Origin of the sequence: Pseudomonas sp. AN3A02 (genome assembly GCF_011765255.1) — a bacterium.
GTDB lineage: Bacteria > Pseudomonadota > Gammaproteobacteria > Pseudomonadales > Pseudomonadaceae > Aquipseudomonas.
The window spans coordinates 171,682-399,828 of the sequence record NZ_JAARNI010000005.1; the positions used below are offsets into that span (position 1 = coordinate 171,682).

The 228,147-nt window shown below is 59.7% G+C and carries 208 protein-coding genes and 3 pseudogenes (2 of these 211 cut by a window edge); 107 read left to right on the forward strand and 104 right to left on the reverse strand.

What is annotated here, in order from left to right; genetic code table 11:
* From HBJ59_RS20155 to phnX, 5 genes are all read left to right on the forward strand, one after another.
* Window positions 1–1,135 carry the 3' portion of an LTA synthase family protein gene (locus tag HBJ59_RS20155; protein ID WP_167664544.1) on the forward strand. Its footprint begins 884 nt before the window's first position, so the window shows 1,135 of its 2,019 coding nt (coding positions 885–2,019); its start codon lies beyond the left edge, outside the window; its stop codon occupies window positions 1,133–1,135.
* Between the two features lie 126 nt (window positions 1,136–1,261).
* On the forward strand, window positions 1,262–2,353 hold the full coding sequence (psrA, locus tag HBJ59_RS20160; protein WP_167664545.1) for an iron-containing alcohol dehydrogenase PsrA: 1,092 nt from the start codon (window positions 1,262–1,264) through the stop codon (window positions 2,351–2,353).
* A gap of 93 nt (window positions 2,354–2,446) precedes the next feature.
* Window positions 2,447–3,742 carry an MFS transporter gene (locus tag HBJ59_RS20165; RefSeq protein ID WP_167664546.1) on the forward strand — a complete coding sequence of 432 codons (1,296 nt, stop codon included), beginning with the start codon at window positions 2,447–2,449 and terminating at the stop codon, window positions 3,740–3,742.
* A 36-nt stretch (window positions 3,743–3,778) separates the two neighbouring features.
* Window positions 3,779–4,651, forward strand: a complete 873-nt coding sequence (locus HBJ59_RS20170; RefSeq protein WP_167664547.1) for a LysR substrate-binding domain-containing protein — start codon at window positions 3,779–3,781, stop codon at window positions 4,649–4,651.
* Between the two features lie 89 nt (window positions 4,652–4,740).
* Window positions 4,741–5,568, forward strand: a complete 828-nt coding sequence (gene phnX, locus HBJ59_RS20175; protein ID WP_167664548.1) for a phosphonoacetaldehyde hydrolase — start codon at window positions 4,741–4,743, stop codon at window positions 5,566–5,568.
* 32 nt (window positions 5,569–5,600) lie between these two features.
* Here the strand turns inward: phnX and HBJ59_RS20180 are convergent, their stop codons facing one another.
* Window positions 5,601–6,479, reverse strand: coding sequence for a hypothetical protein (locus HBJ59_RS20180; RefSeq protein ID WP_167664549.1), 879 nt, complete (start codon window positions 6,477–6,479; stop codon window positions 5,601–5,603).
* Between the two features lie 130 nt (window positions 6,480–6,609).
* Here HBJ59_RS20180 and HBJ59_RS20185 point away from each other — a divergent pair, with 130 nt between their 5' ends.
* Entirely contained in the window at window positions 6,610–7,878 is a 1,269-nt protein-coding gene (locus HBJ59_RS20185; protein ID WP_076017568.1) for a phospholipase D-like domain-containing protein, read from the forward strand.
* A 47-nt stretch (window positions 7,879–7,925) separates the two neighbouring features.
* Here HBJ59_RS20185 and HBJ59_RS20190 read toward each other — a convergent pair whose 3' ends face one another.
* Genes HBJ59_RS20190 through HBJ59_RS20200 form a run of 3 tightly spaced genes read right to left on the reverse strand, consistent with a single transcriptional unit; the run spans window position 7,926 to window position 9,217 of the window.
* Window positions 7,926–8,372, reverse strand: a complete 447-nt coding sequence (locus tag HBJ59_RS20190; protein WP_167664550.1) for an NUDIX hydrolase — start codon at window positions 8,370–8,372, stop codon at window positions 7,926–7,928.
* A gap of 30 nt (window positions 8,373–8,402) precedes the next feature.
* Entirely contained in the window at window positions 8,403–8,786 is a 384-nt protein-coding gene (locus HBJ59_RS20195; protein WP_167664551.1) for a cytochrome c family protein, read from the reverse strand.
* A complete protein-coding gene (locus HBJ59_RS20200; RefSeq protein WP_167664552.1) occupies window positions 8,783–9,217 on the reverse strand; it encodes a VOC family protein in 435 nt (144 codons plus the stop codon). Before HBJ59_RS20200 ends, HBJ59_RS20195 begins: the two co-directional genes overlap by 4 nt.
* Window positions 9,218–9,638: 421 nt before the next feature.
* Between HBJ59_RS20200 and HBJ59_RS20205 the strand changes: the two genes are divergently transcribed.
* The 3 genes from HBJ59_RS20205 to HBJ59_RS20220 all read left to right on the forward strand — a co-directional run bounded on the left by HBJ59_RS20205 (window position 9,639) and on the right by HBJ59_RS20220 (window position 12,957).
* A complete protein-coding gene (locus HBJ59_RS20205) occupies window positions 9,639–10,016 on the forward strand; it encodes a response regulator (protein WP_076017572.1) in 378 nt (125 codons plus the stop codon).
* Between the two features lie 101 nt (window positions 10,017–10,117).
* Window positions 10,118–10,732 (forward strand): biliverdin-producing heme oxygenase, encoded by a 615-nt coding sequence (locus tag HBJ59_RS20215; protein WP_167664554.1) that lies wholly within the window; start codon window positions 10,118–10,120, stop codon window positions 10,730–10,732.
* Window positions 10,729–12,957: an ATP-binding protein gene (locus HBJ59_RS20220; protein WP_167664555.1), complete on the forward strand. Its 2,229-nt coding sequence runs from the start codon at window positions 10,729–10,731 to the stop codon at window positions 12,955–12,957. Before HBJ59_RS20215 ends, HBJ59_RS20220 begins: the two co-directional genes overlap by 4 nt.
* Before the next feature lie 360 nt (window positions 12,958–13,317).
* On the opposite strand, the gene HBJ59_RS20225 is transcribed toward HBJ59_RS20220, so the two are convergent.
* Together HBJ59_RS20225 and HBJ59_RS20230 are read right to left on the reverse strand one after the other, a co-directional pair.
* Complete coding sequence (locus HBJ59_RS20225) at window positions 13,318–14,637, reverse strand: ATP-binding protein (RefSeq protein WP_167664556.1); 1,320 nt, start codon at window positions 14,635–14,637, stop codon at window positions 13,318–13,320.
* Entirely contained in the window at window positions 14,634–15,344 is a 711-nt protein-coding gene (locus HBJ59_RS20230) for a response regulator (protein ID WP_167664557.1), read from the reverse strand. Before HBJ59_RS20230 ends, HBJ59_RS20225 begins: the two co-directional genes overlap by 4 nt.
* A gap of 164 nt (window positions 15,345–15,508) precedes the next feature.
* On the opposite strand from HBJ59_RS20230, the gene HBJ59_RS20235 reads away from it, so the two are divergent.
* The 5 genes from HBJ59_RS20235 (at window position 15,509) to HBJ59_RS20255 (ending at window position 20,075) form a co-directional block, all read left to right on the forward strand.
* Window positions 15,509–16,297 carry a VacJ family lipoprotein gene (locus tag HBJ59_RS20235; protein WP_167664558.1) on the forward strand — a complete coding sequence of 263 codons (789 nt, stop codon included), beginning with the start codon at window positions 15,509–15,511 and terminating at the stop codon, window positions 16,295–16,297.
* A complete protein-coding gene (locus tag HBJ59_RS20240; RefSeq protein WP_076017578.1) occupies window positions 16,287–16,565 on the forward strand; it encodes a hypothetical protein in 279 nt (92 codons plus the stop codon). The genes HBJ59_RS20235 and HBJ59_RS20240 overlap by 11 nt, the downstream gene beginning before the upstream one ends.
* A 113-nt stretch (window positions 16,566–16,678) precedes the next feature.
* Window positions 16,679–16,885, forward strand: a complete 207-nt coding sequence (locus tag HBJ59_RS20245; RefSeq protein WP_076017579.1) for a hypothetical protein — start codon at window positions 16,679–16,681, stop codon at window positions 16,883–16,885.
* A gap of 116 nt (window positions 16,886–17,001) precedes the next feature.
* On the forward strand, window positions 17,002–18,900 hold the full coding sequence (locus HBJ59_RS20250) for an alkaline phosphatase D family protein (protein ID WP_167664559.1): 1,899 nt from the start codon (window positions 17,002–17,004) through the stop codon (window positions 18,898–18,900).
* A gap of 161 nt (window positions 18,901–19,061) precedes the next feature.
* Complete coding sequence (locus HBJ59_RS20255; RefSeq protein WP_167664560.1) at window positions 19,062–20,075, forward strand: sensor domain-containing diguanylate cyclase; 1,014 nt, start codon at window positions 19,062–19,064, stop codon at window positions 20,073–20,075.
* A gap of 4 nt (window positions 20,076–20,079) precedes the next feature.
* Here the strand turns inward: HBJ59_RS20255 and HBJ59_RS20260 are convergent, their stop codons facing one another.
* Window positions 20,080–21,108, reverse strand: a complete 1,029-nt coding sequence (locus HBJ59_RS20260) for an amino acid ABC transporter substrate-binding protein (protein ID WP_076017582.1) — start codon at window positions 21,106–21,108, stop codon at window positions 20,080–20,082.
* A 194-nt stretch (window positions 21,109–21,302) separates the two neighbouring features.
* On the opposite strand from HBJ59_RS20260, the gene HBJ59_RS20265 reads away from it, so the two are divergent.
* The 6 genes from HBJ59_RS20265 to HBJ59_RS20290 all read left to right on the forward strand — a co-directional run bounded on the left by HBJ59_RS20265 (window position 21,303) and on the right by HBJ59_RS20290 (window position 29,441).
* Window positions 21,303–22,169 (forward strand): LysR substrate-binding domain-containing protein, encoded by an 867-nt coding sequence (locus tag HBJ59_RS20265; RefSeq protein ID WP_218585910.1) that lies wholly within the window; start codon window positions 21,303–21,305, stop codon window positions 22,167–22,169.
* 89 nt (window positions 22,170–22,258) lie between these two features.
* Complete coding sequence (locus HBJ59_RS20270; RefSeq protein ID WP_167664561.1) at window positions 22,259–23,509, forward strand: aspartate aminotransferase family protein; 1,251 nt, start codon at window positions 22,259–22,261, stop codon at window positions 23,507–23,509.
* Window positions 23,510–23,647: 138 nt separating this feature from the next.
* Entirely contained in the window at window positions 23,648–24,097 is a 450-nt protein-coding gene (locus HBJ59_RS20275; RefSeq protein WP_167664562.1) for a helix-turn-helix domain-containing protein, read from the forward strand.
* Window positions 24,094–25,371, forward strand: coding sequence for a type II toxin-antitoxin system HipA family toxin (locus HBJ59_RS20280; RefSeq protein WP_167664563.1), 1,278 nt, complete (start codon window positions 24,094–24,096; stop codon window positions 25,369–25,371). Before HBJ59_RS20275 ends, HBJ59_RS20280 begins: the two co-directional genes overlap by 4 nt.
* A 213-nt stretch (window positions 25,372–25,584) precedes the next feature.
* The gene (locus HBJ59_RS20285) at window positions 25,585–26,922 is read left to right on the forward strand and encodes a carbohydrate porin (protein WP_167664564.1); all 1,338 of its coding nucleotides are present in this window, start codon (window positions 25,585–25,587) and stop codon (window positions 26,920–26,922) included.
* Window positions 26,923–27,023: 101 nt separating this feature from the next.
* Window positions 27,024–29,441 carry a glucose/quinate/shikimate family membrane-bound PQQ-dependent dehydrogenase gene (locus HBJ59_RS20290; RefSeq protein ID WP_167664565.1) on the forward strand — a complete coding sequence of 806 codons (2,418 nt, stop codon included), beginning with the start codon at window positions 27,024–27,026 and terminating at the stop codon, window positions 29,439–29,441.
* Between the two features lie 58 nt (window positions 29,442–29,499).
* Here HBJ59_RS20290 and HBJ59_RS20295 read toward each other — a convergent pair whose 3' ends face one another.
* The 9 genes from HBJ59_RS20295 to HBJ59_RS20335 form a co-directional block, all read right to left on the reverse strand.
* A complete protein-coding gene (locus HBJ59_RS20295) occupies window positions 29,500–31,836 on the reverse strand; it encodes a bifunctional diguanylate cyclase/phosphodiesterase (RefSeq protein ID WP_167664566.1) in 2,337 nt (778 codons plus the stop codon).
* A gap of 205 nt (window positions 31,837–32,041) precedes the next feature.
* Window positions 32,042–33,214 carry a PotD/PotF family extracellular solute-binding protein gene (locus HBJ59_RS20300; protein WP_167664567.1) on the reverse strand — a complete coding sequence of 391 codons (1,173 nt, stop codon included), beginning with the start codon at window positions 33,212–33,214 and terminating at the stop codon, window positions 32,042–32,044.
* Window positions 33,211–34,185 (reverse strand): GTP-binding protein, encoded by a 975-nt coding sequence (locus tag HBJ59_RS20305; protein ID WP_167664568.1) that lies wholly within the window; start codon window positions 34,183–34,185, stop codon window positions 33,211–33,213. The genes HBJ59_RS20300 and HBJ59_RS20305 overlap by 4 nt, the downstream gene beginning before the upstream one ends.
* Window positions 34,186–34,305: 120 nt before the next feature.
* Window positions 34,306–34,608: a hypothetical protein gene (locus tag HBJ59_RS20310; RefSeq protein WP_076017591.1), complete on the reverse strand. Its 303-nt coding sequence runs from the start codon at window positions 34,606–34,608 to the stop codon at window positions 34,306–34,308.
* A gap of 13 nt (window positions 34,609–34,621) precedes the next feature.
* On the reverse strand, window positions 34,622–35,371 hold the full coding sequence (locus tag HBJ59_RS20315) for an SDR family NAD(P)-dependent oxidoreductase (protein ID WP_167664569.1): 750 nt from the start codon (window positions 35,369–35,371) through the stop codon (window positions 34,622–34,624).
* Window positions 35,372–35,531: 160 nt separating this feature from the next.
* Window positions 35,532–36,293 (reverse strand): SDR family NAD(P)-dependent oxidoreductase, encoded by a 762-nt coding sequence (locus tag HBJ59_RS20320; protein WP_167664570.1) that lies wholly within the window; start codon window positions 36,291–36,293, stop codon window positions 35,532–35,534.
* 11 nt (window positions 36,294–36,304) lie between these two features.
* Window positions 36,305–37,645: an MFS transporter gene (locus HBJ59_RS20325; protein ID WP_017476084.1), complete on the reverse strand. Its 1,341-nt coding sequence runs from the start codon at window positions 37,643–37,645 to the stop codon at window positions 36,305–36,307.
* A 42-nt stretch (window positions 37,646–37,687) separates the two neighbouring features.
* Window positions 37,688–38,566 (reverse strand): polysaccharide deacetylase, encoded by an 879-nt coding sequence (locus HBJ59_RS20330; protein WP_167664571.1) that lies wholly within the window; start codon window positions 38,564–38,566, stop codon window positions 37,688–37,690.
* Window positions 38,567–38,577: 11 nt separating this feature from the next.
* Entirely contained in the window at window positions 38,578–39,921 is a 1,344-nt protein-coding gene (locus HBJ59_RS20335) for an amidase (protein ID WP_167664572.1), read from the reverse strand.
* Between the two features lie 335 nt (window positions 39,922–40,256).
* Here HBJ59_RS20335 and HBJ59_RS20340 point away from each other — a divergent pair, with 335 nt between their 5' ends.
* The 7 genes from HBJ59_RS20340 to cmoB all read left to right on the forward strand — a co-directional run bounded on the left by HBJ59_RS20340 (window position 40,257) and on the right by cmoB (window position 47,489).
* Window positions 40,257–41,246, forward strand: a complete 990-nt coding sequence (locus tag HBJ59_RS20340; protein WP_076017595.1) for a GntR family transcriptional regulator — start codon at window positions 40,257–40,259, stop codon at window positions 41,244–41,246.
* Between the two features lie 222 nt (window positions 41,247–41,468).
* Window positions 41,469–43,889, forward strand: a complete 2,421-nt coding sequence (lon, locus tag HBJ59_RS20345) for an endopeptidase La (RefSeq protein ID WP_076017596.1) — start codon at window positions 41,469–41,471, stop codon at window positions 43,887–43,889.
* Between the two features lie 185 nt (window positions 43,890–44,074).
* The gene (locus HBJ59_RS20350; RefSeq protein WP_076017597.1) at window positions 44,075–44,530 is read left to right on the forward strand and encodes a hypothetical protein; all 456 of its coding nucleotides are present in this window, start codon (window positions 44,075–44,077) and stop codon (window positions 44,528–44,530) included.
* An 87-nt stretch (window positions 44,531–44,617) separates the two neighbouring features.
* The gene (locus HBJ59_RS20355) at window positions 44,618–45,010 is read left to right on the forward strand and encodes a protease inhibitor I42 family protein (protein ID WP_076017598.1); all 393 of its coding nucleotides are present in this window, start codon (window positions 44,618–44,620) and stop codon (window positions 45,008–45,010) included.
* A gap of 1 nt (window position 45,011) precedes the next feature.
* Entirely contained in the window at window positions 45,012–45,656 is a 645-nt protein-coding gene (locus tag HBJ59_RS20360; RefSeq protein ID WP_076017599.1) for a lysoplasmalogenase, read from the forward strand.
* Between the two features lie 136 nt (window positions 45,657–45,792).
* Window positions 45,793–46,536, forward strand: a complete 744-nt coding sequence (gene cmoA, locus HBJ59_RS20365) for a carboxy-S-adenosyl-L-methionine synthase CmoA (RefSeq protein ID WP_167664573.1) — start codon at window positions 45,793–45,795, stop codon at window positions 46,534–46,536.
* A complete protein-coding gene (gene cmoB, locus HBJ59_RS20370) occupies window positions 46,533–47,489 on the forward strand; it encodes a tRNA 5-methoxyuridine(34)/uridine 5-oxyacetic acid(34) synthase CmoB (protein ID WP_076017601.1) in 957 nt (318 codons plus the stop codon). Before cmoA ends, cmoB begins: the two co-directional genes overlap by 4 nt.
* Window positions 47,490–47,627: 138 nt before the next feature.
* Here cmoB and tadA read toward each other — a convergent pair whose 3' ends face one another.
* The 10 genes from tadA to lptF all read right to left on the reverse strand — a co-directional run bounded on the left by tadA (window position 47,628) and on the right by lptF (window position 58,087).
* Entirely contained in the window at window positions 47,628–48,119 is a 492-nt protein-coding gene (tadA, locus tag HBJ59_RS20375; protein WP_076017602.1) for a tRNA adenosine(34) deaminase TadA, read from the reverse strand.
* Window positions 48,119–49,498: a multicopper oxidase family protein gene (locus HBJ59_RS20380; protein WP_076017603.1), complete on the reverse strand. Its 1,380-nt coding sequence runs from the start codon at window positions 49,496–49,498 to the stop codon at window positions 48,119–48,121. The genes tadA and HBJ59_RS20380 overlap by 1 nt, the downstream gene beginning before the upstream one ends.
* A 202-nt stretch (window positions 49,499–49,700) precedes the next feature.
* On the reverse strand, window positions 49,701–50,444 hold the full coding sequence (gene pdxJ / locus HBJ59_RS20385) for a pyridoxine 5'-phosphate synthase (protein WP_003210427.1): 744 nt from the start codon (window positions 50,442–50,444) through the stop codon (window positions 49,701–49,703).
* Window positions 50,445–50,496: 52 nt separating this feature from the next.
* Window positions 50,497–51,186, reverse strand: coding sequence for a DNA repair protein RecO (recO, locus tag HBJ59_RS20390; protein ID WP_076017604.1), 690 nt, complete (start codon window positions 51,184–51,186; stop codon window positions 50,497–50,499).
* 164 nt (window positions 51,187–51,350) lie between these two features.
* Window positions 51,351–52,253, reverse strand: coding sequence for a GTPase Era (gene era, locus HBJ59_RS20395; protein ID WP_003210432.1), 903 nt, complete (start codon window positions 52,251–52,253; stop codon window positions 51,351–51,353).
* Window positions 52,246–52,935, reverse strand: coding sequence for a ribonuclease III (gene rnc, locus HBJ59_RS20400; RefSeq protein WP_076017605.1), 690 nt, complete (start codon window positions 52,933–52,935; stop codon window positions 52,246–52,248). Before rnc ends, era begins: the two co-directional genes overlap by 8 nt.
* Window positions 52,936–53,084: 149 nt before the next feature.
* The gene (lepB, locus tag HBJ59_RS20405) at window positions 53,085–53,939 is read right to left on the reverse strand and encodes a signal peptidase I (RefSeq protein WP_076017606.1); all 855 of its coding nucleotides are present in this window, start codon (window positions 53,937–53,939) and stop codon (window positions 53,085–53,087) included.
* A gap of 5 nt (window positions 53,940–53,944) precedes the next feature.
* Window positions 53,945–55,744, reverse strand: coding sequence for a translation elongation factor 4 (gene lepA / locus HBJ59_RS20410; protein WP_076017607.1), 1,800 nt, complete (start codon window positions 55,742–55,744; stop codon window positions 53,945–53,947).
* Between the two features lie 152 nt (window positions 55,745–55,896).
* The gene (lptG, locus tag HBJ59_RS20415) at window positions 55,897–56,976 is read right to left on the reverse strand and encodes an LPS export ABC transporter permease LptG (RefSeq protein ID WP_076017608.1); all 1,080 of its coding nucleotides are present in this window, start codon (window positions 56,974–56,976) and stop codon (window positions 55,897–55,899) included.
* On the reverse strand, window positions 56,969–58,087 hold the full coding sequence (lptF, locus tag HBJ59_RS20420; RefSeq protein ID WP_076017609.1) for an LPS export ABC transporter permease LptF: 1,119 nt from the start codon (window positions 58,085–58,087) through the stop codon (window positions 56,969–56,971). The genes lptG and lptF overlap by 8 nt, the downstream gene beginning before the upstream one ends.
* Before the next feature lie 282 nt (window positions 58,088–58,369).
* Here lptF and HBJ59_RS20425 point away from each other — a divergent pair, with 282 nt between their 5' ends.
* From HBJ59_RS20425 to HBJ59_RS20445, 5 genes are all read left to right on the forward strand, one after another.
* A complete protein-coding gene (locus HBJ59_RS20425) occupies window positions 58,370–59,860 on the forward strand; it encodes a leucyl aminopeptidase (protein WP_076017610.1) in 1,491 nt (496 codons plus the stop codon).
* A gap of 147 nt (window positions 59,861–60,007) precedes the next feature.
* Window positions 60,008–60,436 (forward strand): DNA polymerase III subunit chi, encoded by a 429-nt coding sequence (locus tag HBJ59_RS20430; protein ID WP_102605183.1) that lies wholly within the window; start codon window positions 60,008–60,010, stop codon window positions 60,434–60,436.
* A gap of 7 nt (window positions 60,437–60,443) precedes the next feature.
* Entirely contained in the window at window positions 60,444–60,848 is a 405-nt protein-coding gene (locus tag HBJ59_RS20435) for a DNA polymerase III subunit chi (RefSeq protein ID WP_076017612.1), read from the forward strand.
* Window positions 60,849–61,033: 185 nt separating this feature from the next.
* A complete protein-coding gene (locus HBJ59_RS20440) occupies window positions 61,034–63,886 on the forward strand; it encodes a valine--tRNA ligase (protein ID WP_167664574.1) in 2,853 nt (950 codons plus the stop codon).
* Between the two features lie 366 nt (window positions 63,887–64,252).
* Window positions 64,253–65,215 carry an IS110 family transposase gene (locus HBJ59_RS20445; RefSeq protein ID WP_167664575.1) on the forward strand — a complete coding sequence of 321 codons (963 nt, stop codon included), beginning with the start codon at window positions 64,253–64,255 and terminating at the stop codon, window positions 65,213–65,215.
* A gap of 31 nt (window positions 65,216–65,246) precedes the next feature.
* On the opposite strand, the gene hexR is transcribed toward HBJ59_RS20445, so the two are convergent.
* Together hexR and HBJ59_RS20455 are read right to left on the reverse strand one after the other, a co-directional pair.
* Window positions 65,247–66,113 (reverse strand): transcriptional regulator HexR, encoded by an 867-nt coding sequence (gene hexR / locus HBJ59_RS20450; protein ID WP_010168370.1) that lies wholly within the window; start codon window positions 66,111–66,113, stop codon window positions 65,247–65,249.
* Window positions 66,114–66,275: 162 nt separating this feature from the next.
* On the reverse strand, window positions 66,276–69,149 hold the full coding sequence (locus HBJ59_RS20455) for an EAL domain-containing protein (protein ID WP_167664576.1): 2,874 nt from the start codon (window positions 69,147–69,149) through the stop codon (window positions 66,276–66,278).
* A 279-nt stretch (window positions 69,150–69,428) separates the two neighbouring features.
* Between HBJ59_RS20455 and uvrD the strand changes: the two genes are divergently transcribed.
* From uvrD to HBJ59_RS20470, 3 genes are all read left to right on the forward strand, one after another.
* Entirely contained in the window at window positions 69,429–71,612 is a 2,184-nt protein-coding gene (gene uvrD, locus HBJ59_RS20460) for a DNA helicase II (RefSeq protein WP_076013220.1), read from the forward strand.
* Between the two features lie 191 nt (window positions 71,613–71,803).
* Window positions 71,804–72,676, forward strand: coding sequence for a Tim44 domain-containing protein (locus HBJ59_RS20465; RefSeq protein ID WP_167664577.1), 873 nt, complete (start codon window positions 71,804–71,806; stop codon window positions 72,674–72,676).
* Between the two features lie 136 nt (window positions 72,677–72,812).
* On the forward strand, window positions 72,813–73,220 hold the full coding sequence (locus HBJ59_RS20470; protein WP_003213456.1) for an SMI1/KNR4 family protein: 408 nt from the start codon (window positions 72,813–72,815) through the stop codon (window positions 73,218–73,220).
* Window positions 73,221–73,321: 101 nt separating this feature from the next.
* Here HBJ59_RS20470 and HBJ59_RS20475 read toward each other — a convergent pair whose 3' ends face one another.
* Window positions 73,322–75,079 carry a cation:proton antiporter gene (locus tag HBJ59_RS20475; protein WP_076013222.1) on the reverse strand — a complete coding sequence of 586 codons (1,758 nt, stop codon included), beginning with the start codon at window positions 75,077–75,079 and terminating at the stop codon, window positions 73,322–73,324.
* A 295-nt stretch (window positions 75,080–75,374) separates the two neighbouring features.
* Between HBJ59_RS20475 and HBJ59_RS20480 the strand changes: the two genes are divergently transcribed.
* Window positions 75,375–75,860, forward strand: a complete 486-nt coding sequence (locus HBJ59_RS20480; RefSeq protein WP_003213461.1) for an acyl-CoA thioesterase — start codon at window positions 75,375–75,377, stop codon at window positions 75,858–75,860.
* Here HBJ59_RS20480 and pdxY read toward each other — a convergent pair.
* Window positions 75,857–76,729, reverse strand: coding sequence for a pyridoxal kinase PdxY (gene pdxY, locus HBJ59_RS20485; RefSeq protein ID WP_063033787.1), 873 nt, complete (start codon window positions 76,727–76,729; stop codon window positions 75,857–75,859). The genes HBJ59_RS20480 and pdxY overlap by 4 nt on opposite strands.
* A 117-nt stretch (window positions 76,730–76,846) precedes the next feature.
* Between pdxY and HBJ59_RS20490 the strand changes: the two genes are divergently transcribed.
* A complete protein-coding gene (locus HBJ59_RS20490) occupies window positions 76,847–77,245 on the forward strand; it encodes a DUF3301 domain-containing protein (protein WP_017476780.1) in 399 nt (132 codons plus the stop codon).
* Here the strand turns inward: HBJ59_RS20490 and HBJ59_RS20495 are convergent.
* The 4 genes from HBJ59_RS20495 to dksA are packed head-to-tail and all read right to left on the reverse strand — an operon-like array spanning window position 77,239 to window position 80,528.
* Window positions 77,239–78,201, reverse strand: a complete 963-nt coding sequence (locus HBJ59_RS20495; protein WP_167664578.1) for a GTP-binding protein — start codon at window positions 78,199–78,201, stop codon at window positions 77,239–77,241. The two genes, HBJ59_RS20490 and HBJ59_RS20495, sit on opposite strands and share 7 nt — an antisense overlap.
* A 45-nt stretch (window positions 78,202–78,246) precedes the next feature.
* The gene (locus tag HBJ59_RS20500) at window positions 78,247–78,891 is read right to left on the reverse strand and encodes a DUF1826 domain-containing protein (protein WP_167664579.1); all 645 of its coding nucleotides are present in this window, start codon (window positions 78,889–78,891) and stop codon (window positions 78,247–78,249) included.
* Window positions 78,891–80,096, reverse strand: a complete 1,206-nt coding sequence (gene zigA, locus HBJ59_RS20505; protein ID WP_076013227.1) for a zinc metallochaperone GTPase ZigA — start codon at window positions 80,094–80,096, stop codon at window positions 78,891–78,893. Before zigA ends, HBJ59_RS20500 begins: the two co-directional genes overlap by 1 nt.
* Before the next feature lie 27 nt (window positions 80,097–80,123).
* Window positions 80,124–80,528: an RNA polymerase-binding protein DksA gene (dksA, locus tag HBJ59_RS20510; RefSeq protein WP_167664580.1), complete on the reverse strand. Its 405-nt coding sequence runs from the start codon at window positions 80,526–80,528 to the stop codon at window positions 80,124–80,126.
* A 126-nt stretch (window positions 80,529–80,654) separates the two neighbouring features.
* Between dksA and HBJ59_RS20515 the strand changes: the two genes are divergently transcribed.
* Window positions 80,655–81,023, forward strand: coding sequence for a glutamine synthetase (locus HBJ59_RS20515; protein WP_167664581.1), 369 nt, complete (start codon window positions 80,655–80,657; stop codon window positions 81,021–81,023).
* On the opposite strand, the gene HBJ59_RS20520 is transcribed toward HBJ59_RS20515, so the two are convergent.
* Window positions 81,020–82,231 (reverse strand): N-acetylmuramoyl-L-alanine amidase, encoded by a 1,212-nt coding sequence (locus HBJ59_RS20520; RefSeq protein ID WP_167664582.1) that lies wholly within the window; start codon window positions 82,229–82,231, stop codon window positions 81,020–81,022. The two genes, HBJ59_RS20515 and HBJ59_RS20520, sit on opposite strands and share 4 nt — an antisense overlap.
* A gap of 127 nt (window positions 82,232–82,358) precedes the next feature.
* Between HBJ59_RS20520 and folE2 the strand changes: the two genes are divergently transcribed.
* Genes folE2 through HBJ59_RS20555 form a run of 7 tightly spaced genes read left to right on the forward strand, consistent with a single transcriptional unit; the run spans window position 82,359 to window position 88,001 of the window.
* Window positions 82,359–83,255, forward strand: a complete 897-nt coding sequence (gene folE2 / locus HBJ59_RS20525) for a GTP cyclohydrolase FolE2 (protein ID WP_167664583.1) — start codon at window positions 82,359–82,361, stop codon at window positions 83,253–83,255.
* A complete protein-coding gene (locus tag HBJ59_RS20530; RefSeq protein ID WP_167664584.1) occupies window positions 83,252–83,920 on the forward strand; it encodes a metal ABC transporter ATP-binding protein in 669 nt (222 codons plus the stop codon). The genes folE2 and HBJ59_RS20530 overlap by 4 nt, the downstream gene beginning before the upstream one ends.
* The gene (locus HBJ59_RS20535; protein WP_167664585.1) at window positions 83,920–84,786 is read left to right on the forward strand and encodes a metal ABC transporter permease; all 867 of its coding nucleotides are present in this window, start codon (window positions 83,920–83,922) and stop codon (window positions 84,784–84,786) included. Before HBJ59_RS20530 ends, HBJ59_RS20535 begins: the two co-directional genes overlap by 1 nt.
* An 11-nt stretch (window positions 84,787–84,797) precedes the next feature.
* On the forward strand, window positions 84,798–85,682 hold the full coding sequence (locus tag HBJ59_RS20540) for a metal ABC transporter substrate-binding protein (protein WP_167664586.1): 885 nt from the start codon (window positions 84,798–84,800) through the stop codon (window positions 85,680–85,682).
* Window positions 85,679–86,104 carry a phosphoribosyl-AMP cyclohydrolase gene (gene hisI / locus HBJ59_RS20545; RefSeq protein ID WP_167664587.1) on the forward strand — a complete coding sequence of 142 codons (426 nt, stop codon included), beginning with the start codon at window positions 85,679–85,681 and terminating at the stop codon, window positions 86,102–86,104. Before HBJ59_RS20540 ends, hisI begins: the two co-directional genes overlap by 4 nt.
* Window positions 86,101–86,661: a DapH/DapD/GlmU-related protein gene (locus HBJ59_RS20550; RefSeq protein WP_167664588.1), complete on the forward strand. Its 561-nt coding sequence runs from the start codon at window positions 86,101–86,103 to the stop codon at window positions 86,659–86,661. The genes hisI and HBJ59_RS20550 overlap by 4 nt, the downstream gene beginning before the upstream one ends.
* A gap of 2 nt (window positions 86,662–86,663) precedes the next feature.
* Entirely contained in the window at window positions 86,664–88,001 is a 1,338-nt protein-coding gene (locus tag HBJ59_RS20555; protein WP_167664589.1) for a dihydroorotase, read from the forward strand.
* Window positions 88,002–88,144: 143 nt separating this feature from the next.
* Here HBJ59_RS20555 and HBJ59_RS20560 read toward each other — a convergent pair whose 3' ends face one another.
* The gene (locus HBJ59_RS20560) at window positions 88,145–88,666 is read right to left on the reverse strand and encodes a DUF3617 domain-containing protein (protein WP_076013237.1); all 522 of its coding nucleotides are present in this window, start codon (window positions 88,664–88,666) and stop codon (window positions 88,145–88,147) included.
* Between the two features lie 130 nt (window positions 88,667–88,796).
* Here HBJ59_RS20560 and cls point away from each other — a divergent pair, with 130 nt between their 5' ends.
* Window positions 88,797–90,236, forward strand: a complete 1,440-nt coding sequence (cls, locus tag HBJ59_RS20565) for a cardiolipin synthase (protein WP_076013238.1) — start codon at window positions 88,797–88,799, stop codon at window positions 90,234–90,236.
* Between the two features lie 106 nt (window positions 90,237–90,342).
* Here cls and cfaB read toward each other — a convergent pair whose 3' ends face one another.
* The 8 genes from cfaB to hflK (HBJ59_RS20605) form a co-directional block, all read right to left on the reverse strand.
* Window positions 90,343–91,527, reverse strand: coding sequence for a C17 cyclopropane fatty acid synthase CfaB (cfaB, locus tag HBJ59_RS20570; protein WP_167664590.1), 1,185 nt, complete (start codon window positions 91,525–91,527; stop codon window positions 90,343–90,345).
* A gap of 87 nt (window positions 91,528–91,614) precedes the next feature.
* Window positions 91,615–92,400 (reverse strand): DNA-binding domain-containing protein, encoded by a 786-nt coding sequence (locus HBJ59_RS20575; RefSeq protein ID WP_167664591.1) that lies wholly within the window; start codon window positions 92,398–92,400, stop codon window positions 91,615–91,617.
* The gene (locus HBJ59_RS20580) at window positions 92,391–93,236 is read right to left on the reverse strand and encodes a DUF692 domain-containing protein (protein WP_167664592.1); all 846 of its coding nucleotides are present in this window, start codon (window positions 93,234–93,236) and stop codon (window positions 92,391–92,393) included. The genes HBJ59_RS20575 and HBJ59_RS20580 overlap by 10 nt, the downstream gene beginning before the upstream one ends.
* 63 nt (window positions 93,237–93,299) lie before the next feature.
* Window positions 93,300–93,551, reverse strand: a complete 252-nt coding sequence (locus HBJ59_RS20585) for a hypothetical protein (RefSeq protein ID WP_003213503.1) — start codon at window positions 93,549–93,551, stop codon at window positions 93,300–93,302.
* A 107-nt stretch (window positions 93,552–93,658) separates the two neighbouring features.
* Window positions 93,659–95,554, reverse strand: coding sequence for a cation-translocating P-type ATPase (locus HBJ59_RS20590; protein ID WP_167664593.1), 1,896 nt, complete (start codon window positions 95,552–95,554; stop codon window positions 93,659–93,661).
* Window positions 95,551–96,585, reverse strand: a complete 1,035-nt coding sequence (gene hflK, locus HBJ59_RS20595; protein ID WP_167664594.1) for a protease modulator HflK — start codon at window positions 96,583–96,585, stop codon at window positions 95,551–95,553. Before hflK (HBJ59_RS20595) ends, HBJ59_RS20590 begins: the two co-directional genes overlap by 4 nt.
* Window positions 96,582–97,580, reverse strand: a complete 999-nt coding sequence (gene hflC / locus HBJ59_RS20600) for a protease modulator HflC (protein ID WP_167410192.1) — start codon at window positions 97,578–97,580, stop codon at window positions 96,582–96,584. The genes hflK (HBJ59_RS20595) and hflC overlap by 4 nt, the downstream gene beginning before the upstream one ends.
* A 9-nt stretch (window positions 97,581–97,589) precedes the next feature.
* Window positions 97,590–99,521, reverse strand: coding sequence for a protease modulator HflK (gene hflK, locus HBJ59_RS20605; RefSeq protein WP_167664595.1), 1,932 nt, complete (start codon window positions 99,519–99,521; stop codon window positions 97,590–97,592).
* A gap of 184 nt (window positions 99,522–99,705) precedes the next feature.
* Between hflK (HBJ59_RS20605) and HBJ59_RS20610 the strand changes: the two genes are divergently transcribed.
* Genes HBJ59_RS20610 through HBJ59_RS20635 form a run of 6 tightly spaced genes read left to right on the forward strand, consistent with a single transcriptional unit; the run spans window position 99,706 to window position 105,390 of the window.
* The gene (locus HBJ59_RS20610; protein WP_076013245.1) at window positions 99,706–100,326 is read left to right on the forward strand and encodes a CDP-alcohol phosphatidyltransferase family protein; all 621 of its coding nucleotides are present in this window, start codon (window positions 99,706–99,708) and stop codon (window positions 100,324–100,326) included.
* 10 nt (window positions 100,327–100,336) lie between these two features.
* Window positions 100,337–102,091, forward strand: coding sequence for a bifunctional alpha/beta hydrolase/class I SAM-dependent methyltransferase (locus HBJ59_RS20615; protein ID WP_167664596.1), 1,755 nt, complete (start codon window positions 100,337–100,339; stop codon window positions 102,089–102,091).
* 3 nt (window positions 102,092–102,094) lie between these two features.
* A complete protein-coding gene (locus HBJ59_RS20620; protein WP_167664597.1) occupies window positions 102,095–103,393 on the forward strand; it encodes a phosphatase PAP2/dual specificity phosphatase family protein in 1,299 nt (432 codons plus the stop codon).
* Complete coding sequence (locus HBJ59_RS20625) at window positions 103,383–103,826, forward strand: hypothetical protein (RefSeq protein ID WP_076013248.1); 444 nt, start codon at window positions 103,383–103,385, stop codon at window positions 103,824–103,826. The genes HBJ59_RS20620 and HBJ59_RS20625 overlap by 11 nt, the downstream gene beginning before the upstream one ends.
* Before the next feature lie 9 nt (window positions 103,827–103,835).
* Window positions 103,836–104,456 carry a 1-acyl-sn-glycerol-3-phosphate acyltransferase gene (locus HBJ59_RS20630; protein WP_167664598.1) on the forward strand — a complete coding sequence of 207 codons (621 nt, stop codon included), beginning with the start codon at window positions 103,836–103,838 and terminating at the stop codon, window positions 104,454–104,456.
* A gap of 1 nt (window position 104,457) precedes the next feature.
* Window positions 104,458–105,390: a phosphatidate cytidylyltransferase gene (locus tag HBJ59_RS20635; protein WP_063033761.1), complete on the forward strand. Its 933-nt coding sequence runs from the start codon at window positions 104,458–104,460 to the stop codon at window positions 105,388–105,390.
* A gap of 254 nt (window positions 105,391–105,644) precedes the next feature.
* Here HBJ59_RS20635 and HBJ59_RS20640 read toward each other — a convergent pair whose 3' ends face one another.
* Window positions 105,645–106,127: an Lrp/AsnC family transcriptional regulator gene (locus HBJ59_RS20640; protein WP_017477877.1), complete on the reverse strand. Its 483-nt coding sequence runs from the start codon at window positions 106,125–106,127 to the stop codon at window positions 105,645–105,647.
* Between the two features lie 136 nt (window positions 106,128–106,263).
* Here HBJ59_RS20640 and HBJ59_RS20645 point away from each other — a divergent pair, with 136 nt between their 5' ends.
* From HBJ59_RS20645 to pbpC, 3 genes are all read left to right on the forward strand, one after another.
* Window positions 106,264–106,893 (forward strand): LysE family translocator, encoded by a 630-nt coding sequence (locus HBJ59_RS20645; RefSeq protein ID WP_167664599.1) that lies wholly within the window; start codon window positions 106,264–106,266, stop codon window positions 106,891–106,893.
* 80 nt (window positions 106,894–106,973) lie between these two features.
* Complete coding sequence (locus HBJ59_RS20650; protein ID WP_167664600.1) at window positions 106,974–112,817, forward strand: alpha-2-macroglobulin; 5,844 nt, start codon at window positions 106,974–106,976, stop codon at window positions 112,815–112,817.
* Window positions 112,798–115,095: a penicillin-binding protein 1C gene (gene pbpC, locus HBJ59_RS20655; RefSeq protein ID WP_167664601.1), complete on the forward strand. Its 2,298-nt coding sequence runs from the start codon at window positions 112,798–112,800 to the stop codon at window positions 115,093–115,095. Before HBJ59_RS20650 ends, pbpC begins: the two co-directional genes overlap by 20 nt.
* Here pbpC and HBJ59_RS20660 read toward each other — a convergent pair whose 3' ends face one another.
* From HBJ59_RS20660 to mnmG, 18 genes are all read right to left on the reverse strand, one after another.
* Complete coding sequence (locus HBJ59_RS20660) at window positions 115,096–116,262, reverse strand: hypothetical protein (protein WP_167664602.1); 1,167 nt, start codon at window positions 116,260–116,262, stop codon at window positions 115,096–115,098. It lies immediately after the preceding gene.
* Window positions 116,259–116,840: a LemA family protein gene (locus tag HBJ59_RS20665; protein WP_167664603.1), complete on the reverse strand. Its 582-nt coding sequence runs from the start codon at window positions 116,838–116,840 to the stop codon at window positions 116,259–116,261. The genes HBJ59_RS20660 and HBJ59_RS20665 overlap by 4 nt, the downstream gene beginning before the upstream one ends.
* A gap of 161 nt (window positions 116,841–117,001) precedes the next feature.
* Entirely contained in the window at window positions 117,002–118,834 is a 1,833-nt protein-coding gene (gene glmS, locus HBJ59_RS20670) for a glutamine--fructose-6-phosphate transaminase (isomerizing) (protein WP_167664604.1), read from the reverse strand.
* 10 nt (window positions 118,835–118,844) lie between these two features.
* Complete coding sequence (locus HBJ59_RS20675; RefSeq protein WP_076013256.1) at window positions 118,845–119,612, reverse strand: DeoR/GlpR family DNA-binding transcription regulator; 768 nt, start codon at window positions 119,610–119,612, stop codon at window positions 118,845–118,847.
* 228 nt (window positions 119,613–119,840) lie between these two features.
* The gene (gene glmU, locus HBJ59_RS20680) at window positions 119,841–121,208 is read right to left on the reverse strand and encodes a bifunctional UDP-N-acetylglucosamine diphosphorylase/glucosamine-1-phosphate N-acetyltransferase GlmU (RefSeq protein ID WP_076013257.1); all 1,368 of its coding nucleotides are present in this window, start codon (window positions 121,206–121,208) and stop codon (window positions 119,841–119,843) included.
* Between the two features lie 115 nt (window positions 121,209–121,323).
* Complete coding sequence (locus tag HBJ59_RS20685; RefSeq protein WP_008439541.1) at window positions 121,324–121,749, reverse strand: F0F1 ATP synthase subunit epsilon; 426 nt, start codon at window positions 121,747–121,749, stop codon at window positions 121,324–121,326.
* A gap of 44 nt (window positions 121,750–121,793) precedes the next feature.
* Window positions 121,794–123,173, reverse strand: a complete 1,380-nt coding sequence (gene atpD, locus HBJ59_RS20690) for a F0F1 ATP synthase subunit beta (protein WP_076013259.1) — start codon at window positions 123,171–123,173, stop codon at window positions 121,794–121,796.
* A gap of 27 nt (window positions 123,174–123,200) precedes the next feature.
* Window positions 123,201–124,061 (reverse strand): F0F1 ATP synthase subunit gamma, encoded by an 861-nt coding sequence (atpG, locus tag HBJ59_RS20695; protein WP_076013260.1) that lies wholly within the window; start codon window positions 124,059–124,061, stop codon window positions 123,201–123,203.
* Window positions 124,062–124,111: 50 nt separating this feature from the next.
* Entirely contained in the window at window positions 124,112–125,656 is a 1,545-nt protein-coding gene (gene atpA / locus HBJ59_RS20700; protein ID WP_076013261.1) for a F0F1 ATP synthase subunit alpha, read from the reverse strand.
* 21 nt (window positions 125,657–125,677) lie between these two features.
* The gene (locus HBJ59_RS20705; protein WP_003213551.1) at window positions 125,678–126,214 is read right to left on the reverse strand and encodes a F0F1 ATP synthase subunit delta; all 537 of its coding nucleotides are present in this window, start codon (window positions 126,212–126,214) and stop codon (window positions 125,678–125,680) included.
* Between the two features lie 12 nt (window positions 126,215–126,226).
* Window positions 126,227–126,697: a F0F1 ATP synthase subunit B gene (locus tag HBJ59_RS20710; protein ID WP_008439543.1), complete on the reverse strand. Its 471-nt coding sequence runs from the start codon at window positions 126,695–126,697 to the stop codon at window positions 126,227–126,229.
* Between the two features lie 56 nt (window positions 126,698–126,753).
* Window positions 126,754–127,011, reverse strand: a complete 258-nt coding sequence (gene atpE / locus HBJ59_RS20715) for a F0F1 ATP synthase subunit C (protein WP_002555987.1) — start codon at window positions 127,009–127,011, stop codon at window positions 126,754–126,756.
* A gap of 132 nt (window positions 127,012–127,143) precedes the next feature.
* Complete coding sequence (atpB, locus tag HBJ59_RS20720; protein WP_076013262.1) at window positions 127,144–128,013, reverse strand: F0F1 ATP synthase subunit A; 870 nt, start codon at window positions 128,011–128,013, stop codon at window positions 127,144–127,146.
* 16 nt (window positions 128,014–128,029) lie between these two features.
* Entirely contained in the window at window positions 128,030–128,437 is a 408-nt protein-coding gene (locus HBJ59_RS20725; protein WP_010565865.1) for a F0F1 ATP synthase subunit I, read from the reverse strand.
* A 148-nt stretch (window positions 128,438–128,585) separates the two neighbouring features.
* Window positions 128,586–129,458 carry a ParB/RepB/Spo0J family partition protein gene (locus HBJ59_RS20730; protein WP_003213558.1) on the reverse strand — a complete coding sequence of 291 codons (873 nt, stop codon included), beginning with the start codon at window positions 129,456–129,458 and terminating at the stop codon, window positions 128,586–128,588.
* A gap of 9 nt (window positions 129,459–129,467) precedes the next feature.
* Window positions 129,468–130,265, reverse strand: a complete 798-nt coding sequence (locus HBJ59_RS20735) for a ParA family protein (protein ID WP_017477894.1) — start codon at window positions 130,263–130,265, stop codon at window positions 129,468–129,470.
* Between the two features lie 18 nt (window positions 130,266–130,283).
* Window positions 130,284–130,928: a 16S rRNA (guanine(527)-N(7))-methyltransferase RsmG gene (gene rsmG, locus HBJ59_RS20740; protein ID WP_167664605.1), complete on the reverse strand. Its 645-nt coding sequence runs from the start codon at window positions 130,926–130,928 to the stop codon at window positions 130,284–130,286.
* The gene (gene mnmG, locus HBJ59_RS20745; RefSeq protein ID WP_167664606.1) at window positions 130,925–132,817 is read right to left on the reverse strand and encodes a tRNA uridine-5-carboxymethylaminomethyl(34) synthesis enzyme MnmG; all 1,893 of its coding nucleotides are present in this window, start codon (window positions 132,815–132,817) and stop codon (window positions 130,925–130,927) included. The genes rsmG and mnmG overlap by 4 nt, the downstream gene beginning before the upstream one ends.
* Window positions 132,818–133,403: 586 nt before the next feature.
* On the opposite strand from mnmG, the gene HBJ59_RS20750 reads away from it, so the two are divergent.
* The 3 genes from HBJ59_RS20750 to HBJ59_RS20760 all read left to right on the forward strand — a co-directional run bounded on the left by HBJ59_RS20750 (window position 133,404) and on the right by HBJ59_RS20760 (window position 137,389).
* On the forward strand, window positions 133,404–133,910 hold the full coding sequence (locus HBJ59_RS20750; RefSeq protein ID WP_076013263.1) for a sigma-70 family RNA polymerase sigma factor: 507 nt from the start codon (window positions 133,404–133,406) through the stop codon (window positions 133,908–133,910).
* Window positions 133,910–134,854, forward strand: coding sequence for a FecR domain-containing protein (locus HBJ59_RS20755; RefSeq protein ID WP_076013264.1), 945 nt, complete (start codon window positions 133,910–133,912; stop codon window positions 134,852–134,854). Before HBJ59_RS20750 ends, HBJ59_RS20755 begins: the two co-directional genes overlap by 1 nt.
* Window positions 134,855–134,947: 93 nt before the next feature.
* Entirely contained in the window at window positions 134,948–137,389 is a 2,442-nt protein-coding gene (locus HBJ59_RS20760; RefSeq protein ID WP_167664607.1) for a TonB-dependent siderophore receptor, read from the forward strand.
* Window positions 137,390–137,412: 23 nt separating this feature from the next.
* Here the strand turns inward: HBJ59_RS20760 and mnmE are convergent, their stop codons facing one another.
* The 5 genes from mnmE to rpmH all read right to left on the reverse strand — a co-directional run bounded on the left by mnmE (window position 137,413) and on the right by rpmH (window position 141,342).
* Complete coding sequence (gene mnmE, locus HBJ59_RS20765; protein ID WP_167664608.1) at window positions 137,413–138,783, reverse strand: tRNA uridine-5-carboxymethylaminomethyl(34) synthesis GTPase MnmE; 1,371 nt, start codon at window positions 138,781–138,783, stop codon at window positions 137,413–137,415.
* Window positions 138,784–138,863: 80 nt separating this feature from the next.
* Window positions 138,864–140,546: a membrane protein insertase YidC gene (gene yidC, locus HBJ59_RS20770; protein WP_010168487.1), complete on the reverse strand. Its 1,683-nt coding sequence runs from the start codon at window positions 140,544–140,546 to the stop codon at window positions 138,864–138,866.
* A gap of 2 nt (window positions 140,547–140,548) precedes the next feature.
* On the reverse strand, window positions 140,549–140,794 hold the full coding sequence (yidD, locus tag HBJ59_RS20775) for a membrane protein insertion efficiency factor YidD (protein WP_003213574.1): 246 nt from the start codon (window positions 140,792–140,794) through the stop codon (window positions 140,549–140,551).
* Window positions 140,787–141,191: a ribonuclease P protein component gene (rnpA, locus tag HBJ59_RS20780; RefSeq protein ID WP_010168490.1), complete on the reverse strand. Its 405-nt coding sequence runs from the start codon at window positions 141,189–141,191 to the stop codon at window positions 140,787–140,789. Before rnpA ends, yidD begins: the two co-directional genes overlap by 8 nt.
* A 16-nt stretch (window positions 141,192–141,207) precedes the next feature.
* The gene (gene rpmH / locus HBJ59_RS20785) at window positions 141,208–141,342 is read right to left on the reverse strand and encodes a 50S ribosomal protein L34 (protein WP_003213577.1); all 135 of its coding nucleotides are present in this window, start codon (window positions 141,340–141,342) and stop codon (window positions 141,208–141,210) included.
* A 585-nt stretch (window positions 141,343–141,927) separates the two neighbouring features.
* On the opposite strand from rpmH, the gene dnaA reads away from it, so the two are divergent.
* The 5 genes from dnaA to dinD all read left to right on the forward strand — a co-directional run bounded on the left by dnaA (window position 141,928) and on the right by dinD (window position 149,159).
* Entirely contained in the window at window positions 141,928–143,448 is a 1,521-nt protein-coding gene (dnaA, locus tag HBJ59_RS20790; RefSeq protein ID WP_076013268.1) for a chromosomal replication initiator protein DnaA, read from the forward strand.
* Between the two features lie 39 nt (window positions 143,449–143,487).
* Window positions 143,488–144,591, forward strand: a complete 1,104-nt coding sequence (dnaN, locus tag HBJ59_RS20795; RefSeq protein WP_003213582.1) for a DNA polymerase III subunit beta — start codon at window positions 143,488–143,490, stop codon at window positions 144,589–144,591.
* Between the two features lie 20 nt (window positions 144,592–144,611).
* The gene (recF, locus tag HBJ59_RS20800; protein ID WP_003213585.1) at window positions 144,612–145,715 is read left to right on the forward strand and encodes a DNA replication/repair protein RecF; all 1,104 of its coding nucleotides are present in this window, start codon (window positions 144,612–144,614) and stop codon (window positions 145,713–145,715) included.
* Window positions 145,716–145,719: 4 nt separating this feature from the next.
* On the forward strand, window positions 145,720–148,143 hold the full coding sequence (gene gyrB, locus HBJ59_RS20805; protein WP_076013269.1) for a DNA topoisomerase (ATP-hydrolyzing) subunit B: 2,424 nt from the start codon (window positions 145,720–145,722) through the stop codon (window positions 148,141–148,143).
* Window positions 148,144–148,304: 161 nt separating this feature from the next.
* Window positions 148,305–149,159: a DNA damage-inducible protein D gene (dinD, locus tag HBJ59_RS20810; RefSeq protein ID WP_167664609.1), complete on the forward strand. Its 855-nt coding sequence runs from the start codon at window positions 148,305–148,307 to the stop codon at window positions 149,157–149,159.
* Window positions 149,160–149,229: 70 nt separating this feature from the next.
* On the opposite strand, the gene HBJ59_RS20815 is transcribed toward dinD, so the two are convergent.
* Window positions 149,230–149,952, reverse strand: a complete 723-nt coding sequence (locus HBJ59_RS20815) for a response regulator transcription factor (protein WP_076013270.1) — start codon at window positions 149,950–149,952, stop codon at window positions 149,230–149,232.
* A 170-nt stretch (window positions 149,953–150,122) separates the two neighbouring features.
* Between HBJ59_RS20815 and HBJ59_RS20820 the strand changes: the two genes are divergently transcribed.
* The 3 genes from HBJ59_RS20820 to HBJ59_RS20830 all read left to right on the forward strand — a co-directional run bounded on the left by HBJ59_RS20820 (window position 150,123) and on the right by HBJ59_RS20830 (window position 153,947).
* On the forward strand, window positions 150,123–150,374 hold the full coding sequence (locus HBJ59_RS20820; protein WP_076013271.1) for a hypothetical protein: 252 nt from the start codon (window positions 150,123–150,125) through the stop codon (window positions 150,372–150,374).
* Between the two features lie 267 nt (window positions 150,375–150,641).
* Window positions 150,642–151,637 carry a FecR domain-containing protein gene (locus tag HBJ59_RS20825; protein WP_256670858.1) on the forward strand — a complete coding sequence of 332 codons (996 nt, stop codon included), beginning with the start codon at window positions 150,642–150,644 and terminating at the stop codon, window positions 151,635–151,637.
* Window positions 151,638–151,655: 18 nt separating this feature from the next.
* Window positions 151,656–153,947, forward strand: a complete 2,292-nt coding sequence (locus HBJ59_RS20830; RefSeq protein WP_167664610.1) for a CHASE2 domain-containing protein — start codon at window positions 151,656–151,658, stop codon at window positions 153,945–153,947.
* A gap of 180 nt (window positions 153,948–154,127) precedes the next feature.
* On the opposite strand, the gene HBJ59_RS20835 is transcribed toward HBJ59_RS20830, so the two are convergent.
* From HBJ59_RS20835 to glyQ, 4 genes are all read right to left on the reverse strand, one after another.
* On the reverse strand, window positions 154,128–154,898 hold the full coding sequence (locus HBJ59_RS20835) for a 1-acyl-sn-glycerol-3-phosphate acyltransferase (protein WP_167664611.1): 771 nt from the start codon (window positions 154,896–154,898) through the stop codon (window positions 154,128–154,130).
* 85 nt (window positions 154,899–154,983) lie between these two features.
* A complete protein-coding gene (gene gmhB / locus HBJ59_RS20840) occupies window positions 154,984–155,523 on the reverse strand; it encodes a D-glycero-beta-D-manno-heptose 1,7-bisphosphate 7-phosphatase (protein ID WP_173860314.1) in 540 nt (179 codons plus the stop codon).
* On the reverse strand, window positions 155,523–157,577 hold the full coding sequence (glyS, locus tag HBJ59_RS20845) for a glycine--tRNA ligase subunit beta (protein WP_167664613.1): 2,055 nt from the start codon (window positions 157,575–157,577) through the stop codon (window positions 155,523–155,525). Before glyS ends, gmhB begins: the two co-directional genes overlap by 1 nt.
* Window positions 157,574–158,527, reverse strand: coding sequence for a glycine--tRNA ligase subunit alpha (gene glyQ / locus HBJ59_RS20850; RefSeq protein ID WP_003213601.1), 954 nt, complete (start codon window positions 158,525–158,527; stop codon window positions 157,574–157,576). The genes glyS and glyQ overlap by 4 nt, the downstream gene beginning before the upstream one ends.
* Before the next feature lie 81 nt (window positions 158,528–158,608).
* On the opposite strand from glyQ, the gene HBJ59_RS20855 reads away from it, so the two are divergent.
* Together HBJ59_RS20855 and HBJ59_RS20860 are read left to right on the forward strand one after the other, a co-directional pair.
* Window positions 158,609–159,166, forward strand: coding sequence for a DNA-3-methyladenine glycosylase I (locus tag HBJ59_RS20855; protein WP_076013276.1), 558 nt, complete (start codon window positions 158,609–158,611; stop codon window positions 159,164–159,166).
* 40 nt (window positions 159,167–159,206) lie between these two features.
* The gene (locus tag HBJ59_RS20860) at window positions 159,207–160,094 is read left to right on the forward strand and encodes a lysophospholipid acyltransferase (protein WP_167664614.1); all 888 of its coding nucleotides are present in this window, start codon (window positions 159,207–159,209) and stop codon (window positions 160,092–160,094) included.
* Between the two features lie 104 nt (window positions 160,095–160,198).
* Here HBJ59_RS20860 and HBJ59_RS20865 read toward each other — a convergent pair whose 3' ends face one another.
* From HBJ59_RS20865 to def, 5 genes are read right to left on the reverse strand one after another with little or no spacing between them, the layout of a single operon-like run.
* Window positions 160,199–160,510, reverse strand: a complete 312-nt coding sequence (locus HBJ59_RS20865; protein ID WP_167664615.1) for a hypothetical protein — start codon at window positions 160,508–160,510, stop codon at window positions 160,199–160,201.
* An 18-nt stretch (window positions 160,511–160,528) separates the two neighbouring features.
* Entirely contained in the window at window positions 160,529–161,902 is a 1,374-nt protein-coding gene (gene trkA, locus HBJ59_RS20870; protein ID WP_003213611.1) for a Trk system potassium transporter TrkA, read from the reverse strand.
* A 22-nt stretch (window positions 161,903–161,924) separates the two neighbouring features.
* The gene (rsmB, locus tag HBJ59_RS20875) at window positions 161,925–163,235 is read right to left on the reverse strand and encodes a 16S rRNA (cytosine(967)-C(5))-methyltransferase RsmB (protein ID WP_167664616.1); all 1,311 of its coding nucleotides are present in this window, start codon (window positions 163,233–163,235) and stop codon (window positions 161,925–161,927) included.
* On the reverse strand, window positions 163,232–164,191 hold the full coding sequence (fmt, locus tag HBJ59_RS20880; RefSeq protein WP_167664617.1) for a methionyl-tRNA formyltransferase: 960 nt from the start codon (window positions 164,189–164,191) through the stop codon (window positions 163,232–163,234). The genes rsmB and fmt overlap by 4 nt, the downstream gene beginning before the upstream one ends.
* 57 nt (window positions 164,192–164,248) lie before the next feature.
* Window positions 164,249–164,755: a peptide deformylase gene (def, locus tag HBJ59_RS20885; RefSeq protein ID WP_003213617.1), complete on the reverse strand. Its 507-nt coding sequence runs from the start codon at window positions 164,753–164,755 to the stop codon at window positions 164,249–164,251.
* 150 nt (window positions 164,756–164,905) lie between these two features.
* Here def and HBJ59_RS20890 point away from each other — a divergent pair, with 150 nt between their 5' ends.
* The 3 genes from HBJ59_RS20890 to HBJ59_RS20900 all read left to right on the forward strand — a co-directional run bounded on the left by HBJ59_RS20890 (window position 164,906) and on the right by HBJ59_RS20900 (window position 167,464).
* Window positions 164,906–165,685 (forward strand): peptidoglycan-binding protein, encoded by a 780-nt coding sequence (locus HBJ59_RS20890; protein WP_167664618.1) that lies wholly within the window; start codon window positions 164,906–164,908, stop codon window positions 165,683–165,685.
* A gap of 72 nt (window positions 165,686–165,757) precedes the next feature.
* Window positions 165,758–166,852, forward strand: a complete 1,095-nt coding sequence (gene dprA / locus HBJ59_RS20895; protein ID WP_076013282.1) for a DNA-processing protein DprA — start codon at window positions 165,758–165,760, stop codon at window positions 166,850–166,852.
* Between the two features lie 54 nt (window positions 166,853–166,906).
* Entirely contained in the window at window positions 166,907–167,464 is a 558-nt protein-coding gene (locus HBJ59_RS20900) for an L-threonylcarbamoyladenylate synthase (protein WP_003213622.1), read from the forward strand.
* A gap of 130 nt (window positions 167,465–167,594) precedes the next feature.
* Here HBJ59_RS20900 and HBJ59_RS20905 read toward each other — a convergent pair whose 3' ends face one another.
* Complete coding sequence (locus tag HBJ59_RS20905; RefSeq protein ID WP_076013283.1) at window positions 167,595–168,572, reverse strand: NADPH:quinone reductase; 978 nt, start codon at window positions 168,570–168,572, stop codon at window positions 167,595–167,597.
* A gap of 159 nt (window positions 168,573–168,731) precedes the next feature.
* On the opposite strand from HBJ59_RS20905, the gene hemF reads away from it, so the two are divergent.
* Both hemF and aroE read left to right on the forward strand, forming a co-directional pair.
* A complete protein-coding gene (gene hemF, locus HBJ59_RS20910) occupies window positions 168,732–169,661 on the forward strand; it encodes an oxygen-dependent coproporphyrinogen oxidase (protein WP_167664619.1) in 930 nt (309 codons plus the stop codon).
* Window positions 169,661–170,479: a shikimate dehydrogenase gene (aroE, locus tag HBJ59_RS20915; RefSeq protein WP_167664620.1), complete on the forward strand. Its 819-nt coding sequence runs from the start codon at window positions 169,661–169,663 to the stop codon at window positions 170,477–170,479. Before hemF ends, aroE begins: the two co-directional genes overlap by 1 nt.
* 130 nt (window positions 170,480–170,609) lie before the next feature.
* Here the strand turns inward: aroE and HBJ59_RS20920 are convergent, their stop codons facing one another.
* The 3 genes from HBJ59_RS20920 to betC all read right to left on the reverse strand — a co-directional run bounded on the left by HBJ59_RS20920 (window position 170,610) and on the right by betC (window position 174,795).
* Window positions 170,610–172,178, reverse strand: a complete 1,569-nt coding sequence (locus HBJ59_RS20920; protein WP_167664621.1) for a SulP family inorganic anion transporter — start codon at window positions 172,176–172,178, stop codon at window positions 170,610–170,612.
* 165 nt (window positions 172,179–172,343) lie between these two features.
* Window positions 172,344–173,264: a choline ABC transporter substrate-binding protein gene (choX, locus tag HBJ59_RS20925; protein WP_167664622.1), complete on the reverse strand. Its 921-nt coding sequence runs from the start codon at window positions 173,262–173,264 to the stop codon at window positions 172,344–172,346.
* A 16-nt stretch (window positions 173,265–173,280) separates the two neighbouring features.
* The gene (betC, locus tag HBJ59_RS20930; protein WP_076013361.1) at window positions 173,281–174,795 is read right to left on the reverse strand and encodes a choline-sulfatase; all 1,515 of its coding nucleotides are present in this window, start codon (window positions 174,793–174,795) and stop codon (window positions 173,281–173,283) included.
* A 103-nt stretch (window positions 174,796–174,898) separates the two neighbouring features.
* Between betC and HBJ59_RS20935 the strand changes: the two genes are divergently transcribed.
* The 6 genes from HBJ59_RS20935 to HBJ59_RS20960 all read left to right on the forward strand — a co-directional run bounded on the left by HBJ59_RS20935 (window position 174,899) and on the right by HBJ59_RS20960 (window position 180,579).
* A complete protein-coding gene (locus HBJ59_RS20935; RefSeq protein ID WP_167664623.1) occupies window positions 174,899–175,849 on the forward strand; it encodes a LysR family transcriptional regulator in 951 nt (316 codons plus the stop codon).
* Between the two features lie 31 nt (window positions 175,850–175,880).
* The gene (locus HBJ59_RS20940) at window positions 175,881–176,207 is read left to right on the forward strand and encodes a DOPA 4,5-dioxygenase family protein (RefSeq protein ID WP_167664624.1); all 327 of its coding nucleotides are present in this window, start codon (window positions 175,881–175,883) and stop codon (window positions 176,205–176,207) included.
* Between the two features lie 102 nt (window positions 176,208–176,309).
* Window positions 176,310–177,278, forward strand: a complete 969-nt coding sequence (locus tag HBJ59_RS20945) for a 2-dehydro-3-deoxygalactonokinase (RefSeq protein WP_167664625.1) — start codon at window positions 176,310–176,312, stop codon at window positions 177,276–177,278.
* A gap of 13 nt (window positions 177,279–177,291) precedes the next feature.
* Complete coding sequence (locus HBJ59_RS20950; RefSeq protein WP_134325491.1) at window positions 177,292–177,912, forward strand: 2-dehydro-3-deoxy-6-phosphogalactonate aldolase; 621 nt, start codon at window positions 177,292–177,294, stop codon at window positions 177,910–177,912.
* A 33-nt stretch (window positions 177,913–177,945) separates the two neighbouring features.
* Window positions 177,946–179,094 carry a galactonate dehydratase gene (gene dgoD, locus HBJ59_RS20955; RefSeq protein WP_003213645.1) on the forward strand — a complete coding sequence of 383 codons (1,149 nt, stop codon included), beginning with the start codon at window positions 177,946–177,948 and terminating at the stop codon, window positions 179,092–179,094.
* 180 nt (window positions 179,095–179,274) lie between these two features.
* Window positions 179,275–180,579: an MFS transporter gene (locus HBJ59_RS20960; RefSeq protein WP_167664626.1), complete on the forward strand. Its 1,305-nt coding sequence runs from the start codon at window positions 179,275–179,277 to the stop codon at window positions 180,577–180,579.
* Window positions 180,580–180,708: 129 nt separating this feature from the next.
* On the opposite strand, the gene HBJ59_RS20965 is transcribed toward HBJ59_RS20960, so the two are convergent.
* From HBJ59_RS20965 to trpB, 3 genes are all read right to left on the reverse strand, one after another.
* Entirely contained in the window at window positions 180,709–181,155 is a 447-nt protein-coding gene (locus tag HBJ59_RS20965) for an anti-virulence regulator CigR family protein (protein WP_167664627.1), read from the reverse strand.
* Window positions 181,156–181,293: 138 nt separating this feature from the next.
* Complete coding sequence (gene trpA / locus HBJ59_RS20970; RefSeq protein WP_008439583.1) at window positions 181,294–182,103, reverse strand: tryptophan synthase subunit alpha; 810 nt, start codon at window positions 182,101–182,103, stop codon at window positions 181,294–181,296.
* Window positions 182,103–183,329 carry a tryptophan synthase subunit beta gene (gene trpB / locus HBJ59_RS20975; protein WP_003214899.1) on the reverse strand — a complete coding sequence of 409 codons (1,227 nt, stop codon included), beginning with the start codon at window positions 183,327–183,329 and terminating at the stop codon, window positions 182,103–182,105. The genes trpA and trpB overlap by 1 nt, the downstream gene beginning before the upstream one ends.
* A 109-nt stretch (window positions 183,330–183,438) precedes the next feature.
* Here trpB and HBJ59_RS20980 point away from each other — a divergent pair, with 109 nt between their 5' ends.
* Entirely contained in the window at window positions 183,439–184,335 is an 897-nt protein-coding gene (locus tag HBJ59_RS20980) for a LysR family transcriptional regulator (protein ID WP_076013295.1), read from the forward strand.
* On the opposite strand, the gene HBJ59_RS20985 is transcribed toward HBJ59_RS20980, so the two are convergent.
* Window positions 184,332–184,658 carry a YqjD family protein gene (locus tag HBJ59_RS20985; protein ID WP_167664628.1) on the reverse strand — a complete coding sequence of 109 codons (327 nt, stop codon included), beginning with the start codon at window positions 184,656–184,658 and terminating at the stop codon, window positions 184,332–184,334. The two genes, HBJ59_RS20980 and HBJ59_RS20985, sit on opposite strands and share 4 nt — an antisense overlap.
* 156 nt (window positions 184,659–184,814) lie before the next feature.
* On the opposite strand from HBJ59_RS20985, the gene HBJ59_RS20990 reads away from it, so the two are divergent.
* Window positions 184,815–185,030, forward strand: a complete 216-nt coding sequence (locus HBJ59_RS20990; protein WP_003214895.1) for a dodecin — start codon at window positions 184,815–184,817, stop codon at window positions 185,028–185,030.
* 117 nt (window positions 185,031–185,147) lie between these two features.
* Window positions 185,148–185,375, forward strand: coding sequence for a DUF1161 domain-containing protein (locus HBJ59_RS20995; protein ID WP_003214893.1), 228 nt, complete (start codon window positions 185,148–185,150; stop codon window positions 185,373–185,375).
* 115 nt (window positions 185,376–185,490) lie between these two features.
* Here HBJ59_RS20995 and HBJ59_RS21000 read toward each other — a convergent pair whose 3' ends face one another.
* On the reverse strand, window positions 185,491–186,492 hold the full coding sequence (locus HBJ59_RS21000) for an LLM class flavin-dependent oxidoreductase (protein WP_076013296.1): 1,002 nt from the start codon (window positions 186,490–186,492) through the stop codon (window positions 185,491–185,493).
* A 217-nt stretch (window positions 186,493–186,709) separates the two neighbouring features.
* Between HBJ59_RS21000 and HBJ59_RS21005 the strand changes: the two genes are divergently transcribed.
* Together HBJ59_RS21005 and HBJ59_RS21010 are read left to right on the forward strand one after the other, a co-directional pair.
* Window positions 186,710–187,141, forward strand: coding sequence for an OsmC family protein (locus HBJ59_RS21005; RefSeq protein WP_003170750.1), 432 nt, complete (start codon window positions 186,710–186,712; stop codon window positions 187,139–187,141).
* Between the two features lie 182 nt (window positions 187,142–187,323).
* Window positions 187,324–187,563 carry a DUF1161 domain-containing protein gene (locus HBJ59_RS21010; protein ID WP_076013297.1) on the forward strand — a complete coding sequence of 80 codons (240 nt, stop codon included), beginning with the start codon at window positions 187,324–187,326 and terminating at the stop codon, window positions 187,561–187,563.
* Here HBJ59_RS21010 and HBJ59_RS21015 read toward each other — a convergent pair whose 3' ends face one another.
* On the reverse strand, window positions 187,564–187,986 hold the full coding sequence (locus HBJ59_RS21015) for a hypothetical protein (protein ID WP_076013298.1): 423 nt from the start codon (window positions 187,984–187,986) through the stop codon (window positions 187,564–187,566).
* A 140-nt stretch (window positions 187,987–188,126) separates the two neighbouring features.
* Between HBJ59_RS21015 and HBJ59_RS21020 the strand changes: the two genes are divergently transcribed.
* Window positions 188,127–189,182 carry an aminopeptidase gene (locus HBJ59_RS21020; protein ID WP_167664629.1) on the forward strand — a complete coding sequence of 352 codons (1,056 nt, stop codon included), beginning with the start codon at window positions 188,127–188,129 and terminating at the stop codon, window positions 189,180–189,182.
* A gap of 79 nt (window positions 189,183–189,261) precedes the next feature.
* On the opposite strand, the gene HBJ59_RS21025 is transcribed toward HBJ59_RS21020, so the two are convergent.
* Window positions 189,262–189,915: an HAD family hydrolase gene (locus HBJ59_RS21025; protein ID WP_167664630.1), complete on the reverse strand. Its 654-nt coding sequence runs from the start codon at window positions 189,913–189,915 to the stop codon at window positions 189,262–189,264.
* A gap of 11 nt (window positions 189,916–189,926) precedes the next feature.
* Complete coding sequence (locus HBJ59_RS21030; protein ID WP_076013301.1) at window positions 189,927–190,469, reverse strand: gamma carbonic anhydrase family protein; 543 nt, start codon at window positions 190,467–190,469, stop codon at window positions 189,927–189,929.
* A 54-nt stretch (window positions 190,470–190,523) separates the two neighbouring features.
* Here HBJ59_RS21030 and prlC point away from each other — a divergent pair, with 54 nt between their 5' ends.
* On the forward strand, window positions 190,524–192,623 hold the full coding sequence (gene prlC, locus HBJ59_RS21035) for an oligopeptidase A (protein WP_178124279.1): 2,100 nt from the start codon (window positions 190,524–190,526) through the stop codon (window positions 192,621–192,623).
* Window positions 192,620–192,892: a YheV family putative zinc ribbon protein gene (locus HBJ59_RS21040; RefSeq protein ID WP_167664632.1), complete on the forward strand. Its 273-nt coding sequence runs from the start codon at window positions 192,620–192,622 to the stop codon at window positions 192,890–192,892. The genes prlC and HBJ59_RS21040 overlap by 4 nt, the downstream gene beginning before the upstream one ends.
* Before the next feature lie 27 nt (window positions 192,893–192,919).
* Here HBJ59_RS21040 and HBJ59_RS21045 read toward each other — a convergent pair whose 3' ends face one another.
* Window positions 192,920–193,606: a tyrosine-protein phosphatase gene (locus tag HBJ59_RS21045; protein WP_167664633.1), complete on the reverse strand. Its 687-nt coding sequence runs from the start codon at window positions 193,604–193,606 to the stop codon at window positions 192,920–192,922.
* Window positions 193,607–193,889: 283 nt separating this feature from the next.
* Here HBJ59_RS21045 and HBJ59_RS21050 point away from each other — a divergent pair, with 283 nt between their 5' ends.
* From HBJ59_RS21050 to HBJ59_RS21075, 6 genes and pseudogenes are all read left to right on the forward strand, one after another.
* Complete coding sequence (locus HBJ59_RS21050; protein ID WP_003214869.1) at window positions 193,890–194,630, forward strand: gluconate 2-dehydrogenase subunit 3 family protein; 741 nt, start codon at window positions 193,890–193,892, stop codon at window positions 194,628–194,630.
* A gap of 2 nt (window positions 194,631–194,632) precedes the next feature.
* Window positions 194,633–196,417: a GMC family oxidoreductase gene (locus tag HBJ59_RS21055; RefSeq protein WP_167664634.1), complete on the forward strand. Its 1,785-nt coding sequence runs from the start codon at window positions 194,633–194,635 to the stop codon at window positions 196,415–196,417.
* Window positions 196,418–196,423: 6 nt separating this feature from the next.
* Window positions 196,424–197,739 (forward strand): annotated as a pseudogene (locus tag HBJ59_RS21060) (c-type cytochrome).
* Window positions 197,740–197,809: 70 nt separating this feature from the next.
* Window positions 197,810–198,049, forward strand: a pseudogene (locus HBJ59_RS21065) (radical SAM protein); the annotation flags it as partial.
* A 115-nt stretch (window positions 198,050–198,164) separates the two neighbouring features.
* Entirely contained in the window at window positions 198,165–198,881 is a 717-nt protein-coding gene (locus HBJ59_RS21070; protein WP_167664637.1) for a hypothetical protein, read from the forward strand.
* A 1,102-nt stretch (window positions 198,882–199,983) separates the two neighbouring features.
* The gene (locus tag HBJ59_RS21075; RefSeq protein ID WP_167664638.1) at window positions 199,984–200,853 is read left to right on the forward strand and encodes a hypothetical protein; all 870 of its coding nucleotides are present in this window, start codon (window positions 199,984–199,986) and stop codon (window positions 200,851–200,853) included.
* A 32-nt stretch (window positions 200,854–200,885) separates the two neighbouring features.
* Here HBJ59_RS21075 and HBJ59_RS21080 read toward each other — a convergent pair whose 3' ends face one another.
* From HBJ59_RS21080 to HBJ59_RS21090, 3 genes are all read right to left on the reverse strand, one after another.
* Window positions 200,886–202,649 carry a relaxase/mobilization nuclease domain-containing protein gene (locus HBJ59_RS21080; RefSeq protein WP_167664639.1) on the reverse strand — a complete coding sequence of 588 codons (1,764 nt, stop codon included), beginning with the start codon at window positions 202,647–202,649 and terminating at the stop codon, window positions 200,886–200,888.
* Between the two features lie 7 nt (window positions 202,650–202,656).
* Window positions 202,657–203,022 carry a hypothetical protein gene (locus tag HBJ59_RS21085; protein WP_167664640.1) on the reverse strand — a complete coding sequence of 122 codons (366 nt, stop codon included), beginning with the start codon at window positions 203,020–203,022 and terminating at the stop codon, window positions 202,657–202,659.
* Between the two features lie 374 nt (window positions 203,023–203,396).
* The gene (locus HBJ59_RS21090) at window positions 203,397–205,019 is read right to left on the reverse strand and encodes a recombinase family protein (RefSeq protein ID WP_167664641.1); all 1,623 of its coding nucleotides are present in this window, start codon (window positions 205,017–205,019) and stop codon (window positions 203,397–203,399) included.
* A gap of 38 nt (window positions 205,020–205,057) precedes the next feature.
* On the opposite strand from HBJ59_RS21090, the pseudogene HBJ59_RS21095 reads away from it, so the two are divergent.
* The 3 genes and pseudogenes from HBJ59_RS21095 to HBJ59_RS21105 form a co-directional block, all read left to right on the forward strand.
* Window positions 205,058–205,894: pseudogene (locus HBJ59_RS21095) on the forward strand (PA0069 family radical SAM protein); the annotation flags it as partial.
* A gap of 197 nt (window positions 205,895–206,091) precedes the next feature.
* Window positions 206,092–206,823, forward strand: coding sequence for a carbonic anhydrase (locus HBJ59_RS21100; protein ID WP_076013306.1), 732 nt, complete (start codon window positions 206,092–206,094; stop codon window positions 206,821–206,823).
* A gap of 85 nt (window positions 206,824–206,908) precedes the next feature.
* A complete protein-coding gene (locus HBJ59_RS21105) occupies window positions 206,909–208,450 on the forward strand; it encodes a SulP family inorganic anion transporter (protein ID WP_167664642.1) in 1,542 nt (513 codons plus the stop codon).
* Window positions 208,451–208,579: 129 nt separating this feature from the next.
* On the opposite strand, the gene HBJ59_RS21110 is transcribed toward HBJ59_RS21105, so the two are convergent.
* Complete coding sequence (locus HBJ59_RS21110) at window positions 208,580–209,227, reverse strand: hypothetical protein (RefSeq protein WP_076013308.1); 648 nt, start codon at window positions 209,225–209,227, stop codon at window positions 208,580–208,582.
* 368 nt (window positions 209,228–209,595) lie between these two features.
* On the opposite strand from HBJ59_RS21110, the gene coxB reads away from it, so the two are divergent.
* Genes coxB through HBJ59_RS21130 form a run of 4 tightly spaced genes read left to right on the forward strand, consistent with a single transcriptional unit; the run spans window position 209,596 to window position 213,867 of the window.
* Entirely contained in the window at window positions 209,596–210,723 is a 1,128-nt protein-coding gene (gene coxB, locus HBJ59_RS21115; protein WP_076013309.1) for a cytochrome c oxidase subunit II, read from the forward strand.
* Window positions 210,724–210,781: 58 nt separating this feature from the next.
* Window positions 210,782–212,371, forward strand: a complete 1,590-nt coding sequence (gene ctaD, locus HBJ59_RS21120) for a cytochrome c oxidase subunit I (RefSeq protein ID WP_076013310.1) — start codon at window positions 210,782–210,784, stop codon at window positions 212,369–212,371.
* A gap of 21 nt (window positions 212,372–212,392) precedes the next feature.
* Complete coding sequence (locus HBJ59_RS21125; protein ID WP_076013311.1) at window positions 212,393–212,944, forward strand: cytochrome c oxidase assembly protein; 552 nt, start codon at window positions 212,393–212,395, stop codon at window positions 212,942–212,944.
* Window positions 212,945–212,979: 35 nt separating this feature from the next.
* Window positions 212,980–213,867 (forward strand): cytochrome c oxidase subunit 3, encoded by an 888-nt coding sequence (locus tag HBJ59_RS21130; RefSeq protein ID WP_167664643.1) that lies wholly within the window; start codon window positions 212,980–212,982, stop codon window positions 213,865–213,867.
* A gap of 6 nt (window positions 213,868–213,873) precedes the next feature.
* Here the strand turns inward: HBJ59_RS21130 and HBJ59_RS21135 are convergent, their stop codons facing one another.
* Window positions 213,874–214,077 (reverse strand): twin transmembrane helix small protein, encoded by a 204-nt coding sequence (locus HBJ59_RS21135; protein WP_010168612.1) that lies wholly within the window; start codon window positions 214,075–214,077, stop codon window positions 213,874–213,876.
* 84 nt (window positions 214,078–214,161) lie between these two features.
* Between HBJ59_RS21135 and HBJ59_RS21140 the strand changes: the two genes are divergently transcribed.
* Genes HBJ59_RS21140 through HBJ59_RS21160 form a run of 5 tightly spaced genes read left to right on the forward strand, consistent with a single transcriptional unit; the run spans window position 214,162 to window position 218,076 of the window.
* Window positions 214,162–214,902 carry an SURF1 family protein gene (locus tag HBJ59_RS21140; protein WP_167664644.1) on the forward strand — a complete coding sequence of 247 codons (741 nt, stop codon included), beginning with the start codon at window positions 214,162–214,164 and terminating at the stop codon, window positions 214,900–214,902.
* The gene (locus HBJ59_RS21145; protein WP_167664645.1) at window positions 214,868–215,467 is read left to right on the forward strand and encodes a hypothetical protein; all 600 of its coding nucleotides are present in this window, start codon (window positions 214,868–214,870) and stop codon (window positions 215,465–215,467) included. Before HBJ59_RS21140 ends, HBJ59_RS21145 begins: the two co-directional genes overlap by 35 nt.
* A gap of 10 nt (window positions 215,468–215,477) precedes the next feature.
* The gene (locus tag HBJ59_RS21150) at window positions 215,478–216,557 is read left to right on the forward strand and encodes a heme A synthase (RefSeq protein WP_167664646.1); all 1,080 of its coding nucleotides are present in this window, start codon (window positions 215,478–215,480) and stop codon (window positions 216,555–216,557) included.
* Complete coding sequence (cyoE, locus tag HBJ59_RS21155) at window positions 216,545–217,444, forward strand: heme o synthase (protein ID WP_076013314.1); 900 nt, start codon at window positions 216,545–216,547, stop codon at window positions 217,442–217,444. The genes HBJ59_RS21150 and cyoE overlap by 13 nt, the downstream gene beginning before the upstream one ends.
* A complete protein-coding gene (locus tag HBJ59_RS21160) occupies window positions 217,441–218,076 on the forward strand; it encodes an SCO family protein (RefSeq protein WP_003214837.1) in 636 nt (211 codons plus the stop codon). Before cyoE ends, HBJ59_RS21160 begins: the two co-directional genes overlap by 4 nt.
* A 286-nt stretch (window positions 218,077–218,362) precedes the next feature.
* Here HBJ59_RS21160 and HBJ59_RS21165 read toward each other — a convergent pair whose 3' ends face one another.
* The 3 genes from HBJ59_RS21165 to HBJ59_RS21175 are packed head-to-tail and all read right to left on the reverse strand — an operon-like array spanning window position 218,363 to window position 220,869.
* Complete coding sequence (locus HBJ59_RS21165; RefSeq protein ID WP_076013315.1) at window positions 218,363–219,136, reverse strand: MetQ/NlpA family ABC transporter substrate-binding protein; 774 nt, start codon at window positions 219,134–219,136, stop codon at window positions 218,363–218,365.
* A 51-nt stretch (window positions 219,137–219,187) separates the two neighbouring features.
* Complete coding sequence (locus tag HBJ59_RS21170) at window positions 219,188–219,862, reverse strand: methionine ABC transporter permease (protein WP_063033708.1); 675 nt, start codon at window positions 219,860–219,862, stop codon at window positions 219,188–219,190.
* Window positions 219,862–220,869, reverse strand: a complete 1,008-nt coding sequence (locus HBJ59_RS21175) for a methionine ABC transporter ATP-binding protein (protein ID WP_063033707.1) — start codon at window positions 220,867–220,869, stop codon at window positions 219,862–219,864. The genes HBJ59_RS21170 and HBJ59_RS21175 overlap by 1 nt, the downstream gene beginning before the upstream one ends.
* 268 nt (window positions 220,870–221,137) lie before the next feature.
* Between HBJ59_RS21175 and katE the strand changes: the two genes are divergently transcribed.
* Entirely contained in the window at window positions 221,138–223,279 is a 2,142-nt protein-coding gene (gene katE / locus HBJ59_RS21180; RefSeq protein ID WP_167664647.1) for a catalase HPII, read from the forward strand.
* A gap of 112 nt (window positions 223,280–223,391) precedes the next feature.
* Here katE and HBJ59_RS21185 read toward each other — a convergent pair whose 3' ends face one another.
* From HBJ59_RS21185 to zur, 4 genes are read right to left on the reverse strand one after another with little or no spacing between them, the layout of a single operon-like run.
* Entirely contained in the window at window positions 223,392–224,111 is a 720-nt protein-coding gene (locus HBJ59_RS21185; protein ID WP_167664648.1) for a PA5502 family lipoprotein, read from the reverse strand.
* A gap of 37 nt (window positions 224,112–224,148) precedes the next feature.
* Entirely contained in the window at window positions 224,149–224,937 is a 789-nt protein-coding gene (gene znuB, locus HBJ59_RS21190) for a zinc ABC transporter permease subunit ZnuB (RefSeq protein WP_010168631.1), read from the reverse strand.
* Window positions 224,930–225,715, reverse strand: a complete 786-nt coding sequence (gene znuC, locus HBJ59_RS21195; RefSeq protein WP_076013320.1) for a zinc ABC transporter ATP-binding protein ZnuC — start codon at window positions 225,713–225,715, stop codon at window positions 224,930–224,932. Before znuC ends, znuB begins: the two co-directional genes overlap by 8 nt.
* Window positions 225,715–226,197 carry a zinc uptake transcriptional repressor Zur gene (gene zur, locus HBJ59_RS21200; RefSeq protein ID WP_026078035.1) on the reverse strand — a complete coding sequence of 161 codons (483 nt, stop codon included), beginning with the start codon at window positions 226,195–226,197 and terminating at the stop codon, window positions 225,715–225,717. The genes znuC and zur overlap by 1 nt, the downstream gene beginning before the upstream one ends.
* 58 nt (window positions 226,198–226,255) lie before the next feature.
* Between zur and HBJ59_RS21205 the strand changes: the two genes are divergently transcribed.
* Window positions 226,256–227,185 carry a zinc ABC transporter substrate-binding protein gene (locus HBJ59_RS21205; protein WP_076013321.1) on the forward strand — a complete coding sequence of 310 codons (930 nt, stop codon included), beginning with the start codon at window positions 226,256–226,258 and terminating at the stop codon, window positions 227,183–227,185.
* Window positions 227,186–227,313: 128 nt separating this feature from the next.
* Here HBJ59_RS21205 and HBJ59_RS21210 read toward each other — a convergent pair whose 3' ends face one another.
* Window positions 227,314–228,147, reverse strand: partial view of a homoserine kinase gene (locus tag HBJ59_RS21210; protein WP_076013322.1) — the 3' portion only. 120 nt of this gene lie beyond the right edge of the window; 834 of the gene's 954 nt are visible here — the last part of the coding sequence; its start codon lies beyond the right edge, outside the window — the gene reads right to left on this strand; its stop codon occupies window positions 227,314–227,316.

Sequence of the window (228,147 nt, forward strand, 5' to 3'; positions counted from 1 at the left end):
CGAATCCCTCGGCACCAGCGCTGTGGGCGCCTACGGCAACCCGCTGAACCCCACGCCGAACCTCGATAAGCTGGCGAAGGAAAGCTGGTTCTTCAAACACTTCTACGTGCCCGTCACCGGCACCGCCAAAACCGTATGGGCAAGCATCACCGGCGTGCCCGACGTCACGCGCCAGGAGACCGCGACCCGCAACCCGTTGATCACCCGGCAACACACCTTGATCAATGCGTTCGAGGATTATCAGAAGCTCTACATGATCGGCGGCAATGCCGGTTGGGCGAACATCAACGCGCTGATCCGCCAGAGCATCGACGGCGTGAAGCTCTATGACGAAAGCCACTGGCGCTCGCCACGGGTGGACGTGTGGGGCGTTTCCGACCTGGACCTGTTCAAGGAAGGCGACGAACTGCTGCGCGCCATCCCCAAGGACCAACCGTTCTTCGCCTACCTGCAAACCTCCGGCAACCACCGCCCGTTCACCATCCCCAAGAACAACGACGGCTTCGTGGTGCATGACCTGACCGTGGAACAAGTCCAGGCCGCGGGCAGTCGCAGCGTCGAGCAATACAACGCCGTACGCCTGCTGGACTTCAACATTGGCCGCCTGATGGAAATCGCCAAGGCCGGCGGTTACTACGACAACACCATCTTCGTGTTCTTCGGTGACCACAACACCCGCATCAGCCAGATCCCGCACATGGCGCCGGCGTTCGAGCAGCTTGGCCTGGAAAGCAACAACGTGCCGATGATGATCCACGCGCCCGGGCTGCAACCCAAAGTGATCGAAGAAGCCGTCGGCCTGGCAGACCTGCTGCCGACCGTCGCCGGCATGGCGGGCATTCCGTTTCGCAATGGCGCAATGGGCCGGGATATCCAGCAACCTGCACCAGAAGGTGAGCGTGTGGTGCCGTTGGTATTACGCGAAGGCACCTTCCCGCTGATCGGTGGCGTGACCAAGGACTTCCTGCTGCAAATGGAACACGACGGCAGCTCGCCCACCCTGCATGACCTGGCGTCGCAAACACCAAGGGAAGATGTGGCCCAGGAATACCCGGAAGAGTTTCAGCGTTTGCAGGGACTGACGCGCGGGCTGCATGAGAGTGCGCGGTTGATGTTGTTCCGCAACGTGCGCTGAAGGCACTTGGCGGCTGGGCCTTACTATCGGCCCAGCCAATCCATCCCCCCAATCTATCGATTTGAGGTCAACCTCACCCTCCCCGACTATGGCGGCACTTCCAATAACAAAAACCAGGAACCCGCCATGACTGCCCGATTCCACAACCCGGTAGACACCCGCTTCGGCTGGGGCTGCCTGCAAGAACTCGCCGTCCTTACCGAAGGCCAGAGCGTCGCCCTCGTGACCTTCCCCGAAGCACGCGGGCTCGGCTTGGTTGACCGCATCCAGGACCTGCTGGGTGAACGCCTGGTGTACGTGATCGAAGACGTGCAGCCCAACCCCGACGTGGCTCAACTGCGCGACACCTACGAGCGTTTCTGGCAGCAGGCCGGTGATTGCCAGGTGGTGGTCGCCGTCGGCGGTGGCAGCGCGATTGATACGGCGAAGGCGTTGATCGTCGGCACCGAATCGGGGGATTTCGACGAGTTGCTGGCGTTGCTGGCCACCGGAAAACCTTTCGTACCGGCGCGTCACAAGCAACTGATTGCCGCACCGACCACCGCCGGCACCGGCAGCGAAGTCACGCCATGGGCGACGATCTGGGATTCCGCGAGCCTCAAGAAGTATTCGCTGCACCTGGACTGCACCTGGCCGAAAGTGGCGATCATCGACCCGCAGTTGATGCTGACGGTGCCGGCCGGAGTCACGGTGTCCACCGGGCTGGATGCCTTGTCCCATGCGCTGGAGTCGATCTGGAACATCAACGCCAACCCGGTCTCGGACACCTTCGCCATCTCCGCCATCGAAGACATCCTGGAATGCCTGCCGCGCTTGCGGCGAGACCTCGGCAATCAAGAACTCCGTTCGCGAATGGCGCTGGCGGCCCTGAAAGCCGGCCTGGCCTTTTCCAATACCAAGACCGCCCTCGCCCACTCCATCTCCTACGAAATGACCTTGCACCACGGCTTGCCCCACGGCATCGCCTGCTCCTTCACCTTACCGCTGGTGCTCGGCCTGGCATGGGGACATGACGCCGCGCGGGACCGCACCCTGCAACGGGTATTCGGTACCGACCTGCACCAGGCCCAGGCGCAGTTGCGCGACTTCCTCCACAGCCTGGACGTGAAGACCGAGTTTGCCGACTACGGCGTGAATGCCAGCGAGGCCGAGGCGATGATCCGCTTCGCCCTGCAAGGCGCACGCGGCAAGAACTTCATCGGCGCGCAAGCGGCCTAGACTCATCGTAATTCAGTCGTTTCCTGTTGCACCTATCAAGAGTGCCCCCCTGCGGCTGCGGTCACCGGGGCGAATAACAATAAGGAAAACATCATGAATCGTGCACACGTGCTGCCTGTTCCTGCCGTCCGTACCTCATCGTTTCGCGTTGCCCAGTGGCGCATGCTGCTGGCCGCGATGTTTTGTTATCTGTTTTTCTACACCGGTCGCCAGACTTTCGGGTTTGCGATCCCCGGGATCCAGGCCGAGTTCGGCCTGACCAAGGAAACCCTCGGCTGGGCCTCGGCCGCGATGCTCTGGGCCTATGCGATTGGCCAGGCCATCAACGGCAACCTCGCCGACAAATTCGGCGGGCGCCGCATCATGACCCTCGGCGCGGTGCTGTCCTGCGGGGCCAACTGGGTCACCAGTTTCGCCAGCGGCTTTGCCGGGTTGATCCTGCCATGGGGCATCAACGGTTACTTCCAGGCCCTCGGTTGGGCGCCCGGCAGCCGGCTGATTTCCAATTGGTGGAGCGCCGGCGAACGCGGCAAGGTGTATGGCTTTTATGTATTCGCCGCCGGATGCGCCTCAGTCCTGTCGTACGTGACCTCGATCGTGGTGCTGGAAGTGCTGCAACTGGAGTGGCGCTGGATCTTCCGCCTGCCGGTGCTGTTGATGTTGGCGGGCGGCATCATTTTCTACCTGGTCGCCCGCGAACGGCCTCAGGACCTGGGCTTTGAACCGTTGGCCGATACCGGCGTGGCCAATGCCGAAGACAAGAATCATGAAGTGGCCCACGGCGAAGTCGAAACCTCGGCGCAGCGCTACAAGGCGGTACTGAAAAACCCCCGACTGATCATCGCCGCCCTCTCCCTGGGCTTCCAGAACGCCGCCCGCTACGGCCTGATCGTCTGGGTGCCGGTGCATTTCCTGGGCGCCAACTGGAAAAGCGGCGACAGCATGATCGACCCCAAGTGGATCACAGTGGCCCTGCCGGTGGGCATGGCCATCGGCGCCCTGAGCAACGGCTGGGTCTCGGACAAGTTGTTCGGCTCCAAACGCTACCTGGCGATCATGCTGTACATGTTCCTCGGCGCCGCCACCAGCCTGTGGATGTGGAGCCTGCCGCCCCACAGCGCAATCGGCCTGGTCGCCTTGTTCCTTTGCGGGTTCTTCGTGTACGGCCCGGCCTCGAGTTTCTGGGCGCTGTGCCCGGACCTGGTGGGTGCCAAACGTGCGGGTACGGCCACGGGCGTGATGAACTTCTCATCCTATCTGTTCGCCGGCCTGGCGGAACCGCTGATCGGCAGTATGCTCGACAGTACCGGCAACACCTCGCTGATCTTCATCGTCGTGACCTCGGCCTGCCTGTGCAGCGCGGTGGTGGCGTTGTTTATCCGACGTTGATGACCGGCCCGGCGGACCTCAGGAACAGGACTTTTTATGTACCAGTACCACAAGTGGCTGCGCTCGTTTCATGCAGTGGCGAAGACCGGCAGTTTCACCCTCGCCGCCGAGTACCTGAGCGTCGGCCAGCCGACGGTCAGCGAGCAGGTCAATGGGCTGGAGAAGCAGTTCTCGGTGGAGCTGTTCCACCGTCGCGGGCGGTTTATCGAGATGAGCGCGGCCGGGCACGCCCTTTACGGAATCACCCAAGGGCTGTTCGGCCAGGAGGATGAAGCCATGCAACTGTTGCAGAGTTTCAAGCAGCGCAAGACCGGGCTGCTGCGCCTGGGCGCGGTGTCGCCGCCGATCGCGATGAACCTGACCTACGAGCTGATGCAGCGCCACCCGGACATCGAACTGGAAACCTCGTTTTCCCCGGAAAAGGAAACCCTGGACCGGCTCTTCAACTTCGATATCGACGTGGCGATCCTGGCCCTCTCGGAATTCGACCAGCGCTTCGATACCCAGCTTTACCGACGCTATCCGATCATTGCAGTGGTGCGCGATGACCATCCATGGGCCCAACAGAAAGAGGTGCACGTGGAACAGATCAGCCGCGAAAAGTGGGTGATGCGCGAGAAAAGCTCACGCACCCGGCAACTGGTGGAAGAAAGCTGCAAGCACCAGGGCGTCGCCGTGAACTGCGTGATGCAGTTGAACAGTCGCGAAGCCATCGTGCATGCGATCACCAAGGGCATCGGCATCGGTTTTGTGTCCGCTGTGGAATACGCCGAAACCCCGGGCACCACGCCAATCACCTTCGTCGACCACCCGTTTTTTATCGACTACCACCTGTGTTGCCTGGGCATCCGGCGCAACCGACCGATGATCGCGGAGTTGTTCGAGGCCAGCCCGATACCGGTGACCTGATCGCCTTACCCGTTTAAACCCTCACCAGGTACTTACCTCTTCTTCGACAGAGGGACGGCCTGCTCACACCTGAAAAATGGAGACTTGCCATGAACTACCAACAACCTTCCAAGCTGCAAGCCGTGGTCCTGGATTGGGCCGGCACCGTCGTCGACTTCGGCTCCTTCGCCCCCACGCAGATTTTTGTCGAGGCATTCGGCGAGTTTGGCGTCGCCGTATCCCTGGAAGAAGCGCGCGGCCCGATGGGCATGGGCAAGTGGGACCACATCCGCACCTTGTGCAACCTGCCGAAGATTGCCGAGCGTTATCGGGCGGTGTTCGATCGCTTGCCGACAGACGCGGATGTCACCGCACTGTATGAACGCTTCATGCCGTTGCAGATCGAGAAAATTGCGCTGCATTCGGCGGTTATTCCCGGCGCCCTTGAGGCGATCAACACCCTGCGCGGCCAGAGTTTGAAGATTGGCTCCTGCTCCGGGTACCCGGCGGTGGTGATGGCCAAGGTAGTCGAGCTGGCGCGGCAGAACGGCTACGTCGCCGACCACGTGGTGGCGACCGACGAAGTGCCCAATGGGCGTCCGCATCCGGCGCAGGCCTTGGCCAACGTGATTGCGTTGGGCATCAGTGACGTGGCCGCGTGCGTGAAAGTCGACGACACCTGGCCCGGGATTCTGGAAGGCCGCAGCGCAGGCATGTGGACAGTCGCGCTGACCTGCTCCGGCAATGCGCTGGGTTTGACCTACGAGCAATACAAGGCCCTGCCCGCTGATGAGCTGGTGCTGGAGCGTGCACGTATTACCCGGATGTTCGAAGGCTCACGGCCACATTACCTGATCGACACCATTGTCGAACTGCCCGCGGTGATCGAAGACATCAATGCGCGTCTGGCGCGCGGGGAAACACCGCAGGGTTCTTGAAGAGGCAACGGGGCGCGACAACGGCGCTGGGATTAACCCCGTATATCGGCAGGAAAAAATTGCGGCAACGTGCAGTCATTCTCGCCTGCGATGCATAAGCTGCTGTCGGGGTCCATGTAGTCCTTGTAGGAGCCTTGGCCGATAAATGCGGCACTGTCGCCATGGCAGTTGGCTCCGTCCGCGCCTTCGTCTGCGCAATACGCAGGCTTACCATCAAACTGGAAAATGATGACCTGATCCGTACCTGGGTTACCGGCGACGGTGTTGCTCGCAAACTGACGAGCAGGTGCGGATGGGGTCACGGCGGCCGGTGCGTTGCGAGCCTTCTCGCGAGCATCGATTTCAGCAACCATCACGTCGAACCGGTTATTCATGCGCTGCACTGACTCACGACCGGCTTTACCCGACTTCTCGAACAGCGCCCAAAGATGAAGCTCGTCATTCGGACCATCGTTCATCGTGAGTGTGTGTTTGCCGTCGGTGATCTGCAGTGCGAGCAAACCGTTGACCTGTGCGGTGCTGCGCAAGAACCGCTTCGGAATGACCGTGAACACCAGCTTGAGTTGCCGACCGTTGCCCACATCGGCCGAAGCTTCAACCAACTTCAGCCCGGTTGCCTGCTCAACACGCATGGCTTCTGGCGTTTGCAAGTACTCGAACTTGATGTTGGAAAGGCTCTTGTTGTCTTCGAGCGCGTCTTCAAGTTCCATCGACATATCGATACCGGTGCGGGCCAACAGGTTGTGCACACGCTCGGGATCCTGCCCGCGGATACCGGTGAAGGGGATGATTTCGTCAGGAGTCAGTTCTTCAACGGCATTGATAGCGTTGTTGGAGAACACGTAAAACGGCAGGTAGAACACCATCGAAATAATGGTGAGGGTGAGCCAGATTCGAAAAAGCGTTCGCATAGTCATCCTTGAGAATTGAGCGGGAAGAGATATCCGCAAACAACAAAGAAGTCATTATGCCATCATTGGGCGCCACAGGGTTGCCAACCATTCCAGCCCTGTCTTTCATTGATTTCATGGAATAAATGCAATGAATCTCCAAACTGATGTTTTCAACGCCCTTACCGACTGCGCCCTTGTTGACAACGAGCCTGTGGCAGTCATGTCGCCTTACATCACCGGGAAAACGCTGCGCAGCTTTCTAAAGAATAGAGGGCCAGCAAAAATTTACACCCTGTTTCACCCGGAGCTGTTTGCAAGCAACAGCTCCGACCTGAAAACCCTCAAAGGCCTTTTGACAGACCAGCATGAGATCTATCAGGTCGCCCAACTGCACGCGAAGGTAATCGTGGTGGGCAACAGAATGGCGACGCTGGGCAGCCAAAACTTCACGACAAACGGCCAGAGAAACAAAGAGCTGAGCATTTCCACCGAGCAACGAACCAAGATAACCGCCATCAAGAAGCAAATCGACCAATGGCAGGTCGGCGCAACGCCTGTGACAAAAGAGCGAATCAAGGCGATGGAAGCCGCGGTGGTAAGCCTGAAGGCCAAATACCAGGACTATAAAAAAGCCTGCGCTGACGTCGCCGATGCTTTTGAAAAGACCGACAACGCGCAGTCCGCCAAAGACGACATCAGCAGTGTCATCGTCAAGTCCATCGCAAAACTTCGCAGTTCGGCGCCCCTTTCTGCCCAAGTGAAAGTCGTTAACTTCAACGATGAAGGTAAAGCAAAACTGTCGCTCTATCCGCCTAAGGACCAGAGTTTCCTGGAGTGGAAAATCGATTCAGAACCCTATTCGCTCGAACCCAAGCAACGCTATTTTTGCGTGCTAGACAGCCAGAAACTTGGGTGGGCAAGGATCAATAAGACACGAATTACTTTCGTCGCCGATGACGTGGTACTGGACGTCGGAGATTTCCCGCTACGCCCGGACTGGAAGATTCATGTGTCGGCCAAACCCAAGGCACGCCGGTACAAAAATGGGCAATCCAACTTGATGCTGAACATCTGCAACGCACAAGACAAAGGGCTTTGTTGCGTCTATATGCGGTTTGACTTCGATTCCGCGCACTCTTTTGCACCTGTGGCTTTTATAGGCGATAACCGCAGCGCTCAAAAAGCTACAGCCAAGGAGCAAGCACAAAGCAAAGCCTGGATACGCGAACACCAGGACCAGTTCGACAAAGAAATCATCAACGTAATTACGACGCCATTCAGGTTTGAAGAGGCATACACCGGTAAACGAGGGGAGTTTTTCGGCAAGCCACAATCCGTCAACACCGTAGAACTGAAGCTTTATCACGACCAGCCATTCCTGGCAGTGAGCGCGGTGGGAAAACGACAGAAATCCTGATTGATTTCGCAGGCTGGGGACGACCACCATTATCGGGGTGCGTCCCGTCAATCCAGTAACGCTGCATCTTTGAGCAACGCGTAGAGCCCTTCCGGCACCAATGGCGACTGCGCAGTAAAGCTTGAACTGTCCTTCCAACTCACCTTGAACGCAAAACCGTTGCTTTCGGCACCGTCGAGGTACGGTTGCTCGTACAGGCTCTGGTCCGCAAATTGGCCATCGTAGACCTGGACGATCTCGTGCCCGGGGTTGCCGTCGTAGGTGAAGATACTTTCAAGCGTGCCGAGCAGCCGCAGGCTGTGAATAGGCTGCGCCAGTTCTTCCTGCACTTCTCGTACGATCGCCTCGGCGCTGTGTTCACCGAATTCGATGCCGCCACCGATGGGACGAAATACTGTCTGCTGTTTCACCGCATCCTGGAATTCGTGAACCAGAATTCGGCCGTTGCGGTGGAAGATGCAGAGCGCGAGCGCCCGGATACGCGGTGCGACCATGGAGTGAAATCCTTGTCTTGGGATCGGTGTTTATTGCGCCTGAAAGGTCGCAAGGTACGCCAGCAAGTTGTCGATCTTCTCCTGATCGCTGATCCCCCAGAAAATCATCCGGGTGCCGCTCACCACCTTTTTCGGCGCCTCGATATAGGCGGCCAGCTTGTCCCGCGTCCAAACCACGCCTGAATTTTTCATCGCATCTGAATACTGATAGTCAGTGGTGGTGCCCGCCGGGCGGCCAATGATGCCGTTGAGCTGCGGCCCGAAACCGCCCCGGGCGTTCTCGCCGACGCTATGGCAACCGCCGCAGGTTTTGCTGAACAGCTTTCCACCGGCTTCGGCATCGCCTTCTGCGACGGCCTGGAGACTGAAGGCCCCACCGATGAAGGCAATGGCCAGTAACGCGGCGTATTTCATGAATGGCTCCCCACAGGTCGTTCGCCCAACCGCTGCACCAGACGCACCAGATAGCCATCCGGGTCTTGCACGATGAATTGCCGTTGGCCCGCCTCCACGTCACCCGCCCGATACCAGACGTCTTCGACCTCGCGGAACAGCGGCCAGCCGATGGCAGCCAGACGCTGCAAGACAGGCGCCACGGCAGGCACATCGATTTGCAGGTTGATGCCTCGTCCCAGAGGTTTTTCCAGAGGTGCGGTCAACCACTGGCCGGCATCCGGATCGTATTGCTCCAGCATGATTTGCGCACCTTGCAGGTCGAGATAGGCAAAGCCTTCTTCGGGGCGCTGATAGGCGATGTCGAATCCCAACTGAGTGACCCAGAAGTCGAGGCTGCTCGTGAGGGCCGTCACGATGAGTTCGGGGACGAGGGGGTTTCGGATAAACATGAGAATCCTTGGGGTGGCTTTTACTTAACACGCGACAACTTGCCACGACATGGCACAGCGACTGCCCGGCACAAAACCGTGACGATACTCCTCACGCAGAGCCTCTGCCAAACGGTGACCCGGCGCCAGGGCAAGCGCTTGCTGAAATCCCAGCCACTGGTAAAACGGGGCATTCCAGGGCACATCGCCAAATGTGGTCAAGGTGACTGCCCGCAACTGGCGCAAACATGCCTCACTCATCACGGCTTCATCGCGCAGCGCATCGTGGCGGATGCCTCACACGGTTAGCAAGCGGGGCGCCCTGCCCTGTCGCAACTTAAAGCTAACCAAATGACCACCCATCGCAAAAAATACATTCAATCGAACCTAATCAACGGCGCCTCACTCCACCTTACTTAACCCGGATGGTGGAGTAAGGATCATGGCTCAGCCATCGATATTGGTGCTGGAAGACGACGAAATCATTCGCTCGTTGATGGTGGATGTACTGGAGGATTTCGGTGCAGTCGTGACGTCATTTCCCTCAGCAGACGAAGGGATGATTTTTCTTGAGCGCACCAGTGACCCGGTGGACCTGATTGTCAGCGATATCCAGATGCCCGGCCTGCTCAATGGCTACGACTTGAGCAAGGTGGTCGCCCATCGCTGGCCGTCACTGCCCGTGCTGCTGACCTCGGGTAACACCGCCATGGCGTCACAACTGGGCAGCACCGTGCGGTTCCTGCCCAAACCGTGGAGTGCGGAGCGTCTGCTCGACTGCGTGCAATCGGCTTTGCTAAAGGGCCCGCCCTTGCACTGATAGCGTCGCGATATCAACTGCAGCGAACTTCGCGGCAGCTCCTGCGGTCAGTTGTTACGCAACCCTACATGGCCAGCAGGCCCCCAGTTCGAGTTTACTGAATGCATTCACAGGTCCATGACGTTGGTGCGCCCCCCGTACTTGAAGCCTTGCGCTCGGGTACAGCTTTACTGCACGTCGCCCTGGAAAAACGCTTGCCGTTTTTCTCTCCGCAACTGGATGATAATGGCTACAGACGCCTGCTTCAGGCGTACTACGGGTTCTACAGCCCTCTGGAAGCAGCGTTGTACGACAGTGGCCTGATCCCCGAGGGATTCGATCAGGTGCTGCGCCTGAAAACGCCCACCTTGTTGACCGATCTCCTCGCCCTTGGCCTGGATGAACCGGCCATCGCCGCCCTTCCCCACTGCTCGTCGCTACCGCCTCTGGACACGCCTGCTGCCTGCCTCGGCGCGCTGTATGTGGTGGAAGGCGCCACCCTGGGCGGGCAAATCCTGCGCCGGGAAATGGCCCAGCGCCTGGGACTGGACGCCGACAACGGTGGCGCGTTTCTCAATGTGTATGGCGCCGAAACCGGTCGGCGCTGGAAAGATTTTCTCGACTACCTGAACCATGTGCCCCTCGACGCGCACGCCAAACTGCGCGCGGTGAATGCTGCCCGCTCAACATTCAGCTGCTTCGAGCAATGGCTCGACAGCCAGGAGGTACTGCTATGAAACCCGAAGATTTTAAAGAACTGCTTGCCAACTGTGCCGACGAACCCATCCGCTTCCCGGGGGCCATCCAGCCTCACGGGGCGCTGCTGACCTTGTCCGAGCCCGACCTGCATATCATGCAGGTCAGTGCCAACGTGGCCGAGCTGTTCAATCATTCGCCGGAATCCCTGCTGGGCCAGCCACTGCACACATTGATCGGCACAGAACATGCCGAAGCGGTCCAGGCGATGGTTACGCAAAACAGCTTCTTCGACGCTCCGCCGCTGCACATGAACCTCAACGGTGGCGAGTTCGAAGGGTTGCTGCACCGCCATCAGGAGGTGCTGGTGCTGGAGTTCGAGCCACGGCTCAAGGACTTCCAGCCACGGGCACTCAATGGCCGAACCAGCAACCTGGGCAAGATGCTGCAACGCCTGCAGTCGGCGAAAACCCTGCAAGCCTTGTATGAAATCAGCGTCAACGAAATCCAGGCCATGACCGGCTACGACCGGGTGCTGATTTATCGCTTCGAGGAAGAAGGCCACGGCCAGGTGATCGCCGAAGCGTCCGCACCGTCCATGGAACTGTTCAACGGCCTGTTCTTCCCCGCCTCCGACATCCCCGAACAAGCCCGGGAGCTGTACCGCACCAACTGGCTGCGGATCATCCCGAATGCCGATTATGAAGCGGTGCCCCTGGTGCCCAGGTTGCGCCCGGACACCGGCCAACCTTTGGACCTGAGCTTCGCTACCCTGCGCAGCGTGTCGCCGATCCACTGCCAGTACATGCAGAACATGGGCGTGCTGTCGTCCATGAGCATTTCCCTGATGGCCGGCGACAAACTGTGGGGCTTGATCAGTTGTGGCAATCGCCAGCCACTGTTGGTACCGAATGATTTGCGCACCGCCTGCCAGACCATTGGCCAGGTGCTGTCCTTGCAGATCAGCGCCATGGAGGCCCTGGACCTGAGCCGCCAGCGCGAAGAAAAGGTCGCGGCCCTGGCCCTGCTCAACCAGGCCATGCAGGCGTCGCCGGCGAACGTCTTCGACGGCCTGGCGCAACGTCCGCAACTGCTGATGGACCTGACCCTGGCGGGCGGCGTGGCGATCATCGAAGACAAACAACTGCACCGCTACGGTAACTGCCCGGAACCCGGACAAATTCGCGCCCTGCACAAGTGGCTGCAAGAGACCGGGCAGCCGGTATTCGCCAGCCATAACCTGGCCTCGGTGTACCCGCCAGCGGCTGACTATCAGCACGTCGCCAGTGGCGTGCTGGCCATGAGTTTGCCCAAACCGGTGGACAACGGCGTGCTGTGGTTTCGCCCTGAAGTGAAGGAAAACATCAACTGGAGCGGCGACCCGAATAAGCCATTGGACCTGGAAAGCACCGACGCTGGCCTGCACCTTCGCCCACGTACCTCGTTTGAAATCTGGAAGGTGGAAATGGCAGGCATTTCCACCAAGTGGAGCCACGGCGACCGCTTCGCCGCCAACGACCTGCGCCGCTCGGCCCTGGAAAATGACCTGGCCCGCCAGGTGCTACGCGAACAGCAAGCCGTGCGCGCCCGGGATGAACTGGTGGCGGTGGTTTCCCACGACCTGCGCAACCCGATGACCGTCATCTCGATGCTCTGCGGCATGATGCAAAAAGCCTTCAGCTCCGATGGCCCACACACCTCGCGGCGGATTTCCTCGGCCATCGACACCATGCAGCAAGCCGCAGCGCGTATGAATGTGCTGCTGGAGGATCTGCTCGACACCTCGAAGATCGAAGCCGGGCGTTATACCGTCAAGCCGGTGGCCCTGGACGTGAGCCAAATGTTCGAAGAGGCGTATTCATTGCTGGCGCCCCTGGCGATGGAAAAGGGTATCGACTTGTCCTTCAACGCCGAGCCCGGACTGCAAATCAACGCCGACCCGGAGCGCCTGTTCCAGGTGCTGTCGAACCTGATCGGCAACGCCATCAAGTTCACACCACGCCAGGGCAATATCGGCATCAGCGCCATGAGTACCAGCGAAGAGATTGTGTTTTCGGTGCGTGATTCCGGCGAAGGGATTGCCCCGGATGAGTTGCCTCATGTGTTTGATCGCTACTGGACCCAAGCCGAAAACAATCCCACCGGCAGCGGCCTTGGGCTGTACATCACCCAGGGCATCGTCCAGGCGCATGGCGGGCGGATCGAGGCTGAAAGTGAGTTGGGCCGAGGCAGTGAGTTTCGGTTTACGGTGCCCAAGCCGGCTTGAAACCACCCATCAATTGAGATGGCGAAGCAAATGGAAACCCGATGGCCCGGAACGTTGGACCAGGCCAAGGCCACTGATCAGGACGCACTCAGAGGGAGTTGAATGCACACACTTCACACCCTATCCAGTGAGAGAAAAACCCATGATCTTTCCAACCATTGGCGGCGCTTTCCATATCCAAACCATCCATCAACCCACTCAATCGCCTCAACCCACTCAACCCGTTCAGCCTGTTCAGCCGGCCCCCAAACCAAACGATGAGCCCTCGCGTAATAGCTCCAACCAACAAAATTCCAAGTCGAATGACGGTAATCTGACCGGCCTGGGAAAAGGCTATCTGCCATGACCGTTTAAGCCTTCCTAAACCGGCAATACCACCACGGCGGCCAACCCGCCGCACGGGCGATTTTCCAGGGTCAGCGTCCCACCGTGTTCCAGCACAATCGCCCGTGCAGTGGAGAGCCCCAAACCGACCCCGCCCGTACTTTTGTTGCGTGAACCTTCCAGGCGAAAAAACGGCAGGAACACCTGTTCGTGCTGCTCCTGCGGAATGCCGGGGCCACGGTCGAGCACCCGCACCGTCACCTGTCCAGGGCTGTGTTGCAGTTCGATTTCCGGTGCGAGCCCATAGTGGATCGCATTGTCCATCAGATTGGTCATCACCCGTTTAAGCCCCAGCGGCCGGCCGAAATAAACCAGCCGCGGCGGGCCGTTGAAGGTGATGTCGATGGACTGGTCGCGGTAGTCGTCGATCAGCGTTTGCAGCAACTCGGCCAAGTCCAGTTGGGTCGCCTGCTCCAGGCGCGCGTCGTCGCGAAAAAACTCCAGAGCGGTGTTGATCATCGCCTGCATCTCGTCGACATCCCGGAACAGGCGGTGCTGCTGGTCGGCATCCTCGATAAATTCGCCCCGCAGGCGCAGGCGGGTCAGCGGTGCACGCAGGTCGTGGGAAATCGCCGCGAGCATCTGGGTGCGGTCCTGGATGAAGTGCTGCAACTGCGCCTGCATGCCGTTGAACGCGAGAATCGCCTGGCGGATTTCATGGGGCCCGACCGGTTCGATGGGTGGCGCACGAAAGTCGGCGCCGAAACGTCGTACACCCTGGGCAAAATGTTGCAGCGGACGGGCCAAACGCCGGGTGGCAATCAACGTGACCAGCGCGGTGGAGATCAGCACCAGCATCAGCACCACAAGGCTTCGCGGGCCTTCCGCCAGCCCCCAACTACGGGACGGCGCGCTGAACATCAGCCAGGACTGGTCAACCAGTTGCACCACCAGGGCATAGTGCCCGCCGGGGCCTGGCCAATCAGATGGCTCATAGGCCTCCATTTGCCGCTCCGGCCCCTTGAGCAGCTGTTTGAACACCTGATCGGAATGAAAACCCGGGTCTTCCAGAATCGGCACATCGATACCTGCGCGGGTGGCCGACCAACTCACGTTGAAACTGTCATCGCCCACCGCCTGTGTCAGTTGTGGCCGCTGGGAAGGCTCTGCGGCTTCGATCATCCGCACGATCACCGCGACTTTTTCCAACAGGCCGGTTTCACCCAACGGCGGCCTGGCCCAAACGCCCGCCAGTTGTACAAACAGCGCGTTGAAGGCCAGTGCGGTGAGCATCGCAATCAGGATAGTCAGGGCAATCCAGCGGGCCACGGTGTCCCGGGGTTTGAAGCGCTTCATGAGCGGGTCACCGCGACGGTGAACTGGTAACCACCGTTACGCACCGTGCGAATCATCGCCGGGCGCTTGGTGTCGAACTCCAGCTTGCGTCGCAGGCGGCTGACCTGCACGTCGATGCTGCGGTCGAACGCGTCGTGGCTATGGCCCCGCGCGAGGTTCAGTAATTGCTCGCGGGTCAGTACGCGCTGAGGGTGTTCGACGAACACCAGCAGCAGGTCGAACTCCCCGGACGACAACGGGATCATCACCTGGTCCGGCGAACGCAACTCCCGGCGTGTCAGGTCCAGTTGCCAACCGGCGAAGCGAATCAGCGGGCGAGACGCATCCCCCAAGGTCGGCCGGCTCTCACCCGCCCGACGCAGCACGGCGCGCACCCGAGCGAGTAATTCACGGGCGTCGAACGGTTTGCTCAGGTAGTCATCGGCGCCCATTTCCAGGCCCACCACGCGATCACTCAACTCGCCCATGGCGGTCAGCATGATCACCGGTGTTGCGTATTGCTGGCGCAGGCGTTGGCACAGCAACAGGCCGTTATCCCCTGGCAGCATCAGGTCGAGGATGATCAGGTCGGCAGGCATGCGCTCCATGGCCGCCCACAGGTCGGAGCCATTGGCGGCGGTCTCGACCGTGTAGCCATGTTGCAGAAAAAATTTCTTCAGCAGGGCGAGGACCTCAAGGTCATCGTCCACGATTAAAAGATGGCTCACCGGTGGGCATCACTTGGTCTTGTGGATGCGCCATCTAAAACCATTCGAGGCGGCTCGTCATATATTTCAATCGTGCAATAAAGCGTCAACGGCGCAATAAAGCAGACATCTTTGCGCAAGCCCCGAATGCAAGCATCGGCCTCCTTTTTCCGGAGACTGTGCTTATGCGCTCGCTGACGTATCCCCAGCACCTGGCTCGCCAGGCCGTGCTGTTGCTGACCGTGTCTTACCTGACAGGCTGCGCAAGCCCGGCCAACGTGGCGAGTACCACACGCTGCGCACAGGTTTCCTACCCGGTGTATGACCCTGCCGAGCCGGTCAACCGGGGCGTCTTCGCCTTCAACCGCGCGGTGGATGACTACGCCCTGGCACCTGTAGCCCGCGGCTACCGATACATGCCGGATTTTTTCCAGCAGGGTGTGCATAACTTCGCCAGCAACTTCAGCGAGCCCAAGGTGTTCATCAACGACCTGCTGCAAGGCAACCCCCGGCGCTCGATTAACACCCTGGGACGGTTTGCGGTGAACACCACCGTGGGGATCGTCGGGTTGATTGATATTTCGGACCCGCTGGGCATTCCTCGCCACACCGCCGACTTCGGCCAGACCTTTGGCGTGTGGGGAATTGGCAACGGGCCGATCGTCGAACTGCCATTGCTCGGCACCGGCAACAGCCGCGATGCGGCGGGCAAAGTCTTGAGCTTCCTGGTGGCACCGCTGGGCGACAGCGATACCGTGCAAACCCTGGGCACCATCAGCCTGGTGGGCGGCACCGTGGATACGCGCGCTTCGTTGCTGCCGTTGACCGACAGCCTGCAAAAGTTGCCGGACTACTACAGCGCCTTGCGTAATGTGGTGGCCGAACACCGCGCGGCCTTTGTGCTGGAGGGCAAGCAGGGGGCGACGTCACCCCGGGCCGATGAGTGCGCGAAGGGAGCCGGCGATGATTTCTGATTCAGGCTCACTGGTGCTAAAGCACCATGTACGTAAACGCGGGACCAACGCCCTGCTCTGCCGGGAAACACGCTTGCAACTCTCTGGTGACCAGAATCGGCTGATCCTCAGTCGCTATGTCGAACACTACAGCCCACAAGGCATGCGCTGGGTTGAGCGCCAACACAGCGTGGCGCTGGCCGACGTCATGCGCTGGCTGATTACCTTGGGAGAAACATCAGTCACGACCCATGAACCCCGTAAGACGGTGGACCTGATAACGTCATAATTTGACGTGAGACGTTTATAGCGAGGCAACCGGGGGATGGGTAGTTTCTCGCTCTCCTTGATAGCGCTGGTTATCAAGGGAGACCCCTCTCTTTTGAAAAAAGGAAAATTGCCATGATCAATGCTATGAACGGCCCCTTCGCACAATTGCACACACTTCCTGCACAAACCGAACAACCTGCACCGGTGCGCAACAAGCGAAGCCTTGAGCCATTTGCCGAAGAGAGAAACACCCTTGACCACATCGGCGCCTCTGCCAGCGACCGGGGTCGTAATAACTCCGGAGGCCTGGACAGCCTAGGCCGCGGCAACCTGCTTTAATTAGACCTGGCCGGAGGGCGGCACCGCCGCCCTCTCACGTTGTTTCTCCTTAACAAAACACTGACATCCACTGCGCTACCCTTCGCGCTTTAACCTTGCCCTGAGCCGTTGCCTTGATGCCTCACCCCGACACACTTCCTGCTGTACTTGCCGGCCCATTGCTGCGACGCCTGGAGCCCCGGCGCCTGCTGATGTGGCTGGTGGGAAGTCGTGCCCTGGCATTGACCCTGAGGCTGCAACCCGCCCAAGGCGAGAGGCTGGATATCGAACTGGACGCCAGCCGCTGCCAGGTCGTGCCTGTCGGGCGCCAGGCTTTTATCCACTTGATCGACGTGCCGCTGGCCGACGCCCTGCCCCAGGACGTGAGCATCGGCTACGACCTGCTGGTAAACGGAGCCGGCATCGCCGAGTGGGCACCGCACCTGCTCTACCCGGGCGCCCAAACCCCGAACTTCGTCCTGCACAGCCGCATCCACCAATTGGTACACGGCTCATGCCGTAAGCCCCACCACCGTGCCGAAGAAGGTTTGCTGTGTGTTGACCGACTGCTGGCCGAGTCGACCACGGTCGAAGAACGCCCAGCCTTGTTGATGATGAGCGGCGACCAGGTCTATGCCGACGATGTCGCGGGGCCAATGCTGCGCGCCATTCATGCGCTGATCACACGCCTCGGCCTGTTCGACGAACACCTCGACGGTGCCGTCGTCGACAACAGCGCTGCACTCTATGAGCATGCCGCCAGCTACTACCATCGAGCCGATCTGTTGCCCGCCCTGGAGAGCAACGAGACCCTGCGCGAGCGGTTTTTTGGTGGCGTGAAGAAGCCGATTTTCACCAGCAGCAGCGCCGACAACCACCTGGTGAGCTTCGCCGAAGTCATGGCGATGTACTTGCTCGCCTGGTCACCCGTGTCGTGGGGCCTGATCAACCCGCAAGCGCCGCAACTGCGCGCCGAAGGGCACGTACGCTACGCCCACGAGCAAGTGCAGATCGACAAGTTTCGGGACGGCCTGGGTGGCGTGGCCAGGGTTATGGCCCACCTTTCGTGCCTGATGATCTTCGATGATCATGACATCACCGACGACTGGAACCTCAGCGCCCAATGGGAAGAAACGGCCTACGGCCATCCGTTCTCCAAGCGCATCATCGGCAACTCGCTGCTGGCTTACATGCTGTGCCAGGGCTGGGGCAATAACCCGGATGTGTTTGACACAGTAATAGGCAAAACCCTGGCCCTGACCACGCAAACCCATGGCAACTACCTGGATGCTGATGCGCAGGATGAGCTGGTAGACGACCTGCTGAAATTCCAGCAATGGCATTACGTGCTGCCCACCACGCCCGCGCTGGTAGTACTCGACACCCGCACCCGGCGCTGGCGCAGTGAGTTCAACCTCAAGCAACCGTCCGGACTGCTGGACTGGGAAGCCTTGAGCGAACTGCAACAGGAACTGCTGGACCACCCTTCGGCGATCATCGTCTCACCGGCGCCGATCTTCGGCGTCAAGCTGATCGAGACCGTGCAGAAAGCCTTCAGCTGGTGCGGCTACCCGCTGCTGGTAGACGCGGAAAACTGGATGGCCCATCGCGGCGCGGCGCAGGTGATCCTCAACATCTTTCGCCATTCCCGCACCCCGGGCAATTACGTGATCCTGTCCGGAGACGTGCACTACTCGTTCGTCTACGAAGTGCTGATCCGCCACCGCAACGCCGGCCCAAAGATCTGGCAGATCACCAGCAGCGGCATCAAGAACGAATTCCCACCGCGTCTGCTGGAATGGTTCGACCGCCTCAATCGCTGGCTCTACTCGCCCCGCTCGCCGTTGAACTGGCTGACACGACGCAGACCCATGCAGGTAGTTCCGCATATTCCGGAACACGCCGAGGCGGGTGAGCGGCTGTGGAACGCTGCAGGGATCGGGCAGGTGTTTTTTAACCAGCAAGGGCAGCCTGAGGCGATCTATCAACACAATGCCAATGGTGCGCCGAAGACGAGGATGGTGCCGCCAAATTAAAGGCTGCCTCCTAACAAATAGTGGCCTTGAGCCACACCCTCGACTAGACCAAAGCACCCCTTTCTAAGCGCCAAAGCGCCGTTGTACAGTACCGTCAGCCACGGAGTATCGGCGTCAACAGTAACTGGCCATGAGAGCCAGCCCCACGCAAGGAGTGCGCAATGGACGATACATCCGGCCAAGAACCCTCAAGGAGCGACTTTACCGACCTCAACGCCGACATGCTGCACGCCATCATGGAGCTGGTCAGCGATGGGATCTGGGACTGGAACGCCAACAGCGGGTTCGTCTACCGCAACCCCGGCTGGTACGAAATGCTCGGGTACGCCCATCACTCCCTGGAAAACAGCGTATTCACCTGGGAAAACGTGATTCATCCCGAGGACTACCCTCAGGTGATGGTGCTGTTCGATAACTACATCAACCGCCGCACCACTCACTATCAAGCCGAATACCGCTGCCGCAAGAAAGACGGCTCCTACTTGTGGATCGAAGACCGTGGCTACGTGATCTCACGGAACGACGACGGCTCGGTAGCACGCATGGTCGGCGCCCACCGCAGCATCCAGGCACGCAAACAGTCCATCGAACAGTTGGAACGACGCAATCAATCCCTCGAAGCCCTGGTGGCCGAACGCACCCGCGAGCTGTCGCGGGTCAATCAACAACTGCAGTTGCAACTGGATGAGAACCGCTCCCTGGCAGAGCGTGACGCCCTGACCCGTGTGGCCAATCGTTACCGCCTGGAGCGTGCCCTGCTGGAAGAATGCGATCGCGCCCAACGATTTCGCCTGCCGCTGTCGCTGATTGCCATGGACGTTGATGACTTTAAGCCGATCAACGACCAGCACGGCCACGCCGTCGGTGATGAAACCCTGGTGCATGTGGTGCAATGCCTGGAAGCCTGCTTGCGCCACGGCGACTTGCTGGCCCGCTGGGGCGGTGATGAGTTCATGGTGATTGTGCCCAAAAGCACGTTGGAAACCGCGCGGGAACTGGCCGAGCGGATGCGCTGTGTGCTCAAGGAGCTGCCCGCCGTGGGCAATTTCAAAGTAACGCTGAGCCTGGGCGTGGTGGAGCGGCGCAACGAAGAATCACCCACGAGCCTGATGGCCAGGGCCGATCAGGCGTTGTATCGCTCCAAGGCGGCGGGCAAGGACACCGTGTCTGAGTAAACCTTCAGCGAACCGGCGGCGCGTACTGGATGCCGCCGTTGCTCCACAGCGCATTCAGGCCACGCTTGATCTTCAGCACACTGCCCTGGCCGATGTTGCGCTCGAACACTTCGCTGTAGTTGCCCACTTGCTTGACGATCTGCACCACCCAGTCCTTGCGCAGTTTCAAGTCCTTGCCGTAGTCACCGTCTGCGCCCAGCAGACGGGCGACGTCCGGATTCTTGGTGGACTTGGCCTGCTCTTCGACGTTCTGCGAGGTGATGCCCATTTCCTCGGCGTTGAGCATGGCGAACAACGTCCACTTGACGATGCTGAACCACTCGTCGTCGCCCTTGCGCACCAACGGGCCCAGCGGCTCCTTGGAAATGACTTCCGGTAACACCACGAATTCATCCGGGTGAGCCATCTTGATTCGCTGGGCGTACAGGCCCGACTGGTCGGTGGTCAGCACGTCGCAGCGGCCGGCCTCCAGGCCCTTGGCGCTTTCGTCGGCGGTGTCGAAGGTGATCGGCGTGTACTTCAGGCCGTTGGAGCGGAAGTAGTCCGAGACGTTCAGCTCGGTGGTGGTGCCGGCCTGGATGCAGATGGTCGCGCCGTCCAGGTCTTTGGCGCTCTTCACACCGAGCTTGGTGTTCACCAGAAAGCCGATGCCGTCGTAGTAGGTCACGCCGGTGAATACCATGCCCATGCCGGCGTCGCGGGAACTGGTCCAGGTAGTGTTGCGGGAAATCAGGTCGATCTCGCCAGACTGCAACGCGGTGAAGCGTTCCTTGGCGGTCAACTGGCTGAACTTCACTTTCGACGCGTCACCAAACAGCGCGGCGGCGACGGCGTGGCACACATCCACATCGATGCCGGTCATCTTGCCGTTGGCGTCCGGCACGCCAAAACCCGGTAAACCATCGCTGACCCCACACTGGATAAAACCCTTCTTCTGGATCGCATCCAGGGTCGCCCCCGCCTGCGCGCTCCCGGCCAACCCCAATACTGCGGCGGCGGTGAATGCCGCCAACGTGGACTTCATATTCTTCATGCAAGGCGCTCCCTGTCGGTCTTTATTATTCGGCGCCAAAAACCCGCGCCGTTTATAGTGTTGCCGGTCAGTATCAACGGCTTTACACCTTGGCCACAAACGACGTTTAGGCAAAGGCTCCTTCCGATTTGGAATGAACTTGGCTATTTGAAAGGATCTGCGATCCCGTGATTTCGAAACGCTTGACCCCTTCGATGACTGCCCTGCAGTGCTTCGAAGCCGCCGCCCGCCACTTGAGCTTTACCCGCGCCGCCGAAGAGCTGCACCTGACCCAGAGTGCGGTGAGCAAGCAAGTGGCGCAGCTGGAAGAGATGCTCTGCCACCCGTTGTTCCAGCGAGTGCGCCAGCGTTTGTACCTGTCGCCGGCAGGCTCGCTGTACCTGGAGGAAGTACGCAAGATCCTCAACCAAGTGGATATTTCCAGCCGCTACATCCTGACCTATGGCGGCGAAACCGAAGTGCTGCGCATTGCCACACAGCCGACCTTCGGTGACCGCTGGCTGGTGCCCAAGCTCAAGGATTTTGCCGCGCGCCATCCCAATATCCACCTGGACGTGCGCAATGAACTGGAGCCGTTCGACGTGTTGCAGGCCAAGGCCGACATCGCGTTCTTCTTCGGCCAGGGATCGTGGCCGGGAGCGACCTGCATCGAGTTGTTTCGCGAAGCCGTGGTACCGGTGTGCGCACCCGGGTTTGTTGCCGCAGGCAGCGACGCCTCGTCCCGCCACACGTTGCTGCAATGCACCTCGCGTCCCGAAGCCTGGCACGAGTGGTTTCTGGAACAAGGCCTGCATTCACAAAACAGCTACCACGGGCCGCGCTTCGACACGTTCTACATGTGCATTCGCGCGGCGCAATCGGGGTACGGCGTGGCGTTAGTGCCGCAGTATCTGGTGGCCGAGGAATTGGCGAACGGCAGCCTGATGATCCCTTGGGATTACGCGATGCCCAGCGCCGGCGCGCACTTTATCGCCCATGCCGAACATGCCGGGGGGATTCCAAAAGTGCAGGCGTTTTTGAGCTGGATGGTGGAGTACACCACAGCACATCCCGACTTTTAATAATGACCCGGCGACTTTATTTCGTTTGCGGGGCAAGGCGGCTCACGGCTTAGATAAAAGGACGCATCCTATTCTTGAGTCCCGGATCCATGAGCCGCGAAACCATCAGCCAGTCGATTTCCATCGTCCACCCCATCAGCCTCAGCCATGGCAAGAACGCCGAAGTCTGGGACACCACGGGCAAGCGCTACATCGATTTCGTCGGTGGCATTGGCGTACTCAACCTGGGCCATTGCCACCCGCGCGTGGTCGAGGCGATCCGCGAGCAGGCGACAAAGCTCACCCACTACGCCTTCAACGCCGCGCCTCACGCGCCCTACATCGAACTGATGGACCGCCTCACCGCGTTCATCCCGGTGGATTATCCGGTCAGTGGCATGCTCACCAACAGTGGTGCGGAGGCGGCGGAAAACGCCTTGAAAATCGTCCGCGGCGCGACCGGTCGCACCGCGGTCATTGCCTTTGACGGGGCGTTTCACGGACGCACCCTGGCCACCTTGAACCTCAATGGCAAGGTCGCGCCGTACAAACAAAAAGTCGGCGTACTGCCGGGGCCGGTGTTCCACCTGCCATTCCCCAGTCGCGACAACGGCGTGACCTGCGGCGAAGCGCTGAAGGCAATGGACCGCCTGTTCAGCGTGGAAATCGACGTCGACGACGTGGCCTGTTTCATCATCGAACCGGTGCAGGGCGAAGGGGGCTTCCTGACGCTGGACGTGGAATTCGCCCAGGCACTGCGGCGCTTTTGCGACGAGAAAAACATCCTGCTGATTGCCGATGAAATCCAGTCCGGCTTCGGCCGTACCGGCCAGCGTTTTGCGTTCTCACGCCTGGGCATCGAGCCTGACCTGATACTGCTGGGCAAAAGCATCGCCGGCGGTGTGCCGCTCGGCGCAGTAGTGGGTCGCAAAACGTTGCTCGACAACCTGCCCAAAGGCGGCCTGGGCGGCACCTATTCCGGCAACCCGATTGCCTGCGCGGCGGCGTTGGCGACCCTGGATGAAATGACGGATGAACACCTGAAAAGTTGGGGCACGCAGCAGGAAGAAGCCATCCTCAGCCGCTATGAATCATGGCGTTCGAAAAAGCTCTCGCCGTACCTCGGCCGCTTGACCGGCGTGGGCGCCATGCGTGGTATCGAACTGGCCAACGCCGACGGCAGCCCGGCACCACAACAACTGACCCAACTGCTGGCCCTGGCCCGCGAGGCGGGTTTGCTGCTGATGCCCAGCGGCAAATCACGGCACATTATCCGCCTGCTGGCGCCGTTGACGATTGAGGCAGTGGTGCTGGAGGAAGGGTTGGATATTCTTGAGGAGTGTTTGGTGAAGTTGGCTTAGGTCAACCCACGACAAAAAAACTGCAATTATTTTAGCTGTAACACTACAAAACAGCCAAAATAATTGCAGATCCATTGCTCACCAATAGTGCTATTATTCCTGCATATTCTTCTCGAAAGCGCCGGAATAATTGCACCCATGGCCAACAAAACCGCTCCGCTACTCCCTATGACCCAGCAATTGCTGGTGGACTTGGGCGAACGCCTGCGCTTGGCGCGCTTGCGTCGCAAGCTCACCGCCAAACAAGTGGCGGAGCGTGCCGGTATGTCACTCATGACCCTGCGTGCATTGGAGCGAGGCTCTACGGGAGTGACCATCGGCGCCTACCTGTCCGTATTGCAAGTGCTCGGGCTCGAACAGGATGTAGCCTCGATCGCTGAAACCGACACAGTAGGACGCCATCTGCAAGACGCCGCGCTTACAAACAAAAAGCAGGGGGCAACCAAGCCTCGCGTGAAGAAGGCTGCACACATGTCGTCTGCCACCATCGCGCCCTCAGTCTCCCCCCAGGCACAAACGGCCTCGAAACTTTCGGCCCTGATCGTCAACCCCGTCAGCCGTTCCAGTGACGAGTCATCCAAGCCATGACCCGTATTCTCGTTTATGCCGACTGGGATGGGCTCGATCATGCCCGTCGCCTTGGCGTACTGCATGCGCGCCAAGGCGGTCCAAGTGAGTTGTTTGAGTTTGAATACGACCGTGAGGCGCTGGCTGATCCGCAGTTGGGCCTGACTCAACTTGACCCGCGCATAGGCTTGTTCGAAGGCCCGCAGTTCCCCCCGCAAGGTCGCGATACCTTCGGTGTATTTGCCGACTCCAGCCCCGACCGATGGGGGCGCATGCTGATGAAGCGTCGGCTGGAACGCGATAAACGAGCGGCAAGAGTTGCACCCCACACTCGGCTTATGGAGTCAGACTTCCTGTTGGGTGTACACGATACCTTCCGCGTCGGCGCGTTGCGTTTCAAGCAAGATGAGAACGGCCCCTTTCTGGACAATCAGGACAGCCTGGCGGCGCCGCCACTGATCAAACTGCGGGAATTGGAAGCAGCCAGCCGCGCCCTGGAAAACGATACCGACAACACCGCCGTCGAAGGCAGCGATTGGCTGCGGATGTTGATCGCACCCGGCGGCTCGCTGGGTGGCGCACGCCCTAAAGCCAGCGTGGTCGACCCCGATGGGCATCTCTGGATTGCCAAGTTTCCGAGCCTGCGCGATGAGCACGATGTGGGAGCCTGGGAATACATCGTTGGGTCTCTCGCCGAGGGCTGCGGTCTGCGCGTCGCCCCCATGGATGCAGAACGCTATGCCAGCGAGCATCACTGCTTCAGGGTTAAACGTTTTGACCGGTCTGCTCAGGGGCGACGTTTGCATTTCGCCTCCGCCATGACCTTGACCGGGCATACCGATGGTGACGATGCCTCGACTGGCGTCAGCTACCTGGAACTTGCGCGGGTGTTGATCACGCAAGGCGCCGATACCCAAGCTGACTTGCGCGAACTGTGGTGTCGAATTCTGTTTAACGTGTTGGTTTCCAATACCGATGATCACTTGCGTAACCACGGCTTCCTGCTGGAACCGGGACGGGGATGGCGGCTCTCTCCTGCCTACGATATGAATCCCGACCGTTACGGTCATGGCCTGAAACTCAATATCAGCGAACATGACAACGCTCTGGATCTGGAGTTGGTGCGATCAGTCGCCGGGATCTTCAGGGTGCCACTCCCGGAGGCCGACACGCTTATCGAACGTTTCAGGGGCGTTGTGAATCAGTGGCCAACGCTGGCCAATGCAGTGGGCATCTCAAGACGTGAGCAGGACGAAATGAGCCCCGCCTTCAAGTTGTCCAACGGCGCACAATGACCCAGCGACGCCACTATTACCAAATCCGAAAGAATCCATCTTCCGTTTAGCCCTTTCTCTCCCCGCGTCGGGGCTTTATCCTTGTCGGCAACAAACTGAAACGTTTCATCATTCCATAAAACATCGTCCGCCCGTGTTCAACGCCTTTGTGCGAACGCGCCAGGTCGCTGTTGGCGTTTCAAAACCATAAAATATTAAGACCCCATTTTGCCTATGCCTGCTTTCCCAAACCTGCGCCTGTGCGCTGCGCTGCTGCCTTTCGGTCTGGCCACCTGTGCCCAAGCCGCTCCTGCCTTTGACGCTGAATCACCGTGGATGCTGGGTGATTTCGGCGGAGCTCGGACAGCGCTGTCTCAAAAAGGCTACGACTTCAAGTTCGACTACACCGGCGAGATGGGCAGCAACCTGCACGGCGGCTCAGACCACGACCGCACCGCGCGCTACAGCGATCAGTTCGGCCTGGGCACGCACCTGGATCTGCAGAAGATCCTCGGCTGGCACGACGCCGAGTTCCAGTTGACGGTGACCGAGCGCAGCGGCAACAACATCACCAACGACCGCGTCAACGATCCGCGTGTGGGCGGGTTCACTTCCTCCCAGGAAGTCTGGGGCCGTGGCCAGACCTGGCGCCTGACGCAGATGTGGTACCAGCAGAAGTTCTTCGACCAGAAGCTCGACATCAAGGCCGGCCGTTTTGGCGAAGGCGAGGACTTCAACAGCTTCCCCTGCGACTTCCAGAACCTGGCGTTCTGCGGCTCGCAGGTCGGCAACTGGGTGGGCAGCATCTGGTACAACTGGCCGGTGAGCCAGTGGGCGCTGCGGGTCAAGTATCACCTGACGCCCGAGCTGTACGCCCAGGTCGGCGCCTATGAACAGAACCCGTCCAACCTGGATCGCGGCAATGGCTTCAAGCTCAGTGGCAGCGGCACACAAGGCGCCCTGCTCCCGGTGGAACTGGTGTGGACACCCACGCTCAACGGCCTGCCCGGCGAATACCGCGCCGGTTACTACTACAGCAGCGCCAAGGCCAGCGACGTCTATAAAGACCGCAACGACCAGCCGGCAGCCCTCAGCGGCGAGGCCTATCGCAGCGCCTCCAGCAAACACGGGGTGTGGCTGGGTGTGCAACAGCAAGTCACCAGCCTGGCTAGCGACCATTCGCGAGGCTTGAGCGTGTTCGCCAACGGCACGATGCACGACAAGAAAACCAACGCTGTGGATAACTACCTGCAGGCCGGCGTGGTCTACAAGGGCCCGTTTGACGCCCGCGCCAAGGACGATATCGGCTTTGCCGTGGCCCGGGTGCACGTCAACCCGGCCTATCGCAAGAACGCCGAGGCGAGCAACCAGGCCCGTGCGGTGTACGACTTCGATGACCCGGCCTATATGCCGATTCAACACACCGAATACAGCGCCGAACTCTATTACGGCGTGCACGTCACCAACTGGCTGACGATACGCCCGAACCTGCAATACATCCGTCACCCCGGGGCTATTGCCCAGGTGGATGACGCGCTGATTGGCGGGATCAAGCTGCAAAGTTCCTTCTGATTTCTGAATAAACCTAATTTGCCCTGAACCATGCCTGCGCCGGAACGTCATCTACAGTGAACTGTGCGCAATCAATTCAAAACGTAACGGAGAACCACACTATGAGCACTGATGGTGCTTCAAGTCCAAGTCGCCTGCTGCCCAGGCTACTGGGGATCTTGCTGCTGATAATGGGCCTGGCCTTGTTGGCCGGGGGGATCAAGCTGAGCATGCTCGGCGGGTCGCTGTATTACCTGCTGGCCGGTCTCGGCATCACCGTCACCGGCCTGTTGCTGCTGGCAACACGCCGCGCGGCGCTGGGCTTGTACGCACTGGTGCTGTTTGCCAGCACCGTCTGGGCGCTGTGGGAAGTCGGCCTGGACTGGTGGCAACTGGTGCCGCGCCTGGCCCTGCTGTTCGCCCTCGGCATCGTCATGCTGCTCCCGTGGTTCCGCCGTCCATTGCTGCGTGGCCAAGCCGCGCCGCTGGGCACTGGCGCCCTGAGCGTCGCCGTCGTGCTGGCCGGTGCTGCTGCCTTGGCCAGCCAATTCACCGACCCGGGTGCCATGGTCAAAAAAGGCCAACTGGACCGCGATGCGGTGCCAGGCATGGCCAGCGCCGCGCCAGCCCAGGCGGACGGTGACTGGAACTCCTATGGCCGCTCGGCCTTTGGTGACCGTTACTCGCCACTGGCACAGATCACCCCGGAAAACGCCCACAAGCTGGTTCCAGCCTGGACGTATCGCACTGGCGATATTCCTGGCCCAGGCGATCCCGGTGAAACCACTGCGGAAAACACCCCGCTGAAAGTCAACGGCATGCTCTACGTGTGTACACCACACAGCCAGGTCATTGCCCTGGACCCGGACACCGGCAAGGAAATCTGGCGTTTCGACCCGAAGATCAGCAGCGAGGGTGCTGCCAACTTCAAGGGTTGGGCGCACATGACCTGCCGTGGCGTGTCGTATCACGATGACGCGGTCTACGCTTCCGAGCAGAGCCCGACTGGCAGCGCCAGCCCGGCCGCCGCGCCGAATGCCTGCCCGAAACGCATCTTCGTACCTACCGCCGACACCCGTCTGATCGCCCTGAACGCCGACACCGGCAAGATGTGCGAAGACTTTGGTGACAAAGGCCAGGTCGACCTGCGTGCCAACATCGGCACCTTCGCCCCGGGCGGTTACTACTCCACCTCGCCACCGGCCGTTACCAAGAACCTGGTAGTGATCGGCGGTCACGTGACCGACAACGTCTCCACCGACGAGCCGAGCGGCGTGATCCGTGCGTTCGACGTGCACACCGGCAAGCTGGTGTGGAACTGGGACAGCGGCAACCCGGACGACACCACCCCGTTGGCCGAGGGCAAGACTTACACCCGCAACTCGCCAAACATGTGGTCGATGTTCGCGGTGGACGAAAAACTCGGCATGCTCTACCTTCCGATGGGTAACCAGATGCCCGACCAGTACGGCGGCGACCGGACTCCGGACTCCGAGAAGTACAGCGCCGGCCTGACCGCCCTGGACATCGACAGCGGCCACGTGAAGTGGACCTTCCAGTTCACTCACCATGACCTGTGGGACATGGACGTGGGCGGCCAGCCTTCGCTGATCGACATCAAGACCGCTGAAGGCGTGAAGCAAGCGGTAATGGCGTCGACCAAGCAAGGCAGCATCTACGTGATCGACCGTTCGAACGGTCAGCCAGTGGTGCCGATCAATGAAATCCCTGTACCGCAAGGCGCAGTGGCCGGCGATCACACCGCTCCGACCCAACCGAAATCGGACCTGAACTTCATGCCACCGCCCCTCAAGGAGCGTGACATGTGGGGCGTGACGCCGTTCGACCAGATGCTGTGCCGGATTGATTTCAAATCCATGCGCTACGACGGTCCGTTCACCCCGCCATCGCTTCAAGGTTCGATCGTTTACCCGGGTAACTTTGGCGTGTTCGACTGGGGTGGCATTTCCGTCGACCCGGTTCGCCAGATTGCTTTCGTGAACCCGAGCTACATGGCGTTCAAATCGAAACTGATCCCGGCCGCCGACATCGCCAAGCAAGGCCCACGGGTCAGCGAAACCGAAGGCGTGCAGCCGAACAAAGGCGCGCCGTACGGCGTGATCCTCGAAGCCATGCTGTCGCCACTGGGCCTGCCGTGCCAGGCGCCAGCATGGGGTTATGTGGCCGCGGTCGACCTGACCAACCACCAGACCATCTGGATGCACAAAAACGGCACCGTGCGTGACAGCTCGCCGGTTCCGATTCCACTGACCATGGGCGTACCAAGCCTGGGCGGGACCTTCACCACGGCCGGTGGCGTGTCTTTCCTCAGCGGTACCCTTGACCAGTACCTGCGTGCCTATGACGTGAAAAACGGCAAGCAACTGTGGGAAGGCCGCCTGCCAGCAGGCGCGCAAACCACACCGATGACCTACACCGGCAAGGACGGCAAGCAGTACGTGCTGGTCATGGCCGGCGGTCATGGTTCCCTGGGCACCAAGCAGGGCGACTATGTGATGGCGTTCAAACTGCCGGATTAAGTAACAGCGGCGGCAAGACAAAGGCGGCTACCTCATGGGTAGCCGCCTTTTTTTGTGTTCACACCGGCACACGTTCGCGGCGCATCCACATTTCGAACGCCATGGCGTTCAGTGGCCGGCTGATCAGATAGCCTTGGGCCGTGTCGCACTTCCAGAGTTTGAGCAGCTTGAGGCTGGGCTCGAACTCCACACCTTCAGCCACCACTTTGAGCCCGAGGTTGTGGCTCATTTCGATGGTCGAGCGCACGATCACGCCGTCGCCGGAGGCGCCGTCGAGATTGCGCACGAACGACTGGTCGATCTTCAGTTCCTGTACCGGCAAGCGTTGCAGTTGCGCCAGGGAGGAATAGCCGGTGCCAAAGTCGTCCACCGACAGGCTGATGCCACAACCGCGCAGTTGCTCCAGCACGCTGAGGGCCTGCACCGGGTTGTGCATGATCGCGCTTTCGGTGATTTCAAAAATCAGCTGCCGGGCCGACACGCGGTAGCGCGCCAACAGCTCGGTCACCCGCAGGGCCAGGCTGTCATCGGCCAGGTCATCCACCGAGATGTTCACCGACAACTGCACCTGCAACCCGCACACCTCCCACTCGGCCAATTGCCGAATGGCTTCTTCGATCACCCAGTGGGTAAGGCTGCCCATGCTGCCGGTGCGCTCGGCCAGGGGAATGAACTCGGCGGGCGATACCAGCCCGAGGGTCGGATGCTGCCAGCGCAACAGCGCCTCGGCCTGGCGCACATGGCCATGGTGCAAGTCGAGCTTGGGCTGATAACACAGGTACAACTCGCCCTCCGCCGCCGCCCGGCGCAGGTCGCGGATCAGCGTGATCTGACGTTGGTGGGCGAGGTCGCGGTCTTGTTGGTAGATCTGTAAATAGCCCGGTAACCCGGCCGCATCGTGGCGGGCAAGCGCGGCGCGGCTGATCAGCTCTTCAACCTGCTGGCCGTCGGCCGGGTACGCGGCGATGCCGATGCTCACCTCGTGGCGCAGTTCATCGCCGCCGATGCGCTGAGGCTCGGTCAGCAGCCCATACAGGCGGTCAGCCAACGCCACGACACGGTCAATCTCGGTGTTTTCCAGCAGCAGCAAAAACTCGCTGCCGGTGATGCGCGCGGCGGTGTCACTGGCCGAGAGGCTCGACAACAGGCAGCGGCTGGCTTCGCGGAGCATTTCTTCCACACCTTCCGGCCCATAGCTTTCATTGATCACCCGGTAGTTTTCAATCCCCAGGTACAGCAACACCACGGGCCGGCCGGCGCTGATGGCACTGCCCAGGCGCTCCATGGCCAGCGCCCGGTTGGGCAGGCCGGTGAGCGGATCGTGCAGGGCGTTGTGGGCCAGTTGCCGTTCGCGCACGGCGATCCTGGTTTGCATGGCGTTAAAAGCCTGGGCCAGCAGGCCGAACTCATCATGGCTGCGCACCCGCACTGGCGTACGGTAATCACCGGCACCGATGCGTTCGGCGGCCTGCACCAGCGCATTGAGTGGGCGCGAAACCCTACGCGCCAGGAACAAAGCGCCCGCCAGCGACACCAGCAGCACCACCAGGGCGATTGCGAGAAATTGCCGGTCCAGCGGCGCGAAGGATTCAAGGGCGTGGTCCAGCGGGCTTTGCAGCAGCACCCGCACCTCACCGCCGTCTGCGGTGTTACCCAGCGGCAACACCTGGCTGAGGTAACGCTGGCCGTGAAACAGGTTCAGTTGCGCCTTGGAATTGATGTACGGCGCCTGCAAGCCAGCGGCAATTGATGCCTGCAGTGCCTCGGGCTGAGTGCTGAACAGTTCCCCGGGCTGGCCGTGCTGCGCACTGAGGAACGACACCTCAAGGTTGCTCATGGAGCGCAATTCACTGGCGAAGATTTCGTCCATGGGGAAGCCCATGGCGACACGGGCAATCGGTGTGAGGTCGACGACGTCCTGTTGCACCAGCAGAAAAGGCCGGCCATCCAGGGCTACGATCAACATTTGCAGGCCGCTGCGCCGGGCCTGGCGCAAGGCGTCGTTGTAGGGAAAAGGCTGGCCCGGGATCAGCGCCTGTAACGTGCTGACCATCACCTTGCCGTCGAGGCCCAGCACAAATACTTCACTGGACGTCAGGCCGGTGCCATGCCGGCGCAGGGCGGCGAGAATCTCGGCGGGCTCACCCTCGGCGACGGACTGGCGGAAGGGCAGGTCTGCCGTGAGCCAGTTCAAGCCGTATTGCAAACGCCGGCCACGCAGGTCGAGCAGGCGTTCGAACACCTGGCTGCCGGTTTCCAATTGCACTTGGGCCTGGTTTTCGACGGCGTGATTGGTCGCGGTCTTCACCGCGAAATACACCGCCGCCACGACCACCAGTAACAGCAGCGCCAGCACCCCGGCGATCCGGGTTTGAAACGTATGGCGCCACCGCATTTTGTTGCCCTCTGGCAGCGCCCGTCTCCTCCAGCCGAAATCTCCCTTCGTCATACGCGTCCCTCGCGAAAGCTGAACTGGCGTCAAATAAATATCCTTTTTTAAAAGGACATTCGAACTATCCAGACTAGCTGCGCAAGAGAAGATGTGCACCCAATAAACACGGGAGTTTTCACGTCATTAATTTGGCGGCATACCGCCATTCCTACATCCGCGCCCGCATGAAATCGCCCCAGCGCCGCACCAGGTAGTTGTGCTCGTCCATCACCGAGTTCCACACCGCGATGTGCCCCATGCGTTGCTCATAGGAGCCACCGTCGCGCACTTCGCCCACATCAATCAACGGTAAGCCATCGCTGCCCAGCAGCTCTTCCCGCGCGGGCTGGCCGGCGTACCAGTAATCCCACTCGGCGCTGCTCAGGTGATCACGGCTACGAGCCGGGTTGCCGATGTAATAACCCTGGCGCGCCATCACCGCTCCAGGCCAGCCGGACAGCCACCAGTTGAGGTAGGCATAGGCCGCATCCAGCACCGGGCCCTTGGCATGGCGCGACAACGACAACCCGCCGAACCAGGCGCGATAACCTTCACGGGGCACCGCCAAGCGGTATTTAACCCCGGCTCGGTGCAGGCGCATCAGGGTCGGTGACCATAGGCTCTGGATGTCGATGCTCGGGCTGAGCATCAGCTGCGCCGCTTCTTCGTCATCCGACCAGAACGCTGCGAAGTGCCCTTCCTTCTGCTTGCGTACCAGGATATCCGCCAGCACATCGATCTCTTCGATGCTCATGTTACCGATGTCCTTGAAGCTCGCGAGCCCCGCGCCTTGCACCGCCAGTGCAGCATCGAGGGCGCCGATGGCGGCGTCACTCTGCAGCGCGGTGCGTGCGCCCCAGGCCGGGTCGAGCAGCCAGCCCCAGCTCTCATTGGCGCGGTTGAACCCTTCGGGCAAGCGCTCGGGGCGGTAGGCGAAACTGTCGGCGTTGTGGGTCAGGGGCAACATGCTGATGCGTTCGGTCACGGTGCTGCCGAGGCTGCCATCGTGCTGCACGAACAGGCGCTCGCTGGGCACACTGCCGCTGCCCAGGCGGTCGTTGGCGGACAAACGTCCGCGCTTGGGCAGGTCGTTGATCTCGTGCCACAGCGCAATGCGCCGGGTGTCGATCGGCTGGATCGCCCGGGCCGGCCACACGAAATCGACGTTGTGAAACCACTGGTCGTAGAGGTCGTAGCTGTCCGGCTGCATCACCGCAATACGCTGGGCCTGCTCGACATCGTGCACCTGATACACCAGGCGAATGCCCAGCTCTTTTTCCGCTCGCACACGCAGACATTCGAGCAAGGTCACCGAGGTACCGAGGACGCGAAGCGTGATCATGCGGCGAACCTTCTGGAGAACACTTCAAAGGAGCGACGCAGCAACGCCGGGTCGAGACCGCGCAGGATAAACACCAGGCGTGATTGCCGATCGGTCCCCGGCCAGGCAGGCAGGTGAACCGGGGCATGCAGGCAATGCTGCACGCCGTGGATAACAATGGGGGCCGAGCTTGCGTTCACGTTGAGCAGTCCTTTGACGCGAAGAATACGTTCGCCGTGGCATCTTAACAGCATCGATAACCAGACCCCGAACCCCACCCAATCCAGCGGCTGGTCGAAGGTCAGGCAACAGACTTGCGCGGCGCCGTGGTTGGCGGCGGTGGTTTGATGGAGTTGCCAGCGACTGACTTCGGCCGCAGGTTCGGCGCTGCGCAGGCCTTCGCCAAGCAGCAGTTGTTCACCGCTGTCGACGTCACAGGTATTGAGGATCGGCGTACCGGCGTTCAGTGCCTGCAAGTGCGCGCGCAACGGGCCGCAGTCTTCGACGAGGTCGGTCTTGCTCAACAGCAGGCGATCCGCGGCGGTCACTTGCGCCAGCCATTCGGGGTGCAGGCGTTCTTGCAGGGCGGCGTGGCTGGCGTCTACCAACGTCACGACCAGGCCGATATGAAAGCGCCCGCGAAGCTGCACGTCGTTATTCAAGGTGGCGAGGATCGGCGCCGGATCGGCCAGGCCGGTGGTTTCCAGGATCACCCGTTTGAAGGCTGGAATCTCGCCGCGCTCACGGCGCTGCAACAGGCCGAGCAAGGCGTCTTTCAACTCGCCGCGAATCGAACAGCAGACGCAACCGCTGGGCAGCAGCACGGTGTCCGGCGCGACTTCTTCCACCAGCAAATGGTCGATGCCTACGTCGCCGAACTCATTGATCAGCAACGCCGTGTCGCCAAGGCTTTCGCCTTGTAGCAGGCGCTTGAGCAAGGTGGTCTTGCCGCTGCCGAGGAAGCCGGTGATGACGTTGAGGGCGATGCTCATATTTCTACCTCGTTGCTGGCCCCCTGTAGGAGCGAGCTCGCTCGCGAAAAACCTGAGAACGCCGCGTTCAACCAGAGAGGGCGCGTTATCGTTGACGTTTTTTCGCGAGCAAGCTCGCTCCTACAGAAGACCCTGTTCCAAATGGTCGAGTAATTTGGGGTCAAGAGGATCCAGCGGCCGACCGAGCATGGTCTCTGCCGCCCGCCATAGCTGATCCAGGCCGCTGGCCAGTTCCTGTTTGCCGGTGGCGCCCAGCAGTAGATAGGACGCGCCCTGGAAGTCTTCGACCTTGAGCCGGAACACCGCCAGCACCTGGTTGATCGCCGCGATGCGGCGCAGGCGTTCGCGGCGACGGGGCAGCTCATCGCCCAAGGGATCGCTCCAGTGCAGGTCTTCGCCCAGCAGGCCGCAAAGTCCGCACATGCTTAGTGCCCGCTCATGGCATGACATCGCCGGAGTTCGGGCCCAGGGTCTGGCCGACGAACAGGTTGCCGCCGGGCTCACTGGCCAGCAGCACCGCGGTCGGCGCGACTTCATCCGCCTGGCCGAAACGGCCCAGCGGCAGCTCGGCGGCCTTGGCGCGTTTCCAGGTGTCGCTGATGCCGCCTACCAACGGTGTCTCAATCGGCCCGGGCGCAATGGCGTTGACCAGTACGTTGTCCTTGGCCACTTCCAGCGCGAGGGATTTGGTGAAGCCGATCACGCCGGCTTTCGCCGCTGCATAGTGCGTCAACTCGGCACCGCCCTTGATCCCCAGTTGCGAGGCGATGTTGATGATCCGGCCCCAGCGCTGGCCAATCATGTGGGGCAAGGCGCGCTGACTGGCGACGAAGACGCTGGTGAGGTCGACGCGCAGCATGTCGTTCCACATGTCCATGGTCAGGTCGACGCACCGGGCCTGGGTCAGCATACCGGCGTTGTTGACCAGGATATCGATGCCGCCGTAATGGGTGACGCAGGCATCGACGCTGGCCTGGGCGCCTTCAACGGTGCCGACGTCGGCTACGCATTCGAGGACTTCGGCACCGAGGTTACGGCAGGTGAAGGCGGTTTCGGCGAGGGCGGCGGCGTCGCGGTCGGCCAGCAACAGGCGTGCGCCTTCGACGGCGTAGGCACGGGCGATGGCAGCACCGATGCCGCTGCCGGCGCCGGTGATCACGGCACGGCGGTTAGAGAGTTGGGGCATGGTGAACTCCTCAAATAATCAAACGGCGAACGCGGTCAAAAATGTGGGAGCGGGCTTGCTCGCGAATGCGGTGGATCAGTTACACATGTATTGGCTGGCACTCCGCATTCGCGAGCAAGCCCGCTCCCACATTTGGACCGAGCCCGGCTTAAAACCGGGGTTAATCCGGCCAGCGCACGGTCAAGCCACCATCAATCACGATGCTCTGCCCGGTGAGGTAACTCGATTCCTCACTGGTCAAAAAACGCACCAGAGACGCCACTTCATCCGCCCGCCCTACCCGACCCAGCGGGATTGCACGCGCCGCTTTCGCCAGGCCTTCCGGCCCCAGGGAGTTCTTCGCGTCCAGCGACTGGGGCGTCTCGATCAACCCCGGAATCACCGCGTTGCAACGAATCCCCAACGGCGCCAATTCCACCGCCAGCGACCGACACAACCCCGGCACGCCGGCCTTGGCGGCCGCATAGTGCGCATGCTCCTGCCAGCCATACACGCCACCGGCAATCGACGAAATCGCCACCAACGCACCGCCTTCACTCATGTGGCGGGTCGCCGCGCGGAAGGTGCGCATCACCCCGGTCAGATCGACGTTGAGCATCTCGTTCCACAACTCGTCAGTCATCTCCAGCAGTGGCGCACGGCGCAGCAATCCGGCGTTGGCCACTGCGTAATCGAGGCGACCGAAGTGCTGGACCGCCTGCGCCGCCAGGTTATCCACCGACGCGGTATCGCCCACGTCCAATGGCAGCATCAGGCATTCACCGCCGGCCTCTTCCACCAGCGCAACCGTGTGATGCGGGTCATGGGGATCGCCCGGGTAATACCCACCCACCACCGCCACGCCACTGCGGGCATACGCCACCGCGAGGGCCTGGCCGATGCCGCTGGCGGCACCGGTAATCAATGCAACTTTACGACTCATCAAATAACTCCTTACTGAACGGTTTCCGGACGCACATGGCGTGCGGCAAACATCAACGCACCGGACAGGAAGCATGGCAGCGCGCCGAACCACAGCGCAGCGGTCTGCCAGTCGCTGCCGGCCGACAACACTTGGGTCGCGCCAAACCCGGCGACTACGGCCCCAATCGGTCCCATGGCATGGATGATCGCGCCACCGGTGGCACGGATGCTGGTGGGGAAACTTTCGCTGATGAAAAACAGTGCCGCCGAGTACGGCCCGATCAGGAAGAACAGGCCCAGGCTGTAGAGCCCGACCACCATCGCCATGTTGCTCGGGCCAAACAGCATCCCGGCAAACGACAGCCCGCCGAGCATCCAGCCCAGGCCGATCACGTTGCGCCGGCCGATCTTGTCGCCCATCCAGCCGTGGCTGAGGTAGCCGCAGTAACCCACCAGGTTCGACAGCACGAGGATGATCAGCGAGTTCTCGAACGAGATGTGGTGCACGCTGACGATCACCGACGTACCCAACACGCTGAACACCTGAATCGCGGCCCAGTTGAGCAACAGCGCCGCACCAATCACCAACGTTGCACGGCGGGCCGGGCCACGGAAGGCGGCCTTGAGGCCGGCCTTGCTGTGTTCGTCATAGTCCACCCCGTAGGTCACAGCGACGTTTTGTGCTTCTTTCACCGAGCCGCTTTTGCGCAGCTCGCTGATGCGTTGGTGAATCTGGAACTGCGGGCTCTCCTTGAGCTTGCGCGCCATGACCGCAATCACAATCGCCGGGATCGCCGCAAACACGAAGCAGCCCTGCCAGCCAATCACCGGCAGCAACAGCGCGGTCAAACCTGCCGCGATCAACGCGCCCACCGGCCAGCCGCCTTGGACCAGGCTGTAGATAAAGCCGCGACGCTTGGCCAGTTTCGGGTCATCGGAAGCGGCGTACAGCTCGCTCAGGTAGGTGGCGTTGACAGTTTCCTCGGCATAACCCAGGCCGCCCAGCGAACGGATCAGGATCAGCGAAGACTTGCCCCACGCGCCGCCAATGGCGGTCAGCGCCGAGCAGATTGCCGAACCGGCCACGGTGAAAATGATCCCTTTGCGCCGACCCAGCTTGTCCACGATCGGACCGATGGCCAGCGCGACCACGGCGGTGCCTACCGCCACCCATGTCGCTATCTGCGCTTGCTCCACTTCACCCCAATTAAAGTGCCGCCCGATTTCCGGCAGCAAGGTGCCGAAAAGAATGAAGTCATACACCGCAAACACCCAGGCGAAAAACGCGATCCAGGTGGCGAAACGCACTTCCTTGGGCGTCAGTTGCCGGGGTTTCCAGCCAGTCAGATCAAGCTTGTTGTAGATAGACATGAATCGCGCCTCGGGAGGTTGGCCAGGGTTTAGGTACGGGTGTCAGGTCCGCGGTTGGCGGCGGATAAAATCATCGGCGATTTCGTCGAAGGTGACGAAGCGCACGCCGGCATGGCTCTGGATATGTTTGATCAGGCGCTCAAGCATCAGCAGCACTTGCGGGCGGCCGGAAACGTCGGGATGGATGGTCATGGTGAACACCGCGTGTTCGTGCTCGCGGTAGACCCAGTCGAACTGGTCGCGCCACATTTCTTCGAGGTGACGCGGGTTGACGAAGCCGTGGCTGTTGGGGGCTTTCTTGATGAACATCATTGGCGGCAGGTCGTCGAGGTACCAGTTGGCCGGGATCTCCACCAGGTCGGTTTCTTCGCCGCGCACCAGGGGTTTCATCCAGGTGTCGGGGTGCTGGCTGTAGTCGATCTTGGTCCAGGTGTCGCCCTTGCGGACGTAGTACGGGTGGAAGTCGTTGTGCATCAGGCTGTGGTCGTACTTGATGCCTTTTTTCAGCAGCAGTTCGTTGGTGACCTTACTGAACTCCCACCACGGCGCGACGTAGCCGGTGGGGCGCTTCCCGGTGACCTGGGTGATCAGTTCGATGGACTTGTCGAGGACGATTTCTTCCTGCTCGGCGGTCATCGCAATCGGGTTTTCGTGGCTGTAGCCGTGCACACCGATTTCGTGGCCGGCGTCGGCCACCGCCTTCATCTGCTCGGGGAAGGTTTCCATCGAGTGGCCGGGGATAAACCAGGTGGTGCGCAGGCCATAGCGCTCGAACAATTTGAGCAGGCGTGGTGCGCCGATTTCACCGGCGAACAGGCCACGGGAAATGTCGTCCGGGGAGTCTTCGCCGCCGTAGGAACCGAGCCAACCGGCGACCGCGTCGACGTCGACGCCAAATGCACAGAGGATGTCTTTAGCCATGATGTGTCTCCTTAAAAAGTGAGTGCGGTTTCGACTGACAGCGCGGCCCGAAGCAGCCGCGCGTCTTCGCCGCTGGGGGCGCTGAGCAGCAAACCAGTGGGCAGGCCCAGGGCGTCGCGGCCGCTGGGCAGGCTGACGCCGGGCATGTCCAGCAGGCTGCCGGGCATGGTCAGGCGCAGGGTGGCGAGGTTGGTGCTGACGAACAGTTGATCGTCGGCTTCCAGTGGCGCCAGGGCCGGGGCCACATGGGCCAAGGTGGGGGTGATGAGGATCGCGCCGTCGAGTTCGTCGATAAGCTGCTGTTGCAGGCGGCGACGGGCTTCGTAGAGCGCCAGCAGTTGGCTGGCCGGCAGCGTGCGGGCCGCTTCAAGGCGACGGCGTACGCGGGGGTCGAGTTGGTTGGCGTCAGGGCTGTCGAGCAGGGCTTCGTGGAGGGCGAAGGCTTCGAAGGAGCCAAGCCAGCCTTGGTGCTGGATCAGGTCGAGGGTGGCCTGGAAAGTCTTCGAGGGGCGCACATCAATCAGCGCACCTTCGGCTTTCAAGCGGTCCGCGCAACGCTGCAGGTTATCGCGCACCGCGGGCTCGACGCGGGCGTCGTCGAGCACATTTTGTTCGACCCAAAAACGCTGGCCATTGAGGCTGCGGGCCTGGCGTGGCGGGCGCTGGTCGCGAGCGTTGAGCAGGTCGTCGATGGCCAGCGCATCGCGCACGCTGCGGGTCAGCGGGCCGAGGCTGTCGAGGGTGTGAGCCAGCGGGAAAACGCCGTCGCGGCTGTAGCGCCGGCAACTGCTGCGGTACCCCACTACGCCATTCAGTGCTGCGGGGATACGGATGGAGCCGGCAGTGTCGGTGCCCATGGCGATCGGTACGATGCCGGCCGCCACGGCGACGGCTGAACCGGACGACGAGCCGCCGGGAATCCGCGGTTGATCAACGCTACTCGGGTTGTGCGGCGTGCCGAAATGCGGGTTCAGGCCCAGGCCGGAATACGCCAGCTCGCTGAGGTTGGTCTTGCCCACGCTGACCATGCCGGCGCGGCACAACAGGCCTACGCTCGGCGCATCCAGCAAGGCGGCCGGTGCCTGGGTGCGATAGAGGGCGCCCGCTGTGGTAATGCTGCCGGCCACATCAAACAAATCTTTCCAGGCCAGGGGCACGCCGTCGAACACGCTCAACGGCTGGCCGGCACGCCAACGGGCAGCGGACGCTTCGGCCTCACGGCGGGCGCGCTCGGCGGTCAGGGAAATGAATACGCTGGGGACCTTGCTCGCGTCGGCAAGTGCCTGTTCAAGTGCCTGCACCGGGTCGCTGCGACCGCTGGCGAAATCCTCGGCCAGTGAAGTGGCGTCTGACATGGGAATGACCTTTTAAAAACGTACATATTAATAAAATGTACATTTTACAAAGGCAGCTTTCGTGCCAGTCTCGTTGACACCGCGTTGGGCATGTCGGGCAGCTTGAAGCAGATACACGGCCTAGATGGGTTTCAGACATCAAAAGAAATATCGGCGGGCGTTTAACACTCGTCCACAATGAAATAATGTATCTTTTATTAATAAGTACATTTTGGTGCAGAAAAGTAACAACTCCCTCTGCAGGCCCCAAAAAAGTGCCACCGACGTGGCGCAGAGTGACAGGCGCAACTATGAGAGAATCCCCGGCCACCGACCCGTTTGCTCCAGAGAACCCGATGAAAGCAGTGTCAGCCTCGGCTTCCCGTTACGCGATGATTCACCAGGTTTTGCGCGATGCCATCACCCACGGCACCGCGCGCCATGGCCTGGTGTTGCTGGAAGCGCCGCTGGCCGAACTGTTCGGCACCAGCCGGGTGCCGGTGCGCAAAGCCCTGAACCTGTTGCATGACGAAGGGCTGATCTGCCGCTTTGATGGCCGCGGTTACCTGATCAACCCCGAAGGCCTGGACATGGAGCCGCTGCGCCTTCCCCTGAGCCATGCGCACCTGGGCCTCAACGGTGAAGATGAATTGGTGGACACCCGGCCACTGGGGGAGCGAATCGTCGAGGAAATCGGCGCAGCGCTCTCGACCTGCATTGCCTTCGGGCATTACCGCCTGGATGAACAGGCTGCCGCCGAGCACTACAACGTCAGCCGCGCGGTGGTGCGCGAAGCACTGATGCGCCTGCGGGACCGTGGCCTGGTGGAAAAAGAACCCTATTCCCAATGGCTGGCCGGGCCGCTGACCGCCCGGGAAGTCACCGAAGACTACGAACTGCGCGCCTGCCTGGAGCCGGAAGCCCTGCGCCAGAGCGCACCGAACCTCGACCGCGACCTGCTGCAAGCCATGTTGCAGCGGGTGCTCGATGCCCAGGACAGCGCCCATTGCAGCCTGGAAGAAATCGAGCAAATCGAGGAAGACCTGCACCAGCACTGCCTGGCGGGCCTGCAAAACCGCAAGATCGCCGCGCTGATTCGCCAGGGCCAGAGCCCGATGATCATCAGCCGGATTTTCTACCGCCTGCTGGGCATCGGTGCGGATCCGGCGATGCTGGCCGAGCACCGGCTGATCCTTGAGCTGTTGCTGCATGGCGCATTCGACGCCGCCGCACTGAACCTGCGCGAGCACCTGCAACGGGCCAGGCAGCGGATGTTGCAGCGTTTGAAGGTGCTGTCGGTGCTGCCTGAACAGCCTTTACCGGCCTACTTGCACAAACTCAGTTGACGAAATGCAATCGAAAATGTGGGAGCGGGCTTGCTCGCGAATGCGGCGCATCAGTCACAGATGCATTGACTGACAGAGCGCATTCGCGAGCAAGCCCGCTCCCACACTTGTTCAGCGGCGCTTTTGAAAATATTGTGCAATATGTTGCTATCTCACCCCACCCATTGAAACCACGGCCGACCTGCCCCATCTAACCTGCATACTTCCTTATGCAGGTGCCCCATGAGCGACCAGCAAGAATTCCCGGACATCGACCTCAACGACTACGCCGATCCGGAAAACGCTGAACACACTTCCGCCAACACTGGCCTGGCCCTGCCAGGGCAAAACCTGCCCGACAAGGTCTACATCATCCCGATCCACAATCGGCCGTTCTTCCCGGCGCAAGTGTTGCCGGTGATCGTCAATGAAGAGCCGTGGGCCGAAACCCTGGAGCTGGTGAGCAAATCCGACCACCACTCCCTTGCCCTGTTCTTCATGGAAACCCCGCCCGAAGATCCGCGCCACTTCGACACCTCCAGCCTGCCGCTGTACGGCACCCTGGTGAAGGTGCATCACGCCAGCCGCGAAAACGGCAAGCTGCAATTCGTCGCCCAGGGCCTGACCCGCGTGCGGATCAAGACCTGGCTCAAGCACCACCGCCCACCGTACCTGGTGGAAGTCGAATACCCGCACCAGCCGACCCAGCCGACCGATGAGGTCAAGGCCTACGGCATGGCGCTGATCAATGCGATCAAGGAACTGCTGCCGCTCAACCCGCTGTACAGCGAAGAACTGAAGAACTACCTCAACCGCTTCAGCCCCAACGATCCGTCGCCGCTGACCGACTTCGCCGCCGCCCTCACCTCGGCCACCGGCAATGAGCTGCAGCAAGTGCTGGACTGCGTGCCCATGCTCAAGCGCATGGAAAAAGTCTTGCCGATGCTGCGCAAGGAAGTCGAAGTCGCGCGCCTGCAAAAAGAAATCTCCGCCGAAGTGAACCGCAAGATCGGCGAGCACCAGCGCGAGTTCTTCCTCAAGGAGCAACTCAAGGTCATCCAGCAGGAACTGGGGCTCACCAAGGACGATCGCAGCGCCGACGTCGAGCAGTTCGAACAACGCCTGGTGGACAAGGTGCTGCCGGCCCAGGCGCAAAAACGCATCAGCGAAGAAATGAACAAGCTGTCGATCCTGGAAACCGGTTCGCCGGAGTACGCGGTTACCCGCAACTACCTGGACTGGGCCACCTCGGTGCCATGGGGTGTGTATGGCGAGGACAAACTCGACCTGAAACACGCCCGCAAAGTGCTCGACAAGCACCACGCCGGCCTGGACGACATCAAGAGTCGCATCCTCGAATTCCTCGCGGTGGGTGCCTATAAAGGCGAAGTCGCCGGCTCCATCGTATTGCTGGTGGGCCCGCCGGGCGTGGGCAAGACCAGCGTCGGCAAATCGATTGCCGAATCCCTCGGCCGGCCGTTCTACCGCTTCAGCGTCGGCGGCATGCGCGACGAGGCCGAGATCAAGGGCCATCGCCGCACCTACATCGGCGCGATGCCGGGCAAGCTGGTGCAAGCCCTCAAAGATGTGGAAGTGATGAACCCGGTGATCATGCTCGACGAGATCGACAAGATGGGCCAGAGCTACCAGGGCGACCCCGCCTCGGCCCTGCTCGAAACCCTGGATCCGGAACAGAACGTCGAATTCCTCGACCACTACCTGGACCTGCGCCTGGACCTGTCCAAAGTGCTGTTCGTGTGCACCGCAAACACCCTGGACTCGATCCCCGGCCCATTGCTGGACCGCATGGAAGTGATTCGCCTGTCGGGCTACATCACCGAAGAAAAGGTCGCGATTGCCAAGCGTCACCTGTGGCCAAAACAGCTGGAAAAAGCCGGCGTGTCGAAAAACAGCCTGTCCATCAGCGACGGCGCCCTGCGCGCCCTGATCGATGGCTACGCCCGGGAAGCCGGTGTGCGCCAGCTGGAAAAACAGCTGGGCAAACTGGTGCGCAAAGCCGTGGTCAAGCTGCTGGATGAGCCGGACTCGGTGATCAAGATTGGCAACAAGGACTTGGAAGCCTCCTTGGGGATGCCGGTGTTCCGTAACGAGCAAGTGCTGTCGGGCACCGGTGTTATCACCGGTCTGGCGTGGACCAGCATGGGCGGCGCGACCCTGCCGATCGAGGCGACGCGTATTCACACACTGAACCGTGGCTTCAAACTCACCGGGCAACTGGGTGACGTGATGAAGGAATCGGCCGAGATTGCCTACAGCTACATCAGCTCCAACCTGAAGTCGTTCGGCGGTGACCCGAAGTTCTTCGACGAAGCCTTCGTGCACCTGCACGTGCCGGAAGGTGCGACGCCAAAAGATGGACCAAGCGCGGGCGTGACCATGGCCAGTGCGTTGCTGTCCCTGGCACGTAACCAGCCGCCGAAAAAAGGCGTGGCGATGACCGGTGAACTGACGTTGACCGGACATGTACTACCGATTGGTGGGGTCCGCGAGAAGGTTATTGCGGCGCGGCGCCAGAAGATTCACGAACTGATCTTGCCGGAGCCTAACCGCGGGAGCTTTGAAGAGCTGCCGGAGTATCTGAAGGAAGGCATGACGGTACATTTTGCCAAGCGCTTTGCGGATGTGGCGAAGGTGTTGTTCTGAGGTAATAAGCCGCACGTGAAATAACAATGGCCAGGCATCATGCCTGGTCATTGTTATTTAAGGGTTGCTATAACTAAAACGCTGCGCTGATAGCGCATAACAGAATTAAAAACTGTCAGTTCTTACAGTACCGATCCATTCCCAGCCTATTTATATTGAATCCGTTATTCACTGGGAGGATCCTCATGAAAAAGTCAAACTACGCACCGGCAATCACAAGCAATACCACTGGATTATTCAAGGCGACCGTATCTCATCGCGGGGATTTCCTCGCGCAGGAGTTGGAGTATCAAGCGGATGAGCACTGGTTCGGGATCACTGCCATCGCCCAGAAATACAGCGCGCAGAGTGAGCGAAGATTTGAAATGGTGCTGCACAGGGATATTCAATCAGGTACTTACGACTTTGAGGAAGTATCCGTAGGCCCGGTTGTCAGAGTCATTTACTCCAACATGGAGTTGGACGGCTTCGGCTTTATGCACAGACACACCGTTACCAAGCAGGGAACGCTGAAGCTGAAAATCTCCGAAAACAATAACCACTACAGCGGAACACTCGACATGACAGTCGAGGCGCGAGACGGGGAAACATTGCGGATCGCGGCCACCTTTGATGTATGGCTGGTGATTGTGCTTCGTTAACGGTAAAACGGCATGTGTTGTGCCGCTGTAACACCCTGTCTCATCTTCGGTTATGCTCGCCCTTCGTCGTCAAACAACGGAGCCCCCATGACCGCTGCCCGCCTGCTTCTCCCCCTGAGCCTTTGCCTGCTCGCCGCCTGCGCCAGTGCGCCGAAGCAAAACGTCACCGTGGAAAAACAGAGCGCTTGCCCACTGCAACTCAGGACCGGGCAAAACCTGATCCTGACCCTGCCCAGCAATCCCACCACCGGTTATCGCTGGGCCATCCAGGACTCGGCCGGCGGTGTGCTGCGCAGCCTGAGCCCCGAGGTCTACAGCAACACTGAAGACACCGGCGTGGTCGGCAGCGGCGGTCAATCCACCTGGCGCTTCCAGGCCTTCAACGCCGGCCAGGGCCGTTTGCGTCTCACCTCACAACAACCTTGGGAGCCGGAAGCAGAACCGGCCGAAACCTTCGACTGCGCCATTACGGTGAACTGATATGCCATGGATGATCCTTGCGTTGATGGGTGCGGTGACCTTTATCTACGGCCTGAGCACCCACGCCACCCTGCTCTGCCTGTTGGTAAAGCCGTTGCCGGTACTGGCGTTGCTGGGCTGGCTGCATGATGCGCCGCCTACCGACTATCGACGCTGGGTCAGCCTGGGGCTGATTTTTTCTCTGGTAGGTGATGTGCTGCTGGCCTGGCCTGGCGACTTGTTCATCTTCGGCCTGGGGGCATTTTTGTTCGCGCACCTGGCGTACCTGAAAGCCTACTTGAGCGACTGCCGCCGCCCGGCGATTTTGCCGCTGGTGTTGGCGCTGGTGGTGGGCGCGATCTTGCTGAGCATCCTGATTTCCCATGGCCTGGGTCCATTGCTGGCGCCGGTGGTGGTTTATGCGCTGGTGATCAGCGCTATGTTGTGGCGAGCACTGGCACGATTGGGTAGCGAAGTGCCCAAGCGTTCGGCGTACCTGGCGGCGGCGGGCGCAGCGTCGTTCGTGTTTTCCGACACGCTGATTGGGATCAATCGGTTTGTGGTTTCGTTTGAAGCGGCGCCGTATTTGCTGATCGTCAGTTATTGGCTGGGGCAGTGGGGGATTACGGCCTCTTCCTTTCCTCAGAAAAAACCCGTCAACCTGTAGGAGCTGGCTTGCCAGCGAAAAAACCCACAGTTGCCGCGCTCATCCAGAAAGTCCGCGTCATCGTTAACGAACATCGCCGGCAAGCCAGCTCCTACGCTAAAATGCCGGGCTTTCCCCCTTCGTCGCCGGAACAGCCGTGAGCAAAGAACCCGATCGCCTATTCGCCCAGCCCCTGCCCCAGGTGCCGGACTTCGCCTTCAACGAAGACGTGGTGCGGGTTTTCCCGGACATGATCAAGCGCTCGGTGCCCGGCTACCCGACCATCGTCGAGAACCTCGGCGTACTCGCGGCGCAGTTTGCCCAGCCCAATAGCGTGCTCTACGACCTCGGTTCATCCCTCGGCGCGGTGACCCAGGCCCTGCGCCGTCACGTGCGCACCGACGGTTGCCGGGTGATTGCTGTGGATAACTCGGCGGCGATGGTCGAGCGTTGCCGCGAATACCTCAATGGCCAGGACTCGATGTTCCAGGAGTTGCTGCCAGTGGAGGTGATCGAGGGCGATATCCTCGCGCTGCAATTCCAGCCGGCTTCGGTGGTGGCGCTGAACTTCACCCTGCAATTTATCGCCCCCGAACAACGCCTGGCCTTGCTCTCGCGCATCCGCCAATCGCTGCGGCCGGGCGGCGCGCTGATCCTTTCGGAAAAGCTGCGCTTCAATGATCCTGAAGAGCACGCGCTGCTCACCGATTTGCACATCGCCTTCAAGCGCGCCAACGGCTACAGCGAACTGGAAATCGCCCAGAAGCGCAGCGCCATCGAAAACGTCATGAAGCCCGACAGCCTTGAAGAACACCGTGAACGCCTGCTGGCGGCCGGATTCTCGAAAGTCGTGCCGTGGTTCCAGTGTCTTAACTTTGCCTCGTTGATTGCCTTGCCATGATTGATCTGTCTCCCCTCGCCCGCCATCTGGTCGGCACTCCCCTGGCCGTTTGGGCCCAGGGCCTGCAAGCGCAACTCGATGCGAAGATGGAAAAAGGTCATGGCGACCTGGAGCGCTGGCAGAGCGCACTGGATGCGCTGCCGAAAATCATGCCCAGCGAAATCGACCTGCTCAATGGCCTGGTGCTCGACACCGATTGCGACGACGAAACCCGTGCGCAAATGCTTACGGCCTTGCTGGGCTTATGCCCGTGGCGCAAAGGCCCGTTTGATCTGTTCGGCGTGCACGTCGACACCGAATGGCGCTCGGACTGGAAGTGGTCGCGAGTCGCGCCACACCTGGATCTGAAGGGCAAACGCATCCTCGATGTGGGCTGCGGTAACGGCTATTACATGTGGCGCATGCTCGGCGCCGGGGCGGACAGCGTGATTGGCGTCGACCCCAACTGGCTGTTCTTCTGCCAGTTCCAGGCGGTGCAGCGCTACTTGCCTGAGCCAAAGGCCTGGCACCTGCCGTTCCCGTTTGAAGACCTGCCGCCGAATATGGAAGGCTTCGATACCGTATTTTCCATGGGCGTGTTTTACCACCGCCGTTCGCCGATCGAGCATTTGCTGGCGTTGAAGGATTGCCTGGTCAAGGGCGGTGAGTTGGTGCTGGAGACGCTGGTGGTTGAAGGCGATCAGCAGCAGGTGCTGGTGCCGGAAGACCGTTACGCGCAGATGCGCAACGTGTGGTTCCTGCCATCGGTGCCGGCGCTGATGCTGTGGCTGCGCCGCGCGGGCTTCACCGACGTGCGCTGTGTGGATGTGAGCGTGACGACGATTGAGGAACAGCGCGGCACGGAGTGGATGAAGTATCAGTCCCTCAGCGACTTCCTGGACCCTGAGGATCACAGCAAGACCATCGAAGGGCTGCCGGCGCCGATGCGGGCGGTGATTGTCGCGAAGAAATAAGACTGCTGTTGTGTTGAAGAAATAAGACTGCTGTAGTGGCGAGGGAGCTTGCTCCCGCTGGGCTGCGTAGCGGCCCCAAAATCTGGGGAGCGCTGCGCACTCCAGCGGGAGCAAGCTCCCTCGCCACAGGGTATCGCGTCAGCCTTTGGCGCGACGCGCCTTGAAGAACTCGCTCAACACTGTCCCGCACTCTTCGGCCAACACCCCGCCTTCATACAGCACCCGATGATTGAGAAAGCCCTGGGTAAAAAACTGCCCTTGGCTTTGCACGATCCCGGCTTTTGGTTCGAGCGCGCCGTACACCACCCGGGCGATCCGCGAGTGGACGATCAGCCCGGCGCACATGCTGCACGGCTCCAGCGTGACGTAGAGTGTGCTGCCCGGCAGCCGGTAATTACTGACAGCCTGGGCGGCGGCCCGGATCGCGACCATCTCGGCATGCGCACTGGGGTCGTTGCCGCTGATGGGGCAGTTGAAGCCACGCCCGATGATTTCTCCATCCTGCACCAGCACCGCGCCGACCGGCACCTCACCCAGCGCGGCGCCTTGGGCGGCCAGGGTCAGCGCTTCACGCATGAAGTCCTGGTCGCGGCTGCGGTCGATAATCGCCGTGGGGCGAAACTGGCGCATCACGCCACCTCGATGGCGGCCATCAGGCCGGTTTCCATGTGGTCGATCACATGGCAATGGAACATCCAGACACCCGGGTTATCCGCCACCAACGCTACGCGGGCACGTTCGTTCTTGCCCAGCAGGTAGGTGTCGGTGAAGTACGGAATCACCTTGTGGCGGTTCGAGGCGATGACCTTGAAACTCATACCGTGCAGGTGGATCGGGTGTTGGTACTGGGTCATGTTCTTCAATTCAAAAATGTAGCTCTTGCCCTTTTCCAGCTTGGCAATCGGGCGGTCGGCGCAGGTCTTGTCGGTGATGTCCCAGGCCTGGCCGTTGATCTGCCACAGGCTCGGCGGCTTATTGTCCACGTTCACCGAAACCGATCCAACCCATTCGAAATTGAAGTTGAGTTTCTCGGCATTCGCCAGGTCCGGCTCGGCGACCGGGTTGGCGGGCAACGCAGGCGGCCATTCGGTAGGTGCGTCGGTGCTGGCGACCGAGCGGAAGGTGCCCAGGCGTACCGGCCCGTTACGGATCGACAGTTCTTCACCGGCGGGAGGCGCCTTGATCGCCAGGCAGATACGCATGCCGGGGCCCAGCCAGTACTCCTTGCCCAGCGGGCGTGGTTCGACGGGATTGCCGTCCAGGGCATAGATCTGCGCTTCAACGTCGGGGATATTAATGCGATAGGTCAGGGTGTTATCGAGGTTGAGCAGGCGCACGCGGGTGATCTGGCCGGCCGGCAGATCGATCACCGCCTGAGACACACCGTTGATGGTCGACAGGCGCCCGGCGGTACCGCCACGGGCCGCTTCACGCGGGATACTGAAGGCCACAAAGGCGCCCTCTTCGTCCACGTGCCAGCTTTTCAGGCTCAAGGTGCGTTCGTGTTTGAACCCGGTGGGTTCGCGCTCTTCGACAATCAGCGGCCCCACCAGGCCACGGCCGAGCTCTTCGCTGCTGTTCACATGAGGGTGATACCAGTAGCTGCCGGCATCGGGCACGCGGAATTTGTAGTCAAAGTATTCGCCCGGCAGTACCGGCAATTGCGAGACATACGGCACACCGTCCATTTCCAGCGGCAGGCGAATGCCGTGCCAGTGGATAGTGGTAGCGACCGGCAGGTGGTTGATGAAGCGCACCCGCAGCCATTCACCCTGACGCACCCGCAACTCGGTCCCTGGCGCCGAAGGGCCGAACGCCCAGGCTTCGGTCTTGTGTCCCGGTACCAGCTCCACCTCCAGTGGCGCGGCGATCAACTCGTAATCGTGCCCCGCCTCGGCCTCAGCGACCTTACCCAGCCAGTAGCGGTAGGCGCCACCGGCACCGACCCCCACTACCGCGAGACCGGCAAGACCACCCAGGATTTGTCGACGGGAAAACGATTGGGACACAACAACCTCACGTATCTGCCGCGAGTCCGAGACCCGCAAAGGGCAGATACCATACACCGGCATCACCCAAACAGTAAGGGTTCGCATTGCCACATGTGGGAGCGGGCTTGCTCGCGAAAGCGGTGGGTCTGCTACTCATGCATCGGCTGACACGCCGCCTTCGCGAGCAAGCCCGCTCCCACATTGGATCTTCGGCGCTCTTTTAATGTTTGGCGGCGGCCAGAATCAAGGCTTTCATCTCGGCGACGGCGCCTTTGAAGCCGACGAACAGCGCATGCGCCACCAGCGCATGGCCGATGTTCAGCTCGTTGATGCCCTTGATCGCAGCCACAGCTTCGACGTTGTGGTAGTGCAGGCCATGGCCGGCGTTGACGATCAGGCCCTCGCCCAGGCCGCAGTTGACGCCGTCGATGATGCGTTGCAATTCGTCGGCAACCTCAGTCGGCGTAGTGGCGTCGGCGTAACGACCGGTGTGCAGTTCGATGGCCGGTGCGCCCACACGGCGCGACGCTTCGATCTGGCGCTCGTCGGCGTCGATGAACAGCGAGACTTCACTCCCGATCTTCGACAGACGCTCCACGGCAGCCTTGATCCGCGCTTCCTGGCCGGCCACATCGAGGCCGCCTTCGGTGGTGAGTTCCTGGCGGGTTTCCGGCACCAGGCAGATATGCGCCGGGCGGATGCGCTCGGCGAACGCCATCATTTCTTCGGTGACGCCCATTTCGAAGTTCATTCGGGTTTGCAGCACGTCCTTGAGCAGCAGCACGTCGCGCTCCTGGATGTGGCGGCGGTCTTCGCGCAGGTGCACGGTGATGCCGTCGGCGCCCGCTTCTTCGGCGTCCAGCGCGGCCTTGACCGGATCCGGGTAACGGGTGCCCCGGGCCTGGCGCAGGGTGGCTACGTGGTCGATGTTCACGCCGAGAAGAATGCGATTGCTGGTGGTCACGAAAAGCGCTCCTGAAGAGGGAAGGAATCGCTGCACAGCATACACGGGGATGTCAGGGCTTTCGAAACAACTCGCGGCTGACCAGTGGCCGACCGCCCAAATGCACGGCCAGGGCCTGGCGCATCAAGCGCTTGGCCGCGGACAAGGCGCCGGGGGCCGTCCAGTCGGCTTCGCTCATGGCCAGCAGCTCAGTGCCCTGGAACAGGCCGGGTTGCAGCAGGTAGACCCGCTCCAGGCCTGCGTCCACTTGCAGGCGGTACATGCCGTCGGCGGCGATGGGATCGCCGTGCAAGTCCTGGCTCAGTTCGAAGCCGTAGCCCAAGTCATCCAGCAGGCGCCATTCGAATGCGCGTAGCAGCGGTTCGAGGGGGCGGCCTTCGGCGAGGGCAAGCAAGGTGGCGGCGTAGTGATCGAAGACGCCGGGGTGTGGGTCTTCGGCGGGGAGCAGACGGATCAGCAATTCGTTGAGGTAGAGGCCGCTGAACAGCGCCTCGCCGTTGAGCCAGTTGGAGACGCCGGCGGCTTCCATGCGGCCGACGTTCTTCAGCTCGCCACGTCCGCGAAACTCCACTTCCAACGCCACGAAAGGCCGCGCCAGGGTGCCGGCCTTGCCACGGGCGCTGCGCAAGACTGCGCGCAGCCGGCCTTGGGGTGTGAGGAAGTCCACCAGGGCGCTGGTCTCGCGGTAGGCGCGGCTGTGCAAGACGTAGGCGGGTTGGCCGGTGGGTGGGGTTTGGGACATTGGGTTCTCGCTGCGGGAACACGGTCTGGAAAACAACGACTATCCAATGTGGGAGCGGGCTTGCTCGCGAATGCAGGGTGTCAGTCAACACATCTGGTGACTGATCCACTGCATTCGCGAGCAAGCCCGCTCCCACATTTGTCCTGCGGTGTTCCGGAGACCTATTACAGGTCGCCGTAACCCAACGAACGCAACGCGCGCTCATCATCAGACCAACCACCCTTAACCTTCACCCACAGGTTGAGCATGATCTTGGAATCAAACAGCAATTCCATGTCCTTGCGCGCTTCGGTGCCGATGCGCTTGATGCGCTCGCCCTTGTCGCCAATGATGATTTTCTTCTGGCCGTCACGTTCAACGAGGATCAACGCGTGGATATGCAGGGTCTTGCCCTGCTGCTTGAACTCTTCGATTTCGACGGTGATCTGGTACGGCAGCTCGGCGCCCATCTGGCGCATGATTTTCTCGCGTACCAGTTCGGCGGCGAGGAAGCGGCTGCTGCGGTCGGTGATCTGGTCTTCCGGGAAGAAGTGCTCGTTCTCCGGCAGATAACCGGCGATCACACGCTCCAGGGCTTCGAGGTTGTGCCCGTGCTGGGCCGAGATCGGCATGATCTGGGCGTTCGGCAGTTGTTCCTGCAGCCAGCTCAGGTGCGGCATCAGCTCGGCTTTGTCTTCGATGCGGTCGGTCTTGTTCAACGCGACGATCAACGGGCCAGTGACGTACTGCACGCGCTCCAGAACCATCTGGTCTTCGTCGGTCCACTTGGTGCGGTCGACCACGAAGATCACCACGTCGACGTCTTTCAACGCCGCCGAAGCGGTTTTGTTCATGTAGCGGTTAAGGGCCTTTTCGCCGCCTTTGTGCATGCCCGGGGTATCAACGTAGACCGCCTGTACGGCGCCTTCGGTCTTGATGCCCAGCATGTTGTGGCGGGTGGTCTGAGGCTTGCGCGAGGTGATCGCCAGCTTCTGTCCCAGGATGTGGTTCAGCAACGTGGACTTGCCCACGTTCGGACGGCCGACGATGGCAACATAGCCACAGCGAGTTGCGGTTGAATCAGTCATGGCCATTCTCCACGCCCAGGGCAATCAGTGCTGCAGCGGCCGCTACCTGTTCGGCAATACGACGGCTCACACCCTGACCTCGGCTTTTTTCATTCAGTAAGGTGATTTCGCATTCGACGAAGAAAACTCGGCAATGCGGCTCACCCTGGATATCCACCACTTCGTAACGCGGCAGGTCGCAACCCCGGGACTGCAGGAATTCCTGCAGGCGGGTCTTCGGATCTTTGTTGGTGTCTACCAGCGTCAGGCTTTCGATCTCGGTCGCCAGCCAGGCGACAACGCGCTCCTTGGCTGCTTCCATGCCTGCATCAAGGTAGATCGCGCCGATCAGTGCTTCAAGGGCGTCAGCCAGGATCGACTCGCGACGGAAACCGCCGCTCTTCAGCTCGCCGGAACCCAGGCGCAGGTAATCACCCAAGTCGAAACCACGGGCCAGTACGGCCAGGGTCTCGCCTTTTACCAGGCGCGCACGCAAGCGCGACAACTGGCCTTCACGGGCCAGCGGGAAGCGATCGAACAAGGCTTCGCCGGCGACGAAATTGAGGATGGCATCACCGAGGAATTCCAGGCGCTCGTTGTTACGCCCGGCAAAACTGCGGTGTGTCAGGGCAAGGATCATCAATTCCTGATCCTTGAAGGTGTAGCCGAGCTGACGCTCGAGACGGCTTAGAGAAACGCTCACGGTTTACCCACATTCAGTTCGAGGCACCGGTGGCCTGCGACGATTAACGCTGTGTTCAAATTCAAATCCTGGCGGTTGCCACATGGGGCCGGACGGTTTGTCCAAGCCCCAGAAAAGCATTCGGCGCTGTGTTCACAGCGCCGCATGGATTACTTGATCAGCCCGACCCGCGAGAAGTTCGGCAGGTGGCTGAGCTTGGGTTCCGGCCAACTCATCCAGACCGCGAAGGCCTTGCCGACGATATTCTGGTCAGGGACCATGCCCAGCAGCTCTTTGGGAATATTGGGATCATCCCAGTAGCGGCTGTCATTGGAGTTATCGCGGTTGTCGCCCATCATGAAGTAATGCCCGGCAGGCACTGTCCATTGGTTGTCAGGCGGGGAACGGTAGCGGCTCATTTCCTTGCGGATTTCGTGCTCTACCGCTCCGAGTTTTTCCTGGTACAGCTCGGCGCTGCCCAAAGTGTTCGGCTCGGAGCCGATCAGTTTTTCCGCTACCGACTCGCCATTGACGAACAGGCGCTTGTCGCTGGTGTAGCGAATCACATCGCCCGGCAGGCCCACTACACGTTTGATGTAGTTGACGTTCGGGTCGCTTGGGTAGCGAAACACCATCACATCGCCGCGCTGCGGGTCACCGATCTCGATGACTTTCTTGTCGATCACCGGCAAGCGAATCCCGTAGGAAAACTTGTTCACCAGGATGAAGTCGCCCACGTCCAGGGTAGGTTTCATCGATCCCGAAGGGATCTGAAACGGTTCCACCAGGAACGAACGCAGCACCAGCACGATGAACAACACCGGGAAGAACGACTTGCCGTATTCAACCAGCATTGGCTCTTTGTTCAGTTTCTCGACCACCGCCACATCGGGCTGGCTGACGCTGCCCTGATAGGACGCGATGGCAGCCCGGCGACGCGGGGCGAAGAACATCAGATCGAGCAACGCCAGGAGACCGCAAACGGCAACGGCAATGACCAGCAACAGCGGGAAATTTAGTGACATAGGACCTAACTATCCAACCTGAGCACCGCAAGGAAGGCTTCTTGTGGAATTTCCACGTTGCCCACTTGCTTCATGCGTTTTTTACCGGCCTTTTGCTTCTCGAGCAGCTTGCGCTTACGGCTGACGTCGCCGCCATAGCATTTGGCCAGTACGTTCTTTCTGAGTGCCTTGACGGAGGTCCGTGCAATGATCTGCCCGCCAATGGCGGCCTGGATCGCGACGTCGAACATCTGGCGCGGAATCAGTTCTTTCATCTTTTCGGTCAACTGGCGACCTTTGTAGTGCGCGTTGTCCTTGTGCACGATCAGCGCCAGGGCATCGACCTTGTCGCCGTTGATCAGCACATCCAGCTTCACCAGATTAGCTGATTGGTAACGATCAAAATGGTAATCCAGCGAAGCATAGCCGCGGCTGGTGGATTTGAGACGGTCGAAGAAGTCCAGGACCACTTCGTTCATCGGCAAATCGTAGGTCACTTGCACCTGGGTACCGAGGAACAGCATGTCGTGCTGTACGCCACGCTTCTCGATACACAGGGTAATGACGTTGCCCAGGTGCTCTTGCGGCACAAGAATATTGGCCCGCACGATCGGTTCGCGCATGTCTTCGATGGAAGACAGATCCGGAAGCTTCGACGGGTTGTCGACGTAAATCGTTTCACCGGTTTTCAATAACAGTTCAAAAATAACTGTCGGTGCGGTGGTGATCAGGTCCAGGTCGTATTCGCGCTCGAGGCGCTCCTGGATGATTTCCATGTGCAGCATGCCCAAGAAACCGCAGCGGAAGCCGAAGCCCAATGCGTCGGAGCTTTCCGGGGTGTACTGCAACGACGAGTCGTTGAGGGTCAGCTTCTGCAGGGCTTCGCGGAAGTCCTCGAAGTCGTCGGAGCTGACCGGGAACAGGCCGGCGTAAACCTGCGGCTGGATGCGTTTGAAGCCCGGCAGCACGTCGACGTCAGGGGTGGCGCTCAAGGTCAGTGTGTCACCCACCGGTGCGCCGTGGATGTCCTTGATGCCGGCGATGATGAAGCCCACTTCACCGGCTTTCAGATCAACGGTTGCAGTGTGCTTGGGGTTGAACACACCCACGCTGTCCACCAGGTGGATCTTGCCGGTGGATTTGACCAGGATCTTGTCGCCCTTCTTCACACGGCCGTGGCGCACGCGTACCAGGGATACAACGCCCAGGTAGTTGTCGAACCAGGAGTCGATGATCAACGCTTGCAGCGGATCTTCGTAGTTGCCGGTAGGCGCGGGAATGGTCTTGACCAGGCGCTCGAGCACTTCGTCGACACCCAGGCCGGTCTTGGCGCTGCACTCGACGGCGTCGGTGGCGTCAATGCCGATGATCTTCTCGATCTCTTCCTTGACGCGGTCCGGATCGGCCTGTGGCAGGTCGATCTTGTTCAGCACCGGCATCACTTCCAGGCCTTGCTCGATGGCGGTGTAGCAGTTCGCGACGGACTGGGCTTCAACGCCCTGGCCCGCGTCCACTACCAGCAACGCACCTTCACAGGCCGCCAGGGAACGGCTGACTTCATAGGTGAAGTCGACGTGGCCCGGGGTGTCAATGAAGTTGAGCTGGTACTTGATACCGTCTTTGGCGGTGTAATACAGAGTAACGCTGTGGGCCTTGATGGTGATCCCGCGCTCGCGCTCGAGGTCCATGGAGTCCAGCACCTGGGCTTCCATTTCACGCTCGGCAAGGCCGCCGCACATCTGGATAAATCGATCGGCCAGCGTCGACTTGCCATGGTCAATGTGGGCGATGATGGAGAAATTGCGGATATGACTCAAATCACTCACGGATCAACACTCAAAAAGGCTGCAGGCAGACTGCCCGCTGAAAAATAGCCGGGAATTGTACCTGATGCGCAGACCTGACGTCATCCATGGTGACCAAGAACAAAAATGCCCCGATCGTTCGAACGGGGCATTTTTTGTTCATAAGCGCGGGTTCAACCGGCCCGACGCAACAGCCAGAAGCCGGCCACGGCGCAAATAGCCGTGGGCACCAGCACCGCAAACAACGGCGAGAAGCCGAATACCAGGCTGGACGGCCCCAGCAGGTCTTGGGCGATACGGAAGGTAAAGCCCACCAGCACGCCGGTGAACACACGTTGACCGAGGGTTACGGAACGCAGCGGACCGAAGATGAACGAGATCGCCATCAGCACCAGCGCAGCGGTTACTACCGGCTGCAACACCTTGACCCAAAACGCCAGCCAGTAACGGCCATTGTTCAAGCCCTGGTCCTTGAGGTAGTGGATATAACCCCACAGGCCGGAGATAGGCAGGCTTTCCGGGATCATCACCACGGTATTCAGCAATTCGGGCTTGAGGGAAATATCCCACTGCTCCGTCGGAACGTTGATCACTTCGGTGGTCGACGCCGCGCCCTTGCCGATATCTCGGAAATAGGTGGTGGTCACATCGCTGAGTTGCCACTTTTCTTCGGCGTACTGCGCACGTTTGGCGAAGCTGGACGACAACAGGTGACGTTCTTTATCGAAGTGATAACGGGTGACACCGATCAACAGGCCACCCGGTTGTACGGCGTTGATGTGGATAAACTCCTCACCCTGCCGGTGCCACAGGCCATGCTTGGAGCTTTGAGCATCACCGGACCCCTGGGCCAGGGCACGATTGGCCTGGGCTGTGGATTCGGCCGGAGGCGCCACGTATTCACCGATCAGCACGCTGACCGCCATCAGCAACAGCATGGGCTTCATGACCGCCCACACGATGCGGCCAATGGAAACACCCGCCGCACGCATGATGGTCAGTTCGCTGTTGCTGGCCAGGCTGCCAAGGCCAATCAGGCACCCGATCAGCGCAGCCATCGGCATCATGTCGTAGAGACGACGTGGCGCTGTCAGCGCCACGTAGCTCAGAACGTTGGTAACGGTGTAGGTATCGCTGACGTTGCCGACTTCATCAATGAAGGCGAACAACGAGGCCAGGCCCAGAATAATGCCCAATACCGCAAGGATTGCGACCAGGACGCTGCTACCAATGTAGCGGTCGAGCTTAACCACGAGCCATCTCCTTCATGCTGCGACGACTCCGCATCTTCAAACGCATCGGCTCCCAATAAAGCAGGCCCAGGCCAATCATCAGGAAGATCCCGTGGACCCACCACAACCCAAGAGCCGGCGGCAGCTTGCCCTTCTCCAGGGAGCCGCGGGCGGAAATCAGGATGGTCAGGTAAGCCATATAAAGCAGGATGGCCGGCAACAGTTTGAGGAAGCGGCCCTGGCGCGGGTTGACCCGGGACAGCGGTACCGCCATCAAGGTCACGATAAACACCAGCAGCGGCAGGGAAATCCGCCATTGCAGTTCAGCAATCGAGCGCAATTCCTTGCTGCCGATCAGGTCCGGCGTCGGGATCGCGTCGCGGTCGGTCACTTCGTCGCTGACATCCGGACGGGCAAGCATTACACCGTAAGTGTCGTACTTGATTGCCCGGTAATCCGCCTGCCCGGGGCTGCCGTCATAGCGATAACCGTTCTCCAGGATCAGATAGCGACTGCCGTCCGGACGCACTTCCTGGCGCCCGCTGTCGGCCACCAATATGGAAATACCACGGTCTTTCTGGTTCTGGCCGAGGTTCTTCTGGGAGATGAACACACCGCCCAGGTTGGCACGGTCATCCGACAGTTGTTCGGTGTAGGTCACCCGGGTGCCGTCGTTGAGCGCTTGAAAGCGGCCCGGCTCCAGGGTGTCGAATTCGGTCATGGCGTCCTGTTTGTTGAGCACCAGCTGGAACTGCAAGGCTCCCTGGGGCGCCAGGCTCAGGCTCAGCCAGGCCACGATCAGCGCGATACCGGTGGCCGGGACCATGGTCATGGCCAGCAAGCGCTGCTGACTCATGCCGGTGGCCGACAGCACGGTCATTTCGCTTTCGAGGTACAAGCGGCCGTAGGCCAGCAAGATCCCGAGAAACAGGCCCAATGGCAGGATCAGCTGCAGGAAGCCCGGCAGGCGAAAGCCCATGATCAGGAACAGCGAACCCGGATCCAGGGCGCCCGAGGCGGCCTGGGCGAGGTATTTGACGAAGCGACCACTCATGATGATGACCAGCAATACCGCACTCACGGCACTCAGGGTCAACAGGACTTCGCGGGACAGATAACGGAAGACGATCAAACCAGACACTCCAGGGTTGTCAGGCTAAGGCGGCCAAACAAGCAAGCATATCGAGACGACCCATTGCTGCAGGCCGGCTAAAAAGATGGCGCATTATCCTGTGATTGACCGCACCTGTCACGGAGCTTGCTCATACGCGTGCACAAAGCTGCCCACAAGGGTTGTCAGGCTCGGGCGGCGAGGTTCAAACTGCGGCCTTTGTCGCGGGCGGCCTACAGGCTGCCAAGCTTACAAGCCGGAGTACAGACTCCTGGCTCACTGACCTTTATAAGGGACCCGAAAATGGAACTGGTTGTAAAAAGCGTTAGCCCCGAAACGTTGAAAACCGCCACCCTCGTGGTCGCTGTCGGCGAAGGCCGCAAGCTGAGCGTTGCCGCCAAGCAACTGGACGAACTGAGCGGCGGCGCCATCAGCGCGGTCCTCAAGCGCGGCGACCTGGCCGGTAAAGTGGGCCAGAGCCTGCTGCTGCAAAGCCTGCCCAACCTTAAAGCCGAGCGCGTATTGCTGGTGGGCGTGGGCAAGGACGCCGAACTGGGCGACCGTCCGTTCCGCAAGATCATCAGCAGCATCCTCACTACCCTTAAGGGCCTGGGCGGCACCGATGCAGCCCTGGCGCTGGACGAAATCGTGGTCAAGGGCCGCGACAGCTACGGCAAGACCCGCCTGCTGGCCGAAAGCCTGCTGGATGGCGGCTACGTCTTCGACCAGTTCAAGAGCACCAAGGCCGAACCCCGCGCCCTGAAGAAAGTCACCTTGCTGACCATCAAGGCCGCCCAGGCTGAAGTCGAACGCGCCGTGACCCACGCCCAGGCCATCGCCGGCGGCATGGCCTTCACCCGTGATTTGGGCAACCTGCCACCGAATATCTGCCACCCAACCTACCTGGGCGAGCAAGCCAAGGCGCTGGGTAAAGAATTCAAGGGCCTGAAAGTCGAAGTCCTGGACGAGAAGAAGATCAAGGAACTCGGCATGGGCTCGTTCTATGCCGTGGGCCAGGGCAGCGACCAGCCGCCACGCCTGATCGTGATGCAATACAACGGCGGCAAGAAGTCCGAGAAGCCATACGCCCTGGTCGGCAAAGGCATCACCTTCGACACCGGCGGCATCAGCCTCAAGCCGGGCCTGGGCATGGACGAGATGAAGTACGACATGGGCGGCGCCGCCAGCGTGTTCGGTACCCTGCGGGCCGTGCTGGAACTGAAGCTGCCGATCAACCTGGTGTGCATCCTGGCCTGCGCCGAGAACATGCCGAGCGGCGGCGCGGCGCGTCCGGGCGACATCGTTACCACCCTCAGCGGCCAGACCGTGGAAATCCTCAACACCGACGCCGAAGGCCGCCTGGTGCTGTGCGACGCCCTGACCTACGCCGAACGCTTCAAGCCGCAAGCCGTGATCGACATCGCCACCCTGACCGGGGCCTGCGTGGTTGCCCTGGGCGCCCACACATCCGGCCTGCTGGGCAACAACGATGAACTGATCGGCCAACTGCTCAGCGCCGGCCAGGCTGCGGACGACCGTGCCTGGCAACTGCCGCTGTTCGATGAGTATCAGGAACAGCTGGACAGCCCGTTCGCCGACATCGCCAACATTGGCGGCCCGAAAGCCGGCACCATCACCGCAGCCTGCTTCCTGTCGCGCTTCGCCAAGAACTTCAACTGGGCGCACCTGGACATCGCCGGCACTGCCTGGACCAGCGGCGGCAAGGACAAGGGCGCCACTGGCCGTCCGGTTCCATTGCTGACCCAGTACCTGCTGGACCGCGCCAAGGCCTAACCCTGTAGGAGCGAGCTTGTTCGCGAAGGTCGTTAACGATAACGCGCTCATTCTGGATGAACGCGTCGTTCTCAGGTTTTTCGCGAGCAAGCTCGTTCCTACAAACCCCGGGACGGCCGCAACGCCACCCCGGGCTCAGGAACCGCAATGACCCAAGTCGACTTCTATATATTGCCCAGCGCCGATCCTTCCGCGCGCCTGGACTTTGCCTGCAAGCTCACCGAAAAAGCCTGGCGCATGGGCCACCGTATCTACCTGCATTGCAGCGATGCCGCCCAGCGTGACGACCTCGACGCCCGCCTGTGGCGCTTCAAGGGCGAAAGCTTCGTACCACACGGCCCTGCCGAATCAGAGCCGGAAGGCCTGGTGGTGCTGGGTTTGGGCGATAGCTGTGGCGATCACACAGACCTGCTGGTCAACCTCGACCTGAAAGTACCGGCCTTCGCCAAAGGTTTTGCCCGCGTGGCGGAAGTGGTGGTGGAAGACCCGGCTATTCGTCAGGCCGCGCGGGAGAGTTTCCGTTTCTACCGCGAACAGGGCTATTCTCTGCAAGATCACCGGCTACAACGACTTTGAGCACATGATGGACACTCCAAACCCGCTAAAAGACTCTGACCACCTGCTGGATGACCTTGAGTCGATCCGCAAGCTGCTCGGTGATGATGACCTGCAACCGCCGCTGCTGACCGATGCGGTCAACGGTGACGTACAAATTCCTTTGCTGTTCGATATGGTCGGCGGCAAGCCTGTTGCGCCGGAACCTGTCGAAACGCCCGCAGAGCAAACCGCACCCGCGCCGGCAGTTGCCGTGCCTGCCGCAGAGAAAGCGCCCGACGCCCTGTTGCTGCACCTGGACAACGAATTGCGCGCCGCTGCGCAACTGATCATGCAAGACGTGATCGACGATTTTGCCCCGCATATCGAAACCGAGATCAAGCGCCGACTGGATGCGCGCATGGAGCGGTTGTTGAGCCAGTACCAGAACTAGGGCTGACACATATCCCGTGTGGGAGCGGGCTTGCTCGCGAAGGGCGTGAACGATAACGCGTGCATCCTGAATGAACGCGCCGCCCTCAGGTTTTTCGTGAGCAAGCTCGCTCCTACCCCTCTCCCCTATCCCCCGTTATACTTGTCGGCTTTCCTGAATTAATGCCAACTAGGGTCCCGCCGCGCATGGATAAGACCTACCAGCCGCACGCTATTGAAACTTCCTGGTACCAGACCTGGGAGTCCGAGAATTATTTCGCTCCGCAAGGCGCGGGCGATGCCTACACCATCATGATTCCGCCACCGAACGTCACGGGCAGCCTGCACATGGGCCATGGCTTCAACAACGCGATCATGGATGCCCTGATTCGTTTCCGCCGCATGCAGGGTCGCAACACCCTGTGGCAGCCAGGTACCGACCACGCCGGCATCGCCACCCAGATGTTGGTGGAACGCCAACTGGAAGCCACCGGCCAGAACCGTCACGACCTGGGTCGCGAAAAATTCCTGGATAAAATCTGGGAATGGAAGGATCAGTCCGGCGGCAACATCAGCCGTCAGATCCGTCGCCTGGGTTCGTCCGTCGACTGGAGCCGCGAGCGCTTCACCATGGACGACGGCCTGTCGGAAGCCGTGAAGGAAGCCTTTGTGCGCCTGCACGAAGACGGCCTGATCTATCGCGGCAAGCGCCTGGTCAACTGGGACACCAAGCTGCACACGGCGATTTCCGACCTTGAAGTGGAAAACCACGACGAGAAAGGTTTCCTATGGAACCTCAAGTACCCGCTGGCTGACGGCGCCAAGACCGCCGAAGGCAACGACTACCTGATCGTCGCCACCACTCGTCCGGAAACCATGCTTGGCGACGCCGCCGTCGCGGTTAACCCGAACGACGAACGCTACCAGGCGCTGATCGGCAAGTTCGTTGAGCTGCCGCTGGTTGGCCGTCGCATCCCGATCATCGCGGACGACTACTGCGACCCTGAATTCGGCACCGGCTGCGTGAAAATCACCCCGGCCCACGATTTCAACGACTACGAAGTCGGCAAGCGCCACAACCTGCCGCTGCTGAACATTTTCGACAAAAACGCCGCTGTTCTGCCGGCCTGCCAGGTATTCAACCTCGACGGCACGCTGAACGAGAGCATCGACGGCAAGATCCCGGCTGAATACGCCGGCCTCGACCGTTTTGAAGCGCGCAAGCAAATTGTTGCAGCCTTCGACGCTGCCGGCCTGCTGGTCAGCGTTGATGACCACGCCCTGAAGGTGCCGAAAGGCGACCGCTCCGGCACCGTCATCGAGCCTTGGCTGACCGACCAGTGGTACGTGTCTACCAAGCCGCTGGCCGAGCCGGCGATTGCTGCCGTGGAAGACGGTCGTATCGCGTTCGTGCCTAAGCAGTACGAAAACATGTACTTCTCGTGGATGCGTGACATCCAGGATTGGTGCATCAGCCGCCAGCTGTGGTGGGGCCACCGGATTCCGGCCTGGTACGACGAGTCGGGCAAGGTCTACGTTGGCCGCGACGAAGCCGAAGTACGTGCCAAGCACAACCTCAGCACGGACGTGACGCTGCAACAGGACAACGACGTACTGGACACCTGGTTCAGCTCGGGCCTGTGGACCTTCTCCACCCTCGGCTGGCCACAGCAGACCGAGTTCCTGAAGAAATTCCACTCCACCGACGTGCTGGTCACCGGCTTCGACATCATTTTCTTCTGGGTTGCCCGGATGATCATGCTCACCATGCACTTGGTGAAAAACGAAGACGGCACGCCGCAGGTACCGTTCAAGACCGTGTACGTCCACGGCCTGGTGCGTGATGGCCAGGGCCAGAAGATGTCCAAGTCCAAGGGCAACGTCCTGGACCCACTGGACATCATCGACGGCATCGACCTGGAAACCCTGGTGCAGAAACGCACTACCGGCCTGATGCAACCCACGCCAAAACTGCTGAAAAAGATCGAAAAGCAGACCCGCGAAGAATTCCCGGAAGGTATCGCCAGCTACGGCACCGATGCCATGCGCTTCACCTTCTGCTCGCTGGCGTCGACAGGTCGCGACATCAAGTTCGACATGGGCCGCGTCGAAGGCTATCGCAACTTCTGCAACAAGATCTGGAACGCCGCGCGCTACGTGCTGGATAAAGGCGAAGACTGCGGCCAGAACGGCGAGGCCATCGAGCTGTCCCTGGCGGACCGCTGGATCATCTCCCAGCTGCAGCGCACCGAAGCCGAAGTGACCCGTCAACTCGACCAGTTCCGCTTCGACCTGGCGGCGCAGGCCTTGTACGAGTTCATCTGGAACCAGTATTGCGACTGGTACCTGGAATTGTCCAAGCCCGTGCTGTGGGACGAGAACTCGCCGATCGAACGTCAGCGCGGCACCCGTCACACCCTGGTGCGCGTGCTGGAAGTGGCGTTGCGCCTGGCGCATCCGTTCATGCCGTTCATCACCGAAGAAATCTGGCAGCGCCTCGCGCCGCTGGCCGGCAAAGACGGCAAGACCATCATGCTGCAACCTTGGCCGGTGGCCAACGAAGCCCGCATTGATGAGGCGGCCGAAAGCGACATCGAATGGCTCAAGACCCTGATGATGGGCACGCGCAACATTCGCGCCGAGATGAACATCGGCCCGGGCAAGCCACTGGCCGTGTACGTGAAGAACGCCAGCGCCGAAGATCAGCGTCGCCTCACCGAGAACGACGCGCTGCTCAAGAAGCTGGCGAAGCTGGAGTCGATCACCGTATTGGCCGCCGGCGCCGAAGCGCCGCTGTCCGCCACCGCACTGGTTGGCGAGATGGAAGTGCTGGTGCCGATGGCCGGCCTGATCGACAAAGGTGCCGAACTGGCGCGCCTGGATAAGGAAATCCTGCGTCTGCAAGGCGAAGTGCAGCGGGTGGGCGGCAAGCTGTCCAACGCGGCGTTCGTCGACAAGGCTCCGGCTGAAGTCATCGAGAAAGAACGCGCCAAATTGGCCGAAGCTGAACAGGCTTTGGGCAAGCTGGCCGAGCAACATGCGCGGATTTCCAGCCTGTAAGGTGCAGCCCGTGTGAAAAAAGAGACCTTCGGGTCTCTTTTTTTTGCCCAGGAAAGCAATGACATATCTCTTTGCAAACCCGATCAATGTGGGAGCTGGCTTGCCTGCGATGCAGGCGACTCGGTGTATCTGTCAGACGGAGGCGATGCCATCGCAGGCAAGCCAGCTTGTATGGTTAGACTTGTAGGGGTGGTGGGACTAAAAGCCAGCATCTGACTCTAGCCAGTACAGACCGTGGGAGACTTCGCCCCACCCCTTCACCAAAGCGCCGATAAGGAATGCATCGGCCATGACCGACGATAGAAGCAAGCCAGCGCAACGGTGAAGCCCCGACAAGCCCATAAACCCTAACCCGGAGCGTTTTTCATGGCAATGACTGTCTTGCAATCAATCATCGGCGTGGATGTCGCTAAGGCTGAAGTCGTGGCCTGTCACTTTGAAACAGACGAATTGAAGATTGTGCCGAACAACAAAACCGAGCTGAAGGCGTGGCTCAAATCTCTGCCCGAGGGCAGTGGCATCGCGATCGAAGCGACCAATATCTATCACCTGGATACGGTCAACTTGGCTCATGGGATGGGCCATATGGTTTACGTGATTGATGGCTACCGTCTTAATCACTACCGCAAAAGCACGGGTGGGCGGGCGAAAACAGACGCCAGCGATGCGCGTTTACTGGCCCGTTATTTGAAAAATGAGCAGGCTGATTTACGTGCCTGGAACCCGCCGCCGAAGGTCTATACCAAGCTTCAAAGCTTGCTTCGCCGACGGGCAGCGTTGGTGAAGATGCGAGTTGGCCTTAACCAAAGCTGGGCAGGTGAGCCACTACTTAAGGCCTCATCAAAAAGTGTCTCAGCCTGCCTTGCGAGACACGAAGGGCTTATTGAAAAACGGATATTAGATGCCGTCACTGAGGCAGGTCTGTTGCATCAGATCAAACGCTGCCAGGCCGTTGAGGGGATTGGTTTTCTCACTGCGGTAGCACTGACGATGGCGTTTCAACGAGGCGAGTTTGAAAGTGCCGATGCCTATATCGCGTTCCTAGGAATGGACTTGAGGGTGTCTGACTCGGGGCAAATGAGCGGACGTCGATCACTGAGTAAAAAGGGGGACTCGGAGATCCGTCGGTTGCTGCATAACGCGGCGTCAGCAGGTATCAAGTCAAACGCTTGGAAACCGCTCTATCAAGGCTATCTGGGCAGAGGCCTGAAAACGACTCAGGCCTTGGTTATCATCGCTCGCAAGCTAGCGCGTATCGCGTTCTCCCTCATGAAAAACCAAAGTGAATACCAGTCGAAAGCGGTTTTGGGGGCTTCCCCTAAACCATAGAATCTCCCACAGTTGGTCCGCGTACAAACTATCAGTCGTCGAGGGCTTTTACGGATTTGGGCGACAACCGAAGGCTGCGCAAGCTGCGCTTCACGCTCTTGAGGTGGTTGACCAGGCTCGGGCCGCGCGCCATGGCCACGCCCATCGCCAGCACGTCGATCACCACCAGGTGGGCGATACGCGAGGTCAATGGCGTGTAGATTTCAGTGTCTTCGTGCACATCGATCGCCAGGTTGACGGTCGACAGCTCCGCCAAAGGCGTCTGGCTGGGGCACAGGGTAATCAGGGTCGCGCCGCTTTCACGCACCAGGTTGGCGGTGATCAGCAGATCCTTGGAGCGGCCGGACTGGGAAATGCAGATCGCCACGTCGGTAGGCTTCAGCGTCACCGCCGACATCGCCTGCATGTGCGGGTCGCTGTAGGCCGCTGCAGTCAGCAGCAAACGGAAGAACTTGTGCTGGGCATCCGCCGCCACCGCACCGGACGCGCCGAAACCATAGAACTCCACGCGCTGGGCCTGGGACATGGCGGTCACGGCTTTTTGCAGTTCCACCGGGTCGAGCTTTTCCCGCACTTCCATCAGGGTATGCAGGGTGGTGTCGAAGATTTTCAGGCTGTAGTCGGCGACGGAGTCGTCTTCGTGAATCGCGAACTGCCCGAAGCTCGCACCGGCGGCGAGGCTCTGGGCCAGCTTGAGCTTCAAGTCCTGGAACCCGGAGCAACCGATGGCGCGGCAGAAGCGCACAATGGTCGGCTCGCTGATGCCCACGCTGTGGGCCAGGTCAGCCATGGAACTGTGCATCACAGCCGCAGGGTCAAGCAGCACGTGATCGGCAACCTTGAGTTCCGATTTGCGTAACAGGTGGCGCGACTGGGCGATATGTTGCAACAGGTTCAAAGGGCTGGACTCTTGTTATTGGCAGACGCCAGGGATGTAGCAAGCTTGTAGTTATACTACAAGAATTACCGATTTGCCCGCTCGATGCATCACTTAATCACGCTGCTGCCCGCTGAAACAGCGGGCAGGCTCGATGTAGCCCCGCGTGCGGCTTGGGCTTAACTACGGAAAATCGGCATTTTTTCGTAACAAATCCGCCAGACCGTCCGCTTCCACTGGCCGACTGATCAAATAGCCCTGCACTTCATCGCATTGCTCGGCCCGCAGGAAATCCAGCTGCTGCTGATCTTCCACGCCCTCGGCCACCACCTTGAGCGACAGCCCGTGGGCCATGGCGATGATTGCACGGGTGATCGAGGCATCTTCGCGGCCCTGCCCTAGGCCGCGGATGAAGGTCTGGTCGATCTTCACGTAATCCACAGGGATGCGCTTGAGGTAACTGAGGGACGAGTAGCCGGTGCCGAAATCATCAATCGCCAGTTTCACACCCAAGTCGCGCAGTTGCTGGAAGGTGGAAATGATGTGCTCGACACTGTCGAGCAGTTGGCTTTCGGTCAGCTCCAGCTCCAGGTACTGCGGATCAAGCCCGGTTTCTTCCAGCACCTGACGCACCAGACTGACCAGCTTGCCCTGGCGCAACTGATGCACCGACAGATTGACCGACACCCGGATCGGTTCCAGCCCCTGGCGCTGCCACTCACAGGCTTGCCAGCAGGCCTGGCGCAACACGAACTCCCCGAGCGGTACGATCAATCCGGTTTCTTCGGCCAGCCCGATAAAGTCCCCCGGCGGCACCATGCCCCACTGCGGATGCTCCCAGCGAATCAACGCCTCGGCGGCATTCAGCTTGCCGCTGGCCAGGCACAGCTTGGGTTGGTAGAACACGGTGAGTTGGCGCTCATCAATCGCCTTGCGCAGCTGGTTTTCCAGCTGCAAACGCTCTAGGGTGCTGGCCTGCAGGCTGTCGGTGTAGAACTGGAAATTATTCCCGCCCAAATGCTTGGCGTGCTGCATCGCCATGTTCGACTGGCTGACCAGCGCGGATATTTCCCGCGCATTGTCGGGCAACAGGCTGACGCCCATTGAAGCGCTGACCACCAGTTCATGCCCTTCCACCGTCACCGGCACCCGCAACTTGGCCAGCAACCGCGTGGCCACCCGCGCCAGGCTCGACAGGTTGCCGTACGCATCGAACAGCACGGCGAATTCATCGCCAGAGAGCCGCGCAATGGTGTCGGCTTCGGGCAAGGCGTTGATCAAGCGGCGAGCCATTTTCTGCAATAACTGGTCGGCCACTTCATGCCCGAGGCTGTCGTTGAGCAGCTTGAAACGATCCAGGTTGATATGCAGCAAGGCCAGGCTGCGGCCGCCTTGGCGCACCCGTTGATGGGCTTCGCGCAGCCGTTCGCGGAATAGCGAACGGTTGGCCAACCCGGTCAATTCGTCGTAATGCGTGAGGTAGCGCATGCGCTCCTCGGATTCGCGCCGCGCGGACAGATCGGCGAAGAAGCCGACGATGTGGCTGACATTTCCCCGAATATCCCGCACTACATTGAGTTGCAGCCATTGTGGGTAGAGTTCGCCATTCTTGCGGGTTTCCACCAGCTCGCCCTGCCAGGTACCGTGGCTGAGCAGCGCCTGGCGGATCACCGGGAAATGGCGACGTGCGTCGCGGCTGCTGGGCAGTTCGACGACATTGCGGCCGATCATGTCATCAATATCGAAGCCGGTGACGCGGCTGAACGCCTGGTTGACCGCAACCAGCACATAGTCTGGGTTCAGGATCACGATGCCTTCGCTGGCCGCCTCGAACACCGTCGATGCCAGGCGCTGCTGTTCTTCCAGGACCTTGCCGGCGCTGATGTCGCGGCGGGTGCCGAGCATCCGTGTGACGCGTCCACTGGGCGAGCGCTCCACGGCGCGGCCACGGTCCTGAATCCACACCCAATGGCCATCGCCATGGCGCACCCGGTATTCCACCAGATAATCCTCGCTGCGGCCTTTCAGGTGTTCCACCAGCGCACGCTTGAGCAGCGGCAAATCGTCCGGGTGCAGCCGCGGCTTGAGATGGCTGAGCATCGCTGTGACGTATTCCGGCTCCAGGCCGAACAGTTCCTTGAGTTGGGTGTGGTGGACCTCGTCGGTTTGCAGGTTCCAGTCCCACAGGCCCAGTTCGCTGGCCTGCAATGCCATCGCCAGGCGCGCCTCGCTTTTGCTCAGGGCCAGGCTGGCGACATCCAGTTCCTGGCTACGCTGATCGACACGCTGCTGCAGGCCGATCTGCGCCTCACGCAGCTCTTGCTCGACCTGGCGTCGTTGCTCCACTTCACGCACCAGTTCCTGATTCAGCTGCTCGCTGCGCTGCTGCGCTTGCTGCAGATGCTCGATCAACGCCTGGTTCTGGAAGCGCCTGAGCAGCCCGCGTTGAATCAAGCGATTGACCTGCCACGCCACCAGGCTTAAAGACGCCAGCAAAATCAGGCCCAGGCAACCCCAGCCTTGCTGCTGCGGGTCACCGCTCCAGAACAGATAGATAATCGCCGGCACCAGGCAGGGCAAGGCAAACGACAGGAATGCTGGCAGGCTGACGGCGTAGGCCACACTGGCGGACAAGGTCGCCGCGCCGAGCAAGCCGAACACCCAGGCCTGCTGCGCGAAGCTGTCCACCGGCACCAGGGCGATGGCAGCACTGGCCAGCGTCAGGCCGCTGACGGCCGAGCCCAGCATGAACATGCGGCGCCAGATCGGCTGTGCCTGGCGGCTCGGCATAGCGGACTCGAACGCCGCCACCTGAATCACCCGCAGGGCCACCAGCGCCAGCAGCCACACCAGCCAAATGCTGTCCAGCAGATAGCGCTGCGGGCTCCAGAGCAACCAGGCGCAGACCAGTCCGTTCACCAGCATTAATAAGGTAGGCAGCAGGGAGCCTTGGTACAGCAGGCGCGTGCGCTCGACCGCCATCTCCATGGCGTAATGTTTGCGGATAACCTGCGCCGGCGCCACCGAGGGGCCAGCCAGGTCAGTGCTAAGGGTCATAGGCAATGTTCTTATAATGGTGAGCCCGAAACGTCGACGGAGCATACACAAGCAAACGCTCGGGCCAAACTGCTCCGCGTCATAAAAACAGCGCGACAATCAGGCGCAAACCTTGGAGCCAGACAGCTTGAGTGAGACAGGGCGCGGGCTGTGGGCGATGACCGACCGGTCATCACCGTGAATAGATTGTTGCCTTATCCAGTGTAGTCCCTGAAATTTTCCCGCGACCATCCGGCATTGGGATTTGCCCGACTCCCCCGGGCACCCTAGAATGCGCCGATGCGCGATGATCTCTCCCTTTTGCTGAACTCCCTCAACGATGCCCAACGCCAGGCCGTAGCAGCCCCCGTTGGCCGTCAGTTGGTCCTGGCCGGTGCTGGCTCCGGTAAAACCCGAGTGCTGGTGCACCGTATCGCCTGGTTGATCCAGGTCGAGAACGCCTCACCTCACTCCATCCTGTCGGTGACCTTCACCAACAAGGCCGCTGCCGAGATGCGCCATCGCATCGAGCAGTTGATGGGCATCAGCCCGGCCGGCATGTGGGTGGGCACCTTCCACGGCCTGGCGCACCGCTTGTTGCGGGCCCATTGGCAGGAGGCCGGCCTCGCCCAGACCTTCCAGATTCTCGACAGCGACGACCAGCAACGCCTGGTCAAGCGGGTGATCCGCGAGTTGGGCTTGGATGAGCAACGCTGGCCGGTCCGTCAGGCCCAGTGGTTTATCAACGGCCAGAAAGATGAAGGCCTGCGCCCGCAACATATCCAGGCCAGCGGCGACCTGTTCCTGGCGACCATGCGCAGCATTTATGAAGCCTACGAAGTGGCCTGCCAGCGCGCCGGCGTCATCGACTTCTCCGAACTGCTGCTGCGCGCCCTCGACCTGTGGCGCGACAACCCGGGCTTGCTGGCGCACTACCAGAAACGCTTCCGGCACATCCTGGTGGACGAGTTCCAGGACACCAACGCCGTGCAGTACGCCTGGTTGCGCTTGCTGGCCAAGGGCGGCGACAGCCTGATGGTGGTGGGCGACGACGATCAGTCGATCTACGGCTGGCGCGGCGCGAAAATCGAGAACATCTACCAGTACAGCGACGACTTCCCGGACGCCGAAACCATCCGCCTGGAGCAGAACTACCGCTCCACGGCCGGGATTCTCAAGGCCGCCAACGCCTTGATCGCCAACAACACCGGGCGCCTGGGCAAAGAGTTGTGGACCGACGGCGGCGAAGGCGAGGCGATCAACCTGTACGCCGCCTTCAACGAGCACGATGAAGCGCGCTACGTGGTGGAAACCATCGAAAGCGCCCTGAAAACCGGCCTGGCCCGCAGCGATATCGCGATTCTTTATCGTTCCAACGCCCAATCACGGGTGCTGGAAGAGGCCTTGCTGCGCGAGCGCATTCCGTACCGTATCTATGGCGGCCAGCGCTTCTTCGAACGTGCTGAAATCAAGAACGCCATGGCCTACCTGCGCTTGCTCGAAGGTCGCGGCAACGATGCGGCGCTGGAGCGGGTGATCAATATCCCGGCCCGCGGCATTGGCGAGAAGACTGTCGAAGCGATTCGCGACCATGCACGCCACAGCGATGTGTCGATGTGGGAAGCCATGCGCCTGCTGATCGCCAACAAGGGCCTGACCGGCCGTGCTGCCGGTGCCTTGAGCGTGTTTGTCGAGCTGATCGAGAACCTGGCCGCCAAGTGCATGGAAATGCCCCTGCACCTGATGACCCAGACCGTGATCGAGCAGTCCGGCTTGATCGCCTACCACGAAGCGGAAAAAGGCGAGAAAGGCCAGGCCCGGGTAGAAAACCTTGAGGAACTGGTCAGCGCCGCCCGCGCGTTCGAAAACAACGAAGAAGACGAAGACCTGACGCCACTGGCGGCATTCCTCGGCCACGCTTCGCTGGAAGCCGGCGACACCCAGGCTGACGAGCATGAAGACAGCATCCAGCTGATGACCTTGCACAGCGCCAAGGGCCTGGAGTTCCCGTACGTGTTCCTGGTGGGCATGGAAGAAGGCCTGTTCCCCCACAAGATGAGCCTGGAAGAGCCCGGCCGCCTGGAAGAGGAACGCCGCCTGGCCTATGTGGGCATCACCCGGGCCATGCAGAACCTGGTGATGACCTACGCCGAAACCCGGCGCCTGTACGGCAGTGAGACCTACAACAAGGTGTCGCGCTTCGTACGTGAAGTGCCGAAAGGACTGATTCAGGAAGTGCGCCTCTCCAACAGCGTCAGCCGACCGTTCGGCGGCGGCCAGCAGCAGAACTCCAGCAGCATGTTTGCCGGTTCTGAAATTCCCGAAACGCCGTTCAGCCTTGGCCAGCAGGTCAAGCATGCGGTCTTCGGCGAAGGCGTTATCCTCAACTTCGAAGGCGCCGGTGCCCAGGCCCGGGTGCAGGTGAACTTCGCCGAAGGCAGCAAGTGGCTGATGATGGGCTACGCCAAGCTCGAAGCAATCTGAAACAACTGCAGAACATGAAGGATGTTGGCCCGCCCTTGTATTTGGCAACGGTGGGGCCAATATCTGTACTAAGTCCTACAGACGATTCGGTATTGGCCCTACGCAAAAGCCCGAAACATTATGCCGCTGGCCACTGCCAACACACCTGTGCAACATGGCGCGCGTGCAATCCACAAATGGGAATTCCCTTTATGAAACGTTTTCTTAGCATCGCCATGGCGTTGTGCATCGGCCTGACAATGAGCCTCGACGCCAACGCCAAGCGCTTCGGTGGCGGCAAATCCATGGGTTCGGCGCCGAGCCACCAGACCAGCCAAATGGCCCCTGCCGGCGGCGGCATGGGCGGCGCAGCTGCGACCGCTGGTGCTGCCGGTGCAGCAGGCGCCGCTGCCAAGGCTGGCGGTGCTTCGCGCTGGTTGGGCCCTCTGGCCGGTATCGCAGCCGGTGGCCTGCTCGCCTCCATGTTCATGGGCGGCGGCTTCCAGGGCATGCAGATCTTCGACATCCTGATCATGGCGGTCATCGCCTTCCTGATCTTCCGCTTTATCGCCGCCCGTCGCCGCAAGCAGCAGGAGCACATGTCTCCGGCCGGCGCGCCGATGCAGCGTGAAGTGTTCGAACAGAAGCCTGCTGCAATGGGTTCGATCTTTGGGGGTTCGGCCGCACCTGCCGCTCGTCCGGTGATCAATGCGCCAGCCTGGTTCAACGAAGAGCGTTTCGTCGAAGCCGCTCGTGGCCACTTCCAGGCGCTGCAGCAACACTGGGACGCCAACGAAATGGACAAGATCGCCGAGTTCGTGACCCCGCAATTGCTGGAGTTCCTCAAGCGCGAACGTGCTGACTTGGGCGACGGCTTCCAGTCGACCTACATCGAAGACCTGAAAGTGCAGCTCGAAGGTGTGGATGACCGCGCCGACAAGACCATCGCCACCCTGACCTTCAGCGGCGTGTCGAAGACCTCGCGTTTCGACCAGGGCGAAGTGTTCAGCGAAAGCTGGAACATGGAACGTCCACAGGGCGAAAACCAGCCTTGGCTGGTCGCTGGTATCCGCCAGAACGGCTGATCCCTGCACGCTTTGAGTGCGCTGTAACAAAAACCCCGGACTTGTCCGGGGTTTTCTATTTCACGGTTGCACTTATAGCGAGCTACTGTATAAAACGCCCCTATTAACCGCGCCATCTAGCAAGAGGATCCCGGCCGTGGAAGAAGTTATCGAACAATTGCGTGAAGCCAACGAACCGGTACCGGTTCCTCTGGAGCTGCCTGACGAAGACCAACTGGTGGAAATCGAGGAACAACTGTTCATCGATATCCCGTTCGTCTTCCGTGAATTCCTGCTGACCGTCAGCGACGTGGTCTACGGCAGCCTGGAGCCGGTGACCGTCACCGACCCACAGTCCCACACCTACCTGCCGGACGTTGCCGCCAACGCCTGGGATGCCGGCGTTGACCGCAGCATGATCCCGATCTGCCAGGACGGCGACGACTACTACTGCGTCGAAGAAGACGGCACCGTGGTGCTGTGGTCCGGCGAAGAAGAACTCGTCACTGAAGAAACCTGGGAATCGGTATGGCACTGGGCGCGGGACGTCTGGCTGGAAAGCTGAGACCCCTGTAGGAGCGAGCTTGCTCGCGAGAAACCTGAGATCACCACTGGGTGTCAGGTTTCCCGCGTTATCGTTAACGACCTTCGCGAGCAAGCTCGCTCCTACAACGTGTCCTTGTGGTTATCCAGGGTCTCCAGCAAGGCGACCTGCATCCGCGTATGCACGCGGATGAACCAGCGCCACAGCACGGCGGCCACGGCGGCCGCTACCACGGCGATCAGTACCAGCAACTTGTTGGTCGGCAGGATACTGGCCGACAAGGCTGCCAATAGCAGGAAAATCACCAACAGCGAAAGAATCGGGATCACTTCGGCGATCACCCGGCGCACTCGCTGAGTGTGGCGCCCAGCCATTTCCGGCTTCACGCTCATCTCCGCCAACAGCATCGAAAGCGCCTTGAGCTTGCGGTACGCCGCAATCAAAAACGGCAGCGACAGCAGCAATGCCCCACCCCAGATCAATGCTTTCTGCCAGCTCGGATCGCTGATCCAGCCTTCCACATAACTGCCAATGCGCGCCGCAAAAAAGCTGCCGGCAAAGAAGATCGCCACCACCAACGCCAGATTCACACCCACCTGCAAAATGATCTTGCGGATCATCGACGCCAGCATCGCACCCTCGCCCTGGGGCTGAATGCTGCGCAGCCACTCGCCATACATCCCGAACACCCGGCTCATGCGCTTGGGCATCACAGCCGCTATCTTCAGCGACAGCGGGTCAGCGCCACGAATCAGATACGGGGTAAGCAGAGTGGTGATCGCAGAAACCGCTACCGCCACCGGATACAGGAAATCGCTGGTGACCTGCAACGTCATCCCCAGCGCGGCGATGATGAATGAAAATTCGCCAATCTGTGACAGGCCCATCCCCACCCGCAGCGAGGTGCGGCCATCGTTGCCAGCGATGAATGCCCCCAAGCCACAGGACAACATCTTGCCCAGCACCACGGCCACGGTAATCACCGCGATCGGCCAGGCGTATTGCAGCAGAATCTGCGGATCAATCATCAAGCCGATGGCGACAAAGAAGATCGCGCTGAACATGTCGCGAACCGGTTCGATCAGGCGCTCAATCTTCAACAGTTGCCGGGATTCGGCCATGATCGCGCCGATCAGGAATGCCCCCAGCACCATGCTGTATTCCAGCTTGACCACCAGCAGGCAGAAGCCGAAGCACAGGCCAAGCACGGTGATCAACAGCATCTCGTTGCTTTCGAATTTGGCCACGTACTCAAGCAGGCGCGGCACCAGCAAAATCCCGATCACCAGCGCAACGATCATGAACAATGAGAGTTTGCCGACCGTGGAGAACACTTCGCCGGAGCTGACCGTACCGCTGACGGCGATGCTCGACAGCAAGGCGATGATGCCGATACCGAGGATGTCCTCAACGATCAGCACACCGAAAATCAGCTGGGCAAAGCGCTGGTTTTTCATCTTCAGGTCATTGAGGGCCTTGACGATGATGGTGGTCGAGGAAATCGCCAGGATAGCGCCCAGGAACAGTGAGTCCATGGTGTTCCAGTCGAACCAGCGGCCGATTTCGTAGCCGATCCAGATCATCAGGATGATCTCAAGGAACGCCGCGATAAACGCAGTGGCGCCGACCTTGAACAGCTTGCGCAGGCTGAATTCGAGGCCCAGGCAGAACATCAGGAAAATCACCCCAAGCTCGGCCAGGGTCTTGATGGTGTCTTCATCGTGGATCAGGCCGAACGGTGGGGTGTGCGGGCCGATGATGAAGCCGGCGACGATATACCCCAACACCACTGGCTGCTTGAGCCGATGGAACAGGATCGTCACCACCCCGGCCACGAGCATGATCACGGCCAGGTCCTGGATAAAGCTGATGGCGTGCATGGCGAGGGGCTCCTTGAGGGGTACTGGCGCTTTTCCCATTTCCACGCATTCACCCCGAAAGGTCGCAATGAACGGAAAGAAAAGTCAGCCTTGATCGTAAGAATTGCCCTTGAGGCGGGCTTTTGAAGGGTAACACCGCGACTTGCGACAGAAAGCCGGTGCAATATATGGAAACAGATCGCCCCGGGCGTGACGGCAAGCCGGGGCCCAGCGTCCCGTTATGAATGGCTCTGCAAAGATTCCAGCACCCGCAGAGGTGCCTCCCCACCCAATGCCTACAACCCGTGAGTGTGCTATGGAACCCGGAAACGCCCAGCTGTCGATGACAGTATTGATGACCCCTGACATGGCCAACTTCTCAGGCAATGTGCACGGCGGCACGCTGCTCAAGTACCTCGACGAAGTGGCCTACGCCTGCGCCAGCCGTTATGCCGGCCGCTATGTGGTGACGTTGTCGGTGGACCAGGTGATTTTTCGCGAGCCGATCCATGTCGGCGAGCTGGTGACCTTCCTGGCTTCGGTCAACTACACCGGCAACACGTCGATGGAAGTGGGGATCAAGGTGGTCACCGAGAACATCCGCGAGCGTTCGGTGCGCCATACCAATAGCTGCTTCTTCACCATGGTCGCGGTGGATGACCAGCGCAAACCGGCCGCCGTGCCACCGCTGCAACCGCAGAACAGCGAAGACAAGCGCCGGTTTGTGCAGGCCCAGCAACGCCGGCAGATTCGCCAGGAGCTGGAAAAGCGCTATCAGGAAATCAAGGCCGACGGGCCTTAAAGCCCTATGGGGGTTGCCTCGAAGCGAACTCGCGGATGGGCAATCCGGTCCTGGGCGCGCACCAGTTCCAGCTCATAGCTGGCGCACGCCTGGGTTTCCAGCAGCACTTCGTGCACCGCTGCAGCGGTGAACTCAAAGGCCGCCACCAGGCTGTCGCCCAGCAACACCCGCGCCAGGAACAGGCCCGACGTCAGGTCACCCACGCCCACCGGCTGACGCGGGAACGCCAGCAACGGCCGGCGCAGGTGCCAGCTGCCTTCGGCCGTCACCAGCAGCATCTCGAAACCGTCCGGCAGCTTGCCGGGATAATCCAGGTGCTTGACCAACACCGCTTTCGGCCCCCGAGCCAGCAACGCACGGGCCATGCCCAGGCAATCGAACAGCGACTGCGGCTTGCGCCCGGCAAAGCTGTCCAGCTCCAACTGGTTGGGGCACAGGAAGTCGGCCATCGCCGCCGCTTCGTCCAGGAGAAAGTCGCTGACCTCCTGGGGCACGATGCAGCCTTTTTCCGGATGGCCCATCACCGGGTCGCACAGGTACAGGGCCTTGGGGTTGATCGCCTTGATTCGCGCCACGCCGGTAAGGATCGCCCGCCCCTGGGCCGCGCTGCCCAGGTAGCCGGACAGCACCGCATCACAGTTGCCCAGCTCACCAATCGCCGCGATGCCTTCCACCAGCGCAGGAATTTGCTGCGGCGCCAACACTTCTCCCGCCCACTGACCATACTGAGTGTGGTTGGAGAACTGCACGGTATTGAGCGGCCACACGTTCACCCCGACCCGTTGCATGGGGAACACGGCGGCGCTGTTTCCGGCGTGGCCAAAGACCACATGAGACTGGATCGCAAGCAGATGGGGCGTACGTTTCATGCAGGGGATTTCCGTAAAGCGGTTGAATTTCTGGCTGCGCAGTATGCGACTAAACGCGGCCTGTACGACAGACCGGAGACGCAGTTAAGCTGGCCACACTTAGTTGGAGTTCATCGAATGCTGACCCTCGGAAATATCTTCGTGCTGATGCTGCTGGCGACCGGTGCCGCCTGGCTGTGGCACAACCACGGCCTGCGCGAGCGGGCGCTGGAACGGGTCAAGCAGCATTGCGCCAAGCTCGACATCGAGCTGCTCGATGGCGCCGTGGCGTTGAAGCGCATCGGTTTTGTGAAGGATGCCAGCGGTCGGCGGCGTCTGGCACGGATCTACAACTTTGAATTCACCGTGACCGGCGAAACGCGGCACCCGGGAACCATCACCCAGTTCGGTGCGCACAGCGCGCAAATCGAGCTGGCGCCCTACCCGTTTGAGATCAAGACGCCGCTGCCCAGCGCCGAGATCATTGAGCTAAGCCAATGGCGCCAGGAGCATGGCAGCAGCAAGACCCGTCACTGACGGCAATCGGCTAACCCGTCCTGTAATTGCGCAACGTCCTGCGCTTCACCAAAGATCAATTCGATACGCGAATCCCGGCGCCATTCACTGGGCAGCCAGGCCAACACGGCGTTATCCACAGCGTTGGCGGACATCCAACCGTCGAGGCTGTGGATAACCAGTTTTGCCCGCCGCCAATCCAGCGACTCCAGCCATTGCTGCAAGCGCTGCCGGTCGAATTGCTGGCTCGGATGCCAGCGCCAACCAATACTCCAGCCACCCTCCTGGCCCTGACTCAGGCAAATCGGCGCCGACGGGTCAGTCCAGATGGCCGGCATTTGCCCCACGCCTTTGGGCACCTCGAAGTTATCCACAGCCGCTGCGGCTTGAGCGTTCAAACCCGGCAATTGCGCCAGGGGTAGTTGCGCCTGCTGAGTCCAATAGATCGGCCGGTTAGGCAATTGCCCTTGAATCACCAGGCGCTGCGCATCACTGAGGGCTTCATTCTTATTCAATACCAACAGCCCGGCGCTGGCCAACGCTTCACGTTGGGCATTGGGTAATGGCTTGCCCGCCGCCAACGCCTGGGCATCGAGTACCAGCACGCACGGCTGCACCGCCAGCACCTGCTGCCAGGGCGCTTCCCGCAATTGCTTGAGCAGTTGAGCCGGATGCCCCAGCCCGGACGGTTCGATAAACAGCCGGTCGGGCTTGGCCTTACGTAACAAACGGCCCAGTCCTACCTGGAACGGCGCACCGTTGACGCAACACAGGCAACCACCCGCCACTTCCCCGAGGGCAATACCGTCGTCATCGCGGGTCAGCAACGCGGCATCCAGGCCAATCTGCCCGAACTCGTTGATCAACACCGCCCAGCGCTCGTTGGCCGGGCGCTGCGCCAGCAGGTGCTTGATCAGGCTGGTCTTGCCGGCGCCCAAGGGCCCGGCAATCACGTGGGTGGGAATGTTCTGCAGCATGGTGGACATCATTCAGGCCGTGTAGAGAGGTTCGATCCTACCCGGTTACGCCAACCAATCCAGCGTCAGGATCAACCGTCGCTCATCCGCTTGCAACGGCGGAGAACGGTGGATAAGGCCAAAGCCTTCGTTGCCGTGCCATTTTTCGCCTTTGAGCAACGCCACTTCACCGCAGTGGATTTGCTCAATGCGCGCTTGCGGCTCCGCGCTCGCCTGGCTCAGGTGCCGCCGCTCCATCACGCCTTCACGCAACCACTGGCTACCGATGCCGGCGAAGGTGGTGATCAGCCGCACCGGCACATGGTCCACGTGAAAGCGCGGGCACATCGCCTTGTCCAATAGCCGCAAACGTACGCCGATGCGCTTGGCACCCAGCAAACAGGCAAAGGCGCTGACCAGCCACGACACATCGGCGATAAAGCCTTCGTAGCCTTCAAGGTCGCGGCTACCTGACGCGAAGTCCTGCAAGTTCGGCTCGGCGTCTTCGCTGTTCAGCTCAACCACCAGCGACTCGGCCAACGGCTCATTGAGCGCCACCAGCAACGCGCCGAACTCGGCGATGTGCAGCGGCAACTGACGCTGCCACACCGCGAGATTCACGCCATCTTCAAGGATATCGGTGAGCACGGCCGGGGTTTCACCATGAGTCTGGCGAATCACCGGGCGCAGTTTCAGGGTCGGTGCCAGCATCAGGCAGCCTCTTCGAACCAAGGGCCAAAGGGATCAGCCAACAAGCGCCAGCCTTCGACGCCTGTGGCCATTTCATCATCGGTCAGCAGGCAGGCATCCAGTTCGGCGGTCATCTGCGCGAAGTCGATGTTCTGGCCGATAAACACCAGTTCCTGGCGGCAATCGCCGGTACTCGGCTGCCAGTTGTTCATGATCGCGGCGACACCTTCCTCGTCCTGCGGCCACTGGGTTTTCGGCACGAAACGCCACCAGCGCCCGGCGAAACCATGGCGCATCAGGCCGCCGGCCTGGGACCAACTGCCGGCGTCCTGGTGTTTGCTGGCCAGCCAGAAAAAGCCCTTGGAGCGCAGTAGTTTTCCATTCACCCAAGGCCGGTCGATAAAGTCGAAAAAACGCTGTGGATGGAATGGGCGGCGGGCGCGATACGCGGTGGAGGCGATGCCGTATTCCTCGGTTTCCGGCACATGCTCGCCACGCAATTCCTGCAACCATCCGGGTGCCTGGGACGCGCGTTCGAAGTCGAACCGACCGGTGTTGAGGATCTTCGCCAGCGGCACTTCGCCCATGACCATCGGGATGATTTCCGCTTGGGCATTCAGGCGCTCCAGGATCGCCATCAGCTCCTGACGCTCACTGCTGCTGATCAGGTCGATCTTGCTGATGAGGATCACGTCGGCAAATTCAATCTGCTCGATCAGCAGGTCGGTGATCGAGCGTTCGTCCTCTTCACCTAGGGTTTCGCCCCGGGACGCCAGGCTTTCGGCAGCCTGGTAGTCGAGCAGGAAGTTCATGCCGTCGACCACGGTGACCATGGTGTCGAGCCGGGCGATGTCCGCCAGGCTCTGGCCTTCTTCGTCGCGGAAGGTAAAGGTTTCGGCCACCGGCAGTGGCTCGGAGATGCCGGTGGATTCAATCAACAGGTAATCGAACCGACCTTCCTTGGCGAGCTTTCCGACTTCTTCCAGCAAGTCTTCGCGCAAGGTGCAGCAGATGCAGCCATTGCTCATTTCCACCAGTTTTTCTTCGGAGCGATTGAGGGTGACGTCGCGCTGGACCTCACTGCCATCGATGTTGATTTCGCTCATGTCGTTGACGATCACCGCCACCCGCAGGTTTTCGCGGTTGCGCAGGACGTAGTTGAGCAGCGTGCTTTTACCGGCGCCGAGGAATCCGGACAGCACAGTAACGGGGAGACGATTGGGCATCAGGTATTCCTCATCAGGGTTGGCCGGTCAAATCGCCCGTTGATGGCGTTCGCGCAGCTCTTCACGTTCTTTGGCTTCGATACACAGGGTGGCCGTGGGGCGCAGCAACAGGCGCTTGAGGCCGATGGGCTCGCCGGTTTCACGGCACCAGCCGTATTCGCCTCGGGCCAGGTGCTCCAAGGCTTCGTCGATCTTGTCCAACAGCTTCTTTTCGCGCTCCAGCAGGCGCAGTTGCCATTGGCGCTGTTCTTCAGCACTGCCCACATCGGCGGGATCGCTGTTGGGTTCCTGTTCGCGCAGCACCATGAATTCGGCATCGATGCGCACTTGAAGCTCGTTGCGCTGAGCCAGCAACAGCTCGCGGAAGAAACCTTGCTGGGCTTCATTCATGTAATCGGCGAACGGTTGGGCGAGAAGGTCTTGTTCGGTCATTGGAGGCGGTTCACGGATCAGGCTGTTTTTTAATGTTATAGTATAACAATGCAAATAAGCCAATCCCCCTTGCTCGCAACGACGAAGGGCGCAATGCTTGCCACCGAATAACGCCCGAGAGCCTCTATGAAATACCTGTTGTGCGGTGTGTTGCTGATGGTGGCGAGTCAGGCCAATGCCCAGGTGCCCAGCCTGCTGGCCAACTGCACCCGCAGCGCCAACCTGCTGGCGTGCGTCGACGCGCAGGGCAATGCCTACAGCGTCGCGACGGCGGGCAGCACCACGTATTTGCGGGGTTTCGAGGTGATCGGCAAACGCTACTGGGCACAGACCAACAGCCGCTACGGGCAACTGACGTTCTTTACCGGGTTGGCATCCGATGGTGAGGCGTGGGTGGGCTACACGCGGCGAGTGGGCTGGACCACCATCAACCGGTTTTCCAGTTCCGGTGGTGCCAGCGCCAAATTCACCTGCAGCCGGATTACCGGCTGTTAGACCTGGCCGTTCTTCTGTTCCTGAACCCAGGCCATGTAGCTGTTCATCGGTGGGTTCTTCTGGAAGTAGTTCTTCAGCCCTTCAAATAAACCGTCTGCCACCGCCTGTTGATGGCGCGCGGTGACCAGCCGCTGGGCGTCCTGGGTGTTGGAGATAAACCCGGTTTCCACCAGGATCGACGGCACGTCCGGCGACTTGAGTACCGCAAAGCCGGCCTGTTCCACGCGTTTTTGATGCAGCGAGGTGATGCTTTGCAGGCTGCCCAGCACCGAACTGCCCAGTTGCAGACTGGAGGCGATGGTGGCGTTCATCGACATGTCGAGAATGACGCCGGCGAGCATTGGGTCTTTGTCCTTGAGGTTGAGCAAGGTGGTGGCGCCCAGCAGGTCGGCGCCGTTCTCCCGTTGTGCCATGAACCGCGCGGTGGCGGACGTCGCGCCGCCTTCAGACAACGCATAGACAGAAGCGCCTGACGCCGTGAGCCGTGGCGCCGCATCGGCGTGCACCGAGATAAACATGTCGGCCTTGTGCTGACGGGCGATGTCCACGCGTTTACGCAGCGGCACGAAGAAATCGTCGTTGCGCACCAGCTTCACATCGAAGCCCTTCTCACGCTTCAAGCGCTTGGCCAGCAATTGGGCGATGGACAGCACCACGTCTTTTTCACGCTGGCCTTTGGAGCCGATGGCGCCCGGGTCTTTACCGCCATGGCCGGGGTCGACCACCACGATGATGTCGCGCTTCGGATGCGCCTTATCCACCGGCGGTGCCAAGGGCGCCGGTGCCGCGGCGATTTGCTGAGGCGCATGGGTGGCGCTGGTCAGGTCCAGCACCAGGCGATGACCTTGGCCATCCTGGGGCGGCAGCAGGAAGCTGTTGAGCTGCATCGGCGCCTTCAAATCCAGCACGATCCGTGTATCACCCTGGCCAAAGTGCCCCGAGCGAATCGAGGTAATGCCGCTGTTGGTCAGGGCCAGTTGGCTGAAATCCCCGGTCAGCTTCGCGCCGCTCAAATCAATGATCAACCGCTCCGGCGCGGTCAGGGTGAAGGTTTTGTATTGCACCGGGCCGCTGAGATCCAGCACCAACCGCAGCTTGTTATCCGAGCGCCACAGCCGTGCATTGCGGATCTGCGCGGCAGATACACCAAAGGGCAGGGTGAACACCGCACTGGCCAGCAGCAGGTTGAGGAGTTGACGTCTGTGCATGACTTACACCGCAAATAAAGGAGCGTCCGTACTCGACATGACTGAATAAAAGACAGAGCAGAAAAACTTTCGTCGATTCAATTGTAATAATATAACATGTCTTTTTATTTCCAACGATGGACTGCTTATGAACGCGCTGACTCTGCCCGATATCGCCGCGCAGGCTTCACGCCAAGCCTTGCCGCTGGATTGGGTGGGCATGTGCGGCATTGCCCTGCCCATTCAGATCGACGGCCAGCGCCTCAGCGCCAAGGCCGATGCAGGCGTCAGCCTGGACGACGGCGAGGCGCGTGGCATTCATATGTCGCGGCTTTATCTGGCGCTGGAGATGCTTGAACAGCAGCCGCTTACGCCAGCACTGCTGCGCAGTGTATTGCAACGTTTTCTCGACAGTCATGAAGGTTTATCCACAAATGCCTACCTACGGATTCATGCGGATCTGCTGCTGAAACGCCCCGCCTTGGTCAGCCCGCTGGCCGGCTGGAAAAGCTACCCGATGAGCATCGAAGCCCGTCTGGAAAACCAGATGTTCCACGTGGAACTAAAAATTGACGTTACATACTCTTCAACCTGCCCCTGCTCGGCTGCCCTCGCCAGGCAATTGATTCAGCAGCAATTTATCGAAGACTTCGGCAACACCCCGTTGCAACACGAAGACGTGCTGACCTGGCTGGGCAGTGCCAATGGCATCGTCGCCACGCCCCACAGCCAGCGCAGCAGCGCGCTGTTGCAGGTCCGTCTTCGAGGCGACCAGCCAACCCTGCCGCTGACGCAACTGATCGACGATACCGAAGCAGCCCTTGGCACCGCCGTACAAACCGCCGTAAAGCGCGCGGACGAACAAGCCTTCGCCCTGGCCAACGGGCAGAACTTGATGTTCTGCGAAGACGCCGCACGCCGCCTGAACCTCGCCTTGAAACGCTCGGATGCGGTCATTGCCTTCCACTTGAAAGTGATCCACGCCGAAAGCCTGCACGCGCACGATGCCGTGGCTGAAAGCCGCTGGACGAGACCTTCCGAATGATCACCTGCACCGCCCTGCGCTGGGGCGCTCCCGGCCAACCACTGACGCCCGCCGTCGATTTCACCCTGGAAAAAGGCAGCCTCACCGGCATCATCGGCGCCAACGGCACCGGCAAAAGCAGCCTGCTGAAAGTCATCGCCGGCTTGCAGAAGCCCTTGGCCGGGAAAGTGACGATTGATGTTCCACGCCGTGGTGGCCTGTCGTTCCTGCCCCAGCAACAGAATCTCGATCGGCAATTCCCCATCAGCCTGCAAGAATTGGTGGCCGCCGGTTTTTGGGGCAGCAAGCAAACCCCACAACAACGCACCGAACGCCTGAACGCCGTGCTCGAAGACTGGTGCCTCAGTGGCCTGGAGCATCGGCCGTTGATGGCCTTGTCGGGCGGCGAACTGCAACGCGCCCTGCTCGCCCGCATGAGTTTGGCCGAGTCACCGATATTGCTGCTGGACGAACCCCACGCCGCCCTCGACGAAGACGGCCAAGCGCTGTGCTGGAAACACATCCACGCCTGGCACGACGCAGGCCGCACGGTGGTCGTGGTGTGCCATGACCTCGGCTCCGTCCGCCAACACACCCAGCAAGTGGTGCAGATCAAAAGCAGCGGTTGCGTGTTCGGCTCAAGCAAAGAGCTGATCCGCCCCCAGCCACACATGCAGGTGGCCTGATGCACTTCGCCGCTCACCTGTGGATGCCGTTTCTCGACTTCGTTTTCATGCGCCGCGCGCTTGTCGGCGGGCTGGTATTGGCGTGCAGCACGGCACCGCTGGGGGTGTTCCTGATCCTGCGTCGCATGAGCCTGATTGGTGACGCGGTGTCCCACGGCATCCTGCCCGGTGCCGCCCTGGGCTTCTGGTTCGCCGGCCTGAGTTTGCCCGCGCTGACCATCGGCGGCCTGGGCGCGGGCCTGAGCATGGCCGGCCTCGCCGCGTGGATCACCCGTCGCACCGGCCTGAAGGAAGACGCGAGCCTCGCCGCCATCTACCCAATCTCCCTGGCCAGCGGCGTGCTGATTCTTGGCCTCGCCGGCAAGCGCCTGGACCTGCTGCACCTGCTGTTCGGCTCGGCCCTGGCGGTCGACGGTCCGACCCTCACCGGCATGCTCTGGGTTTCGGGCTTCAGCCTGATCGCCATGGTGGTGATCTACAAACCGCTGCTGCTGGACACACTAGACCCGCTGTTCCTGCAAACCGTCAGCCGCCTCGGCCCACTGGCCCACGGGCTATTCCTGACGCTGGTGGTGTTGAACCTGGTGATCGGCTTCCAGGCCATCGGCGCGTTGATGGTGGTCGGCTTGATGATGTTGCCGGCGATTGCTTCACGTTTCTGGAGCCGGCGCCTGCCGGTGTTGATCGCCATATCGGCAGCGCTGGGATGCCTGTCGGTGTGGCTTGGCTTGTTGCTGTCGTTCTACTACTCGTTGCCCAGCGGCCCGGCGATTGTGCTGGTGGCTGGCGGCCTGTACCTGCTGTCCGTGGTCTTCGGTCCGGTGCACGGCTTGCTGCGCCGCCCGCCTTTGCTTACATCCCAATGAGGTGTTTCCCGATGCGCGCTCTACTCGTGCTGTTCAGTGTGTTGCTGCCGCTGTCGTTCGCGACGGCCCAGGCTGCCGACAAGCTTCAGGTGGTTACCAGCTTCAGTATTCTTGACGACATGACCCATCAGGTCGGTGGCGATCATATCCAGATCAGCAACATGGTCGGCCCCGACGCCGACGCCCACACCTACGAACCGACGCCAGACGATGCCAAGGCCCTGCTCAAGGCCAAGGTCATCATCAAGAACGGCCTGGGCTTCGAGCCTTGGCTGGATCGCCTGGTCACCAGCACCGAGACCAAAGCGACGGTGGTTACCGCCAGTAAAGGCGTGCTGTCCCACACCATGGATGAAGATGGCGAAACCATTCCCGACCCACACGCCTGGCACAACCTGGCCAACACCGTGATCTACGTGAACAACATCACTAAGGCATTGATCGCCGCCGACCCGGCCAACAAGGCGGACTACGAGCACAACAGCCAGGTGTACCTGAAAGAAATCTACCGCCTGCTGGCTGAAGCCAAGGCCAAGTTCGGCGCCTTGCCACCGGGCAACCGTCGCATCGTGACCTCCCATGACGCCTTCGGTTACCTGGGCCAGGCCTACGGTATCGAGTTCCTGTCGCCTCAAGGGTTGTCCACCGAACGTGAACCGTCCGCCGCTGAAGTCGCCACGCTGATCACCCAGATCCGCAAAGACAAGGTCAAGGCCGTGTTCATGGAAAACATCAAGGACTCGCGCCTGCTCAAGCAAATCGCGGACGAAAGTGGCGCGCAAATCGGTGGCACGCTGTACTCGGACGCCCTGGCATCAGAAGGCCCGGCCAGCACCTTTACCGGCCTGTTCGAATACAACCTCAACACCCTGTGCGCGGCCCTGAGCAAGCCATGAAACCGAGCATGCTCGACCTGGAAAAGGCCGCCATCGGCAGCCGCTTTCCACTCGACCGCGTGCTCGACGCCCTGCCGTGGAACAGCGATGGCCTGATCGCCGCCATCGCCCAGCAACACGGCAGCGGCGAGGTGTTGATGCTGGCCTGGATGAACCGCCAGGCCCTCGACGAAACCTTGGCCACCGGGCAGGTCTGCTACTGGTCCCGCTCGCGCCAGCAGTTGTGGCGCAAGGGCGAAACCTCCGGCCACTGGCAACTGCTGGTAGAGGCGCGCCTGGATTGCGACGGCGACGCCGTATTGCTGATCGTCGACCAGCAAGGTCCGGCCTGCCACACCGGGCGACCCACCTGCTTCTACAACGCCATCGACGGCCGCCACGTACACATCCTTACCGCGCCCCTTCAGGAGCCTGACCCATGATCCGCAAGAACCCTTCCGGCGATCTGCCCGTGATTGCCGAATCGGCCTACGTCGACAAAACCGCAATCATCTGCGGCAAGGTGATCATCGGCGAAAACGTCTTTGTCGGCCCTTACGCGGTGATCCGCGCCGACGAAGTCGACGCCAACGGCGACATGGACCCGATCACCATCGGCGCCAATTCAAATATCCAGGACGGCGTGGTGATCCATTCCAAATCCGGCGCCGCCGTGACCATCGGCGAGTTCACCTCCATCGCCCACCGCTCCATCGTTCATGGCCCGTGCACCGTCGGCGACCGGGTGTTTATCGGCTTCAACAGCGTGCTGTTCAACTGCATCGTGGGTGACGGTTGCGTGGTGCGCCACAACTCGGTGGTCGACGGCCGCGATTTGCCCGCCGCGTTCTACGTGCCCTCCACCACCCGCATCGGCCCCACTACCGACCTGTCCCAATTCCCGCCGGTAAGTGTCAGCGCTTCGGAGTTTTCCGAAGACGTGGCACGCACCAACGTCGACCTGGTACTGGGTTACAAAGCCCTGCAAAACGAGTTCTGACCATGAGCCGCCTGCTGATCCGCAACGCCCGCCTGGTGAATGAAGGCCAGGAATTCGAGGCTGACCTGCTGGTCGCCAATGGCCGCATCGAGAAGATCGCCAGCAGCATCGACAACGCCAATGCCACCGTGGAAATCGACGCCCACGGCCAATGGCTGCTGCCGGGCATGATCGACGACCAAGTGCACTTCCGTGAACCCGGCGCGCCGGACAAAGGCAGCTTCTACAGCGAGTCCCGTGCAGCGGTGGCCGGTGGCATCACCAGTTTCATGGACATGCCCAACACCAACCCGGCGACGTTGAACCTGGAAGCCCTGGCCGACAAGAAGCGCCGCGCGGCGCTGCATTCGGTGGCCAACTATGGTTTTCATTTCGGGGTGAGCAACGACAACCTCGACACCGTGGCCGCGCTGGACCCGCGGGAGGTGGCTGGCGTCAAAGTCTTCATGGGCGCCTCCACCGGCAATATGCTGGTGGATGATCCGAAGATTCTCGAGCGCCTGTTCGCCGACGTGCCGACCATTCTCCTGGCCCACTGCGAGCACACGCCCAGCATCCACGCCAGCGAGCAACGGATGCGCGAGCGTTTCGGCGAGCACATTCCTGCCGTGGCTCACCCGCTGATTCGCGATGCCGAAGCCTGCTATCGCTCGTCGTCTTTAGCCGTGGAACTGGCCAAGCGGCATGGCACGCGCCTGCATGTGTTGCACATCACCAGCGCGCGGGAATTGGTGCTGTTCGAAGACAAACCCCTGGCGGAAAAACGCATCACGGCGGAAGTCTGCCTGCATCACCTCTTGTTCGATGACCGCGACTACGCGCGCCTCGGCCACCAGATCAAATGCAACCCGGCGATCAAGACACGCGCCGACCGCGACGCCCTGCGCCTGGCATTGTTGAGTGATCGTCTGGATGTGATTGGCAGTGATCATGCGCCGCACACTTGGGCGCAAAAACAGCTGCCGTATCGCGAAGCGCCGTCAGGCTTGCCGCTGGTGCAACACGCCCTGCCGGCGCTGCTGGAACTGGTCGCCGACGGCTTGCTGCCGCTGACCACCCTGGTGGCAAAGACCAGCCATCGCGTCGCGGACCTGTTTGCGATCCCCGACCGCGGCTACCTGCGGGAAGGCTATTGGGCCGACCTGGTACTGATCAAACCCGAGCCCCATGGCAAGCCCGTCAGCAGCCAGCCGATTATGGCCCGTTGCGGCTGGACGCCCTTCGCCGAGCGCAGCTTCCGGCACAGCGTCAGCACCACGCTGGTCTCCGGCCACCTGGCCTGGCACGACGGGCGCGTGCACGACAGTTGCCAGGGGTTGCCGCTGCATTTCCAGCGTTGAAGAGAATCAGGAACTGGCAATCCAATCAAATGTGGGAGCGGGCTTGCTCGCGAATGCGGTGGGTCAGTCGCCACATGTATTAACTGATCCACCGCATTCGCGAGCAAGCCCGCTCCCACATTTTGATCGGGGTTTATCTTAGGTTAAGCGCGCGGTTTGACGGTGCCGCAGTTGCTGCCCAACCACTGCGCGTGGGTGTCCAGGCTGCCCTTCTGCTGAATGCCGGTGGCATTGAAGGTACCGTTGACGGTGGTGGTGAATTCCTGCTGGCTCTGGAACGTCGCCACGCCGGTGCCCTGGGCTTTCGGGCAGCTGAAGCGGAATTTCCACTGGTTGCCGGTCTTGTCCGTCACTTCCTGCTTGCACCCGGATTGCGGGTCGGTCAGTGGGATGGAATCGGACGCCACCTGGGCCGGGGTCAGGCACACCTGCACGCCTTTGCCGGCCATGGTGATGCCTTGCTTCTCGAGCATGGCGCGTTGTTCCGGGGTCATCTGTTGCTTGAGCTGACCGAGGATCAGCGACAAGTCCGGCAGGTCCTGGTTATCGACCTTCATGTTGCTGGTGGTCAATTCCCACAAGCCCGGCGCCAACATCTGCGCTTGCGCCGCCACGGGCAGCGTTAAACCAACAACCATGGCCAAACCAAGCAGACGAGCATTCATCGGGTAACTCCTGGGCAATTGTCGGCGTTAGACGCCGCAAAAGCGCCAGTGTTGCACAGCAAATAAAATAGCGACATTCGTGGCCGAACATGGTCTGTTAGGCACTTGTTTGTCAGGAGTACCGTTGTCCATGGATTTCTTTGGCCCACACCTGCTCGCCTATTTCATTGCCACCCTGCATTTTCTGGGCACCCTCGCCGCCATCCATGCGGTGCTGACCGTCAGGACCGCCCAAGGCTCGATTGCCTGGGCCTTGTCGCTGATGTTCATCCCTTACCTGACGCTGATTCCCTACCTGATCTTTGGCCGCAGTACCTTCGACGCCTACATTCAGGCGCGTCGCCAGGCCAACCAGGAAATGCACAAGGCGATTACCGAGCTGAACTGGCGCCCTTGGGTCGAAGAGGCACTGGCCGCGCGTAATTCCCACGCTTACGCCTCGCTGCGGGCCATGCCGAAGCTGGGCCGCATGCCCTGCCTGGCGAACAATCAGGTGCGCTTGTTGATCAATGGCGAGGCTACCTTCAGCGCAATTTTCGAGGCGATCCGCTCGGCGAAGACCGCCGTGCTGTTCCAGTTCTTCATCATTCATGACGATGAACTCGGCCGCCAACTGCACACCTTGCTCAAGGAAAAGGCCGCCGAAGGCGTCTCCATTTTCGTCCTGTATGACCGTATCGGCAGCCACGCCCTGCCCCACCGTTATGTGCAGTCGCTGCGAGACGCCGGGGTGCAGGTCAAGGCATTCGCCACGCGCAGTGGCTGGCTCAATCGCTTCCAGGTCAACTTCCGCAACCATCGCAAGATCGTGGTGGTCGATGGCATTACCGGGTTTGTCGGCGGGCATAACGTCGGCGATGAATACCTGGGCAAAAAGCCGCCCCTGGCACCGTGGCGTGACACCCATGTGCAAGTCAGCGGACCAGTGGTGGCGTGCCTGCAGGAATCCTTTGCCGAGGACTGGTTCTGGGCCGCGCGGGAGTTGCCGCCGCTGCTGCTGCCGGATACCTACCCGGACGACGGCGTGCTCTGCCAATTACTCGCCAGCGGCCCGGCGGATCCCTACGAGACCTGCTCGCTGTTTTTCGTCGAGGCGATTCATGCGGCGACCGAGCGGGTGTGGATCACCAGCCCGTATTTCATACCCGATGAGGCGGTGTTTGCGGCATTGAGGTTGGCGGTACTGCGCGGGGTGGATGTGCGCCTGTTACTGCCGTCACGGCCGGATCACCGCATCGTCTACGCCGCTTCCAGCCTGTACGCGATCGAAGCCGTGCGCGCCGGGGTGCGGGTATTCCGCTATACACCGGGGTTCCTGCATCAGAAGGTGGTGTTGGTAGACAGTGAGATCAGCGCCATCGGCAGTGCGAACCTGGATAACCGTTCATTCCGGCTGAATTTCGAAGTGATGTTGCTGACCGTGGATGAGACCTTCGCCAGCCAGGTAGAGCACATGCTGCTGGATGACTTCGCCCAGGCCCACGAAATCAGCCAGGAAGAAAACCGCCAGACCCACCGCTTGCAACAACTGGGCATGCGGGTCGCGCGCCTGATTTCTCCGATCCTGTAGGAGCGAGCTTGCTCGCGAAGAACGTTAACGATGACGCGTTCATTCTGGATAAACGCGGCGTCCTCAAGTTTTTCGCGAGCAAGCTCGCTCCTACAGGTACCGGGGTTTACTGGTACAGATCATCCCGCGTCCACGGCAGCTCATGGCTACCATCGGCATGGGGTTTCACCGCCAGAATCTGATGCAGGTTGATCCAGCCCCGGGCAAACGCATAGGCACAACCGGCAAGGTACAGGCGCCAGATGCGCAAGGCCTGCTCCGGCACCATCTTGCCCGCCGCCTCCAGGTTATCTTCCAGGCGCTCACTCCAGTGATCCAGGGTGCGCGCGTAATGCAGGCGCAGGCTTTCGACGTCGACCACTTCCAGGCCCACGTCGCTGATCTCGGCTGTCATCATCGACAGGTGCGGCAACTCGCCATTGGGAAAAACATAACGCTCAATAAAATCCCCGGCACCACGGCCTACGGGCCGGCCATCAATATGCTTGGCGGTAATCCCGTGGTTCATCACCAGGCCGCCCTCTCGCACCGCGCCGTAGAGAATCTTGCAGTACTCCGCCAGGTTGGCGTGGCCGACGTGTTCAAACATGCCCACGCTCACCACCTTGTCGAACCGGCCATCCTGGGGCAAGTCGCGGTAGTCGAGCAGCGTCAACTCAACCTGGTCTTCCAGGCCTTCGGCTCTCACCCGTTCCTGGGCCAGTTCCAGTTGTTCCTTGCTCAGTGTGATGCCAAACACCTTGACCCCGAATTCCCGCGCGGCATACCGCGCCAGCCCGCCCCAACCGCAACCCACGTCGAGCAAATATTCCCCCGGCTGCAGCCGCAATTTGCGGCACAGGTGGCGGAATTTGTCTTGTTGGGCTTGATCGAGGGATTCGCTGCCGGTCTCGAAATACCCGCAGGAATAGGCCATGTCACGGTCCAGCCACAGCTGGTAGAACTCGTTGGACAAGTCGTAATGGTAGGAAATAGCGGCTGCGTCGGTGGCCTTGTCGTGGATCGAGCGCACCGGACGAGTGTCCTCGTCGTCATTCACCAGGGCATGACTCAACTCGTCCACGACCCTGATCACTTCGGAAATGGAGCCTTCCAGCTCCAGTTTGCCCTCGACGAAGGCTTCGCCCAGTGAATTGAGCGTCGGATGGCTGAGGGTTGAAACCATCATGGGGTCCTTGACCACAATGGTGACACTGGGATCCGGGCCCAGGTTGAATTCATGGCCGTCCCAGAGTCGAAGACGCAGCGGTAGCTGAAGATTCTGTAAGGCCGGTGGAAGTTGCGCGAGCATGAGTAGTCCCCCCTTGTTTCAGACGTCTGAAATGAGGGTAGACCATCCACGGAAAAATTAGCAGGCTATCGAATCAATAGCGCTTTTCTATGGTGCCCGCCGCTGGAGCAAACCGTCCTGGATCCACTGTTTCAGCCAGGTAACCGCTTGCAATGGCGCGCCCTCCTGGTAAGTGACTGCCAACTCGGCACACAGTTCGGAAAAACTCCAGCCACTGCTGACCATGCCTGTCAGCGCGCTGGTTTCAGCCGCTTCCAGGCTGCGGTACTGGCAAACATTCTGATGCCGCCAAACGAGGCAGACCTGCGCCAACGGCAGGGCCTCACTGCCGGGAAAGTCCCACTCACCCTTGCTGGCGCGCCAGATGCCCAGGCTGTTGAAGTCACACAGCACTTGCTGCACCGAGGGCGCCAGTTGCACCTGCAACCCGGGCCAGTCTTCGGGCGGCAGCGATGCCATGTCCTGCACTGTCAGAGGCTCGACCTGCGGCGCATCAAAGGCCAGGGTGAAAGCCCATTCCAGCCGCGCCAATTCGGCCAACGGCAAACCTTGCCTGGCGTAATGCTCGACGATAAACCCGGGTAAACGCTCGCCAAACCAGCGCAGGCTGTAATGGGCCGAGGGGTAACGCCGGATATAGGCCGAGCCCAGTTGCGCAAACTCCTCATCCCCCAGCCAATACCAGACAGCGCTGAAATCATCGCGCAGCACTTCCTGCAACCGGGCGTGATAGGCGTTGTGGTAAATCGCCAGGCCCGTGTCGACATCCAGGGTCGGGCCGCCAATCAAGGTGGCGCTGAAGCTGTTGCTGGCAGTGGACGTCTCGGCCAGCAAATGCTGCTCAAACGCCAATTGCCAATCGATCAGGCGCATAACGCTCTCCTGTCCAATGCGCTCGCGCCCAGTTCGCGGGCTTTGCTCAGTTCGTCGAGCAGTTCCTGGAACGGCGGGAAATGGTCATCGCGCTCCAGCAAGGTCGAGACCGGCCCAAGATGCTCCAGAGTCTGCTGATACAGCGCCCACACCGGATCGCATACCGGATGGTCGTGCGTGTCGATCACATAGTCGCCGTAATCCATGTGCCCGGCCAAATGCAGTTGGCGGATGCTTTCGGGCGGCAGGTTGCGGATAAACGTCCAGGCATCGAAGCCGTGGTTGCGTGAGCTGACGTACACATTGTTCACGTCCAGCAACAGCTGGCAGCCGGTGAGATGGGTCAGGGCGTTGAGAAACTCCCACTCGGTAAACTCATCTGCCTTGGAGCGTACATAGCTGGAGACGTTTTCCAGCACCAAGGGACGCTGCAACACATCCTGCACTTGCCGTACGCGACCGGCCACGTGGTACAGGCTTTCTTCGGTGTAAGGCAGCGGCAGCAGGTCATGCAACTGGTGCGCATTGCCACGGCTCCAGCACAAGTGATCGGAAATCCACGCCGGCTGGATGCGCTCGGAGAGCTGCTTGAGTTGTTTCAGGTAATCGATATCGAGGGCATGGGGCCCGCCGATGGACAGGGACACGCCATGCATCACCAGGGGATAACGCTCGGCTATCGCGTCCAGGTAGTACAAGGCCTTGCCGCCCTGCACCAGATAATTCTCGGAGATCACTTCGAACCAATCCACGGTCGGCGATTGTTCAAGGATCTGCTGGTAGTACTCGCTGCGTAAACCCAGGCCGTAACCCAGACTCGGAAGGGAAGCGGACATAAACACTCCTGGGGAAAGTGTCCGCAGCGGCGGGGGCCCGCTGCGGTTGCACTCGGTGGTCGGTTACTCGCCGACTTTGCCGCCTTTCTGATCGCACATCGCTTTGCTCATCGACAAGAAGCCCTGGCCTTTGCAAGAGCCCATGCCTTTGCACGCGTGGTCTTTGGTCTTGCAATCGTTCTGGCCTTTGCAAGCGTTGACGCCATAGCAATGGACCTGGGCGTCTGCTGCCTGCACCTGAGTGGCAACACCGGCAAACATGCCAGCAGCGGCGATAGCGAGGGCGGCACCAGCAGCAGCGGATTTGATGTTCATTGTGTATTCCTCATGATCGGTAGTGGAGTCGGTCTGAACGGATTGTTCAGTCTCGACATAGCACTAGAGTGAGGTCCCCCAATAGCGTTACAGCGAGACTGAAAAATTTATTCCTCAAGTTTCAATAACGGCTCCTGGAACCGCAACAGACGCCCCGCATTGCCCAGCACCAGCAGCGTACTGAGGTTGTGCAACACCGCCGCAATCATCGCTCCCGCCGCGCCCAACCAGCCGAATGCGGCGAACACCACGATCGCCAGCGTCCAGCCCAGGCCGATGATCACATTGACCTGCAGCGTGTGCCGGCACTGGCGACTCAAGCGCACACAGGTACCCAAGCGCCGCAGGTCGCTGCCGATCAGCACCACGTCCGCCGACGCCAGGGCGATATCCGCCCCGCCAGCGCCCATCGCCACACCGACCACGCCGGCCTTGAGCGCCAGGGAATCGTTGATCCCGTCGCCCACCACCATCGGCCGGAAACCGCTGCCGATTTCCCCCAGCACTCGGTTGAGCTTGTCTTCCGGCAAGGCCTGGGCTTCGACGTCGCTGATGCCCACTTCCAACGCCAGGCTGTCGGCCACGCTTTGGCGGTCGCCGGTCAGCAGCAGTTGGCGACCGAGGCCCAGTTCACGCAGCTCCTTCATGGCCTGGCGGGCTTCAGGTTTCACGCTGTCCGCCAGCAGCAGCCAAGCGAGGAATTGCCCGTTCAACGCGAGCCCGGCAATCGGGCCGTCGTGATTGGGGACCGCCGTGGTCGCGATGCCCAATTGCTCAAACAATTCCGGCCGACCGAGGGCGGCTTCGCCCTGCCCGGTCTGCGCGACCACACCGAGGCCCTGGCGCTCGCGAATATCCGACAGCACCAGCATTTGTTCCTGAGTCGCCAGCCCCGCCAATGCCCGGCTGACCGGGTGGCTGCTGGCCGAGCCGAGGCTGGCCGCAAGGTTGAGCAGCACTTGCCGATCCGGTTCGCGGGTGTCGATGGACTGCAAACGCAGGGTGCCAAACGTCAGGGTGCCGGTCTTGTCGACCACCAGTGACGTCAGGTCCGCCAATTCCTCGAGAAACGCCGAGCTGCGAATCAGAATGCCGTGACGCGCCGCCACCGCAATGCCTGCAATCGCCGTGGCCGGTGCCGACAACACCAATGCACACGGGCACGCCGCCACCAGCACCGCGAGCATCGCCTGGGCGTCGTTGGTGACAAACCAGGTGACCGCCGCCAGCAACAACACCAGCACCATGTAGCTGCCGGCGTAGCGCTCCAGCAATCGAGTGATCGGCGGCTTGGAACGTTCGGCGCTCTGCATCAGCGCGATGACTTTGCCCAGGGTCGACTCATTGCCGGTGCGGGTCACTTCCAGGCGCAGCAAGCCGTCGAGGTTGATCGCGCCACCAAACACCTGCACGCCAACACTCGCTTCCAGCGGCACCGATTCGCCAGTGATCGGCGCAGTGTCCAGGCTGGCCTGGCCCGACAGCACCACGCCATCGGCGGGCACCCGGTCACCGGCACGCACTTCGACGATATCGCCGGTCTTCAGGATGCCGTTGTCGACTTCCAGAATGGTCCCGTCAACCTGCACCAGGCGCGCATGGCTGCGGGTCAGTTTGCCCAGGGCATGAATCGCTTCCTGGGAACCGATGACGCTGCGCTCTTCCAGCACATGGCCGAAGATCATGATGATCGGCAGCAGCGCCGCGGTCAGCAGGTCACCGGTAGCCCAGGCGCCGAGCATGGCCAGTGCGATCAGTTGGTCGGTGATGCCATGCAGGCTCGGATAACGCAGGCTGTACCAGGCCGAGCGCATCACGGGCACGGCCACCAGCAACGAGGCGACGCCCAGCAGCAGTTGGCTGACGCCAGTCTGGTCCGGCGCCAGCCAGCGCCATACCAGGCCCAGGCTGAGCAAGCCCAAGGCGAGCATCGCCAGGGTCAGTTGCCGGGCGGCGCTGCGTTGTTCGGCCGATGAAAGCATCGGGGCGGCGTGGGCGGTCATTGTTCGGCTCCCTGAATGATCAGGCGGGAATCGTCTTTAGGGTCGACCGTAGTCACGGAACCGGCCTGGCCGAAAATCTTCGGCAGGCGCTCACGGTACAGGCGCAGCAACAGGCCGGGGTCTTTGACTTGGGCCAGGCTGGCGACGGTGGCAGTTTGCGCTTGGGCGTTGGCCAGGCGCTCGCTGGCCTGGGCGTGGGCTACTTGTACGGCGCGGTCGGCGTCCTGATTGGCGGTCTGGGTGAGTTTTTCAGCGTCTGTGCGGGCGTTGGCCACCGCCTTGTCGGCTTGCTGGCTGGCGGTCAGCACCGCGTTGAAAGCGTTGACCGCCGGGCCCGGCAGGCTTGATTGCACGTCGACACGGGTGACTTCGATGCCCAGGCCAAGGCCGGTGGACGTCAGGTCAGCCAGGCGTTGATTGATGCCTCGCACCAGATCACCACGCAGCCGTTCGCGGCGTTCGGCAGCCTGGTTGTCGGCGCCGATCAGCTCGGGGCGCGCCACCAGAATGGTGTCCAGGTCTCGCGCAGCGGTCAGCACCACGGCGCTACGGGTGACCAGTCGATCCAAGGCCGGCAGCACGTGATCGGCCTGCAACACAAACGCGTAGGGCTCGGTGACCTTATAGAAGACCCGCACATCCAGCTGCACCACGCCGGCATCACCGGTCAGCAGGTAACCGGAGCCGGCCAGGGCATCGCTCAGCGGCGTGGCAAAACTGGCCACGCGATCGGCTTGAGTGGCCGCATCGGAACGCAGCAGGTTTTCCACCCGGCGCTCGATCACTCGATCGGCGGCCGGCAACAGCACCACTTGTTCAAACGGACGCGGCCAGGCCAGCAGCAGCCCGGCATTCTGAATCCGGTCCAGCGCGCCGAAGTGCAACACCACGGCGCGGTTCTGCGGGTCGATCTGCCGCACGTTGGAAAATGCCCACGCCAGCGCGGCCAATACCGTCACCGCATACAGCGCCAGGAACGTCAGCCGTCCAGCCTGGATCCACGGGCTGTCGAGGCTTTCCCGCTCACTCATGGCTGAATATCCTTGGGCCCGTCCACCAATGCGCGGAACGGCGCGGCGTCGGTGCGCAGGATGATTTTGGTACCCGGCGTGACCACTGTGCCGAGGGTGTCGAGGGAACGCAGCAGGTTGTACAACTGCGGATTGCCGGCATAGGCACGGCCATAAATCTGCGCGGCTTCGACCCGGGATTGCGCTTCGATATCGGCGGCTTTCACCGTGGCGTCGGCCTGGACGATCCGCGCATCACGCTCGGCAGCCGAACGAATCTGTGCCGCCTCACGCTTGCCCACGGCGGTGCGTTCAGTGGCGATGGTCTCGCGCTCGGCACGCATGCGGTCGACAGTGGCGGCCAGGGTCACCGACGGCAAGGTCAGCCGTTCAACACCGACCTGCACCACGCGCACGCCATAGGTGGTGAGCAATTGTTGATCAATCTGCTGGCGCAGTTGCGCTTCAAAATCAGCGATCCGAACTTGGCTGGCATCGGTGTTCACCAGGTTGGCCAGGTCGAAACTGGCGGCGGTGGTTTCCAGCGCCGAGCCGACAAAGGTGCGAATCTGCCGCGCCGCTTCATCCGGCTGGTTCTGCACTGCACGCATAAAGCGCTGCACGTTGTCGGGGTCGCCCTGCACCTGCCAGGCCACATAGGCCTGCACGATGATCCGCAGGCCATCGCGGGTGCCCACATCCTGCAAACCGCTGGAGGTGGTGCGCAGGCGCAGGTCCACCGGGATCGCCGCTTCGAACGGCGCCGGCCAGCGCCAGCCCAGGCCCGGTTCCAGCAATACCCGCGACGGGTTGCCGAAGCGGGTAATCACCGTGGCTTCACCGGAACGCACCTGCACCAGGCTCGCCGCGGCGACGGCGAACAGCACCAGCAACACCGCCCAGCCCATACGCCGCCAAGGGAACGGGCCGGCTTCCTGTTCATCACCGTGATGGTGATGATGGTGGCCGTGGTGGTGACCATGGCCTGCGTGATCATGAGAATGAGCGCTCAACAGATGAACTCCTTATTGAACGGCTTTACGCGGTACCGTGGGGTCGGCCGGTAAGGTAAAGGAACGCAGATCGATGGTCGGTGCGCCACTGGCGCCCAGGCGATGATCAAGAATGAGTAATTTGGCGTGGGCCAGGCCCTGGCTAAGTTGGCTCAGGTACTGCTCCAGCACGAAGGCCTGGCCCGCTTGCTGATAGGCCTTTTGTTCGGCGCTGAAACGCAGATCCGCCGCCTGGGCGCCAGCACTGACTTCATGGGCCGTGGCCTGGGCCTGGTCGCGGGCGGTACTGGCTTGCAGCAATGCCTGGTTGGTTTGCTCGCTGGCAGCGCCGCGCTCCCGTGAAATCAGTGCCTGGGCGCCGATCTGCGCAGCTTGCACTGCGTGATAGGCGTTGGCCGCACCGGACGGCGGGTGAATGGCTTCCACCACGGTGGCGAGAATTTCCACGCCGCTGTCGAGTGTCTTCAGGTCCGCTTGCACTGCCTTGCCAATTTCATCAGCGAGGCTGTTGCGTTCTTCACCCAGCAATTCGTCGAGGGTTCGCGAGGCAAATTCATGCACCAGGATGCGGCTGGCGGTGCTGCGGATGAGCGTGGGCACGTCGGCACTGTTATAGGTGGCGGCGAGTGCGGCCTGGTCGGTCAGGCCGATGCGGTACACGAAGCGCACATCCATATTGACGATCTGGAAGCTCTGCTTGTCGCCGCTGCTGCTGGCGATGACCTGGGATTTGTCATTCACATGGCTCGCATCCCACAGGCGGTTGGCGATCAACGGTGCCGGGCCTTCGGCGGGGGCTACGTCGGGCGTAGCCGCTTCGCCAACGCTGGTGGCCAACTCATGGACCACGCCGTTTTCCACGTTCAGCACGCGGCCCAGCGGCCAGGGTAATCCGGCATGCAGGCCAGGCCCGAAGACTTCCACCGGCTTGCCAAAGCGTTCATAAATCCCACGACTTTGCAGGGCGACTTCATGCACGCCGGTCAGCAACCAACCTACGGCCAGCACCACCACCAGCACCGGCAGGAACGCCCGGCGCATGTAGGTAAAGGCCCAGATCTGTCGCAGGTCGATGCCGAAACGGTTGTGCAGTTCGTGCTGCAAGGCGAGCAACGGTTGCGGCGGCCAGCGCAGCATCCCGGCGATAAAACTTTGCGCCATCAGGCGCGGTTCAAGGCGCTCCTGACGCGGGCTGAACAGCGACAGCAAGCCTCTTAGCAGAAACTCCAGCGCCACCAGGATCGGCAACAGACCGATCAACACGGCCAGGCGCAACGGCCACACGGATTCTTCACCGGCAAACAGCAGACAAATCGCACTGATCACCAGGCAGATAATCGCCACTCGGCTCAATTGCGCGAGTTGCGTGGCTTCCGGCCATTGGGCGGTGCTTTCCTGGGCCATGCGCCGTTCAAACACCAGCAAGCCGAACGCCAGTGCCAAGGCAATGGCCGCGCCGACACTGGCAGCCTGGCCCACCGCCGCAGCGGGCAAGGTCAGGCTCCAGAATTCCAGCACGCTGAACAGCGCCAGCAACGACCAGCCGCACAGCCAGAACACCGGTGCGCCAATCTGCACCAGCAAGCCATTACCGACGCGACCGAACTGGCGGTTAAGCCAGCCAGGTTCTTCTTGTGGCAGTGGCTGTTCCATCAGCCGCGCAGCCGGCTCCTCCAGCGCCATAGCCCGCCAATCCGCGACCCACCACGCCGACTGAATACCGGCCACCAGCACCAGCAACGCCGAGGCGCAGTTGATCAGCACCACCGGCCAGATCGACAGCGGGGCGAACAGCGCCACAAACAGAGCCAGCATCCAGCCGCCGACCGCCAGCACCGTCAGGCCAATGCCGGCCTGCCTTAGACGGCGGGCATGAAACAACCCTTGCTGAAACCGCGGCAACCCTTCGATGGCCACGTCATCAGCGTCTAAATCCACTCGCATCCCCAAACGCCCACCCAGAAACAATTAGTTACTCTATAACCCGAAGCGTGAAATTTTTGTTTGGTTTCACACAGATAGTGACGAAAGCCCCAGAAACAGGAGCCATCACTGGTTTCAGCCGTGATAAATCGGCACACTCCCCAGAGTTTTTCGCGGGCTTACGGACAAGGAAGCGTCACTCCCCATGATTTCGATCTATCAGCTTAAACCGCGTTTTCAGAACCTGCTGCGCCCGCTGGTGCAGCGCCTCTACGACAACGGCACCACCGCCAACCAGATCACCGTGCTGGCCGGGGTAGTTTCCCTGCTGGTGGGATTGCTGATTGCCGGCTTCGCCCAGCATGTGTGGCTGTTTGCGCTGATCCCGCTGTGGATGATCCTGCGCATGGCCCTCAATGCCATCGACGGCATGCTCGCCCGGGAATTCGGCCAGCAGTCGCGACTCGGCGCCTACCTCAATGAACTGTGTGACGTGATCGCCGACAGCGCGCTGATCCTGCCGTTTGCGCTGATCCCCGAGGTCAGCCTGGCGCCGGTGTTGCTGGTGACACTGCTGGCGGTGTTCAGCGAATACGCCGGCGTGCTCGGGCCGATGGTCGGGGCCTCGCGGCGCTACGACGGGCCCATGGGCAAGAGCGATCGGGCATTTGTGCTCGGGGTGCTGGCCACCGGCGTGGCGCTGGGCTGGCTCGGTGCCGGTTGGGTCGATGCGGTGATGTGGCTGGTCGCGGCCTTGTTGGCCTACACCTTGGTCAACCGCGTGCGCCAAGGCCTCAAAGAACAACAAACCTCCCCTTCTGCATAAGGATTTTGCGATGCGTGAACAGCAAGAGCACACCTTCAGCACCCATGACGGGGTGGAGCTTTTCTACCGTCATTGGCCCGCCTCCGCGCCCGCGGGCTTTGCACCCCGCAAGGCGATTTTGCTGTTCCATCGCGGCCACGAACACTCCGGGCGCATCGCCCACCTGGTGGACGAACTGAACCTGCCGGAGTTCGACTTCTTCGCCTGGGACGCCCGTGGCCACGGCCAATCCCCCGGCGCGCGCGGCGACAGCCCGAGCTTCGCCACCAGTGCGCGGGACGTGCAGACCTTCGTTGACCATATCGGCGGCACCTACGGCATTGAGGAAGAAAACCTCGCGGTGATCGCCCAGAGTGTCGGCGCAGTGATCGCGGCCACTTGGGTGCACGACTACGCGCCGAAGATCCGCTCGTTGGTGCTCGCCTCGCCCGCGTTCAAGGTCAAGCTCTACGTGCCCTTCGCCCGGCCGGGCCTGGCGCTGATGCGCAAGTTTCGCGGCAATTTTTTCGTCAACAGTTACGTCAAGGCCAAGTTCCTGAGCCATGACCCGGAGCGCGTGGCGTCCTACGACAGCGATCCGCTGATCACCAAAGCCATTTCCGTAAATGTGCTGCTGGGCCTGTACGAAGCCGCCGACCGGGTTGTAGCCGATGCCCAGGCAATCCAGGTGCCGACCCAACTGCTGATCTCCGGCTCGGACTTTGTGGTGCATCGCAAACCCCAGCAGCAGTTTTTCGACCGCCTGGGCAGCCTGAAAAAAGAACTGCACATCCTCCCCGGCTTCTTCCACGACACCCTCGGTGAACGTGACCGCGCCGTGGCCTTGAGCAGCGCCCGGCGCTTTATCCTGCAGAACTTCGAACACCCGCTGGACCGCGCCTCCTTGCTGGATGCCGACAAGATCGGCCTGACCTGCGCCGAATCCGAATCCCTGGCCGCGCCGTTGCCACGCAACTCCCTGCGCGACCTCTACTGGCGCATGACCCGCGCCAGCATGGGCCTGGGCAGCAAACTGTCGGATGGCGTGAAGCTCGGTTTCGACACCGGCTTCGACTCCGGCAGCACCCTGGACTACGTGTACCGCAACACACCCACCGGCAAAGGCGGGCTAGGGCGGATGATCGACACCAATTACCTCAACTCCATCGGCTGGCGCGGTATTCGTCAGCGCAAGTTGAACGTGGAAGAGCTGCTGCGCCTGGCGATGGCCAACCTGCGGGACGAGCAGCGCGAAGTGCGCATCGTCGACATCGCTGCCGGGCATGGTCGGTACATTCTGGAAGCCTTGCAGGGCGTTTCGCCGTTGCCGGAATCGATCCTGCTTCGGGACTACAGCGATATCAACGTGCGCGACGGTGGCGCGCTGATTCGTGAAAAAGGCCTGGGAGACATCGCCCAGTTCGTCAAAGGCGATGCGTTTGACCGGGCGGACCTGGCAGCGCTGGAGCCCAAGCCGACGCTGGCGGTGGTGTCCGGGCTGTATGAACTGTTCGCGGATAACGCGATGGTCGGTGGTTCGCTCGCCGGTTTGGCCGAGGCCGTCGAGCCCGGTGGCTATTTGGTGTACACCGGCCAACCGTGGCACCCGCAACTGGAACTGATCGCCCGCGCCCTCACCAGCCACCGTCAGGGCCAGGCCTGGGTAATGCGCCGGCGCAGCCAGGCAGAGATGGACCAACTGGTGGAAGCCGCCGGTTTTCGCAAGATCACCCAGCGTGTGGATGAGTGGGGGATTTTCAGCGTGTCCCTGGCACAGCGAGTCTGACCCATGCGTGAACCGGGCCTGTTAAAACCAGCGGTGCTGTGGCTGCTGCTGTTGGCGCCGCTGTTTTTCAGCACCTACGGCTTTGCTACATGGGTCACCAGCCAGCGCAGCGACGTGGGCACGATGGTGTTCGGCTGGGAAACCCATATTCCGTTCTGGGCCTGGACCATCGTGCCCTACTGGTCGATCGACCTGCTCTACGGTTTTTCCCTGTTGCTGCCCAGCACCCGCCATGAGTTGAAGCAACACGCCTTGCGCCTGCTGACAGCGCAAGTGATCGCCGTCACCTGCTTCCTGATCTGGCCACTGCGCTTCACCTTCGAAAGGCCGGAACTGGACGGAGTGTTCGGCTGGCTGTTTGCGGTACTCGCCGGGTTCGACAAGCCGTTCAACCAGGCACCATCGCTGCACATCGCTCTGCTGGTGGTGCTGTGGATAATGTACCAGCGGCATAGCCGGGGCCTTTGGCGCTGGGTGGTGCATGGCTGGTTTGCGTTGATCGGCCTTTCGGTACTGACCACTTATCAACATCACTTTATCGACTTACCCACAGGCGCCCTCGCCGGTTGGCTGTGCGTGTGGCTATGGCCACTGGAACATCCGAGCCCGCTGCTGAATGCCCACCTGACCCGGGACCGGCAGCGTTGGCGGCTGGGGTTGCGCTATGGCTTCGGGGCTTTGGTGTGTTTGATCCTCGCGTTTACCCTCGGTGGCGGTTGGTTGTGGCTGCTTTGGCCAGCGGTTTCCCTCGGGTTGCTTAAGGCGAATTACCTGGTGTTGGGTGTTTCGGGCTTTCAGAAGCGCACTGATGGACGACTCAGCCCGGCGGTGCGCTGGTTGTTGGCGCCTTATCTCATAGCCGCCTGGATCAATTCCCGCCTGTGGACACGTAAACATCCACAGCCCGATCAGGTTGTGGATAACGTTTGGCTCGGGCGTATTCCCACCGGCGGCGAACTGGGGTCATTTAAGGCCGTGGTCGATCTTTGCGCCGAGTTACCGATTAATCCACAGGGCCGCGCCTATTACAGCCTGCCGGTGCTCGACCTGACAGCGCCCACTCCTGCGCAATGCCTGGAAGCCGCTCAAGCTATTGAACGGTTGCGCCCAGCCGGCCCATTGCTAGTGTGCTGCGCCCTGGGTTACTCGCGCAGTGCCACCGCCGTGGCCGCATGGCTGCTCCACAGCGGGCGCGCACGTAACGTCGATGAGGCAGTGGCTATTATTCGTACAGCACGCCCACGTGTGGTCCTGCATCCCGCTCACCGTGAAGCCCTGGAGGGTTTAGCCCATGCCCGTTGATATGGAATTACAGGTCGTCGCCAGCCTGCTGCGCCGTGGCCGTTCCCTGGATCAGTTATCCACAGGCCTGACCTTGCTCGGCGTACTGTTCGGCCTGGCGCAACTGCTGATGGCCAGCATCACGCCGATCTGCCTGGTCCTCAGCCTGTGGATGATTGTGCTCGGGCTGCTGCAAAAATACTGGGCGCTGCGGGTGGCCTTCGACGCCGACCTGTTCGCCCTGCTGGCCCGCGATACCGAGCGCACGCCCGATTTCGACCAGGCGATGCAAACCCTCGGCCTGCAATCCGCCAAACGCGCGGGTCGGCCGTGGACCGAACGCCGTCGCGGCGCCCTGAAACTGTTGCGCAAGCAAGCCTACCTGCTGGCGGCGCAAGTGCTGCTGACCGTGGCCGTCATCCTGGCCAGCCCTTGGCTGCCCTTCGCCGGATAAGGAATCCTCATGTTCGAACCTGTGGTCGCCACCCTGATTACCTCCATGGCCCGTACCGTCACCGGCGCCCGCAGCCTGTGGCTTGGCTGCGCGCCGGTGCCGGTGCAACGCATCTACTACGCCAACCACAGCAGCCACGGCGATTTCGTGCTGCTGTGGGCCTCGTTGCCACAGAACCTGCGTAAATTCACGCGCCCGGTGGCCGGCAGCGACTACTGGAATCAAAGCGCCCTGCGCCGTTACATCATCAACCGGGTGTTCAACGGCGTACTGATCGACCGCGAGCGCAAGGACCCTGTGGATAACCCCCTGCAACCGATGCTCCAGGCCCTGGAAAACGGCGACTCGCTGATCATCTTCCCCGAGGGCACGCGCAACCTGGAAGACGGACTTTTGCCGTTCAAAAGCGGGCTGTATCACCTGGCCAAGAGTTATCCACAAGCCGAATTGATTCCGGTGTGGATCGCCAACCTCAACCGGGTCATGCCCAAGGGCCGCGTACTGCCGCTGCCATTGCTGTGCACCACCAGCTTCGGCGCACCGCTGCAACTGGAGGACGGCGAAGACAAGGCGCTGTTCCTCGCCCGCACCCGCGAAGCCTTGCTCGCCCTCGCCCCGGAGCATTCCTGACATGGATAGCCAAACCCTGATGTTGTTCGGCGGGATCGGCGCGATCCTGGTGCTTGCCTCGCTGATCGGCCTGATCCTCAAACTGCGTACCCGTGGCACACCTAACGCGGTGATCGACAACCTCAACGCCCGCATCAACGCCTGGTGGGTGATGGTGGTGGTGATCGGCGTGGCCTTCTGGCTCGGCACCGGCGCGGTGATCCTGCTGTTCTACGCCGTGTCGTTCTATGCGCTGCGGGAATTCCTCACGCTGACGCCGACCCGTCGCAGCGATTACCCGGCGCTGGTGGCGGCTTTCTACCTGGCGCTGCCGCTGCAATACCTGCTGATCTACTTCGACTGGTACGGGCTGTTCTCGATCTTCATCCCGGTGTACGTGTTCCTGCTGCTGCCGATCCTTGCTTCATTGGGCGGTGACAGCACGCACTTCCTGGAACGGGCGTCGAAAGTGCAATGGGGGCTGATGATCGCGGTGTTCTGCGTGTCGTTCGTGCCGGCGCTGCTGACCCTGGACATCGTCGGCTACGAAGGCCGCAACCTGCTGCTGATCGCCTACCTGGTGATCGTGGTGCAGCTGTCGGACGTCTTGCAGTACGTGTGCGGCAAGCTGTTCGGCAAACACAAGATCGCGCCCAATTTGTCGCCGTCGAAAACGGTGGAAGGGTTTGTTGGCGGGATTTTGCTGTCGTCGCTGATCGGCGCAGCGCTGTGGTGGACCACACCGTTCAATCCCTGGCAGTCGTTCCTGATTGCGCTGCTGATCAACCTGCTGGGGTTTGCGGGCGGGATCGTGATGTCGGCAATCAAGCGCGATCGCGGCGTGAAAGATTGGGGGCACATGATCGAAGGCCACGGCGGGATGCTGGACCGGCTGGACTCGGTGTGTTTTGCGGCGCCGATTTTCTTTCATCTCGTACGCTACTGGTGGACTTGAAACCTCACTCCATGACCTTCCCCCCCGTAGCAGCTGTCGAGCTCCAGCGAGGCTGCGTCGGCCGCACCACCGACCTCAGACCGAGTCGCGCCCTACGCAGCCTCGCTAAAGCTCGACAGCTGCTACGAAGGGAGGGGAGTCTGATCGTTCCCACGCTCTGCGTGGGAATGCATCCGGTGACGCTCCGCGTCACGACTTTTAGAGCGGACGCGGAGCGTCCAGGGCGGCATTCCCACGCGGAGCGTGGGAACGATCTAGCCGGGAAGATGCCCCAACGGTAACGCCCCCGGGGTCTTCACCGTTTGAATCGCAAAGTTGCTGCGGATATCACTCACCCCCGGCAACTTCAACAAACTCCCGGTCAGGAACCGCTCATACCCGCGCAAATCCGGCACCACTACTTGCAGCAGGAAATCCGATTCCCCCGACACCAGAAACGCCGAAATCACCTGGGGCAACGCGGTCACTGCCAATCGAAACGCCTCTGCCTGTTCGTCGTTATGCCGCTCCACTTTGACCCCGACAAACACCGTCAGCCCCAACCCGACTTCATCCCGATCGAGACTTGCCTGGTAACCCCGAATCACCCCGGCCTCCTCCAACAACCGCACCCGGCGCAAACAGGGCGAGGCCGACAAGCCAATCTCATCCGCCAGTTGCACGTTGCTCAAGCGGCCGTCTCGTTGCAGGGCCTCAAGAATCTTGCGGTCAAACGCATCCAGTTTAAGATTTGGCATAAGTGAGGTGTTTCGCCCGGTAAAAGTGGCAGATTGTGCCAAAACTAGACGCCTTTCCGGTTAACTACGCAAGCACCTGCCCCGGCCTTCACCTCTAAAATTGCCCTACGAATCACGTACCGCAAGGGGCAGGCACATGGCAGAACTCTGGTTGTTTTTAGTCGCGCTGGCAGTGGTGTACCTGTTGCCCGGCCCGGACATGATCCTGCTGCTGCAAACCGGCGCCCGCCAGGGCAAGGCGATGGCGCTGGCAACCGCAGCAGGTTTGGGGCTGGCGCGGGCCTGCCACGTGGCACTGGCCGGGATGGGCCTGGCGACGTTGTTCAAGGTCGCGCCCTGGACCTTCGATGTGGTGCGCCTGGGCGGTGCGGCGTACCTGCTGTGGATCGGCGTGCAGTGCCTGCGCTCCAACCTGCTGCCCAACCTGAATACCGAGGACGGCCGGGCAGCGGCACATGCCTGGCGCGAAGCCTTTCAACGCGGCCTGTTGACCAACTTGCTCAACCCCAAGGCGCTGCTGTTCTGCTCCGTTTTGCTGCCGCAGTTCATTGATCCACACGGCGCTTCGGTGACGGCGCAGTTCGCAACGTTGGGCATAATTCTGGTGGCCGTCGGCCTGGCATTCGACAGTTGCTACGGCCTGGCCGGCGCCAGAATCGGCCGCTGGCTGCAGCGCAGCCCGTCCGCCCAACGCCTGCAACAATGGCTGTTTGGCAGTCTTTTGATCGGTTTTGCGATACGCCTCACCTTCGTACAGCAAGCCTGAGCAAAACGACGTGTTTTGCCGTCATCTTTTGTATTAAAGAGACGTGTAAGATACGCGACACATTGCCAGGGATGCTCACCATGTTTGATTCGTTAAAAGCGACCAGCCGCCGTTTTTTCGTGGCCTTGATCTCAGTGGTGAGTGTTGTGTTCCGCGCCGTGCGATGGCTGGCGCGCAGCCTGTTCGGCCAGTGGCAACCGCCGCGTTGGCTGCAAGCCACCGGCAACGGCTTGGTCAACGTCGGCCATAAGGCCCGGGCGTATCCGCGCCAGGCCGCAGGTGGCGTTTTGGCCTTGGTGTTGCTGGTGGCCGCAGGCGTCTATGGCTGGCACTGGTATTCCCACCTGCCGCAACCCCATACCGTGGGCTATTCGCTGCACAAACCCAACCTGACGGATTACACCCAGCCGCAGCCGGTTGTGGATAACTTGCAGGTACGCTTCGCCGAATCCGTGGCACCCCTGGCAGCGATTGGCAAACCGGTCACCGAAGGCATCACGCTCAAGCCGACCATTGCGGGTACCTGGCGCTGGTCGGACGACCGCAGCCTGGTGTTCACCCCGGAAAAAGATTGGCCCGTCGACGCCCACTACACCATCGACCTGGCCAAGAAAAACCTGCTGGCCGACGGTGTACTGCTCAGCCAATACACCAGCCAATTCTCCACCCAGCCGTTCCGCGCGACGTTGACGCAAAACGAGTTGTACCAAGACCCGAGCAACCCGACGCAGAAACAGCTGGTAGCGACCTTCCACTTTTCCCACCCGGTAGATGAAGACAGCGTACGCAAGCGCGCCTCGGTAACCCTCGGCAAAGGCCTGGCCTACCGCGACGCGCAACTGCCCAACCGTCCGGAAGTCACCTTCGACGAGCACAAGCTCAACGCTTTTGTACGCTCCGCCGCCCTGGCCACTCCGCTGGAAAGCACCCCGGTCAGCGCCAAGCTCGATGAAGGCCTCAAAGCCCGTGACGGCGGCAACGCCAGCACTGCACCGTTGGTGGCCGAAGTCACCGTGCCCGGCCGCTATCGCCTGACCTTTACCGGCGCCGAAGTCAGCTTTGTCGACAACGAGCGCGGCGAGCCCGAGCCGGTATTGATGTTCAGCAGCTCCAGCGCCGTGGCCGACGAGACCATCGCCAACAAGGTGCAGGCCTGGATGCTGCCGGAAAAAGCCGAGGACGATACCCGCCCCTGGAACCTGCAAGACATCGACGACAAGCTGCTGGCCAGCAGCACCAAGGTCAAGCTGACCCACGTGCCGAGCGTCGAACCGCTGAATACCCTGCACGCCTTCAAGTTCAAGGCCCCGCCGGGCCGCGCCCTGTATGTGCGGGTACCGGCCAACCTGGAAGCCATCGGCGGCTACCTGGCGAAAAATCCGACAGCCTCTCTTGTGAGCATGCCGGCTTATCCGCGCACGCTGCAGTTCTTGTCCGACGGCGCCCTGCTCAGTCTCACCGGCGAAAAACGCCTGGGCTTCATGGCCCGTGGCGTGCCCGGCGCCCATGTGGAAATCGCCCGCCTGCTGCCCAACCAGTTGCAACACCTGGTGGACCAGAGCAGCGGCAGCTTTGCCCGACCGAATTTTGCCAATGACTACTTCGACCGGATGGTGGAGCGTCAGAGCCTGGACATTCCGCTGTCGGCTGGCGACCCGTCAAAAACCGTCTACGACAACGTCGACCTGAGCAGCTACCTGACGGCCAACGGCGGCCGCCGGGGCATTTTTGTGCTCAAGCTGAGCCCACAGGACGACCCGGCCGATCGCACCTTCGACTACTCGCGCAACACCACCAGCGACCTGCGTTTCATCGTGGTCACCGACTTGGGCATCATCGCCAAGCGCTCCAGCGATGGCAGCCATGATGTGTATGTGCAGTCCATCGGCAACGGCTCGCCGGTATCCGACGCCCAGGTCGATATCATCGGCCGCAACGGCTTGCCGGTCGCCAGCGGCCATACCGATGCCGAAGGCCACGCGCACTTTGCCAAGCTGGATGAACTGCGCCGTGAGAAAACGCCATTGATGTATGTGGTCAGTCGCGGCAATGACCAATCGTTCCTGCCGATTGCCCGTCAGTCCCAGCAGTTGGATTTGTCGCGCTTTGATGTAGGCGGCCTGGAAGAAGACGGTGCGATCAATCGTCTCAGCGCCTACCTGTTTACCGACCGCGGCCTGTACCGGCCCGGCGAGACCGCGCACCTGGGCATGATCGTGCGCAGCGGCGACTGGAAAGGCGCCCTGCAAGGCCTGCCGGTTGAGCTGCAGATCACCGACCCACGTGGTCTTGAGGTGATTCGCCAGCCATTGAAACTGTCGGCCAGCGGTTTTGAAACCTTCGACTTCCCAAGCAGCGAAGTGGCGCCATCTGGCGATTACACGGCGACCCTGCAACTGATCGGTGAGAAGCAGCGACGCACTGACCTGGGCAGCGTCAGCTTCAAGGTTCGCGATTTTGAACCGGACCGGATGAAAGTCAGCCTGAGCTTGCACGACACCCCGGTGCTGGGCTGGATCCCGCCGGACCAGGTGGTGGCCAAGGTCACCGCGATGCACTTGTTCGGCGCTCCGGCGGCGGGCCGTCGCGTCACGGCAAAAATGTCCCTGAGCCCAACGCTCGCGGCGTTTGATCGCTACCCGGATTACCGCTTCCGCCTGAATGACTCACTGGAAGAAGCCAGCTCCGAAGACTTGGCCGAAACCACCGTCGACGATAACGGCCAAGCGGTGCTGGACCTGAACCTGCAACGCTTCGCCAACAGCACCTACCGCCTGCAAGTGATGACCCAGGTCTACGAAGCCGAAGGCGGTCGCAACGTCGCCGCACAAAGCGCGTTGCTGGTGTCGGCAGCGCCGTACCTGGTGGGTGTGAAGAGCCAGGATTCGCTGTCCTTCGTCGCCAAGGACGCGCCGCGCCAGGTGCAATGGCTGGCCGTGGCGCCAGACCTCACGCCAGTCGCCGTGGACGGCCTGACCAGTGAAGTGGTCGAACACCGGTACGTCTCGGTGCTGGTGAAGCAATCCAACGGCACCTACAAATACGAGTCGCGCATCAAGAACATCAGCCAGCCGGCCTCGCCGGTGGTGATGACCAAAGACGGCGCCAAGCAAACCCTGAACACCGGTACCCCGGGCGATTTCACCCTGCAACTCAAGGACGCCAACGGCAACCTGCTGAACCAGATCGACTACAGCGTCGCCGGCCGGGGCAACACCTCGCGCTCCCTGGAACGCAATGCCGAGCTGCAACTGCGCCTGGATAAACGCAGCTACGCCACCGGTGATGAGATCGCCATCAGCATTCGTGCGCCGTACACCGGTGCCGGGTTGATCACCATCGAGCGGGACAAGGTCTACACCCAGCAGTGGTTCAAGGCCGACAGCACCAACAGCGTGCAACATATCCGCGTTCCTGCGGGGCTTGAGGGCAATGCCTACGTCAATGTGCAGTTCGTGCGGGACATCGGCTCGTCCGAGGTCTACATGAGCCCGCTGTCCTACGGCGTAGTGCCGTTCAGCATCAACCTGGATGCGCGGCGCATGGCGCTGAAAGTCGAAGGCCCGGCGAAGATCGAGCCGGGGCAGACCCTGGACATCAAGGTCAACGCCGACCGCCCTGGCCGCGCAGTGGTCTACGCGGTGGACGAAGGCATCCTGCAAGTGGCGCGCTACCAGACGCCGGACCCGCTGGGCTTCTTCTTCCAGAAGCGTGCACTGGAGGTCGGCACCAGTCAGATCCTTGACCTGATCCTGCCGGAATTCAGCCGCCTGCTCAGTGGGGCAGCGCCGGGTGGTGACACCGAAGGCGCCCTGGCCAACCACCTCAACCCGTTCAAGCGTAAACATCAGCCGCCAGTAGCCTGGTGGTCTGGCTTGGTGGACTTGCCGGCCGGTGAAACGGTGCTGCATTACCAGGTACCGGACAGCTTCAACGGCAAGCTGCACCTGTTTGCAGTCGCGGTGGACAGCGACAGCGTGGGCGTCAGCGAGGCCAACACCGAAGTGCGCGGGCCGCTGGTGATCACGCCGAACGTGCCGGCTTTTGTCGCGCCGGGTGATGTGTTCAGCGTCAGCGCCGGGGTGTTCAGCAACCTGGACGCAGCGGCGGACGTGAAGTTTGAAGTGCAGACCAGCAATGGCCTGCAGGTGCAAGGCGACAAGGGCAGCACTCTGGCGCTGCAACCGCGCAAGGAAGGCGTCGCCGAATTCAAGATCAAGGTGGGTGAAAACCTCGGCTCGGCAGACTTGCGCTTCGTCGCGGTGCTGCCGGATGGCAAGCGTATCCAGGTGGCGGAAACCACGTCGATCCGGCCATTGAGCGAACATCGGGTGGCCCTGAGCCTGGGCCGTTTCGACAGCGCCAGCAAAGAGCTGAAACCGACCCGCGATCTGTTCGGGCAGTTGCGCGATGTGCAATTGGGCGTCGCCGCTTCACCGCTGGTCTGGGCCAACGGCCTCAAGCATTACCTGGATGACTACGGCTACGCCTGCACCGAGCAATTGGTGTCCAAGGCCATGCCGGCGTTGATCTGGGGCGGTAACGCGCCGGAGGCCGAGCAGGCCTTCAGCGGCGCGGTGCGCATGCTGCGTCAGCGGCAGAACCAGGCCGGTGGTTTCGGCCTGTGGGCGGCCAACCCGGACGTGGCGCCATACGCCAGCCTGTACGCCACCGACTTCCTGATCGAAGCCAGGGAGCGCGGGCTGCCGGTACCAGAAGACCTGTTGCAACGTTCCAACGCGTACCTCACCGACCTGGCCAACGGCCCGAGCGAAGGTCTGTCGGAATTGCGCAACCGCGCCTATGCCAGTTACCTCCTGAGCCGTCAGGGGATTCTGGTGAGCGGTGCCTTGAGCGATATCCGCGAGCGCTACGAGAGCTACTTCAAGGACACCTGGCAGAACGACATTGGCGCCGCGTACCTCGCCGCCAGCTACAAGTTGCTCAAGCAGGATCGTCAGGCTGAGACGCTGTTCCGCAAGGTGCCGTGGCTTTCCCTGTCGGATAAATGGAACAGCGACGGCCTGTATTACGACCCGCTGGTGCACGACGCAGAGCACCTGCATTTGCTCGCCCGTCACTTCCCGGAAATGCTCGACGATGTGCCGGCAAGCCTGCTGGATAAACTCGGCAAGCGCCTCAACGAGCAACGCTACAACTCGCTGTCGGCGGCACTGTTGCTGCGGGCCCTGGACAACTATGGCCAGCGCGCGCAAAGCGACATGACCCTCAAGGCCACCGCATGGCTCAGCGATAAGCAGCAACAGCTGTTGCAGATGGCCGGCCAGCCGCCACGTGCGGCGGTGCCTGCCGGTACGCAAAAACTGCAGATGGAAAAGTCCGACGGCCCGGCGGCGTTCTACATGCTGAGCGAAGCCGGCTATGACAAAGGCGCCAACCTCAAGCCGATCAACAGCGGCCTGGAAATCATCCACGAATACCTCGACCTCAAAGGCAACCCAGTCAGCAAGGTCACGGTAGGTGATGAGTTCCTGGTGCGCCTGCGCTTGCGGGCCACCGACCGTGATCAGGTGCAACAAGTGGCCGTGGTCGACTTGCTGCCGGGTGGTGTCGAGCCTGTGTATAACTTGCCGCCGGAGCCGGAAGCGGCCAGCAGCGAGGAAAGCGAAGGCGACGATTCGGAGTACGTTGAAACCAGCGAAGACACCGAGGAAGCCGATGCCTGGCAGGCTCCGATCGGCGAGACCGACTTGAGCAACTGGCAACCGGACTACGTCGATGTGCGTGATGACCGAGTGGTGTTGTACGGCACCGCGCTGCGGGATGTAGGCACCTTCGTGTACCGCGTGCGCGCCACCAACGCCGGTACCTTCAATACGCCACCGGCCTACGCCGAGGGCATGTACGAAACCACCCTGCAAGGACGCGGCAAAGTAGGCCAGCTTGAAATTACCAAGCCTTAAAAGCCTGACGCCGCTGCTGGCAGCGGCGTTGATTCTGGCGGGGCTACGGTTGTGGCCCCACGCGCCGCTGGAACAGGCAGCCACCTCCTCACGGGTGGTGCTGGCCGATGACGGTTCGCTGCTGCGCATGACCCTGGCGGCTGACGGGCAATATCGCCTGTGGCTACCCCTGGAACGGATTTCTCCGTCACTGGTGGAGGCGTTGCTGCTCAAGGAAGACCGCAATTTCTACTGGCACCCAGGGATCAATCCCCCGGCGTTGCTGCGGGCGGCCATGGCCACCTATAGCGGCGGCCAGCGCCAGGGCGGCTCGACCCTGAGCATGCAGTTGGCCAGGCGCCTGTGGGATCTCAATACCCGCCAGGTGCCCGGCAAGCTGCAGCAAATGGCCTTGGCGTTGTGGCTTGAGGCGCGTTACAGCAAGCACGACATCCTTGAGGCCTACCTCAACCTGGCGCCCATGGGCGGCAATATCGAAGGTGCCGAGGCGGCCAGCCGGATTTATTTCGGCAAGTCAGCGGCGCAATTGTCCTTGTCTGAAGCGCTGGCGCTGGCAGTGATTCCGCAGCAGCCTGGCCGCCGCGCGCGCTTCGGGCCATCGCTGCAAACTGCTCGGCAACGGCTGATGGCCGACTGGCGGGAAACGTATCCACAAGACCCGCGTAACGACAGCTTGCTGGACCTGCCGCTGGAAGCCCGCAACCGCCAGCAGATCCCGTTTCTGGCACCGCACTTGAGCGAACAATTGCTGGCATCGCAAACCGGCACTGAGCTGAACAGCACCCTCAATCTGCCGCTGCAACAATTGCTGGAACGCCTGATCACCGGCTTCATCGCCGAGCGCCGCAGCAGCGGTGTGGAAAACGCCACGGCGATCCTGATCGACAGCCGCGACCAGAGCGTAAAAGCCCTGGTAGGCTCGGCGGATTACTTATCCACAGGCATCCACGGCCAGGTCAACGGCGTGTTGTCGCGGCGCTCGCCCGGCTCTACGCTCAAGCCATTCCTGTATGGGCTGGCGCTGGACCAAGGGGTGATCCACCCCATGAGCATCCTCAAGGATATGCCGAGTAACTTCGGCTACTTCCAGCCGGAAAATTTCGACGGCAGTTTTGTCGGACCGGTGACAGCCCGCGATGCGCTTATCCGCAGCCGCAACATCCCGGCCGTGTGGCTCGCCAGCCAAACCCGCTCGCCGTCACTCTACGGCTTGCTGCAACGGGCCGGGATCAAGGGCCTGCGGGGCGAAAGCCATTACGGCTTGGCGCTGGCCCTGGGCGGCGGCGAGATGACGCCCGAAGAGCTGGCGCGGCTGTACGTGATGCTCGCAGGTGATGGGCATTTGCGACCCTTGCGCTATTTGCAGGAGCAACCGCAAACCACCGGCGCCCAGCTACTCACACCACAGGCCGCGTTTATGGTTCGCGACATGTTGCGGCGCAACCCGCGCCCGGACGGGCTGCCGGGACGCCATTGGCGCACGGCCTGGAAGACCGGCACCTCATGGGGCTTTCACGATGCGTGGAGCGCCGGCCTCGTAGGCCCGTATGTGCTAGTGGTGTGGGTCGGTAACTTCGACGGTCGTCCGAATCCGGAATTTATCGGCGCGAAAACCGCGGCACCGCTGTTCTTCCGCATCGCCGACGCCCTGCCCCTGGCCCTGCCCAACGTGGTGATCAAACCCGACAAGCCGCCCGCCGGGCTGATCCGCATCGACGTCTGCGCGGCCTCCGGCGAGTTGCCCAACCGCTGGTGCCCACGTACCCGCAAGACCTGGTACATCCCCGGCGTGTCACCGATTCGTGTGTCCAACCTGCACCGCCCGGTGCTGATCGACACCCGCACTGGCAAAGCCGCGTGCCCGCCGTTCGACCCGCAGTACACCCGTGAAGAAGTCTTCGAGTTCTGGCCCAGCGATGTGCAGCGGCTGTTCCGTGCCGCCGGCCTGCCCCGGCGCACGCCGCTCAATGTGCAGAAAAGTTGCCAACCCAATCGCATCGGCGACCAGAGCGAGGCGCCGCAGATTCGCTCGCCGCTGACTCAGGTCAGTTATCACCTGCGCCTGTCACAGCCCCAGGAAAGCATTCCGCTGAACGCCAACGCGGCCAGTGATGCACTGACGCTGTATTGGTTTGCCGACCAGACCCTGATCGGCCAGGGCCCGCCGCAAACCACGCTGAACTGGCGGCCGGGTAAATCGGGGGAGTATCGGTTGCGTGTCACTGATGATCAGGGCCGCAGCGCCAGCCGGGGACTGAAGGTGGAGTTTGTGCCCTGATCAGGGATCTTCGTCGCCTAAACCGGCGGTGTCGGCATCTTTTGCGAAATGCTTGTACGCCATCCCTAGCTTGCGTTGCTCAAAGATCGAAAACACCAGGGTGCCCAGCAGAATCATCATCCACACCAAGAACACCTTCATGGTGTCCACCTGAGCCACCACCAGCAGCAACGTCACTACGCCGCCAATCACCATGCCCAGGCCCATCCAGGCACCCAGCACACGGCCCACCGCCAGGCGCATGCCCTTGGGCAGCAACAGCCGCAGCGCGAGCAACACCACAAACATTGTCAGCAAGAAGCCAAAAGCCGCCATGAAGGGAATCACGAAACCATTGTCACGGTACAACCAGGCCAGAAAACGATAGGCCGGATTCAGCTCCGCCATTTGCTGGTAGGTGGCGGGGCCGGGCAAATGCAGTTGGGCAAAATGTTCCGGGGTCATGGCCATGATGCCAACACCGATCAAGCCCACCACCACCGCGTAGAAACCACCGGCGCGCCACAGCGGCGCCAGCACACGGCGGTTCTCCACATCCTTGGTTTCAGCCAGGCCGAACACCGCATCACGTTGCCGGCCCTGGGCAATCACCGTCTTGCCCTCACGTTCGCAGGCGTCGCCAATCAGCATCACCTGCATATCCTGGGTGAGGAGCAGTTCGCCCTGGCGGCGGGAGCTGCTGATCCACTCATGGTCGCCAGGGCGCTTCTTGCCGAACAGGTCGATGCCTTCGGCAATCACCGTCACTTCCCCGGTGGCGTCCTGCAGGCGGAAGTCGTTGCAGCGAGCCTCGGCTGAGACCTGGCTCCAGCTCCAGTCGCCGTCCTTGTCTTTGGTGCCTTCTTCGATGATCCACACATAACCCGCACAAGGCTTGCCATTGACCGGGGAGATCAGCGGTGCGTCGACGATCACCTTGCCGTTCACTTCAACCAGGCCCATGGCCAATGAGCGTATCTGGCTGGTGGCCAGGCGTTGTTCGGTGCGATAGAAGTTGGGGCCGAAGCTGGCCAGCAAGCCAATCAAAATGCAGACGGGGAAAAACAGCGCAACCAGGATCGTCGGGGCGTAAACCATCAGGCCGATGAAGCCGGCGAGAAAGATCAGCGCCACTAGGGTTTTCCACGCCGGCTTTTTCGCGACAACACCCGCCTGAGTCGTTTTCATGCTCCCGGCACCTCAAGCTTCACGCCTTCGTAGCGGGTTTCTTCGGCACTGATGGCCAGCAGCGGGATGCGCTGGTAGCCGAGCATTTTTGCGAAGAACAGATCAGGGAAAATCGTGATGGCGATGTTGTAGAGGTTGACCGACTCATTGAAGAACTCCCGGCGGTCGGCGATACGTTCTTCCACCGCCGAAATCGCCTGCTGCAACTCCACCATGTTGGGGCCGGAGATCAGCGTCGGATAATTCTCGGCCACCGCAATCACCGACTTGAGTGCCGTATTGAGCTGGTTGGAGGCATCGACCTTATCGGTGAGGCTGCTGGCGTTGAGGTACGCGGTGCGGGCGTCGCTGAGGCGGGTGAACAGCGCGTTCTCATGGTTCATGGCGGCTTGCACCACGCGCATCAGGTCGGGAATCTGGTCCGCCCGTTGCTTGAGCAGCACGTCGATGTTGGCGAAGGCTTTATCCACATCGTTGCGGCGCATCACCAGGCCGTTGTAGACCCCCACCAGCCAGCCGACCAGGCCGACGACAATAATCAGCACGACGATACCGGCGATCAGCAGTTCGATGTTCATGGTGACGGCATTCCCTGGCTAGTTATCCACAGGGCGCATTCTAGGGGTAAAGCGGGGGAATACTCCCGGAATTAGTCCACAGAAACGGCAAGAGCCGATGTTCGGTAGCCTGAAAAAGCAAAACCCCCGAAGAACGGGGGTTTTGCTGGTTCTGGTGAGGCTTATTCCACCGTCACCGACTTCGCCAGGTTGCGCGGCTGGTCAACGTCAGTGCCCTTGAGCACGGCGACGTAGTACGACAGCAACTGCAGCGGGATGGTGTAGAGGATCGGCGACAGGGTGTCGTGGATGTGCGGCATGTTGATGACGTGGGTGCCTTCGCCATTGGTCATGCCGGCCTTTTCATCGGCGAACACGATCAATTGGCCGCCACGGGCGCGCACTTCCTGCAGGTTGGATTTGAGCTTCTCCAGCAGTTCGTTGTTCGGCGCGACGGTAACAACTGGCATGTCGTCATCCACCAGGGCCAACGGGCCGTGCTTCAGCTCACCGGCCGGGTAGGCTTCGGCGTGGATGTAGGAGATTTCCTTGAGCTTGAGCGAACCTTCCATCGCCACCGGGTATTGCGCGCCACGGCCGAGGAACAGGGTGTGGTGCTTGTCGGCGAACAGCTCGGCGACTTTTTCCACCGTGCTGTCCATAGCCAACGCTTCGCCCAGGCGGGCCGGCAGGCGGCGCAGTTCTTCAACCAGATGCGCCTCGACGCCTTCGCCCAGGGTGCCGCGAACCTGGCCAAGGGACAGGGTCAGCAGCAACAGGCCGACCAACTGGGTGGTAAAGGCTTTGGTGGAGGCCACGCCGATTTCGCGACCGGCCTGGGTCAGCAAGGTCAGGTCGGATTCGCGCACCAGGGAGCTGATGCCGACGTTGCAGATCGCCAGGCTGCCGAGGAAGCCCAGTTCCTTGGCATTGCGCAGGGCGGCCAGGGTGTCGGCGGTTTCGCCGGACTGGGAGATGGTCACGAACAGGGTGTCGGCCTGCACCACCACCTTGCGGTAGCGGAATTCGCTGGCAACTTCAACCTGGCACGGGATGCCGGCCAGTTCTTCGAGCCAGTAACGGGCAACCATGCCGGCGTGGTAGCTGGTGCCGCAGGCGACGATTTGCACGTTACGCACTTTGGCGAACAGCTCGGCGGCTTGCGGGCCGAAGGCTTGCACCAATACCTGGTTCTGGCTCAGGCGGCCTTCCAGGGTGCGTTGCACCACGGCCGGTTGCTCGTGGATTTCCTTGAGCATGAAGTGGCGGTACTCGCCCTTGTCGGCGGCTTCGGCACCGTCGCGGTACTGCACGGCTTCACGTTCCACGGACTGGCCGTTGACGTCCCAGATGGACACGCTTTCACGGCGGATCTCGGCGATATCGCCTTCTTCCAGGTACATGAAGCGGTCGGTCACCTGGCGCAGGGCCAGTTGGTCGGAGGCGAGGAAGTTCTCGCCAAGGCCCAGGCCGATCACCAACGGGCTGCCACTGCGGGCGGCGACCAGGCGGTCGGGCTGGCTGGCGCTGATCACGGCCAGGCCATAGGCGCCGTGCAGTTCCTTGACGGTGGCCTTGAGGGCGATGGTCAGATCGCCGAGGTCCTTGAGCTTGTGGTTCAGCAGGTGGGCGATGACTTCGGTGTCGGTGTCCGAGGTGAAGACATAACCCTGGCCTTTCAGCTGCTCACGCAGCACTTCGTGGTTTTCGATGATGCCGTTGTGCACAACCGCCAGGTCACCGGAGAAGTGCGGGTGGGCGTTGCGTTCGCACGGTGCGCCATGGGTGGCCCAGCGGGTGTGGGCGATCCCCAGGCGGCCTACCAGCGGCTCACCGGCCAATGCCTGCTCCAGTTCGCTGACCTTACCTGGGCGACGCATGCGCTCAAGTTTGCCGACGTTGGTGAAAAGCGCCACGCCGGCGCTGTCGTAGCCACGGTATTCCAGGCGTTTGAGGCCTTCGAGCAAAATGGCGGTGACGTTTCGTTCAGCAACTGCGCCAACAATTCCACACATGGTTTCTCTCCTAGATGACTGCCGCGCAAATCAGCGTGATACCGCGGGCTTGAATCTGGTCGCGGGCCTCAAGCGGCAGGCGATCATCGGTAATAAGGGTATGGACGCTGCCCCAGGGCAGTTCCAGGTTGGGGATTTTGCGGCCAATCTTGTCGGACTCGACCATCACCACCACTTCGCGGGCGACCTCGGCCATGACGCGGCTCAGTCCCAGCAATTCGTTGAAGGTGGTGGTGCCGCGCTCCAAGTCGATGCCATCGGCACCGATAAAGAGCTGGTCGAAATCGTAGGAACGCAGCACTTGCTCGGCAACCTGGCCCTGGAACGAGTCCGAATGCGGGTCCCAGGTGCCGCCGGTCATCAACAGCACCGGCTCATGCTCCAGGTCGCTCAAGGCGCTGGCCACGTGCAGGGAGTTGGTCATCACCACCAGGCCGGGCTGGTGGCCCAGTTCGGGGATCATGGCGGCGGTGGTACTGCCGCTGTCGATGATGATGCGTGCGTGTTCCCGCAAACGCCTGACGGCCGCACGGGCGATGGCGCGCTTGTAGGCCGAAATGGGCTGGGCCGGGTCGCCGACCAGTTCCTGGGGCATGGTGATGGCGCCGCCGTAGCGACGCAGCAACAGGCCGTTACTTTCGAGGGCGGCCAGGTCCTTGCGGATGGTCACTTCCGAGGTTTCGAAACGCTTGGCCAATTCGTCCACACTGACTTCGCCTTGCTCGGTGAGCAGGGCAAGGATGTTGTGGCGACGTTGGGGTGTATTTCGTTTCGACATGGTGATGATAAGTTTCGTTTCGAAAGATAACGAAGGCAATCAAAACCTATTCACTCAAAATGGTCAAGCATGCGACTGAGTTTTTTGAATCGACACAGATAAAAATGTGGGAGCGGGCTTGCTCGCGAAGACGGTTTGTCAGTCAGCACATGTATTAACTGAAAGACAGCCTTCGCGAGCAAGCCCGCTCCCACATGGGCACTACAGTGTTTCGCGGTTGTGGATAACTCAGGTCTTCTTGATTTTGACCGGGCGCTTCCAACCGTCGATGTTGCGCTGACGGGCGCGGGCTACAGCCAGTTGGGACTTATCCACATCCTGGTTGATAGTTGAGCCTGCGGCTGTGTTCGAGCCATCACCAATGGTGACGGGTGCAATCAACGAGTTGTTGGAGCCGATAAATACGTCTTCTCCAATAGTCGTCTGGTACTTGTTGGCGCCGTCGTAATTACAAGTGATGGCGCCAGCGCCGATATTGCTGCGGGCACCAATCACAGCATCACCGAGGTAGGCCAGGTGCCCTGCCTTGGCGTCATCGCCCATCTGTGCGTTTTTCAGTTCTACAAAGTTACCCACATGAGCCCTGGCACCCAGCACACTGCCCGGACGCAACCGCGCGAACGGACCAGCATCGCTGCCCTCGCCCATCACCGCACCGTCGATATGGCTGTTGGCCTTGATCACCACGCCTTTGCGCAGGGTGCTGTCCTTGATCACACAATTCGGGCCGATCACCACGTCGTCTTCAATGACCACGCGGCCTTCGAGGATCACGTTGATATCGATCAGCACATCGCGGCCTACGGTGACATCGCCCCGCACATCGAAACGTGCCGGATCACGCAGCGTCACGCCCAGCGCCATCAGGCGACGACCTTCACGCAGTTGGTAGTGACGCTCCAGCTCCGCCAGTTGCTTGCGGTCGTTGGCGCCCTGCACTTCCATTGGGTCGTGGGGCTGCTCGGTGGCGACCACCAGGCCATCACTGACGGCCATCTCGATGACGTCGGTCAGGTAGTACTCGCCCTGCGCGTTGTTGTTGGACAGACGGCTCATCCAGTCAGCCAGGCGATCGGCCGGGACCGCGAGGATGCCGGTGTTGCCTTCGGTGATGGCGCGTTGGGCTTCGCTGGCGTCTTTATGTTCGACGATGGCAGCGACCTTGCCGTCAGCGTTGCGCACGATGCGGCCGTAGCCGGTGGGGTCGTCCAGCTCGACGGTGAGCAGGCCCATCTGGCCTGGCACCACGTGTTTGAGCAGGCGCTGCAAGGTTTCCACTTCGATCAACGGCACGTCACCGTAGAGAATCAGCACGGTGTCGGCCTTGATGAACGGCACGGCTTGCGCGGTGGCATGGCCGGTACCCAATTGCTTGTCCTGCAATACGAAATTCAGGTCATCCGCCGCCAACCGCTCGCGCACCACATCGGCACCGTGGCCGATCACAACATGAATGCGCTGTGGATCCAGCTGCCGGGCGCTGTGGATAACATGGCCAAGCATGGAATTGCCGGCAACCGGGTGCAGCACCTTGGGCAGGGCCGAACGCATACGGGTGCCCTGGCCTGCGGCAAGAATTACGATTTCGAGAGACATGAATGGCTACCAATCCTGGGCGGTCAGACTTCAGACCAAAGAAGTGTTTTGCAAAAAAAGAAAAAGGGTAGCCGAGGCTACCCTTTTTAATCAATCACGCATGAGGCTTGACGGCTTAGCCGCCAAACTTCTTGCGGATCTGCTGGACGGTGCGCAGCTGAGCTGCGGCCTCGGCCAGACGTGCAGCAGCAGAACCGTAGTCGAAATCTGCGCCTTTTTCGTTCAGGGCCTTCTCGGCAGCCTTGACGGCTTCCTGAGCGGAGGCTTCATCCAGGTCAGCAGCACGTTGCACGGTGTCGGCAAGTACCTTGACCATGTTCGGCTGAACCTCTAGGAAACCACCAGAGATGTAAAACACCTCCCTTTCCCCGCCCAGCTTGGTCAGAGTGATCGGACCAGGCTTCAAGGATGTAATCAATGGCGCGTGGCCAAAGTTAATACCCAGGTCGCCCAGTTCGCCGTGTGCAATCACACTCTCGATCTGACCGGAGAAGATTTCCCCTTCCGCGCTGACGATATCGCAATGGAATGTCATAGCCATCTGATTGCCTCAACCTGATGAGCGCCCGTTACCGGGCGCCGGAATTACAGTTTCTTGGCTTTCTCGATCGCTTCTTCGATGCCGCCGACCATGTAGAACGCTTGTTCTGGCAGGTGGTCGTAGTCACCGTTGAGGATGCCTTTGAAGCCAGCAATGGTGTCTTTCAGGGAAACGTATTTACCCGAGGCACCGGTGAAGACTTCAGCCACGAAGAACGGCTGCGACAAGAAGCGCTGGATCTTACGAGCGCGGGATACCAACTGCTTGTCGGTTTCCGACAGCTCGTCCATACCCAGGATCGCAATGATGTCCTTCAGTTCTTTGTAACGCTGCAGAACGTACTGGACGCCGCGAGCGGTGTCGTAGTGTTCCTGGCCGATGACGTTCGGGTCCAGCTGGCGCGAAGTCGAGTCCAGTGGATCGACCGCTGGGTAGATACCCAGGGAGGCGATGTCACGGGACAGTACGACGGTGGCGTCCAAGTGGGCGAACGTGGTCGCTGGCGACGGGTCAGTCAAGTCATCCGCAGGTACGTATACCGCTTGGATCGAGGTGATCGAACCGTTTTTGGTCGAAGTGATACGCTCTTGCAGAGTACCCATCTCTTCGGCCAGGGTCGGCTGGTAACCTACTGCGGAAGGCATACGGCCCAGCAGTGCGGATACTTCAGTACCGGCCAGGGTGTAACGATAGATGTTGTCGACGAACAGCAGAACGTCGTTACCTTCGTCACGGAACTTCTCGGCCATGGTCAGGCCGGTCAGTGCTACGCGCAGACGGTTACCCGGCGGCTCGTTCATCTGACCGTAAACCAGTGCCACTTTGTCCAGAACGTTGGAATCCTTCATCTCGTGGTAGAAGTCGTTACCCTCACGAGTACGCTCACCCACACCGGCGAACACGGAATAACCGCTGTGCTCGATGGCGATGTTACGGATCAGTTCCATCATGTTTACGGTTTTGCCTACACCGGCACCACCGAACAGACCGACTTTACCGCCCTTGGCGAACGGGCAAACCAGGTCGATAACCTTGATGCCGGTTTCCAGCAGGTCGTTGCCGCCCGCCTGTTCCGCGAAGGAAGGCGCAGGACGGTGAATGCCCCAGCGCTCTTCGGTTTCGATTGGACCGGCTTCGTCGATCGGGTTACCGAGGACGTCCATGATCCGGCCCAGGGTCGCTTTACCGACGGGTACGGAGATGGCGGCGCCAGAGTCAGTGACTTCCAGACCGCGCTTCAAGCCTTCGGTGGAACCCATTGCAATGGTACGAACCACGCCGTCGCCCAGCTGCTGCTGAACTTCCAGGGTGGTGCCTGCATCGCTTTTGACTTTCAAAGCGTTGTAGATGCTCGGTACGCTGTCGCGTGGGAATTCCACGTCGATAACGGCGCCGATGATTTGAACGATACGTCCGCTACTCATAGCTGGATCCTCTGAATATTTGAACCGTTAAACCGCGGCAGCGCCGCCGACGATTTCCGAGATCTCTTGGGTGATCGCAGCCTGACGCGCCTTGTTGTAGATCAGCTGCAAATCGCTGATCAAATCACCGGCGTTGTCGGTAGCGTTCTTCATCGCGATCATCCGCGCAGCTTGTTCAGCCGCGTTGTTCTCGACCACCGCCTGGTACACCTGCGACTCCACGTAGCGCACCATCAAGCCGTCAAGCAGCTCTTTGGCGTCTGGTTCGTAGAGGTAGTCCCAGTGGTGCTTGAGTTCTTGTTCCGGGGTCGCCACCAATGGAATCAACTGCTCCACGGTAGGCTGCTGCGTCATGGTGTTGATGAACTTGTTGGATACCACGGACAGGCGGTCAATCCGGCCTTCCAGGTATGCATCCAGCATCACTTTGACGCTGCCGATCAAATCATTGATCGACGGTTCTTCACCCAGGTGGCTGATAGCTGCAACGACGTTACCGCCGAAGTTGCGGAAAAAGGCCGCACCCTTGCTACCGACCACACACAGATCGATCTCGACGCCGTTTTCGCGGTTTACCGCCATGTCCTTGACCAGGGCCTTGAACAGGTTGGTATTCAAACCACCGCACAAACCACGGTCACTGCTCACCACGACATAACCGACGCGCTTAACTTCACGGTCGAGCATGAACGGGTGGCGATATTCCGGGTTGGCGTTGGCCAGATGACCAATAACCTGGCGGATACGCTCCGCGTAGGGACGGCTAGCAGCCATGCGCATTTGTGCCTTGCGCATTTTGCTGACCGCCACTTTTTCCATGGCGCTGGTGATCTTTTGCGTGCTTTTGATGCTCGCAATCTTACTGCGAATCTCTTTTGCGCCTGCCATGTAACACCTATCAGGTTAGCAAGCGGGAGCCTCGCGGCCCCCGCTGCGGCTTACCAGGTTTGGGTGGCCTTGAACTTCTCGATACCGGCTTTGATGCCAGCGTCGATGTCGTCATTGAAGTCACCCTTCACGTTGATCTTCGCCATCAATTCGGCGTGATCGCGGTTGAAGTAAGCAATCAGCGCTTGTTCGAAGCTGCCGACCTTGGTGATTTCAACGTCGGTCAGGAACCCACGCTCAGCGGCATACAGCGACAGCGCCATGTCAGCGATCGACATTGGTGCGTATTGCTTCTGCTTCATCAGCTCGGTAACGCGCTGACCATGCTCAAGTTGCTTACGGGTCGCTTCGTCCAGGTCAGAAGCGAACTGGGCGAATGCCGCCAGTTCACGGTACTGAGCCAGAGCGGTACGGATACCACCGGAGAGCTTCTTGATGATCTTGGTCTGAGCGGCACCACCCACACGGGATACCGAAACACCGGCGTTCACTGCAGGACGGATCCCGGAGTTGAACATGGCCGATTCCAGGAAGATCTGACCGTCGGTGATGGAAATCACGTTGGTCGGAACGAACGCGGAAACGTCGCCAGCCTGGGTTTCGATGATCGGCAGTGCGGTCAGGGAACCGGTTTTGCCGGTCACTGCGCCGTTGGTGAACTTCTCTACGTATTCTTCCGAAACGCGGGATGCGCGCTCCAGCAGACGGGAGTGGAGATAGAACACGTCGCCTGGGTAAGCTTCACGGCCTGGTGGACGGCGCAGCAGCAGGGAAATCTGGCGGTAAGCCACTGCTTGCTTGGACAGATCGTCATAAACGATCAGCGCGTCTTCACCGCGGTCGCGGAAGTATTCGCCCATGGTGCAACCGGAGTACGGTGCCAGGAACTGAAGTGCAGCGGATTCGGAAGCACTGGCGGCCACGACGATGGTGTTAGCCAAGGCGCCGTTTTCTTCCAGCTTGCGAACCACGTTGGCGATGGTCGATTGTTTCTGACCGATTGCTACGTAGACGCAGAAAATCCCGCTGTCTTTCTGGTTGATGATCGCGTCGATCGCCAGAGCGGTTTTACCGATCTGACGGTCACCGATGATCAGCTCACGCTGGCCACGGCCGACAGGAATCATGGCATCGACAGCCTTGTAGCCAGTCTGTACAGGCTGGTCTACCGACTTACGCCAGATCACGCCTGGAGCAACTTTCTCGACCGCATCGGTCTCGGTGTTGTTCAGCGGACCTTTGCCGTCAACTGGGTTACCCAGTGCGTCGACAACGCGACCCAGCAGTTCCTTACCAACCGGAACCTCCAGGATGCGGCCTGTGCACTTGGCGCTCATGCCTTCAGCCAGAGTCTGGTAGGAGCCCAATACAACGGCACCTACAGAGTCTTGCTCCAGGTTGAGAGCCATACCGAAGACGCCGCCCGGAAACTCGATCATCTCGCCGTACATTACGTCGGCCAGACCGTGAATCCGCACGATGCCGTCAGATACGCTGACGACAGTGCCTTCGTTACGGGCTTGGGAGGTCACATCGAGCTTGTCGATGCGGCCCTTGATAATTTCACTTATTTCGGAAGGATTGAGTTGCTGCATTGCTCTGCTGCCCCTTCAAACTCAAGATTTCAATGCTTCGGCAAGATTCGCGAGTTTGCCGCGAATCGAGCCATCGATAACCAGGTCGCCGGCGCGAATGATGACACCACCAATCAGGGTGGCATCCTCCGCAACTTGCAGGCGCACTTCCCGGTCGAGTCGTGCACTGAGAACCTTGGCGAGTTTGTCTTGCTGTTCTTGGTTCAATGCAAAAGCACTGGTCACTTCAACGTCTACCGATTTCTCTTGTTCGGCCTTGTACAGGTCAAACAGAGCGGCGATCTCCGGCAGAAGCGGGAGACGGTCGTTTTCGGCAACGACGTGGATGAAGTTCTGCACTTTTACATCAAACTTGTCGCCGCACACGTCAATAAACGTGGCGGCCTTGTCTGCGCTCGTCAGTCGCGGGGCCTTGAGCACGCGCTGCATGGTGTCGTCTTGCGACACTGCTGCAGCCAGGCCGAGCATGGCTGACCAAGAGGCCAGCTGCTGGTGGGCCTGGGCGTGCTCGAAGGCTGCCTTAGCGTAAGGTCGGGCCAACGTGGTCAATTCTGCCATGATCGCCCTCGCTTAAATTTCAGCAGCCAGTTTGTTTACCAGCTCCGCGTGCGCGTTTTGATCGATTGTGGCACCCAGGATCTTCTCAGCACCGCCGACGGCCAGAGCACCCAGTTGGGCACGCAGCGCATCTTTGACACCGTTCAGTTCCTGCTCGATCTCGGCTTGAGCCTGAACCTTCACACGGTCAGCGTCGATACGGGCTTTTTCAACAGCCTCTTCAACGATCTGGTTACCGCGTTTCTTGGCTTGCTCAATGATTTCAGCTGCCTGAGCTTTCGCTTCGCGCAGTTGTTGACCCGCTTTATCTTGGGCCAACTCCAGGTCGCGAGCTGCTCGTGCGGCAGCGTCCAGTCCGTCTGCGATCTTCTTCTGACGTTCGTGCAAAGCCGCGATGACCGGAGGCCATACGAACTTCATGCAGAAAACTACAAAAATCAAGAACGCTAAGGACTGACCAATAATGGTTGCATTAATGTTCACGCCAATACCTCGCTCGTTCGTTGCACAACACACCAATCACTCGAAAAAACGAGTGATTAACCGGCGAGTTGACCAACGAAGGGGTTCGCGAAGGTGAAGAACAGAGCGATACCAACACCGATCATGGTCACGGCGTCGAGCAGGCCGGCGACGATGAACATTTTAACTTGCAGCATTGGAACCATTTCTGGCTGACGCGCTGCGCCTTCCAGGAACTTGCCGCCCAGCAGGCCGAAACCAATGGCAGTACCCAGGGCGCCCAGGCCGATCAACAGTGCAACAGCGATAGCGGTTAGACCAACTACAGTTTCCATCTTTCCTCCCGACTTTTACGTCGTATGGTTTAGGTTTTTTAGATTTTAAAGCGGTAAAACAAATCGTTTCATAGCCCTTCAGGGCTACCTCCCGTTTGACCGGGAGGGACATCAGACTAGTCGAGACTGGTCTTAATGGTTCTCTTCGTGCGCCATCGACAGGTAGACGATGGTCAGCATCATGAAGATAAACGCCTGCAGGGTGATGATCAGGATGTGGAACACAGCCCACGCCCACTGCAGAACAATGCCCAGGCCGCTAAGCCAGAGCAGACCACTGCCGAACATCACAGCGATCAGAATGAACACCAGCTCGCCGGCATACATGTTGCCGAACAGTCGCAGAGCCAGGGAAATCGGCTTGGCGATCAGGGTCACGAATTCCAGCAGGAAGTTCACCGGGATCAGCAGGGCTTGAAGGAAAATATTCTTGCTGCCGAACGGGTGCAGGGTCAGTTCGCCGATGAAGCCGCCGATGCCCTTGATCTTGATGCTGTAGAAAATGATCAACACGAACACCGACAGGGCCATGCCCAGGGTAGCGTTCGGGTCAGTGGTCGATACGGCACGGAATGGAATGTGCGGATCGCCGGAGATCGCCATGGCCAACTGAGGAATCCAGTCGACCGGAATCAGGTCGACGGCGTTCATCAGGAACACCCAGACGAAGATGGTCAGTGCCAACGGTGCAATCACCGCGCTACGACCATGGAAGCTGTCTTTCACGCTGCCATCGACGAATTCGACCAATACTTCAACGAAGTTCTGCAAAGCACCTGGCTGACCGGAAGTCGCCTTCTTTGCCGCCATGCGGAAAATCAGGACGAAGATCAGACCCAATGCGACAGACCAGCCCAGAGTATCCAGGTGGAATGCCCAGAAGCCCATTTCTTTGGCTTCTGCTGCGGTGTGGGCAAAGCCCCAGCCGCCGTTGGGAAGCTGACCGAAGGTCAGGTTCTGCAAGTGGTGCTGGATATAGCCCGAAGCGGTTGTTTCTGCCATGGTTGCCTCAAACGCCCTAAGGTTTCGAAAGTCTTGTTTTCATTAGCAGGGGAGCGAACCAGCTGACCAGTTGGGTCAGCACGAAGACGCCGAATACAGCCAGCGGCGCCAATGGCTTCACACCTGCAAAGGTCAGTGCAAACAGCACTGCCGTCAAAATCAATTTCCCCGCCTCGCCGGCATAAAAAGACCGGACGATGGCTTGGGCTGCTCGGGCGCCGGAAAACCGAAAGGCCCTGTGAGCAAAATACATATTGGGCAGCAAGGCTATCAGGCCTCCGCAGAGTCCCGAGTATCCGGCTACGACTCCATGCCAATACCAAAGCGCCAAAGCGGCGATCAGCAGGATGACAAATTGAGCCAATAAAACCGGGAAAACGGCCAAGCGATGGAACGGCAACGTGTTTGGCGTGCGGGTTTCCATCACTCTTGCTCCTCAATGGTCGGCTGCCGGAAATCAATAACTTGGCATAATTTGTGCCGACAAAATGCGCGCAGAGTATAGGGGCGGTTCTGCCCCTATTCAACTGCCGGGTAGTGATTTCCGACTGCGCGCTACATAAGCAATTGTTTCAACGGATGTGGGCAAGGACGCCCTGAAGCTCATCCAATGAGTTATATCCGATGACCAATTGCCCTTTACCTTTCTTGCCGTGGCGAATTTGCACCGCAGAGCCTAGGCGCTCGGCCAGGCGCTGCTCCAGGCGTGCAATATCCGGATCAGGTTTGGCGGTTTCTACCGGTGCAGGTTTGCCACTGAGCCACTGGCGAACCAGGGCTTCGGTCTGACGAACGGTGAGGCCTCGTGCGACAACGTGTCGCGCCCCTTCAACCTGTTGATTTTCCGGCAAACCGAGCAAGGCACGGGCATGACCCATTTCCAGGTCGCCGTGGGAAAGCATGGTTTTGATGACTTCTGGCAGCGCAATCAGCCGCAGCAGGTTGGACACGGTCACGCGGGACTTGCCCACCGCATCCGCGACTTCCTGCTGCGTCAGTTTGAATTCCTGCTGCAAACGCTGCAGGGCGATCGCTTCCTCGATCGGATTGAGGTCTTCACGCTGGATGTTCTCGATCAACGCCATGGCGATGGCGGTCTCATCCGGCACATCACGCACCATCGCCGGGATGGTTTCCTTGCCGGCCTGTTGGCTGGCGCGCCAGCGGCGTTCGCCGGCGATGATTTCAAAGCGGCCAGCACCAATCGGGCGCACCACGATCGGCTGCATCACGCCCTGGGCCTTGATCGAATTCGCCAATTCTTCCAGCGCCTGGGGGTCCATGTCCCGGCGCGGCTGGTATTTGCCGCGCTGGATCAGGTCCAGCGGCAGGTGCTGCAGCTCACGCTCGTCGGCCTGCACCGCTTGCTCTTCAAGGGTCGTGACAGTCGGACCACTCAGCAGTGCATCCAGTCCACGTCCGAGACCTCGTTTCTTGACGGCCATGGGGATTCCTTAAGTTGGCTGGGCTGCAGCGGTGCGTGAATTGCGGCGTTGACGACGAACCATCTCGCCGGCCAGAGCCAGGTAGGCAATGGCGCCGCGGGATGATTTGTCGTACGCCAGCGCGGGCATGCCATAGCTTGGCGCTTCGGCCAGGCGGATGTTGCGTGGAATCACCGTGTCGTACAACTGGTCGCCGAAGTGTTCCTTGAGCTGCGCCGACACATCGTTCATCAGGCTCAGGCGCGGGTCATACATGGTCCGCAGCAGGCCTTCGATTTGCAGGTTCGGGTTGAGCAACTCGGCAATACGCTTGATGTTATCCACAAGGTCGCTCAAGCCTTCGAGCGCGAAGTACTCGCACTGCATGGGGATAATCACCCCGTCGGCGGCAACCAGTGCGTTCAACGTCAGCATCGACAGCGACGGTGGGCAGTCGATCAAAATGTAGTCGTAATTCTCGCGGATTGGCGCCAAGGCGCTGCGCAGACGGCTTTCTTTCATCTGCATTTCCAGCAGCACCACTTCCGCCGCAGTCAAATCGCGGTTGGCCGGCAGCAGTTGATAACCACCGTGCTCGGAATAGTGCATGGCCTGGGCCAGGTCGCACTCGCCAATCAGCAAGTCGTAGACCGAGTTTTCCAGGCCGTGTTTATCCACACCGCTACCCATGGTGGCGTTGCCCTGTGGATCGAGATCGATCAACAGCACCCGACGCTTGGTAGCGACCAGGGATGCTGCGAGGTTGATGCAGGTGGTGGTTTTGCCCACGCCACCTTTCTGGTTCGCTATCGCGAATACCTTAGCCATTCTTGCTTGTGTTCCCAATCATGCCGTGCGGCGCAGTATCAGCAGATGGCGTTGGCCTTGGCAACCGGGTACGGCCAAGGCGTGTTCGCTATCGAGGTGGAAGTCTGCCGGCAATGCTAACAGCTCGTCGCTTGGATGAACGCCCTTCATTGCCAGCCAACGGGTATCGCGGTCGCCGAGGTGGCGGGTCCAGTTACTGAAATTCTCCATGCTGCTGAACGCCCGGGAAACAATTCCGTTGAAAGGCTGTTCAGGCGTGAAGGCTTCGACGCGACTGTGGATAACTTGCAGGTTATCCAGCTTGAGTTCGAGTTTGACCTGGGTCAGGAAGCGGGTTTTCTTGCCGTTGCTGTCCAGGCAGGTCACTTGCGACTCGGGAAACAGGATCGCCAGCGGGATGCCGGGCATGCCGCCGCCGCTGCCAACGTCGAGCCAGCGGCCGTTTTCGATAAACGGCATCACACTCAGACTGTCGAGCAGGTGGCGAGAGACCATTTCGTCTGGATCACGCACCGCAGTGAGGTTGTAAGCCTTGTTCCATTTGATCAACAGGGCCAGATAGCCCAGCATCAACTCGTGCTGGGCTTCAGTCAGGTTGACGCCAAGCTGGCGAGCACCTGTGGATAACTCTTCGGCGTGTTGCGAGGTGACCAACGAACTCAAGCGCTTTGCTCCAACTGACGGCCCGCGCCGCGTTTTTTCAAATGAATCATCAACAGCGAAATGGCTGCCGGCGTGACGCCCGGGATACGGGACGCCTGGCCCAGGGTCTCTGGTCGAGTTATCCCCAGCTTGCCTTGGATCTCTTTCGACAGCCCGGAAATGTTTGTGTAATCGATATCCACAGGCAGCTTGGTGTCTTCACTGGCCCGCAGGCGAGCGATTTCATCCTGCTGGCGGTCAATGTAACCAGCGTACTTGGTCTTGATTTCGACCTGTTCGGCGACCTGTGGATCTTCTGCGCCACCGCCGGTGACCGAGATCAGCCCAGCGTAGTCGATTTCCGGACGGGACAGCAGGTTCAGCAAGTTGTATTCGTGGGTCAGCGGCGTGCCGAATTTTTCGGCAATCGCGTCGCCTTCCTCGGTGCCCGGGCGAACCCAGGTACTTTTCAGGCGTTGCTCTTCCAACTCGATGCTTTCGCGTTTTTTGCAGAAGGCAGCCCAACGCACATCGTCGACCAGACCCAGCTCGCGACCTTTTTCGGTCAAGCGCAGGTCGGCGTTGTCTTCCCGCAGGATCAGGCGGTATTCGGCCCGGGACGTAAACATCCGGTACGGTTCCTGGGTACCGAGGGTAATCAGGTCGTCGACCAACACCCCGATGTACGCCTCATCGCGACGCGGGCACCAGCTGTCTTTGCCCTGGGCACGCAGTGCAGCGTTGGCTCCGGCCAGCAAACCCTGGGCGCCGGCTTCTTCGTAGCCGGTGGTGCCGTTGATTTGGCCAGCGAAGAACAAACCGCCAATAACCTTGGTTTCCAGGCTGTATTTCAGGTCACGCGGGTCGAAGTAGTCGTACTCGATGGCGTAACCAGGCCGCACGATGTGGGCGTTTTCCATACCGCGGATCGACTGCACAATCTGGATTTGCACATCGAACGGCAAGGAAGTGGAAATCCCGTTCGGGTAAAGCTCGTGGGTGGTCAAACCTTCCGGCTCGATAAAGACCTGATGGCTTTCCTTGTCGGCAAAGCGGTGGATCTTGTCTTCGATCGACGGGCAGTAGCGCGGGCCAATACCTTCGATCACCCCGGAATACATCGGCGAACGGTCGAGGTTCGCGGCAATGATTTCATGGGTGCGGGCGTTGGTGTGGGTAATCCAGCAACTGACCTGTTTCGGATGCTGTTCCTTGGAGCCCATGAACGACATCACCGGGATCGGTGTATCGCCGGCTTGCTCGGTCATCACCGAGAAATCCACAGATCGGCCATCAATTCGCGGTGGCGTGCCGGTTTTCAGGCGACCAACACGCAGTGGCAGTTCGCGAAGGCGCTGAGCCAGGGCGATTGACGGTGGATCACCGGCGCGACCACCGGAATAGTTCTGCATACCGATGTGGATAAGTCCGCCGAGGAACGTACCGGTGGTCAGCACCACGGATTCTGCGAAGAAACGCAGGCCCATTTGCGTGACAACACCGCGTACCTGGTCTTGTTCGACGATCAGGTCATCGGCTGCCTGTTGAAATATCCACAGGTTCGGCTGGTTTTCCAGGGTTTCGCGGACAGCGGCCTTGTACAGGATCCGGTCGGCTTGAGCACGTGTGGCTCGCACGGCCGGGCCTTTGCGGCTGTTCAATACGCGAAATTGAATACCACCCTTGTCGGTAGCCATAGCCATCGCGCCGCCGAGGGCATCGATTTCCTTGACCAGATGACTTTTGCCAATCCCGCCAATTGCGGGGTTGCAGCTCATGGCGCCGAGGGTTTCCACGTTATGCGTCAGCAACAGGGTTTTTGCCCCCATGCGTGCTGACGCCAGTGCTGCCTCGGTACCGGCATGACCGCCGCCGATGACGATCACTTCAAAACGGGAAGGGAAATCCACCACGCACCTCGTGCCTGCTTCTGTAGGTAATTAGGAATGAGCGTTCGAGATCAGGTTTTCGAACGAGTCGGCAAGTATAGGGACTTCGACCTTCCTAAAGAACCCTTTGCACAAAATTTAACCAGCTGTGGATGAATCACGAACAATAGAAATTAAAAGAGAGAAATTTATTAAATCTTTGTTTTTATGTTTATTTCTACTGAGGCATGTTTCTGTGGATAGATCTATACAGGCCTTTATTTACGTTATGTACAGAGATTCAAAAGTCTGTGGTTAGGTGCCAAGGAGGCCCTTGGATAAGTGCTTTAAGCCTGTGGATTAAACAGGTGGTTATCCACAGAGGGGTTTTTACTCAGGTTTTTAGCCTGGTTATCAACCGGGCACAGGGGCGGTTATTCACAGGGCTTAATCCACAGAAAATACGGATTTCGATAAATTTCAGGCACACGGCGGCCTCCAAGAATCTTCGGGTAGGCAGGAAACGCTTCGTTTGCATTTGTGAAACGGGTTGATGGCAGGCCTATTGTGAGAAAGCGTCACGGCAGTTAATAATAGTTATTATCATTAACCTACCTCGTCACCTCTCATGTCCCTTCCCCCGCATACCCTTGCAGTCCAGCACATCTATGAGCAGCACCATTCGTGGTTGCATAGCTGGCTCAAGGGAAAGTTGCATAACGCCTGCGATGCAGCCGATGTGGCACACGATACGTTCGTGCGGATTCTGGGTGGCCGCAATGCGGCGCAGATCCTTGAGCCCAGGGACTATCTGGCCACTGTTGCCAGGGGACTGGTGATTGACCGCTATCGCCGCCGCGCCATTGAACAAGCCTATCTGCAAACCCTCGCAGACCGGCCAGAAGCAACCGCAATCAGTGAAGAAGACAAGGCGATCATCATTGAAACCCTCGTGGCTGTGGATAAAGCCTTGTATGGGCTGGGTGAGCGGGCTCGGCGAATTTTCATGCTGTCCCAGGTCGAAGGCCTGACTTATCAACAGATCGCCAATCAGCTGCGGGTCTCGCTGACCACCGTCAAGAAACATATGGTCCGCGCCCTGACAGAATGCGCCCTGATCATGGCGGGCGCGTAATGGCCGCCCCGGATCGCAAGACGTTCGAAGCCGCCGCCAGTTGGTACGTGCAATTTCAATCGCAACCACCGACACCTGCGCAACACAGTGCCTGGCAGCAATGGCTCAACGGCGATCCTTCCCATCAGGCAGCCTGGAACCAGATGGAACAGTTGCAACGTGGCCTCGGTGCGCTACCCAAGGATTTCACCCGTCGCGCGCTCTCGACCAGTCAACAGCGGCGCCAAGTGCTCAAGCTGATGTTGATGCTCGGCGCCGCCGGGTACTTGGGATGGAACGTTCAACAACACACGTCCCTGGGCAACCTCTGGGCTGACTATCGAACCAAGGTCGGCGAACGACGGCGAATCGAGCTGGCCGACGGCACTCAAATTGACCTCAATACCCATACCGCGATCGACGTACTTTTCGATGGGCAGCAGCGACTGGTCCGTTTGCGTGAGGGGGAAGTACTTATCCACACCGGCAAGTCGGGGCGGCACACACCGTTTTATGTCGAAACCCGTGAAGGTCGTGTTCAAGCGCTGGGCACGCGGTTCACTGTTCGCCAACTGCAGGGGTCAACCCGGGTTGGCGTGTTGGATGACCGGGTCAGCGTGCAACCCGTCGACCAACCGGGTCATGGCCGACTGCTCGGCCCCGGTGAGACTGCCGATTTCGGCACGCTGGACGTAGGCCCCAGCCATATCTATCGCAGGAACCAAGCCGCATGGGTCGACGGCCAACTCATCGTTCTGGACGCGCGACTGGGGGATGTCATCGACGAACTCGCGCGCTATCGGCCGGGCGTCATGCAGTGCGACGCTGCATCAGCCCGGCTGCGGGTGTCCGGCACCTTCCGCCTGGATTCCACCGACGCCGTACTGGCCAACCTGCAGGTCACATTGCCGATCCAGGTGAAGTATTTCACCCGCTACTGGGTCGCCGTCACGCTTACAGGTTGATACCGAAAAAATACTCTCAGCAGGGGTTATCTTTTTTTTACCTGGCGCGGCCCTACAGGTAATCACGATGCTACCTTCAGGGCTTACTCACACATGCGCCTTCCTACAAAATTTCGCCAGCGTCTCTCCTGTCACGGCATCACATATAGCTTACTGCTGACCACGGCAGCGACTGCCAGCACCTTGTTATGCACCCAGGCGATTGCTGCCAGCTCGGTGCAACATTACGTGATCGCCCCCGGGCCACTCGACAATGCCTTGAGCCAGTTCGCGGCGAAGGCCAATGTGATTTTGTCATTCTCGCCGCAGCAGACGGCGCGCTTGCAAAGTCCTGGGCTGGAAGGTGACTACTCGGTGGAACAAGGGTTTGCGTTATTGCTGCAGAACTCGGGATTGCAGGCGGCGGCTCAAGGCCCCGGCAGCTACGCGCTGCAGCCGGCCACGAGCGGGGAACAACTCATGTTGGCCCCGACTACTGTCAGCACTTATCAACAGGCCGGTTTCAATCAGGAGATTGCCGGGGACGTAGGTTACAAGGCGCAAAGCAGCCGAATCGGTACCAAGACCAGCACACCGTTGTCGGAAACTCCGCGCTCGGTGTCAGTGGTGACCGGCCAGCGCATCAAGGATCAAAAATCCCAGACGCTCACCGAAGTGCTGGGCTATGTGCCGGGAATCTTTGCCCCTCCCTTCGCTGCGGGCGACGGCCTGGCCGGTGACCTGTTCTTCATTCGCGGCTTCAACGCCACGGATTATGGCTACGGCCTGCTGCGCGATGGCTTGCGAGTACAAGGCAACCGGTACGACACCACCAGCGAACCTTATGGGCTGGAACGGGTAGAAATATTCCGTGGCCCTTCTTCCCTGCTCTACGGCGAAAATGCACCCGGTGGTCTGGTCAACCTGGTGAGTAAACACCCGACAGCTACACCACAAGGCGAAGTTCAGCTGACCTACGGTTCGAATAATCGCCGCCAGGTGGGTGTGGATATCTCCGGTCCGTTGAACGACAACGACAATATTCTTGGACGCGTGGTGATGCTCGGCAGAAAGTCCGACACCCAGACTGATCACGTTCCCGATGACCGCCTGTATATCGCACCGTCCCTTACCCTCAATTTCGACGACTACAACACCCTGACGCTGCTGGCCAACTACCAGAAAGACCACACTAATCTTGAACTTGGCCTACCTGCCGCCGGCACGTTACTGACCAACCCCAACGGGAAGCTCTCCAAGCACACCATGCTCGGCGACCCGGACTGGAACACCTTCGAACGGGAAACCTGGAGCACCGGCTACGAGTTCAGCCACAGCTTCAACGATGACTGGCAGTTTCGGCAGAACTCTCGTTACATGCAGTCGCGAATCACCCGCCATGAAACCTGGCCAGGCAACCTGAATAATGCGGGGTTCGGCACCCAGCTGAACATGAATGCCTACGATCGCTACAACAAATCGATGGTCTACTCGCTGGATAACCAGTTGGAAGGCAAATTGCAGGTGGGTGGCCTGGAAAATACCGTGCTGTTTGGTGCCAGCTATGACCGTACCTCGTTCAGCCAGGATTGGAATGCCGGATTTGCAGGCACGATCAATGTGTATAACCCGGTGTACCTGAAGGACCCATTGACGCCTCTCGCGGTGCAAAACACGTTGCTCGAACAGCAGATGAAAGGTGTTTATGCACAGGTCCAAAGCAAGTATGACCACTGGTTATTTTTGCTCGGCGGACGCCAGGACTGGGTCGACAGTGATTTTCGCGACAAGGTGGCCAAGGCCGGCAATATCAGCTCTGAAGACCGCAAATTCACCTATCAGGGCGGGATCATGTACCAGTTCGACAACGGCCTGACGCCGTATGTCAGCTACTCGACCGCGTTCGTCCCGGTACAGCAGATCTCCAATGCCGGCACACCGCTGGACCCGATCACCAGCAGTCAATACGAAGTAGGCCTCAAGTACGAGCCGATCGGCTGGGACACGGCGATGACGTTGTCGGTATATGACTTGCGCAAGCAGGACGACACGTACCTCGACGCCACTACCAATACCTACCGCCAGGTGGGCGAAAGCCGGGCCAAGGGCGTGGAAGTGGAGGTCAACAGCAACCTCACACCCAATTTGAACGTGACTGCGGCCTACACCTACACCGATGCTCGGATTACCAAGGATTCGGCAACGTCGCTCGTGGAAGGTCACCAAATGACCGGTGTCCCACGTAATCAGGCTTCGGTCTGGGGCAAGTACCGCTTTCTTGATGGCCAACTCAAGGGCTTGTCCGTGGGCGGCGGCATGCGCTACTTCGACAGCACTTTCGCTTACACCGCGCCTTCCCTTTACGGGAAGCTGGATGCTGGAAGCGTAACGTTGGTGGATGCCGCCATCGGTTACCAGATTGACAAGCACTGGTCGGTGGACGTGAACGCGAAGAACCTGTTCGACAAGGAGTATGTGTCCGGCTGCAACGATGCGGGCCGCTGCTATTGGGGTGAAAGCCGGACGCTACTCGGAACAGTTTCCTACAACTGGTGACGTGCCAGCTGTGGATAACCCGGCTATTTCCCGATACAGAAGCTTGAAAAAATCCGCCCCAACAAATCATCGGAGCTGAATGCGCCGGTGATCTCACCCAACAGCTGCTGCGCTTGACGTAAATCTTCAGCCAGCAGCTCACCGGCTCCTGCCAGCGTCAGCTGCGCGCGACCATGCTCGAGGGCGGCGCTGGCATGCCGCAGCGCCTCCAGGTGCCTGCGACGAGCGCTGAAGCTGCTTTCCGAGGTCTGCTCGTAGCCCATGCACGCTTTCAGATGATCGCGCAGCAGTTCCAGTCCCTCTCCCGCAGACTTTGCACTTAAGCTGATCGTCACGTGGCCGTCCTCACTGACTTCCAGGGCGATCGCCTCGCCCGTCAGGTCGGCCTTGTTTCGAATCAGCGTGACCTTGGCCGGGTCTGGCCGTTGTTCGAGAAATTCCGGCCACAGCGCAAACGGATCTGCTGCCTCTGGCGCGATGGCATCCACTACCAGCAGCACACGATCGGCCTCTGTGATCGCCTTCAAAGCGCGTTCCACGCCGATCTTTTCCACCTGGTCATCGGTGTCACGCAGCCCGGCCGTGTCCACCACATGCAGTGGCATGCCATCGATGTGGATATGTTCGCGCAAGATATCCCGGGTGGTGCCGGCGATCTCGGTAACGATGGCCGCTTCTCGCCCCGCCAGAGCGTTGAGCAGGCTCGACTTGCCGGCGTTGGGTCGGCCGGCAATCACCACCGTCATACCGTCACGCAGCAAGGCACCTTGCCCGGCTTCGCGCAGGACTGTGGATAACTCGTCACGGACTTTATCCAGCATCGCCAGGACATGGCCATCGGCAAGGAAGTCGATTTCTTCCTCCGGGAAATCAATTGCGGCCTCCACGTAGATACGCAGGCTGATTAATTGCTCGGTGAGGTTATGCACACGCAGGGAAAAAGCGCCCTGCAACGAGCGCAATGCATTGCGCGCGGCTTGTGCAGAACTGGCTTCAATCAGGTCGGCAATCGCCTCGGCCTGGGCCAGGTCGAGTTTATCGTTGAGGAACGCGCGTTCGCTGAATTCACCCGGGCGTGCCAGGCGGCAACCCAACTGCAGGCAACGCTGCAGCAGCATGTCCAGAACGATCGGGCCACCGTGGCCTTGCAGTTCCAGGACGTCTTCACCGGTAAAGGAGTTCGGGCCCGGAAAATAAAGGGCAATACCTTCATCCAGCACCTCTTCATCAGCACCTAAAAACGGCCCGTAATGCGCATACCGCGGCTTCAGCTCCCGTCCACTGATGGCCAGGGCCGCCACGCCGGCGAGTGGCCCGGAAATACGAACGATACCGACGCCACCACGACCTTGGGCGGTGGCGACAGCGGCGATGGTTTCACGAGGAGCGCTCATGGCGGGTACCCGGATAAAAGTGACGGAAAGCAAAACGCCCCACTAGGGGGCGTCTTGAGTGGTGTTATCCACAGAGTAAATTACGCCTCGGCTTTTTTGGTAGCCGCTTCGATTTTACGTGTGATGTACCACTGTTGGGAGATCGACAAGCAGTTGTTGACCACCCAGTACAGCACCAGACCAGCCGGGAACCACAGGAAGAAGAAGGTGAAGATGATTGGCATCATTTTCATTACCTTGGCCTGCATCGGGTCCGGCGGAGTCGGGTTCAGACGCTGCTGGATGAACATGGTCGCGCCCATGATGATCGGCAGGATAAAGAACGGGTCTTTGATCGACAGGTCAGTTATCCACAGCATGAACGGAGCCTGGCGCATTTCCACGCTTTCCAGGAGCACCCAGTACAGCGACAGGAACACCGGCATCTGCACCAGAATCGGCAAGCATCCACCCAGCGGGTTGATCTTCTCTTTCTTGTACAGCTCCATCATGGCCTGCGACATTTTCTGCCGGTCATCGCCATGTTGTTCTTTCAGCGCGGCCAGTTTCGGGGCCACGGCACGCATACGTGCCATCGACTTGTAGCTGGCAGCCGACAGTGGGAAGAAGATCCCCTTGATCAACATGGTCAGCAGGATGATCGAGAAGCCCCAGTTGCCGACGATGCTGTGGATATGTTGCAGCAGCCAGAAGATAGGCTGGGCAATGAACCACAGAATGCCGTAATCCACAGTCAGTTCCAGACCTGGGGATAACTCTTTCAGCACAGCTTGGCTTTTCGGACCGGCGTACAACGTAGCGCTGGCTTCAGCCTTGGCACCCGGAGCGACGGTCAACGTCGGGCCAGTGAAGCCAATGATGTAGTTGCCTTGGCTGTCTTTGCGGGTTTGAACCAGGTTGGCATCACCCTTGTTCGGGATCCATGCGGTCACGAAGTAGTGTTGCAACCAGGCGACCCAGCCACCTTGAACGGTTTCTTTCAGCGCGCCCTTGTCGATATCTTTCATCGACACTTTTTTGTACGGCTCGTTACTTGTCCACAGGGCGGCGCCCAGGTAAGTCGCGGTGCCGGTGGCAGTGCTGGAAGAAGGATCGGCGCTGTTGTCACGCTTGAGCTGGGCAAACAGGTTGCCAGTCCACGGCTTGGCGCTTTCGTTGTCGATCAGATAAGTGACTTTCAGATCGTACAAACCGCGGGTGAAGCTGAAGCGCTTGATGTAGTTGACGCCGTCGTGACTGAATTTCAGGTCAACGTTCAACTGGTTCTGGCCATCAGCCAGTTGATAAGTCTTCTGTTCGGTCGAATAAACCGGACGACCGGTAGCACGAGCATCCGGACCGTCAGTGCCGGTCAGGCCACTTTGTGCCAGATATACACGTTCGCCGCCGTTATCGAACAGCTGGAACGGAACATCCGGGTGGTCTTGGCGACGTGGATACAGAGGCAATTTCAGCTGGGCGATATCACCACCCTGTGGATCGATTGCCAAGTCCAGTACATCCGTTTTTACATGGATGAGGTCTTTATTGGTGACGACCGGGGTTTCTACCGGGGTGCTGGTATCGGCATTCGCGCTGGGTACATCGGCACTGGCGGCAGCATTGTTACCCAGTGGCGTATCCGGAATAGCCGGCGCCGACTGATTGGTAGCAACATTCTGAGTCGGCAGGGCAGCTTGGCCATAATCCTGGTTCCACTTAAGAACCATAGAGTAGGACACGATTGCCAGGGCGACGATCAGGATCGTGCGTTTAATATCCATGATTACTCGGCCATCGAAGAAGAACGGGAGGTAGGGATAGGCGGAACCGGGTCATAACCACCGGGATTCCACGGATGACAGCGACCTAAACGACGAAAGGTCAGCCAGCCACCGCGCAGAAGGCCATGATTTTCTATGGCTTCCAACGCGTAGCAGGAACAACTGGGGTAGAAACGACAGTGGTTTGCCATCAGGGGACTAATGGCATAGCGGTAAAACTGGATCGGAACGAGCGCCAGTTTACGCATCAGTACTGTCTACCCCTACAGTTTCGGTGCTGACAGCTGGTGCTGGCTTGTTGGTACGAGCCAAACGTTTCCAGAGCTTGCCGAAATGCTGAATCAATTCGGGGTTTTCTACGTCCCCCAAGCCTTTGCGCGCGACGATAACAATATCCCAACCAACCAGAGTCTCCTGGTGGAGGCGAAACGATTCGCGCATCAGACGCTTGAGGCGATTGCGCTCAACGGAGAGCTTTACGCTCTTCTTGCCGATCACCAACCCGAGACGGGGGTGATCCAGATCGTTGTTACGCGCAAGGAGCAGGAGATTTTTCCCCGGAACCTTGCCGGTGGGGGAGTCAAAGACTGCCTTGAAATGCCGGGGGGTTAGCAGACGCTTTTCCCGACTGAAGTCCTGACTCACCACCAGTACCGGATTATCAAACTGCCAGACGCGCACGACCTTTGGCGCGGCGACGCGACAGGACAGCACGGCCGTTCTTGGTGGCCATGCGAGCACGGAAGCCGTGAGTACGGGCGCGTTTGATGGTGCTTGGTTGGAAAGTACGTTTCATGGCGTGTTACCTGGTTCGTCCACAACGGGCCGGAATGGCCCCCGTTTTAAGAGACCGGCGATTCTAGAGAAAGCAAGCCTCTAGGTCAATTTCCAACCAGCTTTTCCTTTAATTAGATATCTGGAGGCCTCTGGACCGAATCCGGGCGATTCGTCTTTCACGAGCAATGCCATAGATATAAAAATAAAGAAGGAAGTTATTTAAAGCTTTTCTGTAAAGCTTATAAAAGCTAGGGAGGCGATCTTCTGTGGATAACTGCCTTAAGGCCATATTCCACGTGGTGTACAGAGAATGACAACACGGGGGAGAAACGGTGCTCTGCCTGTGCTGCGCTATCGGATAAGCTGTGTGTGGAATGGCTACTTATCCACAGGCCAGTTACCCACAGACTTTCGACCCCACTTGTACAACGGGCTTAGGGGCGCTTATCCACAGAGCTTATGCACAGACCATTTGTCGCCTTTTTTACGGTTAAGGCGTTGATTCTTGGCGCCCTGTGAGCAAGCTACATGTGGATAAGTGGACGGCTGGCCGCTACAATGGCGGCTGTTTTTGCCTCACCGGCTTTCAACTTAGGGGATATCCGTGTCAGTGGAACTTTGGCAGCAGTGCGTGGAGCTTTTGCGCGATGAGCTGCCTGCCCAGCAATTCAACACCTGGATCCGTCCGCTACAGGTCGAAGCCGAAGGCGACGAGTTGCGTGTCTACGCACCTAATCGTTTTGTTCTCGACTGGGTCAACGAGAAATACCTGAGCCGCGTTCTCGAATTGCTCGATGAACATGGCAACGGGCTTGCTCCGGTGCTCTCCTTATTAATAGGCAGCAAACGCAGCTCGGTACCTCGTGCTGCGCCGAATGCACCGTTGGCAGCAAGCGCCTCGCAGGCTCAGGCCGCAGCGGCACCTGTTAATAACTCGCCTGCATCGGTTGCCCAGACGCCTTCGAAATCCTCGTCGCAGAAAAACGCGCCTATAAATGAAGAGCCGTCCCGCGACAGCTTTGACCCAATGGCCGGCGCCAGCTCACAACAGGCTCCGGTTCGTGCTGAACAGCGCACCGTTCAGGTCGAAGGTGCGCTCAAGCACACCAGCTATCTGAACCGCACGTTCACCTTTGAGAACTTTGTCGAAGGTAAATCCAACCAGCTGGCCCGCGCGGCTGCCTGGCAGGTCGCCGACAACCCCAAGCACGGTTACAACCCGCTCTTCCTTTATGGTGGCGTTGGCTTGGGTAAAACTCACTTGATGCACGCCGTGGGTAACCACCTATTAAAGAAGAACCCGAATGCCAAGGTCGTGTACCTGCACTCGGAGCGCTTCGTGGCCGACATGGTCAAGGCGCTGCAGCTCAATGCAATCAACGAGTTCAAACGGTTCTACCGTTCCGTTGATGCCTTGCTGATCGATGACATTCAATTCTTCGCCCGCAAGGAACGTTCCCAGGAAGAGTTTTTCCACACGTTCAACGCGTTGCTCGAAGGTGGCCAACAGGTCATCTTGACCAGTGACCGTTATCCGAAGGAAATCGAAGGCCTGGAAGAGCGCCTGAAGTCGCGCTTCGGCTGGGGCCTGACCGTTGCGGTAGAGCCGCCGGAACTGGAAACCCGCGTCGCGATCCTGATGAAAAAGGCCGACCAGGCTAAAGTCGACCTGCCTCACGACGCCGCGTTCTTCATTGCCCAGCGCATTCGTTCCAACGTGCGTGAGCTGGAAGGCGCACTCAAGCGTGTCATCGCTCACTCGCACTTCATGGGCCGCGACATCACCATCGAGTTGATCCGCGAATCCCTGAAAGATCTGCTGGCGTTGCAAGACAAGCTGGTGAGTGTGGATAACATCCAGCGTACTGTGGCCGAGTACTACAAGATCAAGATTTCCGATCTGCTGTCCAAGCGCCGTTCGCGCTCGGTGGCACGTCCCCGTCAGGTAGCGATGGCGCTCTCCAAAGAGCTGACCAACCACAGCCTGCCGGAAATTGGTGATGTGTTTGGCGGTCGCGACCACACTACGGTTTTGCACGCGTGCCGCAAGATCAACGAACTTAAGGAATCCGACGCGGATATTCGCGAGGACTACAAGAACCTGCTGCGTACACTGACTACTTGATGAACACCAGCGCAGCTTATTAAGGCAAGGGACTAGACCATGCATTTCACCATTCAACGCGAAGCCCTGTTGAAACCCCTGCAACTGGTCGCAGGCGTCGTCGAGCGCCGACAGACCTTGCCGGTGCTTTCCAACGTATTGCTGGTTGTCGAAGGCCAGCAATTGTCCTTGACCGGTACCGACCTCGAAGTCGAACTGGTTGGTCGTGTCCAGCTCGAAGAACCTGCCGAACCTGGCGAGATCACCGTGCCGGCGCGCAAGCTGATGGACATCTGCAAGAGCCTGCCCAACGACGCGCTGATCGACATCAAGGTTGATGAGCAGAAGCTGGTCGTCAAGGCCGGTCGCAGCCGTTTCACCCTGTCGACCTTGCCAGCCAACGACTTCCCGACCGTGGAAGAAGGTCCTGGCTCGCTGACATGCAGCCTGGAGCAAAGCCGACTGCGTCGCTTGATCGAGCGCACCAGCTTCGCCATGGCCCAGCAGGACGTGCGTTATTACCTGAACGGCATGTTGCTGGAAGTCTCGGAAGGCATCATCCGCGCCGTGGCCACTGACGGTCACCGTCTGGCCATGTGCTCGATGAAAGCCGATATCGGTCAGCCGGATCGCCACCAGGTGATCGTGCCGCGTAAAGGTATTCTGGAGCTCGCGCGCCTGCTGACCGAGCCGGATGGCAATGTCAGCATCGTCCTGGGCCAGCACCACATCCGTGCGACCACTGGCGAGTTCACCTTCACATCCAAGCTGGTTGACGGCAAGTTCCCGGATTACGAGCGTGTCCTGCCTAAAGGCGGCGACAAGCTGGTGATCGGTGATCGTCAGGCCCTGCGTGAAGCGTTCAGCCGTACCGCCATTCTTTCCAACGAGAAGTACCGCGGTATTCGCCTGCAATTGGCCAACGGCCAGCTGAAAATTCAGGCGAATAACCCTGAGCAGGAAGAAGCGGAAGAAGAAGTGGGCGTCGACTACAACGGCGGCAACCTGGAAATCGGCTTCAACGTCAGCTACTTGCTGGATGTGCTGGGTGTGATGACCACCGAACAGGTTCGCCTGATCCTGTCCGACTCCAACAGTAGCGCCCTGGTGCAAGAATCCGACAACGATGACTCGGCTTACGTTGTCATGCCGATGCGCCTGTAATCATGTTCAGCAGAAGCTAGATGTCCCTCAGTCGCGTCTCGGTCACCGCGGTGCGCAATTTGCACCCGGTGACCTTCTCCCCCTCTCCCCGCATCAATATCCTCCACGGCGCCAACGGCAGTGGCAAAACCAGCGTGCTGGAAGCCATTCATTTGCTGGGGCTTGCCCGTTCCTTCCGCAGTGCCCGCTTGTTACCGGTGATCCAGTACGAGCAACTGGCGTGCACGGTATTTGGCCAAGTCGAATTGGCGGAAGGCGGTCATAGCAGCCTGGGGATTTCTCGTGATCGTCAGGGGGAGTTTCAAATACGCATCGACGGGCAGAATGCTCGCAGTGCTGCGCAATTGGCGGAAATCCTGCCACTGCAACTGATCAACCCGGACAGCTTTCGTTTGCTGGAAGGCGCGCCAAAAATCCGCAGGCAATTCCTCGATTGGGGAGTGTTCCACGTGGAACCGCGTTTTATGGCCACTTGGCAGCGCCTGCAGAAGGCCCTGCGGCAGCGGAACTCGTGGCTGCGGCATGGTACACTTGACGCCGCTTCGCAAGCTGCTTGGGACCGGGAACTGTGCCTGGCCAGCGCTGAAATAGATGAATACCGCCGCGCCTACATCAAAGCCTTGAAACCAGTCTTTGAGCAGACCTTGAGCGAGTTGCTTGAACTCGAGGGGCTGACGTTGAGCTACTACCGTGGTTGGGACAAAGACCGGGAACTGAGTGCAGTGCTCGCGACGTCCTTACAGCGGGATCAGCAAATTGGTCACACCCAGGCCGGACCGCAACGGGCTGATTTGCGCCTTAGATTGGGCGCACATAATGCCGCGGACATCTTGTCCCGCGGTCAGCAGAAGTTGGTGGTCTGTGCCCTGCGTATCGCCCAAGGGCATCTGGTTAGCCAGGCCCGGCGCGGGCAATGTATTTATCTGGTGGATGACTTGCCGTCCGAACTGGATGAGCAGCACCGCCGCGCGTTATGCCGCTTGTTGGAAGACTTACGCTGCCAGGTGTTTATCACCTGTGTAGACCACGAATTATTGAGGGAAGGCTGGCAGACGGAAACGCCAGTCGCTTTGTTCCACGTGGAACAAGGCCGTATCACCCAGACCCACGACCATCGGGAGTGAAGGCATGAGCGAACAAAATACGAATACGTACGACTCGACCAGCATTAAAGTGCTTAAAGGTTTGGATGCCGTACGCAAACGTCCCGGTATGTACATCGGTGATACCGATGATGGCAGCGGTCTGCACCACATGGTGTTCGAGGTGGTCGATAACTCGATCGACGAAGCTTTGGCCGGTCACTGCGACGACATCAGCATCATCATCCACCCGGACGAATCTATCACCGTGCGCGACAACGGTCGCGGCATCCCGGTAGATGTGCATAAAGAAGAAGGCGTTTCGGCAGCAGAGGTCATCATGACCGTGCTCCACGCCGGCGGTAAGTTCGATGACAACTCCTACAAAGTATCCGGCGGTTTGCACGGTGTAGGTGTTTCCGTGGTGAACGCCCTCTCCGAACTGCTGGTGCTGACCGTGCGTCGCAGCGGCAAGATCTGGGAGCAGACCTACGTTCACGGCGTTCCGCAAGAACCGATGAAAATCGTCGGCGAAAGCGAAACCACCGGTACCCAGATTCATTTCCGTCCTTCCGACGAAACCTTCAAGAACATCCACTTCAGCTGGGACATCCTGGCCAAGCGGATTCGTGAACTGTCCTTCCTCAACTCCGGTGTAGGTATCGTCCTCAAAGACGAACGCAGCGGCAAGGAAGAGCTGTTCAAATACGAAGGTGGCCTGCGGGCGTTCGTTGAATACCTGAACACCAACAAGACTGCGGTCAACCAGGTGTTCCACTTCAACATCCAGCGTGAAGACGGCATCGGCGTGGAAATCGCCCTCCAGTGGAACGACAGCTTCAACGAGAACCTGTTGTGCTTCACCAACAACATTCCTCAGCGCGATGGCGGTACTCACCTGGTGGGTTTCCGTTCGGCACTGACGCGTAACCTGAACACCTACATCGAAGCAGAAGGCCTGGCGAAGAAGCACAAAGTCGCCACTACGGGTGACGATGCCCGTGAAGGCCTGACCGCGATTATTTCGGTCAAGGTTCCGGATCCGAAGTTCAGCTCCCAGACCAAAGACAAGCTGGTGTCTTCCGAAGTGAAGACCGCCGTTGAACAGGAAATGGGTAAGTACTTCTCCGACTTCCTGCTGGAAAACCCGAACGAAGCCAAATTGGTTGTCGGCAAGATGATCGACGCGGCGCGGGCTCGTGAAGCGGCGCGTAAAGCCCGTGAGATGACCCGTCGTAAAGGCGCGCTGGATATCGCTGGGCTACCGGGCAAACTGGCTGACTGCCAAGAGAAAGACCCTGCCCTGTCCGAACTGTACCTGGTGGAAGGTGACTCTGCTGGCGGTTCCGCCAAGCAGGGTCGTAACCGTCGCACCCAGGCCATCCTGCCGTTGAAGGGTAAGATCCTCAACGTCGAGAAGGCGCGCTTCGACAAGATGATTTCCTCGCAGGAAGTCGGCACCTTGATCACCGCCCTGGGCTGTGGCATCGGCCGCGACGAGTACAACATCGACAAGCTGCGCTACCACAACATCATCATCATGACCGATGCTGACGTCGACGGTTCGCACATCCGCACCCTGCTGCTGACGTTCTTCTTCCGTCAGTTGCCTGAGCTGATCGAGCGTGGCTACATCTACATCGCCCAGCCGCCGCTGTACAAAGTGAAAAAGGGCAAGCAAGAGCAATACATCAAAGACGACGACGCCATGGAAGAGTACATGACGCAGTCGGCCCTGGAAGATGCGAGCCTGCACTTGAATGACGAAGCCCCGGGGATCTCCGGTGAAGCGTTGGAGCGTCTGGTAAACGATTTCCGCATGGTGATGAAGACCCTCAAGCGTTTGTCGCGCCTGTACCCTCAGGAGCTGACCGAGCACTTCATCTACCTGCCAGCCGTCAGCCTTGAGCAATTGGGCGACCACGCTCACATGCAGAATTGGCTGGCCCAGTACGAAGTCCGTCTGCGTACCGTCGAAAAATCCGGCCTGGTTTACAAAGCGAGCCTGCGTGAAGACCGTGAACGTAACGTCTGGCTGCCAGAGGTCGAACTGATCTCCCACGGCCTGTCGAACTATGTCACCTTCAACCGCGACTTCTTCGGCAGCAACGACTACAAGACGGTTGTCACCCTTGGCGCGCAACTGAGCACCCTGCTGGACGATGGTGCTTACATTCAGCGTGGCGAGCGTAAGAAAGCGGTCAAAGAGTTCAAGGAAGCCTTGGACTGGTTGATGGCTGAAAGCACCAAGCGTCACACCATTCAGCGATACAAAGGTCTGGGCGAAATGAACCCGGATCAGCTGTGGGAAACCACCATGGACCCAGCTCAGCGTCGCATGCTGCGTGTGACCATCGAAGACGCCATTGGCGCGGATCAGATCTTCAACACCCTGATGGGTGATGCGGTCGAGCCTCGTCGTGACTTCATCGAGAGCAACGCCCTGGCGGTGTCCAACCTGGACTTCTGACGGCGCAACGAAGTCGCAATTGTAGGGAGGTCGTTGCCTCCCTTTAAACCAACCCCGGCTTATGTCCGGGGTTTGTCATTTTTAGAAACGGTAGAAAGGGCGATGGAAATCAATCATCTCTAAGGTCGTGTTAAAAAGTGTGCCTCACTAAGGAAGCGCAGATGACAGACAAACACATTGCTCAAAGGCACCACGAAACCTTTGAAGGTTTCCGTCAAGTTGACTTCGACGGAAATGAATACTGGTTGGCGCGTCAACTGGCAAAGGTCTTGGATTATTCGCAGTATCGCCATTTCTTGCCGGTTGTTGAGCGGGCAATGGACGCTTGTCGTAATAGCGGGCAGGCGATTTCTGACCATGTGGAGGGGATCCTCACAATGGTGGAAATTGGGTCAGGTGCTAAACGTCAATTGGAGGACCTGCGCCTCTCCCGCTACGCGTGTTATCTCATTGTGCAAAATGCCGATCCCGCTAAACCGGTCATCGCAAATGGACGGACCTATTTCGCCATTCAGACCAGAAGGCAGGAGTTGGATGATAGTGAGGCGTTCAGGCAACTTGATGAGGATGAAAAGCGACTAGCCATTCGTAATGAGCTTGTTGTGAACAGCAAGCATTTGGCCGCAGCAGCCGAGGAGTGCGGTGTAGAAAGTGGAATGGATTTCGCCATCTTTCAAGACCACGGTTACAAGGGACTATATGGAGGGTTAGGTAATAGAGACATTCACATCCGTAAAGGATTGAAAAAGAATCAAAAGATTCTCGATCATATGGGCAGTACTGAGCTCGCAGCCAATCTCTTCCGAGCTACGCAAACCGAAGAGAAATTAAGGCGAGATCATGTGGATGGTAAAAGCAGAGCGAACAACACGCACTATGAGGTCGGGCGTAAGGTTCGCCAAACCATAGAGGAGTTAGGTGGCACGATGCCTGAGGACCTGCCGAAGCCTGCCAGTAGTATTCAGCAAATCGAATCAGACAAAAGCAGGCTGCAAAACGGCAAACCGAAGAAGTGAGTTCACCGTGTACTAGCAGGGTTGAATGCGTTGAGGGGGGCAGTTTTATAAATGCTCCACGTGGAACATCTCACTCGTCGGAGGCAGCCGTCACGCTCTCCAACCGATACCCGTACCCATAAATCGTGAGCAGCTGCCACCCCCGCTCCGCCGTCAGCCCGAGCTTATTCCGTAGCCGATAAATATGCGTATCCAGGGGCCGCGACGAGACCATTTCCTCATGGGTCCAGAACCGCTCATACAGATATTCCCGAGACAGTGGCCGCGCCAGGTTCTCAAACAGGCACCGAGCCAGGCGGTATTCGCGTTCTGTCAGGTTGATAGGTTTCCCCGCCCTGCTCACCGTGAGTTCAGCATCATCGAACGTCAGGTCGTTGAAGGTCAGCACTTCGCTGGCTGCAGACTTTTGCAGTCCGTGGCGCCGCAGCACCGCATTGACCCGTGCCTTAAGCTCGTTAGGGCGAAATGGCTTACTGACGTAATCATCGGCGCCACTGTTCAACGCCTGGACGATATCGCTCTCGGCATCGCGGCTGGTGAGCATGATGGCGGCGGGTGGCGCTTCCATGTGCTCGCGGGTCCAGCGCAGCAGTGCAAGGCCGCTGAGGTCGGGCAGTTGCCAGTCAAGGATCAGCAGGTCAAAGGTTTCCCGGCGCAGTTGGCGCAGCAGGTCTTCTCCACGCTCGAAGCAGTGCAGACTCCAAGGCTGATCCGCGGCGCTGGGGATTTGTCGCAGTGTCTGTTCCACCCGCCGCAGTTCTGCAGGTTCGTCATCCAGTATTGCGACACGCATGGCAGGGTCCTTTCTGATTAAGAATGCAGGCATGAATCTGAACAATTATGGCCAGATTCTCAGGCCCTTTGAATCTCTCGGTACGCTGATATCAAATGGCCGTAAGCCATTGGAAATCGTAATACCCACGCTGGGAAGATACCGGCTCGGGACCTTCAGGAAAAGGATCAATGGCAATCTGGTTTTATGCTGTTTCGAGACGTGCGGCGGTTCTGGAGAAGATTAATGTATGGGGGCGAATGGTATTGGTGGTAATGGCGGCAACCTTGGGGACGGAAACGGTAGGGGCATCCAAACCGGTAATACCTGCTTCGTTCGATGAACGTCAAACCCTGAGCGAACCGGGTAACGGTATGGGCTTCGCCAGCTCGCCGCTTCAGCAACTCGGTGAACAACAGCAGAATCAACGCTGGGTGTTTTAAGCACCGCCAAATCTGAACAATTTTTGCGATTCGGTCCGGCACACCTGTCTTGTAGGTAAATTCGCTCTCGCTGGATGACACACGGATTGGAGCGAGGGAATTGCTCCGGCACAGGGATGTGTCATCTTCTGCCATAGATCCCACGCCCCAGCCATTTTGGCTATCGACTGGATACCTCATCGAGTATCGTAGTCGGTATTCAAGGTCTTCCCGCGCAAGACGCTTCCTGAACGTGCTTTCTGATGCCCCATTAGAACTAGAATCTTGATGAGCGCCATGACCTTTTTCACCTGCCGACTTCGCTTTGCCATTTCTACGCTGTTGGGCTCAGGCTTGATTGTTACGCTTGGCGTATTGAGCTTGCCGGCCTTGGCACGTCCCGCCCCTCCCCGCGCCCCCTACATTGACGACAACCAGATGTGCCGCGCGCAGCCTCTGCCGGCGGTGGTGCAGCACCTGACAGGCGAAGCCTGGAAGCTGGATGCCAAGGGCGTTTCCACGGCCTTGGCAGAAGGCATGGTCATTGATGAACAAGAGAGTGTGAAAACCTCACCGGACGCGTTCGTCAGCCTTTTGCTGGGAGACGGTACGCGGGTTGTCTTGCCGTCCAGCTCCCAGGTTCGACTGCACCTGGTCGAGGAGCAATCTATTCCGCAGGTCATTCTTGAAGAAGGTCAGGTTGAGGCTTATGTCATCAAGCGTGCCAGTGACTACGACCGTTTCCAGATCGTGACCCCGGTTGGCGTGCTCGGTGTGCGCGGCACACATTTCCGCGTGCGCAACGACGGCGAACAATCGCTGGTGGAAGTGCTCAATGGGCAGGTTGCGGTCAATCGGGATGACGCTCCACCGACTCTACGACCCATCAAGAAGAAGCCCATTACCGGGCCGGTTGCGGGTGAAGTAAAGGTCGGTGCGAGGCAGGGTTTGGCATTCAAGAAACAAGGTGAACTCAAGCCCGTGGAACTGCTGGATGCTCCACGTCTGGTGGGCCAGGATGGGCAAAAAGGCGATGCGCCGATATGGACGCTTTTTCTGCGTCCGTTAGCCGGCGCCCAGCGTTACAGGGCTCAGGTCGCGACCGATAAGGAGTTTCTGAACATCAAGCAGGAAAACTTCTCCGACAAGCCGCAAATGCGCTTCACTGGGCTGAAAGCATCGTTCTATCACGTTCGTTTGTCGGCCTATGATGAACACGGGCTTGAGGGAGAAACCGGGGTCTATGACATCTTCTATTACCCGCCCGCGAACCGCGTGCAATAGCGCCCCGGACGCTCGCCGGTGAGGCTTTGGCGCCGGGCTGAAAAGCGCCAACCGACCCAGGCTCAGCGGCTGTTCAATGGCTTGGTGCGCGAGTGGCTCTGGGTCAGCCTGTTGCTGTTACCCATCACGGCATTCCTGTCCCTGAGCCCGGGCTTTTCCCTCAACAACCTGCTGTACGACAGTCTTCGCCGCCTGGCCCCGTTGCCGGTGGATCCACGCATCTTGCTGGTGACCATTGATGACCGAAGCCTGAAGGAACTCGGCCAATGGCCTTGGTCCCGGCGCGTACACGCCGACCTGCTTGATCGGCTGAGCGTTGCCAAACCCGCAGGCATTCTGTTCGATGTGATCTTCAGCGAACCCGCCCGAGAGCCGGCCAATGACCTGCGCCTGGCCGAGGCTATGTGCAACGCCGGCACTGTTCTGTTGCCCCTGATTCGTGAAGGCTCGCCCCGCTTTGACCAACCTGTGGCGCAAATCCTGCCGGTGCTGCCCCTGCGCGATTGCGCCAGGGGCGTCGGCCATATCAACGTTGAAGCGGACAGCGACGGTATCGTTCGAAGCCTGTATTTGCGTGAAGGCCCGCCAGGGAACATGACGCCCCAACTGGCCTGGTTGGCGTTCGAACTGAGCGGCCAGCAGGCCGTTATGCCGGGCGCGCTTGGCCCGGTGGGCAGCAACCATTGGCAGCGGGAAAATTCCATTCGAATTCCGTTCATCGCCAGCCATGCCGGCTTTCCCAGCGTGCCGTATATCAGCGTTCTACGCGGTGAGGTGCCGCCTGAGTTGCTGCGAGACCGTTTGATCCTGATCGGCGCCACTGCGCCGGGCATGGGCGATCGATACGTCACGCCGCTGTCGGCCAGCGTTGGCACCACACCAGGTGTGGAGATCCAGGCCAACATCCTCAATGGCTTGCTGCAAGGGCGCAGCATTGTTGACCTGCCAGCCTGGATGGTAACGCTGCTGGCCACCGCCATGGTCGCGCTGCTATTGGGCTTGCTGTTGTTTCGCCCGCGTTATGCGCTGTGGTTGACCGTCGGTTGCATGGGCGCCGCGCTTCTCGGTTCTTGGGGCCTGTTGCGCCTGGGCCATTGGTGGTCACCGGCGGCGTGCCTGATCGGCATGCTGCTCAGCTACTTGATCTGGAACTGGCGCCGCCTGAGCGTGATCCTGGCTTACTTCGGTTGGGAACTGGCACGCCTGGACAACGAACCCAAAGTGCTCCCGGAGCGGCGTAGAGCGCCCGCCAGCCAGGGTGATGTATTACAGGGACGGATCTTCGCCCTGGAACAAGCAGTCAGCCGCACCCGGGACACACGCCGCTTTATGGCCGATGGCCTGGAATGTTTGCCGGTAGCGACCTTGATTACTGATCCCAAGGGCAATGTCCTGCTGGCCAACCGGATTGCCCGTGATGTATTCGGCAATGAATTGGTGGCTGAAAACCTGTTGGAGCAGCTCGCTGCGTTGGGTTATCCACCGCTGCAGGACGGCATTCGCCCTGCCCTGTCGGCGCTGGAGATCGTCGAATTTCGCGACACCCTTGATCGCAGCCTGCGCCTCGACCTGGCCCCGTTGCTGCCCGCAGACGGGGATGTGGCCCTAGGCTGGCTGTTGAGCCTCACAGACCTGAGTATCGAGCGCGACGCCCAGCAGCAGCGGGAAACCTTGTTGCGCTTTCTGTCCCATGACCTGCGTGCTCCGCACTCGGCGATCCTGGCGCTGTTGGATGTCCAGGACACCGCTGCGCCGATATTTGCCCAGATCGAGCAGCAAGTCCGCCGCGCCCTGAACCTGACCGAATCCTTCGTGCAACTCGCGAAAGCCGAATCTGACGGATACCAATTCCAGCCCAGTCTGTTCGCCATGCTGGTGCTCGACGCGTTTGATCAAGTCGCTGTGCATGCCCAGCTGAAAGGTATCCACCTGGCTCGCAACCTGGATGACGACGGCGAGGAGATGGTCTGGGCGGATCAATCGCTGCTGACCCGCGCCTTGTTTAATCTGTTGGAGAACGCGGTCAAATACAGCCCTTCAGGCACCACCGTCACATTAAGCCTGACCAGCAGTGAAGATCGCCTGGAATGCCGTATCAGCGATCAGGGGCGAGGAATCGCTGAACAGGATTTGCCCGAATTGTTCGGCCAATACCGGCGCTTCGCCTCTGCTCAAGGCAGTGAAGGATTGGGGTTGGGCCTGACCATGGTCAAGGCCGTCGTGGATCGCCATGGTGGGCGAATCGGCTGCGAAAGTGTGGTGGATAAAGGTACGACCTTCATCCTTCAACTGCCGTTATGGAAGGAGTGAAGTGCTGCTTTTTACCTGTGCATAAAAAACCGGTCTCAAGGACCGGTTTTTTAATGCGGAAAAAACTTATGCACCTTTTTCGCTGTTTTATGAGCTTAGGAAATATGTAAGAAAATCAGCAGCCTATAATCGAAAAAGCACGATTCGCCAACAAACCGTACACAGGTTATCCACAGAAACTCAAATCACCGGAGTGTCGACGACGACCGGCTCCGGCGGCAGCGAACCCATGGCTCTTTGTTGCGCTTCATTCCATGCCTGGGCACGGTCGTTCAGCGCAGCGATAGCGCGTGGGCCTACACCCTCGGCATACATCGGTTCGCCAATGATCACTGTGATGGTGCCTTCACGCTTGGCCCAGCCGGTCTTTGGCCAGAACTTGCCGGCGTTGTGGGCAATTGGCAGCACCGGCAGGCCGGCGTTTACCGCCAAAGCCGTACCGCCGCGTGAGAACTTGCCCACAGTGCCGTAGGGCACGCGTGTACCTTCGGGGAAGATCAGCACCCAAACGCCGTCCTTGAGCAGCTCGTCGCCCTTCTTCGCCACATGCTTGAGTGCTGCCTTGGGGTTGTCGCGGTCGATGGCGATCGGACGCAGCATGGCCATGGCCCAGCCGAAGAAAGGCACGTACAGCAGCTCACGCTTGAGCACCTGGCTCAGGGGCGAGAAGTACGCAGACAGGAAGAAGGTTTCCCAGGTGCTCTGGTGGTTCGACAGAATCACGCAGGGCTGGTCCGGGACGTTTTCGGCGCCCTTGATCTCGAAACGAATGTTCAGGAACACCTTGGTCAACCACAACGCGCAGTTGCACCAAAAGACGTTGATGAAACGATAGCGCGCCTTGAACGGCAAAAACGGCGCGATAAAAAAGCTCAGGGTGCACCAGAGGAGGGAACTGGTGCCCAGCAGCAGGTAAAAGAAGAAGGTTCTGATGGCCTGCAAAATCGACATGGCGGCATTTACCGTTGCGGGACAAGGCCCGCCTGTTAAAAGCGCGCTCCCGAACAGTCCTTGGTCAGGAAGTCGAGAAGTGCTGCTAGTTGTTGATAAGTTCTGCGGCAACCGCCGCCAGATCGTCAAAAATCAAGGTGCCTACCGGCAGGGTTTTAGCCTGGGTCTTTTCGCCTTTCCCGGTTTTTACCAAAACTGGCTGAGAGTCGACGGCCTTGGCGGCTTCCAGGTCACCGAGGCTATCCCCGACAAACCAAAGCCCAGCCAATGGCACGTTGTAATGTTCAGCAATAGTTTTAAGCATACCCGGTTTGGGCTTGCGGCAATCGCAACCTTCATCCGGGCCATGTGGGCAATACACCACCAGCCCTACTTCACCGCCCTGCTCGGCCACCAGCATGCGCAGGCGCGCGTGCATGGCGTCGAGGGTGGCGATGTCGTAGTAGCCGCGGGCGATGCCGGACTGGTTGGTGGCGATGGCCACCGTCCAGCCCGCTTTGCTCAACTGCGCGATGGCCTCGATCGAGCCGGGCAGTGGAATCCATTCCGCCACCGATTTGATGTAAGCGTCGGAGTCGTAATTGATCACTCCGTCCCGGTCGAGAATCAGCAGTTTCAACATGATCAGCTCAGGGTCGAAATGTCAGCAATGTTGACGAACAAACCACGCAGACGCGCCAGCATGGCGTAGCGGTTTTTCCGCACGCCCGCGTCTTCGGCATTGATCATCACCGCTTCAAAGAACGCATCCACCGGCTCACGCAAGGTGGCCAGGCGCGCCAGTGCTTCGGCGTAGTTGCGTTCGGCGATCAGCGGCTTCACTGCGTTTTCCGCCTTGGCGATGGCCGAGTTCAGCGAGAACTCCTTGGCATCGGCAAACAGGCCCGGGTCGACTTCGGCATTGCCGAGGTTGTCGGCCTTGCTCAGCAGGTTCGATACACGCTTGTTCACAGCGGCCAGGGCACCGGCTTCCGGCAATTTGCGGAAGGCCTGAACGGCTTGTACACGTTGGTCGAAGTCCAGCGCCGAACCCGGTTGCAGGGCACGTACCGACAGGTACACCGAAACGTCAACGCCTTCGTCTTCGTAACGCGCACGCAGACGATCGAACACGAACTCCAGCACTTGCTCGGCCAGGCCCGCTTGCTTGACCTTGGCACCGAACTGGCCGACAGCGAATACCACGGCCTGGGTCAGGTCGAGGTCGAGCTGCTTGTCGATCAGGATCCGCAGCACACCCAGGGCCGCACGGCGCAGGGCATACGGGTCTTTGCTGCCGGTAGGCAACATGCCGATACCGAAGATACCGACGAGGGTATCCAGCTTGTCAGCGATGGCTACGGCCGCACCGGTGAGGGTGGTTGGCAGCTCGGCGCCAGCACCGCGCGGCATGTACTGCTCGTTCAGCGCCAGGGCGACGTCTTCCGGCTCGCCATCATTGAGGGCGTAGTAGTAACCGGCAACACCTTGCATTTCCGGGAACTCGCCGACCATCTCGGTGGCCAGGTCGCACTTGGACAGCAGGCCGGCACGCGCAGCCCAGGCAGCATCGCCACCAATGCGTGGCGCGATGTAGGCCGCCAGCTTGGAGACGCGCACGGCCTTGTCGTAGACGCTGCCGAGTTTTTCCTGGAACACCACGTTTTGCAGGCGCAGGTTGAAGTCTTCGAGCTTCTGCTTTTTGTCTTGCTTGAAGAAGAACTCGGCGTCGGTCAGGCGCGGGCGAACGACTTTCTCGTTACCGGCGATGATCTGCTGCGGGTCCTTGCTTTCGATGTTGGCCACGGTGATGAACCGCGGCAGCAACTTGCCGTCCACGTCCAGCAGGCAGAAATACTTCTGGTTGTCCTGCATGGTGGTGATCAGCGCTTCCTGCGGCACGTCGAGGAAACGTTCTTCGAACGAGCACACCAGCGGCACTGGCCACTCAACCAAAGCGGTCACTTCCTCCAGCAGGCTTGGCGGCACAATGGCGGTGCCTTCCTGCAGGCGGGCCAGCTCTTCGGTGCGCTTGCTGATCAGCTCGCGACGTTCATTGGCATCGGCCAGTACGTAGGCGGCACGCAGGTCAGTGGCGTAGTTGGCCGGCGAGGTGATGCGTACGGCTTCAGGATGGTGGAAGCGGTGACCACGGGAATCACGACCGGCCTTCTGGGCGAGGATGGTGCAATCGATGACTTGGTCACCGAGCAGCATCACTAGCCATTGGGTTGGACGCACGAACTCTTCCTTGCGGGCACCCCAGCGCATGCGCTTCGGGATAGGCAGGTCGTTCAGCGAGTCTTCAACGATGGTCGGCAACAGGCTGGCGGTCGGCTTACCGGTGATGACCTGGCTGAAACGCAGTTTCGGGCCACTCTGGTCGATCTCGCTCAGCTCGACGCCACACTTCTTGGCAAAACCAAGGGCGGCTTGAGTCGGGTTGCCTTCAGCATCGAAGGCGGCCTGGCGTGGCGGGCCGTCGAGGTTGATGCTGCGGTCCGGCTGCTGGGTTTCCAGCGCGGTGAGCAACACCGCCAGGCGACGCGGCGCGGCGTAGACCTTCTTCGCGGCGAACTTCAGGCCAGCGGTTTGCAGGCCTTTTTCGATACCGGCCAGAAACGCATCGGCCAGCGTGTTGAGTGCCTTGGGTGGCAGCTCTTCGGTGCCCAGTTCAACCAGGAAATCTTGAGCACTCATTGTGCAGCCTCCAGCTTAGCCAACACTTCATCACGCAGGTCCGGGGTTGCCATCGGGAAGCCCAGCTTGGCGCGAGCCAGCAGGTAGGCTTGGGCGACGGAACGTGCCAGGGTGCGTACACGCAGGATGTATTGCTGGCGCGCGGTGACCGAGATGGCACGGCGAGCATCCAGCAGGTTGAAGGTGTGGGATGCCTTCAGAACCATTTCATAGCTTGGCAACGGCAACGGCTGATCCAGTTCGATCAGGCGCTTGGCTTCGCTTTCATAGAAGTCGAACAGCTCGAACAGTTTTTCGACGTTGGCGTGTTCGAAGTTGTAGGTCGACTGCTCCACTTCGTTCTGGTGGAACACATCGCCATAGGTGACCTTGCCGAACGGGCCGTCAGCCCACACCAGGTCGTAGACCGAATCCACGCCTTGCAGGTACATGGCCAGACGCTCGAGACCGTAGGTGATCTCGCCGGTCACCGGGTAGCACTCGATGCCACCGGCTTGCTGGAAGTAAGTGAATTGCGTCACTTCCATGCCGTTGAGCCAGACTTCCCAGCCCAGGCCCCAGGCGCCCAGGGTTGGCGATTCCCAGTTGTCTTCGACGAAACGGATGTCGTGGACCAGCGGGTCCAGGCCGACATGTTTCAGCGAGCCCAGGTACAGCTCCTGGAAGTTGTCCGGGTTCGGCTTCAGAACCACCTGGAACTGGTAGTAGTGCTGCAGGCGGTTCGGGTTTTCGCCGTAGCGGCCGTCAGTCGGGCGACGACTGGGCTGCACATAAGCGGCGTTCCAGGTTTCCGGGCCGATGGCCCGCAGGAAGGTAGCGGTGTGGAAAGTGCCGGCGCCTACTTCCATATCGTAGGGCTGAAGTACCACACAACCTTGCTCGGCCCAGTATTGCTGGAGGGCGAGGATCAAGTCTTGGAAGGTACGCACGGCTGGCGTAGGCTGGCTCACGAAATTCACCTGTTACTTGGGCTGCGATTTAAAGAGCGGGAGTATACCCGATTCGGCCGCGCCACCATCCCCTGGAGCCTTATGCCACGCTGCTTTTGGTGTTCTGAAGATCCGCTGTACATGGCTTATCACGATCAGGAGTGGGGAACGCCGCTGCGCGATGCGCAGGGACTGTTCGAGTTGCTTTTGCTCGAAGGGTTCCAGGCGGGCCTTTCCTGGATCACCGTTTTACGCAAACGCGAGCACTATCGAAAGGTCTTGTTTGGTTTTGATGCACAGCGTTTGGCCCAACTAAGCGATGCCGAGATTGAAGCGCTGATGCTCGATCCGGGCATCGTGCGTAACCGCCTGAAACTCAATGCCACCCGGCGCAATGCCGCCGCCTGGCTGACGCTGGAGGATCCTGTGGGGTTGCTCTGGTCGTTTGTTGGCGGCGTGCCCAAGGTCAATCATTTCAAGGATCGCAGCCAGGTTCCGGCGATTACGCCTGAAGCGGAAGCCATGAGCAAAGCCCTGAAAAAAGCCGGCTTTACGTTTGTCGGACCGACCATCTGCTACGCGTTCATGCAGGCCTCGGGCATGGTCATGGACCACACCCAGGACTGCGACCGTTACGCGGACCTGGCCAACGCCGGTTAGAATGGCGGCTTTGCGCACCACACACGATCAGGAGTGACCTGTGGAAAAGTTTAAAGGCGCCTTGCTGGTAGGCGCTCTTCGGTTGTTTGCCCTGCTGCCTTGGCGCGCGGTGCAAGCGGTCGGTTCGGCGATTGGCTGGCTCATGTGGAAAACCCCCAACCGCTCCCGCGAGACGGTGCGGATCAACCTGTCCAAATGCTTCCCCGACATGGACTCGGCCGAGCGCGAGCGCCTGGTGGGCCAGAGCCTCAAGGACATCGGCAAGTCCCTGACCGAAAGCGCCTGCGCCTGGATCTGGCCGGCCCAGCGCTCCATTGACCTGGTGCGTGAAGTCGAAGGCCTGGAGGTGCTGCACGAAGCCCTGGCCTTGGGTAAAGGCGTGGTGGGCATCACCAGCCACTTGGGCAATTGGGAAGTGTTGAACCACTTCTATTGCAGCCAGTGCAAACCGATCATTTTCTACCGTCCGCCGAAGCTCAAGGCCGTGGATGACTTGCTGCGCAAACAGCGGGTGCAACTGGGCAACCGTGTGGCGGCGTCCACCAAGGAGGGCATCCTTAGTGTGATCAAGGAGGTGCGTAAAGGTGGCCAGGTGGGCATTCCTGCCGACCCGGAGCCGGCGGAATCCGCCGGGATCTTTGTACCGTTCTTCGCCACCCAGGCGCTGACCAGCAAGTTCGTACCGAACATGCTGGCGGGGCACAAGGCGGTCGGGGTGTTCCTGCATGCCCTGCGGCTGCCGGATGGCTCGGGCTACAAAGTGATCCTGGAAGCGGCACCGGAAGACATGTACAGCACGGACACTGCGACTTCGTGTGCGGCGATGAGCAAGGTGGTGGAGCGGTATGTGGCCGCTTATCCGAGCCAGTACATGTGGAGCATGAAGCGCTTCAAGAAACGCCCGCCGGGTGAGGCGCGGTGGTATTGACCCGCTTCCTGTAGGAGCGAGCTTGCTCGCGAAGGTCGTTAACGATTATGCGGTCTTTCTGATTTGACGCGGCGCTCTCGGGTTTTTCGCGAGCAAGCTCGCTCCTACAGGTGTTTATCGAGTTTCTTCAGGAACACCGTCATTTCTTTTTCGGCCTGCTTGTCGCCATGGGCCTGGGCCGCTGTAATCCCCTGCTCCCACGCCAACCGCGCCGCAGCACTATCACCCTGCCCCACTTGCGCCTTGCCCAACAGCTTCCAAGCCGCCGAATACTTCGGATCGAACTCGACGCATTTCTGCAAATGCTCCGCCGCCTTCGCGTTGTCCTTCAGATCCAGATAACCCTTGCCCAACCCAAACCGCAGCAGTGAGTTATCCACACCCTTGGCGAGCATTTTTTCCAGGGATTCGAGCATGTCGGTCACTCCGATTGATCAGAAAAAGCTCAGGCCCACGTGGAACAGCTTCTCCACATCGCGGATATGTTTTTTATCCACAAGGAACAGAATCACATGGTCGCCGGTGGCGATCACCGTGTCGTCGTGGGCGATGATCACTTCTTCATCGCGAATGATTGCGCCGATGGTAGTACCCGGTGGCAGGCCGATATCGCGGATCGCCTTGCCAATCACCTTGCTCGACTTCGAGTCGCCGTGGGCAATCGCCTCGATGGCTTCCGCCGCGCCTCGGCGCAACGAGTGCACGCTCACAATATCGCCGCGCCGCACGTGGGCCAGCAAGGTACCGATGGTTGCCAGTTGCGGGCTGATGGCGATGTCGATATCGCCACCCTGGATCAGGTCGACATAGGCCGGGTTGTTGATGATGGTCATCACCTTCTTCGCCCCCAGCCGCTTGGCCAGCAACGACGACATGATGTTGGCTTCATCATCGTTGGTCAGGGCCAGGAAGATGTCGGCGTCGGCAATGTTTTCTTCCAGCAGCAGGTCACGGTCCGAGGCACTGCCTTGCAGGACCACGGTGCTGTCGAGGGTGTCGGACAAATACCGGCAGCGTGCCGGATTCATCTCGATAATCTTCACCTGATAGCGGCTTTCGATGGCCTCGGCCAAGCGCTCACCAATCTGCCCGCCGCCGGCGATGACGATACGTTTGTAGGTCTCATCCAGCCGGCGCATTTCGCTCATCACCGCGCGAATATTCGCCTTGGCCGCGATGAAAAATACTTCGTCGTCGGCTTCGATCACCGTATCGCCCTGCGGCAGGATCGGCCGGTCGCGACGGAAGATCGCCGCCACCCGCGTCTCGACGTTGGGCATGTGCTCGCGCAGCTGGCGCAGTTGCTGGCCCACCAACGGCCCGCCGTAGTAGGCCTTTACCGCCACCAGTTGCGCCTTGCCTTCGGCAAAGTCGATAACCTGCAAGGCGCCCGGGTGTTCGATCAGGCGCTTGATGTAGTGGGTCACCACCTGCTCCGGGCTGATCAGCACGTCCACCGGGATCGCGTCGTTGTCGAACAGCCCGGCGCGGGTCAGGTACGCGGCTTCACGCACCCGGGCGATTTTGGTCGGGGTGTGGAACAGGGTGTGGGCCACCTGGCAGGCGACCATGTTGGTCTCGTCACTGTTGGTGACTGCCACCAGCATGTCGGCATCGTCGGCACCGGCCTGGCGCAGCACCGTAGGAAACGAGGCACGGCCTTGTACGGTACGGATATCCAGGCGGTCGCCCAAATCCCGCAGGCGCTCCGCGTCGGTGTCGACCACGGTGATGTCGTTGGCTTCGCTGGCCAAATGCTCGGCCAGCGTACCGCCGACCTGCCCTGCGCCGAGGATGATGATTTTCATCCGGTCACTCCCTTAAAACCATTCAGCCGCGAGCGGCGGCAATCTTGATCAGCTTGGCGTAATAGAACCCGTCGTGGCCGCCTTCCTGGGCCAGCAACTGGCGGCCATGAGGCTGCTTGATCCCGGCCTGGATGTCGAGGTCCAGTTCCCGTGCGCCGCTGGTGCGGGCCAGGAAGGCTTCGATGACTTCGGTGTTTTCGGTGGGCAGCGTCGAGCAGGTGGCGTATAGCAGGATGCCGCCGACTTCGAGGGTCGGCCACAACGCGTCCAGCAATTCACCTTGCAGCACGGCCAGGGCGGTGATGTCGTCGGGTTGGCGGGTCAGCTTGATGTCCGGGTGGCGGCGTATCACGCCGGTGGCGGAACACGGCGCGTCCAGCAGGATGCGCTGGAAGGGCTTGCCGTCCCACCAGGTGGCGGTGTCGCGGCCGTCGGCGGCGATCAGTTCGGCGCTCAGGCCCAGGCGCGCGAGATTTTCCCGCACGCGCACCAAGCGCTTGGCTTCCAGGTCGACGGCGACGACGCCGGCCAAGTCTGCTTGCACTTCCATGATGTGGCAGGTTTTGCCGCCGGGGGCGCAGCAGGCGTCCAGCACCCGTTGGCCAGGCGCCAGGTCCAGCAGATCAGCGGCCAGTTGTGCGGCTTCGTCCTGCACGCTGATCCAGCCTTCGGCGAACCCGGGCAGGTTACGGACATCGCCCGGCTCTGTAAGAACGATGCCGTCCTGGCTGTAGACACAGGCCGTAGCTGCTACGCCGGCTTCGCCAAGCAGCGCGAGATACGCATCGCGAGTGTGATGACGGCGATTGACCCGCAGGATCATCGGCGGGTGCGCGTTGTTGGCGGCGCAGATGGCTTCCCATTGCCCGGGCCAGAATGCCTTCAGGGATTTTTGCAGCCAGCGCGGGTGGGCGGTACGCACCACCGGGTCATGTTCGAGCTCGGCCAGCAGCGCTTCGCTTTCGCGTTGGGCACGGCGTAGCACGGCGTTGAGCAAGGCCTTGGCCCAGGGCTTTTTCAGTTTGTCGGCGCAACCGACGGTTTCGCCGATGGCGGCGTGGGCCGGCACGCGGGTATAGAGCAGTTGATAGAGGCCCACCAGCAACAGCGCCTCGACATCGGCATCTGCGGCCTTGAACGGCTTTTGCAGCAGCTTGGCCGCCAGCGCCGACAACCGCGGCTGCCAGCGGGCGGTGCCGAAAGCCAGGTCCTGTGTGAAGCCGCGATCGCGGTCTTCGACTTTATCCAGCTGGGTCGGCAACGAACTGTTGAGGGAAGCCTTGCCGTTGAGTACGGCGGCCAGGGCCTTGGCGGCGGCCAGACGTGGGTTCATTGGGTGTCTACCACTTGGCCGAGGACGATGCCGACGGCAAATTTCTCACGACGGCTGTTGAACAAATCGCTGAAGTTCAGCGCCTTGCCGCCGGGCAGTTGCAGACGGGTCAGGCACAGCGCCTGTTCACCGCACGCTACTAACAGGCCGTCCTTGCTGGCGCCGATGATCTCGCCGGGGGCGCCCTCGCCTTCGGCCAGGGTGGCGGCCAGTACTTTCAAGGCCTCGCCATTGAGGGTGCTGTGGCAGATTGGCCACGGGTTGAAGGCGCGCACCAAGCGCTCCAGCTCAACGGCCGGGCGGCTCCAGTCGATACGGGCTTCGTCCTTGTTCAACTTGTGGGCGTAGGTGGCGAGGCTGTCGTCCTGCACTTCGCCTTGCAGAGTGCTGGCGGCGAGGCCGGCGATGGCCTGGACTACCGCCGGCGGGCCCATTTCGGCGAGGCGATCGTGCAGGCTGCCGCCCGTGTCTTGACCTGTGATCGGGGTGGTGACTTTCAGCAGCATCGGGCCGGTGTCCAGGCCTGCTTCCATGCGCATTACGGTCACACCGCTTTCGGCATCACCGGCTTCAACGGCCCGTTGGATCGGCGCCGCGCCACGCCAGCGAGGCAGCAGCGAGGCGTGGCTGTTGATGCAGCCCAGGCGCGGGATATCCAGCACGGCCTGAGGCAGGATCAAACCATAAGCCACCACCACCAACAGGTCCGGCTTCAGCGCAGCCAGTTCGGCTTGGGCATCGGCGTTGCGCAGGGTTGGCGGCTGCAGCACGACAATGTTGTGCTCAAGTGCAAGCTGCTTGACCGGACTCGGCATCAGCTTTTGCCCACGACCGGCCGGGCGATCGGGCTGGGTGTAGACCGCCACGATTTCATACGGGCTGGCGAGCAGGGCCTTGAGGTGTTCGGCGGCGAATTCGGGGGTGCCGGCAAAAACGATGCGCAGTGGCTCGGTCATGGGAAACGTCTCACAAAAGAAAAAGGCTTGCCGGAGCAAGCCTTTGAAAGAAGGGAATCAAGCTTGCTGGCGATGCTTCTTTTCCAGCTTCTTCTTGATCCGGTCGCGTTTAAGCGTGGACAGGTAATCGACAAACAGCTTGCCGTTGAGGTGGTCGCATTCGTGTTGGATGCACACCGCCAGCAGGCCTTCGGCAATCATCTCGAACGGCTTGCCGTCACGGTCCAGGGCCTTGATCTTGACGCGCTGGGGACGGTCGACGTTCTCGTAGAAGTCGGGTACCGACAGGCAGCCTTCCTGATACTGGCCCATTTCGTCGGTCAGGGTTTCGAACTCAGGGTTGATAAACACCAAGGGCTCGCTGCGGTCTTCGGAAAGGTCCATGACCACGACGCGCTGATGCACGTCGACCTGGGTCGCGGCGAGGCCGATACCCGGGGCTTCATACATTGTTTCAAACATGTCATCGACCAACTGACGAACCTTGGCGTCCACTACGGCCACTGGCTTGGCAATGGTGCGCAGGCGTGAGTCCGGAAATTCGAGGATGTTCAAAATAGCCATAAGCGTAATTGCTGCACATGTGAGGTAAAGGCAAGTCGGCGCCGGGGATGGACCCCTGCTGTACCGGTGTAAGTGCCGTGGGAGAACGTCCGAGAGCCGCGAAGGCCAAGGCGTTTCACGCGAATGCACATAATAAAGGAGATTCACCCCATGAGGAAATCGCTACTCGTCTTGCTGCTGTGGGCCCAGGCCGTTGTTGGCCAGGTTCCTGCGAGCTTTCCACAGGCGGGTCAACCGCTGCCGCTTCATACGCAGCAAGCCATCCAGCGCTTTTTACTGCACAACCGCATTCTCGATACGCCCCAGGAACTGGACCACGCTCCCTATATTGTTGCAGCAGATGCCGGCCGAGTATTGGGCGCCAATGGCGAACGTGTTTATGCGCGTGGGCCCCTGGACCCTGCCGTCCAAAGTTACGGGATTTTCCGCCGGGGCCAGGCTTATACCGACCCCGATAGCCAGGAATTGCTGGGCATCAACGCCGACGACATAGGCACCGCACGTTTTGTGACAGCGGGCGACGTCAGCACATTGGGTGTGCAGCGGGTGACCCAGGAGGTGCGTCCCGGGGACCGGTTGCTCGGCCAGCAAGCACCCACGGACCTGGCCAGCCTGGTGGTTCAGTGGCCTGCCCGCGCCATTGCCGGGCACATCATCGACATACCCCGGGGCGTGACGCAGATCGGTGTGCTGGATGCGGTGACGTTGAACAAGGGCCGCCGTGACGGGCTGATGGAAGGTCATTTGCTGGCGGTGGTGAAAGCCGGTGAAACCATTCGGGACAGAGTAACCGGCGCGCCGGTGAAGATGCCTGACGAGCCAGCCGGAACGCTGGTGGTGTTTCGCACCTACGAAAAGCTCAGTTACGGCCTGGTGCTCAGCGCGTCCCGTTCCCTCGCGGTAATGGACCGTTTTGAGGTGCCTGATTGAAGGCAATAATTAGGTTGCTAAATAAGTTACCAACAGAGTTATCCACAGCTTGTTCCGATCAAGGACGATCAAATGTTACCGACGAATAACCGCGAAATTTCCCCGGCAGAGCTGGAAGCCCGACTACGCTTGCACAGGCTGCCGGAACTGGGTCCCAAAGGTTTTCAAAAGCTCATCGAGGCGTTTGGTTCTGCATCAAAAGCCATCAGCGCGCCGGCGAGTGCCTGGCGTTCACTGGGACTCAAGGTGGCCAGCGCCGACGCCCGGCGCAGTGAGGAAGTACGTGATGGTGCCAGTGCGGCACTGGCCTGGCTGGAGCGTCCGGCCCAGCATTTGCTGATGTGGGACCAGCCCGACTACCCGGCGCTGCTGGCAGAATTGGATGACGCACCCCCGCTATTATTCGTCGCCGGCAACCCGGCGATTCTGGAAAAACCGCAACTGGCGATGGTCGGTAGCCGTCGTGCCTCCAGGCCAGGAATGGACACCGCCGCCGCGTTTTCCCGCAGCCTGGCCAGTGCCGGTTTTGTCATCACCAGCGGCCTTGCCCTGGGTATCGATGGCGCTGCTCACCAGGCGGCTTTGGATGTTGGTGGACATACAATCGGCGTGCTGGGCACCGGGCTCGAAAACTTTTATCCACAGCGCCACCGACGCTTGGCCGAAGCGATGATTGCCCAAGGCAGCGCCGTGGTTTCCGAGTTTCCGTTGGACGCCCCGCCCCAGGCCGGCAACTTCCCGCGGCGTAACCGCATAATCAGCGGCCTGTCCCTTGGAGTGCTGGTAGTGGAAGCCAGCATGGCCAGCGGTTCGCTGATCACCGCACGCCTGGCGGCGGAGCAAGGCCGCGAGGTATACGCCATCCCCGGCTCGATCCATCATCCCGGAGCCAAAGGCTGCCATCAGCTGATCCGCGATGGGGCGGTGCTGGTGGAAACCATTGAACACATCCTCGAAAACCTGCGCGGCTGGCAGGCACTTTCCCGGCCGGCGCCGATTGCGGTCACTCACCCGCTGGTGGCGCTGTTGCACGCGGCGCCCCACACCAGTGAAGCCTTGGCGATCGCCAGCGGAAGGGCCTTGTCCGAGGTGCTGGCCAGCCTGACGGAACTCGAGCTGGAAGGCCGGGTAATCTGCGAAAGTGGGCGCTGGTTTGCGCGCGGCTAGGTTTTGTAACGAAGATCGGTAAACTGCGCAGAGCTTTAGTCCGGAGAGTGAGCAATGGTCAACAGGTGGCGTGTGCGAGAAGCCGCACGAGAAATTCGCGCAGGCGCGGTGATTGCCTATCCAACCGAGGCGGTCTGGGGCCTGGGCTGTGACCCTTGGAACGAAGAGGCCGTGGATCGGTTGCTGGCGATCAAGGGCCGGTCTGTGGATAAGGGGCTGATCCTGATTGCCGACAATATCCGTCAGTTCGATTTTCTCTTCGAAGACTTTCCTGATGAGTGGATGGACCGCATGGCCAGTACCTGGCCTGGCCCGAATACGTGGCTGGTGCCCCATCAGGATTTGTTGCCCGAGTGGATTACCGGTGTGCATGACACTGTGGCGCTGCGGGTGACTGATCATCCGCAAGTGCGGGATCTGTGCTCGCTGGTCGGGCCGCTGATTTCCACCTCGGCCAACCCACAGGGCCGCCCGGCGGCGCGCACGCGGATTCGTGTGGAGCAGTATTTCCGTGGGCAGGTGGATCTGGTATTGGGCGGGAATCTGGGTGGGCGCAAGAACCCGAGTTTGATTCGGGATCTGGCGACGGGCGAGGTTGTGCGGCCTTCCTGAGACCGAGTCGCCTTCATTCGCGAGCAAGCCCGCTCCCACATTTGACCGAGTCCAATTTTTGGAACGCGGACAAATGTGGGAGCGGGCTTGCTCGCGAAGAGGCCCTCAAAGCCGCTGAAAATCCAACGCCTTATGGCAGCAGAATGGTCGACCCAGTCGTCCGCCGCGCCGACAACTCAATCTGCGCCTTCGCCGCATCCCCCAACGAAAACCGCTGATTAATATCAATCTGCAACTTGCCACTGATGATCATCGAAAACAGATCATCCGCCATCGCCTGCAGGTTTTCCGGGTTGTTGGCATAGGTCGCCAAAGTCGGCCGGGTGACATACAGCGAGCCCTTGGCCGCCAGAATCCCCAGGTTAACCCCGTCCACAGCGCCCGACGCATTCCCAAAACTCACCACCAACCCGCGGGGTGCCACGCTGTCCAGCGAGGTAAGCCAAGTGTCCTTGCCTACGCCGTCGTACACCACCGGGCATTTCTTGCCGTCAGTCAGTTCCAGCACGCGCTGTGCGACGTTTTCCTTGCTGTAGTCGATGGTTTCCCAGGCACCGAGGGATTTTGCCAGCGCTGCCTTTTCCGGCGAACTGACGGTACCGATCAGCTTCACGCCCAAGGCCTTGGCCCATTGGCACGCCAGCGAGCCCACGCCACCGGCGGCGGCGTGGAACAGGATGGTTTCGCCGCCCTTCAACTCATAGGTCTGGCGCAACAGGTACTGCACCGTCAGGCCCTTGAGCATCGCGCCAGCGGCCTGTTCGAAGCTGATGTCGTCTGGCAGGTGCACCAGGTTGGCAGCCGGCAACACATGCAATTCGCTGTAGGCACCCAGCGGGCCGCTGCCGTAGGCCACGCGATCACCGACCTTGAACTGAGTGACTTCGCTGCCCACCGCATCAACCACGCCAGCGCCTTCCGCGCCCAGGCCCGACGGCAAGGCTGGTGGTGCATACAGGCCGCTGCGGAAATAGGTGTCGATGAAGTTCAGGCCAATGGCCTTGTTCTGCACGCGAACCTGCTGCGGGCCGGGTTCTGCCGGGGTGTAGTCCACATACTCAAGTACTTCGGGGCCGCCATGGGCACGGAACTGGATACGTTTGGCCATCTGCACTCTCCTCAAGTCAATTTCGCGTAGCCCCCTATCGGACTCCTAAGCTTGATCTTCGTCAACTGCGGCAATACGGGGTGCAGTGGTATCCTGTGCGCCCATTTGCCGCCGACGCCCAATGGCCTCGCGTAGCTTTGCCCGATTCAAGGTGATGTCATGACTACCCGCACCGAGGCTGTCAAAGCCTACCTGCTCGACCTGCAAGACCGTATTTGCAGCGCCCTGGAAACCTTTGAGACGGACACTCGCTTTATCGAAGACGCCTGGACCCGGCCGGCCGGCGGCGGTGGTCGCACCCGTGTGATCGAAAACGGTTCGGTGATCGAGAAAGGCGGCGTTAACTTTTCCCACGTGTTTGGCAGCGGCCTCCCACCTTCCGCCAGTGCCCATCGCCCGGAATTGGCCGGTCGCGGTTTTGAAGCCCTCGGCGTGTCGCTGGTGATCCACCCGCACAACCCGCATGTGCCGACTTCCCACGCCAACGTACGGTTTTTCATCGCTGAAAAAGAAGGCGAAGAGCCGGTGTGGTGGTTCGGTGGCGGTTTCGACCTGACGCCCTACTACGGCAACGAAGAAGACTGCATCCACTGGCACCGCGTCGCCGAACGGGCCTGTGCGCCGTTTGGCCCGGACGTGTACTCGCGCTACAAGGCCTGGTGCGACACCTACTTCCACATCAAGCACCGCAACGAACCCCGCGGAATCGGCGGTTTGTTCTTCGATGATTTGAACGAGTGGGACTTCGACACCAGCTTCGCCTTCATGCGCGCCATTGGCGACGCCTACATCGACGCCTACCTGCCGATCGTCCAGCGCCGCAAGGCCATGGCCTATACCGAGCAGCAGCGCGAGTTCCAGGAATTCCGCCGTGGCCGCTACGTCGAGTTTAACCTGGTCTACGACCGTGGCACCTTGTTTGGCCTGCAATCCGGCGGGCGCACCGAGTCGATCCTGATGTCGCTGCCACCGCAAGTGCGTTGGAGCTACGACTGGAAGGCCGCGCCTGAAAGCGAAGAAGCACGTCTTACCGATTACTTCCTGCAAGACCGCGACTGGCTGGGCGTGCTGCCCAAGGCGGCGGTCTGATGGATCGTTATGTCGTCTTCGGCAACCCCATTGGCCACAGCAAGTCGCCGCTGATTCACCGCCTGTTCGCCGAACAAACCGGTGAGCAACTGGACTACAGCACCTTGCTCGCGCCGCTGGAGGATTTCACTGGCTGTGCCCGCGAGTTTTTCCAGCAAGGCCGTGGTGCCAACGTCACCGTGCCGTTCAAGGAAGAGGCCTATCGCCTGGCCAACACCCTCACCGAGCGCGCGCAACGTGCCGGCGCGGTGAATACCCTGAGCAAACTCGCCGATGGCAGCCTGTTGGGAGACAACACCGACGGCGCCGGCCTGGTGCGGGATTTGACGGTGAATGCCGGGTTCAGCCTGCAAGGTAAACGCATCCTGCTGCTGGGTGCTGGCGGTGCCGTGCGCGGTGCGCTGGAACCATTACTGGCAGAGCAACCGGCGTCGCTGATCATCGCCAACCGCACCGTAGAAAAAGCCGAACTGCTCGCCGAACTGTTCGACGACCTCGGCCCGGTGTCCGCCAGCGGTTTCGACTGGCTGCGTGAGCCGGTGGACCTGATCATCAACGCCACGTCCGCTAGCCTGTCAGGCGATGTACCGCCGATTGCCGGCAGCCTCGTTGAGCCGGGCAAGACCTTTTGCTACGACATGATGTACGCCAAGGAGCCTACGGCGTTTTGCCGTTGGGCCAATGATCAGGGCGCCGCGGTAGCGATGGATGGCCTGGGGATGCTGGTGGAACAGGCCGCAGAAGCGTTCTTCCTGTGGCGCGGTGTACGCCCGGATTCGGCCCCGGTTTTAGCTGAACTGCGTCGGCAACTGGCCTGATGCAAATCTAAATGTGGGAGCGGGCTTGCTCGCGAATGCGGTGTGACAGTCGCCGTATGTATCGACTGATCCACCGCATTCGCGAGCAAGTCGAATCGTCGCACCGCCGCTCCCACAGTTTTAACCGCGTTCACTCTTCGAAATGGATGGGGCATTTATCGGCCCCTTCCAGTTTCTTCAACTCTTCCACCACCTGCGGCCGGGCCTTGCGCAACGCCAGGCTGCGCCCCAATCCATTCAATCGGCGCGCCTCCTGGTGCAGCATCTCCACCCCTGAATAGTCGATAAAGTTGATCTGCTGCGCCTCGATCACCACCCGCTGGCCGTGCAGGCTTTGCAGCCGCACCTGCAGGTAATGGCTGGCACCGAAAAAGATCGAGCCGCCGACCCGCAGCACATCGTCCTCACCGTCACGCCATTGTTGGACTCGCGGCTGCGAGGTGCGCTTGAGATAGAAAAACAGCGACGCCAGCACACCCGCATAAATCGCCGTCTGCAATTCCAGCAGCAGCGTGGCGATGCAGGTCAGGCTCATCACCACGAACTCTGCGCGGCTGACCCGGAACAGCGCCCGAATACCGCGATGGTCCACCAACCCCCAGCAAATCAGCAGGATGCTCGCGGCCATGCTCGGGATCGGGATATGGGCGATCAGTGCCGCGCCGAACAGCGCAAACAGCGCCACCCACAGCGCAGAAAACACCCCTGCCAGCGGCGAACAGGCGCCTGCTTCATAGCTCAGGCCCGAACGGGTGAAGGAACCTGCCGACAAGTACCCGGAGAAAAATCCGCCGACGATGTTGGATAAACCCTGCGCACGCACTTCCTGATTCGCATCGAGCAATTGCTGGGAGCGGGCCGACAGCGAGCGCGCAATCGACAGGCTGGTCACCAGCCCGAGCATGCCCACCGCCACGGCACTCGGCAGGAGGCGCAGAACCATGTCCAAGTCCATCGGCAGCGGGCTGAAGGGCGGCAGTTTGCCGACAAATGAACTGACCAACGCCACCTGCCCGAACATCGCCGGCCATAGCCATGGGATGAGGCTGCCCAAGGCCAACGCGATCAACAGTGTGGGCCAGCGCGGCACCCACAGTTTCAGCAGCACCCCCACCAGCAAGGTGCCGAGCCCGAGCATCAGTGAAGGATGATTCCATTCCCCTGCATGGTTGATCAGCGCCAGCAGGCTGTTGATCGCCGTGGCCTGGCTGGGCAGGTCAAGCCCCAGTAGATTGGGCAGTTGCCCCAGGGCGATCACCACCGCCGCACCGAGGGTGAAGCCGAGTACCACTGAGTGCGAGACGAAATTCACCAGGGCACCGAAGCGCAGCATGCCCAGCAGCCATTGGAAGACGCCGGCCAGGAAGGTCAGCAACAGGATGAGCGTGATGTAGTCCTGGGAACCGGGCACGGCCAGCGGGCTGACGCTGGCGTACAGCACGATGGAAATCGCGGCCGTAGGACCGCAGATCAGGTGCCAGGAAGAGCCCCACAAGCAGGCGATCAATACCGGAAGGATTGCGGCGTACAGGCCGTATTCCGGTGGGAGACCGGCGATCAGTGCGTAGGCAATGGATTGCGGTAATGCCAGGACTGCACCGCTCAGGCCGACGATCGCATCTCGCCCAACGCTGGCGCGGGTTTGGCGCGGTAGCCAGCTGAGGAAGGGGAAGAGTGTATGGCGGTTGGGCCAGGGCATTGGAAACTCGGTTGAAAAGGTTTGAATCAGAGTATCAGGCTCATGATGATCGTTCCCACGCTCTGCGTGGGAATGCCGTCTTGGACGCTCTGCGTCCGCTCCTGAGTCGTGACGCGGAGCGTCACCGGATGCGTTCCCACGCAGAGCGTGGGAACGATCAGTGCATCAGAGTTTGGCTTTTACGGCAGCCAGCGCATCCTGGCCATCGACGGTTTTAACCCCGTCCAGCCACTTGTCCAGCACCGCCGGATTTGCCTTGATCCAGGCCTTCGCCGCATCAGCGTTGCTCACCTTCTTGTTCACCACCTCTGCCATGATGGCGTTCTCCATCTCCTGGGTGAAACTCAGGTTGGTCAGCAATTTCCCGACATTCGGGCAGGCCTGCGCATAACCCTTGCGGGTCAACGTATACACGCTGCCGGTGTCACCAAAGTACTTCTCCCCACCCTTGAGGTAATGCATCTTCAGTTGCACGTTCATCGGGTGCGGCGTCCAGCCGAGGAAGGTCACGAACTTCTGCTTCTTCACCGCCCGGGACACTTCGGCGAGCATCGCCTGTTCACTGGACTCGATCAGCTTCCACTGGCCCAGGTCGAAGTCGTTTTTCTTGATGATTTCCTGCAACGAGATGTTCGCCGGCGCACCCGAACCGATGCCATAGATCTTCTTGTCGAACTTGTCGGCAAACTTGTTCAGGTCGGCAAAATCATGCACCCCGGCGTCCCACACGTAGTCCGGCACGGCGAGGGTGAACTCGGTGCCGTCGAGGTTCTTCGCCAGTTGCACCACATCGCCATTGGCCACGAACTTGTCGTAGAAGCCCTGCTGCGCCGGCATCCAGTTACCCAGGAACACATCCACCTGGCCGTCCTTGAGCCCGCCAAAGGTGATCGGCACCGCAAGGGTGTCAACCTTGGCCTTGTAGCCCATGCCGTTCAACAGGAAACCGGTAATGGCATTGGTGGCGGCGATATCGCTCCAGCCCGGATCGGCCATCTTCACGGTGTCGCAACTTGAGTCCGCGTAGGCACCGGCACTGCTCAATGCCAGCAGCGCAACGCTCAACACGGTGGATAACTTTTGCATGGCCTTCCCCTCAGTTTTATTGGTTTTGGCAGGGTTGTGGAAAACGTGCCTTGCGCTCCAGATCGTCGAGGTCGATATGGTTGCGCATGTATTGCTGACTGGCGTCTACCAGTGGCTGGTGGTCCCAGCTCTTCAGCTTGCCCTGGGTCAGCGCCTCGAATACCAGGCGGCGACGGCGTTGGCTGGCGAGCACCTGCTGGTGGATCGCCGGGATGTCCCATTTGGCCCGCGCCTCACTCAAAAACGCCTCGAACAGTGGCCGGTGTTCCGGTGACTGGCTGAGTTCTTCCCGCTCGTGCGGGTCGTTGTGCACATCGAACAATAGGCAAGGATCGTCCTCGCTGTAGATGAACTTGTAAGCGCCACGGCGAATCATCATCAGCGGGCTGATGGTGCCCTCGGCCATGTACTCGCCGAACACTTCGTCGTGCCCGCCCTGCCCTTGCAAGTGCGAGACCAGCGAGCGGCCGTCCAGTGGCAGGTTGGCGTCGAGTTGGCCGCCGGCCAGTTCCACCAGGGTCGGCAGCAGGTCGGCGGTGGACACGGCAGCCGTCACGCGGCCCGCCGCAAACTGCCCCGGCGCGCTGATCAGCAGCGGCACCCGGGCGGCCATTTCAAACCAGTGCATTTTGTACCAGAGCCCGCGCTCGCCGAGCATGTCGCCGTGGTCGCCGGAGAAGATGATGATGGTGTCGTCGGCCAGGCCGGTGTCTTCCAGGGTTTGCAGCAGCTTGCCGACGTTGCTGTCGATGTAGCTGCACGCACCGAAGTAGGCCCTGCGCGCATCGCGGATCTTGTTCACCGGCAGCGGCTTGTCCCACAGGTCATAGACCTTGAGCAGGCGTTGGGAGTGAGGGTCGAGATCTGCTTGTGGCGGCGTTGTAGGCAACGGGATGTCGTTGTCGTCGTACAGGTCCCAGAATGGTTTGGGAATGGTGTACGGGTCGTGTGGGTGCGTCATCGACACGGTCAGGCAGAACGGCTGGTCGCCATCCTCGCGGATATGGTCGAACAGGTACTGCTGGGCCTTGAACACCACCTCTTCGTCGAAATCCAGCTGGTTGGTGCGCACGCACGGCCCGGCTTGCAGCACCGACGCCATGTTGTGGTACCAGGTGGGACGCACATCCGGCTCATCCCAGTTCACCGCCCAGCCATAGTCGGCGGGGTAGATGTCACTGGTCAGGCGTTCTTCATAACCGTGGAGCTGGTCGGGGCCGCAAAAATGCATCTTGCCCGACAGCGCTGTGCGGTAGCCTAGGCGACGCAGGTAGTGGGCATAGGTCGGCACGTCGGCGGGGAAATCGGCTGCGTTGTCGTAGGCGCCGATCTTGCTCGGCAGTTGGCCACTCACCAGGGTAAAACGCGATGGCGCACACAGCGGGCTGTTGCAGTAAGCGGCGTCAAACACCACGCCTTCAGCGGCGAGGCGGCTCAAGTTCGGCAGTTTGATAGGCGAAGGACCGTAGAACGGAAGCATCGGCGCGGCCATTTGATCGGCCATGATAAAAAGAATGTTCTTGCGCTTCATGGTTTCGCGGCATTCCATAGTCAACGTTTATGCGAATGAGCATGCAGGCCATGGAAATCGTGGTAAAGCCCATGAGAAGCAATGTCTAGGATAAGCACAGCTTATGTATGAATCCCTCGGTAACCTGTCACTCGACCTGCTGCGCGCGTTTGAAGCGGCGGCTCGCCAACGCAGCTTTACGGCGGCGGCGATGGAACTGGGCACCACCCAGCCGGCCATCAGCCAGCAGATCAAGCGTTTGGAAGAACAGCTGAAGGTGCGCCTGTTTGATCGCATTTACCGTGGCATTGAACTGACCGACGCGGGCGGCCTGTTGTTCGAGCAGGTGCAGGCCGGTTTGCAGAGCATCAACCAGGGCCTGAGTGCGATTGCCGAGCAGGACCAGCACGAAGTACTCCAGGTGGCGACCGACTTTGCGTTTGCCGCTTATTGGCTGATGCCGCGCCTGCATCGTTTCCACGAGGCGAACCCGCAGGTGGACGTGAGCCTGGTCACCAGCGAGCGCAATCACGCCTCGTTGCGCAGCGATATCGATGTGGCGGTGTTATTCGGCGACGGCCGTTTCAAACAGGGCGACAGCCTGTGGCTGTTCAACGAGGAAGTGTTCCCGGTGTGCAGCCCGCAGTTGCTCCAGGACCGCACCGCGCCGCTGCCGGTGCAGAGCCTGCTGGAGTTTCCCTTGCTGCACCTGCGCCAGCAAAACAACAACCAGTGGTTCGACTGGAGCGGCGTGTTTCGCGAGCTGGGCATCAACACGGCGCCCACCCCGGGCCAACTGCGTTTCGACAATTACACGCTGTTGATCCAGGCCGCGATCGCCGGCCAGGGCGTGGCCATCGGCTGGCGCCACCTTGTGGATAACTTGCTCGAGCAAAAGTGGCTGTGCCGGCCGATTGGCGACACGGTGATCTCACGCTTCGGCTATTACGTGGTGCTGCCCCAGCGCAAACGTCGCAGCCAGTTGATCGAACGTTTCGTCGACTGGCTAATGGCCGAACAAGCCAGCAGCGCACAATCACTGACCGGTCTGGCCCTGCCGTCCATTGCGGTCTAGGATTTGCCGATCATTGAGCCCGGAGCCTGTCATGCAACGTATCAAGGGCTACCACGCCCACATTTACTTCGACGCCAACACCATCGACCAGGCGCGCAGACTCTGCGAGGACGCCGCGCAAATGTTCCCGCTGCGGATGGGCCGCGTGCATGAACGCCCCGTGGGCCCACACCCCGACTGGAGCTGCCAGCTGGCGTTCGACCCGGAATATATAGGCGTCGTACTGCCGTGGCTGGCCCTCAACCGCAACGGCCTGGTGGTGTTTCTGCACCCCACCACCGGCGATGACCTCAAGGACCACACCGAACACGCTATCTGGATGGGGGCGATGCGCACGTTGGACCTGTCGATATTCTAAATTTGCATATTCCCTATATATGGGACTGATATTTATATATTGAGACTTTGCCGTTCTTGGGTTTATATTCGCCTCATCCGCTCAGAACACTCAGGTGAAGCGATGCAGGCGCAATTGATCGCGCTCGATTGGGGAACCAGTTCCCTTCGTGCTTACAAGCTCGGCCCGGCAGGCGTCGTAATCGAACGACGCGCCCTGGCGTCGGGGATCATGCACTTGCCCACCGAACCCCGGGACATTGCCGGTGTTCGCTGCAGCAATGGCTTCGAGCTGGCATTCGATGCGGCCTGCGGTGACTGGCTCGATGCCCAGCCCGGCCTTCCGGTCATCGCCTGCGGCATGGTCGGCAGCGCCCAGGGCTGGAGCGAAGCGGCTTACCGCGATACCCCGGCGGATGTATCCACCCTTGGCCAGGCGCTGCATGTTGTGCGCAGCCTGCGGGGCACAGCGGTGCACATCGTGCCCGGCGTGATTCAACGCGGCGCGTTGCCCAATGTGATGCGCGGCGAAGAAACCCAGGTCCTCGGCGTGCTGCAAAGCGTGTCCGTCACTACGGGGAGCGACGTACTGATCGGCCTGCCGGGCAGCCATTCCAAGTGGGTGGAGGTGGTGGAAGGCTGCATCACCCACTTCGACACCTTCATGACCGGCGAGCTGTTCGCCGTGCTCAGCCAACACAGTATTTTGGGGCGCACCCAGCGCCCTTCCGAAGCGTTCCAGGCGGCGGCTTTTGATCGCGGCGTGCAGGTGGCGCTGTCGGTAGACGGCCAAGCCGGGCTGCTGTCGAACTTGTTCAGCGCCCGCACCTTGGGATTGACCGGTGAGCTGGCGCCCGACGAGCAGCCCGACTATTTGTCCGGCCTGATGATCGGCCACGAACTCAAGGGCCTGCGCACCCGCCAGCCTGCCCAGCAGCGCGACATCGTTCTGGTGGGCGCTCCCCAACTCTGCACCCGCTACCAGCGTGCACTCCAACTCTGTGGCTTCCCCCGCGTGACCCTGGCACAGGAGGCTACCGAGCGTGGCCTTTGGCAGCTGGCCATGGCGGCGGGGCTGCTGCCTGCAACCTGACGAGAGGCTCGACATGCTCAAGCAAGCACTGACACACAACGGTTTGATCGCGATCCTGCGCGGCCTGCGACCGGAGGAGGCGTTGGCGATCGGCGAGGTGTTGTACCAGGCGGGCTTCAGGGTGATCGAAGTGCCGCTCAACTCACCGGACCCTTATTCCAGCATCCGCATCCTGCGGGACAGCCTGCCCGCCGATTGCCTGATCGGCGCCGGCACCGTGCTGACCCCGGAACAGGTTGATCAAGTCAAAGCCGCCGGCGGCCAGGTCATCGTCATGCCCCACAGCGATGCCAAGGTACTGCGTGCCGCCAAGGCTGCGGGCCTGTATCTGTCGCCGGGTGTCGCCACGCCCACCGAAGCCTTTGCCGCGCTGGCCGAAGGCGCCGACGTGCTGAAGCTTTTCCCCGCCGAGCAAATGGGCCCGGCGGTGGTCAAGGCCTGGCTTGCGGTACTGCCGGCGGGCACGGTGTTACTGCCAGTGGGCGGCATCACTCCGGACAACATGCAGGTATTTTTCGACGCGGGCGTCAAAGGCTTCGGCCTGGGCTCCGGGTTATTCAAGCCGGGCATGAGCGTCGCCCAAGTGGCGAGCAACGCCCAGGCCTACGTCGCGGCCTGGCACGCCTTGGGCTGATCAGCGTTCTCCATCTACAAGAGAGATAAGAAGATGAAAATCACCAAACTGACCACCTTCATCGTCCCGCCGCGCTGGTGCTTCCTCAAGGTTGAAACCGACCAGGGTGTGACCGGTTGGGGCGAACCTGTGGTCGAGGGCCGCGCCCACACCGTGGCTGCCGCCGTCGAAGAATTGTCCGACTACTTGATCGGCAAAGACCCACGCAATATCGAAGACATCTGGACGGTGCTCTACCGCGGCGGTTTCTACCGTGGCGGCGCGATCCATATGAGCGCCCTCGCCGGTATCGACCAGGCGCTGTGGGACATCAAGGGCAAGGCGCTCGGCGTATCGGTCAGCGACTTGCTGGGTGGCCAGGTGCGCGACAAGATCCGCGTGTATTCGTGGATTGGTGGCGACCGCCCGGCCGACACTGCCCGCGCCGCCAAGGAAGCCGTGGCCCGTGGTTTTACCGCGGTAAAAATGAACGGCACCGAAGAGCTGCAATTTCTCGACAGCTTCGAAAAAGTCGACCAGGCCCTGGCCAATGTCGCCGCCGTGCGGGATGCGGTCGGCCCGAACGTCGGCATCGGCGTCGACTTCCATGGCCGGGTGCACAAGCCCATGGCCAAGGTGCTGATGAAGGAGCTCGATCCCTACAAACTGATGTTCATCGAAGAGCCGGTGCTCAGCGAAAACTACGAAGCGCTGAAAGAGCTGGCGCCGCTCACCAGCACCCCGATTGCCCTTGGCGAGCGCCTGTTCTCGCGCTGGGACTTCAAGCGCGTGCTCAGCGAAGGCTACGTCGACATCATCCAGCCGGATGCTTCCCACGCCGGCGGTATCACCGAAACCCGCAAGATCGCCAACATGGCCGAAGCCTACGACGTGGCCCTTGCCCTGCACTGCCCGCTCGGCCCGATTGCCCTGGCGGCGTGCCTGCAACTGGATGCGGTTTGCTACAACGCGTTCATCCAGGAACAGAGCCTGGGCATTCACTACAACGAGAGCAACGACCTGCTGGATTACGTACGTGATCCGGGGGTTTTCGACTACGACCAGGGCTTCGTGAAAATCCCCAACGGGCCAGGCCTGGGCATCGAGATCAACGAGGAATACGTGATCGAGCGCGCGGCCATCGGGCATCGCTGGCGCAACCCGATCTGGCGTCATGCCGATGGCAGTTTTGCGGAGTGGTAAACACCGCGAATTTGAGGTGAAAACCCGATCAATGTGGGAGCGGGCTTGCTCGCGAAGGCGGAGGGTCAGTCAACACATCCGCTGCTGGTAGACCGCTTTCGCGAGCAAGCCCGCTCCCACATTTGATTCGGTTTCTTCAGTAAGACCTGTCCTCAATAACCATAAGAAGAGGCAACCCCCATGCAATCCGAGTCCTTCACCGGGCAGGCTTCTCTCGTCACGCCTAGCCGAAAGCGCTACTTCATCATGGTGCTGCTGTTCATCACGGTAGTGATCAATTACCTGGACCGCAGCAACCTGTCGATTGCCGCCCCGGCCCTGACCAGCGAGTTGGGGATCGACCCGGTGCATGTCGGGCTGATTTTCTCCGCGTTCGGCTGGACCTACGCTGCCATGCAAATCCCCGGCGGCTGGCTGGTGGACCGGGTGCCGCCGCGCATTCTCTACAGTATCGCCCTGCTGCTGTGGTCGATCGCCACCGTGATGCTCGGCTTTGCCGCCAGCTTCATCGCGCTGTTCGTATTGCGCATGGCGGTCGGTGCCCTGGAAGCTCCGGCCTACCCGATCAACAGCCGTGTGGTCACCACTTGGTTTCCCGAGCGTGAGCGGGCCACGGCGATTGGCTTCTACACCTCCGGGCAGTTTGTCGGGTTGGCGTTTCTCACACCGGTACTGGCTTGGCTGCAACACGCCTTTGGCTGGCACATGGTGTTTGTCGCCACCGGCGGCGTGGGCATTCTGTGGGCGTTGATCTGGTACGCGGTGTACCGCGAGCCACGGGATTTCAAGGGCGCGAATGCGGCTGAAATCGAGCTGATCCGCGAAGGCGGCGGGTTGGTGGATATCCAGGCACAAGCGGCCAAGGCGCCATTCAGTTGGGTCGACCTTGGCATCGTGCTGAGCAAGCGCAAGTTGTGGGGTATCTACCTGGGGCAGTTCTGCCTGAACTCCACGCTGTGGTTTTTCCTGACGTGGTTCCCGACCTACCTGGTGAAATATCGCGGCATGGACTTCATCAAGTCCGGCCTGCTGGCGTCACTGCCCTTTCTCGCCGCGTTTGTCGGGGTGCTGTGCTCGGGGTTGTTTTCCGACTGGCTGATTCGCCGGGGAACCTCGGTAGGGTTCGCGCGCAAGTTGCCGATCATCGGCGGGCTGTTGATTTCCACAGCGATCATCGGCGCCAACTTTGTTGACTCCACGGCATGGGTGATTGCGTTTCTGGCGGTGGCGTTTTTCGGCAATGGCCTGGCGTCGATCACCTGGTCATTGGTGTCGACCCTGGCGCCGTCAAGGCTGTTGGGGCTGACGGGCGGGGTGTTCAATTTCATCGGCAATCTGTCGGCGATTACCACGCCGATTGTGATTGGCTTTCTGGCCACCGGGGATTCGTTTGCACCGGCGATTACGTATATCGCGGTGCTGGCGTTGCTGGGGGCGTTGTCCTACATCTTGTTGGTCGGCAAGGTCGAGCGCATAGAGATTTAGGCGACTGGTTAATACCTGTGGCGAGGGAGCTTGCTCCCGCTGGAGTGCGCAGCGCTCCCAAGATTTTGGGGCCGCTGCGCAGCCCAACGGGAGCAAGCTCCCTCGCCACAGTGGGTCAGACTCGCGCTACTAGTACAGCGCGCCATCCAGAATCTGATAGACGATGCTGGTGCCAATCGCGATCAGCACGATGTCCCCACCCGAGCGGCGCCATTCATAACCAGGGTACTGCGGCAGATGGCCCAGCGCCCGTGGGTCCAGGCGCTCGCCGTAGTAGTTCGGCGGCAGGCGCTGGCCGCGCACCAGGTGGATACCGGGAGGCGGCGGTGCGCCACGGCGGAAGTCGCCATGGTTATCGCGGATGACCTGTCTCACAGGGCCGAAATCCTGAGGAGGCCCGCCACGGTGATTGTCCTGGGGCCCGCGACGGTCATCGCCACGGTGATCGTTCTGCTGGCCCGGCGGGCCGCCACGGTCAGGTCCGCCGCCTTGGTCATACGGTGCGGCTTGCACCAGCGCGCTGGCGCCGAGCAACAGCACACCCAGACTGGCTATCACACGTTTAGGTATCTTCATCAGGGTTTCCTCAACTGCACAAACAACAAAAAGGGATTTCGAACCACGTTCGAAATCCCTTGGTCTTGTTAGCTTAGGTGCTGATTTCCCGGCTTGATTCCTCTGTATCAGGAACTTTACCTACCGCTTACGAGCCGCTTACTTACGGGCGTTGCGCACACCTTCCGACAGCGCTGAACACAGGGTCAATACACCGTCGATGGCCTGTTGATCGTTGCTGGCATTGGCGATGTGATCGATCAGTGCCGAACCCACCACCACGCCGTCTGCCAAACGGGCGATTGCAGCGGCCTGCTCCGGGGTGCGGATACCAAAACCGATGCTGATCGGCAGGTCGGTATGCCGACGCAGACGGGTCACGGCTTCTTCAACGTGTTCCAGGGTTGCGGCACCGGCACCGGTCACACCGGCCACCGAAACGTAGTACACAAACCCGGAGCTGCCGTTGAGTACGGTCGGCAGACGCACGTCATCGGTGGTCGGCGTGGTCAGGCGGATAAAGTCGATACCGGCAGCCTGGGCCGGGTCGCACAGCTCGCCGTTATGCTCGGGCGGCATGTCGACCACGATCAGGCCGTCGACGCCGGCTTCTTTCGCATCGCTGATAAAGCGTGGCACGCCGTACATGTGGATCGGGTTGAAGTAGCCCATCAGCACCAGCGGCGTGTCGCTGTTGCCCTCGCGGAACTCGCGAACCATTTGCAGGGTTTTCGTGAGGTTCTGCTTGGCGGTCAGTGCACGGATGTTGGCCAGTTGAATGGCCGGGCCGTCGGCCATCGGGTCGGTGAACGGCATGCCCAGCTCGATTACATCGGCGCCGGCCGCCGGCAAGCCCTTGAGGATCGCCAGCGAGGTGTCATAGCCCGGGTCGCCAGCGGTGACGAAGGTCACCAGGGCGGCGCGGTTTTGTTCTTTCAGTTGCGCAAAACGTGTTTGCAGGCGGCTCATCAGTGTTTCTCCTGCTTGGACTGTTCCATGTGGTGCATCACGGTTTGCATGTCTTTGTCGCCACGGCCGGACAGGTTGACCACCATCAGGTGATCTTTCGGCAAGGTCGGCGCGCGTTTAAATACTTCGGCCAAGGCGTGGGCGCTTTCCAGTGCAGGAATAATCCCTTCCAGGCGGCAGCATTTGTGAAAGGCGTCGAGGGCTTCGTCGTCGGTCACCGAGGTGTACTGGACGCGGCCGATGTCGTGCAACCAAGCGTGTTCAGGGCCGATGCCCGGGTAGTCGAGGCCAGCGGAGATCGAGTGGGCGTCGATGATCTGGCCATCGTCGTCCTGCAACAGGAAGGTACGGTTGCCGTGGAGCACACCCGGTACGCCGCCGTTGAGGCTGGCCGCGTGTTTGCCGGTCTCGATGCCGTAGCCGGCCGCTTCAACGCCGATGATTTCGACGCTGGTGTCATCCAGGAACGGGTGGAACAGGCCCATGGCGTTGGAACCGCCGCCGATGCATGCCACCAGGCTGTCGGGCAGACGGCCTTCCTGGGCCTGCAGTTGGGTACGGGTTTCCTTGCCGATCACGGCCTGGAAGTCGCGAACCATGGCTGGGTACGGGTGCGGACCGGCCACGGTGCCGATCAGGTAGAAGGTGCTGTCGACGTTGGTGACCCAGTCGCGCAGGGCTTCGTTCATCGCGTCTTTCAGGGTGCCGGTGCCGGCGACTACCGGGATCACTTCAGCGCCCAGCAGCTTCATGCGGAATACGTTGGCCTGCTGGCGCTCGATGTCGGTGGTGCCCATGTAGATCACGCATTGCAGGCCAAAACGCGCGGCGACGGTGGCGGTGGCCACACCGTGCATGCCGGCGCCGGTCTCGGCGATGATGCGTTTTTTGCCCATGCGCCGCGCCAGCAGGATCTGGCCGATGCAGTTGTTGATCTTGTGGGCGCCGGTGTGGTTCAGCTCTTCGCGCTTGAGGTAGATCTTGGCGCCGCCGCAGAATTCGGTCAGGCGTTCGGCGAAGTACAGCGGGCTTGGGCGTCCGACGTAGTCGCGCTGGAAGTAGGCCAGTTCTTCATTGAAGGCCGGATCGATCTTGGCCGCTTCGTATTCGCGGGCCAGATCAAGGATCAACGGCATCAGGGTTTCCGCCACGTAGCGGCCGCCGAACGAACCAAACAGGCCATTGGCGTCTGGGCCGTTGCGTAAATCGGTCTGGGTCTGAGTCATGGGACGCTCCAGGTAGAAAATGTGTAATTGGCAATGACGGTCACTCTACCCCTGACGCTTCCACGTGAAAACCGATAAGATCGCCACAACCTGTCAGGAAAACTCACAGATGAGCCGAGACCTCCCACCCCTGAACGCCCTGCGCGCTTTCGAGGCGGCTGCACGCCTGAACAGCGTCAGCCAGGCCGCTGAGCAACTGCACGTGACCCATGGCGCCGTCAGCCGGCAGCTCAAGGTGTTGGAAGAACACCTCGGTGTCAGCCTGTTCGTCAAGGACGGGCGCGGCCTCAAACTCACAGATGCCGGCATCCGCCTGCGAGATGCGAGTTTTGAGGCGTTCGAGCGTCTGAGGGACACCTGCGCAGAACTCACACAAAGCAGCGCAGACGCACCATTTGTGCTCGGCTGCTCCGGCAGTCTGCTGGCGCGCTGGTTTATTCCGCGTTTGGGGCGCCTGAACGCCGATCTGCCGGATTTGCGCCTGCATCTGTCGGCGGGCGAAGGCGACCTCGACCCGCGTCGCCCCGGGTTGGACGCGCTGCTGGTGTTCGCTGAGCCGCCGTGGCCGGCGGATATGCAGGTGTACGAATTGGCCAGCGAGCGCATCGGCCCGGTCATGAGCCCGCGATTTGCCGATTACGAGCGTTTACGCCAGGCACCTGCCGAAGCCCTGCTGGATCAAGCCTTATTGCACACCACTTCGCGCCCACAAGCCTGGCCCAGCTGGGCGCAGCACCACGGAATCGACGCTGGCGCGTTGAAGTACGGTCAGGGTTTCGAGCATTTGTATTATTTGCTGGAGGCGGCGGTGGCCGGGCTGGGAGTGGCAATTGCGCCTGAGCCGCTGGTGGCAGAGGACCTGCGAGCGGGTCGCCTGGTTGCGCCGTGGGGTTTCAGTGAAACCCCGGCGCAACTGGCGTTGTGGCTACCCAAGCGCGCCGCGGATGGGCGCGCCCGGCAACTGGCGCAGTGGCTCAAGGCTGAGCTTGCGCGCCAGGTTGTTTAGTCGCCGCGTTTGCACAGCAAGTAAGCAGCCAGCAGGCCCAGCGCGCCAACGGCGACGCCAGCGGTAGTCCATGGGTGCTCTTGCGCGTAGTCCCGTGTCGCAACACCGGTTTCGCGGATTTTGACTTTGCCTTCTTCGTAAGCATCGCTGATCAGGTGACGGGAATGCTTGAGAGCATTCTCGGCATTGCTTTTCAGGGCCTTCAAGGTTTTGCGCGACTCGTCAGACGCATCGTCCTTGAGGCTTTCCAGAGATTTGAGCAGGCTCGAAATCTCGGCTTCCATGCTTTCCAATGACGCTTTGCGTAAAGAGGTGTTGGCCATGTGGGCTCTCCTGGAGTGATTGAGTGGCGTGTGTTGTTTCCGACTGCGGCGGTTTCAGAAAGTGCAGTAAATCTGAACTTTCGTATGGGAATGGTCGCCAGAAGCAGTACGAGAATTCACTGCTAGGCTTCATTAACGACCCCAGGAGAAAACCTTATGAGTGATCATCACACCTACAAGAAAGTCGAACTGGTGGGCTCTTCCACCACCAGCATCGAGGACGCTATCAACAATGCCCTGGCCGAAGCCAGCAAGAGCATCAAGCACTTGGAGTGGTTTGAAGTGACCGAAACCCGCGGTCATATCAAGGACGGCAAGGCCGCGCATTTCCAGGTCACCCTCAAGGTGGGGTTCCGAATTGCCAGTAGTTGATTGAGCCGGTTGAACTTGCGCGCTGGCCGATTGCCATAAACTCCGCTACAACCTTTAGGCACGTCGACGTGACGAGCGGCGACGTGCTTCCTTTCGATCAACCCAAGGAAGTGACGGATGAAGAACTTTTTGTTGGCGGTAGGTTTGTTGAGCATTGCGGGCACAGCCCTGGCGGCGGGCAAGCCTTGTGAAGAGCTGAAAAGCGAGATCGCGGCGAAAATCGACGCGAAAGGCGCTTCGGGCTACTCCCTGGAAATCGTGGACAAAGGTGCTGCACCTAGTGACCACACGGTTGTCGGCAGCTGTGAAGCCGGTACCAAGGAAATCGCCTACAAGCGCGGGTGATCCCGTGTTGCAGACGTAAAAAACCGACGCAAGTGCGTCGGTTTTTTTTGATCGTTCCCTCGCTCCGCGTGGGAATGTAGCCTGGGATGCTCTGCGTCCCGCCTTACTCCTAGATTCAGCCCTTCATGATCTGCGAAAGCAGCTCGTAGGAATGAATCCGGTCGGCATGCTCGTACAGGTCACAGGTGAAGATCAGCTCATCAGCGCCGGTCTGCTCCACCAGCACTTCCAGCTTGGCGCGGATCTTCTGCGGGCTGCCCACCATGGCCAGGCCAAGGAAACTGCCTACAGCGTCTTTCTCATGGGGCAGCCACAGGCCGTCCATGGTCTTGACCGGCGGGCGCTGCACCAGGCTTTGCCCACGCATCAAAGCGAGGATTCGCTGGTACACCGAGGTGGCCAGGTAATCAGCCTGTTCATCCGTATCGGCGGCCACCAACGGGATGCCGAGCATCACGTAGGGCTTGTCCAACACGGCCGAAGGCTTGAAGTGGTTGCGATAGACGCGAATCGCTTCATGCATCAGGCGCGGTGCGAAGTGCGAAGCAAAGGCGTAAGGCAAACCGCGTTCGCCCGCAAGCTGTGCACTGAACAGGCTCGAACCCAGCAGCCACACCGGCACGTTGGTGCCGGTGCCGGGCACGGCGATCACTCGCTGGTCCGGGGTGCGCGGGCCGAGGTAGGCCATCAGTTCCGCTACGTCTTCCGGGAAGTCGTCGGCGCTGCCGGAACGTTCGCGGCGCAGGGCGCGGGCGGTCATCTGGTCGGAGCCAGGTGCGCGGCCCAGGCCCAGGTCGATGCGGCCCGGGTACAGGCTTTCCAGGGTGCCGAACTGCTCGGCGATCACCAAAGGCGCGTGGTTGGGCAGCATCACGCCACCGGAACCGACACGAATCGTCGAAGTGCCGCCTGCCAGATAGCCCAGCAATACCGAGGTCGCCGAGCTGGCGATGCCGTCCATATTGTGGTGTTCGGCCACCCAGAAACGGTTGTAGCCGAATTTTTCTACATGCTGGGCCAGGTCCAGGGAATTGCGCAGCGACTGCGCCGGGCTGCCGTTGGCACGCACTGGCACGAGGTCGAGGGTCGAGAACTTTACGTCGGACAGCGATTTCATAAGCCTGCTTCTCCAATGGGGGCGCAGGCTTCTTAGACGAACCAAAACCTGCCGCTTCATGTGCATGTTCTATGCAATGAGGGCATATACCCGAGATTCAATAGCGAAGGTGAAATTTCCTACTTAATCGCTAGGTTTCTCCGACAAGATGAACTTTGCCGGGGCGTCTATCCTCAGAACCCTTACTGAGGCAAAACCACCGTTCGAGGAGACCGCTATGAGTATCGTTAAAAAAGCATCCGCGCATTGGGAAGGCGACCTGAAGACTGGCCTGGGTTCCATTTCCACGGAAACCGGCGTGCTGCGCGAAGCGCCCTACGGTTTCAAGGCCCGTTTTGAAGGCGGCAAGGGCACCAACCCTGAAGAACTGATCGGCGCCGCCCATGCCGGTTGTTTCTCCATGGCCTTTTCCATGATTCTCGGCGACGCCGGGCTCAAGGCAGATAGCATCGACACCCAGGCCGAAGTGACCCTGGACCAAGTGGACGGTGGCTTTGCGATTACAGCCGTGCACCTGATCCTCAAGGCAAAGATCCCGGGCGCCAGCCAGGCCCAGTTCGATGAGTTGAGCAAGAAAGCCAAGGAAGGATGCCCGGTATCCAAGGTACTGAACGCAACCATTACCCTGGATGGCACCCTCGTTAATTGATCGACCCTTGTAGGAGCGAGCGTGCTCGCGAAGACTTCAAAGGCGCCGCGCCCTTCCAGGCGGCACGCGTTATCGTTGAGGTTTTTCGCGAGCACGCTCGCTCCTACACGTTCAGGTATGGTCGAATAGCCGATTGCAGACTCAGCGCACACCCGTGCGCGTGCATTCAGGGAGCTTCACACATGAAACGTATTGCCTTGGCGGTTATCTGCGGTGCACTGGCCACGTCGGCCCTGGCGGCGCCGAAAGATTGTGAAGAGCTCAGGAAAGAGATTGAGGTCAAAATCCAGGCGAATGCCGTTCCGTCCTACACCCTCGAAATCGTCACCAAGGAAGAAGCAGACAAGCACGACAGCGCCATGGTTGTCGGCAGCTGTGAGAATGGCACCAAGGCCATCGTCTACCAGAAGAACAACGACTGATCAGATGCAGTTGACGCTACGTTCTTCGGCCAGCAATTGACCCGCTTTGTTGTACAGCCGGATATTCGGGTTGTAGCCCAGTGAGCGCCCTTCCAGGCGATAGCGCTGGCCTGCCTCGAAACGGTCGTATTGCAGGGTCATGAAGCAGGTTCGGTCGGTAGTTTGGCCAAATCCGCTGAAACTGCCGCCAGTGGGCACCTCGAAATCAAATCGCACCATCAATTCGTGGCTGCCAGGTGGCACCTGGAAGTAGCGCCCGTCGTTCAGGTTTTTCCCGTCCAGGCGTTGCGCCATCACCAGCTTGGCGCCGGGTGTCGGGGTGGCGAAGTCGACCCAGGCTTGCTGCGGATCAACCGCGGGTAGCGGCGTCGACGCGCAGGCACTGAGAAAGATCGCGGCGACGGGAAGCAGTAGCTGACGCATGTTAAGCACTCAACTGTAGGAATGTTCGTTTGAGCGGCTGCGCTCGGCAGCACGCTCCCTGAGTATAAACACGCCACGCCATGGAAAAATTCCCCACAGGCGAGATAGTCTGGCGGGATAGTTACCTGCGAGAGGTTTTAATGGTCAGGCGTTTACTTCCCGGGTTGATGCTGCTGTTGCTCAGTGGCTGTTCCAGCGTCAGTTACTACAGCCAACTGGCAGACGGGCAATTGCAACTGCTGCGGGCCCGGGAGCCGGTCTCCGTGGTCATCGCCGATCCGTCTCGTCCACAGGTGCTGCGCGAGCATTTGGTGCAATCCCAGAAAGCCCGCACCTTCGCCAGCGAACACCTGCACCTGCCGGATAACCAGAGTTACCGCTTGTATACGGATATTGGCCGCCCTTATGTGGTCTGGAACGTCTTCGCCACGCCTGAATTTTCCCTGTCGCCACAGACTCACTGCTTCCCGATTGCCGGGTGCGTGGCCTATCGCGGTTATTACAACCAGGGCGCCGCGCGTGGCCAGGCGGCGTTGTTGAAACAGCAAGGCATGGACGTGTCGATTGGTGGCGTGGAGGCCTATTCCACCCTCGGCTGGTTCAATGATCCGATCATGAGTTCGATGATGAGCTGGGGCGACGAGCGCCTGGCCACGCTGATTTTTCATGAGCTGGCGCACCAGCGGTTTTATGTGAAGGACGACACTGAGTTCAACGAGTCGTACGCCACCTTCGTCGAGCAAGAAGGCACCCGGCAATGGCGCGCGGCCCGGGGCTTGCCGCCTGCCAGCGAGTCGGCGTTGAAACAGCGCGACCAGTTCACCCGGTTGGTGCTCGACACCCGCAAGCGTCTGGAGCAGCTGTATACCCAGCCACTGGCGGCAGATGCCATGCGCCTGGCCAAGGCGGCTGAATTCGAACGCCTGCGCCGTGACTACCGGCAAATGCGCGATAGCCAGTGGGGTGGCGACAAGCGTTATGACGCCTGGATGAACTTGCCGATGAACAACGCCAGGTTGTTGCCGTTTGGCCTGTATGACCAGTGGGTGCCGGCGTTTGCCGCGTTGTTCCGGCAGGAAGGCGGGGATTGGCCGAAGTTCTTTGCGGCGGTGGAGAAGCTGGGCGGGTTGCCCGTAGTTGAGCGTAAAGCGGCACTGAGGCGTTTGGAGGAACCCGAGCCTTTGGTTGGCACATAGGGCCTCATCGCGGGCAAGCCCGGCTCCCACAGTGGGTCGCGTTTCCCTGTGGGAGCCGGGCTTGCCCGCGATAGCGATCTTATGGCCGCTGCAAAAACGCCTGATGCATCTGCGCCAATGTTTCGAAATGCCAGGTCGGCGCTTCGGCACTCAGCTCCTCATGGCTGCCAAACCCGTAACCCACTGCCGCGCAATCCAGCCCGTTGCTGCGGGCTCCGATCAGGTCGTGTTTGCGGTCGCCAATCATCAGGGTGCTGGCCGGGTCCAGGCCTTCCTCTGCCATCAGGTGGGCGATCAGCTCGACCTTGTTGGTGCGGGTGCCGTCCAGCTCGCTGCCGTAGATCACCTTGAAGTGTTTGGCGAAATCGAAATGCCGGGCGATTTCACGGGCGAACACCCAAGGCTTGGACGTGGCCACATACAGCTGGCGGCCCTGGCCATTCAACGCTTCCAGCAGCGGCATCACGCCGTCGAATACGCGGTTTTCGTACAGGCCGGTAACCTTGAAGCGCTCGCGGTAGAAATTCACTGCTTCCCAGGCCTTGGCTTCGTCGAAGTCATAAAACTGCATGAACGCTTGCAGCAGCGGCGGGCCGATGAAGTGCTCAAGCTTGGTCAGGTCCGGCTCATCGATCCCCAGTTTGGCGAGGGCGTACTGGATCGAGCGGGTGATGCCTTCGCGCGGATCGGTGAGGGTGCCATCGAGGTCGAACAGAACGGTTTGGTAATGCATGGGTGTCCTTGTCATTGGTCGAAGCCTTCGGCCAGGTGCAGGTCTTTGAGCTTTACGTAGTTCGCGGCGCTGTAGGTGAAAAACGCCCGTTCCTTGTCAGTCAGCGGGCGGATCTGTTTAACCGGGCTGCCGACATACAAGAAACCGCTCTCGAGTTTCTTGCCCGGCGGCACCAGGCTGCCGGCGCCGATGATCACGTCGTCCTCCACCACGGCGCCGTCCATCACAATGCTGCCCATGCCGATCAGAATCCGGTTGCCCACCGTGCAGCCATGCAGCATGACCTTGTGGGCAATGGTCACATCGTCGCCGATCAACAGCGGGAAACCATCAGGATTGAAGGGCCCGGCGTGGGTAATGTGCAGCACGCAACCGTCCTGGACGCTGGTGCGCGCACCGATGCGGATGCGGTGCATGTCGCCGCGGATCACCGTCAGCGGCCATACCGAGCTGTCGGCGCCGATTTCGACGTCGCCGATCACCACCGCCGATGCATCGACGAAAGCCCCGGCAAGCAAGGCCGGCGTGTGATTCTGGTAGGTGCGAAGGGTCACGATAGGCTCTCTCTCTTCTGCTGATAGCTGCGGTGGGCGTTGATTGTAATTAAGATGGCCCCATCTTTGTTCTTACATGTTTCTTCAGCCAAGGTGCCAACCGTGAGCGCGAACAACCCTCTTCTGCAGTCCTACGACCTGCCGCCGTTCTCGGCGATCCGTGCCGAGCACGTACAGCCGGCCATCGAACAGATCCTCGCCGACAACCGCGTCGCCATCGAAGGCATCCTGCAAAGCCAGGGTAAAAATCCGACCTGGGCCGGGCTGATCCTGGCCATGGACGAACTCAACGACCGCCTGGGTGCCGCCTGGAGCCCGGTCAGCCACTTGAACGCCGTGTGCAACAGCGCCGAACTGCGCGAAGCCTACGAGGCTTGCTTGCCGGCACTGAGCGCCTACTCCACCGAGATGGGCCAGAACCGTGAACTATTCCAGGCGTTCGAAGCCCTGGCCAACAGCCCGGAAGCCGCCGGGTTCGACGTGGCGCAAAAAACTATTCTGGAACACTCGCTGCGGGACTTCCGCCTGTCGGGTATCGATTTGCCGCCTGAGCAGCAAAAGCGTTATGCCGAAGTGCAGAGCAAGCTTTCCGAGTTGGGCAGCAAGTTCTCCAACCAATTGCTCGACGCCACCCAGGCCTGGACCAAGCACGTCACCGACGAAGCGACCCTCGCCGGCCTGACCGATTCGGCCAAGGCGCAAATGGCGGCCGCTGCCCAGGCCAAGGGCCTCGACGGCTGGCTGATCACCCTGGAATTCCCGAGCTACTACGCGGTGATGACCTACGCTCACGACCGCGCCCTGCGTGAAGAAATCTACGCGGCCTACTGCACCCGTGCGTCGGACCAAGGCCCGAATGCCGGTAAGAACGATAACGGCCCGGTCATGGAACAGATCCTCGACCTGCGTCAGGAGCTGGCGCAACTGCTGGGCTTCGCCTCGTTCTCCGAACTGAGCCTGGCCACCAAAATGGCCGAGTCCAGCGACCAGGTGCTGAGCTTCCTGCGGGACCTGGCCAAGCGCAGCAAGCCGTTCGCCACCCAGGACCTGCAACAGCTCAAGGCCTATGCCGCCGAACAAGGCTGCCCGGACCTGCAAAGCTGGGACAGCGGTTTCTACGGCGAAAAGCTGCGTGAACAACGCTACAGCGTGGCCCAGGAAGCCCTGCGTGCTTACTTCCCGATCGACAAAGTGCTCAGCGGTCTGTTCGCGATTGTGCAGCGCCTGTACGGCATCGAAATCGCCGAGCAGAAAGGCTTCGACACCTGGCACCCGGACGTGCGCCTGTTCGAAATCAAGGAAAACGGCCAGCACGTCGGCCGCTTCTTCTTCGACCTGTATGCCCGCGCCAACAAGCGTGGCGGTGCCTGGATGGACGGCGCCCGTGACCGTCGCCGCACCGTTGATGGCGTGCTGCAGAGCCCGGTGGCCAACCTGGTGTGCAACTTCACCCCGGCTGACAGCGGCAAGCCTGCCCTGCTGACTCACGATGAAGTGACCACACTGTTCCACGAATTCGGCCACGGCCTGCACCACCTGTTGACCCGTGTCGACCACGCTGGCGTGTCCGGCATCAACGGCGTGGCTTGGGATGCGGTGGAGTTGCCGAGCCAGTTCATGGAGAACTGGTGCTGGGAGCCGGAAGGCCTGGCACTGATTTCCGGTCACTACGAAACCGGTGAGCCGCTGCCTCAGGACCTGCTGGAAAAAATGCTCGCGGCGAAGAACTTCCAGTCTGGCCTGATGATGGTTCGCCAGTTGGAGTTCTCGCTGTTTGACTTCGAACTGCACGCTACCCACGGCGATGGTCGCAGTGTGTTGCAGGTGCTTGAAGGCGTGCGTGACGAGGTGTCGGTGATGCGTCCGCCGGCCTACAACCGCTTCCCCAACAGCTTTGCGCATATCTTTGCTGGCGGTTACGCGGCGGGTTACTACAGCTACAAGTGGGCCGAAGTGCTGTCGGCGGATGCCTTCTCCAAGTTCGAAGAAGACGGCGTGCTCAATGCCGAGACTGGTCGCGCGTTCCGCGAGGCGATCCTGGCCCGTGGCGGCTCCCAGGCACCGATGGTGCTGTTCGTCGACTTCCGCGGACGTGCGCCGTCGATTGACGCACTCTTGCGCCACAGCGGCCTGAGTGAGGACGCGGCAGCATGAGTGAAGTGCCTGTGAAAACCAAAAAACGCTTTATCGCCGGGGCGGTCTGCCCGGCGTGCAGCGAGCCGGACAAGTTGATGATGTGGAGTGAAGACGATGTGCCGCACCGCGAATGCGTGGCCTGTGGCTATTCCGACACGCTGAATGAGCAAGGTCTGTCAGTGCCCAAGGAATTGGGCACTCGGGTGAATACATCGGCGTTGAAAGCGCCGGATCCCAAGGTGCAGGCGGTGCAGTTCTTCCCTAACCCGAAGCTTAAAAAAGACTGACCTGCGGGCACTCCCTGAGCTGATGGCTCAGGGAGAGATCACGAGTGCTGTTTTTTCCTGGGCCTGGTCTTTGGCGTTGTCAGCGGTATTCAGCCAGCTTTTCATTGAGCACAGTGCAAAAGCGCTGGTGCTGCATTCGCCGTTGGCCAGTGCCGTGCGTAACTTGTCGACATCGGCTTTCATCATGTAGCGAACGCCGTCCTTGAAGCCACTGCTGGCGCCAAACCCGCCCAGGGTCATTTCGTTCAGCGCGTCTTCCTTGCTCCATCCCTGAATCACCACCCGATACATCGCCGCCATCAGGCCCGTGCGGTCGGAGCCGTGTTTGCAGTGCATCAGCACCGGGCCACTGGCTTCGGCGTCTTGAATGGCACGCAGCGCCGTGAGCACATCGGCATCGTCGACATGGTTGGTGCGATAAGACAATTGCACCTGGTTGATTCCGGGTGATTTCAGCCAGCTGGCATCGGACTCTGGCAGAAAGTTGATCACCGTTGCGATCTTGAGTTTTTCCAGTACAGGAACAGCACCGCTATCCGGCAGCGCGCTGCGATAGAGCGTGGGCGTCATCTGGTACAGGTTGTATTGATCGCCCACCGGCTGGGCCCATTCCAATGAACGCATGGGCGTAAGTTCTTCGGCTTGGGCAGGGGCGGTTGTGAACAGCGCCATGAACACGAAGCTGAGAGCAGGCAGCAATTGATTCTTGAACATGCGCGATGTAACCGAATAGGGAGAGGGCTGATAGGGCCCAGATTCGCTTACAGGGGGTCAATGCCATGTGAGGGGCTCGTCAAAGAATCGTGAATAAGCCGGCTACCTGTGTGTTTTTTCCCGTTGAATCGATTTTCATCGATCCTTAGCCTGCTATCATTTGTAACTATTGATTACTACTGTGTTCTATCTTTTGGGTCCTTTGGATCCCATTTGCTGCCAAAACTATAAGTCGTTCCTTGAAGCGGCTGATAAACCCGTGACCACATGATGAGGTGCCACCATGTCTGATCAAGATCAAGACAACCCCCGGCGTGAGTTTTTGCGCAAATCCTTGACCTTGATCCCCGTGGTCACTGTCGCCAGCACGGGCCTGGGCGGTTCGATGCTGATGGCGGTTCCCGAGCCCGCTCAAGCCAGCCCGGAAAAGGCGCCTGTCAGCAGCAAGGCCTATGAGCCGAGCTATTTCACTGCCGAGGAATGGGCGTTTATCAACGCGGCCGTAGCCCGCTTGATCCCGGCGGACGACCAAGGCCCAGGCGCCCTGGAAGCCGGCGCGCCGGAATACATCGACCGTCAGATGAACACCCCATACGCGGCTGGCGCCCTCTGGTTCATGCAAGGCCCTTTCAATGCCGATGCGCCGCCTGAAATGGGCTGGCAGAGCAAGTTGGTGCCCAAGGAGATCTATCGCCTGGGCATCGCTGCCACGGATGCCTGGTCGAAAGCGATGAACGGTAAGCTATTTGCTGAGCAAGACAGCGCTACCCAGGAAAAATTGTTGCAACGACTGGAAGCCGGTGACGCGCAGTTCGACAGCGTACCGCCGAAGATTTTCTTCAATCTGTTGCTGCAAAACACCAAGGAAGGGTTCTTCTGCGACCCGGTCCACGGTGGCAACAAAGGCATGGTTGGCTGGACCATGATCGGCTTCCCCGGCGCCCGCGCCGATTTCATGGATTGGGTTGAACGCAACGAGCAATACCCCTTCCCGGCTGTATCGATCCGTGGCGAGAGGGCATAAACGTGGCGACCATCATGAAGAAAGTGGATGCAGTGATCGTCGGCTTCGGCTGGACTGGCGCGATCATGGCCAAGGAGCTGACGGAAGCGGGCCTCAACGTGGTAGCGCTGGAGCGCGGCCCGATGCAGGACACTTACCCGGACGGCAACTATCCCCAGGTCATCGACGAACTGACCTACAGCGTGCGCAAGAAACTCTTTCAGGACATCTCCAAGGAAACCGTGACCATTCGCCATAGCGTGAATGACGTGGCGATGCCCAACCGACAACTGGGCGCCTTCCTGCCCGGCAACGGCGTCGGCGGTGCCGGCCTGCACTGGTCCGGCGTGCACTTTCGGGTGGACCCGATCGAGTTGCGCATGCGCAGCCATTACGAAGAGCGCTACGGGAAAAATTTCATTCCCAAGGACATGACCATCCAGGATTTCGGCGTCAGCTATGAAGAGCTGGAGCCATTTTTCGACTATGCCGAGAAAGTCTTCGGCACCTCCGGGCAAGCCTGGACGGTGAAGGGCCAGTTGGTAGGCGAAGGCAAGGGCGGCAACCCTTATGCGCCGGATCGCTCCAATCACTTCCCGCTGGAATCGCAGAAGAACACCGTCTCCGCACAGTTGTTCCAGAAGGCTGCTACGGCCGTAGGGTACAAACCCTACAACCTGCCTTCCGCGAATACTTCCGGGCCGTACACCAACCCTTACGGTGCGCAGATGGGGCCGTGCAACTTCTGCGGCTTCTGCAGCGGTTATGTCTGCTACATGTATTCCAAGGCTTCGCCGAACGTGAACATCCTGCCGGCATTACGCCAGGAGCCCAAGTTCGAACTGCGGCCCAATTCCCACGTGCTGAAGGTCAACCTGGACAGCACCAAGCGCAAGGCCACCGGCGTGACGTATGTCGACGCCCAAGGTCGGGAATGCGAGCAGCCGGCGGATCTGGTGATCCTCGGTTCCTTCCAGTTCAACAACGTGCGCCTGATGTTGCTGTCGGGCATTGGCAAACCCTACGACCCGATCTCCGGCGAGGGTGTGGTGGGCAGGAACTTCGCCTACCAGAACATGGCCACCATCAAGGCGTTCTTCGACAAGGACGTGCACACCAACAACTTCATCGGCGCTGGCGGCAATGGCGTGGCGATCGATGACTTCAACGCCGACAACTTCGACCACGGGCCTCACGGCTTTGTGGGCGGCTCGCCTATGTGGGTCAACCAGGCGGGCAGCCGGCCGATTGCCGGCACTTCCAACCCGCCGGGCACGCCGGCCTGGGGCAGCGCGTGGAAGCGCGCCACGGCTGATTACTACACCCACCAGGTGTCGATGGATGCCCACGGCGCCCATCAATCCTACCGTGGCAACTACCTCGACCTGGACCCGGTTTACCGCGATGCCTACGGCATGCCGCTGCTGCGCATGACCTTCGACTGGCAGGAAAACGACATCAAGATGAACCGCTTCATGGTCGACAAAATGAGCAAGGTTGCCGAAGCGATGAACCCCAAGGCGATCGCCTTGCTGGGCAAAAAAGTGGGCGAGCACTTCAACACCGCGGCCTACCAGACCACCCACCTCAACGGTGGCGCAATCATGGGCACCGACCCGAAAACCAGTGCCTTGAACCGCTACTTGCAGTGCTGGGACGTACACAACGTGTTTGTCCCGGGCGCTTCCGCGTTCCCACAAGGCCTGGGCTACAACCCTACGGGCCTGGTGGCGGCGTTGACCTACTGGTCGGCGCGGGCGATTCGCGAGCAGTACCTGAAAAACCCCGGCCCACTGGTTCAGGCATAAGGAGCGATGACCATGAAAGCATTTGTGATTGCCTCCCTCGCCTTGATCAGCAGTTGCTCGGTCAGTGCGGCTGAAACCGACCTGGTCAAACAGGGCGAATACCTGGCGCGCGCCGGTGACTGCGTGGCCTGCCACACCGCCAAGGGCGGCAAGCCGTTCGCCGGCGGCCTGCCGATGGAAACCCCGATCGGCACCATTTACTCCACCAACATCACCCCGGATAAAACCGGCCTGGGCGACTACAGCTTCGAAGACTTCGACCAGGCCGTGCGCCATGGCGTCGCCAAGAACGGTAGTACGCTTTACCCGGCGATGCCCTACCCGTCTTACGCGCGCGTCAGCGAAAGCGATATGCAGGCGCTGTACGCGTACTTCATGAAGGGCGTGGAGCCGGTGGCGCAGGTGAACAAGGACAGCGACATTCCCTGGCCGTTGAGCATGCGCTGGCCGTTGACTGGGTGGCGCTGGATGTTCGCGCCCAAGGTTGAGGACTATCAGGCTCAGGCGGGCGCAGACCCCGTGATCACCCGTGGCGCGTATCTGGTAGAAGGCCTTGGCCACTGCGGCGCCTGCCACACGCCACGGGCGCTGACCATGCAGGAAAAATCCCTGAGTGCGTCGGACGGCAGCGCTTTCTTGTCCGGCAGTGCACCGCTGGAAGGTTGGATTGCCAAAAGCCTGCGGGGCGACCACAAGGACGGCCTGGGTAGCTGGAGCGAAGACCAACTGGTGCAATTCCTCAAGACCGGTCGCAGTGATCGCAGCGCGGTGTTTGGCGGCATGAGCGACGTTGTGGTCCACAGCATGCAGTACATGTCGCAAGATGACCTGACGGCTATCGCCCGCTATCTCAAGAGCCTGCCGGCGGTGGATCCCAAGGATCAGCCGCACCAGTACGACAAGCAGGTCGCCGACGCGCTGTGGAAAGGCGATGACAGCAAGCCCGGGGCATCGGTGTATATCGACAACTGCGCGGCGTGCCACCGCACTGACGGCCATGGCTACACCCGGGTATTCCCGGCGCTGGCGGGCAATCCGGTGTTGCAGACGGCGGATGCCACGTCGTTGATCAATATTGTGTTGAGCGGCGGTACGTTGCCGGCGACCCACACCGCGCCTTCGACCTTCACCATGCCGGCGTTTGCCTGGCGTTTGTCGGATCAGGAAGTGGCGGATGTCGTCAGTTTCATTCGGGGCAGTTGGGGTAACAAAGGCGAGCCGGTGAAAGCCAGTGAGGTGGCGAACCTGCGCAAAAATGATATGCAGACCACCTCCGGCGATGACCTCGGCCAGGTGACCTCCAAGCATTGATTGGAGGTTGACCGCCCAACGGCACTGGTCAGAAACCTTGCGCCTCTATACTGTATAAAAAAACAGTATAGAGGCGCTTTCATGTCTACTCCTCTGCCGCCTCGCGGGCGCGGCACGGCCACCAACCTGCACAACCGTTTTGCGCCCACCGTCAGCGTGGCGGAAGACGACGGCTGGTATCAGGAAGTGCCACAGACCCAGGGCACCGAAGTCCGTATCGAAACCGCGAAAACCATCATCACCCGCAACAGCTCGCCGGATATCCCGTTTGATCGGGCAATCAATCCGTATCGCGGCTGCGAACATGGCTGGATATGCTATGTGAATAGTGCCGCATTTTGTATTTAGAATATTTTGTTAGAATTATGGCATTAGGACAGTATGCTAATATCCGCAATCGTTATGCTTAGTAATGTCCCACATGGAAGGGTGATAAATGAAAGTTGATTTTTTAGCAAAAATTCTATTTTTAATGATGCTGGGTCAACATGCTTCGGCAGACGTGGTATGTCCAAAGACTGAATACGACAGTGGCTATCAGAAAAAACTACCAATAGTAGACGTTGATGAACTTATAAAAAGGAATGTCCCACTGTTTGATGGGGGACAAATTAAATGCCGTGTAGGGATGAATTATAAAAATTTGAGCACCAACGAACGGCTTCGCACGGAGACTGGTATTTACAAAGGCATAAAGTATCGCATCTATTACAGCGACGGTAGCGGCACTATTCAAGGTGATAAAAAAAGCACATTAGACACTATCAAAGACCTACATGTGACGAATTGGAGCACTAGGTGTAAGAAAGACGGGATGGATGACACGCACTGGTGTGCAATCGGTAAGGATAGTGTTTCCATCGGTATATGGAAAAATGGTTCGCACTTTATAAGCGTAGGTAATGACCATTTTCCTTCGTCTAATATTACTCTCCGGGTAGACCAAAATGCCCCTATATCGGCTACTGCCGAAAGTGGATACACAGATAAGCAAATAGAGATGCTTATTGCTCAACTAAAATCGGGTAAAAGCGTCCTGTCACGCTATCAAGAATGGCCGTATGAGACAAATAAAGATAAGGCAATTGACTTGTTTGGCTTTTCCGAAGCATGGGAAATGTTGAACGTAATTTACAATGCTCCAAATCAATAGCCGATATTGGTGCGGTTGGCCTTATACCCGGCAAGCTCAATTTTTATGCTTGAACTTGTTCAAGTGTAAAAGTTGAGCACATATAATTTATAAGTGAAATTAGTGCTAAACCAAAAACAGGTCTTCTTCGACCTAAGAACTCATCTTCACTCTGCAAGCATTAAAATGCTTTTTCAAAAAGAAATTCCAAAATATTTTATAATTTCATGACAAATTATTGATATTTCAATTTTTCCGGCTATCAAATAATGGCTTAAATACGGCAAGAAACATTGTCAATAGCAAAACAAAAATAAACTTATAGTCCGACCTTATTCACATTTGCCGGTCAACCCTATTCGCATTTTGCTTAATTACATTTTGCAACTAACCACCCGAATAAAAATCATCGACACACTTAAAAATCGCTCCCAGTTTGATTTCATCAAAAAACGTGGGGGGTAGGCCACCTACGAGAATGATAATTTTCAAACCCTACCACTCGATTTCAAAATAAAGCACAAATTACAAAAACTACCATAAAACTCAGTATTTCAATTAATTGATATTAGGGTAGCGTTAAACGCTTCCACACTCTAAAAACGCTATTTGCGTGAGCTGTATTTTTCAAAGCATTTCGTTGCTTTTCTAAAAGCGAAGCTACCAGATGCTTTTGACTTTATTCCCAGTTCAACCCGATAGGGCAAGGGGTTTATAATTTTCAAAGTGTTACGCACACGGTAGTAAAGCACTGGAAAAACTTCGTTTTATGATTTGCTTCGCTCCGCTACTCAAATCTACGAACTTCGTTCGCCTTTCCCAGATGCTTTTGACTTTTCGCCCCGAACGGGGCATGGCTTTTGATTTTGATTGTAAAAGTATTTAAAAGTAATTAAGAGTATTTAAGGGGGCTGTTTTAGGTTGAGAATAGGCAGATTTTCAGGTGCATAAGGGGGTCGTTATATGCAGATAGGGGGGGCGTTATATGGTGATAAGGGGGGCGTTCTATGAAGTATAAGGTGGTCGTTATATGTAACATTAAAATACTAGGTGTTCGTTATTCTATTGACTTGCTCCAAATCTATGATTAGATAGTAGTAACAAAACAACAAAAGGAGCCTCAATGGAGCTGATATTTAACCAGTTTGAAACCAAAAAAAAGATTTACGCACAAGATGCATACATGACGTTTGCCAAATCAATCCTTCACCTGCCGATATTTCAGTCAATTAAAAATGGCGAACGCAAACGAACGGAGTTAAAGATTGAAAGCCTTTATGGTTTTAAAAATGTTGAAATGCGTTTCTACCCTTTGTCTGTTGGCTTTGATTTTGATGTGTTCTATTACATTCTTCAAAAAAAGATAAAATCCGAAAAGCTTTCATTCACAATCAACCTCAATCAGTTCATGAAGTTCCACAAGGTTCACCCGAGTAATAAAAAAGTATACATAGAGAAATTAAGGCAGTCGCTTGATAATATGCTTGATTTCTACTTGAAGTTTTCATACGGCTCTAAAACCTACAAATGTCATTTACTGACCCACGTTGAGGAAAACGAAGAAAATAGAGATGAGATAAAAATTACTTTTAGCAAGTTTTTCGAAAACTTTTACAAGCATGACCCGGACTTAATTTTTAACCTTCAACTTGACCAATTCAAAGATATAAGTGGCGACTATGCAAAAATGCTTTACATGTTCTATTTTACGAATAAATATGAAAACGCCGTAGAGTTTAAAATTGAAAACATAATGAAACGATTGAACTCCGAGGGATATGATAGAAAGGAGGTATTAAAAACCATAAAAAAATCTCACGAACAACTAATAAGCATTGGTTTTTTGAAAAGTGCAAAGCCAATTAAAAATGGGCGTGAGCTAGCAGGGTATGAAATTGAATTTGAAAAAAGAAGAGGCAAACCATTGCCTGAGCCAAAAGAAAAAGACATCGCTGATGACTTATCGTTATGTGATGAAGAGCTGCCATTTTAACGTAGAGAAAAAAGCCCTGACGGGCATTATTTTTACATTTTAAATTTTAATTTTCTTTTGTTCGTTTGTTTTAATTCCCCATCAATCGGAGCACCTGAGCCGTCATCATCAATTAATTTTTGAATATAGGCTGAACATATCTCACGCTCATCGTCATCCAACTGGTCAATCTTTTCAGTAATATCAAAGTAAAGAGCTGCGTCAGCTATAACATTTCCATTTTCCTCTAACGCATCTAGAACATACTTCAATATTTCAATTTCTTTGTAGCTGTCATGCTTGTTATGCATTTCATCAATAAATATATGAAAATCAGTCTCTACATGTTTAACATGTGCGGCGATAAGTTCCTCTTGATGCTCAGGAGTTTGTGCGGCTGGGATAGCTATGGATGGCCCGAACATATCGTGCAAGTCATCAATCAAGCCTTCATTGGCTGACGTAACCTTTTCTTGCTCAATCTGTGTTGTAGGCTCTGCTGGCTTCTCTGGTGTGGTTTGAGCGGGTGTAGGCATGACAGGCGGAACAATGACCGGTTCGACTGGTTTAGGCTCTTCTACGGCCTTCTTTGCCTTCCATTTTTGAGCTTGTAATTGATAGTCAGCTTTTCTTTGTTCAAGCTCATTTAAGTCTTGTTGCGTAGGTTTATATCCTGATAATGTGAAACCCTTGTCTTCAAGGTTCATCATCTTGAACTCCATCCACATTTTTTTCTTTGCATAGTCTGGCCCATTCACGTAGAGCGGCCCCGGCTTCTTCATGTCAGTTGTTAAACGTTGAAGCCCAGCTTTAATGCTGTCCCTTGATAAATCTTGAAATGTAACTTTTGAAGGGTCTTTATGATATTCAAAAGATTTCTGGCTGGTGGAGTTTTTAAAGAAGTGCTCAACGTTACCTCCGACCTCTTGGTGTGTGAACTTCTTGTCTAGAACCGTTTTGAATTTATTCTTTTTAAGAAATTCAACATCTTCATTTGTAGTTAGGTTTAATTCCTCATTATATCTACGAGCTTTCTTTGAATAGTGCTCCATCAATTCATGGAACTGATGTTTCTCTTGAAGCTTGTTTTTTAGTTTCGAGTGCTGAACACCCAACTCACTGGCCTTGAATACTTGGCCTTCTTTCTCTAATGAATAGGCGTTTGGTCCATTTGGGATAATGTCAAAGCCTTGCTTGTGAAGATTAGCAAGGAAAGCCGTCGTTGTGAGTGCGTCTTTAAAAGCAATTTCAATTTCTTCTTTGAATGCTTTCTTATGGGATTTTATACCTCTCACTTCAAGAGCTTTTTCTTTGCTGCTCTCTGGTGCGTTTGTTTCTAAATCAGGATTTAAAGACTTTCTGTTTTCGACTTTGAATAGATTGTGTTTGTGTTCAAGTTCGGTCAGTTTATCTTCGATAATTCTGTAATCATCAACTTGGTTGTAAATCTTGTTATTGAAATCTCTCGGTGCCCAGATAAAGTGAACGTGGATTTGTTTAGTGTCTATATGAACAGCAAAAGCGTGCTCACGGTTTAACCCGTGAGTATCTGAATAAAGTTCTTTTACTATGTCAAGGGCTTGTTCGGGTGTGATTTTATCGGATGAGTCAAAAGATACCATTTCGTGAAAGCTGGTATTTTTCTGTTTTCCTTTACAAGATTTATCAATTTTCTTCGCTAAGAACTCAATGAACTCTTGCGTTGTTCCGGTTTGAAGTCTGTTGCTATCTATGAGAATAGATTTTTTTAAACCATACCCCAGTGTGTTCTGTGTCTCCCCTTTACTTTTCTGCGTGCTAAGTTTCTTCCTTATCATATTGTCCTTATTTTGTTAGTTCGATTTTTTGCGTATTCTGTTCAATCATCAAATAATATCTATCAAATGCTTTTTTAGCTTTCTCGAAAACCGATATATTCTCATTTGCCATATTGGCTTTTCCAGAGTTTATTGCGGCAGCTATTTGATTTAAGTTATTGCCAAGCATTCTCAAATTTGCTTCTTGCTGTTCCATGTATCGAACAAACTCATCATTCCTAATTTCTATAATCTTGCAGCCGTTTAATGCTAGCTGTTCAATATACTTTGCTTGGCTAATATCTAGACGTTTCGCATTTTCTACAATCTGTTCTTTTGCTTCTGCTGAAATCCTAATATTGAATTGCTCACCATTTCTTTTTTTCTTACTCATAGTTATCCTCGTGGTTGGTTTGTGTTTTTCTGGAATGACCGAAGGCATTGCAGCTACCTGATTTTGCTTTTATATTTTCAAACGAAGTGCAGAAAATCGAGTAGGGAAGTAAGTGAAAAATGTCGAAGACTTTTGAACGGTAGGATAAAAACGAAGTTTTTTCCTATACATTCCCATTGCTCGCCTTCTTTTTCTTGACTTCATATTATTATGCTAACTCAAGTTTTAAAGTTTTCAATAGTGTATAGGAACAATAGTTCTTGATGATGTGCCTAGGAAGCTACCTAGGAGACTGCCTAGGACTGGTATAGGAAAGGTATAGGAATAAAAAAGGCCACCTTAAAGGTAGCCTTAAAAAGCAATCTGGTGAAAATCTAGGCGTCTGGATTTATATAGTCCTTGTCATAGTTATAGATGGTTGTGAAATCATCGGGGGGGACAAAGTCTTTTTCGTATTCAAGAACGTTCCCATCACCACCAACAAGCCTCACGATTTTGTTAGTGAACTCTATTTCCATTACTGTATCTAAGAAGTCAATGCGAATATGGTTTATGATATTCTTCAATTCATTGTTGTAGGAAACTCGTTTCGCTACTGCTTCCTCTGTTTTGTCATAAATGATTTTTTCAATATCAATATCTTTTAAGTCATAGAATGATTTAAAATGTGAGAAAATTTGTTCAAGCTCTTTTTTCTTGTCTTCGATTTCTACATCAATGCTGGTAGTGGAGGTTTCTAATTCAATAATTATTTCATTGTAAGTTTCTGAAATGGCTTCGCCGTCCATAATCATTGCTTTGATTTTAGATTTGAAATCATGAAGCCTAATGTTGATTTTGTTTCTGTTGTTCTCCAACTTCATAATCGAGTTTTTGACTTCGTCGGCATTGGAGTTTTCTTCTAATAATGTGCCGATATTTATTCCATCGGTGAAGCGAAAAAACATATTGAAAAGTTTTTTGCCGCGAATGGATTGCTGACCAAAATGGCTATTCAAATCACATTTGCCGGTCATCGAGTTTGTGCAAATGAAATAGTCCCTTTCTCCTTTATTCATATATCTAATGGTTCCACCACACCACTTGCAATAGATAAGGTCACGAAAGACGTTATATCGTTGATTTGAGTATCTGCCGGAGAAAGGCTTTCTTGACTTTATGACTGACTGAGCTTTTAAAAAAAGCTCTTCATCAATAACGGCTGGGTAATAGTTAGGGATTGGTTCCCCTTCATCTTTTCTTATGAGCTTTCCATTTTCGTCATAATGGATTTTTTGCGGGCTATGCTCTCCGATAAGCTTTCTATTGCTCAATAGATACTGAGCTTGATGAATGGCAATTTTATCAATGAATAGCTGATTATATTCTTTGGTTGCTTCTTGTAGGCCTTTTGACAAAGAAAGTTTGAAGAGTGTTCTAATTCTTTCTACTTTTTCCTCGTCAATTATGAAGGTGTTATTTTCAACTTTTAACCACGTCGGAACTTTTTTAGTGACGATTTCACCATCACGCATTTTTTCACGATTATCTTTCCAAGCCTTGCTTGAAAAATCGCTTTTCCGCTTACTCTCTGCGTTAGCTCGTGCAAACTCTACTTGTGCATTAATCCAGTCGCCGACATCAAGGTTATCTGCGTCATAGACCTTATTTCTATCAAGGATGACAATCTTGATACCGGAAAATAAAAGGTCTGTAAAAATCTTATTACTACGAACCATCTTGTCTCTTGACAGGCGGTCGAAGTTTTCAATGAGCAGGTATGAACCTCGCTCAATTGCACCTTTTCTGACTTCTTGAAGAAACTGACCGAGCACCCCCTCAGCACTGGCATTTTTACCGTGGTATGCAGACGTTCCAGCGTCTTCAAGGTGTCGATCTACCTCCAAGCCATGCTTGGACACGAAAGCGTCTATAAGCTCATTCTGGCGTGTTCTGGTGCTGCCATCCTCTTGACGTTTAGATGAGAATCGAACGTAGGGATAACATTTTTTGGTCATTTTTTGAACAGCCAGAGACTATGGAACGTATAGCGTAGCATGTCTGTATCTACTGCTACGCGCGGCCCAGTCACGCCTATTGGGACCTGTCACCGGGGCTGGATTTCGAAACCAAGCTGATCGCCAAGACCAACGCCGCCGACGTGCTGGAGCAGCAACTGTCGAAGCCGGGCTACACCTGCGCGCCGATCAACCTGGGCTCCAACACCGACCCGTACCAGCCTATCGAACGCGAGTACAAGATCACCCGCCAAACCCTCGAAGTGCTGCTGCGCTATCGTCACCCGGTGACGATCATCACCAAGGGCTCGCTGATTCTGCGGGACCTCGACCTGCTGACCGAGCTGGCGCAGCAGCGGCTGGTGGCGGTGATGATCAGCCTCACGAGCCTGGACGACGAGCTCAAGCGCATCCTGGAACCGCGTACGGCTGCGCCCAAGGCGCGGCTGAGGGCGATTCGGGTGATGCGTGAGGCGGGAATCCCGGTCGGCGTGTTGTGTTCACCGATGATTCCGATGATCAACGACAGCGAGCTGGAAAGTTTGCTGACCGAGGCGCATGCCGCTGGCGCACAAAATGCGGCGTACATGATGCTGCGCCTGCCCCTGGAGGTTGCGCCGCTATTTGAAGAATGGCTGGCGGCCCACTACCCGCAGCGCGCGGCCCATGTGATGAGCCTGGTGCGGCAGGTGCGCGGTGGTGAGGTCTATGACAGTCGCTTCGGGGTACGCATGCGTGGCGAAGGGCCGTTTGCCGATCTGTTGGCGCAACGTTTCGCCAAGGCGATCAAACGATTGGGGCTCAATCGCCGGGAAGGGTTTAATCTGGATTGCACCGCGTTTTGTCCGCCTGGCAGGCAGATGGCATTATTGTAAACTGCTGGGTAAAGCGCACGGCCTTGTAGGAATAGTCGCGTTTTGACATCACTGAAAGCCCCGATCTAGAGCGGTTCATTCAGTTTGAGTTAAGTTTCGGCGGGTACCTTGTTCATCGAGTGACTAATGAGTCGGCGCTTCGGTTTGGGCGCCAACCACACTGGAAAACGCCCCTGCTCCAACCAAGAGGATGAATCATGAGTGACAAGGATAAACAGCCGTTGGCTGCGTCGGCTTCAGCCCCTCACGAGGCGGAGTCCGCCGATGCAGCGCTGCAGCACATCGTTGAAGGCTTTTTGCATTTCCATAACGAGATCTTTCCGCAGCAGGAAGAACTCTTCAAAAAACTCGCCACGGCCCAGAGCCCACGAGCGATGTTCATTACCTGCGCAGATTCGCGCATCGTTCCCGAACTGATCACCCAAAGCTCTCCCGGGGATTTGTTTGTGACCCGTAACGTCGGCAACGTCGTGCCGCCTTATGGGCAGATGAACGGCGGTGTTTCCACGGCCATCGAGTACGCGGTACTGGCTCTTGGCGTGCAGCACATCATCATTTGTGGCCACTCCGACTGCGGCGCCATGCGCGCAGTGCTCAACCCTCAAAGCCTGGAAAAAATGCCCACGGTAAAGGCTTGGCTGCGCCACGCCGAGGTCGCCAAGACCATGGTCCAGGACAACTGTGACTGCGCCAACGAACACGAAAGCATGCACGTGTTGACCGAAGAAAACGTGATCGCCCAGTTGCAGCACCTGCGCACTCACCCGTCGGTGGCCTCGCGCATGGCCAATGGGCATCTGTTTATCCATGGCTGGGTCTACGACATCGAGACCAGCGAGATCAGGGCCTACGATGCGGATCAGGCGGCGTTCCTGCCGTTGAACGGTACTCAGCCGATCCCGTCCGCGACGCCTAAAGCGCGCTTCTAAAACAATCCCCTGTCGGGTAACGCGATGGCTGCCATTCGAGCAGCCAGGCGTTGCTACGCCCGGTAAATGCCTCGGGAGAGTCATCATGCGTGCTGCTCAATTAAAAGCTGTGCTGCCACGGGAGCTGCTGGCCTCCGTGGTTGTGTTTCTGGTCGCCCTGCCGCTGTGCATGGGGATCGCAATCGCGTCAGGGATGCCACCTGCCAAAGGCCTGATCACCGGGATCATCGGTGGGCTTGTGGTGGGTTGGTTGGCGGGGTCGCCGCTGCAAGTCAGTGGCCCGGCCGCGGGCTTGGCGGTGCTGGTGTTCGAACTGGTGCGCCAGCATGGCATGGCCATGCTCGGGCCGATCCTGTTGTTGGCGGGCTTCCTGCAGTTGGTGGCCGGGCGTTTGCGCTTGGGCTGCTGGTTTCGAGTTACGGCGCCTGCGGTGGTCTACGGGATGCTGGCGGGGATTGGCGTGCTGATTGTCCTGTCGCAGGTCCATGTGATGCTCGACGGTGTGCCAAAACCCTCCGGGCTGGATAACCTCGCCGGCTTTCCCGCCGCGTTGATTCAGGCGATACCTACACTGGGCGGCGGGCTTGGCTGGCAGGCGGGCCTGCTCGGGCTGTCGACGATTCTGGTGATGTGGCTGTGGGACAAGTTCCGTCCGCAAAAACTGCGCTTTGTGCCCGGCGCCTTGCTCGGCGTGGGTTTGGCGACGGTCACCAGCCTGGTGCTGGCATTGCAGGTCAAGCGTGTGGAAGTGCCGGAAAACCTGGCGGACGCCATTGACTGGCTGCGCCCCAGCGACCTGCTGAACCTGGCCGATCCCAACCTGCTGATCGCCGCTTTTGCCGTGGCGTTTATCGCCAGCGCTGAAACGCTGCTTTCGGCAGCAGCCGTTGATCGTATGCACAGTGGCCAGCGTTCCGATTTCGACAAGGAACTGTCGGCACAAGGCGTGGGCAACATGCTGTGTGGCCTGGTCGGCGCCCTGCCGATGACTGGCGTGATCGTGCGCAGCTCGGCCAACGTCCAGGCCGGCGCTACCACGCGCTTGTCGGCGATGTTCCACGGGTTGTGGCTGCTGGCGTTCGTGCTGTTGCTGTCCAGTGTGCTGCAAAGCATTCCGGTGGCGAGCCTGGCGGGTGTACTGGTGTACACCGGGATCAAGCTGGTGGACATGAAGGCGTTTCGTGGCCTGGCGCGTTACGGGCGGATGCCGATGTTTACCTACGCAGCGACGGCCCTGGCGATCATCTTCACCGACTTGTTGACGGGTGTGTTGGTGGGCTTCGGGCTGACCCTGGTCAAGCTGGCGTTCAAGGCTTCACGCTTGAAAATCAGCCTGGTCGACCTGCCACAGGATGGCGAGATGGAGTTGCGATTAACGGGGGCTGGGACCTTTCTCAAGGTGCCGGCATTGACCCAGGTGCTGTCGACGGTACCCGCCGGGACCACCTTGCATGTGCCACTCAATAACCTGAGTTACATCGACCACTCCTGCCTGGAATTGCTGGAAGAATGGGGTCGGGCCAACTCGGCCAAGGGCTCGAAGCTGATGATCGAGGCGCGGGGGTTGAAGCGCAGGTTGGAAGGACGGGTAAGAACGACGACCGGAATAGGCTCGGCTGCGTTGTGACCTTCTGTAGGAGCGAGCTTGCTCGCGAAAAACTTCAGCACGCCGCGTGCATTCAGAATGCCCGCGTTATCGTTGACGTCCTTCGCGAGCAAGCTCGCTCCTACAGTGAATCTGCGTCAGCGATAAAAATCAGGCCGGCTGATCCAGCTCCAACCCAACCCCCAACTGCCGTGACAGGCACGGCCAGCGCTTCCACGCCGCTTCCGTGTCCGGGCTCTTGAGCTTGTCGCGGTACGCTTCGACCGACTCCAGCGCAAAGCTTTCTTCGTTGAGCATCTCATCCACCGCGTGGTGCACCGCTTCATCCAGCTGATTGGCAAAGGTCTCGCCGATCAATTGGTGAGCAATCACGTTCGCCACCGTGGTATCCAGCGGAATCAACGGCTGGCCGAAGTGCTTGATATACAGATCGTTGACCTCTTCCACCAGGCGATGAGCCAGGTAGGCCTCGTCCAGCAAACCGTCCAGGCCTTCATGCCCGGCCAGGATCGCTGGCGGCTGCAGGAAGAAATGCTCGGCGATTTTCAGCACCGGTTTGATCTGGCTTTCAATACCGGCTTCACGGGCAACATCATTGGCCGCATCCAGCAAATCCGGGACCTGGTCAATGTAGGCGCTGACAAAGCGCGTCATCACGCCCTTGGCGTCAACGTCCGGCAGGGCAATCGCCGGGTGCAGGTGCGGTAACTGGACTTCCAGCTGCTGAGCAAGCTGGCCAGTGCTGGATTCGTGTTGATGGGCACGGGAAATCTGCTCGCGCAAAGCGGCGGTGTTCATGAAAGCTCCAGTGATGCAGGCGTAGGAAATAGGGAGAGGATAAGGTAGCTCGTTTATACGAGCGCCTAAGACACATTTGTCATAATTATTTCATGGTTATGCGCTGTCGTTATATCAAATCGCCATCGTTCGTCGGATAACGGGCTCCATCGGTCTTGTTGTGTGGTCTGTTTCCTCATTTTCGTTCATTTGCCCGATCACATTGCGGGGTGGCGGTCGCTGTCTATACTCGGTTTTGTACGCAATTAGCTGATGACGCCCGACTGCATTAGCAGGCAAGGCTTGGCGGTTGTAAGCAGTATGGAAGCCGCTCCCTTGGTCGCAGGTGCAAACCGGCGGGATAACAAGAACGATAAGGGGAACCCGCAATGACGCGACATCCACATGTTTGGATGGGCCTACTGTTGTGGTCAGTATTCAGCCAGGCGCAAGCCGCCTGGACAACGAATATGGCACCAGGGGCCACTGAAGTCAGTCACGCCGTGTTTGACCTGCACATGACCATTTTCTGGATTTGTGTGGCGATTGGCATCGTTGTGTTTGGCGCGATGTTTTGGTCGATGATTGTTCACCGGCGCTCAACGGGCCAAGTGGCGGCCAAGTTTCACGAGAGTACGACGGTGGAGATTCTATGGACCGTGGTGCCCTTGCTGATCCTGGTGGCGATGGCCATTCCGGCCACCAAGACGCTGATCAACATCTACGACAGTACGGAATCGGATATCGATATCCAGGTCACCGGCTACCAGTGGAAGTGGCATTACAAATACCTGGGCCAGGACGTCGAGTTCTTCAGCAACCTGGCTACGCCCGCCGAGCAGATCCATAACCAGGCCGTCAAAGGCGAACATTACCTGTTGGAAGTCGACCAGCCGCTGGTGCTGCCGGTGGGCGCCAAGGTGCGCTTCCTGGTGACCGCCGCCGACGTGATCCACTCCTGGTGGGTGCCCGCGTTTGCGGTCAAGCGTGATGCGATCCCAGGCTTCGTCAACGAGGCGTGGACCCGGGTCGAGAAGCCAGGCATCTATCGTGGCCAGTGCGCCGAGCTGTGCGGCAAAGACCATGGTTTCATGCCGATCGTCGTGGAGGTCAAGTCCAAGGCGGACTACGACACCTGGCTCGGCGAGCGTAAGGCAGAAGCCGCCAAGCTCAAGGAGTTGACCTCCAAGGAATGGACCCTGGATGAGCTGGTGGCCCGTGGCGACAAGGTTTACCACACCACTTGCGTGGCCTGTCACCAGGCTGAAGGCCAGGGCCTGCCGCCGATGTTCCCGGCGCTCAAAGGCTCGCCGATTGCCGTCGGGCCCAAGGAAGACCACCTGCACCGCGTGTACTTCGGCAAACCCGGCACCGCCATGGCGGCGTTCGGCAAGCAACTGTCGGAAGTCGATATCGCGGCGGTCGTGACCTACGAACGTAACGCCTGGGGCAACAACAAAGGCGACATGGTCACTCCTAAAGACGTGCTGGCTCTGAAACAGGCGCAAAGCAAATGACTTCCTTCATTGCGTATTCCCTGAACCGTCCCGCCCACTCGTTCGCAGGAGAAAGGCCATGAGCGCTGTGATCGATGACCATGGTCATGCCGGAGAGCACGCTCACGGCCCCGCCAAGGGCCTGATGCGTTGGGTGCTGACCACCAACCACAAAGACATCGGGACCATGTACCTGTGGTTCAGCTTTGCCATGTTCCTGCTTGGCGGCTCGTTCGCCATGGTGATCCGCGCCGAGCTGTTCCAACCGGGCTTGCAGATCGTGGAGCCGGCGTTCTTCAACCAGATGACCACCATGCACGGCCTGGTGATGGTGTTTGGTGCGGTGATGCCGGCGTTTGTCGGCCTGGCCAACTGGATGATCCCGTTGATGATCGGCGCGCCCGACATGGCCCTTCCGCGTATGAACAACTTCAGTTTCTGGCTGTTGCCGGCGGCGTTCCTGATGCTGGTGTCCACGCTGTTCATGCCCGGTGGCGGGCCGAACTTCGGCTGGACCTTCTACGCTCCGCTCTCTACCACCTACGCGCCGGAAAGCGTGACCTTCTTCATCTTCGCCATCCACCTGATGGGTATCAGCTCGATCATGGGCGCGATCAACGTCATCGCCACCATCCTCAACCTGCGTGCCCCTGGCATGACCCTGATGAAAATGCCGCTGTTCGTCTGGACCTGGCTGATCACCGCGTTCCTGCTGATCGCGGTGATGCCGGTGCTGGCAGGTTGCGTGACCATGATGCTGATGGACATCCACTTCGGCACCAGCTTCTTCAGTGCCGCCGGTGGGGGTGACCCGGTGTTGTTCCAGCATGTGTTCTGGTTCTTCGGGCACCCTGAGGTGTACATCATGATCCTGCCGGCCTTCGGTGCCGTCAGCTCGATCATCCCGACCTTCTCGCGCAAGCCGCTGTTCGGCTACACCTCGATGGTGTACGCCACGGCGAGCATCGCGTTCCTGTCGTTCATCGTGTGGGCGCACCACATGTTTGTGGTGGGCATCCCGCTGGTGGGCGAGTTGTTCTTCATGTACGCCACGCTGCTGATCGCGGTACCCACGGGTGTGAAGGTGTTCAACTGGGTCAGCACCATGTGGCAAGGCTCGCTGACCTTCGAGACGCCGATGCTGTTCGCGGTGGCCTTCGTGATTTTGTTCACCATCGGCGGCTTTTCCGGGCTGATGCTGGCCATCGCTCCGGCGGACTTCCAGTACCACGACACCTACTTCGTGGTAGCGCACTTCCATTACGTACTGGTGCCTGGCGCGATCTTCGGGATCTTCGCCTCGGCCTACTACTGGCTGCCGAAATGGACCGGCCACATGTACGACGAAACCCTGGGCAAGCTGCACTTCTGGCTGTCGTTCGTCGGGATGAACATGGCGTTCTTCCCGATGCACTTTGTAGGACTTGCCGGCATGCCGCGTCGGGTGCCGGACTACAACCTGCAGTTCGCCGATTTCAACATGGTCTCCTCCATCGGTGCCTTTACCTTTGGTGCGACGCAGATCTTCTTCCTGTTCATCGTCATCAAGTGCATTCGTGGCGGTAAGCCTGCACCGGCCAAGCCGTGGGATGGCGCAGAAGGGCTGGAGTGGAGCATCCCTTCGCCTGCGCCGTACCACACCTTCACCACGCCGCCGGAGGTCAAATGAACACCCTGACGGGAGACGACCATGCTTGAGTCCGTGCCTATCAAGCGCCTGGTCACGCGGCTGCTGATCCTGGTGGTGGCGATGTTCGCCTTCGGCTTTGCCCTGGTGCCGATCTACGACGTGATGTGCAGGGCGTTCGGCATCAATGGCAAGACTGCCGGGCAGTACGAAGGCGAGCAGGTGGTGGACCCGACGCGCCAGGTGCGGGTGCAGTTCCTGTCCACCAATGCCATCGATATGGTCTGGGAGTTCCACTCCAAGGCCGACGAGGTGGTAGTCAATCCCGGCGCGGTCACCGAGATGCTGTTCGTGGCCTACAACCCCACCGACAAGCCGATGACCGCCCAGGCGGTGCCAAGCATTTCGCCCGCCGAGGCGGCGATGTACTTCCACAAGACCGAGTGTTTTTGCTTCACCCAGCAAGTGCTACAGCCAGGTCAGCGCATAGAAATGCCGGTGCGCTTCATTGTCGACCGCGACATGCCGAAGGATGTGAAGCATTTGACCCTGGCGTACACGCTGTTCGATATCACCGCGCGCCAACCGCCCGTGGCTGTCCATACCGGCGGCTAGGCGTTGCTTGCGGGCTCGATTAGGAGAACGAATACATGTCGACTCATGATACGTACTACGTACCGGCACAAAGCAAATGGCCAATAATTGCCACGCTGGGCATGCTGATTACGGTGGTCGGGCTGGCTACCTGGTTTAACGATCTGAAGGCCGCGCGCCCGGAATCCCACGGACCGCTGATCTTTTTCGTCGGCGGCTTGCTGCTGGCCTACATGATGTTTGGCTGGTTCGGCGCGGTGATCAAGGAAAGCCGCGCCGGTTTGTACAGTTCACAGATGGACCGCTCCTTTCGCTGGGGCATGACCTGGTTCATCTTCTCCGAAGTGATGTTCTTCATCGCGTTCTTCGGCGCACTGTTCTATGTGCGGCACATGTCGGCGCCCTGGCTGGCGGGAGAAGGCTCAAAAGGCGTTGCCCACATGCTGTGGCCGAACTTCGAATTCGTCTGGCCGCTGCTGAACAATCCTGACCCGAAACTGTTCCCTGCGCCCAAGGGCACCATCAGCCCCTGGGGCTTGCCGCTGATCAACACGATCTTGCTGGTCAGTTCCAGCGTGACCATCACCATCGCCCACCACGCCTTGCGCAAAGGCCATCGCGGCGCGCTGAAGATCTGGCTGGCGATCACCGTGTTGCTGGGTTGGGCGTTCCTCGGGTTCCAGGCCGAGGAATACATCCACGCTTATAAAGAGTTGGGCCTGACCCTCGGTTCCGGCGTGTACGGCGCGACCTTCTTCATGCTCACGGGGTTTCACGGCGCCCACGTGACCATCGGCACCATCATTTTGTTTGTGATGCTGATGCGCATCCTGAAGGGGCATTTCAATGACGAACACCAGTTCGGTTTCGAGGCGGCCAGTTGGTATTGGCACTTTGTGGACGTGGTGTGGATCGGGTTGTTTTTCTTCGTTTACGTGCTTTGAGGTCGTTCACCAAGGCGCATGAGACACCAGCTGGCCGCTGAAGAAACCCCAGGTGATCAAACCCAGGGTGATCACGGCCAGCACCACACGCACGGTCAAGGCAGTGACGAGGCGATTGGAGTTGCCCTCGTCCTTGACCAGGAAGAACAAGCCACTGAACAGGCTCACGACGGTAGCAATCAGCATCAGGGCAATGGCTGCTTTGAGCATGGTGGGCTCCGGGGCTTTTTTTTGGAGGGGGCGAGCAATGAGATTCAGTATAGCCAGCGCAGCACCGACCTCTGCGGCAATGCCATGAAACCCTTTCGCCCCGGTATTGCGCCGACGCTGGTGGTGCTTGTGCTACTGCCGCTGATGGTGTTTCTCGGCTTCTGGCAGCTGTCCCGCGGCCAGGAAAAACAGGCGCTGCTGGAAACCTACGCCGAGCGCCGCGCTGCCGAGCCCATGAGCAGTACGCAATTACAGGCCACCGAAGATCCTGCCTTCCGCCGCGTGCATTTGCGCGGGCAATTCGATGCCGACCACAGCGTGCTGCTGGATAACCGCTTTCGTGACGGCAAGGTCGGTGTGGAGGTGCTGCAACCGTTCCACGATCAGGCCAGCGGGCAGTGGCTGTTGCTCAATCGAGGCTGGCTGCCTTGGCCGGACCGGCGCACACCGCCCGTTTTCAATACCCCCGAACAACCGCTGAATCTCGACGCCTGGGTCTATGTGGCCCCGGGCGAGACCTTCCAGCTGCATGCCGATCCAGCGGGCGCACAGTGGCCGCGATTGCTGACTGCCCTGCATCCCGAAGCGCTTTGGGCAGAGTTGGGTCGCAGCGGATTCGCCTATGAAGTCAGGGCCGAAGCGGGACCGGCAACCTATGAAACCAATTGGCCTGTGGTCGCCATGGGCCCGGAAAAACACCTGGGCTACGCCGTGCAATGGTTCGCCATGGCGCTGGCGCTGTTCGGTCTTTACCTCTACCTCGGATGGCACAACACAAAGGAGAAGCGCCATGGGAGCGGCCATGAATCCACTCAACATGTCTGACGCGCCAACAGCGCCCAACCGTCGCAAGGGCCGCTGGCAACTGATTCTGATCCTGCTGATGGTGATCGGCCCGATGGTGCTCGCCACCTTCATGTACAAGTTGCAGTTCTGGGTACCGGACAACCGCAGCTACCACGGCGAGATGATCGGCAATGGGCAGACTCGCGCCGACATCGGCGTGCAGGCCGATGAAGATCGCTGGCAACTGCTGGTGACCGCGCCCACTGCCTGCGCCGCCGACTGCCAGCAACTGGTTTACCTGGCTCGCCAGCTGCAAATCGGCCTGGGTCGCGATGCCTCTCGTGCCAGCCACGCCCTGGCCAGCGCGCAGCCGGTGAACACTGCGTATGACGCCAAGCTCAAGGCCGAATACCCGCAACTGCAACGTTATTCCCTGGACCTGTCGACCTTCAACAAAGACGCCGCCGCCCAAGGCCGCGGCGATGCCCAGCTGTGGATCGTCGACCCCCACGGCAACCTGGTGCTGCGCTACGACGCCCGGGTCAAGGGCAAGGACCTGCTCAACGACCTGCGCCTGCTGTTGAAACTGTCGAACATCGGATAAGGACACCGTCATGGCCAAACCTGGATTTCGCCTCGCGCTGTTTGCCACCCTGCTGGCCTTGATCGTGGTGCTGCTGGGTGCTTATACCCGCCTGACACACGCGGGCCTCGGTTGCCCGGATTGGCCGGGTTGTTATGGCTTTATCAGCGTGCCAAAAAGCGAAGCCCAGCTGGCCCATGCCGAACTGCATTACCCGGACACGCCGGTCGAGGCAGACAAAGGCTGGAACGAGATGACCCACCGTTATTTCGCCGGCGCCCTCGGCCTGCTGATCGTGCTGCTGGCAGCGCGCGCCTGGACTCATCGGCGTCATCCGGGGCAGCCATTGAAGTTGCCGTTGTTCCTGCTCGCGGTGGTGTTTGCCCAGGCGGCGTTTGGCATGTGGACGGTGACGCTGAAGCTCTGGCCGCAAGTGGTCACCGGGCATTTATTGGGCGGGTTTGCGACGCTGAGCCTGCTGTTCCTTCTGACGCTGCGGTTGTCCGGCGTGCTGCCGGCGCTGATCGTGCCCAGGCGTTTGCAATATTGGGCGACGGCCGGGCTGGTGCTGGTGATCGGCCAGATTGCCCTGGGCGGTTGGGTCAGCTCCAACTACGCGGCCGTGGCCTGTATCGACCTGCCGACCTGTCACGGGCAGTGGTGGCCGGCGGCGGATTTTGCCAATGGTTTTCACCTGACCCAGCATATCGGCCCCAATTACCTCGGCGGGCAACTGGACAGTGATGCGCGCACGGCGATTCATCTCACCCACCGAATTGGCGCGCTGCTGGTCACCGTCGTACTGCTGGGCCTCGCCTGGCAACTCAAGGTGGTCGGCATGACCCGCTTGGCCGGCCTGTTGTTGATCGCCCTGGCGGCGCAAATCTGCCTGGGCTTGAGCAACGTGTACTTTCACCTGCCGCTGCCGGTTGCCGTTGCGCATAACGCCGGCGGCGCGGCGTTGCTGCTGACGCTTGTGCTGGTCAATTACCACGCCCGCACCAGCCTGGTCCGGGTGCGGCATCAGTTGCCGTTCGGCTGGCGCTTCAGCCCGCGTAAACACGTGTCGGGCCTCATGACCCTAAAAGGAGAGATGCCATGGCGACCTTGATCGGCGAGCGTCATAGCCAGGCGATCTGGCGTGACTATCTTGAGCTGACCAAGCCAAAAGTGGTGGTGCTGATGCTCATCACCTCGCTGGTGGGTATGTTCCTCGCCACCCGCGCCGGAGTGCCTTGGCCGGTGCTGATTTTCGGCAATCTGGGCATCGCCCTGTGTGCCGGTGGCGCGGCGGCGGTGAACCATGTGGTGGATCGGCGCATCGATGCGCTGATGGCGCGCACCCATAAACGTCCGCTGGCGCAAGGGCGCGTATCGCCTGTGGCGGCGCTTGTTTTCGCGATGGTGCTGGCGGTGGCCGGGCTGGCGTTGTTGCTGGCGTTTACCAATCCGCTGGCCGCCTGGCTGACCCTGGCTTCGCTGTTGGGCTACGCCGTGATCTACACCGGTTTCCTCAAACGTGCGACGCCGCAGAACATCGTCATCGGCGGCCTTGCCGGTGCCGCGCCGCCGTTGCTGGGTTGGGTTGCCGTCACTGGCCACGTCAGCGCCGAACCGTTGCTGCTGGTGCTGATCATCTTCGCCTGGACTCCGCCACACTTCTGGGCCCTGGCGATTCACCGCAAGGAGGAATACGCCAAGGCCGACATCCCGATGCTGCCGGTGACCCACGGCGAGCACTACACCAAGGTGCATATCCTGCTCTACACCTTTGCCCTGCTGGCGGTCAGTCTGATGCCGTATGTCATCCATATGAGCGGCGTGCTGTACCTGGTGTGCGCGCTGGTTCTGGGCGGACGCTTTCTGCAATGGGCCTGGGTGCTGTACCGTGGCAGTCGGCCGCACGCGGCGATCAACACCTTCAAGTACTCTATCTGGTACTTGTTCGCGCTGTTTATCGCCCTGCTCGTAGACCATTACCTATTGTTGAACCTATGACTCGAACTCAAAAAACTGTCTTCATTCTGGTGGCCATTGTCGCGTTGATCATGGGCCTGACCGTCAACAAAGTACTGAGCGGCAAAGGCCAGGGCGACCCGACTGCCTTGATCGATGCAGGCATCATCCTGCTGCCGCAAAGCCGCCAGTTGCCGCCGGTGACCATGACCAACCAGGACGGCCAGCCGGTGGTGGTCAATGAGTTGAAAGGCAAGTGGAGCGTGCTGTTCTTCGGCTACACCTTCTGCCCGGACATCTGCCCGACCACCCTCGCCCAACTGCGCCAGATCAAGAGCGAGCTGCCTAAAGACGTTGTGGATAAGTTGCAGGTGATCCTGGTCAGCGTTGACCCGAACCGTGATACGCCGGCGCAACTCAAGCAGTATCTGGGCTACTTCGATCCACAGTTCGAGGGCCTGACCGGCGCGAATGTGGACGATGTGCAGAAAGTGTCCAATGCGGTAAGCATTCCGTTTATTCCGGCGGACACCAGCAAGCCCAACTACACCGTCGACCACAGCGGCAACCTCGCGCTGATCGGGCCGGATGGAACGCAACGCGGGTTTATCCGGGCGCCGTTGAACAACCAGAAGCTGGTGGCGCAGTTTCCGGGGTTGTTGCAGCGTAAATAAGCCTGCCGACCATTTCCTGAGCGACACAAATCAAATGTGGGAGCGGGCTTGCTCGCGAAGGCGGTGTGTCAGTCAACAGATGTATCGACTGAACCACCGCCTTCGCGAGCAAGCCCGCTCCCACATTGGTTATGTGCACGGCATTTAGATTAGATCGTTCCCACGCTCTGCGTGGGAATGCCGCTCTGGACGCTCTGCGTCCGCTTTTGAGGTCGTGACGCGGAGCGTCACAGGATGCATTCCCACGCAGAGCGTGGGAACGATCGATCGGGGTTTCGGCCCTGAATCAGAACGCCGGCAGAATCGCGCCTTTGTACTTCTCGGCAATGAATGCTTTCACTTCCGGGGTGTGCAGGGCTGCTACCAGCTTCTTCACCGCATCCGAATCTTTGTTGTCTTCGCGGGTCACCAGGATGTTCACGTAAGGCGAGTCTTTGCCTTCGATGGCCAGTGCGTCCTTGGACGGGTCCAGCTTGGCTTCCAGCGCGTAGTTGGTGTTGATCAGCGCCAGGTCGACCTGGGTCAGCACGCGCGGCAGGGTGGCGGCTTCCAGCTCGCGGAACTTCAGGTTTTTCGGGTTTTCAGTGATGTCCTTGATGGTCGACAGGATGTTGGTCGGGTCCTTCAGGGTGATCAGCTTGTTGTTGGCCAGCAGCAACAGCGCACGGCCGCCGTTGGTGGCGTCGTTCGGGATCACGACGTTGGCACCGCTTGGCAGTTCGGCCAGGGTTTTGTATTTGCTGGAGTAGGCGCCCAAAGGCTCGACGTGAACAGCGCCGACGCTCACCAGGTGAGTGCCCTTGGCTTTGTTGAATTCATCCAGGTACGGCTGGTGCTGGAAGAAGTTGGCGTCCAGGCGTTTTTCGGCAACCTGTACGTTTGGCTGGACGTAGTCGGTGAAGACTTTGACCTGCAAATCCACGCCTTCTTTAGCCAGAACCGGCTTCACGAATTCGAGGATTTCAGCGTGGGGCACCGGGGATGCGGCCACGGTCAGGGTTTCGGCGGCGTGGGCGGAGAACGCGGCAACGGCGGCGAAAGCAACCAGTAGTTTTTTCATTCAACAAGCTCCTTGTTCGGGAATTGGCCGGCTTCGCGCCGGCAATAGCCGTTATTTTCGAGAAAAGTGCACCACCAGCTTGTCGCCGACGGTTTGCAGAATTTGTACCAGGATCAACAGCAGCACCACGGTGACCACCATCACATCGGTCTGGAAGCGTTGATAACCGAAGCGGATCGCCAGGTCACCCAGGCCACCAGCACCCACCACACCAGCCATGGCCGTGTAGGAAACCAGTGTAATCGCCGTCACCGTAATCGCCGCGAAGATGCCGGGGCGGGCTTCGGGCAGCAAGGCGTTGGTGATGATCTGCCGGGTAGTGGCGCCCATGGCCTGGGTCGCTTCGATAATCCCGCGGTCCACTTCACGCAGTGCGGTTTCCACCAGGCGTGCAAAGAACGGCGTGGCCCCCACCACCAGCGGCGGAATCGCACCGGCAACACCCAGCGAGGTGCCGGTGATCAGCACCGTGAACGGAATCATCACGATCAGCAGAATAATGAACGGCAGCGAACGCAGGATGTTCACGATCAGCGACAGCATCGCGTACAGGCCTTTTTGTTCGAACAGCTGGCGCGGGCTGCACAGGAACAGCAGCACGCCCAGCGGCAGGCCCAACAACACGGTGAACAGCAGCGAGCCGAACAGCATGGTCATGGTGTCGCCGGTGGCCAACAGGATTTCGGACCAGTCGATGTTCGAGAAAAAGCTCAAGAAGATTTCCATTAGCGCAGCACCTCCATGTGGACGTCTGCGGCGGTGAAGGCGGCGAACGCGGCCTCCATGTCACCACCGGTGACGGCGAGGGTCAGTTGCCCGTAGGGAATGTCTTTGATGCGGTCGATACGACCGGCCAGGATGCTGTAGTCCACACCCGTTTCACGGGCGACGGTACCCAGCAGCGGTGCGTAGGTCGCTTCGCCCTGGAACGTCAGGCGCACGATGCGGCCTGGTACGTGAGCGAAGTCATCACGCTGCTCGCCTTCGTCTACCTGCTCGGACTCTTGCACGAAACGCTTGGTGGTCGGGTGCTTGGGGTGCAGGAACACGTCGGCGACGGTGCCTTGCTCGACGATCACGCCCGCGTCCATCACGGCCACGTGGTCGCAGACCCGGCGGATCACGTCCATTTCATGGGTGATCAGCACGATGGTCAGCTTCAGCTCACGGTTGATCTCGGCCAGCAGTTGCAGCACCGAGGCGGTGGTCTGCGGGTCGAGGGCGCTGGTGGCTTCGTCGCACAGCAGGATCTTTGGCTTGGTGGCCAGGGCGCGGGCGATGCCGACGCGCTGCTTCTGGCCGCCGGACAGCTGCGCCGGGTACTTCTTGGCATGGTCGGACAGGCCGACCCGGGCCAGCAGTTCGGCCACGCGCAGGTCGATCTCCTTGCGGGAAAGTTCGCCCGCGAGGGTCAGCGGCAGCGCCACGTTGTCGGCCACGGTCTTGGAGGCCAGCAGGTTGAAGTGCTGGAAGATCATCCCGACCTGTTGCCGGAAACGGCGCAGGCCGTTGGCGTCGAGGGCGGTGACTTCTTCGTCATCGACCTTGATCTGGCCGCCGCTGGGTTCTTCCAGGCGATTGATCAGGCGCAGCAAAGTACTTTTTCCCGCACCGGAATGGCCGATCAGACCAAACACCTGGCCATTTTCGACGCGCAGGTTGGTGGAATGCAGTGCGGGGATATCCTTACCGGCGACCCGGTAGGTTTTATGGACGTTATGAAACTCGATCACGTAGCGAACCTTGTGGGGCGCATTAAAAAGGGATCAGCGGTTAGCCGGGCGCGCATTTTAGCCTGTCCGTATAGCGTTTCTTAGCATTTATTTCTCATCCGACCAGCGATTTGGCAATAACGCGATCAAAGGTCATAAAAAAGGAACGGTACAAAACCGTGTCAGTCACTACATAAGCAACTCGAAATTCCCAGGTGCCGTGCCTGGGGTTTTGCTCAAGAAGAGCCGGGGATCGCTCTGGCCTACGCAAACGAGGAGTTTTTGTCTGATGAGCACTAAAAAGCCAGTCACCCCGCCCAAGAGCGAACTTGCGGGTACCGACACTCTGGACCGTGGCAATACCAACGCCAAGCTGCAAAGCCTGGAAACATTTCGCTCCGACGCTACCGGCCAGGCGCTGCGTACCAACCAGGGCGTGAAGGTTTCCGACAACCAGAACAGCTTGAAGGTCGGTTCCCGTGGTCCTTCGCTGCTGGAAGACTTCATCATGCGTGAAAAAATCACGCACTTTGACCATGAGCGCATCCCGGAGCGTATCGTTCATGCCCGGGGTACCGGTGCCCATGGTTATTTCCAGACCTATGAAAACCATTCGGCGCTGACCAAGGCCGGGTTCCTGCGTAACCCCGAACACAAAACCCCGGTATTTGCGCGTTTCTCCACGGTGCAGGGCCCTCGCGGCTCGGGTGACACCGTGCGTGACGTGCGTGGCTTTGCCGTGAAGTTCTTCACCGACGAGGGCAACTTCGACTTGGTGGGTAACAACATGCCGGTGTTTTTCATTCAGGACGCGATCAAGTTTCCTGACTTCGTGCATGCGGTAAAACCTGAGCCGCATAACGAGATTCCTACAGGCGGCTCGGCCCACGATACGTTCTGGGATTTTGTTTCGCTGCAGCCAGAGTCGGCGCATATGGTGATCTGGGCCATGTCTGACCGGGCGATTCCGAAAAGCCTGCGGACCATGCAGGGTTTTGGCGTGCATACCTTCCGTTTGGTGAATGCCGAGGGGAAATCCAACTTCGTCAAATTCCATTGGCGGCCGACAGTCGGCACTTGTTCCCTGGTGTGGGACGAGGCGCAGAAGCTGGCGGGCAAAGACACTGATTTCCACCGGCGCGACCTCTGGGAATCCATTGAAAGCGGCGATTACCCGGAATGGGAATTGGGCGTGCAGATCATCGCCGAAGAAGACGAGCATAAGTTCGACTTCGACATTCTCGACCCGACCAAACTGATTCCCGAAGAGCTGGTGCCGATCACGCCGCTGGGCAAGATGGTGCTCAACCGCAACCCGGACAACTTCTTTGCCGAGGTCGAGCAGGTGGCGTTTTGCCCAGGGCATATCGTGCCGGGCATCGACTTCTCCAATGACCCGCTGCTTCAGGGCCGGTTGTTTTCCTACACCGACACGCAGATCAGCCGACTGGGTGGGCCGAACTTTCACGAGCTGCCGATCAACCGTCCGGTCGCGCCGTTTCATAATGGCCAGCGCGATGCGATGCATCGCACCACCATCGACAAGGGGCGTGCGTCCTACGAGCCGAATTCGATTGATGGCGGCTGGCCGAAAGAGACGCCGCCTGCTGCCGAAGACGGCGGTTTTGAGACCTATCCGGAGCGAGTCGACGCCCACAAGGTCCGTGAGCGCAGCGAGTCGTTCGGTGATCACTTCTCCCAGGCGCGGTTGTTTTTCCGCAGCATGAGCAAGCACGAGCAGGAGCACATCATTGCGGCCTACAGCTTCGAGCTGGGCAAGGTGGAGCGTGAATTCATCCGGGCGCGGCAGGTGAACGAGATCCTCGCCAACATCGACCTGGAGCTGGCCAAGCGCGTGGCGCAGAACCTGGGCTTGCCGGCGCCGAAGAAAGGCACCGTGCCGGAGCGCAAGACGTCTCCGGAACGTTCGCCAGCGTTGAGCCAGGCCAACTTGTTGTCGGGTGATATCAAGACTCGCAAGGTGGCGATTCTGGCCGCGAACGGCGTTGATGGTGCGGCGATTGCTGCCTTGAAGGCGGCGCTGGAAGCCGAGGGTGCGCACGCGAAGCTGCTCGGGCCGACATCGGCACCGGTGACGACGGCAGATGGCAAGAGTCTGCCGGTGGATGCGTCAATGGAAGGTTTGCCGTCAGTGGCGTTCGATGCGGTGTTTGTGCCGGGCGGGGCCAAGTCGGTGCAGGCACTGAGTGGCGACGGCGTTGCTTTGCATTACCTGCTGGAGGCGTACAAGCACCTGAAGGCGATTGCCTTGGCCGGTGAGGCGAAGCAGTTGCTGGATGTGCTGAAGCTTGAGGCGGATGCGGGGCTGATAGTGGGCGGCGATGCGAAGGCGTTGAAGGCGTTTTTTGCGGCGATTGCCCAGCATCGGGTCTGGGATCGGGAGCCGAAGGCTAAAGCTGTTCCGGCTTAAGTTATCGGTTGTTTGTTAGACCGCCTTCGCGAGCAAGCCCGCTCCCACATTTGACCGCATTCCAAAGGTGGAACTCGGTTAAATGTGGGAGCGGGCTTGCTCGCGAATGGCGTTATTCAGTCTTACGCGGAATCAACACAACCTGCGCCGGTACCTTCTTCAGGATCTGCCGGTGAATCTTCAAGTCATACCCCGAATCGATGCGCTTCACCCGTTTGGTCAGCAACGTGGCCAGCCATGGGTAATCTTCAGTGCGCGGTGCCCGGATGCTCACATCGCACTGGTAATTCACCACATCGGTGGCGATTTCATCCAGTTGATGGCGCAGCGCCTCAATATCGGTGAGGTTCAGCGCAACCGTGGTACTGGGTGCTGCCGGGTCGATGACCTTGGCGGGTGGCTTGGCTTCAGCGGCTTTCAAGGCAGCCTCGGCTTTATCCAGCTCGACCTTGCGGGCGTGGGTAATCGCGCTGTTGACGCCACCGGTCAGCGCCGGCGCCTTGGGCATTAATGCACGGGCGCGGCTCAGGGCCGTGGCGGCTGCATTGACGTCACCTTTTTGCAGAACGATCTGGCTGCGCTGCAAATAGGCTTCGGCCAGTTGGCGCTGATAAGGCTCCAGCGCCGGGTCGTTGGGCGATTGGGCCTGCAAGGCGGCCAGCTCATCTTCGGCGGTGGCCAGTTCACTGCTGGCGAGGTTTTGCTCCAGCTGTGCGATGGCCGCAGCCCGTGCGTCCGGGGTCTCGGGGGCGCCGGGCGGGGTGCTTTGGCAGGCGCCCAGCAGCAAGGAAAATGCGGCAAGGAGCAGATAACGGGCGTTGAACAGCTTCATTCCTGCGACTCTCTAATTGCGCAAAAAGCGAGCAAGTCTACACCCCACGACGGGGCAGGACAAAACTCAGCAGAAACAGGGCGGCCGCCGTGACCACAATCGACGGCCCGGCCGGGGTGTCCTTGAACCATGACAGCGCCAGGCCACCACACACCGCAAGCATCCCCAGCAGGCTGGCGCCGACCGCCATTTGCTCCGGCGAGCGGGCATGACGCTGGGCCGCAGCCGCCGGGATGATCAGCAGCGATGTGATCAACAATACGCCGACAATCTTCATCGCGACAGCAATCACCACGGCGATCAGCAACATCAGGGTCATGCGCAGCGCCGCCACGGGCAAGCCTTCGACAGTGGCCAGTTCTTCGTGGACGGTGATCGCCAGCAGCGGGCGCCACAGCGTCACCAGCAACACGAGCACTGCCGCGCTGCCGCCGAGAATCCAGGCCAGGTCGGTGGGGCTGATTGCCAGCAGGTCGCCGAACAGGTAGGCCATCAGGTCGATGCGCACTTCATGCATGAAGCTCAGAACCACCAGGCCCAAGGACAGCGTGCTTGGCGCCAGGATGCCCAGCAGCGTATCGGAAGCCAGCGGCTGGCGCTGTTGCAGGGTCACCAGCAACACGGCCAGCAGCAGGCAGCCGACGGTGACGGCAATGGTCGGGCTCACATCCAGCAGAAAGCCCATGGCCACGCCCAGCAGCGCGGCGTGGGACAGCGTGTCGCCAAAATAGGCCATGCGCCGCCAGACCACGAACGAGCCCAGTGGACCCGCCACCAGCGCCAAAGCCAAGCCTGCCAGCAGGGCGTAGAGCAGAAAATCAGCCATGCTTGCAGCTATCTCCATGAACGTGGGTTTGGGGTGCGGTGGGGTCATCAACTACGGCGCCATGCAGGTCATGGGCGTGGTCGTGATGGTGGTGATAAATCGCCAGGCTTTGGGCGTTCTTGCCGAACAGCTCGACGAAAGCCGGATCGCCGCTGACTTGTTCCGGGTGGCCGGAGCAGCACACGTGGCGATTGAGGCACACCACCTGGTCGGTGGTGCTCATCACCAAGTGCAGGTCGTGGGAGACCATCAGCACGCCGCAGCCATGGCGGTCCCGCAGGCGGGTGATCAGGCTGTACAACTCGGCCTGGCCGGCCACGTCGACACCTTGCACGGGTTCATCGAGTACCAGCAATTCCGGCTCGCGCAACAGGGCGCGGGCGAGCAGCACACGCTGCATTTCGCCGCCGGAGATACTTTGTACCGGGCTGTCGATCACCTGTTCGGCGCCGACTTCCTTGAGCGCGGACTGTGCGCGGGCACGGTCAACACCGGGCACCAGGCGCAGAAAGCGCAGCACCGACAGGGGCAAGGTCGGGTCCACATGCAGCTTCTGCGGCATGTAGCCAACCCGCAGCTTCGGCTTGCGCCACACGCTGCCGCTGTCGGGTTTGAGCAGGCCGAGCACGGCGCGCACCAGCGTGGTCTTGCCGGCGCCGTTGGGGCCGATCAGCGTGACGATCTGCCCCGGCTCGACGCTCAGTGCGATGTTATCCAGCACGTTTTGCCCGGCGAACGTGACCCCGACCTGTTCCAGGCGGATTAACGCAGTGCTCATCAAGCCCCCTGGCAGCCCGAGCACACACCGACCACTTCGACGGTTTGCCCTTCGACCTTGAAGCCGACGTCGCCGGCGCTCTTGATGATGCTGTCGCTGATGCTTTTTTGCTCAAGCTCGATGGCGGCGTGGCATTCGCGGCAAATCAGGAACTGGCCCTGGTGCGCGTGCTCCGGGTGGTTGCAGCCGACAAAGGCGTTCAGCGACGAGATGCGGTGCACCAGGCCGTTGTCCAGCAGGAAGTCCAGCGCGCGGTACACCGTGGGCGGCGCGGCGCGGCGGCCGTCCTGCTCGCTGAGCACGCCGAGGATGTCGTAGGCACCCAGCGGCTTATGGCTTTGCCACACCAGCTCCAGCACCCTGCGACGCAGGGCGGTCAGGCGCAGGCCTTGGCGCGCGCACAGTGCGTCGGCCTCTGACAGCGCGGTGTGCACGCAGTGAGAGTGGTCATGGGGACGGCTGGCAAGCGGTGTTTTAGGCATGAGCGGCGACAGATATTTGTGAGAGACGTTATTATGTTACCTGTTCCTGCCTCCTTGAGTGGTCATCGTGTCCAGACTTTTTCCCGTTTTTGTCGTATTTGTCACCAGTTTGCTGCTTGCCGGTGCCGCTCAGGCGGAGGTTCGGGTGCTGACCAGCATCAAACCGTTACAGCTGATTGCCGCTGCCGTGCAGGACGGCGTGGCGGTTCCCGAGGTATTACTGCCGCCGGGCGCCTCGCCGCATAACTATGCGCTGCGTCCATCCGACGTACGGCGTGTGCAGTCGGTGGACCTGCTGTATTGGATTGGCCCGGACATGGAAACCTTTCTGCCGCGAGTCCTGAAAGGCCGTACCTTGCCGACGGTGGCGGTGCAGGACCTTGCGGGGATGAAACTGCGCCGGTTCACCGAAGACAGCCACTCCCATACCGAAGATGCCGACGAACATGATCACGATCATCGTCCGGGAAGCCTGGACGCGCATCTTTGGTTGTCGACGGTCAACGCCCGAGTAATCGCCAACCGCATGGCAGCGGACCTCAGCGCTGCAGACCCGGCCAACGCAGAGCGTTATCAGAGCAACGTGAAGGCCTTTGATGGCCGTATGGACGCCTTGGATGCGCGCTTGAAAGCACGTATGGCGGATGTCGCCGGCAAGCCGTATTTCGTATTCCATGAGGCATTCGACTACTTCGAAGATGCCTACGGCCTCAAGCACACGGGTGTGTTCAGCGTTGCCGCAGAAGTGCAGCCAGGCGCCCAGCATGTGGCGGCGATGCGCACGCGTTTGCAGGAAGTGGGCAAGACGTGTGTGTTCAGCGAGCCGCCGTTGCGCCCTCGCCTGGCGGAAACCTTGGTGGCGGGTTTGCCGGTGAAGCTGGCGGAGCTGGATGCGTTGGGCGGCTACACGCCGGCGACGGCTCAGGGGTATGAGCAGGTGCTGGAGAAGCTGGGGAATGACTTGGCAGGGTGCCTGGAGTCGCTCTGACAGACGCCGCATAACCAATGTGGGAGCGGGCTTGCTCGCGAATGCGGAGTTTCAGTCACCAGATGCGCTGACTGATCCACCGCATTCGCGAGCAAGCCCGCTCCCACATTTTTGACCGCGTACGACCTTTACAACGCGAACGGCAGTGGTGTCTTGACCTGCTGGCGTTGCGCCAGGCGCACTTGAAACTCCCGCGGGTCGTGAATCAGCACGTCCTGCCCGGCGAACGATTCCGCCGCAATCAGGCGTGACAGCCAGAACCGCACACAGGCCACGCGCAACATGGTCGGCCACAGCTCCGCTTCCTTGGCGGTAAACGGTCGCAAGCCCGCATAAGCCCCCAACAATGCCCGCGCCCGTTGGCCGTCGATCACGCCGTCGGCGTCCGAGCACCAGTCATTCAAGGCGATCGCCACGTCATACAGCATTGGTCCGGAGCAGGCATTGTAGAAGTCGATCAGCCCGGTCAGGTGCGTGCCTTCGAACATCGCATTGTCGCGAAACAGGTCGGCGTGGATATTCGCCCGGGGCAGCGCGAGGATCTGCGCCTTATGCGCCTCGATCTCATCCAGCGCGGCTTGCAGCAGGCGCTGTTGTTCTGTGTCGAGGTGCGAAATCAGTTGCGCGCCTTCGCTGAGCATCCAGTCCAGCCCGCGATCGGTCTTGCGTTCCAGTACCTTGTCGCCTTGGGTGGCCAAGTGCAGGTGACCGAGCAATTCGCCCACTTGCACGCAATGCTGGGCGTTGGCGTCCTTGATGTGCTTGCCCGCCAGGCGCGGTTGCAGCAGCGCCGGTTTGCCGGCAAGCGTGCGCAAGGCCACGCCGTCGGTGGTACGCAGGGCGTAAGGCACTGGCAGGTCGGCGTCGTGGAGCACGTCCAGCAGTTCGATGAAGAACGGCATTTCCTGCACCGGGCCACGTTCAACCAGGGTCAGGACAAATTCGCCCTGTTCCAGGCTGAT

What these genes read in the sequence shown, in the direction of transcription:
- psrA (WP_167664545.1), top strand. Translation starts at nt 1,262, where the DNA reads ATGACTGCCCGATTCCACAACCCGGTAGACACCCGCTTCGGCTGGGGC.
- HBJ59_RS20165 (WP_167664546.1), top strand. Translation starts at nt 2,447, where the DNA reads ATGAATCGTGCACACGTGCTGCCTGTTCCTGCCGTCCGTACCTCATCG.
- HBJ59_RS20170 (WP_167664547.1), top strand. Translation starts at nt 3,779, where the DNA reads ATGTACCAGTACCACAAGTGGCTGCGCTCGTTTCATGCAGTGGCGAAG.
- phnX (WP_167664548.1), top strand. Translation starts at nt 4,741, where the DNA reads ATGAACTACCAACAACCTTCCAAGCTGCAAGCCGTGGTCCTGGATTGG.
- HBJ59_RS20180 (WP_167664549.1), bottom strand. Translation starts at nt 6,479, where the DNA reads ATGCGAACGCTTTTTCGAATCTGGCTCACCCTCACCATTATTTCGATG.
- HBJ59_RS20185 (WP_076017568.1), top strand. Translation starts at nt 6,610, where the DNA reads ATGAATCTCCAAACTGATGTTTTCAACGCCCTTACCGACTGCGCCCTT.
- HBJ59_RS20190 (WP_167664550.1), bottom strand. Translation starts at nt 8,372, where the DNA reads ATGGTCGCACCGCGTATCCGGGCGCTCGCGCTCTGCATCTTCCACCGC.
- HBJ59_RS20195 (WP_167664551.1), bottom strand. Translation starts at nt 8,786, where the DNA reads ATGAAATACGCCGCGTTACTGGCCATTGCCTTCATCGGTGGGGCCTTC.
- HBJ59_RS20200 (WP_167664552.1), bottom strand. Translation starts at nt 9,217, where the DNA reads ATGTTTATCCGAAACCCCCTCGTCCCCGAACTCATCGTGACGGCCCTC.
- HBJ59_RS20205 (WP_076017572.1), top strand. Translation starts at nt 9,639, where the DNA reads ATGGCTCAGCCATCGATATTGGTGCTGGAAGACGACGAAATCATTCGC.
- HBJ59_RS20215 (WP_167664554.1), top strand. Translation starts at nt 10,118, where the DNA reads ATGCATTCACAGGTCCATGACGTTGGTGCGCCCCCCGTACTTGAAGCC.
- HBJ59_RS20220 (WP_167664555.1), top strand. Translation starts at nt 10,729, where the DNA reads ATGAAACCCGAAGATTTTAAAGAACTGCTTGCCAACTGTGCCGACGAA.
- HBJ59_RS20225 (WP_167664556.1), bottom strand. Translation starts at nt 14,637, where the DNA reads ATGAAGCGCTTCAAACCCCGGGACACCGTGGCCCGCTGGATTGCCCTG.
- HBJ59_RS20235 (WP_167664558.1), top strand. Translation starts at nt 15,509, where the DNA reads ATGCGCTCGCTGACGTATCCCCAGCACCTGGCTCGCCAGGCCGTGCTG.
- HBJ59_RS20240 (WP_076017578.1), top strand. Translation starts at nt 16,287, where the DNA reads ATGATTTCTGATTCAGGCTCACTGGTGCTAAAGCACCATGTACGTAAA.
- HBJ59_RS20245 (WP_076017579.1), top strand. Translation starts at nt 16,679, where the DNA reads ATGATCAATGCTATGAACGGCCCCTTCGCACAATTGCACACACTTCCT.
- HBJ59_RS20250 (WP_167664559.1), top strand. Translation starts at nt 17,002, where the DNA reads ATGCCTCACCCCGACACACTTCCTGCTGTACTTGCCGGCCCATTGCTG.
- HBJ59_RS20255 (WP_167664560.1), top strand. Translation starts at nt 19,062, where the DNA reads ATGGACGATACATCCGGCCAAGAACCCTCAAGGAGCGACTTTACCGAC.
- HBJ59_RS20260 (WP_076017582.1), bottom strand. Translation starts at nt 21,108, where the DNA reads ATGAAGAATATGAAGTCCACGTTGGCGGCATTCACCGCCGCCGCAGTA.
- HBJ59_RS20265 (WP_218585910.1), top strand. Translation starts at nt 21,303, where the DNA reads ATGACTGCCCTGCAGTGCTTCGAAGCCGCCGCCCGCCACTTGAGCTTT.
- HBJ59_RS20270 (WP_167664561.1), top strand. Translation starts at nt 22,259, where the DNA reads ATGAGCCGCGAAACCATCAGCCAGTCGATTTCCATCGTCCACCCCATC.
- HBJ59_RS20275 (WP_167664562.1), top strand. Translation starts at nt 23,648, where the DNA reads ATGGCCAACAAAACCGCTCCGCTACTCCCTATGACCCAGCAATTGCTG.
- HBJ59_RS20280 (WP_167664563.1), top strand. Translation starts at nt 24,094, where the DNA reads ATGACCCGTATTCTCGTTTATGCCGACTGGGATGGGCTCGATCATGCC.
- HBJ59_RS20285 (WP_167664564.1), top strand. Translation starts at nt 25,585, where the DNA reads ATGCCTGCTTTCCCAAACCTGCGCCTGTGCGCTGCGCTGCTGCCTTTC.
- HBJ59_RS20290 (WP_167664565.1), top strand. Translation starts at nt 27,024, where the DNA reads ATGAGCACTGATGGTGCTTCAAGTCCAAGTCGCCTGCTGCCCAGGCTA.
- HBJ59_RS20295 (WP_167664566.1), bottom strand. Translation starts at nt 31,836, where the DNA reads ATGCGGTGGCGCCATACGTTTCAAACCCGGATCGCCGGGGTGCTGGCG.
- HBJ59_RS20300 (WP_167664567.1), bottom strand. Translation starts at nt 33,214, where the DNA reads ATGATCACGCTTCGCGTCCTCGGTACCTCGGTGACCTTGCTCGAATGT.
- HBJ59_RS20305 (WP_167664568.1), bottom strand. Translation starts at nt 34,185, where the DNA reads ATGAGCATCGCCCTCAACGTCATCACCGGCTTCCTCGGCAGCGGCAAG.
- HBJ59_RS20310 (WP_076017591.1), bottom strand. Translation starts at nt 34,608, where the DNA reads ATGTGCGGACTTTGCGGCCTGCTGGGCGAAGACCTGCACTGGAGCGAT.
- HBJ59_RS20315 (WP_167664569.1), bottom strand. Translation starts at nt 35,371, where the DNA reads ATGCCCCAACTCTCTAACCGCCGTGCCGTGATCACCGGCGCCGGCAGC.
- HBJ59_RS20320 (WP_167664570.1), bottom strand. Translation starts at nt 36,293, where the DNA reads ATGAGTCGTAAAGTTGCATTGATTACCGGTGCCGCCAGCGGCATCGGC.
- HBJ59_RS20325 (WP_017476084.1), bottom strand. Translation starts at nt 37,645, where the DNA reads ATGTCTATCTACAACAAGCTTGATCTGACTGGCTGGAAACCCCGGCAA.
- HBJ59_RS20330 (WP_167664571.1), bottom strand. Translation starts at nt 38,566, where the DNA reads ATGGCTAAAGACATCCTCTGTGCATTTGGCGTCGACGTCGACGCGGTC.
- HBJ59_RS20335 (WP_167664572.1), bottom strand. Translation starts at nt 39,921, where the DNA reads ATGTCAGACGCCACTTCACTGGCCGAGGATTTCGCCAGCGGTCGCAGC.
- HBJ59_RS20340 (WP_076017595.1), top strand. Translation starts at nt 40,257, where the DNA reads ATGAAAGCAGTGTCAGCCTCGGCTTCCCGTTACGCGATGATTCACCAG.
- lon (WP_076017596.1), top strand. Translation starts at nt 41,469, where the DNA reads ATGAGCGACCAGCAAGAATTCCCGGACATCGACCTCAACGACTACGCC.
- HBJ59_RS20350 (WP_076017597.1), top strand. Translation starts at nt 44,075, where the DNA reads ATGAAAAAGTCAAACTACGCACCGGCAATCACAAGCAATACCACTGGA.
- HBJ59_RS20355 (WP_076017598.1), top strand. Translation starts at nt 44,618, where the DNA reads ATGACCGCTGCCCGCCTGCTTCTCCCCCTGAGCCTTTGCCTGCTCGCC.
- HBJ59_RS20360 (WP_076017599.1), top strand. Translation starts at nt 45,012, where the DNA reads ATGCCATGGATGATCCTTGCGTTGATGGGTGCGGTGACCTTTATCTAC.
- cmoB (WP_076017601.1), top strand. Translation starts at nt 46,533, where the DNA reads ATGATTGATCTGTCTCCCCTCGCCCGCCATCTGGTCGGCACTCCCCTG.
- tadA (WP_076017602.1), bottom strand. Translation starts at nt 48,119, where the DNA reads ATGCGCCAGTTTCGCCCCACGGCGATTATCGACCGCAGCCGCGACCAG.
- recO (WP_076017604.1), bottom strand. Translation starts at nt 51,186, where the DNA reads ATGTCCCAAACCCCACCCACCGGCCAACCCGCCTACGTCTTGCACAGC.
- era (WP_003210432.1), bottom strand. Translation starts at nt 52,253, where the DNA reads ATGACTGATTCAACCGCAACTCGCTGTGGCTATGTTGCCATCGTCGGC.
- lepB (WP_076017606.1), bottom strand. Translation starts at nt 53,939, where the DNA reads ATGTCACTAAATTTCCCGCTGTTGCTGGTCATTGCCGTTGCCGTTTGC.
- HBJ59_RS20425 (WP_076017610.1), top strand. Translation starts at nt 58,370, where the DNA reads ATGGAACTGGTTGTAAAAAGCGTTAGCCCCGAAACGTTGAAAACCGCC.
- HBJ59_RS20430 (WP_102605183.1), top strand. Translation starts at nt 60,008, where the DNA reads ATGACCCAAGTCGACTTCTATATATTGCCCAGCGCCGATCCTTCCGCG.
- HBJ59_RS20435 (WP_076017612.1), top strand. Translation starts at nt 60,444, where the DNA reads ATGGACACTCCAAACCCGCTAAAAGACTCTGACCACCTGCTGGATGAC.
- HBJ59_RS20440 (WP_167664574.1), top strand. Translation starts at nt 61,034, where the DNA reads ATGGATAAGACCTACCAGCCGCACGCTATTGAAACTTCCTGGTACCAG.
- HBJ59_RS20445 (WP_167664575.1), top strand. Translation starts at nt 64,253, where the DNA reads ATGGCAATGACTGTCTTGCAATCAATCATCGGCGTGGATGTCGCTAAG.
- HBJ59_RS20455 (WP_167664576.1), bottom strand. Translation starts at nt 69,149, where the DNA reads ATGACCCTTAGCACTGACCTGGCTGGCCCCTCGGTGGCGCCGGCGCAG.
- uvrD (WP_076013220.1), top strand. Translation starts at nt 69,429, where the DNA reads ATGCGCGATGATCTCTCCCTTTTGCTGAACTCCCTCAACGATGCCCAA.
- HBJ59_RS20465 (WP_167664577.1), top strand. Translation starts at nt 71,804, where the DNA reads ATGAAACGTTTTCTTAGCATCGCCATGGCGTTGTGCATCGGCCTGACA.
- HBJ59_RS20475 (WP_076013222.1), bottom strand. Translation starts at nt 75,079, where the DNA reads ATGCACGCCATCAGCTTTATCCAGGACCTGGCCGTGATCATGCTCGTG.
- HBJ59_RS20480 (WP_003213461.1), top strand. Translation starts at nt 75,375, where the DNA reads ATGGAACCCGGAAACGCCCAGCTGTCGATGACAGTATTGATGACCCCT.
- pdxY (WP_063033787.1), bottom strand. Translation starts at nt 76,729, where the DNA reads ATGAAACGTACGCCCCATCTGCTTGCGATCCAGTCTCATGTGGTCTTT.
- HBJ59_RS20490 (WP_017476780.1), top strand. Translation starts at nt 76,847, where the DNA reads ATGCTGACCCTCGGAAATATCTTCGTGCTGATGCTGCTGGCGACCGGT.
- HBJ59_RS20495 (WP_167664578.1), bottom strand. Translation starts at nt 78,201, where the DNA reads ATGCTGCAGAACATTCCCACCCACGTGATTGCCGGGCCCTTGGGCGCC.
- HBJ59_RS20500 (WP_167664579.1), bottom strand. Translation starts at nt 78,891, where the DNA reads ATGCTGGCACCGACCCTGAAACTGCGCCCGGTGATTCGCCAGACTCAT.
- zigA (WP_076013227.1), bottom strand. Translation starts at nt 80,096, where the DNA reads ATGCCCAATCGTCTCCCCGTTACTGTGCTGTCCGGATTCCTCGGCGCC.
- dksA (WP_167664580.1), bottom strand. Translation starts at nt 80,528, where the DNA reads ATGACCGAACAAGACCTTCTCGCCCAACCGTTCGCCGATTACATGAAT.
- HBJ59_RS20515 (WP_167664581.1), top strand. Translation starts at nt 80,655, where the DNA reads ATGAAATACCTGTTGTGCGGTGTGTTGCTGATGGTGGCGAGTCAGGCC.
- HBJ59_RS20520 (WP_167664582.1), bottom strand. Translation starts at nt 82,231, where the DNA reads ATGCACAGACGTCAACTCCTCAACCTGCTGCTGGCCAGTGCGGTGTTC.
- folE2 (WP_167664583.1), top strand. Translation starts at nt 82,359, where the DNA reads ATGAACGCGCTGACTCTGCCCGATATCGCCGCGCAGGCTTCACGCCAA.
- HBJ59_RS20530 (WP_167664584.1), top strand. Translation starts at nt 83,252, where the DNA reads ATGATCACCTGCACCGCCCTGCGCTGGGGCGCTCCCGGCCAACCACTG.
- HBJ59_RS20535 (WP_167664585.1), top strand. Translation starts at nt 83,920, where the DNA reads ATGCACTTCGCCGCTCACCTGTGGATGCCGTTTCTCGACTTCGTTTTC.
- HBJ59_RS20540 (WP_167664586.1), top strand. Translation starts at nt 84,798, where the DNA reads ATGCGCGCTCTACTCGTGCTGTTCAGTGTGTTGCTGCCGCTGTCGTTC.
- hisI (WP_167664587.1), top strand. Translation starts at nt 85,679, where the DNA reads ATGAAACCGAGCATGCTCGACCTGGAAAAGGCCGCCATCGGCAGCCGC.
- HBJ59_RS20550 (WP_167664588.1), top strand. Translation starts at nt 86,101, where the DNA reads ATGATCCGCAAGAACCCTTCCGGCGATCTGCCCGTGATTGCCGAATCG.
- HBJ59_RS20555 (WP_167664589.1), top strand. Translation starts at nt 86,664, where the DNA reads ATGAGCCGCCTGCTGATCCGCAACGCCCGCCTGGTGAATGAAGGCCAG.
- HBJ59_RS20560 (WP_076013237.1), bottom strand. Translation starts at nt 88,666, where the DNA reads ATGAATGCTCGTCTGCTTGGTTTGGCCATGGTTGTTGGTTTAACGCTG.
- cls (WP_076013238.1), top strand. Translation starts at nt 88,797, where the DNA reads ATGGATTTCTTTGGCCCACACCTGCTCGCCTATTTCATTGCCACCCTG.
- cfaB (WP_167664590.1), bottom strand. Translation starts at nt 91,527, where the DNA reads ATGCTCGCGCAACTTCCACCGGCCTTACAGAATCTTCAGCTACCGCTG.
- HBJ59_RS20575 (WP_167664591.1), bottom strand. Translation starts at nt 92,400, where the DNA reads ATGCGCCTGATCGATTGGCAATTGGCGTTTGAGCAGCATTTGCTGGCC.
- HBJ59_RS20580 (WP_167664592.1), bottom strand. Translation starts at nt 93,236, where the DNA reads ATGTCCGCTTCCCTTCCGAGTCTGGGTTACGGCCTGGGTTTACGCAGC.
- HBJ59_RS20585 (WP_003213503.1), bottom strand. Translation starts at nt 93,551, where the DNA reads ATGAACATCAAATCCGCTGCTGCTGGTGCCGCCCTCGCTATCGCCGCT.
- HBJ59_RS20590 (WP_167664593.1), bottom strand. Translation starts at nt 95,554, where the DNA reads ATGACCGCCCACGCCGCCCCGATGCTTTCATCGGCCGAACAACGCAGC.
- hflK (WP_167664594.1), bottom strand. Translation starts at nt 96,585, where the DNA reads ATGAGTGAGCGGGAAAGCCTCGACAGCCCGTGGATCCAGGCTGGACGG.
- hflK (WP_167664595.1), bottom strand. Translation starts at nt 99,521, where the DNA reads ATGCGAGTGGATTTAGACGCTGATGACGTGGCCATCGAAGGGTTGCCG.
- HBJ59_RS20610 (WP_076013245.1), top strand. Translation starts at nt 99,706, where the DNA reads ATGATTTCGATCTATCAGCTTAAACCGCGTTTTCAGAACCTGCTGCGC.
- HBJ59_RS20615 (WP_167664596.1), top strand. Translation starts at nt 100,337, where the DNA reads ATGCGTGAACAGCAAGAGCACACCTTCAGCACCCATGACGGGGTGGAG.
- HBJ59_RS20620 (WP_167664597.1), top strand. Translation starts at nt 102,095, where the DNA reads ATGCGTGAACCGGGCCTGTTAAAACCAGCGGTGCTGTGGCTGCTGCTG.
- HBJ59_RS20625 (WP_076013248.1), top strand. Translation starts at nt 103,383, where the DNA reads ATGCCCGTTGATATGGAATTACAGGTCGTCGCCAGCCTGCTGCGCCGT.
- HBJ59_RS20630 (WP_167664598.1), top strand. Translation starts at nt 103,836, where the DNA reads ATGTTCGAACCTGTGGTCGCCACCCTGATTACCTCCATGGCCCGTACC.
- HBJ59_RS20635 (WP_063033761.1), top strand. Translation starts at nt 104,458, where the DNA reads ATGGATAGCCAAACCCTGATGTTGTTCGGCGGGATCGGCGCGATCCTG.
- HBJ59_RS20640 (WP_017477877.1), bottom strand. Translation starts at nt 106,127, where the DNA reads ATGCCAAATCTTAAACTGGATGCGTTTGACCGCAAGATTCTTGAGGCC.
- HBJ59_RS20645 (WP_167664599.1), top strand. Translation starts at nt 106,264, where the DNA reads ATGGCAGAACTCTGGTTGTTTTTAGTCGCGCTGGCAGTGGTGTACCTG.
- HBJ59_RS20650 (WP_167664600.1), top strand. Translation starts at nt 106,974, where the DNA reads ATGTTTGATTCGTTAAAAGCGACCAGCCGCCGTTTTTTCGTGGCCTTG.
- HBJ59_RS20660 (WP_167664602.1), bottom strand. Translation starts at nt 116,262, where the DNA reads ATGAAAACGACTCAGGCGGGTGTTGTCGCGAAAAAGCCGGCGTGGAAA.
- HBJ59_RS20665 (WP_167664603.1), bottom strand. Translation starts at nt 116,840, where the DNA reads ATGAACATCGAACTGCTGATCGCCGGTATCGTCGTGCTGATTATTGTC.
- glmS (WP_167664604.1), bottom strand. Translation starts at nt 118,834, where the DNA reads ATGTGTGGAATTGTTGGCGCAGTTGCTGAACGAAACGTCACCGCCATT.
- HBJ59_RS20675 (WP_076013256.1), bottom strand. Translation starts at nt 119,612, where the DNA reads ATGTCGAAACGAAATACACCCCAACGTCGCCACAACATCCTTGCCCTG.
- glmU (WP_076013257.1), bottom strand. Translation starts at nt 121,208, where the DNA reads ATGTCTCTCGAAATCGTAATTCTTGCCGCAGGCCAGGGCACCCGTATG.
- HBJ59_RS20685 (WP_008439541.1), bottom strand. Translation starts at nt 121,749, where the DNA reads ATGGCTATGACATTCCATTGCGATATCGTCAGCGCGGAAGGGGAAATC.
- atpD (WP_076013259.1), bottom strand. Translation starts at nt 123,173, where the DNA reads ATGAGTAGCGGACGTATCGTTCAAATCATCGGCGCCGTTATCGACGTG.
- atpG (WP_076013260.1), bottom strand. Translation starts at nt 124,061, where the DNA reads ATGGCAGGCGCAAAAGAGATTCGCAGTAAGATTGCGAGCATCAAAAGC.
- atpA (WP_076013261.1), bottom strand. Translation starts at nt 125,656, where the DNA reads ATGCAGCAACTCAATCCTTCCGAAATAAGTGAAATTATCAAGGGCCGC.
- HBJ59_RS20705 (WP_003213551.1), bottom strand. Translation starts at nt 126,214, where the DNA reads ATGGCAGAATTGACCACGTTGGCCCGACCTTACGCTAAGGCAGCCTTC.
- atpE (WP_002555987.1), bottom strand. Translation starts at nt 127,011, where the DNA reads ATGGAAACTGTAGTTGGTCTAACCGCTATCGCTGTTGCACTGTTGATC.
- atpB (WP_076013262.1), bottom strand. Translation starts at nt 128,013, where the DNA reads ATGGCAGAAACAACCGCTTCGGGCTATATCCAGCACCACTTGCAGAAC.
- HBJ59_RS20725 (WP_010565865.1), bottom strand. Translation starts at nt 128,437, where the DNA reads ATGGAAACCCGCACGCCAAACACGTTGCCGTTCCATCGCTTGGCCGTT.
- HBJ59_RS20730 (WP_003213558.1), bottom strand. Translation starts at nt 129,458, where the DNA reads ATGGCCGTCAAGAAACGAGGTCTCGGACGTGGACTGGATGCACTGCTG.
- HBJ59_RS20735 (WP_017477894.1), bottom strand. Translation starts at nt 130,265, where the DNA reads ATGGCTAAGGTATTCGCGATAGCGAACCAGAAAGGTGGCGTGGGCAAA.
- HBJ59_RS20750 (WP_076013263.1), top strand. Translation starts at nt 133,404, where the DNA reads ATGTCCCTTCCCCCGCATACCCTTGCAGTCCAGCACATCTATGAGCAG.
- HBJ59_RS20755 (WP_076013264.1), top strand. Translation starts at nt 133,910, where the DNA reads ATGGCCGCCCCGGATCGCAAGACGTTCGAAGCCGCCGCCAGTTGGTAC.
- HBJ59_RS20760 (WP_167664607.1), top strand. Translation starts at nt 134,948, where the DNA reads ATGCGCCTTCCTACAAAATTTCGCCAGCGTCTCTCCTGTCACGGCATC.
- mnmE (WP_167664608.1), bottom strand. Translation starts at nt 138,783, where the DNA reads ATGAGCGCTCCTCGTGAAACCATCGCCGCTGTCGCCACCGCCCAAGGT.
- yidC (WP_010168487.1), bottom strand. Translation starts at nt 140,546, where the DNA reads ATGGATATTAAACGCACGATCCTGATCGTCGCCCTGGCAATCGTGTCC.
- yidD (WP_003213574.1), bottom strand. Translation starts at nt 140,794, where the DNA reads ATGCGTAAACTGGCGCTCGTTCCGATCCAGTTTTACCGCTATGCCATT.
- rpmH (WP_003213577.1), bottom strand. Translation starts at nt 141,342, where the DNA reads ATGAAACGTACTTTCCAACCAAGCACCATCAAACGCGCCCGTACTCAC.
- dnaN (WP_003213582.1), top strand. Translation starts at nt 143,488, where the DNA reads ATGCATTTCACCATTCAACGCGAAGCCCTGTTGAAACCCCTGCAACTG.
- recF (WP_003213585.1), top strand. Translation starts at nt 144,612, where the DNA reads ATGTCCCTCAGTCGCGTCTCGGTCACCGCGGTGCGCAATTTGCACCCG.
- gyrB (WP_076013269.1), top strand. Translation starts at nt 145,720, where the DNA reads ATGAGCGAACAAAATACGAATACGTACGACTCGACCAGCATTAAAGTG.
- dinD (WP_167664609.1), top strand. Translation starts at nt 148,305, where the DNA reads ATGACAGACAAACACATTGCTCAAAGGCACCACGAAACCTTTGAAGGT.
- HBJ59_RS20815 (WP_076013270.1), bottom strand. Translation starts at nt 149,952, where the DNA reads ATGCGTGTCGCAATACTGGATGACGAACCTGCAGAACTGCGGCGGGTG.
- HBJ59_RS20820 (WP_076013271.1), top strand. Translation starts at nt 150,123, where the DNA reads ATGGCAATCTGGTTTTATGCTGTTTCGAGACGTGCGGCGGTTCTGGAG.
- HBJ59_RS20825 (WP_256670858.1), top strand. Translation starts at nt 150,642, where the DNA reads ATGAGCGCCATGACCTTTTTCACCTGCCGACTTCGCTTTGCCATTTCT.
- HBJ59_RS20835 (WP_167664611.1), bottom strand. Translation starts at nt 154,898, where the DNA reads ATGTCGATTTTGCAGGCCATCAGAACCTTCTTCTTTTACCTGCTGCTG.
- glyS (WP_167664613.1), bottom strand. Translation starts at nt 157,577, where the DNA reads ATGAGTGCTCAAGATTTCCTGGTTGAACTGGGCACCGAAGAGCTGCCA.
- HBJ59_RS20855 (WP_076013276.1), top strand. Translation starts at nt 158,609, where the DNA reads ATGCCACGCTGCTTTTGGTGTTCTGAAGATCCGCTGTACATGGCTTAT.
- HBJ59_RS20865 (WP_167664615.1), bottom strand. Translation starts at nt 160,510, where the DNA reads ATGCTCGAATCCCTGGAAAAAATGCTCGCCAAGGGTGTGGATAACTCA.
- trkA (WP_003213611.1), bottom strand. Translation starts at nt 161,902, where the DNA reads ATGAAAATCATCATCCTCGGCGCAGGGCAGGTCGGCGGTACGCTGGCC.
- rsmB (WP_167664616.1), bottom strand. Translation starts at nt 163,235, where the DNA reads ATGAACCCACGTCTGGCCGCCGCCAAGGCCCTGGCCGCCGTACTCAAC.
- fmt (WP_167664617.1), bottom strand. Translation starts at nt 164,191, where the DNA reads ATGACCGAGCCACTGCGCATCGTTTTTGCCGGCACCCCCGAATTCGCC.
- def (WP_003213617.1), bottom strand. Translation starts at nt 164,755, where the DNA reads ATGGCTATTTTGAACATCCTCGAATTTCCGGACTCACGCCTGCGCACC.
- HBJ59_RS20890 (WP_167664618.1), top strand. Translation starts at nt 164,906, where the DNA reads ATGAGGAAATCGCTACTCGTCTTGCTGCTGTGGGCCCAGGCCGTTGTT.
- dprA (WP_076013282.1), top strand. Translation starts at nt 165,758, where the DNA reads ATGTTACCGACGAATAACCGCGAAATTTCCCCGGCAGAGCTGGAAGCC.
- HBJ59_RS20900 (WP_003213622.1), top strand. Translation starts at nt 166,907, where the DNA reads ATGGTCAACAGGTGGCGTGTGCGAGAAGCCGCACGAGAAATTCGCGCA.
- HBJ59_RS20905 (WP_076013283.1), bottom strand. Translation starts at nt 168,572, where the DNA reads ATGGCCAAACGTATCCAGTTCCGTGCCCATGGCGGCCCCGAAGTACTT.
- hemF (WP_167664619.1), top strand. Translation starts at nt 168,732, where the DNA reads ATGACTACCCGCACCGAGGCTGTCAAAGCCTACCTGCTCGACCTGCAA.
- aroE (WP_167664620.1), top strand. Translation starts at nt 169,661, where the DNA reads ATGGATCGTTATGTCGTCTTCGGCAACCCCATTGGCCACAGCAAGTCG.
- HBJ59_RS20920 (WP_167664621.1), bottom strand. Translation starts at nt 172,178, where the DNA reads ATGCCCTGGCCCAACCGCCATACACTCTTCCCCTTCCTCAGCTGGCTA.
- choX (WP_167664622.1), bottom strand. Translation starts at nt 173,264, where the DNA reads ATGCAAAAGTTATCCACCGTGTTGAGCGTTGCGCTGCTGGCATTGAGC.
- betC (WP_076013361.1), bottom strand. Translation starts at nt 174,795, where the DNA reads ATGAAGCGCAAGAACATTCTTTTTATCATGGCCGATCAAATGGCCGCG.
- HBJ59_RS20935 (WP_167664623.1), top strand. Translation starts at nt 174,899, where the DNA reads ATGTATGAATCCCTCGGTAACCTGTCACTCGACCTGCTGCGCGCGTTT.
- HBJ59_RS20940 (WP_167664624.1), top strand. Translation starts at nt 175,881, where the DNA reads ATGCAACGTATCAAGGGCTACCACGCCCACATTTACTTCGACGCCAAC.
- HBJ59_RS20945 (WP_167664625.1), top strand. Translation starts at nt 176,310, where the DNA reads ATGCAGGCGCAATTGATCGCGCTCGATTGGGGAACCAGTTCCCTTCGT.
- HBJ59_RS20950 (WP_134325491.1), top strand. Translation starts at nt 177,292, where the DNA reads ATGCTCAAGCAAGCACTGACACACAACGGTTTGATCGCGATCCTGCGC.
- dgoD (WP_003213645.1), top strand. Translation starts at nt 177,946, where the DNA reads ATGAAAATCACCAAACTGACCACCTTCATCGTCCCGCCGCGCTGGTGC.
- HBJ59_RS20960 (WP_167664626.1), top strand. Translation starts at nt 179,275, where the DNA reads ATGCAATCCGAGTCCTTCACCGGGCAGGCTTCTCTCGTCACGCCTAGC.
- HBJ59_RS20965 (WP_167664627.1), bottom strand. Translation starts at nt 181,155, where the DNA reads ATGAAGATACCTAAACGTGTGATAGCCAGTCTGGGTGTGCTGTTGCTC.
- trpA (WP_008439583.1), bottom strand. Translation starts at nt 182,103, where the DNA reads ATGAGCCGCCTGCAAACACGTTTTGCGCAACTGAAAGAACAAAACCGC.
- trpB (WP_003214899.1), bottom strand. Translation starts at nt 183,329, where the DNA reads ATGACTCAGACCCAGACCGATTTACGCAACGGCCCAGACGCCAATGGC.
- HBJ59_RS20980 (WP_076013295.1), top strand. Translation starts at nt 183,439, where the DNA reads ATGAGCCGAGACCTCCCACCCCTGAACGCCCTGCGCGCTTTCGAGGCG.
- HBJ59_RS20985 (WP_167664628.1), bottom strand. Translation starts at nt 184,658, where the DNA reads ATGGCCAACACCTCTTTACGCAAAGCGTCATTGGAAAGCATGGAAGCC.
- HBJ59_RS20990 (WP_003214895.1), top strand. Translation starts at nt 184,815, where the DNA reads ATGAGTGATCATCACACCTACAAGAAAGTCGAACTGGTGGGCTCTTCC.
- HBJ59_RS20995 (WP_003214893.1), top strand. Translation starts at nt 185,148, where the DNA reads ATGAAGAACTTTTTGTTGGCGGTAGGTTTGTTGAGCATTGCGGGCACA.
- HBJ59_RS21000 (WP_076013296.1), bottom strand. Translation starts at nt 186,492, where the DNA reads ATGAAATCGCTGTCCGACGTAAAGTTCTCGACCCTCGACCTCGTGCCA.
- HBJ59_RS21005 (WP_003170750.1), top strand. Translation starts at nt 186,710, where the DNA reads ATGAGTATCGTTAAAAAAGCATCCGCGCATTGGGAAGGCGACCTGAAG.
- HBJ59_RS21010 (WP_076013297.1), top strand. Translation starts at nt 187,324, where the DNA reads ATGAAACGTATTGCCTTGGCGGTTATCTGCGGTGCACTGGCCACGTCG.
- HBJ59_RS21015 (WP_076013298.1), bottom strand. Translation starts at nt 187,986, where the DNA reads ATGCGTCAGCTACTGCTTCCCGTCGCCGCGATCTTTCTCAGTGCCTGC.
- HBJ59_RS21020 (WP_167664629.1), top strand. Translation starts at nt 188,127, where the DNA reads ATGGTCAGGCGTTTACTTCCCGGGTTGATGCTGCTGTTGCTCAGTGGC.
- HBJ59_RS21025 (WP_167664630.1), bottom strand. Translation starts at nt 189,915, where the DNA reads ATGCATTACCAAACCGTTCTGTTCGACCTCGATGGCACCCTCACCGAT.
- prlC (WP_178124279.1), top strand. Translation starts at nt 190,524, where the DNA reads ATGGCCCCATCTTTGTTCTTACATGTTTCTTCAGCCAAGGTGCCAACC.
- HBJ59_RS21040 (WP_167664632.1), top strand. Translation starts at nt 192,620, where the DNA reads ATGAGTGAAGTGCCTGTGAAAACCAAAAAACGCTTTATCGCCGGGGCG.
- HBJ59_RS21045 (WP_167664633.1), bottom strand. Translation starts at nt 193,606, where the DNA reads ATGTTCAAGAATCAATTGCTGCCTGCTCTCAGCTTCGTGTTCATGGCG.
- HBJ59_RS21050 (WP_003214869.1), top strand. Translation starts at nt 193,890, where the DNA reads ATGTCTGATCAAGATCAAGACAACCCCCGGCGTGAGTTTTTGCGCAAA.
- HBJ59_RS21070 (WP_167664637.1), top strand. Translation starts at nt 198,165, where the DNA reads ATGAAAGTTGATTTTTTAGCAAAAATTCTATTTTTAATGATGCTGGGT.
- HBJ59_RS21075 (WP_167664638.1), top strand. Translation starts at nt 199,984, where the DNA reads ATGGAGCTGATATTTAACCAGTTTGAAACCAAAAAAAAGATTTACGCA.
- HBJ59_RS21080 (WP_167664639.1), bottom strand. Translation starts at nt 202,649, where the DNA reads ATGATAAGGAAGAAACTTAGCACGCAGAAAAGTAAAGGGGAGACACAG.
- HBJ59_RS21085 (WP_167664640.1), bottom strand. Translation starts at nt 203,022, where the DNA reads ATGAGTAAGAAAAAAAGAAATGGTGAGCAATTCAATATTAGGATTTCA.
- HBJ59_RS21090 (WP_167664641.1), bottom strand. Translation starts at nt 205,019, where the DNA reads ATGACCAAAAAATGTTATCCCTACGTTCGATTCTCATCTAAACGTCAA.
- HBJ59_RS21100 (WP_076013306.1), top strand. Translation starts at nt 206,092, where the DNA reads ATGAGTGACAAGGATAAACAGCCGTTGGCTGCGTCGGCTTCAGCCCCT.
- HBJ59_RS21105 (WP_167664642.1), top strand. Translation starts at nt 206,909, where the DNA reads ATGCGTGCTGCTCAATTAAAAGCTGTGCTGCCACGGGAGCTGCTGGCC.
- HBJ59_RS21110 (WP_076013308.1), bottom strand. Translation starts at nt 209,227, where the DNA reads ATGAACACCGCCGCTTTGCGCGAGCAGATTTCCCGTGCCCATCAACAC.
- coxB (WP_076013309.1), top strand. Translation starts at nt 209,596, where the DNA reads ATGACGCGACATCCACATGTTTGGATGGGCCTACTGTTGTGGTCAGTA.
- ctaD (WP_076013310.1), top strand. Translation starts at nt 210,782, where the DNA reads ATGAGCGCTGTGATCGATGACCATGGTCATGCCGGAGAGCACGCTCAC.
- HBJ59_RS21125 (WP_076013311.1), top strand. Translation starts at nt 212,393, where the DNA reads ATGCTTGAGTCCGTGCCTATCAAGCGCCTGGTCACGCGGCTGCTGATC.
- HBJ59_RS21130 (WP_167664643.1), top strand. Translation starts at nt 212,980, where the DNA reads ATGTCGACTCATGATACGTACTACGTACCGGCACAAAGCAAATGGCCA.
- HBJ59_RS21135 (WP_010168612.1), bottom strand. Translation starts at nt 214,077, where the DNA reads ATGCTCAAAGCAGCCATTGCCCTGATGCTGATTGCTACCGTCGTGAGC.
- HBJ59_RS21140 (WP_167664644.1), top strand. Translation starts at nt 214,162, where the DNA reads ATGAAACCCTTTCGCCCCGGTATTGCGCCGACGCTGGTGGTGCTTGTG.
- HBJ59_RS21145 (WP_167664645.1), top strand. Translation starts at nt 214,868, where the DNA reads ATGGGAGCGGCCATGAATCCACTCAACATGTCTGACGCGCCAACAGCG.
- HBJ59_RS21150 (WP_167664646.1), top strand. Translation starts at nt 215,478, where the DNA reads ATGGCCAAACCTGGATTTCGCCTCGCGCTGTTTGCCACCCTGCTGGCC.
- cyoE (WP_076013314.1), top strand. Translation starts at nt 216,545, where the DNA reads ATGGCGACCTTGATCGGCGAGCGTCATAGCCAGGCGATCTGGCGTGAC.
- HBJ59_RS21160 (WP_003214837.1), top strand. Translation starts at nt 217,441, where the DNA reads ATGACTCGAACTCAAAAAACTGTCTTCATTCTGGTGGCCATTGTCGCG.
- HBJ59_RS21165 (WP_076013315.1), bottom strand. Translation starts at nt 219,136, where the DNA reads ATGAAAAAACTACTGGTTGCTTTCGCCGCCGTTGCCGCGTTCTCCGCC.
- HBJ59_RS21170 (WP_063033708.1), bottom strand. Translation starts at nt 219,862, where the DNA reads ATGGAAATCTTCTTGAGCTTTTTCTCGAACATCGACTGGTCCGAAATC.
- katE (WP_167664647.1), top strand. Translation starts at nt 221,138, where the DNA reads ATGAGCACTAAAAAGCCAGTCACCCCGCCCAAGAGCGAACTTGCGGGT.
- HBJ59_RS21185 (WP_167664648.1), bottom strand. Translation starts at nt 224,111, where the DNA reads ATGAAGCTGTTCAACGCCCGTTATCTGCTCCTTGCCGCATTTTCCTTG.
- znuB (WP_010168631.1), bottom strand. Translation starts at nt 224,937, where the DNA reads ATGGCTGATTTTCTGCTCTACGCCCTGCTGGCAGGCTTGGCTTTGGCG.
- znuC (WP_076013320.1), bottom strand. Translation starts at nt 225,715, where the DNA reads ATGAGCACTGCGTTAATCCGCCTGGAACAGGTCGGGGTCACGTTCGCC.
- zur (WP_026078035.1), bottom strand. Translation starts at nt 226,197, where the DNA reads ATGCCTAAAACACCGCTTGCCAGCCGTCCCCATGACCACTCTCACTGC.